General features: G+C 64.7%; 211 protein-coding genes, 3 tRNA genes, 1 other RNA gene and 2 pseudogenes (1 of these 217 running past the window's edge). 130 read left to right on the forward strand and 87 right to left on the reverse strand.

From position 1 onward, the window contains the following. Window positions 1-165 precede the first annotated feature (165 nt). From EPD80_RS00575 to mtnA, 5 genes and pseudogenes are all read right to left on the reverse strand, one after another. Window positions 166-901, reverse strand: a pseudogene (locus tag EPD80_RS00575) (IS5 family transposase). Window positions 902-1,287: 386 nt separating this feature from the next. Continuing rightward, window positions 1,288-1,644, reverse strand: coding sequence for a prepilin-type N-terminal cleavage/methylation domain-containing protein (locus EPD80_RS11540; RefSeq protein ID WP_142808595.1), 357 nt, complete (start codon window positions 1,642-1,644; stop codon window positions 1,288-1,290). Between the two features lie 265 nt (window positions 1,645-1,909). Next, the gene (locus EPD80_RS00585; RefSeq protein WP_142808597.1) at window positions 1,910-2,422 is read right to left on the reverse strand and encodes a response regulator; all 513 of its coding nucleotides are present in this window, start codon (window positions 2,420-2,422) and stop codon (window positions 1,910-1,912) included. Window positions 2,423-2,468: 46 nt separating this feature from the next. Continuing rightward, entirely contained in the window at window positions 2,469-3,098 is a 630-nt protein-coding gene (locus EPD80_RS00590; protein ID WP_142808599.1) for a class II aldolase/adducin family protein, read from the reverse strand. After that, window positions 3,095-4,171, reverse strand: coding sequence for an S-methyl-5-thioribose-1-phosphate isomerase (gene mtnA, locus EPD80_RS00595; protein ID WP_142808601.1), 1,077 nt, complete (start codon window positions 4,169-4,171; stop codon window positions 3,095-3,097). Before mtnA ends, EPD80_RS00590 begins: the two co-directional genes overlap by 4 nt. A 99-nt stretch (window positions 4,172-4,270) precedes the next feature. On the opposite strand from mtnA, the gene EPD80_RS00600 reads away from it, so the two are divergent. The 9 genes from EPD80_RS00600 to EPD80_RS00640 are packed head-to-tail and all read left to right on the forward strand — an operon-like array spanning window position 4,271 to window position 14,734. Next, window positions 4,271-4,534, forward strand: coding sequence for a PP0621 family protein (locus EPD80_RS00600; protein WP_142803563.1), 264 nt, complete (start codon window positions 4,271-4,273; stop codon window positions 4,532-4,534). After that, window positions 4,521-6,038: a two-component system sensor histidine kinase NtrB gene (locus EPD80_RS00605; protein ID WP_142808603.1), complete on the forward strand. Its 1,518-nt coding sequence runs from the start codon at window positions 4,521-4,523 to the stop codon at window positions 6,036-6,038. Before EPD80_RS00600 ends, EPD80_RS00605 begins: the two co-directional genes overlap by 14 nt. Window positions 6,039-6,090: 52 nt before the next feature. Then, entirely contained in the window at window positions 6,091-6,672 is a 582-nt protein-coding gene (locus EPD80_RS00610) for an anthranilate synthase component II (protein ID WP_142808605.1), read from the forward strand. A gap of 27 nt (window positions 6,673-6,699) precedes the next feature. Continuing rightward, on the forward strand, window positions 6,700-7,752 hold the full coding sequence (trpD, locus tag EPD80_RS00615) for an anthranilate phosphoribosyltransferase (protein ID WP_142808607.1): 1,053 nt from the start codon (window positions 6,700-6,702) through the stop codon (window positions 7,750-7,752). Next, window positions 7,749-8,549 (forward strand): indole-3-glycerol phosphate synthase TrpC, encoded by an 801-nt coding sequence (gene trpC, locus EPD80_RS00620; RefSeq protein WP_142808609.1) that lies wholly within the window; start codon window positions 7,749-7,751, stop codon window positions 8,547-8,549. Before trpD ends, trpC begins: the two co-directional genes overlap by 4 nt. Before the next feature lie 36 nt (window positions 8,550-8,585). Next, complete coding sequence (locus tag EPD80_RS00625) at window positions 8,586-9,614, forward strand: efflux RND transporter periplasmic adaptor subunit (RefSeq protein ID WP_185957659.1); 1,029 nt, start codon at window positions 8,586-8,588, stop codon at window positions 9,612-9,614. Beyond that, window positions 9,611-12,667, forward strand: coding sequence for an efflux RND transporter permease subunit (locus EPD80_RS00630; RefSeq protein ID WP_142808613.1), 3,057 nt, complete (start codon window positions 9,611-9,613; stop codon window positions 12,665-12,667). Before EPD80_RS00625 ends, EPD80_RS00630 begins: the two co-directional genes overlap by 4 nt. A 43-nt stretch (window positions 12,668-12,710) precedes the next feature. Continuing rightward, on the forward strand, window positions 12,711-13,370 hold the full coding sequence (locus EPD80_RS00635; RefSeq protein ID WP_142804220.1) for a protein-L-isoaspartate O-methyltransferase family protein: 660 nt from the start codon (window positions 12,711-12,713) through the stop codon (window positions 13,368-13,370). 5 nt (window positions 13,371-13,375) lie between these two features. After that, entirely contained in the window at window positions 13,376-14,734 is a 1,359-nt protein-coding gene (locus tag EPD80_RS00640) for a TolC family outer membrane protein (protein ID WP_142808615.1), read from the forward strand. Here EPD80_RS00640 and EPD80_RS00645 read toward each other — a convergent pair. Then, window positions 14,709-16,067 (reverse strand): 3-deoxy-D-manno-octulosonic acid transferase, encoded by a 1,359-nt coding sequence (locus tag EPD80_RS00645; RefSeq protein WP_142803556.1) that lies wholly within the window; start codon window positions 16,065-16,067, stop codon window positions 14,709-14,711. The two genes, EPD80_RS00640 and EPD80_RS00645, sit on opposite strands and share 26 nt — an antisense overlap. Window positions 16,068-16,163: 96 nt before the next feature. Here EPD80_RS00645 and EPD80_RS00650 point away from each other — a divergent pair, with 96 nt between their 5' ends. Beyond that, window positions 16,164-16,970: a symmetrical bis(5'-nucleosyl)-tetraphosphatase gene (locus EPD80_RS00650; RefSeq protein WP_142803555.1), complete on the forward strand. Its 807-nt coding sequence runs from the start codon at window positions 16,164-16,166 to the stop codon at window positions 16,968-16,970. 3 nt (window positions 16,971-16,973) lie between these two features. Here the strand turns inward: EPD80_RS00650 and EPD80_RS00655 are convergent, their stop codons facing one another. The 3 genes from EPD80_RS00655 to EPD80_RS00665 form a co-directional block, all read right to left on the reverse strand. Beyond that, entirely contained in the window at window positions 16,974-18,626 is a 1,653-nt protein-coding gene (locus EPD80_RS00655; RefSeq protein WP_142808617.1) for a methyl-accepting chemotaxis protein, read from the reverse strand. Window positions 18,627-18,639: 13 nt separating this feature from the next. Next, window positions 18,640-20,637: a PhoX family protein gene (locus EPD80_RS00660; RefSeq protein ID WP_221928753.1), complete on the reverse strand. Its 1,998-nt coding sequence runs from the start codon at window positions 20,635-20,637 to the stop codon at window positions 18,640-18,642. 66 nt (window positions 20,638-20,703) lie between these two features. Continuing rightward, the gene (locus tag EPD80_RS00665) at window positions 20,704-21,459 is read right to left on the reverse strand and encodes a lysophospholipid acyltransferase family protein (protein ID WP_142803552.1); all 756 of its coding nucleotides are present in this window, start codon (window positions 21,457-21,459) and stop codon (window positions 20,704-20,706) included. A gap of 226 nt (window positions 21,460-21,685) precedes the next feature. Between EPD80_RS00665 and EPD80_RS00670 the strand changes: the two genes are divergently transcribed. After that, window positions 21,686-22,630, forward strand: a complete 945-nt coding sequence (locus tag EPD80_RS00670) for a carbohydrate kinase family protein (protein WP_142803551.1) — start codon at window positions 21,686-21,688, stop codon at window positions 22,628-22,630. Next, complete coding sequence (locus EPD80_RS00675; protein ID WP_142803550.1) at window positions 22,621-23,079, forward strand: outer membrane lipoprotein; 459 nt, start codon at window positions 22,621-22,623, stop codon at window positions 23,077-23,079. The genes EPD80_RS00670 and EPD80_RS00675 overlap by 10 nt, the downstream gene beginning before the upstream one ends. A gap of 156 nt (window positions 23,080-23,235) precedes the next feature. Here EPD80_RS00675 and EPD80_RS00680 read toward each other — a convergent pair whose 3' ends face one another. From EPD80_RS00680 to EPD80_RS00715, 8 genes are all read right to left on the reverse strand, one after another. Continuing rightward, window positions 23,236-24,150 carry a zinc-ribbon and DUF3426 domain-containing protein gene (locus tag EPD80_RS00680; protein ID WP_142804218.1) on the reverse strand — a complete coding sequence of 305 codons (915 nt, stop codon included), beginning with the start codon at window positions 24,148-24,150 and terminating at the stop codon, window positions 23,236-23,238. Further along, window positions 24,147-25,064 carry a 50S ribosomal protein L11 methyltransferase gene (gene prmA, locus EPD80_RS00685; protein ID WP_142808621.1) on the reverse strand — a complete coding sequence of 306 codons (918 nt, stop codon included), beginning with the start codon at window positions 25,062-25,064 and terminating at the stop codon, window positions 24,147-24,149. Before prmA ends, EPD80_RS00680 begins: the two co-directional genes overlap by 4 nt. Next, window positions 25,061-26,440 (reverse strand): acetyl-CoA carboxylase biotin carboxylase subunit, encoded by a 1,380-nt coding sequence (accC, locus tag EPD80_RS00690; protein WP_142808623.1) that lies wholly within the window; start codon window positions 26,438-26,440, stop codon window positions 25,061-25,063. Before accC ends, prmA begins: the two co-directional genes overlap by 4 nt. A 14-nt stretch (window positions 26,441-26,454) precedes the next feature. Next, window positions 26,455-26,922, reverse strand: a complete 468-nt coding sequence (gene accB, locus EPD80_RS00695; RefSeq protein WP_142803547.1) for an acetyl-CoA carboxylase biotin carboxyl carrier protein — start codon at window positions 26,920-26,922, stop codon at window positions 26,455-26,457. Window positions 26,923-26,951: 29 nt separating this feature from the next. Further along, complete coding sequence (gene aroQ, locus EPD80_RS00700) at window positions 26,952-27,440, reverse strand: type II 3-dehydroquinate dehydratase (RefSeq protein ID WP_142808625.1); 489 nt, start codon at window positions 27,438-27,440, stop codon at window positions 26,952-26,954. Window positions 27,441-27,525: 85 nt separating this feature from the next. Continuing rightward, complete coding sequence (locus EPD80_RS00705; RefSeq protein ID WP_142803545.1) at window positions 27,526-27,930, reverse strand: outer membrane lipoprotein; 405 nt, start codon at window positions 27,928-27,930, stop codon at window positions 27,526-27,528. An 83-nt stretch (window positions 27,931-28,013) separates the two neighbouring features. Continuing rightward, complete coding sequence (locus tag EPD80_RS00710; RefSeq protein ID WP_185957660.1) at window positions 28,014-28,565, reverse strand: TlpA family protein disulfide reductase; 552 nt, start codon at window positions 28,563-28,565, stop codon at window positions 28,014-28,016. Window positions 28,566-28,567: 2 nt separating this feature from the next. Further along, entirely contained in the window at window positions 28,568-29,179 is a 612-nt protein-coding gene (locus EPD80_RS00715) for a hypothetical protein (RefSeq protein WP_142803543.1), read from the reverse strand. 75 nt (window positions 29,180-29,254) lie between these two features. Here EPD80_RS00715 and mpl point away from each other — a divergent pair, with 75 nt between their 5' ends. The 3 genes from mpl to EPD80_RS00730 all read left to right on the forward strand — a co-directional run bounded on the left by mpl (window position 29,255) and on the right by EPD80_RS00730 (window position 32,370). Further along, window positions 29,255-30,625 carry a UDP-N-acetylmuramate:L-alanyl-gamma-D-glutamyl-meso-diaminopimelate ligase gene (gene mpl / locus EPD80_RS00720; RefSeq protein WP_142808629.1) on the forward strand — a complete coding sequence of 457 codons (1,371 nt, stop codon included), beginning with the start codon at window positions 29,255-29,257 and terminating at the stop codon, window positions 30,623-30,625. Next, a complete protein-coding gene (locus tag EPD80_RS00725) occupies window positions 30,622-31,254 on the forward strand; it encodes a DNA-3-methyladenine glycosylase family protein (protein ID WP_142808631.1) in 633 nt (210 codons plus the stop codon). The genes mpl and EPD80_RS00725 overlap by 4 nt, the downstream gene beginning before the upstream one ends. 102 nt (window positions 31,255-31,356) lie before the next feature. Then, the gene (locus EPD80_RS00730; protein WP_142808633.1) at window positions 31,357-32,370 is read left to right on the forward strand and encodes a hypothetical protein; all 1,014 of its coding nucleotides are present in this window, start codon (window positions 31,357-31,359) and stop codon (window positions 32,368-32,370) included. Between the two features lies 1 nt (window position 32,371). Here EPD80_RS00730 and EPD80_RS00735 read toward each other — a convergent pair whose 3' ends face one another. Genes EPD80_RS00735 through EPD80_RS00745 form a run of 3 tightly spaced genes read right to left on the reverse strand, consistent with a single transcriptional unit; the run spans window position 32,372 to window position 34,022 of the window. Continuing rightward, the gene (locus EPD80_RS00735) at window positions 32,372-33,034 is read right to left on the reverse strand and encodes a BON domain-containing protein (RefSeq protein ID WP_142808635.1); all 663 of its coding nucleotides are present in this window, start codon (window positions 33,032-33,034) and stop codon (window positions 32,372-32,374) included. Next, window positions 33,031-33,582, reverse strand: a complete 552-nt coding sequence (locus tag EPD80_RS00740; protein ID WP_142808637.1) for a hypothetical protein — start codon at window positions 33,580-33,582, stop codon at window positions 33,031-33,033. The genes EPD80_RS00735 and EPD80_RS00740 overlap by 4 nt, the downstream gene beginning before the upstream one ends. Before the next feature lie 26 nt (window positions 33,583-33,608). After that, a complete protein-coding gene (locus tag EPD80_RS00745) occupies window positions 33,609-34,022 on the reverse strand; it encodes a YraN family protein (RefSeq protein WP_142808639.1) in 414 nt (137 codons plus the stop codon). An 11-nt stretch (window positions 34,023-34,033) separates the two neighbouring features. Here EPD80_RS00745 and rsmI point away from each other — a divergent pair, with 11 nt between their 5' ends. The 20 genes from rsmI to lpxC all read left to right on the forward strand — a co-directional run bounded on the left by rsmI (window position 34,034) and on the right by lpxC (window position 54,999). Beyond that, a complete protein-coding gene (gene rsmI / locus EPD80_RS00750) occupies window positions 34,034-34,918 on the forward strand; it encodes a 16S rRNA (cytidine(1402)-2'-O)-methyltransferase (RefSeq protein ID WP_185957661.1) in 885 nt (294 codons plus the stop codon). A gap of 20 nt (window positions 34,919-34,938) precedes the next feature. Beyond that, window positions 34,939-35,985, forward strand: a complete 1,047-nt coding sequence (gene pyrC, locus EPD80_RS00755) for a dihydroorotase (protein WP_142808641.1) — start codon at window positions 34,939-34,941, stop codon at window positions 35,983-35,985. A 10-nt stretch (window positions 35,986-35,995) separates the two neighbouring features. Then, entirely contained in the window at window positions 35,996-36,415 is a 420-nt protein-coding gene (locus EPD80_RS00760) for a hypothetical protein (RefSeq protein ID WP_142808643.1), read from the forward strand. Between the two features lie 183 nt (window positions 36,416-36,598). Beyond that, window positions 36,599-37,001: RNase P RNA component class A (gene rnpB / locus EPD80_RS00770), an RNA gene on the forward strand. Window positions 37,002-37,384: 383 nt separating this feature from the next. Next, the gene (gene mraZ / locus EPD80_RS00775; RefSeq protein WP_142803534.1) at window positions 37,385-37,828 is read left to right on the forward strand and encodes a division/cell wall cluster transcriptional repressor MraZ; all 444 of its coding nucleotides are present in this window, start codon (window positions 37,385-37,387) and stop codon (window positions 37,826-37,828) included. Beyond that, complete coding sequence (rsmH, locus tag EPD80_RS00780; protein WP_142803533.1) at window positions 37,825-38,748, forward strand: 16S rRNA (cytosine(1402)-N(4))-methyltransferase RsmH; 924 nt, start codon at window positions 37,825-37,827, stop codon at window positions 38,746-38,748. The genes mraZ and rsmH overlap by 4 nt, the downstream gene beginning before the upstream one ends. Beyond that, entirely contained in the window at window positions 38,745-39,005 is a 261-nt protein-coding gene (ftsL, locus tag EPD80_RS00785) for a cell division protein FtsL (protein ID WP_142803532.1), read from the forward strand. The genes rsmH and ftsL overlap by 4 nt, the downstream gene beginning before the upstream one ends. Window positions 39,006-39,007: 2 nt before the next feature. Beyond that, window positions 39,008-40,738: a peptidoglycan D,D-transpeptidase FtsI family protein gene (locus tag EPD80_RS00790; RefSeq protein ID WP_221928754.1), complete on the forward strand. Its 1,731-nt coding sequence runs from the start codon at window positions 39,008-39,010 to the stop codon at window positions 40,736-40,738. Window positions 40,739-40,746: 8 nt separating this feature from the next. Then, window positions 40,747-42,261: a UDP-N-acetylmuramoyl-L-alanyl-D-glutamate--2,6-diaminopimelate ligase gene (locus tag EPD80_RS00795; RefSeq protein WP_142809315.1), complete on the forward strand. Its 1,515-nt coding sequence runs from the start codon at window positions 40,747-40,749 to the stop codon at window positions 42,259-42,261. Further along, window positions 42,258-43,649: a UDP-N-acetylmuramoyl-tripeptide--D-alanyl-D-alanine ligase gene (locus EPD80_RS00800; RefSeq protein WP_142808649.1), complete on the forward strand. Its 1,392-nt coding sequence runs from the start codon at window positions 42,258-42,260 to the stop codon at window positions 43,647-43,649. Before EPD80_RS00795 ends, EPD80_RS00800 begins: the two co-directional genes overlap by 4 nt. A 4-nt stretch (window positions 43,650-43,653) precedes the next feature. Further along, the gene (mraY, locus tag EPD80_RS00805) at window positions 43,654-44,742 is read left to right on the forward strand and encodes a phospho-N-acetylmuramoyl-pentapeptide-transferase (protein ID WP_142808650.1); all 1,089 of its coding nucleotides are present in this window, start codon (window positions 43,654-43,656) and stop codon (window positions 44,740-44,742) included. A gap of 6 nt (window positions 44,743-44,748) precedes the next feature. After that, window positions 44,749-46,122 (forward strand): UDP-N-acetylmuramoyl-L-alanine--D-glutamate ligase, encoded by a 1,374-nt coding sequence (gene murD / locus EPD80_RS00810; protein ID WP_142808652.1) that lies wholly within the window; start codon window positions 44,749-44,751, stop codon window positions 46,120-46,122. Beyond that, window positions 46,107-47,330 (forward strand): putative lipid II flippase FtsW, encoded by a 1,224-nt coding sequence (gene ftsW, locus EPD80_RS00815; protein WP_185957662.1) that lies wholly within the window; start codon window positions 46,107-46,109, stop codon window positions 47,328-47,330. The genes murD and ftsW overlap by 16 nt, the downstream gene beginning before the upstream one ends. Further along, complete coding sequence (gene murG, locus EPD80_RS00820; protein ID WP_142808654.1) at window positions 47,327-48,400, forward strand: undecaprenyldiphospho-muramoylpentapeptide beta-N-acetylglucosaminyltransferase; 1,074 nt, start codon at window positions 47,327-47,329, stop codon at window positions 48,398-48,400. Before ftsW ends, murG begins: the two co-directional genes overlap by 4 nt. After that, window positions 48,397-49,851: a UDP-N-acetylmuramate--L-alanine ligase gene (murC, locus tag EPD80_RS00825; protein WP_142808656.1), complete on the forward strand. Its 1,455-nt coding sequence runs from the start codon at window positions 48,397-48,399 to the stop codon at window positions 49,849-49,851. The genes murG and murC overlap by 4 nt, the downstream gene beginning before the upstream one ends. Next, window positions 49,848-50,789 (forward strand): D-alanine--D-alanine ligase, encoded by a 942-nt coding sequence (locus tag EPD80_RS00830; protein WP_142808658.1) that lies wholly within the window; start codon window positions 49,848-49,850, stop codon window positions 50,787-50,789. Before murC ends, EPD80_RS00830 begins: the two co-directional genes overlap by 4 nt. Then, on the forward strand, window positions 50,776-51,612 hold the full coding sequence (locus EPD80_RS00835; RefSeq protein WP_142808660.1) for a cell division protein FtsQ/DivIB: 837 nt from the start codon (window positions 50,776-50,778) through the stop codon (window positions 51,610-51,612). The genes EPD80_RS00830 and EPD80_RS00835 overlap by 14 nt, the downstream gene beginning before the upstream one ends. Continuing rightward, window positions 51,609-52,835 (forward strand): cell division protein FtsA, encoded by a 1,227-nt coding sequence (gene ftsA / locus EPD80_RS00840; RefSeq protein WP_142803522.1) that lies wholly within the window; start codon window positions 51,609-51,611, stop codon window positions 52,833-52,835. The genes EPD80_RS00835 and ftsA overlap by 4 nt, the downstream gene beginning before the upstream one ends. Before the next feature lie 49 nt (window positions 52,836-52,884). Continuing rightward, the gene (gene ftsZ, locus EPD80_RS00845; RefSeq protein WP_221928755.1) at window positions 52,885-54,063 is read left to right on the forward strand and encodes a cell division protein FtsZ; all 1,179 of its coding nucleotides are present in this window, start codon (window positions 52,885-52,887) and stop codon (window positions 54,061-54,063) included. Window positions 54,064-54,081: 18 nt separating this feature from the next. After that, a complete protein-coding gene (lpxC, locus tag EPD80_RS00850) occupies window positions 54,082-54,999 on the forward strand; it encodes a UDP-3-O-acyl-N-acetylglucosamine deacetylase (RefSeq protein WP_142803521.1) in 918 nt (305 codons plus the stop codon). A 121-nt stretch (window positions 55,000-55,120) separates the two neighbouring features. On the opposite strand, the gene EPD80_RS00855 is transcribed toward lpxC, so the two are convergent. Continuing rightward, on the reverse strand, window positions 55,121-55,642 hold the full coding sequence (locus EPD80_RS00855) for a DciA family protein (RefSeq protein WP_142808662.1): 522 nt from the start codon (window positions 55,640-55,642) through the stop codon (window positions 55,121-55,123). A gap of 73 nt (window positions 55,643-55,715) precedes the next feature. On the opposite strand from EPD80_RS00855, the gene secA reads away from it, so the two are divergent. The 4 genes from secA (at window position 55,716) to EPD80_RS00875 (ending at window position 62,119) form a co-directional block, all read left to right on the forward strand. Then, window positions 55,716-58,436, forward strand: a complete 2,721-nt coding sequence (secA, locus tag EPD80_RS00860; protein ID WP_142808664.1) for a preprotein translocase subunit SecA — start codon at window positions 55,716-55,718, stop codon at window positions 58,434-58,436. A 13-nt stretch (window positions 58,437-58,449) separates the two neighbouring features. Continuing rightward, complete coding sequence (argJ, locus tag EPD80_RS00865; protein ID WP_142808666.1) at window positions 58,450-59,694, forward strand: bifunctional glutamate N-acetyltransferase/amino-acid acetyltransferase ArgJ; 1,245 nt, start codon at window positions 58,450-58,452, stop codon at window positions 59,692-59,694. A gap of 13 nt (window positions 59,695-59,707) precedes the next feature. After that, entirely contained in the window at window positions 59,708-61,078 is a 1,371-nt protein-coding gene (gene purB, locus EPD80_RS00870; protein WP_142808668.1) for an adenylosuccinate lyase, read from the forward strand. 213 nt (window positions 61,079-61,291) lie between these two features. Beyond that, the gene (locus tag EPD80_RS00875; protein ID WP_142808670.1) at window positions 61,292-62,119 is read left to right on the forward strand and encodes a ferredoxin--NADP reductase; all 828 of its coding nucleotides are present in this window, start codon (window positions 61,292-61,294) and stop codon (window positions 62,117-62,119) included. 66 nt (window positions 62,120-62,185) lie between these two features. Here EPD80_RS00875 and secF read toward each other — a convergent pair whose 3' ends face one another. Genes secF through yajC form a run of 3 tightly spaced genes read right to left on the reverse strand, consistent with a single transcriptional unit; the run spans window position 62,186 to window position 65,314 of the window. Continuing rightward, window positions 62,186-63,121 carry a protein translocase subunit SecF gene (secF, locus tag EPD80_RS00880; protein WP_142808672.1) on the reverse strand — a complete coding sequence of 312 codons (936 nt, stop codon included), beginning with the start codon at window positions 63,119-63,121 and terminating at the stop codon, window positions 62,186-62,188. A gap of 12 nt (window positions 63,122-63,133) precedes the next feature. Further along, a complete protein-coding gene (secD, locus tag EPD80_RS00885; RefSeq protein ID WP_142808674.1) occupies window positions 63,134-64,972 on the reverse strand; it encodes a protein translocase subunit SecD in 1,839 nt (612 codons plus the stop codon). A 15-nt stretch (window positions 64,973-64,987) separates the two neighbouring features. Next, complete coding sequence (yajC, locus tag EPD80_RS00890; RefSeq protein WP_142803514.1) at window positions 64,988-65,314, reverse strand: preprotein translocase subunit YajC; 327 nt, start codon at window positions 65,312-65,314, stop codon at window positions 64,988-64,990. Window positions 65,315-65,625: 311 nt separating this feature from the next. Here yajC and EPD80_RS00895 point away from each other — a divergent pair, with 311 nt between their 5' ends. The 9 genes from EPD80_RS00895 (at window position 65,626) to EPD80_RS00935 (ending at window position 77,982) form a co-directional block, all read left to right on the forward strand. Further along, window positions 65,626-67,062 carry a beta-barrel assembly-enhancing protease gene (locus tag EPD80_RS00895; RefSeq protein ID WP_185957663.1) on the forward strand — a complete coding sequence of 479 codons (1,437 nt, stop codon included), beginning with the start codon at window positions 65,626-65,628 and terminating at the stop codon, window positions 67,060-67,062. A 100-nt stretch (window positions 67,063-67,162) separates the two neighbouring features. Beyond that, window positions 67,163-67,363 carry a hypothetical protein gene (locus EPD80_RS00900; RefSeq protein WP_142808678.1) on the forward strand — a complete coding sequence of 67 codons (201 nt, stop codon included), beginning with the start codon at window positions 67,163-67,165 and terminating at the stop codon, window positions 67,361-67,363. Continuing rightward, a complete protein-coding gene (locus EPD80_RS00905; RefSeq protein WP_142808680.1) occupies window positions 67,350-70,148 on the forward strand; it encodes an ATP-binding protein in 2,799 nt (932 codons plus the stop codon). Before EPD80_RS00900 ends, EPD80_RS00905 begins: the two co-directional genes overlap by 14 nt. Continuing rightward, the gene (locus tag EPD80_RS00910; RefSeq protein WP_142803510.1) at window positions 70,120-70,497 is read left to right on the forward strand and encodes a response regulator transcription factor; all 378 of its coding nucleotides are present in this window, start codon (window positions 70,120-70,122) and stop codon (window positions 70,495-70,497) included. Before EPD80_RS00905 ends, EPD80_RS00910 begins: the two co-directional genes overlap by 29 nt. Further along, window positions 70,497-72,656 (forward strand): 3'-5' exonuclease, encoded by a 2,160-nt coding sequence (locus EPD80_RS00915; protein WP_142808682.1) that lies wholly within the window; start codon window positions 70,497-70,499, stop codon window positions 72,654-72,656. The genes EPD80_RS00910 and EPD80_RS00915 overlap by 1 nt, the downstream gene beginning before the upstream one ends. A gap of 8 nt (window positions 72,657-72,664) precedes the next feature. Then, window positions 72,665-74,662, forward strand: a complete 1,998-nt coding sequence (locus EPD80_RS00920) for a sodium:solute symporter family protein (protein ID WP_142808684.1) — start codon at window positions 72,665-72,667, stop codon at window positions 74,660-74,662. A 65-nt stretch (window positions 74,663-74,727) separates the two neighbouring features. Then, window positions 74,728-77,355, forward strand: a complete 2,628-nt coding sequence (gene alaS, locus EPD80_RS00925; RefSeq protein WP_142808686.1) for an alanine--tRNA ligase — start codon at window positions 74,728-74,730, stop codon at window positions 77,353-77,355. 58 nt (window positions 77,356-77,413) lie between these two features. Then, window positions 77,414-77,716 carry a BrnT family toxin gene (locus EPD80_RS00930; RefSeq protein ID WP_142808688.1) on the forward strand — a complete coding sequence of 101 codons (303 nt, stop codon included), beginning with the start codon at window positions 77,414-77,416 and terminating at the stop codon, window positions 77,714-77,716. Next, window positions 77,713-77,982 (forward strand): antitoxin, encoded by a 270-nt coding sequence (locus EPD80_RS00935; RefSeq protein ID WP_142808689.1) that lies wholly within the window; start codon window positions 77,713-77,715, stop codon window positions 77,980-77,982. The genes EPD80_RS00930 and EPD80_RS00935 overlap by 4 nt, the downstream gene beginning before the upstream one ends. 36 nt (window positions 77,983-78,018) lie before the next feature. Here EPD80_RS00935 and EPD80_RS00940 read toward each other — a convergent pair whose 3' ends face one another. The 4 genes from EPD80_RS00940 to EPD80_RS00955 form a co-directional block, all read right to left on the reverse strand. Beyond that, the gene (locus EPD80_RS00940; RefSeq protein WP_142808691.1) at window positions 78,019-79,395 is read right to left on the reverse strand and encodes a phosphomannomutase/phosphoglucomutase; all 1,377 of its coding nucleotides are present in this window, start codon (window positions 79,393-79,395) and stop codon (window positions 78,019-78,021) included. A 21-nt stretch (window positions 79,396-79,416) separates the two neighbouring features. Beyond that, a complete protein-coding gene (locus EPD80_RS00945; protein WP_142808693.1) occupies window positions 79,417-79,629 on the reverse strand; it encodes a zinc-finger domain-containing protein in 213 nt (70 codons plus the stop codon). A gap of 11 nt (window positions 79,630-79,640) precedes the next feature. Then, window positions 79,641-80,561, reverse strand: a complete 921-nt coding sequence (locus EPD80_RS00950; RefSeq protein ID WP_142808695.1) for a branched-chain amino acid transaminase — start codon at window positions 80,559-80,561, stop codon at window positions 79,641-79,643. Window positions 80,562-80,791: 230 nt separating this feature from the next. After that, the gene (locus tag EPD80_RS00955; RefSeq protein ID WP_142808697.1) at window positions 80,792-81,595 is read right to left on the reverse strand and encodes an enoyl-CoA hydratase/isomerase family protein; all 804 of its coding nucleotides are present in this window, start codon (window positions 81,593-81,595) and stop codon (window positions 80,792-80,794) included. A gap of 133 nt (window positions 81,596-81,728) precedes the next feature. Between EPD80_RS00955 and EPD80_RS00960 the strand changes: the two genes are divergently transcribed. From EPD80_RS00960 to EPD80_RS00985, 6 genes are read left to right on the forward strand one after another with little or no spacing between them, the layout of a single operon-like run. Then, window positions 81,729-83,336, forward strand: coding sequence for an acyl-CoA carboxylase subunit beta (locus EPD80_RS00960; RefSeq protein ID WP_142808699.1), 1,608 nt, complete (start codon window positions 81,729-81,731; stop codon window positions 83,334-83,336). 3 nt (window positions 83,337-83,339) lie between these two features. After that, complete coding sequence (locus EPD80_RS00965; RefSeq protein WP_142808701.1) at window positions 83,340-85,331, forward strand: ATP-binding protein; 1,992 nt, start codon at window positions 83,340-83,342, stop codon at window positions 85,329-85,331. 36 nt (window positions 85,332-85,367) lie between these two features. After that, complete coding sequence (locus tag EPD80_RS00970; protein WP_221928756.1) at window positions 85,368-87,347, forward strand: AMP-binding protein; 1,980 nt, start codon at window positions 85,368-85,370, stop codon at window positions 87,345-87,347. Continuing rightward, window positions 87,344-88,531, forward strand: a complete 1,188-nt coding sequence (locus EPD80_RS00975; RefSeq protein ID WP_142808703.1) for a thiolase C-terminal domain-containing protein — start codon at window positions 87,344-87,346, stop codon at window positions 88,529-88,531. The genes EPD80_RS00970 and EPD80_RS00975 overlap by 4 nt, the downstream gene beginning before the upstream one ends. Next, window positions 88,528-88,965, forward strand: coding sequence for a Zn-ribbon domain-containing OB-fold protein (locus tag EPD80_RS00980; protein ID WP_142808705.1), 438 nt, complete (start codon window positions 88,528-88,530; stop codon window positions 88,963-88,965). Before EPD80_RS00975 ends, EPD80_RS00980 begins: the two co-directional genes overlap by 4 nt. Beyond that, entirely contained in the window at window positions 88,962-89,726 is a 765-nt protein-coding gene (locus EPD80_RS00985; protein ID WP_142808707.1) for an enoyl-CoA hydratase/isomerase family protein, read from the forward strand. The genes EPD80_RS00980 and EPD80_RS00985 overlap by 4 nt, the downstream gene beginning before the upstream one ends. A gap of 61 nt (window positions 89,727-89,787) precedes the next feature. Here the strand turns inward: EPD80_RS00985 and EPD80_RS00990 are convergent, their stop codons facing one another. Further along, complete coding sequence (locus EPD80_RS00990) at window positions 89,788-90,954, reverse strand: acyl-CoA dehydrogenase family protein (RefSeq protein WP_142808709.1); 1,167 nt, start codon at window positions 90,952-90,954, stop codon at window positions 89,788-89,790. A 128-nt stretch (window positions 90,955-91,082) separates the two neighbouring features. Between EPD80_RS00990 and EPD80_RS00995 the strand changes: the two genes are divergently transcribed. Further along, a complete protein-coding gene (locus EPD80_RS00995; protein WP_142808711.1) occupies window positions 91,083-91,868 on the forward strand; it encodes an enoyl-CoA hydratase/isomerase family protein in 786 nt (261 codons plus the stop codon). Window positions 91,869-91,953: 85 nt separating this feature from the next. Here EPD80_RS00995 and EPD80_RS01000 read toward each other — a convergent pair whose 3' ends face one another. Beyond that, on the reverse strand, window positions 91,954-92,775 hold the full coding sequence (locus EPD80_RS01000; RefSeq protein ID WP_221928757.1) for an outer membrane protein assembly factor BamD: 822 nt from the start codon (window positions 92,773-92,775) through the stop codon (window positions 91,954-91,956). Here EPD80_RS01000 and EPD80_RS01005 point away from each other — a divergent pair. The 8 genes from EPD80_RS01005 to EPD80_RS01040 all read left to right on the forward strand — a co-directional run bounded on the left by EPD80_RS01005 (window position 92,774) and on the right by EPD80_RS01040 (window position 101,147). Further along, window positions 92,774-93,742: an RluA family pseudouridine synthase gene (locus EPD80_RS01005; RefSeq protein WP_142809323.1), complete on the forward strand. Its 969-nt coding sequence runs from the start codon at window positions 92,774-92,776 to the stop codon at window positions 93,740-93,742. The two genes, EPD80_RS01000 and EPD80_RS01005, sit on opposite strands and share 2 nt — an antisense overlap. Then, entirely contained in the window at window positions 93,739-94,473 is a 735-nt protein-coding gene (pgeF, locus tag EPD80_RS01010) for a peptidoglycan editing factor PgeF (protein WP_142808713.1), read from the forward strand. Before EPD80_RS01005 ends, pgeF begins: the two co-directional genes overlap by 4 nt. 73 nt (window positions 94,474-94,546) lie before the next feature. Further along, window positions 94,547-96,250, forward strand: coding sequence for a PHA/PHB synthase family protein (locus EPD80_RS01015; RefSeq protein ID WP_142808715.1), 1,704 nt, complete (start codon window positions 94,547-94,549; stop codon window positions 96,248-96,250). Window positions 96,251-96,294: 44 nt separating this feature from the next. After that, a complete protein-coding gene (gene phbB / locus EPD80_RS01020) occupies window positions 96,295-97,038 on the forward strand; it encodes a beta-ketoacyl-ACP reductase (protein ID WP_142803500.1) in 744 nt (247 codons plus the stop codon). Between the two features lie 169 nt (window positions 97,039-97,207). Continuing rightward, on the forward strand, window positions 97,208-97,807 hold the full coding sequence (gene phaR / locus EPD80_RS01025) for a polyhydroxyalkanoate synthesis repressor PhaR (protein ID WP_142808717.1): 600 nt from the start codon (window positions 97,208-97,210) through the stop codon (window positions 97,805-97,807). Continuing rightward, window positions 97,797-99,125 (forward strand): 30S ribosomal protein S12 methylthiotransferase RimO, encoded by a 1,329-nt coding sequence (rimO, locus tag EPD80_RS01030; protein WP_142808719.1) that lies wholly within the window; start codon window positions 97,797-97,799, stop codon window positions 99,123-99,125. The genes phaR and rimO overlap by 11 nt, the downstream gene beginning before the upstream one ends. Before the next feature lie 10 nt (window positions 99,126-99,135). Further along, window positions 99,136-99,207, forward strand: a tRNA-Arg gene (locus EPD80_RS01035). Window positions 99,208-99,227: 20 nt separating this feature from the next. Further along, entirely contained in the window at window positions 99,228-101,147 is a 1,920-nt protein-coding gene (locus EPD80_RS01040) for an ATP-binding cassette domain-containing protein (protein ID WP_142808721.1), read from the forward strand. Window positions 101,148-101,151: 4 nt separating this feature from the next. Here EPD80_RS01040 and EPD80_RS01045 read toward each other — a convergent pair whose 3' ends face one another. From EPD80_RS01045 to EPD80_RS01055, 3 genes are all read right to left on the reverse strand, one after another. Then, window positions 101,152-102,090: an HDOD domain-containing protein gene (locus EPD80_RS01045; RefSeq protein WP_142808723.1), complete on the reverse strand. Its 939-nt coding sequence runs from the start codon at window positions 102,088-102,090 to the stop codon at window positions 101,152-101,154. A 70-nt stretch (window positions 102,091-102,160) separates the two neighbouring features. Further along, window positions 102,161-102,604 (reverse strand): 6-carboxytetrahydropterin synthase QueD, encoded by a 444-nt coding sequence (gene queD / locus EPD80_RS01050; protein ID WP_142808725.1) that lies wholly within the window; start codon window positions 102,602-102,604, stop codon window positions 102,161-102,163. 231 nt (window positions 102,605-102,835) lie between these two features. After that, window positions 102,836-103,174: a helix-turn-helix domain-containing protein gene (locus tag EPD80_RS01055; protein WP_142808727.1), complete on the reverse strand. Its 339-nt coding sequence runs from the start codon at window positions 103,172-103,174 to the stop codon at window positions 102,836-102,838. Window positions 103,175-103,431: 257 nt separating this feature from the next. Here EPD80_RS01055 and EPD80_RS01060 point away from each other — a divergent pair, with 257 nt between their 5' ends. From EPD80_RS01060 to yaaA, 20 genes are all read left to right on the forward strand, one after another. Then, window positions 103,432-104,667, forward strand: coding sequence for an aspartate kinase (locus EPD80_RS01060; RefSeq protein WP_142808729.1), 1,236 nt, complete (start codon window positions 103,432-103,434; stop codon window positions 104,665-104,667). A gap of 170 nt (window positions 104,668-104,837) precedes the next feature. Next, window positions 104,838-105,620, forward strand: coding sequence for a 30S ribosomal protein S2 (gene rpsB, locus EPD80_RS01065; RefSeq protein WP_142803492.1), 783 nt, complete (start codon window positions 104,838-104,840; stop codon window positions 105,618-105,620). A 71-nt stretch (window positions 105,621-105,691) separates the two neighbouring features. Then, complete coding sequence (gene tsf / locus EPD80_RS01070) at window positions 105,692-106,582, forward strand: translation elongation factor Ts (protein WP_142803491.1); 891 nt, start codon at window positions 105,692-105,694, stop codon at window positions 106,580-106,582. Window positions 106,583-106,597: 15 nt separating this feature from the next. Next, window positions 106,598-107,314, forward strand: a complete 717-nt coding sequence (gene pyrH / locus EPD80_RS01075) for a UMP kinase (protein ID WP_142803490.1) — start codon at window positions 106,598-106,600, stop codon at window positions 107,312-107,314. Between the two features lie 9 nt (window positions 107,315-107,323). Then, window positions 107,324-107,884, forward strand: a complete 561-nt coding sequence (frr, locus tag EPD80_RS01080) for a ribosome recycling factor (RefSeq protein ID WP_142803489.1) — start codon at window positions 107,324-107,326, stop codon at window positions 107,882-107,884. Between the two features lie 44 nt (window positions 107,885-107,928). Continuing rightward, complete coding sequence (uppS, locus tag EPD80_RS01085) at window positions 107,929-108,687, forward strand: polyprenyl diphosphate synthase (RefSeq protein ID WP_221928759.1); 759 nt, start codon at window positions 107,929-107,931, stop codon at window positions 108,685-108,687. Further along, window positions 108,684-109,517, forward strand: coding sequence for a phosphatidate cytidylyltransferase (locus tag EPD80_RS01090; protein WP_142808731.1), 834 nt, complete (start codon window positions 108,684-108,686; stop codon window positions 109,515-109,517). The genes uppS and EPD80_RS01090 overlap by 4 nt, the downstream gene beginning before the upstream one ends. Further along, window positions 109,514-110,704, forward strand: coding sequence for a 1-deoxy-D-xylulose-5-phosphate reductoisomerase (gene ispC / locus EPD80_RS01095; RefSeq protein WP_142803487.1), 1,191 nt, complete (start codon window positions 109,514-109,516; stop codon window positions 110,702-110,704). The genes EPD80_RS01090 and ispC overlap by 4 nt, the downstream gene beginning before the upstream one ends. Next, complete coding sequence (rseP, locus tag EPD80_RS01100; RefSeq protein WP_142808732.1) at window positions 110,701-112,065, forward strand: RIP metalloprotease RseP; 1,365 nt, start codon at window positions 110,701-110,703, stop codon at window positions 112,063-112,065. The genes ispC and rseP overlap by 4 nt, the downstream gene beginning before the upstream one ends. Further along, on the forward strand, window positions 112,062-114,374 hold the full coding sequence (gene bamA / locus EPD80_RS01105; protein ID WP_142808734.1) for an outer membrane protein assembly factor BamA: 2,313 nt from the start codon (window positions 112,062-112,064) through the stop codon (window positions 114,372-114,374). The genes rseP and bamA overlap by 4 nt, the downstream gene beginning before the upstream one ends. Before the next feature lie 101 nt (window positions 114,375-114,475). Beyond that, window positions 114,476-114,967 carry an OmpH family outer membrane protein gene (locus tag EPD80_RS01110; protein WP_194240891.1) on the forward strand — a complete coding sequence of 164 codons (492 nt, stop codon included), beginning with the start codon at window positions 114,476-114,478 and terminating at the stop codon, window positions 114,965-114,967. Then, window positions 114,967-116,007, forward strand: coding sequence for a UDP-3-O-(3-hydroxymyristoyl)glucosamine N-acyltransferase (gene lpxD, locus EPD80_RS01115; protein WP_221928760.1), 1,041 nt, complete (start codon window positions 114,967-114,969; stop codon window positions 116,005-116,007). Before EPD80_RS01110 ends, lpxD begins: the two co-directional genes overlap by 1 nt. Window positions 116,008-116,049: 42 nt before the next feature. Beyond that, window positions 116,050-116,487 carry a 3-hydroxyacyl-ACP dehydratase FabZ gene (gene fabZ / locus EPD80_RS01120; protein ID WP_028874423.1) on the forward strand — a complete coding sequence of 146 codons (438 nt, stop codon included), beginning with the start codon at window positions 116,050-116,052 and terminating at the stop codon, window positions 116,485-116,487. Continuing rightward, complete coding sequence (gene lpxA, locus EPD80_RS01125) at window positions 116,484-117,266, forward strand: acyl-ACP--UDP-N-acetylglucosamine O-acyltransferase (RefSeq protein ID WP_142808736.1); 783 nt, start codon at window positions 116,484-116,486, stop codon at window positions 117,264-117,266. Before fabZ ends, lpxA begins: the two co-directional genes overlap by 4 nt. Continuing rightward, window positions 117,250-118,416, forward strand: a complete 1,167-nt coding sequence (gene lpxB / locus EPD80_RS01130; protein ID WP_142808738.1) for a lipid-A-disaccharide synthase — start codon at window positions 117,250-117,252, stop codon at window positions 118,414-118,416. Before lpxA ends, lpxB begins: the two co-directional genes overlap by 17 nt. Window positions 118,417-118,419: 3 nt before the next feature. Next, window positions 118,420-118,998, forward strand: coding sequence for a ribonuclease HII (gene rnhB, locus EPD80_RS01135; protein ID WP_142808740.1), 579 nt, complete (start codon window positions 118,420-118,422; stop codon window positions 118,996-118,998). Then, on the forward strand, window positions 118,995-119,804 hold the full coding sequence (locus EPD80_RS01140; protein ID WP_142808742.1) for a TrmH family RNA methyltransferase: 810 nt from the start codon (window positions 118,995-118,997) through the stop codon (window positions 119,802-119,804). Before rnhB ends, EPD80_RS01140 begins: the two co-directional genes overlap by 4 nt. A gap of 61 nt (window positions 119,805-119,865) precedes the next feature. Continuing rightward, window positions 119,866-120,114 (forward strand): DUF2281 domain-containing protein, encoded by a 249-nt coding sequence (locus tag EPD80_RS01145; protein WP_142808744.1) that lies wholly within the window; start codon window positions 119,866-119,868, stop codon window positions 120,112-120,114. Further along, entirely contained in the window at window positions 120,111-120,518 is a 408-nt protein-coding gene (locus EPD80_RS01150; protein WP_142808746.1) for a type II toxin-antitoxin system VapC family toxin, read from the forward strand. Before EPD80_RS01145 ends, EPD80_RS01150 begins: the two co-directional genes overlap by 4 nt. Window positions 120,519-120,557: 39 nt before the next feature. Next, a complete protein-coding gene (gene yaaA / locus EPD80_RS01155) occupies window positions 120,558-121,343 on the forward strand; it encodes a peroxide stress protein YaaA (protein ID WP_142808748.1) in 786 nt (261 codons plus the stop codon). 143 nt (window positions 121,344-121,486) lie between these two features. Here the strand turns inward: yaaA and serB are convergent, their stop codons facing one another. Genes serB through amrB form a run of 7 tightly spaced genes read right to left on the reverse strand, consistent with a single transcriptional unit; the run spans window position 121,487 to window position 130,192 of the window. Beyond that, the gene (gene serB / locus EPD80_RS01165) at window positions 121,487-122,308 is read right to left on the reverse strand and encodes a phosphoserine phosphatase SerB (protein ID WP_142808750.1); all 822 of its coding nucleotides are present in this window, start codon (window positions 122,306-122,308) and stop codon (window positions 121,487-121,489) included. Next, the gene (locus EPD80_RS01170) at window positions 122,308-123,381 is read right to left on the reverse strand and encodes a 3-deoxy-7-phosphoheptulonate synthase (protein ID WP_142803476.1); all 1,074 of its coding nucleotides are present in this window, start codon (window positions 123,379-123,381) and stop codon (window positions 122,308-122,310) included. The genes serB and EPD80_RS01170 overlap by 1 nt, the downstream gene beginning before the upstream one ends. 28 nt (window positions 123,382-123,409) lie before the next feature. Continuing rightward, complete coding sequence (gene mfd, locus EPD80_RS01175) at window positions 123,410-126,874, reverse strand: transcription-repair coupling factor (protein WP_142808752.1); 3,465 nt, start codon at window positions 126,872-126,874, stop codon at window positions 123,410-123,412. A gap of 52 nt (window positions 126,875-126,926) precedes the next feature. Next, window positions 126,927-127,715, reverse strand: coding sequence for a hypothetical protein (locus EPD80_RS01180; protein ID WP_142808754.1), 789 nt, complete (start codon window positions 127,713-127,715; stop codon window positions 126,927-126,929). Between the two features lie 11 nt (window positions 127,716-127,726). Continuing rightward, window positions 127,727-128,800 carry an AmmeMemoRadiSam system radical SAM enzyme gene (amrS, locus tag EPD80_RS01185; RefSeq protein ID WP_142803473.1) on the reverse strand — a complete coding sequence of 358 codons (1,074 nt, stop codon included), beginning with the start codon at window positions 128,798-128,800 and terminating at the stop codon, window positions 127,727-127,729. Then, window positions 128,797-129,387 (reverse strand): AmmeMemoRadiSam system protein A, encoded by a 591-nt coding sequence (gene amrA / locus EPD80_RS01190; protein ID WP_142808756.1) that lies wholly within the window; start codon window positions 129,385-129,387, stop codon window positions 128,797-128,799. Before amrA ends, amrS begins: the two co-directional genes overlap by 4 nt. Then, on the reverse strand, window positions 129,365-130,192 hold the full coding sequence (gene amrB / locus EPD80_RS01195; protein WP_142803471.1) for an AmmeMemoRadiSam system protein B: 828 nt from the start codon (window positions 130,190-130,192) through the stop codon (window positions 129,365-129,367). The genes amrA and amrB overlap by 23 nt, the downstream gene beginning before the upstream one ends. A gap of 119 nt (window positions 130,193-130,311) precedes the next feature. Between amrB and ispD the strand changes: the two genes are divergently transcribed. The 3 genes from ispD to thpR are packed head-to-tail and all read left to right on the forward strand — an operon-like array spanning window position 130,312 to window position 132,018. Further along, complete coding sequence (gene ispD / locus EPD80_RS01200) at window positions 130,312-131,004, forward strand: 2-C-methyl-D-erythritol 4-phosphate cytidylyltransferase (protein ID WP_142808758.1); 693 nt, start codon at window positions 130,312-130,314, stop codon at window positions 131,002-131,004. Next, complete coding sequence (gene ispF, locus EPD80_RS01205; protein WP_142803469.1) at window positions 131,001-131,489, forward strand: 2-C-methyl-D-erythritol 2,4-cyclodiphosphate synthase; 489 nt, start codon at window positions 131,001-131,003, stop codon at window positions 131,487-131,489. Before ispD ends, ispF begins: the two co-directional genes overlap by 4 nt. After that, window positions 131,482-132,018: an RNA 2',3'-cyclic phosphodiesterase gene (gene thpR / locus EPD80_RS01210; protein WP_142808760.1), complete on the forward strand. Its 537-nt coding sequence runs from the start codon at window positions 131,482-131,484 to the stop codon at window positions 132,016-132,018. The genes ispF and thpR overlap by 8 nt, the downstream gene beginning before the upstream one ends. Window positions 132,019-132,034: 16 nt before the next feature. Here the strand turns inward: thpR and EPD80_RS01215 are convergent, their stop codons facing one another. The 3 genes from EPD80_RS01215 to EPD80_RS01225 all read right to left on the reverse strand — a co-directional run bounded on the left by EPD80_RS01215 (window position 132,035) and on the right by EPD80_RS01225 (window position 134,481). Next, window positions 132,035-132,484, reverse strand: coding sequence for a host attachment protein (locus EPD80_RS01215; RefSeq protein ID WP_142803467.1), 450 nt, complete (start codon window positions 132,482-132,484; stop codon window positions 132,035-132,037). Between the two features lie 261 nt (window positions 132,485-132,745). Then, the gene (locus EPD80_RS01220; RefSeq protein WP_142808762.1) at window positions 132,746-133,543 is read right to left on the reverse strand and encodes a M90 family metallopeptidase; all 798 of its coding nucleotides are present in this window, start codon (window positions 133,541-133,543) and stop codon (window positions 132,746-132,748) included. A gap of 2 nt (window positions 133,544-133,545) precedes the next feature. After that, a complete protein-coding gene (locus tag EPD80_RS01225; RefSeq protein WP_142803465.1) occupies window positions 133,546-134,481 on the reverse strand; it encodes a DMT family transporter in 936 nt (311 codons plus the stop codon). A 46-nt stretch (window positions 134,482-134,527) separates the two neighbouring features. Between EPD80_RS01225 and EPD80_RS01230 the strand changes: the two genes are divergently transcribed. Continuing rightward, window positions 134,528-136,714 (forward strand): RelA/SpoT family protein, encoded by a 2,187-nt coding sequence (locus EPD80_RS01230; RefSeq protein WP_142808764.1) that lies wholly within the window; start codon window positions 134,528-134,530, stop codon window positions 136,712-136,714. Between the two features lie 11 nt (window positions 136,715-136,725). On the opposite strand, the gene ppk1 is transcribed toward EPD80_RS01230, so the two are convergent. Continuing rightward, on the reverse strand, window positions 136,726-138,813 hold the full coding sequence (gene ppk1 / locus EPD80_RS01235) for a polyphosphate kinase 1 (protein ID WP_142808766.1): 2,088 nt from the start codon (window positions 138,811-138,813) through the stop codon (window positions 136,726-136,728). 119 nt (window positions 138,814-138,932) lie between these two features. Between ppk1 and EPD80_RS01240 the strand changes: the two genes are divergently transcribed. The 7 genes from EPD80_RS01240 (at window position 138,933) to EPD80_RS11310 (ending at window position 146,866) form a co-directional block, all read left to right on the forward strand. Then, window positions 138,933-140,462 carry a Ppx/GppA phosphatase family protein gene (locus tag EPD80_RS01240; protein WP_221928762.1) on the forward strand — a complete coding sequence of 510 codons (1,530 nt, stop codon included), beginning with the start codon at window positions 138,933-138,935 and terminating at the stop codon, window positions 140,460-140,462. After that, on the forward strand, window positions 140,443-142,086 hold the full coding sequence (locus EPD80_RS01245) for an acyl-CoA synthetase (protein WP_142808768.1): 1,644 nt from the start codon (window positions 140,443-140,445) through the stop codon (window positions 142,084-142,086). Before EPD80_RS01240 ends, EPD80_RS01245 begins: the two co-directional genes overlap by 20 nt. Before the next feature lie 123 nt (window positions 142,087-142,209). After that, the gene (locus EPD80_RS01250; protein ID WP_142808770.1) at window positions 142,210-142,554 is read left to right on the forward strand and encodes a flagellar transcriptional regulator FlhD; all 345 of its coding nucleotides are present in this window, start codon (window positions 142,210-142,212) and stop codon (window positions 142,552-142,554) included. Beyond that, window positions 142,541-143,113 (forward strand): flagellar transcriptional regulator FlhC, encoded by a 573-nt coding sequence (gene flhC / locus EPD80_RS01255; RefSeq protein WP_142808772.1) that lies wholly within the window; start codon window positions 142,541-142,543, stop codon window positions 143,111-143,113. The genes EPD80_RS01250 and flhC overlap by 14 nt, the downstream gene beginning before the upstream one ends. Window positions 143,114-143,264: 151 nt before the next feature. Further along, window positions 143,265-144,116, forward strand: coding sequence for a flagellar motor stator protein MotA (gene motA / locus EPD80_RS01260; RefSeq protein WP_142808774.1), 852 nt, complete (start codon window positions 143,265-143,267; stop codon window positions 144,114-144,116). Window positions 144,117-144,128: 12 nt separating this feature from the next. Beyond that, the gene (locus EPD80_RS01265; protein ID WP_142808776.1) at window positions 144,129-145,223 is read left to right on the forward strand and encodes a flagellar motor protein MotB; all 1,095 of its coding nucleotides are present in this window, start codon (window positions 144,129-144,131) and stop codon (window positions 145,221-145,223) included. Next, the gene (locus EPD80_RS11310; protein WP_185957664.1) at window positions 145,220-146,866 is read left to right on the forward strand and encodes a chemotaxis protein CheB; all 1,647 of its coding nucleotides are present in this window, start codon (window positions 145,220-145,222) and stop codon (window positions 146,864-146,866) included. The genes EPD80_RS01265 and EPD80_RS11310 overlap by 4 nt, the downstream gene beginning before the upstream one ends. Here the strand turns inward: EPD80_RS11310 and EPD80_RS11545 are convergent. Continuing rightward, on the reverse strand, window positions 146,799-147,311 hold the full coding sequence (locus EPD80_RS11545) for a CZB domain-containing protein (RefSeq protein ID WP_260677336.1): 513 nt from the start codon (window positions 147,309-147,311) through the stop codon (window positions 146,799-146,801). The two genes, EPD80_RS11310 and EPD80_RS11545, sit on opposite strands and share 68 nt — an antisense overlap. Before the next feature lie 51 nt (window positions 147,312-147,362). Beyond that, window positions 147,363-148,025, reverse strand: a pseudogene (locus tag EPD80_RS11550) (methyl-accepting chemotaxis protein); the annotation flags it as partial. Between the two features lie 152 nt (window positions 148,026-148,177). Between EPD80_RS11550 and EPD80_RS01280 the strand changes: the two are divergent. From EPD80_RS01280 to EPD80_RS01300, 5 genes are read left to right on the forward strand one after another with little or no spacing between them, the layout of a single operon-like run. Further along, window positions 148,178-149,152 (forward strand): chemotaxis protein, encoded by a 975-nt coding sequence (locus EPD80_RS01280; RefSeq protein ID WP_142808780.1) that lies wholly within the window; start codon window positions 148,178-148,180, stop codon window positions 149,150-149,152. Window positions 149,153-149,174: 22 nt separating this feature from the next. Next, window positions 149,175-150,140, forward strand: coding sequence for a chemotaxis protein (locus tag EPD80_RS01285; RefSeq protein WP_142809329.1), 966 nt, complete (start codon window positions 149,175-149,177; stop codon window positions 150,138-150,140). A gap of 22 nt (window positions 150,141-150,162) precedes the next feature. Then, window positions 150,163-150,573 (forward strand): chemotaxis response regulator CheY, encoded by a 411-nt coding sequence (cheY, locus tag EPD80_RS01290; RefSeq protein WP_142808782.1) that lies wholly within the window; start codon window positions 150,163-150,165, stop codon window positions 150,571-150,573. Continuing rightward, the gene (cheZ, locus tag EPD80_RS01295; RefSeq protein WP_142808784.1) at window positions 150,573-151,406 is read left to right on the forward strand and encodes a protein phosphatase CheZ; all 834 of its coding nucleotides are present in this window, start codon (window positions 150,573-150,575) and stop codon (window positions 151,404-151,406) included. Before cheY ends, cheZ begins: the two co-directional genes overlap by 1 nt. Window positions 151,407-151,457: 51 nt before the next feature. Continuing rightward, window positions 151,458-153,326, forward strand: coding sequence for a chemotaxis protein CheA (locus EPD80_RS01300; RefSeq protein ID WP_142809331.1), 1,869 nt, complete (start codon window positions 151,458-151,460; stop codon window positions 153,324-153,326). A gap of 55 nt (window positions 153,327-153,381) precedes the next feature. Here the strand turns inward: EPD80_RS01300 and tal are convergent, their stop codons facing one another. The 4 genes from tal to xseA form a co-directional block, all read right to left on the reverse strand. Beyond that, window positions 153,382-154,467 (reverse strand): transaldolase, encoded by a 1,086-nt coding sequence (gene tal, locus EPD80_RS01305; protein WP_142808786.1) that lies wholly within the window; start codon window positions 154,465-154,467, stop codon window positions 153,382-153,384. Then, a complete protein-coding gene (locus tag EPD80_RS01310) occupies window positions 154,464-155,252 on the reverse strand; it encodes a pseudouridine synthase (RefSeq protein ID WP_221928765.1) in 789 nt (262 codons plus the stop codon). Before EPD80_RS01310 ends, tal begins: the two co-directional genes overlap by 4 nt. Window positions 155,253-155,271: 19 nt before the next feature. Beyond that, window positions 155,272-155,859 (reverse strand): superoxide dismutase, encoded by a 588-nt coding sequence (locus EPD80_RS01315; protein WP_142808790.1) that lies wholly within the window; start codon window positions 155,857-155,859, stop codon window positions 155,272-155,274. A 68-nt stretch (window positions 155,860-155,927) separates the two neighbouring features. Beyond that, entirely contained in the window at window positions 155,928-157,283 is a 1,356-nt protein-coding gene (gene xseA, locus EPD80_RS01320; protein ID WP_142808792.1) for an exodeoxyribonuclease VII large subunit, read from the reverse strand. A gap of 346 nt (window positions 157,284-157,629) precedes the next feature. Here xseA and EPD80_RS01325 point away from each other — a divergent pair, with 346 nt between their 5' ends. The 7 genes from EPD80_RS01325 to EPD80_RS01355 are packed head-to-tail and all read left to right on the forward strand — an operon-like array spanning window position 157,630 to window position 163,040. Further along, window positions 157,630-158,247 carry a MotA/TolQ/ExbB proton channel family protein gene (locus tag EPD80_RS01325; RefSeq protein WP_142809333.1) on the forward strand — a complete coding sequence of 206 codons (618 nt, stop codon included), beginning with the start codon at window positions 157,630-157,632 and terminating at the stop codon, window positions 158,245-158,247. Next, entirely contained in the window at window positions 158,244-158,672 is a 429-nt protein-coding gene (locus EPD80_RS01330) for an ExbD/TolR family protein (RefSeq protein WP_142803452.1), read from the forward strand. The genes EPD80_RS01325 and EPD80_RS01330 overlap by 4 nt, the downstream gene beginning before the upstream one ends. A 35-nt stretch (window positions 158,673-158,707) precedes the next feature. After that, complete coding sequence (lpxK, locus tag EPD80_RS01335; RefSeq protein WP_221928767.1) at window positions 158,708-159,724, forward strand: tetraacyldisaccharide 4'-kinase; 1,017 nt, start codon at window positions 158,708-158,710, stop codon at window positions 159,722-159,724. Beyond that, a complete protein-coding gene (locus EPD80_RS01340; protein ID WP_142803450.1) occupies window positions 159,657-159,845 on the forward strand; it encodes a Trm112 family protein in 189 nt (62 codons plus the stop codon). The genes lpxK and EPD80_RS01340 overlap by 68 nt, the downstream gene beginning before the upstream one ends. Then, window positions 159,842-160,612 (forward strand): 3-deoxy-manno-octulosonate cytidylyltransferase, encoded by a 771-nt coding sequence (gene kdsB, locus EPD80_RS01345; protein ID WP_142808797.1) that lies wholly within the window; start codon window positions 159,842-159,844, stop codon window positions 160,610-160,612. The genes EPD80_RS01340 and kdsB overlap by 4 nt, the downstream gene beginning before the upstream one ends. 48 nt (window positions 160,613-160,660) lie before the next feature. Further along, window positions 160,661-161,317: an adenylate kinase gene (adk, locus tag EPD80_RS01350; RefSeq protein ID WP_142808799.1), complete on the forward strand. Its 657-nt coding sequence runs from the start codon at window positions 160,661-160,663 to the stop codon at window positions 161,315-161,317. Window positions 161,318-161,345: 28 nt separating this feature from the next. Beyond that, on the forward strand, window positions 161,346-163,040 hold the full coding sequence (locus EPD80_RS01355) for a nuclease-related domain-containing DEAD/DEAH box helicase (protein ID WP_142808801.1): 1,695 nt from the start codon (window positions 161,346-161,348) through the stop codon (window positions 163,038-163,040). Between the two features lie 178 nt (window positions 163,041-163,218). Here EPD80_RS01355 and EPD80_RS01360 read toward each other — a convergent pair whose 3' ends face one another. The 9 genes from EPD80_RS01360 to EPD80_RS01400 form a co-directional block, all read right to left on the reverse strand. Next, window positions 163,219-164,985: a hypothetical protein gene (locus EPD80_RS01360; protein WP_142808803.1), complete on the reverse strand. Its 1,767-nt coding sequence runs from the start codon at window positions 164,983-164,985 to the stop codon at window positions 163,219-163,221. Between the two features lie 128 nt (window positions 164,986-165,113). Continuing rightward, a complete protein-coding gene (locus EPD80_RS01365; protein ID WP_221928768.1) occupies window positions 165,114-165,455 on the reverse strand; it encodes a hypothetical protein in 342 nt (113 codons plus the stop codon). A gap of 10 nt (window positions 165,456-165,465) precedes the next feature. Then, window positions 165,466-166,446: a helix-turn-helix transcriptional regulator gene (locus EPD80_RS01370; RefSeq protein ID WP_142808805.1), complete on the reverse strand. Its 981-nt coding sequence runs from the start codon at window positions 166,444-166,446 to the stop codon at window positions 165,466-165,468. A 2-nt stretch (window positions 166,447-166,448) separates the two neighbouring features. Next, entirely contained in the window at window positions 166,449-166,658 is a 210-nt protein-coding gene (locus EPD80_RS01375; RefSeq protein WP_142808807.1) for a hypothetical protein, read from the reverse strand. Window positions 166,659-166,736: 78 nt separating this feature from the next. Beyond that, window positions 166,737-166,970 carry a hypothetical protein gene (locus tag EPD80_RS01380; protein ID WP_142808809.1) on the reverse strand — a complete coding sequence of 78 codons (234 nt, stop codon included), beginning with the start codon at window positions 166,968-166,970 and terminating at the stop codon, window positions 166,737-166,739. 126 nt (window positions 166,971-167,096) lie between these two features. Next, window positions 167,097-167,417, reverse strand: a complete 321-nt coding sequence (locus EPD80_RS01385; RefSeq protein WP_221928769.1) for a helix-turn-helix domain-containing protein — start codon at window positions 167,415-167,417, stop codon at window positions 167,097-167,099. Next, a complete protein-coding gene (locus EPD80_RS01390) occupies window positions 167,407-167,688 on the reverse strand; it encodes a BrnT family toxin (RefSeq protein WP_142808813.1) in 282 nt (93 codons plus the stop codon). The genes EPD80_RS01385 and EPD80_RS01390 overlap by 11 nt, the downstream gene beginning before the upstream one ends. Window positions 167,689-167,868: 180 nt before the next feature. Then, window positions 167,869-170,745, reverse strand: a complete 2,877-nt coding sequence (locus EPD80_RS01395; protein WP_142808815.1) for an adenosylcobalamin-dependent ribonucleoside-diphosphate reductase — start codon at window positions 170,743-170,745, stop codon at window positions 167,869-167,871. A 198-nt stretch (window positions 170,746-170,943) separates the two neighbouring features. Beyond that, on the reverse strand, window positions 170,944-172,380 hold the full coding sequence (locus tag EPD80_RS01400) for a putative nucleotidyltransferase substrate binding domain-containing protein (protein WP_185957665.1): 1,437 nt from the start codon (window positions 172,378-172,380) through the stop codon (window positions 170,944-170,946). 91 nt (window positions 172,381-172,471) lie between these two features. On the opposite strand from EPD80_RS01400, the gene tadA reads away from it, so the two are divergent. The 4 genes from tadA to EPD80_RS01420 all read left to right on the forward strand — a co-directional run bounded on the left by tadA (window position 172,472) and on the right by EPD80_RS01420 (window position 173,738). Next, on the forward strand, window positions 172,472-172,963 hold the full coding sequence (gene tadA / locus EPD80_RS01405) for a tRNA adenosine(34) deaminase TadA (RefSeq protein ID WP_221928770.1): 492 nt from the start codon (window positions 172,472-172,474) through the stop codon (window positions 172,961-172,963). Next, the gene (locus tag EPD80_RS01410) at window positions 172,963-173,487 is read left to right on the forward strand and encodes a L,D-transpeptidase family protein (RefSeq protein WP_390613027.1); all 525 of its coding nucleotides are present in this window, start codon (window positions 172,963-172,965) and stop codon (window positions 173,485-173,487) included. The genes tadA and EPD80_RS01410 overlap by 1 nt, the downstream gene beginning before the upstream one ends. Window positions 173,488-173,555: 68 nt before the next feature. After that, window positions 173,556-173,630, forward strand: a tRNA-Val gene (locus EPD80_RS01415). Between the two features lie 32 nt (window positions 173,631-173,662). Beyond that, window positions 173,663-173,738: transfer RNA gene (locus EPD80_RS01420), tRNA-Ala, on the forward strand. Between the two features lie 440 nt (window positions 173,739-174,178). On the opposite strand, the gene EPD80_RS01425 is transcribed toward EPD80_RS01420, so the two are convergent. The 4 genes from EPD80_RS01425 to EPD80_RS01440 all read right to left on the reverse strand — a co-directional run bounded on the left by EPD80_RS01425 (window position 174,179) and on the right by EPD80_RS01440 (window position 177,163). Then, window positions 174,179-174,457 (reverse strand): type II toxin-antitoxin system RelE/ParE family toxin, encoded by a 279-nt coding sequence (locus EPD80_RS01425; protein ID WP_142808821.1) that lies wholly within the window; start codon window positions 174,455-174,457, stop codon window positions 174,179-174,181. Next, complete coding sequence (locus tag EPD80_RS01430) at window positions 174,457-174,666, reverse strand: TA system antitoxin ParD family protein (RefSeq protein ID WP_142808823.1); 210 nt, start codon at window positions 174,664-174,666, stop codon at window positions 174,457-174,459. Before EPD80_RS01430 ends, EPD80_RS01425 begins: the two co-directional genes overlap by 1 nt. 146 nt (window positions 174,667-174,812) lie before the next feature. Then, complete coding sequence (gene msrA / locus EPD80_RS01435; RefSeq protein WP_142808826.1) at window positions 174,813-175,742, reverse strand: peptide-methionine (S)-S-oxide reductase MsrA; 930 nt, start codon at window positions 175,740-175,742, stop codon at window positions 174,813-174,815. Window positions 175,743-175,762: 20 nt separating this feature from the next. Continuing rightward, window positions 175,763-177,163, reverse strand: coding sequence for an amino acid permease (locus tag EPD80_RS01440; protein WP_142808828.1), 1,401 nt, complete (start codon window positions 177,161-177,163; stop codon window positions 175,763-175,765). A 184-nt stretch (window positions 177,164-177,347) separates the two neighbouring features. Here EPD80_RS01440 and EPD80_RS01445 point away from each other — a divergent pair, with 184 nt between their 5' ends. Then, window positions 177,348-178,379: an XdhC family protein gene (locus EPD80_RS01445; protein ID WP_142808830.1), complete on the forward strand. Its 1,032-nt coding sequence runs from the start codon at window positions 177,348-177,350 to the stop codon at window positions 178,377-178,379. A 43-nt stretch (window positions 178,380-178,422) separates the two neighbouring features. On the opposite strand, the gene EPD80_RS01450 is transcribed toward EPD80_RS01445, so the two are convergent. The 13 genes from EPD80_RS01450 to EPD80_RS01510 form a co-directional block, all read right to left on the reverse strand. Beyond that, entirely contained in the window at window positions 178,423-178,845 is a 423-nt protein-coding gene (locus EPD80_RS01450; RefSeq protein ID WP_142808833.1) for a SufE family protein, read from the reverse strand. After that, entirely contained in the window at window positions 178,842-179,372 is a 531-nt protein-coding gene (gene sufT / locus EPD80_RS01455; protein ID WP_142808835.1) for a putative Fe-S cluster assembly protein SufT, read from the reverse strand. The genes EPD80_RS01450 and sufT overlap by 4 nt, the downstream gene beginning before the upstream one ends. Then, window positions 179,369-180,649: an aminotransferase class V-fold PLP-dependent enzyme gene (locus tag EPD80_RS01460; RefSeq protein WP_142808837.1), complete on the reverse strand. Its 1,281-nt coding sequence runs from the start codon at window positions 180,647-180,649 to the stop codon at window positions 179,369-179,371. The genes sufT and EPD80_RS01460 overlap by 4 nt, the downstream gene beginning before the upstream one ends. After that, a complete protein-coding gene (locus EPD80_RS01465; protein ID WP_142808839.1) occupies window positions 180,606-181,814 on the reverse strand; it encodes a SufD family Fe-S cluster assembly protein in 1,209 nt (402 codons plus the stop codon). The genes EPD80_RS01460 and EPD80_RS01465 overlap by 44 nt, the downstream gene beginning before the upstream one ends. After that, entirely contained in the window at window positions 181,811-182,563 is a 753-nt protein-coding gene (sufC, locus tag EPD80_RS01470) for a Fe-S cluster assembly ATPase SufC (protein ID WP_142804840.1), read from the reverse strand. The genes EPD80_RS01465 and sufC overlap by 4 nt, the downstream gene beginning before the upstream one ends. After that, the gene (gene sufB / locus EPD80_RS01475; protein WP_142808841.1) at window positions 182,563-183,990 is read right to left on the reverse strand and encodes a Fe-S cluster assembly protein SufB; all 1,428 of its coding nucleotides are present in this window, start codon (window positions 183,988-183,990) and stop codon (window positions 182,563-182,565) included. The genes sufC and sufB overlap by 1 nt, the downstream gene beginning before the upstream one ends. An 89-nt stretch (window positions 183,991-184,079) precedes the next feature. Further along, on the reverse strand, window positions 184,080-184,352 hold the full coding sequence (gene minE / locus EPD80_RS01480; protein WP_142808843.1) for a cell division topological specificity factor MinE: 273 nt from the start codon (window positions 184,350-184,352) through the stop codon (window positions 184,080-184,082). After that, window positions 184,352-185,164: a septum site-determining protein MinD gene (gene minD / locus EPD80_RS01485; protein WP_142804823.1), complete on the reverse strand. Its 813-nt coding sequence runs from the start codon at window positions 185,162-185,164 to the stop codon at window positions 184,352-184,354. The genes minE and minD overlap by 1 nt, the downstream gene beginning before the upstream one ends. Window positions 185,165-185,176: 12 nt before the next feature. Beyond that, a complete protein-coding gene (gene minC / locus EPD80_RS01490) occupies window positions 185,177-185,926 on the reverse strand; it encodes a septum site-determining protein MinC (protein WP_142808845.1) in 750 nt (249 codons plus the stop codon). A 17-nt stretch (window positions 185,927-185,943) separates the two neighbouring features. Further along, window positions 185,944-186,819, reverse strand: a complete 876-nt coding sequence (hslO, locus tag EPD80_RS01495; protein ID WP_142808847.1) for an Hsp33 family molecular chaperone HslO — start codon at window positions 186,817-186,819, stop codon at window positions 185,944-185,946. Between the two features lie 8 nt (window positions 186,820-186,827). After that, window positions 186,828-189,146 carry a Tex family protein gene (locus EPD80_RS01500; protein ID WP_142808848.1) on the reverse strand — a complete coding sequence of 773 codons (2,319 nt, stop codon included), beginning with the start codon at window positions 189,144-189,146 and terminating at the stop codon, window positions 186,828-186,830. A gap of 53 nt (window positions 189,147-189,199) precedes the next feature. After that, the gene (locus tag EPD80_RS01505) at window positions 189,200-190,054 is read right to left on the reverse strand and encodes a D-hexose-6-phosphate mutarotase (protein ID WP_142808850.1); all 855 of its coding nucleotides are present in this window, start codon (window positions 190,052-190,054) and stop codon (window positions 189,200-189,202) included. Window positions 190,055-190,056: 2 nt separating this feature from the next. Further along, the gene (locus tag EPD80_RS01510) at window positions 190,057-192,750 is read right to left on the reverse strand and encodes a bifunctional acetate--CoA ligase family protein/GNAT family N-acetyltransferase (protein ID WP_142808852.1); all 2,694 of its coding nucleotides are present in this window, start codon (window positions 192,748-192,750) and stop codon (window positions 190,057-190,059) included. Between the two features lie 127 nt (window positions 192,751-192,877). Here EPD80_RS01510 and EPD80_RS01515 point away from each other — a divergent pair, with 127 nt between their 5' ends. Then, window positions 192,878-194,335 (forward strand): NAD-dependent succinate-semialdehyde dehydrogenase, encoded by a 1,458-nt coding sequence (locus EPD80_RS01515; RefSeq protein WP_142808854.1) that lies wholly within the window; start codon window positions 192,878-192,880, stop codon window positions 194,333-194,335. 6 nt (window positions 194,336-194,341) lie between these two features. Here EPD80_RS01515 and EPD80_RS01520 read toward each other — a convergent pair whose 3' ends face one another. The 8 genes from EPD80_RS01520 to gluQRS all read right to left on the reverse strand — a co-directional run bounded on the left by EPD80_RS01520 (window position 194,342) and on the right by gluQRS (window position 204,783). Then, on the reverse strand, window positions 194,342-195,262 hold the full coding sequence (locus tag EPD80_RS01520; protein WP_142808856.1) for a DMT family transporter: 921 nt from the start codon (window positions 195,260-195,262) through the stop codon (window positions 194,342-194,344). After that, on the reverse strand, window positions 195,259-195,969 hold the full coding sequence (locus tag EPD80_RS01525) for an ABC transporter ATP-binding protein (RefSeq protein ID WP_142804816.1): 711 nt from the start codon (window positions 195,967-195,969) through the stop codon (window positions 195,259-195,261). Before EPD80_RS01525 ends, EPD80_RS01520 begins: the two co-directional genes overlap by 4 nt. Further along, window positions 195,962-196,774 carry an ABC transporter ATP-binding protein gene (locus EPD80_RS01530; protein WP_142808858.1) on the reverse strand — a complete coding sequence of 271 codons (813 nt, stop codon included), beginning with the start codon at window positions 196,772-196,774 and terminating at the stop codon, window positions 195,962-195,964. The genes EPD80_RS01525 and EPD80_RS01530 overlap by 8 nt, the downstream gene beginning before the upstream one ends. Then, complete coding sequence (gene livM, locus EPD80_RS01535; protein ID WP_142808860.1) at window positions 196,771-198,057, reverse strand: high-affinity branched-chain amino acid ABC transporter permease LivM; 1,287 nt, start codon at window positions 198,055-198,057, stop codon at window positions 196,771-196,773. The genes EPD80_RS01530 and livM overlap by 4 nt, the downstream gene beginning before the upstream one ends. Next, window positions 198,057-198,971: an ABC transporter permease subunit gene (locus EPD80_RS01540; protein WP_142808862.1), complete on the reverse strand. Its 915-nt coding sequence runs from the start codon at window positions 198,969-198,971 to the stop codon at window positions 198,057-198,059. Before EPD80_RS01540 ends, livM begins: the two co-directional genes overlap by 1 nt. A gap of 29 nt (window positions 198,972-199,000) precedes the next feature. Beyond that, complete coding sequence (locus EPD80_RS01545; protein WP_142808864.1) at window positions 199,001-200,092, reverse strand: branched-chain amino acid ABC transporter substrate-binding protein; 1,092 nt, start codon at window positions 200,090-200,092, stop codon at window positions 199,001-199,003. A 99-nt stretch (window positions 200,093-200,191) separates the two neighbouring features. After that, window positions 200,192-203,833: a bifunctional proline dehydrogenase/L-glutamate gamma-semialdehyde dehydrogenase PutA gene (gene putA, locus EPD80_RS01550; RefSeq protein WP_142808866.1), complete on the reverse strand. Its 3,642-nt coding sequence runs from the start codon at window positions 203,831-203,833 to the stop codon at window positions 200,192-200,194. Between the two features lie 32 nt (window positions 203,834-203,865). Next, window positions 203,866-204,783 (reverse strand): tRNA glutamyl-Q(34) synthetase GluQRS, encoded by a 918-nt coding sequence (gene gluQRS / locus EPD80_RS01555; protein ID WP_142808868.1) that lies wholly within the window; start codon window positions 204,781-204,783, stop codon window positions 203,866-203,868. A 66-nt stretch (window positions 204,784-204,849) separates the two neighbouring features. Here gluQRS and EPD80_RS01560 point away from each other — a divergent pair, with 66 nt between their 5' ends. Further along, a complete protein-coding gene (locus EPD80_RS01560; protein WP_142808870.1) occupies window positions 204,850-205,761 on the forward strand; it encodes an alpha/beta fold hydrolase in 912 nt (303 codons plus the stop codon). Between the two features lie 13 nt (window positions 205,762-205,774). Here the strand turns inward: EPD80_RS01560 and EPD80_RS01565 are convergent, their stop codons facing one another. Both EPD80_RS01565 and EPD80_RS01570 read right to left on the reverse strand, forming a co-directional pair. Further along, window positions 205,775-206,356 (reverse strand): RT0821/Lpp0805 family surface protein, encoded by a 582-nt coding sequence (locus EPD80_RS01565; protein ID WP_142808872.1) that lies wholly within the window; start codon window positions 206,354-206,356, stop codon window positions 205,775-205,777. Between the two features lie 40 nt (window positions 206,357-206,396). Then, window positions 206,397-208,076: a sigma-54-dependent Fis family transcriptional regulator gene (locus tag EPD80_RS01570; protein WP_142808874.1), complete on the reverse strand. Its 1,680-nt coding sequence runs from the start codon at window positions 208,074-208,076 to the stop codon at window positions 206,397-206,399. A 354-nt stretch (window positions 208,077-208,430) separates the two neighbouring features. Here EPD80_RS01570 and EPD80_RS01575 point away from each other — a divergent pair, with 354 nt between their 5' ends. From EPD80_RS01575 to EPD80_RS01600, 6 genes are all read left to right on the forward strand, one after another. Continuing rightward, window positions 208,431-208,688 carry a phenol hydroxylase subunit gene (locus tag EPD80_RS01575; RefSeq protein ID WP_142808876.1) on the forward strand — a complete coding sequence of 86 codons (258 nt, stop codon included), beginning with the start codon at window positions 208,431-208,433 and terminating at the stop codon, window positions 208,686-208,688. Between the two features lie 29 nt (window positions 208,689-208,717). Next, on the forward strand, window positions 208,718-209,713 hold the full coding sequence (locus EPD80_RS01580) for an aromatic/alkene monooxygenase hydroxylase subunit beta (protein WP_142808878.1): 996 nt from the start codon (window positions 208,718-208,720) through the stop codon (window positions 209,711-209,713). Between the two features lie 11 nt (window positions 209,714-209,724). Continuing rightward, on the forward strand, window positions 209,725-209,994 hold the full coding sequence (locus EPD80_RS01585) for an MmoB/DmpM family protein (protein WP_142808880.1): 270 nt from the start codon (window positions 209,725-209,727) through the stop codon (window positions 209,992-209,994). Between the two features lie 21 nt (window positions 209,995-210,015). Next, window positions 210,016-211,569, forward strand: coding sequence for an aromatic/alkene/methane monooxygenase hydroxylase/oxygenase subunit alpha (locus EPD80_RS01590; protein WP_142808882.1), 1,554 nt, complete (start codon window positions 210,016-210,018; stop codon window positions 211,567-211,569). Window positions 211,570-211,636: 67 nt separating this feature from the next. Further along, complete coding sequence (locus tag EPD80_RS01595) at window positions 211,637-211,996, forward strand: phenol hydroxylase subunit P4 (RefSeq protein WP_142804804.1); 360 nt, start codon at window positions 211,637-211,639, stop codon at window positions 211,994-211,996. A 28-nt stretch (window positions 211,997-212,024) separates the two neighbouring features. Then, window positions 212,025-213,080 (forward strand): NADH:ubiquinone reductase (Na(+)-transporting) subunit F, encoded by a 1,056-nt coding sequence (locus EPD80_RS01600; protein ID WP_142804803.1) that lies wholly within the window; start codon window positions 212,025-212,027, stop codon window positions 213,078-213,080. A gap of 22 nt (window positions 213,081-213,102) precedes the next feature. On the opposite strand, the gene EPD80_RS01605 is transcribed toward EPD80_RS01600, so the two are convergent. Then, window positions 213,103-213,804, reverse strand: coding sequence for a GntR family transcriptional regulator (locus tag EPD80_RS01605; RefSeq protein WP_142804802.1), 702 nt, complete (start codon window positions 213,802-213,804; stop codon window positions 213,103-213,105). Window positions 213,805-213,928: 124 nt separating this feature from the next. Between EPD80_RS01605 and EPD80_RS01610 the strand changes: the two genes are divergently transcribed. The 11 genes from EPD80_RS01610 to EPD80_RS01660 all read left to right on the forward strand — a co-directional run. Continuing rightward, the gene (locus EPD80_RS01610; RefSeq protein WP_142804801.1) at window positions 213,929-214,366 is read left to right on the forward strand and encodes a GlcG/HbpS family heme-binding protein; all 438 of its coding nucleotides are present in this window, start codon (window positions 213,929-213,931) and stop codon (window positions 214,364-214,366) included. 66 nt (window positions 214,367-214,432) lie between these two features. Next, window positions 214,433-214,831, forward strand: a complete 399-nt coding sequence (locus tag EPD80_RS01615; protein ID WP_142809339.1) for a 2Fe-2S iron-sulfur cluster-binding protein — start codon at window positions 214,433-214,435, stop codon at window positions 214,829-214,831. After that, window positions 214,819-215,763: a catechol 2,3-dioxygenase gene (locus EPD80_RS01620; RefSeq protein ID WP_142804800.1), complete on the forward strand. Its 945-nt coding sequence runs from the start codon at window positions 214,819-214,821 to the stop codon at window positions 215,761-215,763. The genes EPD80_RS01615 and EPD80_RS01620 overlap by 13 nt, the downstream gene beginning before the upstream one ends. Window positions 215,764-215,845: 82 nt before the next feature. Beyond that, window positions 215,846-217,300 (forward strand): 2-hydroxymuconic semialdehyde dehydrogenase, encoded by a 1,455-nt coding sequence (locus tag EPD80_RS01625; RefSeq protein WP_142808885.1) that lies wholly within the window; start codon window positions 215,846-215,848, stop codon window positions 217,298-217,300. A 13-nt stretch (window positions 217,301-217,313) separates the two neighbouring features. Then, window positions 217,314-218,177 (forward strand): alpha/beta fold hydrolase, encoded by an 864-nt coding sequence (locus EPD80_RS01630; protein ID WP_142808886.1) that lies wholly within the window; start codon window positions 217,314-217,316, stop codon window positions 218,175-218,177. Continuing rightward, window positions 218,177-218,959, forward strand: a complete 783-nt coding sequence (dmpE, locus tag EPD80_RS01635; RefSeq protein WP_142809341.1) for a 2-oxopent-4-enoate hydratase — start codon at window positions 218,177-218,179, stop codon at window positions 218,957-218,959. Before EPD80_RS01630 ends, dmpE begins: the two co-directional genes overlap by 1 nt. A gap of 21 nt (window positions 218,960-218,980) precedes the next feature. After that, window positions 218,981-219,904: an acetaldehyde dehydrogenase (acetylating) gene (locus EPD80_RS01640; protein ID WP_142808888.1), complete on the forward strand. Its 924-nt coding sequence runs from the start codon at window positions 218,981-218,983 to the stop codon at window positions 219,902-219,904. A 15-nt stretch (window positions 219,905-219,919) separates the two neighbouring features. Further along, window positions 219,920-220,951, forward strand: a complete 1,032-nt coding sequence (dmpG, locus tag EPD80_RS01645) for a 4-hydroxy-2-oxovalerate aldolase (RefSeq protein WP_142808890.1) — start codon at window positions 219,920-219,922, stop codon at window positions 220,949-220,951. Then, on the forward strand, window positions 220,948-221,736 hold the full coding sequence (dmpH, locus tag EPD80_RS01650) for a 2-oxo-3-hexenedioate decarboxylase (protein WP_142808893.1): 789 nt from the start codon (window positions 220,948-220,950) through the stop codon (window positions 221,734-221,736). The genes dmpG and dmpH overlap by 4 nt, the downstream gene beginning before the upstream one ends. A gap of 15 nt (window positions 221,737-221,751) precedes the next feature. Next, entirely contained in the window at window positions 221,752-221,943 is a 192-nt protein-coding gene (locus tag EPD80_RS01655) for a 4-oxalocrotonate tautomerase (protein WP_142808895.1), read from the forward strand. Between the two features lie 30 nt (window positions 221,944-221,973). Further along, on the forward strand, window positions 221,974-222,339 hold the start of the coding sequence (locus tag EPD80_RS01660; protein ID WP_142808896.1) for a SphA family protein. It continues 567 nt past the right edge of the window; the window shows 366 of its 933 coding nt (coding positions 1-366); its start codon is at window positions 221,974-221,976; its stop codon lies off the right edge, out of view.

Raw genomic sequence — 222,339 nt, forward strand, 5'->3', positions numbered from 1 at the left:
CTCATCCTACGACCTAGGGAACCGCTGAACAAGTAAGCCATTGATCTCCTCTCGCCGAGACGTGCCCCGTTTTCGGGACAAAACGGGGCAAAAATGGTCCGATACGAGGGGATACCCTGCCCCCTGGGGCGCCTCGGGGGTCGAATAACCCCCTTGCGCTCAGATTCAGGACGCAATCCGGGTGTCAGGTGTCAACAACCACTGGCGCGCGAGCACCAGATTGGCCAGAACAAAGAGGGTGAAGAGCTGAGCCGTGTTCTTGGCCAAGCCCCGATAGCGGGTCTTGCGATGACCAAAGAGGTTCTCACCACGTGGAAAGGATGCTCCACCTTGGCGCGGATGCGCGCCTCGAGCTGCTCGATGTGCGCCTTCATGCCGAAGTGCCATTGATTGCCCTTCTTCGTCTGGTGCATCTCGGGGTCACGCTTGCCTGAGTCGTTCTTGGTCGAGGACGGCGCGGCGATGATCGTGGCGTCTACGATCGTGCCCTGACGCAGAAACAGCCCTTGCTCGGCCAACTGCGCGTTGAGGGTGCTGAAAATCACCTCGGTGAGCCGATGCACCTCGAGCAGCCAGCAAGCCTTGAGCAGAGTCGTGGCATCCGGCGCCACGTCCCGGCTCAGGTCGATGCCCACGAAACGGCGAATCGCCTGGCTGTCGTAGATCGCATCCTCGGTTCCCTCGTCGGAGAACCCGAAACAATTCTGCACCACCTACATCCGCAGCATCCGCTCCAGGCCAATCGCCGGCCGACCCTTTCCCTGCCCTTGCGGGTAGTACGGGGCAATCACCGCCACCAAAGCGCCCCAAGGGGTCAGCGCCTCGAGTTGCGCCAGAAAACGGTCCCGGCGCGTCTGTTCTTCTTCGCGGCGTATTCGAGTTCGGAAAAGCTCGACTGCATGACAGCCCCCTGCGGGTGGATCGTCTCCGGCATTATCCCGGTTCGGGTCAACGCCGGGAAGAGGGGAATAAATCAGCGTTTCCCTAGAAGTCGAGGGCGAAGGTGAGCATGAGCTGCATAGAGGAGCGATTCAGGATCCAGTGCGGAAAGATGGATCACCTAGTTTTCGAGGATATTGGCCGTTTTATGCAATATGAACTAACAGGAAAGGCCAGGGAGAAACACAAAGGCAGATGCGAAAATTAATTATGAAATTATTATTATAAAGTTTTTATACAATGAAACCATCATTCGTTTTTCATAAAAAGTCCGTATTGTTGGTAAAAAGAACGAGGGTGTATTCATCCCCTCGTTCTTTGAGTATTAGATTCGCTTGATTGGATTATTTAGCCATCTATCCGGCAAGCTCCAGTACCAGCTTCGCATATGATGTTGCTACGCAGATTAGCAGTCCCACGCGCTTGGGGAGTAAAAGTTATCTCGGCATTGGCGTTATAGTTATCTATTGTTGGAGCTTGTCTAGGTTCACATGCGCTTGGGTTATATGGATCGGCATCGCGACCGTCAGCCAGATTGGCGACTGCCCCGCTCATGTACGCCTTGGCTTCCGCCAGGCAGGCAGCGTTTGCCGCACGCTGGGTATAGTCACGGTACTGCGGCAGCGCGATGGCCGCCAGAATCCCGATGATCGCCACGACGATCATCAGCTCGATGAGGGTGAAGCCTTGTTGCATGCGTTTCATGATGGATCTCCTTGTTGCGGTGAGAAGAATGCGCACGACGGCTGCGTCGGCAGGTGGAGCGTAGCGCGGCGGCGATCGCGATGTAAAGGGGTGCGGGGAAAAATTTTTATCCTTTTTCATTCAATGGCTTGTGATGGCGTCTGCGCCGCGTGTCGTGGATGGCGGGCGCATGGGAGGAGGGGGTACATCAAATTTTGATGTGGACCTGGGGATGCAGCGTGGGTGTGCGGGGGCGCGACGCGGGGTTTGCCGCAGCCGCTGGGCGTCATTCGGCCAGGCCGAGGCGCTGCATCCAGTAGCGCAGCTTGGCCAGCGTCCAGCCGAGTTCGCGGGCGGTCTTGCTCTGGTTCCAGCGGTTGCGTTCGAGGGCAGCGACGAGGGCAGCAGCATCCAGCGGAGCGTCGCGATCCGGCGGGCAGTGCTGGAATCCGTCGAGGATCTGGGCGAGCCGCTCGGCGCGCAGGGGCTTGGTGAGGAAGTCGTGCGCGCCGAGTTTGACCGCGTGTACGGCGGTGTCGATGTCGCCGTAGGCGGTGAGGACGACGACGGGGGTGAGGGGGCGGCGTTCGCGGGCGTAGGGCACGAGCTCGAGGCCGTTGCCGTCGGGCAGACGCAGATCGGTGAGGATGAGGTGGTAGGGGGTGGCCGTGTCGGCGAGCACCTTGCGGGCGCCGGCGCAGTCGCCCACGGAGTCGGCCTGCCAGCCGTGGCGGCGCAGGGCGAGCGTGAGGAGGGTGCGCAGGTCGGGCTCGTCGTCGATGATGAGGGCACGTGGCATGCCGGAATGATAACGGCTCGGGCGGGCGATGAGAAGGGGGTGGCGCTCAGCGCCGGCCGTAGCCGGCGATGGCTTCCTGCGCTTCGGCGATCTCCTCGTGCGTGAGATGGACCGGCTCGCCGAGCGTGCGGGCCCTCAGGTAGTGTTCGCACAGGGTTTCCAGCTCCTGCGCCAGGGCGAGCGCCTGGGGAAGGTCGCGGCCGAAGACGAGCATGCCGTGGTTGGCCATGAGGCAGGCGCGGCGGCCTTCGAGGGCTTCGAGCACGGCGTCCGACAGCGCCTGGGTGCCGAAGCGGGCATAGCGGGCACAGCGCACGTCGGGGCCGCCGAAGCGCAGGATCATGTAATGGAAAGGCGGGAGGTCGCGGCGGTGGCAGGCGAGCGCCGTGGCTGCCGGGCTGTGGCAGTGGATGATGGCGCCGGCTTCCGGGCGATGGCGGTAGAGATCGCGGTGGAAACGCCATTCGCTCGAGGGGGGCCAGGGGCCGGCATGGGCGCCCTCGAGCGTCATCGGCACCATCATCTCGGCGGTGAGCTCTTCGGGGGCGATACCGGAGGGGGTGATGAGAAAGCCTTGGGCGGTGCGCACGCTGAGGTTGCCGGCGCTGCCAGGGTTGAGCCCGGTCTCGGCCAGGCGGCGGGCGGCGGCAAGCAGCGCCAGGGCGGCATCGGTCATCGGTCGGGCTCCGGGGCGAGCTTCGTGGCGGCGAGTGGCGCGGGCCAGGCACCGGTCTCGGTGAGTATGGCGGTGATCCAGCGCGCAGGGGTGACGTCGAAGGCCGGGTTGCGCACCTGCGCGGGAAGGGGGGTGAGACGCACGGCAAGGAGTTCGTTCGCCTCGGGCGGGAGCCCGGTCACGGTGAGGAGCTCCTGCGCGTCGCGTTCCTCGATGGGGATGGCGTCGCCGTCGGGGCAGGCGGGATCGAAGGTGGTGACCGGCGCCGCCACGAGGAAGGGCACGCCGTGGGCATGCGCGGCGAGGGCTTTGAGGTAGGTGCCGACTTTGTTGGCGACGTCGCCGTTGCGGGCGATGCGATCGGCGCCGACGAGGACGAGGTCGATTTCGCCCCGGGCGATGAGGATGCCGGCGGCGTTGTCGGCGATGAGGGTGGCGGGCACCCCGGCCTGTGTGAGTTCCCAGTGGGTGATGAGCCCCTGGTTGCGCGGGCGGGTCTCGCTCACGAAGACTTCCATCGGGATGCCGGCGGCGTGGGCGAGGTAGATGGGGGCGAGCGCCGTGCCGGCGCCGCAGGTGGCGACCCAGCCGGCGTTGCAGTGCGTGAGAAGGCGCACGGGGCGATCGAGCCGGTGCGCCGGTTCCTCGATCCAGGCAAGCCCGGCGCGACCGATGGCCTCGCAGCGCCGGGCGTCGTCGGTGCGCTGGCGCTCGGCTTCGGCCCAGGCGGCGGCGGGTCGATCGGCGGGCGGAAGCGGGGTGAGCACGGCGCGCTGCGCTTCGAGCGCGAGGCGCAGGTTCACCGCGGTGGGGCGGGTGGCGAGCAGGCGGGCGATCGCCGCTTCGAGGGCGGCGTCGCTCGCGTCGCGCTCCAGGGCGAGCGCCAGGCCATGGGCGGCAGCGACGCCGATGAGCGGGGCGCCGCGCACGCGCATGGCGACGATGGCTTCCAGCACGTCTTCCAGGGTGGTGAGCCGACGCTCGACGACGCGCCAGGGAAGTCCGGTCTGATCGAGGATGACGATGGCGTTGCCATCGCGGCGCAGGGTGGTGAGCGGGGGAGTAAAGGACATCGTGAGCCGAACGTCGATCCAGGGCGAAGAAAATCATAGCACGGCAGGAACATGGGCACGCGCTACAATCGCTTCTTTGGTCCGATGCGGGATGCGGTGATGCGTTGGTTGTTCTGGTTCCTGTTGCTGCTGGCGGTGGTGTGGTGGGTGCGGCGGCGGTTTTTCGCGCAGGAGGGTGCGTCGCGCCCTGGGGGCGAAGGCGGGCGAGCCCAGCGGCGGCGGGGCGCTGCCGGTGAGGCCGAACCGATGGTGCAATGCGCCCATTGCGGGGTGTTCGTGCCGGCATCGGAAGCGGTGTCTGCCGGGGGGCGGACGTTCTGTTGCGTGGCGCATCGCGAGGAATTCGCGCGTGGAGGAGGGTGAGCGCTCCGCCGATGGCATGGCGGGGGTGGCCGTTCGCCTGGGGGATCTGCTGCGCGTGGCCGTGGCCGGCGTGCTGCTGGTGGGCGGGCGGCAGATGTCGCTGGGGGAGGAGTGGCCGGCGGCGTTTCTGTGGCTGGGCGTAGGCTATTTCGCGGCCGCCGTGGTGCTGGCCGCATTGCGGCCGATGCGCCTGCGCCGGCCGGGCGCATGGGTCACGGCCGCGGCGCTGTTGGACGTGGGGGCGCTCACGGGCTTCATGGCGGTGAGCGGGGGGTTCCGCTCGGGTCTGGTCCCTTTCCTGTATCTGGCGGTGGGTGGGGCCGCTTTGGGGGTGTCGCGCCGGCTCGCGGCCTTCTATGCATCCCTGGCCGCCCTGGCGATGCTGGGGGAGAATCTATGGCGTACCTGGTTGGGGGCGGGGCCGAGCGATGCCTATCTCGTGGGGCTGAGCGGGGCGGGCGCTTTTGCGGTGGCGCTGGCGGCGCAGGCGCTGGGGGAGCGTCTGCGCCGGGCGGAAGAGTCGGTCCGAGCGCAGCAGCAGACGCTCGCCTGGCAAAGGGAGATCAACGACCGCATCCTGCGGGAACTGCGCGACGGGGTGTTGGTGGTCGATGATCGGGACGTGGTGCGCTACGCTTCCCGGCCGGTGCGGCTTTGGCTGGGCCGGGAGCCCGTGGGAGAGCGGGTCGACGCGATTCTTCCCGGTGTCGATCGCGCTTTGGCACGTGCAGGGGGTGAGCGCTGGGTGACGGTGCAGGGGCGCCGGTTGCGTTGTCGGGCGAGCGTGCCCTATCGTGGCGGCGGGTGGCTGGTGTTCGTGAGTGATTTGGAGGAGGTGAGCCGGGAGTTCGAGCGCAACAAGCTGGCCTCGCTCGGCGCTTTGGTCGGCGGGGTGGCGCACGAGGTGCGCAACCCCTTGGCGGCGGTGGTGCAGGCGTTGGAACTGATGCGGGGCGAGGAGGACGCGACGGCGCGCGAGACCTTGCGGGCGATGGCGCTCGACAATGCCGAACGGATCGAACGCCTGGTGGAGGACGTTTTGTCCCTGGGGCGGCGGCAGCGGCCTCGGCCGGAAGTACTCGATCTTTCCGTGTGGCTGAGGCAGTGGCGGCGCGAGGCGCTCGCGCGGCTGGGCCGCGGCGAGGAGGAGGTGGTGCTGGAGGGGGAGGAGGGCTTGCGCATTCGGGCCGATCCCGTGCATCTGCGCCACATCCTCGATAATCTTCTGGACAATGCGGCGCATTTCGCGAGCCGCCGCGCGGGTGCGATCCGCGTGTGTACCCGGGCCGAGGGGGAACGGGTGCGGCTGGAGGTGTGTGACGACGGGCCGGGACCGGCACCGCAGGTGCGCGAACGTTTGTTCGAGCCGTTCGTTTCTTCGCGCGACGGCGGCACGGGCTTGGGGTTGTACGTGGCCCGTACGCTCGCCCGGGCAAACCAAGGGGAAGTGGAGTGGGTCGACGCCGGATGCTTTCGCGTGTGGCTGCCGCGCGAGGGGCCATAGTGGGCGCGCTGCTGTGTACAATGCGATGCTCGATGCCCAGGGAGGAAGGGCGATGTTGCTGTTGATCGACAATTACGACAGTTTCACGTGGAATCTGGCGCAGTACTTCGGCGAGCTCGGGGCTCGGGTGAAGGTGGTGCGCAACGACGAGGTGACGGCGGGGCAGATCGCGGCCTGGCGGCCGCAGTATCTGGTGATCTCGCCCGGGCCGTGTTCTCCGCGCGAGGCGGGAATCTCGGTGGAGGTGATCGAGCGCTTCGCCGGTGAAATTCCCATCTTTGGCGTGTGCCTGGGGCATCAGGCGATCGGGGCGGCGTTCGGTGGCAGGATTGTCCACGCCAAGCGCTTGATGCACGGCAAGACCTCGCCCGTTTTCCATCGCGGCGAGGGGGTGTTCGAGGGGCTGCCCAATCCGGTGGAATGCACGCGCTACCATTCGCTCGCGGTGGAGCGCGAGTCGCTGCCCGAGTGTCTGGAGGTGACGGCCTGGACCGAGGACGGTGAGATCATGGGCTTGCGTCATCGCACGCTGCCGGTGGAAGGGGTGCAGTTTCATCCGGAATCGATCCTGACGCGGCACGGGCACGAGATGCTGGCCAATTTCCTGCGCCAGCATGCACCGCAGCCGGCGTGAAGGGAAATTTTGCGAAAGGAGCCACAGGTGGGAACGAAGATCACGCCGCGTGAAGCGCTGCAGCGCACGATCGAGCTGCGCGAGATTTTCTACGACGAAATGCTCGACCTGATGCGCCAGATCATGGCGGGCGAAGTCTCGCCGGTGATGACGGCGGCGATCCTCACGGGCCTGCGCGTGAAGAAGGAGACCATCGGCGAGATCACTGCCGCGGCGCAGGTGATGCGCGACCTCGCGCTCAAGGTGGAGGTGCCTCCGCCACACGATCACTTGCTGGACGTGGTCGGCACGGGGGGGGATTCCTCGCACACCTTCAACGTATCGACCACGAGCGCGTTCGTGATCGCCGCGGCCGGGGGCAAGGTGGCCAAGCACGGCAACCGCTCGGTGTCGTCCAAATCCGGCAGCGCCGACGTGCTCGAAGCCCTGGGGGCGGAGATCGCCCTGCCGCCCGAGGCCGTGGCGCGTTGCATCGCCGAGGTGGGGGTGGGGTTCATGTTCGCGCCGGCGCACCACAGCGCGATGAAGAACGTGGCGGCAGTGCGCCGGGAGATGGGTGTGCGCACCATTTTCAACATCCTGGGGCCGCTCACCAACCCGGCCGGGGCGCCGAATTCGCTCTTGGGGGTGTTCCACCCCGATCTAGTGGGGATCCTAGTACGCGTGATGCAGCGGCTCGGCGCCAGGCACGTGCTGGTGGTGCATGGGCTCGATGGTCTAGACGAGATCACACTGGGCGCGGATACGCTCGTGGGCGAATTGAAGGATGGCGAGATCACCGAGTACCGCATCCATCCAGAGGATTTCGGCCTGCCGATGGCCTCGAGCCGTAACCTCATGGTGGAGGATGCGCAGGAATCGCGGGCGCGGCTGCTCGCGGTGCTGGAGGGTGAGGCGGGGCCGGCGCGCGACATCGTGCTCCTGAACGCCGGGGCGGCGCTCTATGCGGCCAACGTCGTGCCCTCGATCGCCGAGGGCATCGAGCGTGCCCGCGAGGCGATCGATTCGGGCGCGGCGCGGGCCAAGGTCGACGAGTTCGTTGCCGCCACGCGCCGTTTCGCCTCGGAGTCGGGTCGATGAGCGACGTGCTCGATCGCATCCTCGCGCGCAAGCGGGAAGAAGTGGCTGCGGCGCGCGCGTCCCTGCCCCGGACGGAGCTGGAGGCTGCGGCGCGGGCGCGGCTCGAACGCGATCCGCCGCGCGGTTTCGTCGCCGCCATCGAGCGCAAGCTCGTGGCTGGCGAGCCCGCGGTGATCGCCGAGATCAAGAAAGCGAGCCCTTCGAAAGGGGTGATCCGGCCCGAGTTCGACCCGGCCGCGATCGCGCGCGCCTATGAATCGGCCGGCGCGGCCTGCCTCTCCGTGCTCACCGACCGGGAGTTTTTCCAGGGGGCGCCGGAATATCTCGCGGCGGCGAGAGCGGCCTGCACCTTGCCGGCGTTGCGCAAGGATTTCCTCGTCGACGCTTGGCAGGTGTGGGAAGCCTGTGCGATGGGAGCCGATGCGGTGCTCCTGATCGTGGCCGCGCTCGACGATGCGGCGCTGCGCGAGCTCGCGCTGCTCGCCCACGAGCTGGGGCTGGACGTGCTGGTGGAAGTGCACGACGCGGCCGAGCTCGAGCGCGCGCTCGCGCTACCCGTGCGGCTCGTGGGGATCAACAACCGGGATCTGCGCACCTTCGAGGTGTCGCTGGAGACCACCTGGGCGCTCTTGCCGCGCATTCCGCAAGACCGGATCGTGGTGACGGAATCGGGTATCGGCGCGCCCGCGGACGTGGCGGCCATGCGCACGCGCGGCGTGCAGACCTTTCTCGTGGGCGAGGCCTTCATGCGCGCGCCCGATCCGGGGGCCGCTTTGCGCGCGCTCTTTTTTGCCTGAGCGATGGGGAGAGATCCGGTGCGGCGATGGGGATGGATGGTGGCAGCCTGTGTGCTGCTTGCCGGCTGCGGGCGGCAGGAGACGCCGGCGCCGCAGCAGGAGCGGCCGGTGGTGGTGCGCACGGCGCCGGTGCGTGCGGCGGAGCCCGCCCCGCTGGTACTCTCCGGTACGGTGCGGGCGCGCCACGAAACGCCGCTCGCCTTCCAGGTGGGCGGGCGCATCGTGGCGCGGCTGGTCGATGCGGGGGCGTCGGTCCAGACCGGGCAGGTGCTGGCCCGGCTCGATCCCAAGGACGTGCTCGCCCGGCTCGAGGCAGCCCAGGCCGAGGTGCGCGCGGCCCAGGCGCAGTGGCGCCTGGCGCAGAACGAGCTCGCGCGCACCGAACGGCTGGCGGCGCAGCAGTTCGTGGGCGAGCAGGCGCTCGACCGGGCGCGCACTCAGCTGGAGGCCGCGCGCTCGCAGCTCGAAGCGGCGCAAGCCCAGGAACGGCAGGCACGTAACGCTTTGGGTTATACCGAGCTGCGTGCCCCGACCGACGGGGTGCTGATGGAGTGGAGCGCCGAGCCGGGGCAGGTGGTGGCAGAGGGGCAGCCGGTGGCCACGCTCGCGCAAAAGGGCGCCCATGAGGTGGAGGTGGCCTTGCCGGAGCGTTTCGGGAGCCAGCCGCCGCTGCGGGGCGAGGCCATTTCGTCCGATGGTTCGGTGGTGCCGATCGAACTGCGTGAGGTGAGCGGAGCGGCCGATCCAGTGTCGCGCACTTTCCGCGCACGCTATCGCCTGCTCACCGCCGATCCACCGCCGCTGGGTAGCGTGGTGCAGGTGCGTTTGCCCCAGCCGCCGGTGGAGGGCTGGGAAGTGCCGGTGGGGGCGATCGACGAGCGTGGCGCTGGAGCGCGGGTCTGGCGGGTGCGCGAGGGACGCCTCGAAGCGGTGCCGGTAGAGGTCTTGTCGATGGATCAGCGCACGGCAAGGGTGCGTGGGCCGCTGCAAGCGGGCGAGCGGGTGGTGGCGTTCGGCGTCCACGTGCTGCGCGAGGGGATCCTGGTCGAGGAGCGCTCGCCATGAGTTTCCCCAATCTCTCGGCGCTCGCGGTGCGCGAGCGCGCCGTCACCCTCTTCTTTTTGATCCTGTCGGCCTTGGCTGGCCTGTATGCTTTTCTTGGCCTCGGGCGGGCGGAGGATCCGGCCTTCACCGTGCGTATCCTCATGGTGTCGGCGCTGTGGCCGGGAGCCACGGCGCCGCAGATGGAAGAGCAGGTGGCGCACCGTCTGGAGAAACGGCTGCAGGAGCTGGAATACCTTTACCGGTTGACGACGACGGTGCAGCCGGGGCGGGTGGACATCCAGGTGGAGTTCGAGGAGTACGTGCCCCAGCGCGAGATCGGCCGCCTTTTCTACGAGGTGCGCAAGCGCATGTGGGACGAGGCTTCGACGCTGCCGCAGGGAGTGATCGGCCCCATCGTCAACGACGATTTCTCCGACGTCTATTTCAGCCTGATGGCGCTGACGGCGCCCGGCTTGCCGCCGTGGGATCTGGTGCGCGAAGCCGAGGCGCTGCGCGACCGGCTCGCTCGCGTGCCCGGCGTACAGAAGGCGCTGCTCATCGGCGAGCAGCCCGAACGGATCTTCCTCGAGCTCGACCTCGACCGCCTCATCCAGTTGGGGCTGACGCCGCAGGCGGTGTTCGAGGCGATCGACGCGAACAACGCGCTGGTTCCGGCTGGATTCCTCGATACCGGCGGGCCGAGGGTGTACGTGCGTCTTCCGGGGGCCGACCTCTCGGAGATGGATCGCATTGCCGCGGTTCCGCTGCGCGTGGGGGGGCGCATCCTCACGGTGGGGGAGCTGGGGACAGTCCGCCTGGGCGTGGAGGATCCACCTTCGTTCCTGGTGAGGGCCCACGGTGAGGAGGCGATCCTTCTCGGCGTGGTGATGCAGCGCGGCGAGAATGGGCTCGAGCTGGGCAAGCGGCTCGCACGCTTCGTGGCCGAAGAAGAGGCCAGATTGCCGGCCGGCATGGACTTGTCGGTACTCACCAATCAGGCCGAGGCGATCGCGCAAGCCGTCGATCTCTTCCAGGTGAAGTTCCTCGTGGCCGTGGCGGTGGTGATGGGGGTGACTTTCCTCACGCTCGGTTGGCGCGCCGGGGTGGTCGTGGCCGTGGCCATTCCCGTGACGCTGGGGCTCACGTTTCTCGCGATGCGCTGGAGCGGGATCGACCTGGATCGCGTCTCGCTGGGGGCGCTGATCCTCGCCCTGGGCTTGCTGGTCGATGATGCGATCATCGCCATCGAGATGATGATCGTCAAGCTCGAGGAAGGCTGGGATCGGATCGCGGCGGCCGGCCACGCCTGGAACGTGACGGCCAGGCCCATGCTCTTCGGCACTCTGGTGACGGTGGCCGGTTTTTTGCCCATCGGCTTCGCGCGCTCGGGCGTGGGGGAATACGCCGGGAACATCTTCTGGGTGCTCGGCTACGCCCTGGTGATTTCCTGGGTCGTGGCGGTGATCTTCACGCCTTATCTGGGCGTGAAACTGCTGCCGTCCTACCCCAAGCGCGAGGCCGGGCACGGGGTGTACGATTCCCCGGCCTACCAGCGCTGGCGTGCGGTGATCGTCTGGTGCGTGGCGCGGCGCAAGACCGTGGTGGGCGCGACCCTCGCGGCGCTCGCGCTGGGGGTGGCGGCCATGGTGGGGCCGGTGCAGAAGCAGTTCTTTCCCAGTTCCGACCGTTCGGAGGTGCTGGTTTCGATCTGGCTGCCGGCAGGCTCGGCCATCGGGCGCACCGACGAAGTGGCGCGGCGCATCGAGGCGATCCTCGCGCCCTTGCCGGAGGTGCGTTCGTTGTCGACCTACGTCGGGCGCGGGGCGCCGCGCTTCTTCATCTCGGCCAACCCCGAGGAGCCCGATCCGGCTTTTGCCAAGATCGTGGCCGTGACGCAGGGGGTGGAGGCGCGCGAGAAAGTGATCGCGCTGCTCGAGGCGCACCGGCAGGCAGGGGAATTCGCCGAGGCGCGCATCCGGGTCCATCGTCTGCTCTATGGGCCGCCGGTGCCCTGGCCGGTGGCTTTTCGCGTGGTGGGGCCGGATCTCGAGGAGTTGCGCCGTCTGGGTGAGGAAGTGCGCGCGGTGATGGCATCCCATCCCCACGTGCGCGATGCACACCTCGAATGGAACGAACGCGCGCCCGTGCTGATGCTGGAGGCCCCGGCCGAGCGCCTGCGGGCCATGGGGCTGACGCCGCGGGAGGTGGCGCGGCAGTTGCAGTTCGCACTCGACGGCATTCCCGTGACCGAAGTGCGGCGCGACATCCGTACCGTGACCTTGCTCGCGCGCGGCGAGGCGGCGGTGCGCGACCTGGCGCGGCTCGAGAGCCTCGAGTTGCGCACCCTCGATGGGGCTCGGGTACCGCTGGGGCAGGTGGGTCGCCTCGTGATACGGCACGAGGAGGTGCGCTACAAGCGCCTCGATCGGGAGCGATTCGTTGCGGTGCAGGGCGAGATCGAGGGCGCGCAGGCGGTGGACGTGACCGAGGCGCTGTGGAGCGCGCTCGCTCCCTTGCGGGCGAGCTTGCCGCCGGGCTACCGCATCGAGATCGGCGGCACGGTGGAGCAGTCGCGCAAGGCCGACGCCTCGATCCAGAAATTGCAGCCGGTGATGGTGGCAGTGATGCTGATCCTCATCATGCTGCAGATGCGTGAATTCGCCGGCACCTTCATGACCGTGGCCACGGCGCCCCTGGGGGTGATCGGGGCAGCCGTGGCGCTGCTCGTCTTCGACCAGCCCTTCGGTTTCGTCGCCCTGCTCGGTCTCATCGGCCTGGCGGGGATCCTGATGCGCAACACGCTCATCCTCACCCAGCAGGTGCGCGACAATCTCGAGGCCGGAATGACGGCGCTCGAGGCGGTGGTGGAGGCGGCGGTGCGGCGCACCCGGCCGGTGCTGCTCACGGCCCTTGCAGCGGTGCTCGCCTTCGTGCCGCTGGCGACCGATACTTTCTGGGGGCCGCTCGCCTACGTGCTGATCGGCGGCGTGATGGGGGGGACGCTCATCACCTTGTGTTTCGTGCCGGCGCTCTATGCGCTATGGTACCGTCTGCCGCAGCGCAAAATGGGCTAGAATCAAAAAATCGTTCCATTTTCCGGTCGTAGGGGGCATGAGTATGGATTTCGAGCAGGCACGATTCAACATGGTGGAGCAGCAGGTACGCACCTGGGAGGTGTTCGATCAGCGGGTGCTGGATGCGCTGATGACGGTGCGGCGCGAGCAGTTCGTGCCGGAACCCTACCGGACGTTGGCGTTTGCCGAGGTGGAGATCCCGCTGGGATTCGGCGAGCGCATGCTGCGGCCGGTGATCGAAGGCAAGGTGCTGCAGGCGGTGCAGCTGCAGAAAAGCGAGGTCGCGCTCGAGATCGGTGCGGGTTCGGGCTATTTCGCCGCCTGCCTCGCCCATCTGGGGCAATGGGTGCACAGCGTCGAGATCGTGCCGGAACTCGCCACGCGCGCCCAGGCGAACCTCGAGGCCGAGGGCTTCGACAACGTCGAAGTAATCACCGGTGACGGCCTCGAGGCGCTGGCGGCGCCGGGCCCCTTCGACGTGATCGTGCTCTCGGGCGGAGTGGCGGAGGTGCCGCGTTTCCTGCTCGATGCCCTCAAGGCCGGCGGACGGCTCTTCGCCTTCGTCGGTGACGAGCATCTCATGCACGGCCGGCTCTATACCTGTTCCGAGCCGGGCAAGGTGCGCCACGAGGATTTGTTCGAGACGGTGGTACCCCGGCTGCGCGTGCCGCAGCCGGAGGCTCCTGCCGCCCTATTGGTATGAGTCGGATGAACGGACGGGAACGAACGCGCGGCTGCGGCTGCCTCACTCCGTGGCGTGTGGCCTTGGCCCTCGGTTTGGCGGTGGGACTGAGCGTCGGTGCCGGGGGGGCGCGTGCGGCCGATCTGCTCACGCTCTATCGGCAGGCGTTGCTGCAGGATCCCAGCTACGCGGCCGCGCGGGCGTCGATGATGGCCGGTCAGGAGCAGACGGTTCAGGGTCGGGCGCTGCTTTTGCCGAACGTGGCGCTCGATGCCAACGCTTTGCACAATCGCCTGGACGTCGGTGAGATCGACAAGAACTATGGCTCGCGCCAATGGACGGTGCGGCTCACTCAGCCGCTTTTTCGTCTGCAGAACTGGGCGGCAGCCAAGCAAGGGGAGTTGCGCACCAGCTTGAGCGATCTGCAATGGGCCGAGGCACAGCAGGAGGTGGCGTTGCGCTTGGCTCGAGCCTATTTCGACGTGGTTGCGGCCCAGGAGGCGGTGGATGCGGCAGCCGAGCTGCATCGTGCCTCCAGCGAGCAACTGGCATATGCCAAGAAGAGCTTCGAGGTGGGTACCGTCACCATCGTGGATGTACACGAGGCCCAGTCGCGCTTCGATCTGGCCGACGCGCAGCTGATCGCGGCACAGAACCAGTTCGATGTGGCGCAACAGGCCTTGGCGGCCATCGTGGTGGATCTACCGCAACGGTATGCCCGGCTGAGCCCGGATGCCACATTGTCCGGCCCCGAGCCGGCGCGGATGGAACCGTGGGTGGAGGCGGCGCAGCAGGACAATTTTCTGGTACAGCAGGCGATGGTGAGCCGCGAGATCGCCCAGCGCGAGGTCCAGCGGCGCCGTGCCGGACACCTTCCCAGTGTGGATCTGGTGGCGCAGCACGGCAAGTCGCGTGATCTCTCCCGTTTCCCGCCGTTGCACACCGAGACGGCGGAGTCGTCTCAGATCGGGGTACAGGTTACGGTGCCGCTCTATGCCGGCGGCGCCACCCAATCGCAGGTGCGCGAAGGGGCTGCGTTGCTCACCAGGGCCGATCGGGAGGAGGAGTATGCCAGGCGGCAGGCGGTGTTGAGTGCCCGGGAAGCTTTTCTCGGCCTGACGAGCGGTTTGGCGCGGGTGCGGGCACTGGAAGCTGCGCTGCAATCGTCTTTGTCGAACCTCGCGTCCACGCGCTTGGGCTACGAGGTGGGGGTGCGGATCAACGTCGATGTGTTGAATGCCATGGCGCAAGTGGCCGATGCCCGGACGCAGTTGTCGCGTGCGCGCTACGATACGCTGTTGTGGCAGCTTCGACTGAAGGCGGCGGTAGGCAGGCTCTCGGAGGAGGATCTGGCCGCGGTCAATGCGCTTCTGGTCGAGGAGTGACGGGCCCTCCGGCATCTCGTCGCGTGCGATTCCGTTCGCGCTCGAGCCAGGGGGTGAGCAGCTCGAGCGTGCGTTCGGTGGCGCCGCGATGCGCGGCAAGGAAAATGGCACCGTTGGCGATCACCGCGGCGCGCTCGTCGGGCTGTTCGATCCATCGCTGCGCGAGTTCGATCGCTTCCTGGGGGTTGCGTACCTGGGCGATGGCCTGAGCCGCCACGCCCTGGGCGACCACGTCGGCAAAATTCTCCGTGTGGGGGCCGACGATGGGCGGCGTGCCGGCGGCGAGCGCCTCCAGGGGATTCTGCCCGCCGTAGCGCTCCCAGCTGCCGCCGATGATGGCCACGTCGGCAAGCGCGTAATAGGCATAGAGTTCGCCCATGCTGTCGCCGAGCCAGACGTCGTCTTCGGGATGGGGCAAGGAGACGCTGCGGCGGCGATGGCGCAAACCATGGCGTTCGACGAGACGGGCGACTTCGTCGAACCGCTCGGGGTGCCGTGGCACGATCACCAGGAGCGGTGGCTCGTGGAAAAGGAAATCTTCCCGTTCGGCCCATTCCTGCCGTAACCCTTCCCAGGCGCGCAGGAAACGGGCTTCCTCGCCTTCGCGGCTACTGGCGAGCACGACGACGGGGCGGGGGCCGATGGCCTCGCGCCACGTCTGCGCCAGCGCGATCGCCGCCGGTTCGGGGCTCCAATCGAATTTGAGGTTGCCCGTGACGGCGATGCGGGAGAGGCCGAGCGCGCGCAAACGCTGCGCATCGGCCGCACTCTGCGCCCCGACCTGCACGAAGGCGTCCCACTCGAGCGGTAGTAGCCAGCGGAAACGGCGATAGCGGCGAAAGGAACGCTCCGACAGCCGGGCGTTGGCGAGCACGAGCGGCACGCCCTGTCGCTTGGCCTGCCGCAGCCAATTCGGCCAGATCTCGGTCTCCATCACGATCCCCAGCCGCGGGCGCGCGCCTTCGAGGAAACGGCGTACCCAACGGCTGTGATCATAAGGGGCATAGGCTTGCACGATGGCGGGATCGTGGGCCCAGAGCCGGTGGCCGGTCTCCAGGCCGGTGGGGGTCATGTGCGTGACGAGCAAGCGCAGCCGAGGGTAGCGGCGGCGCAGCGCCCGCACCAGGGGATGAGCCGCGCGCGTTTCGCCCACCGAGACGGCGTGGATCCAGAGGGTGTCGCGGCCGTCGTCGGGTAAGGCGACGTGCCCCAGGCGTTCGCGCCAGCGGCGCGACACGTCTGGTCGGTCGCGATGCCGCAGCCAATGCCGCAGCCGCAGCCACGGCCAGGCGAGCCGCCAGAGGGCATCGTAGATGTGATAACGTAGGGACACGGGCGACGTCGCAAAAAAGTGGGCAACGATGCTAGTTTAGCAAGTCCGGCGGCGATGCGCCCAAGTCGTGGAAAAGAAAGGGGGGAATGGCGCAGGATGGCGACTTATGCGATCGGGGACGTGCAGGGGTGTTACGCAGCACTGCAGCGTCTGCTCGAGGGGATTGGCTTTGCTCCACCGCACGACCGGTTGTGGCTGGTGGGCGATCTGGTCAATCGCGGACCGCAGTCGCTGGAAGTGCTGCGCTTCGTGCGTACGCTGTCGCCGGATTCGGTCGAGGTGGTGCTGGGTAACCACGATCTGTATCTCTTGATGCGGGCGGCGGGTTATCTCAAGCGCGCGCGAGACGACACCCTGGATGCGGTGCTCGCGGCGCCGGATCGCGACGAATTGCTCGAATGGTTGCGGACGCGGCCCTTGCTGGTGGTAGACGAGGATATTGGCTATGCGATGGCGCACGCCGGCGTGAGTCCGGTCTGGTCGCTGGCGCAGGCGGCGGCGTGTGCGCGCGAGGTGGAGAAGGCTTTGCGCGGCGATTCGGCGTGGTTGTTGCGGCTAAAGGGCGATCGGCCCACGCGCTGGCGCGACGATTTGGCCGGCCTCGATCGTCTGCGCTACATCGTGAACGCCTTCACGCGGATGCGCTTCGTGTCGCTGCGCCACGGGGCCCTGGAGCTGGAGGCGAAAGGGCCGCCGGAGCGGGCGCCCAAAGGCACGGTGCCGTGGTTCCGTTGGCCGCAGCGGGTGCCGCTGGGGGTGCAGGTGGTGTTCGGCCATTGGTCGGCACTGGGGTTTTACGCCGGCGATGGCGTGCTCTGCATCGATACGGGTTGCGTCTATGGAGGGTTGCTCACGGCGGTGCGGCTGGAGGATGGGGCGGTTTTCACCGTCTCGGGGAAGTGAGCCTCAGGCGCGAAAACGCTGCAGGAGCGCACCCAGGGTCTGTGTGAGCCGATCGAGCCGCTCGGCGGCTTCGCTGCCTTGACGTGCGAGGTCGGCGAGGGTTTCGGAGGCGCCGGCGACATGGGCGACTTCTTGGGCGATCTGACGATTGACGCTTGCCTGCTCACTCGTGCCTTCACGGATCGCTTGGGCTTGCGCGCCGATTTCGTCCATCGTGTGCTCGATCGCATCGATCGCGGCCAGGGCTTGGCGAGAAGAGGCGAGAGCCGTTTGGATCGATTCCCGTCCTTGGGCCATGTCGGCGACCATCCTGGTGACGTGGGATTCGACGCGTTGGATCGTGGCTCCGATCTCGCCCGTGGCCTGTGCCGTGCGCTCGGAGAGTTTTCGTACTTCGTCGGCGACCACGGCAAAGCCTCGGCCGTAGGCGCCGGCACGAGCCGCTTCGATCGCGGCGTTGAGGGCGAGCAGGTTGGTCTGTTCGGCGATGTCGCGGATGACCTCGACGATGCGCCCTACCGATTCCATTTCACCGTCGATGGTGTCGGCGTCTTCGGCGAGCGCTTCGAGCCGTTGCGCGAGCGTTTGGGTATCCTGGGTGTGGGAGCGCACCCGATGGGCGGCCTCACGGCTGCGGGCGACGCCATCGGCCACTGCCTCGGCTGCGTGCTGGGCATCGGAGGCGGATTGGTCCATGGCGGTGGAGAGCTCTTCGATGCCGGCGGCCATTTCTTGCGCCGATTGCGCTTGTTGTTCTGCGGCGGCGGCAATCCGTTGGGCGCGCTCACGTTCGGCGGCGACCGAGTCGGTCAACTGCCCGCTCGCCTGGGTGAGGGTGTGAACGAAGTCCCGTAGTTGGCTGCGCATGTCCTGCAGGGTCGCGATCAGGGTGCCGATCTCGTCGCGCCCCTCGTCGTCGAGATCCTGGCGCAGGTCGAGGGCGGCGACGGCGCGTGCGAAGTCGAGCGCAGTGCGCATGCCGTGGCGTAGGCGATGGGTGGAGAAGTAGGCGAGGATGAGGAGCAGTAGCGTCACGGCGCCGAACAGCAGCGCGATGACGAGGCGGCTTTGATCGGAGGCTTGGGCGCTGTGGTCGAAGTCGGCGCGGGTGGCGTCGCGTTCGAGATGGATCAATTCGTCGAGGGCGGCGTGGACGTCGTGCAGTTGCGTCTCGATCTGCCCGATGAGTCCGCGCTGGGATCGACCTAGACCAGCGAGGTCGTCGCCATAGAGTTCGATGGTCTGACGCGCCGTGTCTACGGCCTGATGAAAGCGCTGGGCGGCCTCTTCGAGGCGAGCGAACGCGGTGCGTTCGTCTTCGCGCATCGGCCGCTGCCCGAACGCTGCGAGGATGGCTTGGGCTTGATCCGAGGCGCGCTCGAGCTCCTGTGGATCGAAGGAGGAGATTTTCTGGCTCGCGTCGGCAAAGACGCGGTAGAGGAAACTCGCTTGCCGCTCGGCCAGGTGTTTGAGCTGGGCGAGGTCGACGAGGGGGGCGACTTGGCCGCTGTAGGCGCTGCGCATCGTGCCGGTCTGGGTGTCGATGGTCTGGTAGGCGAGCGCGATCACGATCGAAAAGAGTCCGATCGCGATCGCGACCATGATCCAGTAGCGTGCCTGCAGCGAAAGAGTGAGCGAACGGGAACGACGCGCCATCCTCGAGGGTTCCTCAGCGCGCGGCAAATACCGGCGTACCGTCGGCTCGTTCGATCACCAGCGTGGCCGAGCGCGGCCGGCCACCGCCCAGTTCGCGGAACTGCACATGTGGCCATTCGGAGAAGGCGGTGGGATGCGCTGCGAGGTAGGTTGCGAGATCTTGGCCCGCAGGGAGGGCGGGGGCGCGTGGATGGCCTTCGGCTTCGCCGGGATGCTGGACATTGACGAACATCGTGCGCCCGTCGTTGCTCCAGGTGAGCCCGGTAATCTCACAGCCCGAGGGGCCGACGAGGAAGCGGCGAATGAGCCCGGCGTCGGGGTCGGCGACCAGCATCTGGTTGTTGCCCATGCCTTGGTAGGGGCCGGCGTTGCTGTAGCTGCCGTCGGTGAGGATCCACAGGCGGCCGGCGGCGTCGAATCCCAGGCCGTCGGGGGAGTTGAAGAGGTTGTCTTTGGTGATCGCCGCCGAGCCGGCGCGCGCATCGCCTCGAGGATAAACGAGGGGGTTGCCGGCGAGCACGAAGAGATCCCAGGAAAATTCGTCCGCCGTCGGATCGCCGCCGTTTTCTTGCCAGCGCAAGATCTGACCCCAGAGGTTCTCGGCCCGGGGGTTGGCGGCGTCGACTTCGCTCGCCTTGCGCCGGTTGTTGTTGGTGAGCGTGACATAGACTTCCCGGCGATGAGGATGGATGGCGATCCATTCAGGACGATCCATTTTGGTCGCGCCGACGACATCCCCGGCCATTCGCGCATGGATGAGAACGTCGGCTTGCGTGGGCAAGCGCGCTTCGGCGGCGAGCAGCGGATTGCGTTCTTTGTCGAGCAGAATCCATTGGCCACGGAAACGTTGGCCGTCGGGCGTGGGGTCGGCAGTGAATCGGGCGACGTAGAGATCGCCCGAATCGAGCAGGTCGCGGTTGGCGGCAGGGTTGCCGGGGTCGTAGCGGCCATGGCTCACGAAGCGGTAGAGGTATTCGTAGCGTTCGTCGTCGCCCATGTAGACGACGACCCGCCCGTCGGGGGCGATCGTGACCGCGGCATTTTCGTGCTTGAATCGGCCGAGCGCGGTGCGTTTCTTCGGCGTACTTTGGGGGTCGAAGGGGTCGATCTCGACCACCCAGCCGAAGCGGTTGGGTTCGTTGGGTTCGCGCCGCAGGTCGAAGCGCTCGATCACTTCGTACCAGCGATAACCGTTGTCCTTGCCGATGCCGTAGCGTTGGTGCATCGGGTTGGTGCTGCCGCCACCGAAATAGTCGTTGAAGTTTTCTTCGCACGTGAGGTAGGTGCCCCAAGGGGTGAAGCCATTGGCGCAGTTGTTGAGCGTGCCGCGTACTTGGGTTCCCGTGGGGTCGGCCGAGGTGCGCAGGAGCGGATGACCCGCGGCCGGACCGGTGAGCACCATGGGCGTATCCCCAGTGATACGGCGGTTGTATTTCGAGGGAATGACAGGGCGCCAACCGCTTTGACCGTCGCGTTGCAGATGAACAATGGATACGCCATGCGCGTTGATCGCTTTCATCGCCTTTTCGCGCGTCCAAGGCTCGGTGTATTCCTTGCCGAAGAGGTATTCGTAGTTGGTGTATTCGTGGTTGAGTGCAAGAAGACCTTGGTCGTAGACATTGGGACCAAAGGGGAAGAAGTGCATGCCGTCGTGGTTGTCCCCGATCTGCCGGGCCTGCTCTTCGGCCGAGGCCGAGGCATCGGGTCGCCAGTAGGCGGAAAAATCGAGTAGGGGGTCGCCCCAGGGCAGGATGGCGCGCACCACGTAGCCGTCCATCACGGTGACGTAGTCGTGGCTGTGGGTGGGAATCGAGCGGGGGAAAGCAGCCAGTAACGACGAGACCGTGGTACCCGGATCGTCGAGCGAGCGGGCGAGTGCCGCGGCCGGCGAGGCGAAAAAGCTCAGGAGGGTTGCGCCGCCCGCGCCTTGGAGCAGGCGGCGGCGGACCTGATCGACGATCTCGGTAAAGGTGTGGTTTTCGGGGTCACGGGTTACGGAGTTGTCTTTCATCGCTTTCATGGGATCTGTCGGGGGGCGGTTCGATGGTGCAGAGTCTAGAGCGGCTGTGTGACGGTTTTATGGCGAAGGCAGGTCTTCCTCGATACGCTCGCGTACCCAGGCTTCGAGGGCTCGGGTGAGCGCTTTGCGGTCGGCTCCCTGGGTGGGTAGGGGCTCGGAGACATCGAGCCGGGCGCGCAGCCGAGGCTCTCGCACGATACGGACCAGTGATTGCATGAGCGTCATCTGCCCGTAGAAGGCTGCCGCGGTCGTGCGTCGGCCGTCGGCATCGTAGTAGCGAATCGCCACGGCTTGGACCGGGGCGCCGGCGTCGATCGCCGGTTGCAGCAGCGCCGCGTGAAAGGGGTGTAGCGACAGGCCGTCGGTGGTGGTGCCTTCGGGAAAGAGCGCGACGCTCTGCCCTTGCCGCAGATGCGATACGAGCTCACGCGCCAGCACGGCGGCGTGTCCCCGGCTGCCGCGCCGCAAGAAAATGGTTTCGTTGCGTGCCGCGAGCCAACCGATGATGGGCCAGCGGCGGACTTCGGCCTTGGCGATGAAGGCGGCGTCGGTCTGCGAGAGGACGACGAAGACGTCGATCCAGGAGACGTGGTTGAGGGCGAGCAAGGCGCCGCTGGCGAACTCGCCATGCCGCTCCACCTCGATGCCGCACAGGGCGACGAGGCGCCGCGACCAACGCTGCCGCAGACGGGCGCGGGTGGGGGCATCGGCGAAGGGAAAGCACAGGACGATGGTGGCTAGCCCAATGGCGAGATGAAGGGCGAGGCGGGCGAGCCGCAGCGCGCGGATCGGTCGGGGAACGGAGCGGAGCATGGTGGTCGTCGGTTCATGGGGGTGATCGGCGCATGGTAGCGGAAAACGGGCATGGCGAACGGGCCGTGGCGCGGCTGTATGGCGTCATCGTGCAAGGTTTGCGCCGACCTCACCCAGTGAGCGCGCACGACGGCTTTTCACGGTGCTCTGAGGGGAGTTACCGCCTGCATCCATGTCGCTCCCGTATAATCGCCATCTGCTCTGCAAGGCGATGAAGGAATCGGCGATGACGCGTATCGTGGTGTGCGGATCGATGGCTTACGACACGATCATGGTTTTTGAGGATCGATTTCGCGAGCACATCCTGCCCGATAAAATCCATATGATCAATGTGGCTTTTACCGTGCCACGGTTGCGGCGCGAATTCGGGGGCTGTGCCGGCAATATCGCCTATGGTCTGAAACAGTTGGGTTCCGAGCCGGTGATCGTTGCCACGGTGGGCGAGGATGTGCAGCCGTATTTCGCACGGCTGGAATCGCTCGGTATCTCGCGCGAAGGGATCGCCGTGCTGCCCGGGGAATTTACTGCCCAGGCGTTCATCACCACCGACCTCGACGACAACCAGATCACCGCTTTTCACCCGGGCGCGATGGCTTTATCGCATCGCAATCCGGTGGCGGGGCGTTTGGCCGGGCAGTGGGCCATCGTTGCGCCCGATGGCCTGGAGGGGATGCTCGCGCATTGTGCGGCGCTCGCCGAGGCCGGGATTCCTTTCGTCTTCGATCCTGGGCAGGCCTTGCCCCTCTTCTCGGGCAAACAGTTGTTGCAGTGCCTGGAACCAGCGCGGGTTTGTGCCGTCAATGATTACGAGGCGCAGTTGCTGGAAGAGCGTACGGGATTGTCGCTGGTGGCACTGGCTTCGCGGGTCGAGGCGTTCGTCGTGACGCGGGGGGCGCAGGGCGCCTGGGTCTTCGTCGAGGGGGAGCGTTTCGAGGTACCGCCGGTTCGCCCCGAGGCGGTGGTGGATCCCACCGGCTGCGGCGACGCCTTCCGCGCGGGACTGCTCCATGCGATCGCTTCGGGTAGTGATTGGATCCGGGCGGTGCGCCTGGGCGCCGTGCTCGGGGCGATCAAGGTCGCCTCACGCGGGGCGCAGAATTACACCTTGCGCCGTGAGGAGTTGGTGCGGCGCTATGAAGAAACCTACCAGGAGAATTGGCCATGGTCGTGAAGAAAGGGATGGTATTGATGGTGGTGGCGGCTCTGGGCGTGGCGGGATGTGCCTCGGGCCTTGGGGGCGGCACCTATGGTCGGACCGAGGCGCGCCGGGCGATGAGCGTACAGTACGGCGTGGTCGAATCGGTGCGGCCGGTGCAGCTCGAAGGCACGAAGTCGCCGCTGGGCGCAGGGGCCGGGGCGGTGGTCGGCGGGGTGGCCGGAAGTGGCGTCGGCGGCGGCCGTGGTCAGATCGTCGGGGCGACCGTGGGTGCCGTGGCCGGGGGCCTCGCGGGTGCGGCGCTGGAAGAGGTGGCGACGCGCAGGCCGGGCGTGGAAGTGACGGTTCGGCTGGATAACGGCCGCGTGATTGCAGTGGTTCAGGAAGACGAGGGTGAAGGGTTCCGCCTGGGTGAGCGCGTGCGCGTGCTCAGCGATGGAGGAACGATGCGGGTGGCACGCTGAGAAATGCACGGGGCTGCGAATGGCCCTCATGTGCGCGCGTGCGGGGGCGGGGTGTTCGCAGCGCTGGGTGCGAGATCACGCACGCAACCGGCGGGCATCCACGCCGTGAAGCGCGCCGCGATGCAGTCCCGTGGCAGAACTGATTCGCGGCGGCTTTCAACCTTGGATCAGTTTGAGTTCGTAGCCGACGATGCCGGCTTCGAAGGTCTCCAGCGCGAGGGTGCGCTCGATCCGTTCGTTCGGGGGGAAGTAGGGTTTTTCGGCTCCCCATTCCGAGGGGAGGATGTGTCGACGCACGAGTACTCGGCCGGTCGCGTCTTTCAGGGTGAGTTCCAGGGTGGGCCAGGGCGTGGGATGGGACGCCCGGTTTCGCAGCGTGAAGCCGAGGGTCCAGCGGCCCGGGGCTGATTCGCGGATCAGTTCCGAGTGTTCGATGACGAGTGTTCGAGTGTCGAGGGGGGGGGTGACGGTGCACCCCAGTTCTTGGCAGACGCGCTCCCAGTAGGCGAAGGTCAGGGGAAAGCGTTGGATCCATTCTTGGCGCCAGAGGTAGGCAACCTGCCCTAGTGCCAAGAGCAGGAGCAGGAGCGTGGCGAACACGGCAAGGGGGGAGACGTGCCGTGATTCTCGTTCGAAGGGGAAGGTGGTGGGCACGAGTGGCGGTTCGCGCAGGAGGGGCTCGTCCGAAAACGTGTGATCTTCCCGCGTTGCCCTTGCGGCATCGTTGGCCTTGGGGGTGATTTCGTCACGCGACTGTTGGGGCGCCGAAGGCTGCCCGAGCGCCGGCTCCGCCCTCGTGGGGCTGAACACGGTCGGCCGATCGAGTTCGGGCAGAGAGAGGTCGGGTGTGGGGGGCGCCGGGGTATGTAGCAAGCGATCGAAATCGAGCCGCTGAGAGGATCCTTCCGCAGCAGAGGCCGCATCGGGCACGTCGAGCGCGTGCTTCTTGGTGTCGAAGGGTTCGAAACAGTGACCGCAGCGCGCCCAGCCTTGGGCTCGTTCGAGCTTGGCCGGATCGATCCGGAAGACCGTTCGGCAGTGGGGGCAGCGGACACGGAGGAGGGACGTCATACGGGACGGATGCCTTCGAGACGGATCCAGCCTTCGTCTTCGTCGCCCAGACTGAGGGCGATCCAGGGAGCGTAGGCGGACACGACTTCCCGGGCCTGTTCCAGGAGGATGCCAGACAGGGCGAGTTCCCCGCCGGGGCGGACGGCCCGGGCGATGATCGGCGCAAGGACACACAGCGGTTTGGTGAGGATGTTGGCCACGACCCGGTCGAAGGGGCCGGGCGGCAGATCACGCGCGTGGTACAACTCCAGCGCAACGCCGTTGCGTTCGGCATTGTAGCGGGCGGCCTCGAGCGCCTTGTCGTCGATGTCGACGCCGACCACCCGCGCCGCGCCCAGTTTGGCCGCGGCGATGGCGAGGATGCCGGAGCCGCAGCCATAGTCGAGCACCGTGTCGCCCGGGCGCACGTGGTCGAGCAGCCAGCGCAGGCACAGGCGGGTGGTCGGGTGGGAGCCGGTGCCGAAAGCGAGCCCGGGGTCGAGGGTGAGGGTGATGGCCGAGGGATCGGGCGGTTCGTGCCAAGAGGGAACGATCCACAGCCGCCCGTCGATGGAGATGGGATCGAATTGGCTCTGGGTGAGCCGTACCCAGTCGGCGTCGGCGAGCAATTCCACCTGGGGGTCGGGTAGCTCGGAGAGCCCGATGCCGATGCTGCGTGCGGCGGCGGCGAGGCCGGCGCGCCAGTCGGTGTCGATCTCGAAGAGCGCGAGTATCACCGAGCGATCCCACAGCCGTTCGGGGTGGAGCCCCGGTTCGCCGAACTGCGGGCGTTCCTCTGGCGTGCCGGCGTCCGCGTCTTCGATCCCGACCGAGATCGCTCCATGGGTGAGCAAGGCTTCCGAGAGCCGCTCGGCGAGCTCGGCGGGGGCGACGAGCCGGAGGTTACACCAGCGTGGCCGCTCCTGAGGGGTCATCGGCTGCGCTCCAGTGCCGTACGCCGCGCTTCGAGCCATTGCTCGAGGTAGTGGATGGAGAGGCCGCCTTCGTGGAAGGGGCCATCGTTCATCAGTTCGAAGTGCAGCGCGGCGTTGGTGTGGATGCCGTCGATGACCAGCTCCTGCAGGGCGCCGCGCATCTTGGCGATGGCCGCTTCACGGGTGTCGGCGTGCGCAATCAGCTTGCCGATGAGGGAGTCGTAGTGCGACGGGACGCGATAGCCGGTATAGACGTGCGAATCGACCCGCACGCCCGGGCCGCCCGGTGGATGCCAGTGGGTGATGAGCCCGGGGCTGGGGGTGAATCTGTAGGGGTCTTCGGCGTTGATGCGGCATTCGATGGCGTGGCCGTGCAGGGTGATGTCTTTCTGGCGGAACCAGAGTTTTTCGCCGGCGGCCACCCGGATCTGCGCCTGCACCAGGTCGATGCCGGTGATCATCTCGGTGACGGGGTGCTCGACCTGGATGCGGGTGTTCATCTCGATGAAGTAGAACTCGCCGTTCTCGTAAAGGAATTCGAAGGTGCCGGCTCCGCGGTAACCAATGCGTCGACAGGCTTCGACGCAGCGCTCGCCGAGGGTGGCGATCTTCTTGCGCTCGATCCCGGGCGCGGGCGCTTCTTCGAGGATTTTCTGGTGGCGGCGCTGCATGGAGCAGTCGCGCTCGCCCAGCCAAACGGCGTGACCGTATTCGTCGGCGAGTACCTGAATCTCGATGTGGCGCGGGCGTTCGAGGTATTTCTCGAGATAGACGGTGGGATTGCCGAAAGCTGCTTGCGCTTCGGTGCGCGTCATGGCCACGGCGTTGAGGAGCGCCGCTTCGGTGTGTACCACGCGCATGCCGCGTCCGCCGCCGCCGCCGGCCGCTTTGATGATGACGGGGTAACCGACGCGCCGTGCGAGCGCAAGGATGGTATCGGGGTCTTCCGGGAGCGCCCCATCGGAGCCGGGCACACAGGGCACGCCGGCTTCTTTCATCGCCGCCTTGGCGCTCACCTTGTCGCCCATGAGGCGGATGGTCTCGGGCCGGGGGCCGATGAAGACGAATCCGGAGGCTTCGACCCGTTGGGCGAAGTCGGCGTTCTCCGAGAGAAAACCGTAGCCAGGGTGGATCGCTTCGGCGTCGGTGACTTCGGCCGCGGCGATGATGGCCGGAATGTTGAGATAGCTTTGGCTCGAGGAGGCCGGGCCGATGCAGACGGATTCGTCGGCGAGCAGCACGTTCTTGGCTTCGCGGTCGGCCTCGGAGTGCACGGCCACGGTGCGGATCCCTAGCTCGCGGCAGGCGCGCAGGATGCGCAGCGCGATCTCGCCACGGTTGGCGATCAGCACTTTCTTGAAAGGGGGGGCTTGCATCGGGGCGAGCTCCTTCAGGAGATCACGAAGAGCGGCTGACCATATTCGACGGGCTCACCGTTTTCCACCAGGATGGCGGTGACGGTCCCGGCTACGTCGGATTCGATCTCGTTCATGAGTTTCATCGCTTCGATGATGCACAGCCGGTCGCCCGGCTTGACCTTGCTGCCCACCTCGACGAAGGGTGCCGCGGTAGGAGAGGGGGCGCGGTAGAAAGTTCCGACCATGGGGGATTTGACGATGTGCCCCGCGGGGAGTGTCGATTCGGCAGAAGGGGCCGGCTCGGTGGGGGCGGCGACGGCCTGCGGGGCCACTGGTACAGGGGAGGCGACGACCGTAGGGCCGGCAGGCGCGGGCATGGTGAAATTGGTGGGCGGATGCTTGGCGATGCGTACCTTTTCTTCGCCTTCGGTGATTTCGAGTTCGGCAATGCCCGATTCTTGTACGAGGTCGATGAGTTTCTTGATTTTGCGCAGGTCCATGGAGTTTCCGCGTCGAAGAGGTTGAGGGATCAATTGGAGGGGATCAAGGCACGCAGGGCGTATTCGAGCGCCGCTTCGTAACCGTACGCGCCCAGGCCGCAGATGACGCCAACGGCCCGATCGGAAAGGTAGGAGTGGTGTCTGAAGGGTTCCCGTGCGTGGATGTTGGAGAGGTGCACTTCGATGAATGGAATGCTCACGGCGGCGAGCGCATCGCGTAGCGCCACACTGGTGTGGGTGTAGGCGCCGGGGTTGATGAGGATGAAGTCTACGCCTTCTTCCATGGCCGCCTGGATGCGATCGACGAGCTCGCCTTCGTGGTTGCTCTGGAAGGATTCGAGACGGACGCCGGCGGCTTGCGCCCGCGCTTCGAGCCGAGCGTGGATGTCGGAGAGCGTGGTGCGCCCATAGATTTCGGGCTCGCGCACGCCGAGCAGGTTGAGATTGGGGCCGTGAAGCACCAGGATGCGCAAAGCAGCGGGTTCACCGGCGTTGGCGGTGTGAGCGGCGTCGTCCATCGTGCCTGTCCTGGTTTTCGTGGTCGAAACCCGAAGTTTGCCGCAAATCGACGGCAAAATCTACCAGTAGGCACGAATGGGAAGATCAATCGGGGACGAGTGCGCCGTTGATGATGCGTACCCGCTGACCTTTGCTCACGCTGGGCGGCGTCTCGGTGCGCACCGAGCGATATGTCCCGTCGTCCATGCGCACGACGACTTCGTATTCTTCATCGGCACGGAGACGGCGTTCGATCTCGCGACCCGCGAGGGCTCCACCGACCACGCCGACGACGGTGGCGGCGGTCTTGCCGGAACCAGAGCCGATTTGGCTGCCGAGTAGGCCGCCAGCCACTCCGCCACCGATTGCGCCGAGCACTCCGGGGGAGTCCCGTTTGATGATGTGGATGGAGTCGACCACGCCGCACTCGGAGCAGACGGGCTGGGCATGCACCCAAGGGGTGAGCATGAGCAGGACCAGTGTGGTGAGCAGGGTGCGCAAGATTTTCATGATTTTGCTCCGATCAGGGAAAGATCGATTTTCATCTTAGCACCGATCGCGGGCGAATGCGTTGGCAGGAGGCGACTCGTGGACTACTGCGCGGTGCGGCTCCAGCGCTCGAGCGTGGCGTGGGTCACGGGGCCGACATGGGAGGCGATTCTTTCGTTCCGGGGGCCGATCACGAGGGTGAAAGGCAGGGCGCGGTGGGGGTTGCCGAGTTCCGCAGTGAGATCGAGGAGCGTCGGTGGGGCGAGCAGTATGGGGTAGGGCAGCGGGGTGTGGGCGAGAAAGCGTCGGAGGGCGGTTTCTTCGTCGAGGGCGACGCCCAGGAACTGGATTTCAGGCCAGGTGCGGCTGGCAGCGGCGAGCAGCGGCAGCTCGGTACGGCAGGGGGGGCACCAGGTGGCCCAGAAATTGATCACGCGCACGCCTTCTGGCCAGTGTTCGGCGATACGTCGGGGCGGCCCTTCGGGGTCTCGCAATTCGGTCTGAAGCAGGCGCGTGAGCGCGGCGTCTGCCGCCGGGTTGCTCCGGGGTCGAGTGAGCCACCAGAGCGTTCCGCCCAGACCCAGCGCCGCCACCGCGGCGAGCATGCCTCGGCGCCAGCGGGAGGGAGAGGGTTCGTCGTCCCTGGAACAGGGCATGGTCATGAAGCGGCAGGGGTGAGCGAGCCAGGAGGTTCGAGCAGGGCGAGCACGGCGGGTAGCCTCGCCCGGTGTTCGCTGCGCTTGAGGTTACGCTCGCTCGCCAGAGGCCATACGCGCAGGCTCACCGGGACGCCGTGCCAGTCGAACTCGAAGATCGTCTCGGGTTCTTTGGCGCCACCGGCGCGCGGGGTATGGACGTCGAAACGCAGCCAGGGGTGGTTGAGCAGGAAGATCTCGACCTCCTTGGCGCTCTCGGCGTAGAGGTCGATGTCGACGACCGACAACGGCCCGGCGGTGCCCTCGAGGACGTGGCCCACGAGGTAAGTGCTCCAGGGCTCGAGCCAGCGCATCACCTCCACGGCGGTCTGGCGCATGCGCTCGAGCCGCTCGGCGTCGTCCTCGTCCTGGTATTCGGCGGCGCGGCGCGCGAGCGCGGCTTCGATCGCTTCGTTGGTCGGCAGCATGGTGCGCGGCGACAACCCGAGCTGCTTGACGGCCTTGCGCTTGGCGAGCGCATAGTCGCGAATGCCTTCGTCGTAGATGAGCCGCGCGGCGAGCTCGGCGATCTCTTCGCGGGCGTCGAGCGATTCGAAGGTACGATTGGTGGGCATCGGGTGTTCCACGGGTTGTGCGGGATCGTGGGGCATTTTACCATCGACGTTTTTCCGAGCAGGATGAAACGAGCGATGCGTATCCATGTGTTGGGGATCGGAGGCACCTTCATGGGCAGCCTCGCGCTTTTGGCGCGGCAGGCCGGGCACGAGGTCAGTGGCTGTGATGCGAACGTGTATCCGCCCATGTCCGAGCTGCTCGAGGCCGAGGGGATCGATTGGATCGAGGGATACGAGGCGGGGCAGGCGAATCTGCCCGTGGAGGTGTTCGTGGTGGGCAATGCCATCTCGCGGGGCAATCCTCTGCTCGAGGAGATCCTCGACCGGGGTCTGCCCTACGTCTCCGGGCCGCAGTGGCTGGCCGAGCAGATTTTGCCTGGGCGCTGGACGCTGGCGGTGGCAGGAACGCACGGCAAGACGACCACGAGTTCGATGCTCGCTTGGATCCTCGAGGCGAACGGGCTCGCGCCGGGTTTTCTCATCGGGGGAGTGCCGGGAAATTTCGCGCGTTCGTCGCAGCTGGGGGCGGGGCCGTTTTTCGTGATCGAGGCCGACGAGTACGACACGGCCTTCTGCGACAAGCGGGCGAAGTTCGTGCACTATCGGCCGCGCACGGCGATTCTCAACAACCTGGAGTTCGATCACGCGGACATCTACCCCGATCTGGCGGCGATCGAGACGCAATTCCATCATCTGGTCCGCACGATGCCGCGCTCGGGGCGCATCGTGGCGCTCGCCGGCGAACCGGCACTCGAACGGGTGCTCGACCGCGGCTGCTGGTCGCAGGTGGAGCGCTTCGGCCCGACGCCGGGCGCGGAGGCGGAATGGACGGTGGCGGTCGCGGAAGACGGCGCTTCGGCCGAGTTTTTCTGCGAGGGGCGCCCGCTGGGCGGAATCACGCTGCCGGTACCGGGGCGGCACAACGCGCTCGATGCGCTCGCGGCGCTCGCCGCGGCGCGCCACGTCGGGGTGCGCCCGCAGGATGGGCTCGCGGCACTGGCCGAATTCCGCGGCGTGCGTCGGCGGCTGGAGCAGCGCGGGGTCGTGGCAGGCGTGGCGGTCTATGATGATTTCGCCCATCATCCCACGGCGATCCGCGAGACGATCGCCGCGCTGCGTCCGCGCGTGTCGGGGCGTTTGCTCGCGGTGTTCGAGCCGCGCTCGAACACGATGAAACTGGGCGTGATGCGCGCGGCTTTGCCCGAGGCGCTCGCCGGCGCGGATCTCGTGCACTGCTACGCCAAAGGGTTGAGCTGGGACGCCCGCGAGACCCTGGCGCCACTCGGCGAACGGGTGACGGTGGGTGAGGAGATCGAGGCGTTCGTGGCCGGGATCGTGGCGCAGGCGCGCCCGGGCGATGCCATCCTCGTGATGAGCAACGGTGGATTCGAGGGCATCCACGAGCGGCTGCTCACGGCGCTCGCCGCGCGCGAGGGAGCATCATGAGCGAAGAGGCGATGGTCCCTGCATGGTGGGAAGAATCCTGCGCGGCGCTCGTGACCCTTGATGATCGGCTCGAGCCTTTGATCCTGCAGGCGAGGCCGCCGGCCGTGACGCCCTCGGGCGACGCGTTCGCCACGCTCGCCCGGGCGATCGTCGGGCAGCAGCTGTCGGTGAAAGCAGCGCGTCGGGTATGGGAACGATTGGAGGAGGGTTTGGGATCGGTCTCGCCGCAGACCGTGCTCCAGGCGGGGGCGGCGCGCCTGCGTGAAGCGGGTCTATCCGGCGCCAAGGCGTCCTGGCTCGTCGACCTGGCGGAGCATTTTGCCGTCGGGCGGCTCGATCCCCGGTGCTGGCAGGAGATGGACGACGAGGCGATCGTGCGCACACTGATCGCCGTGCGCGGGATAGGGCGGTGGACGGCGGAGATGTTCCTCATTTTCCACTTGTGGCGGCCGGACGTGTGGCCCATCGATGACCTGGGGCTGCGCCGGGCGCTCGTGCGCCATGCGGGTCTGCCGGAGAAATCTCCGCGGCGGGTGTGGCTCGAAGCCGGCGAGCGCTGGCGCCCATGGCGAACGGCGGCGACGTGGATCCTCTGGCGCAGCCTGGAGGCGTCGCCGGTGATCTATTGAACCTTGATCAGCTGTTCGACAGCAATTCTTAACACTTTATTTTCTCAAGTTTTTTCTCCTGCCGCCGTAAACACTCCGGTCCAGATCGACGGTAGGGAATCCATGAAAATCTCGTCCTCTCAGCTGATGCTGCAGGCGCAGTCCTCATCCTTGCAGCGTCAGGAAGTGGCAGTGCGTTTGTCGTGGCGCGACCGTCCTGGGCCGCAAGAAGGGGGGACGAGGACGGCGTCGCCCGCGCCCGCGTCGCCCTCGGCAACGGCGCAGTCGACCCAGCTCGCACCGACGGACGAAGAGGCACGCACGCTCACCCCGGGTTTGCAGCTGTTGAAACGGCTGCTCGAGCGGGTCTTGGGGCGGTCGATCGATCTAGTCGATCTTCGCCAAATCGAGACGCCGGAGGCGACGGCGGTGCCGAAGCAGGCACCTGCGCAGTTGCCGGGGGAATCGAGCGCGGCTGCGGCGGCCGGCGGTTTGGGCGGGACGCTGACGGTGCGTACCCTGGCGGTGGAGCACCTGTCTTTTTCGGCGAGCGGTCGCGTGCAGACGACCGACGGGCGCAGCATCGAGTTTTCGCTGGGTTTTGCACTCACGCGCGCCACCGCATCCGAAGTGCAGGCGGTGTTCGGGTCGGCAGTGCAGGATCCGTTGGTGCTCGATTTTGCCGGCACGGGGGCGGAATTGCGCGACATCGGTTTTCGCTTCGACCTACGCGGTGACGGTTCTGAGACGACGCTGCCGCTACCGACGGTTGGCAAGGGATTCCTCGTGTTCGACCGCAACGGCAATGGCCGCGTCGATGACGGGCGGGAACTCTTCGGTCCGAGCACCGGCGACGGCTTCGGCGAACTCGCGGCGCTCGATGCCGACGGTAACGGCTGGATCGACGAGAACGACCCGGCGTGGTCGCAGCTCTACGTGTGGCATCCGTATCGCCGCGACGTCTTGATCGCGCTGCCGGAGGCCGACGTCGGGGCGATCGGCCTGGCGCGGGCGGCAACGCCCCTGACGGTGACCGACGAGGGCGGGCAGGCCCTGGGAGCGCTGCGCAGCACCGGGATCTATCTGCGCGAGTCGGGCAGCGTCGGCACCATCTCGCACCTCGACGTGAAAGCCTGAATCAGGGGCCGTTCTTGGGTGGCGCCTTGGGCTCGGCGCCTTGCCGATCGAGCCGGCGGGCTTCTTCTTCGGGAATGTACTCGAAGACGCGCACGACCTTGCGCACGCCGCTGGTGGTGCGGGCGATCTGGGCGGCGGCGTCGGCTTCGCGCCGCGTCACCAACCCCATGAGATAGACGACGCCGTTCTCGGTGACCACTTTGACGTGATTGGGGGCAAAGGCGCCTTTGCTCTGGTTGACGAAGCGGGCCTTGACCTGTGCCGTGATGTTGGCGTCGTTCATGCGTGAGCCGAGCGAGCTGGGGCTGGCGATCTGGATTTCGTTGACCACGTCGCGCACGTTCTCTGTTTCACGCGCGAGCCGTTCGGCCAGTGCCCGGTCTTCCTCGCGCGGGGCTTCGCCAGTGAGCAGCACGATGCGGTTATAGGAGGTGACGTCGATGTGGACGCGATCACCCAGCTGCCGGGCGATTTTGTCGCTGACCTTCCATTCGATTCCTTCGTCGTCGACGATCGCGCCGGTGGTGCGGCGGTCGGAGGCCACCGACGCGGTGACGGCGGCGCCGCCCGCCATGAGGGGAAAACAGCCGGAAAGCGGCAGGATCGTCGCGACGGCGAGCACGAGCAAGGCAAGGGTGGAGCGTCGTAGGGACGTGCGGGTCATGCGAAGTCTCCGAGAAGGACGGCGTCGAGGGCTTCGACGAGAAGATCGAGGGTGAAGAGCATGAGTTCCCCGTGGCGCGACGGCGGAAGTTCGGGCAGTTCCACGGGGACGTCGCCGCCGGCGAGCCCGTCGAACCATGTACCGTCGACGTCGGTACCGAGCGCGACCAGCGCGATCCCGTTTTCGTGGGCGGCGCTGCGTAGCGCCGTGGCGGTCGGACTCGGGCGGGCGAAGAGCAGCACGAGCGCATCGCCCGGCTGTGCCAGCGCCGTGAACGGACGCAGCGCCGCTTCTCCTTCGCCTTCGAGGCGCAGCGCCGCCACCGGCGGGCGCTCGCGATCGAGCCCATGCCACAGGCGATGGAGAAACAGCTCGGCGAGCGCCCGTTCCGGACCACCCGCCCAGACGAGAATGCGACCGCTCTGCAGCAGGCTTTGGGCCAAGATCTCGGCGGCCGCCGCGCACGGGGCGGCGAGCGCCGGGGCCGTCTCCTGCAAGAGGGCGGACTGGAAGAGGAAAGGCTCGGTGAGGTGTTCGATGAGATCCATCGATTTAGTCTAACATGAGGCATCGCTCACCAGGTTGCGCCGAGATCGAACGCCCCTTGGATCCATTGGGGAACCTGGGCCTCGCCGTCGAAGGCGAGCACGTCGAAGCGGCAGGGGCAGGCTGCATGGCGCCGCCCCACGGGACCGTTGAGCCAGTAGCGGGCGGCAGCGAGGATGCGCCGCTGCTTGGTGGGGGTGACGCTCTCGGCGGCGCTGCCGAAGTGATTGCGCCGGCGGTGGCGGACTTCGAAGAAAACGAGCGTGCCTTCGTGTAGCCCAATGAGGTCGATCTCGCCGCGGCGGCTAGCGGCGTTGCGTGCGAGCAGACGCACGCCCTGGCGTTCGAGCCAGGCGGCGGCGAGCGCCTCGTACTCGGTGCCGACGATGCGGGCGCTTGTGGCGGCGAGGGAGTTTGGCGCAGAATCGGGTTTTTGCGTCATGGGCGGAGGCGATGGATCCGGAAGGAATGGCGGAAGGCGTATGGCGCCGGGCCGAACCGGCCCTCTATGTGGTGGCCACCCCCTTGGGGAATCTGGCCGACCTGAGCCCGCGCGCCCGCGCGGTGCTCGCCGGGGTCGATTGTATCGCGGCCGAGGACACGCGCCACAGCCAGAGATTGCTCGATGCCTGGGGCATCCGCACGCCGATGATGCCGGCGCACGAGCACAACGAGCAGGCCGCCGCGCAGGCGATCGTGGCGCGACTGGCGCGCGGCGAGCACATGGCGCTGATTTCCGATGCGGGCACGCCCGGCATCTGCGATCCAGGCGCGCGCATCGTCGCCGCCGTTCGCGCGGCCGGATTCCCGGTGGTGCCGGTGCCGGGGCCCAGCGCCGTGACCGCGGCGCTATCGGTGGCGGGATTCGTCGAACCGGGGTTTCGCTTCCTCGGATTTTTGCCACCGAAGCAGGCGGCGCGGCGTAAACTCCTGGCTTCACTCGCGGCCGAGGAAGTGCCGGTGGTGTGCTATGAAGCACCGCACCGCGTGTGCGAGAGCGTGGCCGACATGCTGGAGGTGCTGGGCGGGGCGCGCGAGCTCTTCCTCGCGCGCGAGCTCACCAAGCGCTTCGAGGAGACGGTGCGCTTGCCGCTCGCGCAGATGCTCGCTTGGCTCGAGGAGCGCGCCGAGCGTACGCGCGGTGAGTTCGTCCTTATCCTGGGGCCGGGCGATGCGCATGCCGTGCGCGAGGAAACGGGGCGGCGGGTGCTCGCGCGCCTGACCGGGGTCGGAGTGCCGTTCGGAGAGGCGGTGCGGCTGGCGGCGGAATTGACCGGCGCCTCCAAGAACCGGCTCTACGCCCAGGGGCTCGCCGCAGGGCAGGAAGAAGACGAATGAGGGTCTGTGAAGGAGAAGGAATGGATCGGATCGAATTATTGCGACCCGCCGATTGGCATCTGCACGTGAGGCAGGGCGCGGCGATGCGCGCGGTGGTGCCGGCGAGCGCGGCAGTCTTCGCCCAGGCGCTTATCATGCCCAACCTCAAGCCGCCGGTGACGACGACCGCGGCGGCGCTCGCCTATCGCGAGGACATCCTGGCGGCGGCGCGCGCGGCCGGGGGAAGGGCGGCCGACTTCGTGCCGTGGATGACGCTCTATCTCACCGAGGCGATGCCGCCGCAGGAGATCGACCGCGCCGCCGCGAGCGGTGTCGTGCTCGCGGCCAAGCTCTATCCGGCCGGGGCGACCACGAACTCCGATGCGGGCGTGCGCCACCTCGAACGGATCCATCCCGTGCTCGAGCGGATGCAGGAACGCGGCCTGGTGCTGTGCGTGCATGGCGAAGTGGTCGATCCCGAGGTGGATATCTTCGATCGCGAGGCGGTGTTCGTCGAGCGGGTGCTCGCGCCGCTGGTGGCGCGTTTCCCCGGCTTGAAAATCGTACTGGAGCACGTGACGACCGCCGAAGGCGTGGCCTTCGTGCGCGAGGCGCCGGACACGGTGGCCGCCACCCTCACCGCGCATCATCTGCGCTACGAGCGCAATGCCATGCTCGCCGGCGGCATCCGGCCGCATTTCTACTGCCTGCCGATCCTCAAGCGCGAGCGCCACCGCCGGGCCCTGGTGGAAGCGGCTACGAGCGGTTCGCCGAAATTTTTCCTTGGCACCGACTCGGCGCCGCACCCGCGCGGAGCGAAGGAATCGGCCTGCGGCTGCGCCGGCTGCTACACCGCGCCGCTCGCGCTGCCGCTCTACGCCGAGGTGTTCGAGGCGGCCGGCGCCCTGGATCGACTCGAAGGGTTCGCCTCGCGCTTCGGTGCGCGGTTCTACGGCGTGCCGGAGCCTACCGAGCGCATCGCCTTGGTGCGCCGGCCGTGGGCGGTGCCGGCAGCAGTGCCCTTGGGCGAGGCTGAGGAGGTGGTGCCCCTGCGCGCCGGCGAGACGATGGGCTGGATGGTGGAATGAGGAGAGGGTGATGCGCTGGAGGAGAGGGGCGATCGTGGCGCTATGCGCCTTGGGCTTGGCTGCTTGCGAGGATGCGGCGATCGGCTACCGCATCGCGGGGATGAATCACGCTCTGGTGCTCGAGCGCCAGCAGCCCTTCCCCTGGAGCGAGGTGAAACAGGCGGTGGTCGTCTCGCGTCTGCCACAATGTCAGCGAAAGTATCCGATCGCACCCGATCGCGCCGAGATGACGCCGATGAAGGTCTATGAGGCGGGAGACCTGCTGTGGGCGCTCGAACAAGGGGACCACTGGTACCTCGCGTCGACCGAAGATTGTCGCCTGCAACCGTGGGACAAACCCGATCCGCAGGCGCTGGGGACTCTGGTCGGGACGTTTCGTCACCGCGACGGCGTTCTCGTCTTCGAATCGGCGCTCAACCCTGCCTCATAGGGAGACGCTGAAGAAATGAGCGAGCGGGATGAAGCGCAAGGCGCACGGAGCGCAGCGACCGAGACATATCGAGTGGATAGGCGAGGGAGCGAGCACCGCGCAACGCAGCGATTCGCCCGCGCAGCCAATTATTCAGCGTCTCCATAGGGAACTTCGGCCGCGCCTTGCGGTATCATGCATTGGGAAGTCTGCCCGGCAGTCGCTGCGCGCCTTCGGGCGCGGAGAGGAAAGTCCGGGCTCCACAGAGCAGGATGCCGGCTAACGGCCGGGCGCCGTGAGGCGACGGAAAGTGCCACAGAGAACAGACCGCCGATGGCCCGCAAGGGATCAGGCAAGGGTGAAACGGTGGCCGGGGAGACCCGGCGCGGGGCCTCGGCCTCGCGGGTAAGAGCCCACCGCGTCTCCGGTAACGGAGGCGGCACGGTAAACCCCATCCGGAGCAAGGCCGAATAGGGGAGCGATGGCGTGGCTCGCGCCGCTCCCGGGTTGGCTGCTCGAGCCCGTCGGCAACGGCGGGCCTAGAGGAATGACTGCCCCGCATCACACGATGCGCGACAGAACCCGGCTTAAGCGGCGGACTTCCCTTTTTTACATTTTCTTACCTTTTCCCTCCTGTTGACGCACACGCGGCTCTTCCGTGGCCCGCATCCATGTCCGAATTTACATACAACTTATTGATTATTTGAGTTTTTTCTTCATTTTCCTCATCGCTCGGCCGTTTGCCGCGTTCTGCGACTCATCCTTTCGTGTGCAGTTGCCTGCCTAAAGCTGGGGCGGCTTTCGAGCGGCCGTCTTCGCGTCGTCCGGGGTTTCTCCTTTATCCGTCTGGGTTTTCTCTCGCTTTCGTTTTACTCCCTGTGCAGGCGGCGAGCAGGTTCGACCGATGCGCGAAGGGGTGTTTTTTCGCTGGCGTGGGATTTTGTGGGAAAAAGTGGCAAAATGTGGGTGTGATGATCAGAGGCAGCGGCGATGTTCCAGGGGGCAGTCACGCTCAGTCTCGATGCAAAAGGGCGAATCGTCATTCCGACGCGCTTTCGCGAGGCTTTGGCGCCCGAAGGTCGTCCTTTGGTGCTGACGGCGCACCCGCATAAATGCTTACTGGTCTACCCCGAGCCCGTGTGGACGCCCATCCGCGAACGCATCGTGGCTCTGCCGGGGCTCGATCCGCGCACTGCTGCTCTGAAGCGTCTCCTCGTGGGTTTCGCCCAGGAAGAGGCGCTCGATGCTTCTGGGCGTGTGTCCGTGGCCGCTTCGCTGCGTCAATGGGCCGGTTTGGAAAAAAACGCCTGGCTCGTCGGCCAGGGGACGCATTTCGAACTGTGGTCCGAGGCAGGGTGGCAGGCGCAGCAGGAAGCGATGCAGGCGCTGTCGGCCGAGGACTTGGCCGGAACCTTCGAGGGGTTGGTTCTGTGAGCGAGACACACGTTCCCGTGCTGCTCGAAGAAGCGCTCGAAGCACTCGCACCGCGCCCCAACGGCATCTATGTAGACGGCACTTTCGGGCGAGGGGGGCACGCACGGGCAATTTTGCAGCGTTTGGGCCCTCGAGGGCGGTTGATCGCCTTCGATCGCGACCCCGAAGCGATCGCCTTCGGGCGCAGTTGGAACGAGCCGCGGCTCACTCTGGTGCACGCGCCGTTTTCCCGCCTGGGGGAGGAGCTCGATGCTTTGCAAGTGTCCCGGGTCGACGGGATCTTGCTCGATCTGGGGGTTTCGTCGCCTCAGCTCGACGCGCCCGAGCGCGGCATGAGTTTCCGCTTCGATGCGCCGCTCGACATGCGCATGGATCCGACGAGTGGAGAGCCGGTGTCGAGTTGGCTCGCGCGAGCGAGTCGTGAAGAGATCAGGGAGGTGATACGCGATTATGGAGAAGAACGGTTTGCTGATGCGGTTGCAAAGACGATTGTTGCTGCGCGCGCAAGGGCGCCTATCGAGCGCACGGGACGACTTGCCGAACTCGTGGCGCAGGCGGTGCGCACGCGCGAGCCGGGGCAGCACCCCGCGACACGCACCTTCCAGGCTCTTCGGATTTTCGTCAATCGCGAGCTCGAAGAAATCTCGCTGACCCTGCCGCAGGCGATCGAACGCTTGAGTCCGGGGGGGCGCTTGGTGGTGATCAGTTTCCATTCGCTCGAAGACCGGATCGTGAAGCATTTCATGCGCGAGCATTCTTCCCCGCCGCCGCTGCCGCCTGGGCTGGCGGTGCGCGAGGCCGAGCGCCCGGTGCCGCCACTGCGGTGGGTGGTGCGCAAACTGCGCCCATCGGAAGCGGAATGTGCCCGTAACCGGCGTGCCCGCAGCGCCGTGATGCGGGTGGTGGAGCGGCGCTCATGACGCGCTTCGATGCGGTGCTCCTCGGGTTGGTGGTGGCGAGCAGCGTGATGCTGGTGCAGACCAAACACGAAGCGCGGCTGCTCTACCTGGCGCAGGAAAACCAAAACCGAAGGAGCATGCGCTTGGACGTGGAGTGGCGACAACTACAGATCGAGCGTGCCACTTTGGTGACTCAGGATCGGGTGCAGCGCCTGGCGCAGGAAAAATTGGGTCTGGCGCCGCCACGACCAGAGCAGATCATACCGTGGGAGCGATGAACATGGAGCAAAGATCGATCAATCCCCTGTTGGTCCTGGCGATACCGGTTTGGCGCCAGCGCATGGTCGTGTTCTCCCTCCTCTGTTTGTTCGCGATCTTGGTGCTGCGGGCAGCCTATCTGCAAGGAATACAGGACGAATTCCTGCAACAGCAGGGTGAGGCACGCTATGAGCGCCAGATCGAGGTGCCGGCGATGCGTGGGCGCGTGCTCGATCGCAACGGCCATATCCTCGCGGATTCTTCACCCGTGGCGAGCATCTGGGCCGACCCGGCCAAGGTGCGGCAGTGGTCGCATGAGGATTTGTCTCGTTTGGCTCGAATGCTGGGCATGAGCACCGACGAATTGGGGCGTCGGCTAGAGAAGGGCGGGCGACGATTCACCTATCTGCGGCGTCACTTGCCGCCTGACGAGGCAAGGCCCCTCATGAGTTGGCCGCAGGAGGGCGTGGGCGTCGTCGAAGAATACCTGCGATTCTATCCTCAGGGTGAGGCATTCGCCCAACTCGTCGGGCTCGTCGACGTCGACGGCCAGGGGATCGAGGGACTGGAGGCGAGTCTGAACTCCTCGCTGGCCGGTGAGTCGGGCAAACGCCTCGTCGTCCAGGATCGGCGCGGCCGAGTGGTACAGGACTCGGTCTGGGTGGAGAGGCCGCGCGATGGACGCGACGTGGTGCTTTCACTCGATGCGCGCATCCAGCACATCGCTTTCCGTGCCCTCGAGCAGGCCGTGGCCCGGCATCAGGCACGCGCCGGCGGGGCCGTGGTGATCGACGTGCGCACCGGCGAGATCCTGGCCCTTGCCAACTGGCCCAGTTACAATCCCAATCGTCGCACTGGGCTCGATCTGAGCGAGGTGCGTAATCGCGTCGTGACCGATCTCTATGAGCCGGGGTCGGTGATGAAACCCCTCCTGGTGGCTTTGGCGCTCGAGCGAGGCGTCGTAAAGCCCGAGACACCGATCGATATCCAGGGTGGTATCCTTCGCGTGGGTAACCACAGTATCCGGGACGTGCATGCGACGGAGCGCGCCCTGACCGTATCCCAGGTGATCCAGAAGTCGTCCAACGTCGGGGTGGCCAAGATCGCGCTCGGACTCGATCCGAAAGATCTCTGGCGTCATTACCGTGCTTTCGGCTTTGGTACCCGTCCCGATCTGCCGCTACCCGGTGTGGCTGCGGGTCGAATGCTTCCGCCCGATTCGCTCAAGCCCATCGAGGTGGCGACCATGGCCTATGGGCATGGCATCTCTACGTCACTTCTGCAGCTGGCCCACGCCTACCAGGCGATCGCCAATGATGGGGTGATGTTGCCCCTGACGCTGATGCGACGCGATGCTCCGCCGCCGATCGACGAGATGCGTCGGATCCTCTCGCCCAAGACGGCACGGCAGGTGAAGGCGATGATGGAGCTCGTCACTCAGCCCGGGGGAACGGCGACGCGAGCGGCGGTGAACGGTTATCGGACCGCAGGCAAGACCGGCACGGCCCATAAGTTGGAAAATGGCCGTTATGTGGAAAAATACCTGGCTTCCTTCGTTGGCTATGCCCCGGCTTCCCAGCCGAGGCTGGTGGTGGCGGTGATGATCGACGAGCCGAAAGCGAAATCCTATTATGGTGGCGCCGTGGCGGCGCCGGTGTTTGCCGAGATCGTCGGGCAGGTATTGCCCAGCCTCGGTGTGGCGCCGGACATGCCGGGTCCGACGGTGGCGGCTGCGCAGCGGCCGAGAGGTTGAAGAAGGTGATGCGAGACATCGACGATCTATGGTGGGAATTGCACCGACGCGGCGTTTTTCCGCGGACGGTGACGCACGACTCCCGGCAAGTGCAGCCGGGTACGCTGTTCCTCGCCTGGCCGGGAGGGAAAACCGATGGCAGAAATTATCTGTCCGAGGCGCTTGCCGCCGGCGCAGAGGCGGTGCTCTACGAGGCGGGTGATGGTTGGGTTCCTCCGGCCGATTTGACCCCGGTGCGACCTCTGATCGCCGTGGAGGGGCTGCGTTCGCTCGCCGGACCCCTCGCCGACCGCGTCTATGGGTCGCCATCGCAATCCTTGTGGGTGGCCGGTGTCACCGGTACCAATGGCAAGACGACCACCAGCCAGTGGCTCGCGCAAGCCTTGGATGCGCTCGGCGTTCCCTGCGGCGTGATCGGTACGCTCGGCTGCGGGCGCATTGGTCGCCTGGAGGACCAGGGATTCACCACACCCGAGGCGCCCCAGATCCATGCCTGGTTGCGAGGCTTCCTTGATGCCGGTTGCGTGGCCGCGGTGATGGAGGTCTCGTCCATCGGCTTGGTGCAGGATCGCGTCGCAGGGGTGCGTTTCGACGTGGCGATCTTCACCAACCTGACGCGCGACCATCTCGATTATCACGGAAGCATGGAAGCCTATGCGGCGGCCAAACGGCGGCTCTTCGAGTGTCCCGATCTGCAGGCGGCGGTGCTCGACGTCGACGATCCCGTCGGAGAGACGATCGCGCGCGAGTGTGTCTCCCGCGGCTTGGAAACCTGGGCGGTGAGTCTGAGGGGGCGCCCGATGCTGCCGGGCGTGCGTCCCTTGTGGCTCGCGCAACCCCCGCACGAAGGCACGAGTGGTCAGCGCTTGACCCTCGCCCTCGAGGGGCGTACTTTGTCCTTGCATCTGCCCGCGTTCGGCACTTTCAATGCCAGCAACGCGCTGCTGGTTCTGGGCGCGCTGCTGGCGCGTGGGGTGGAGCTGGACCGAGCGGTGGGGGTCTTGGGCCGCCTGGTGCCGCCTCCTGGGCGGATGCAGTGGATCGGAGGTGTGGCTGAGCCTTTGGTGGTGATCGACTACGCGCATACGCCGGTCGCTCTCGAACAGGTCATCTCGGCTCTCATGCCCACGGCTCGCTCCCGCGGCGGTCGGCTCGTCGTCGTCTTTGGCTGCGGTGGCGATCGGGATCGGGGCAAGCGACCGCTCATGGGCGCGGTGGCCGCGCAAGCCGATGCCGTGATCGTGACTTCCGACAACCCCCGCTCCGAACCGCCGGAGGCGATCCTCGCCGATATCCTCGCCGGCATCGGACGTACCGACATCCTTGTCGAGCCCGACCGGGCCAAGGCCATTGCGCAGGCGATCGAAGCGGCCGACGCCGACGACGTGATTCTCCTGGCCGGAAAAGGGCACGAGCCTTATCAAGAGATCGCCGGCGTGCGTCACCCCTTCAGTGATCAGGCCGAAGCCGAGGCGGCGCTGGCGCGCTGGCGCGAGCGCAATCTCTTCGCGGAGTTGTCGTGAACGTGACGTTGGCCGAGCTCGCCATCCTGCTCGCCGGTCAGGGTGAGGCGGTCGACCTCCTCGGGAAAGGCGAGCAGCAGATCGGAGGCGTCGAGATCGACTCGCGCGCCCCGCTCGCGGGCAAGCTTTTCGTGGCCTTGCGTGGCGCCCGCTTCGACGGGCACGATTTCGTCGCCGCTGCCTTCGCTGCTGGGGCGGCCGCTGCCCTGACCGAACGGCGCGGGACGCCGGCGCAGCGGGCGGGCGGAAATTTTTTGCTGGTCGATGATACCCGCCGCGCGCTCGGTCGGCTCGCGGCCGCCTGGCGGGCGCGTTTCTCCGGGCGCGTGGTCGGCATTACCGGCAGCAACGGCAAGACCACCGTCAAGGAGATGACGGCAGCGATCCTGCGCGAGCACCTCGGTGCCGAGGCAGTACTCGCCACCCGCGGCAACCGCAACAACGACATCGGCCTGCCGCTCACCTTGCTCGAACTCGGGCCGAGCCACCGGGCGGCGGTGTGCGAACTGGGCATCAACCATCCCGGCGAGATGGCGGAGCTCGCCGCCATCGCTCGCCCCGACGTCGCGTTGGTGACCACGGCGCAGCGTGCGCACCTCGAGGGGTTCGGCACGCTGGAAGCCGTGGCGCGCGAGAAGGGGCAAATCTACCGATTTCTCTCGCCCGACGGCACGGCAGTGATCCCCGCCGACGATCCCTATGCCATCCTTTGGCGGGAGACGGCGGCCGGGCGTCGCGTGCTCACCTTCGGCCGTGGGGGGGAGATTTCCGCCGTCGCACAGCCGCTTTCCGAAGGCTGGCGCCTCACCGTGCGGGCACGGGGCGAGGCGGTTGAATTCACGCTGCCGTTGCCGGGGCGGCACAACGTGCACAACGCGCTCGCCGCGATGGCCTGTGCCGTGGCGCTGGACGTTCCGCTCGCAACGGCGGCCGGTGCGCTGGGTGCGTTCGCCCCCGTGCCCGGACGGCTGCAACCGCTGGCTGGGGCGCAGGGGGCGCTGCTCATCGACGATACCTACAACGCCAATCCGGACTCCATGCGCGCGGCGATCGAAGTCCTTGCGGCGTTGCCGCATGCGCGCAAGCTGCTCGTGCTGGGAGACATGGGTGAGGTCGGCCCTGAGGCGCCGCGGTTGCACGCGGAATTGGGCGCACACGCCCGTGCCGCGGGTATCGAGCGGCTCTTTACTTTGGGAGCGCTCGCGCGCGAGGCTGCCATCGCCTTCGGACGACAGGCCGAGTCCTTCGACGATGTGGATGCGCTCGTGCAGCGGCTGCGCCCGGATCTCTCGCCGGAGACGGCCGTTTTGGTCAAAGGGTCCCGTTTCATGCGTATGGAACGGGTGGTTTCCGCGCTCGCGGCGAAGGCCGCGGCGCTGCAAGGATGATTCGATGCTGCTGGAACTGGCGCTTTGGTTGGGGCAGGACATCCGGGCGTTCAACGTCTTCGGCTACATCACGCTGCGCACGGTGCTGGCAACGATGACGGCGCTCCTCGTCTCCTTCGCTTTGGGTCCGAGCGTGATCCGCTGGCTCGCGGCCAAGAAGATCGGGCAGACGGTGCGTACCGACGGGCCGCAGACACACTTGAGCAAATCCGGTACACCCACCATGGGCGGAGCGTTGATCTTGCTCGCGGTGTCGGTGACGGTCTTGCTGTGGGGGGACTTGAGCAACCGATACGTATGGACCGTCTGGCTCGTCACCCTCGGCTTCGGCGCCGTGGGCTGGGTCGACGACTGGCGCAAGGTGGTGCGGCGCGATCCGAAAGGTTTGCCCAGCCGCTGGAAATATTTCTGGACTTCCGCGATCGCGCTCGCGGCGAGCCTCTACCTGGGGCTCACCGCCACCGAGCCGGTGCAGACCCAGTTGATCGTGCCGTTCTTCAAGGAAGTGGCGATTCCCCTGGGCGTGGGTGGGTTCGTGTTGCTTTCCTACTTCGTCATCAACGGTACCAGCCATGCGGTCAATCTCACCGACGGGCTCGATGGTCTGGCAGTGACACCGGCCGTGATGGTGACCGGGGCGCTGGCGATTTTCTCCTATGTGGCAGGACACGCCGTCTTCGCCCGCTACCTGGGGGTGCCCTACATTCCGGGGGCGGGGGAGCTCGCCGTCTTCTGCGGGGCGCTCTGCGGCGCGGGACTGGGTTTCCTGTGGTTCAACGCGCACCCGGCGCAGGTGTTCATGGGGGACGTGGGGGCGCTCGCGCTGGGCGCGGCCATGGGGACCATCGCCGTGATCGTGCGGCAGGAACTGGTGCTCTTCATCATGGGGGGGCTGTTCGTCGCCGAGGCGCTGTCGGTGATGCTGCAGGTGGGCTATTTCAAATGGACCGGAGGAAAGCGCATCCTGCGCATGGCGCCTCTGCACCACCACTTCGAACTGGGGGGCTGGAAAGAGACCCAGGTGGTGATCCGCTTCTGGATCGTCACCTTGATGTTGGTGCTCTTCGGCCTGTCTACCCTGAAACTGCGGTGAGTAGCGATGGATCTGGTCTTGGGACTCGGGTCGAGCGGTGAGGCGATGGTGCGCTGGCTCGCGCATCGCGGCGTCGCCGTGCGCGCGGCCGATACGCGGGGGCAGCCGCCGGCCGCCGCCGGCTTGCGCGCTCTGCTGCCGTCCGGATCCATGGTGTTGGGCCAGCCCTTCGAGGAAGCGCTGCTCGAGGGCGTAGAGCGGGTGTGGCTCTCGCCGGGGTTGTCGCCCGAATTGCCGCTGTGCAGGGAGGCGCGGGCGCGAGGGATTCCCGTGCAGGGAGAACTGGCGCTCTTTCACGAAGCTTGGCAGGCGCGTGGCCGACCGGGGCGGCTGGTGGCGGTGACCGGGACCAACGGCAAGACCACGACCACGGCGCTCACGGCGCACCTGTTGCGGCACGCCGGGCTCGATGCGCTCGCTGCCGGCAATATCGCCCCGGCCATCCTCACCGCCGCGCGCGAGCGCGAGGAGGCAGGGTTGCCCTGGCCTGAGGTATGGGTGCTGGAAGTATCGAGCTTTCAGCTGGAGACGGCTGGGTCGTTCGTGGCGCACGCGGCGGTGGTGTTGAACGTCACCGAGGATCACCTCGATCGGCATGGCTCGCTCGAGACCTACGCCGCCCTCAAGGCGCGCGTCTACCAGGGCGCGGAGACGGCGGTGGTGGTGCGCGACGACGCCCTCGTGCGCGAGATGGCCCGCAGCGCGCCGCGGCGTGTGACGGTGGGCAGCGATGCTCCACCCTCGGAGGCCGATTTCGGTGTGGAATCGGGCTGGTTCGTGCACGGCCGCCGGCGGCTCGCGCCCCGTTCGCTCTTGCCTCTGCCCGGGCGGCACAACGAGCTCGATGCGCTCGCGGCGCTCGCGCTGGCCGAGGCGATGGGCGTGGCGCCCGAGGTGGCGATCGAGGGATTGGTAACTTTCCAGGGATTGCCCCACCGGGTCGAGACGGTGGCGGTGCGCGCCGACGGGGTGCGCTTCATCGACGATTCGAAAGGCACGAACGTGGGAGCGACGATCGCGGCGCTCGCCGGGTTCGATGAGCCCGTGATCCTGATCGCCGGAGGCGATGGCAAAGGGCAGTCGTTCGCACCGCTCGCGCAGGCAGCGCGCGACCGGGTACGTCTGGCGTTCCTGATCGGGCGCGATGCCCCGGCAATGGAGACTGCCTTCATGCAGGCGGGGGTGCCGACGCGACGCTGTGCCACACTACCCGAGGCCGTGGCCATGGCCGATGCGGCGGCCCAACCAGGCGAGGTGGTGCTGCTCTCGCCTGCGTGCGCGAGCCTGGACATGTTTCGCGACTACGCGCATCGTTCTGAAGTCTTTCTCGAGGCGATCCGATCGCTGCTGGAGGAGGGGGGGCGATGGTCGAAACGTTGATGCGCCGCTGGTTCGGACGGCGAGGCGATCGGCTCCCCCCCTCGGCACCCCATCATGTAGAACGGGGACCGGTGGCCCGATTCGGCGAATTCGATTTGCCGCTCTTTTGGGCGGTGACGGCACTCACCCTCATGGGACTGGTGATGGTCTACTCGGCGAGCATCGCGCTCGCCGACGAGTCTCCTGCCACGGGGGGAAGAGCGAACTATTTCCTCATACGCCAGGCGGTGTTTGTGCTGTTGGGTGCCGGTGTGGCCTGGATGACCTTTCAGGTGCCGATGCGGGTGTGGCAGTCGCTGACGCCTTGGCTCTTCTTGCTGGGCGTGGTGCTGCTGATCTTGGTGTTGCTACCAGGGATCGGCAAAGTGGTCAATGGCTCGCGCCGCTGGATCCCGCTGGGGCCGATCAACTTTCAACCGTCCGAATTCATGAAACTCTTCGTGTCGTTCTACGCCGCGGACTACACGGTACGCAAGTTGCGGTTCATGGCCAGTTTCTGGCGTGGTTTCTTGCCGCTCGCCTTCGTCGTGGTGCTCGTGGGGGTACTGTTGCTGCTGCAACCCGATTTCGGGGCGTTTGCCGTGATCAGCGCCATCGCTTTCGGCGTGCTCTTCCTGGGCGGTTTGAAGCTGCGTATCTTTTTTGCTTTGATCCTGCTGGCAGGAGCGGCTTTCGCGGTTTTGATCCTGAGTTCCGAATATCGGAGTCAGCGCCTCTTCGCCTTCCTCGATCCGTGGGCCGATCCCTTGGGCAAGGGCTATCAACTCACACATTCCCTCATCGCCTTCGGCCGTGGCAAGTGGTTTGGTGTTGGGTTGGGCGGCAGCGTGGAAAAACTCCTCTACCTACCCGAGGCGCATACCGATTTCCTGTTCGCGGTCGTCGGTGAGGAGCTGGGGTTGGTGGGGGTTTGTGCGGTGGTGGCGCTCTTTGCGGTGGTCATCTGGCGCACGTTCACCATCGGCCGAGGGCTGGTATGCGTCGAGCAGTACTTCTCGGGGCTGGCGGTGTTCGGCATTGGCCTGTGGATCGGCGTGCAGACGTTCATCAACATGGGGGTGAATGTCGGGCTGTTGCCGACCAAGGGGCTGACGCTGCCTTTCATGAGCTACGGAGGGTCGAGCATCATCGCCAACCTCGCGGCAATGGCCGTGGTGCTGCGGGCCGACTGGGAGCTGCGCTGTTTGCGGCGCGGCATACAAGTATGAGCGGGCACACCGTACTCGTGATGGCCGGAGGGACCGGCGGGCACATCTTCCCGGCGTTGGCCGTGGCCGAATGTCTGCGCGAACGTGCCTGGCGGGTGGTCTGGCTCGGGAACGACGGGGCGATGGAATCCCAGCTCGTGCCGCCTCGCGGATTCGAATTCGTTTCTCTCGGTTTCGGCGCCTTGCGCGGCAAGGGGATGGGGCGCAAACTGAAGCTGCCGTTTTCCTTGACGGTGGCGATAGCGCGCGCTCTGCGTCTGCTGGGAGAAGTGCGCCCGAGCGTGGTGCTCGGCATGGGGGGGTACGTGAGTTTTCCTGGAGCGGCGGCGGCGCGCCTGCGTGGCATCCCGCTCGTGGTGCACGAGCAAAACGCCGTGGCGGGCTTGGCGAATCGGGTGTTGGCGCGCGTGGCTGACACCGTGCTCACGGGGTTCCCCGGTGTGTTGCCGGGGGGGCGCTGGGTGGGCAATCCGGTGCGCCGGGAGCTCACCACGCTACCACCACCCGAGGTGCGTTTTGCCGGGCGGCAAGGACCCCTGCGCGTGCTGGTGGTGGGTGGGAGTCTCGGCGCCAGGGCGCTCAACGAGACGGTGCCGGCGGCGCTCGCGTGCCTCGATCCGATCGAGCGCCCCCTGGTGACACACCAGTCGGGCAGGGTACACTTCCCGGCTTTGCAAGAGGCGTATGCCCGGCATGGCCTGGAGGCTCGGTTGCTTCCCTTCATCGAGGACATGGGCGCTGCGCTCGGGCAGGCCGATCTGGTCGTGTCGCGCGCCGGGGCGATGACGGTGGCGGAGCTCGCCGCCGTCGGTGTGGGGGCGGTGCTGGTGCCCTTTCCTCATGCGGTCGACGATCATCAAACGGCGAATGCGCGTTTTCTCGTCGAGGGCGGCGCGGCGCAGATCCTGCCTCAGTCTGAGCTCTCGCCCCAGCATCTAGCGGATCTGCTGCGGCGGTTCGATCGTGCGCGTTGCCGCAAGATGGCGCTCGCCGCCCGTGCCCTTGCCCGGCCCGAGGCTGCCGAGACGCTCGCCGAAGAACTCGAACGATTGGCAAAGGAAACGAAATGAAACACCGCGTCAAACGCGTGCACTTCGTGGGTATCGGCGGAGTGGGAATGAGCGGCATCGCCGAAGTGCTCTGCCACCTGGGGTTCGAAGTGAGCGGCTCGGACTTGGCCGAGAGCGCCACGCTCGCGCGCTTGCGTGCGCTGGGCGTGCGGGTAATGGTGGGGCATGCGCCCGAGCATGTCGTCGGGGCCGATGCCGTGGTGGTCTCTTCGGCAGTAGCGCCGGACAATCCCGAGGTGCTCGCCGCCCGCGCGGCCGGCATTCCCGTGGTTCCGCGCGCCCAGATGCTCGCCGAGCTGATGCGCTTCAAACAGGGCATCGCCATCGCCGGCACCCACGGCAAAACGACGACGACTTCGCTGGTGGCGAGCATTCTCGCCGAAGGGGGACTCGATCCGACTTTCGTCATCGGCGGGCGCTTGATCGCTGCCGGTAGTAACGCCCGCCTGGGCCAGGGAGAATATCTCGTGGCCGAGGCCGACGAGTCGGACGCCTCCTTTTTGCATCTTTCTCCCGTGATGGCGGTGGTCACCAATATCGATGCCGACCACATGGCCACCTATGGGCATGACTTCGAGCGGCTGAAAGCTTCCTTCGTCGATTTTCTGCATCGCTTGCCCTTCTGGGGAGTGGCGGTGCTGTGTCTGGACGATCCTCAGGTGGCGTCGATCGTGTCCCACGTCGAGCGCCCCGTCGTCGGATACGGATTGACGGCCGAATCCGCCTTGGTTCGCGCCGAGCACGTGCGCGCCGAGGGTGGGCGCATGTTCTTTACCGCCGTACGGCGCAACGGGCGAGAGACCCGTTTGCCGATCGAATTGAATCTGCCTGGATTGCACAATGTGCGCAACGCCCTGGCGGCGATCACCGTGGCGAGCGAATTGCAGGTGCCCGATGAGGCGATCGTGCACGCGCTGGCACGATTCCAGGGGGTAGGCCGGCGTTTCCAGCGCCATGGAGATTTGCCCCTCATCGATGAGGATGGCACCGTGCACGGCACTTACACCTTGATCGACGACTACGGGCACCATCCGGTGGAGATGCAGGCCACGCTGGATGCGGTACGCCTTGCTTTTCCCGGGCGGCGCGTGGTGGTCGTCTTTCAGCCGCACCGTTATAGCCGCACGCGCGACTGCTTCGAGGATTTCGTTCGGGTGCTCTCCGAGGTCGATTCCCTGGTGCTGCTCGAGGTCTATCCGGCTGGCGAGGAGCCGATTCCGGCGGCCGACGGACGCAGCCTCGCACGGGCTTTGCGCTTGCGTGGTCGGGTCGAACCGGTTTTCGTCGAGGGGCTCGATGATGTCCCGGCGGTGCTGCCCCGGGTGGTGCGCGATGGTGACGTGGTCGTGACCATGGGGGCAGGTTCGATCGGGCGCTTGCCGGTGCGTTTGGTGCAAGAAGCCCGGGAACGTACCCGGCTGGAGCCGGCGAACGAGGAGCGGGCGGCGTGAGCAGCGACCTGGGTAAAGTGGCGGTGCTTTTGGGCGGGTGCTCGGCCGAGCGCGAGGTGTCGCTCATGTCGGGTTCGGCCGTCCTCGAGGCGCTGCGTCGCGCCGGGGTGGATGCGCACCCGTTCGACCCGGCAGAGCGGGATCTCTTCGAATTGAAGCGCGAGGGCTTCGATCGTGCCTTCATCGCGCTCCACGGCCGTGGCGGTGAGGACGGCACCCTCCAGGGGGTGCTCGAATGGCTGCGCATTCCTTATACCGGCAGCGGCGTGCTCGCTTCCGCCCTGGCCATGGACAAATGGCGCACCAAGTTGCTGTGGCAGCAGTTGGGTTTGCCCACGCCTGGGGCGCTGCGCCTCACCGAGGAGGAGTTTGCTGCCGGCTCCGAGGAGGCGGCACGGCGCGTGCTCGAGGCGCTCGCATTGCCCGTGTTCGTCAAGCCGGTGCATGAGGGCTCCAGCATGGGGGCGACGCGCGTCGAGCGCGAAGAGGAATTGACGTCGGCGCTGGAGGCGGCGCGGCGTTTCGATGGGGAAGTGCTCGTGGAGCGTTTCGTGGCGGGGCGCGAGATCACGATCGGATTTCTGGGCGAGCAAACCTTGCCGGCCATCGAGATCGTCGCACCCCAAGGGCGCTACGACTATCACAACAAGTACTTCAGCGACGAGACGCGTTATCTGTGCCCGGCTCCTTTGCCGGAGCCGCTCGCCTCTCGGTTGGCCGAACTCACGATGCGGGCGGCGCGCGCGCTGGGTTGTCGTGGCTGGGGGCGGATCGATCTGCTGCTCGAGGATGACATGCCTTATCTGCTGGAGATGAACACTGCGCCCGGCATGACTTCGCATTCACTCGTGCCGCTGGCTGCGCGCGTATCCGGTATCGAATTCGACGCGCTATGCTTGCGCATTTTGGAGGAGGCGCGCTGCGATGGCCCGGCTTGAGCGATTCTCGCGCCAGGCATCGACGCCCGTGCCCCCAGGGGCACGCTGGTGGCGTGATGCTTGGGTGATCGCTCGCTGGACGCGGCGCATCACCCTGTTCGCGATGTTGCTCTTCGTTGCAGCGGCCTGGTCTTACTGGGGGAAGCGATGGGTGCCGCCGATTCGTACCGTCGTCATCGAAGGCGGGCTCGAACACAGCGACACCGACCGCTTGCGCTACGCAGTGCTGCGGGTGGTGGAGGGAAAACATTTTTTCGACGTCGATCTGCAAGCTTTGCGCCGGGCTTTGGAGGAATTGCCGTGGGTACGGCACGCACGAGTGCATCGCGTCTGGCCCGATGCGCTCGTCGTCACCGTGGTCGAACACCGAGCGGCAGCGATTTGGATCGATGTCGCCGACGGGCGTATCGCGCTGCTCGATACGGACGGCCACAGATTCGATGCCGAGCCCCCCAGTGTCGATCTGCCGCGTCTCGTCGGCCCCTCGGGGCTGGAGGAGCGACTTTTCGAGACCCATCAGTCCTTGAGCCGCTTGCTAGACCCTCTGGGGGGCGTCGAAGTCTTGGTGATGAGCCCCAGCCTGTCTCATGTCGTCCGCTTGAGCGGAGGAACCGAGATCATCTTGGGCCGTTTCGAAACGGTACAGCAGGCACGGCAGAAAGTGTCCTGGCTCGTGCAGCATTGGTCGGCGATTCGCGAGCGGCTCGGTCATGAGCCGGTGCGGGTCGATTTTCGCCATCACGGTGCGTTGGCGCTCGCCATCGCCCCGGACGGCGTGGCGGCGTCTGCTCCGCCGGTATCCACAGGGAAGAAAAAACCATGAGGGAAGATCGAGATCTGCTCGTCGGGCTCGACATCGGGACGTCCAAGGTGACGTGCCTGGTCGCTCGTTTGCGCGAGGACGGCGGTGTGGAACCCTTGGGTTTGGGCGTATCACCGATGACCGGCATGAAACGCGGCGTCGTGGTCAATATCGAAGCCAGCGTGGCGTCGATCGATCGGGCCGTCGAGGAGGCAAAGCGCATGGCCGCCTGCGACATCCCTCGGGTACACGCCAGCATCTCCGGGGCGCACATTCAATGCACCAACGCTGAGGGAATGATCGCCGTCAAGGGCAGCGAGATCACGCGCGAGGACGTCGCCAAGGTGATCGAGGTCGCCCGTGCCATGCCCATTCCCTCCGAGCAGCAGGTGCTGCACCTGCTCACCCAGGAATTCATCATCGACGGCCAGGGCGGCATCAAAGACCCCGTCGGCATGAGTGGGGTAAAGCTCATGGCCAAGGTGCACATCATCACGGGGGCGGCGGCCTCCGCCCAGAACATCATCAAATGCGTGCGCCGGGCGGGGCTGGAAATCGACGGGCTCGTGCTGCAACCGCTCGCCGCGGCGCACGCCGTGCTCACCGAGGACGAAAAGGCCCTGGGTGTGTGCGTCATCGACATTGGCGCGGGTACCACGGATCTGGCCGTCTATACGCAGGGCGCGATTCGCTACACGGCCGTGCTGCCGGCGGCCGGCGACATGATCACCAACGACATCGCCATGGCGCTGCGCACGCCCACGGCCGAGGCCGAATCGATCAAACTCGAACATGGGGCGGCGCGACACGACTGGGTCGATCCCGAGGAGATGATCGAAGTCGCGCCGGTAGGCGATCGTCCTCCGCGGCGTCTGTCGCGTCAGCGACTCGCCGACGTGATCCACCCTCGGGCCGAGGAGCTTTTCGAGCTGGTGCAGCAAGAGCTACGCCGTAGCGGTTATGAGGAGATGCTCTCCTCCGGTGTCGTGCTCACGGGAGGGTCGGCCAAGCTCGGCGGCATGGTGGAGCTGGCCGAGGAAGTCTTGGGCATGCCGGCTCGGCTCGGCGCGCCTCTCGTCGGTGGCCGCTTGCGCGAACGGCTCGCCGACCCCGAATACGCCGCCGCCGTCGGTCTCGTACTCGAGGCGGCCAATTCCCAGCGCAGGCTCCCGGGCAGGGGAGGGCGTGCCGCCGGCGGGCAATGGTGGCGACGCACGTGGCAATGGATCCGGGAAAATTTCTGAACAACTCATTCCTTTAGGTTAGAATTCACGGAAAAAGCGGGAGAACGTCATGGCGGTCAAAGGGATTGAAGAACTGGTCGATACCACCCACAAGGGCACGGTCATCAAAGTGCTCGGCATCGGGGGCGCGGGCGGCAACGCCGTCGACCACATGATTCGCGAGAGCATCGGCGGCGTCGAGTTCGTCGCCGTCAATACCGATGCCCAGGCGCTCGCGCGCTGTCTCGCTCCGACCAAGGTGCAGATCGGCTCTTCCGGTCTGGGGGCCGGTTCCAAGCCGGAAGCCGGGCGTGAAGCAGCGATGGAGTCGCGCGAGCGCATCGTCGCCGCGCTCGACGGGGCCCACATGGCCTTCCTCACCGCCGGCATGGGCGGCGGCACGGGTACCGGCGCCGCGCCGGTCATCGCCGAAATCGCCAAGGAGATGGGCATCCTCACCGTGGCGGTGGTCACCAAGCCGTTCGATTTCGAAAACCGCGACCGCGTCGCCGAGAGCGGCATCGAAGAGCTCACGCGCCACGTCGATTCGCTCATCGTCGTGCTCAACGACCGCCTGCTCGAAGTCTTCGGCGACGACGCCGGCTTCGAAGACTGCTTCAAGGCGGCCGACAACGTGCTCAAAAACGCCGTGGCCGGCATCGCCGAGATCATCAACGTGCCCGGTCTGGTCAACGTCGACTTCCAGGACGTGCGTACCGCCATGGGTGAGATGGGCCGTGCCATGATGGGGTCGGCCGAAGCTTCCGGCATCGACCGTGCCCGCATCGCTGCCGAGCAGGCCGCGGTGAGCCCGCTCCTCGAGGGAACGGAACTCTCCGGTGCCCGCTGCGTCCTCATCAATATTACGGCGAGCCGTTCGCTCAAGCTCTCGGAAGTGCGCGACGCCGTGCGCACCGTGCAGGCTTTCGCCGCACCCGAGGCGTTCGTCAAATATGGCGCCGTCTTCGACGACACGATGGAAGATCGCATCCGCATCACGGTCGTCGCCACGGGGCTGGGCGCGGCCCGTAGCAGCCGTGCCCAGCCCCAGATGGAAGTGATCCGCGGTACGGGGACCTACGGCGGTGCCGCCGCCATGGGAGCCACGCCAGGGCGCGCCGAGGCCCCGCAGCGCGGCATGCCCCAGGTCGAGCGTTCCGTACGCGGCCGGCGCAACACGCTCGCCGAGCGCATGCCTGGGCTGGATCGGCTCGACATTCCGGCATTCCTGCGCAAACAAAACGATTGACCGACTGAGGAACGGCCGATGATTCCGCAGCACACACTCAAGTCCATCGCCTACGTCACCGGAGTCGGGTTGCACTCCGGTGAGAAAGTGCAGTTGTGGCTGCGTCCGGCCGCTCCCGATACCGGCATCGTTTTTCATCGGGTCGATCTCGATCCCCCCGTCACCATCCCCGCTTCGCCCGAAGCAGTCCGCGAGACGCGTCTGTGCACGGGGCTCGAGCGCGACGGCGTGAAGATCGCCACCGTCGAGCACCTCATGTCGGCGCTCGCGGGTCTGGGGATCGACAACGTCCACATCGACGTCGACGGGCCCGAGATTCCCATCATGGATGGCAGCGCCGCGCCTTTCGTGATGATGATCCGCGAAGCAGGGATCGAAGCCCAAGCGGCGCCGCGGCGTTTTCTGCGCGTGCTGCGTCCCGTCGAAGTGCGCGAGGACGACAAATGGGTTCGGCTCGAACCCTATGCTGGATTCCGTCTCGAATTCTCCATCGCTTTCGCCCATCCGGCGATCAGCGCTTCGCAAACCCGTGCCGTGGTCGATTTTTCCGAGCACGCTTATCCGCGCTTCGTGGCTCGGGCACGTACCTTCGGTTTTGTGCATGAAGTCGAGCTGTTACGAGGAATGGGTCTGGCGCAAGGCGGAAGCCTCGACAACGCCATCGTGCTCGACGAATATCGGATCCTCAATCCCGAGGGGTTGCGTTTTCCCGACGAATTCGTGCGGCACAAGATTCTGGACGCCATTGGCGATCTCTATCTCGCGGGGCGCCCCTTGCTCGCCCGCTACGTGGCCCACAAATCGGGTCATGCGCTCAACAATCGGCTCTTGCGCGCCCTGATGGCTGATCGCAGCGCCTGGGAGCTCACCGTGTGCGAACGCGACGAGGCGGTCACTTCGATGTCCGCGCTCTCCCTCGGTTCCGTGACGACATAAGCGCGCAACCGTGCTGGGATTTCGCCTGATCCTCGTTTTCGTGCTTCTGGCTGCTGGGGTCTGCATCGCTGCATGGTTGTGGAGCGGCGATCGTCGATGGCTCGCTTACGCGAAGCGCATTCTAAGGCTGGCGCTGGGCGTTGCCCTGATCTATCTGGGCCTCTTCGCATTCGAGCGCATCGTTCTTCTGCCCTTGCCTTGAATCCGTCGGCGCCCGGGCAAGGAGTCGGGTCAAGGCCATGCGCAAGGGGGCATCCGCGGGCAGACGAGCGCATAGCTCGGTGATGGCCGAACGCGCCCGAGGCCCGAGGGTGCGTACCCGTGGAGGGCGCGGCGCCGCCAAACCCGATGTCGGTACGATGGTGGGGCGGACCTTCAGTTTGATCTCCGAGATGCAGACCCCGGTGCGCAGCTCCGCCAAGAGGCTTGGCAGGCGATGCCGCAGTTTCGCTGCCGCGAGCGCCGAGGCCGTGTGCAAATAAAGCGTGCCCTCGCGCAGATTGGCGACGAATACGCGCTCACGGAACTCCTCATCCAACAACTGGTCGATTTGTTTTTGGAGCGTTCTCAACGTCATGACCTGCTGACGCAGCGGATCTAGCTCCTTGCTGAGATGGAAGAGTTCGTCCAGTTTTCGTGTCATGTCCTTTCTCGTGCCTCGTCCGACGGGGCATGATAAACTTCACCATTCGCATTCGACAAGTCGACCGTCCGTAATGATCACCCGCGTCCTCAAAAAACTCTTCGGCAGCCGAAACGACCGCCTGCTGCGGCGCTATCGCGCCATCGTCGCCCGCATCAACGAACTCGAGCCGAGCGTGGCCGCGCTCTCGGACGAGGCTCTGCGCGCGAAGACGGCGGAATTCAGACAGCGCCACGCCAACGGCGAATCGCTCGATGCCCTGCTGCCCGAGGCCTACGCCGTGGTGCGCGAGGCGGGCAAGCGTGTGCATGGCATGCGCCACTTCGACGTCCAGCTCATCGGCGGCATCGTGCTGCACGAAGGCAAGATTGCCGAGATGCGCACCGGCGAGGGCAAGACCCTGGTGGCGACGCTGCCGGCCTATCTCAATGCGATCACGGGCAAAGGGGTGCACGTCGTCACGGTCAACGACTACCTCGCGCGGCGCGACTCCGACTGGATGGGGCGAATCTACCGTTTCCTGGGGCTGACGGTGGGCTGCAACGTTCCCGGCCTGTCGCATGGAGAAAAACACGAGGCTTACGCGGCCGACATCACCTACGGCACGAACAACGAATTCGGCTTCGACTACCTGCGCGACAACATGGTCTATGCCCCGGTCGATCGCGTGCAGCGGGGACTGCATTACGCCATCGTCGACGAGGTCGACTCCATTCTCATCGACGAGGCGCGCACCCCGCTCATCATCTCGGGGCAGGCCGAGGACAACACCGAGCTCTACCTCAAGATGAACGAGGTGGTGCCACTGCTCACCGAGCAGAAGATGCAGGGCGAGGAAGTGCTCGAACCCGGGGATTACACCATCGACCTCAAGGCGCGCCAGGTGCTGCTCACCGAGCAGGGGCACGAAAAGGTCGAGGGTATCCTCATGCGTATGGGGTTACTGCCCGAGGGCGGCAACCTCTACGATCCGCGCCACATCACCTTGCTGCATCACCTCTACGCGGCACTGCGGGCGCACGCGCTCTTCCATCGCGACCAGCACTACGTGGTTCAGGACGACGAAATCATCATCGTCGACGAATTCACCGGCCGGCTCATGCCCGGTCGGCGCTGGTCGGAGGGGCTGCACCAGGCGATCGAGGCCAAGGAAGGCGTGCGCATCCAGGCCGAGAACCAGACACTCGCCTCGATCACCTTCCAGAACTACTTCCGCATGTACGAGAAGCTGGCCGGAATGACCGGGACGGCCGACACGGAGGCGTACGAATTTCAGCAGATCTATGGCCTCGAGACCGTCATCATTCCCACCAACCGGCCGCTCGTGCGCCGTGACGAGAACGACCGTGTCTATCGTACCGCCAAGGAGAAGTGGCAGGCGGTGATCGAGGACATCAAGGAGTGCCGTGAGCGCGGTCAGCCCGTGCTGGTCGGTACCACTTCCATCGAGGTCAACGAGTTCCTCTCCAAGCTTCTCACCAAAGAGAAGATCCCGCACCAGATCCTGAACGCCAAGCAACACGAGCGCGAGGCGCACATCATCGCCCAGGCGGGGCGCCCCGGCATGGTGACGATCGCCACCAACATGGCCGGTCGCGGCACCGACATCGTGCTCGGCGGCAACATCGCGCCGCAGATCGAGGCGATCGAAAACGATCCCTCGCTCTCCGACGAGGAAAAGGAAAAGCGCATCGAGGCGCTGCGTGCCGAATGGCAGAAAGCGCACGACGCGGTGATCGCCGCCGGAGGCTTGCGCATCATCGGCACCGAACGGCACGAATCGCGCCGCATCGACAATCAGCTGCGCGGCCGTGCCGGCCGCCAGGGCGACCCCGGTTCTTCGCGCTTCTATCTTTCACTGGAAGATCCGCTGCTGCGCATCTTCGCCGGTGATCGGCTCAACGCCATCATGGTGCGCCTGAAGATGCCCGAGGGCGAGGCGATCGAGCATCCCATGGTGACGCGCTCGCTCGAATCGGCCCAGCGGCGCGTCGAGCAGCACAACTTCGACATCCGCAAGCAGCTGCTCGAATACGACGACGTCGCCAACGAGCAGCGCAAGGTCATCTATGCCCAGCGAAACGAAGTGGTCGACGCCGAGGACGTGAGCGAACTCGTCGCCGACATGCGCGCCGGCGTGCTCGTCGATACCTTCCGCACCTACGTGCCGGCCGACAGCGTCGAAGAACAATGGGATCTCGCCGGGTTGGAGCAGACGCTCGCCGGCGAATTCAACCTGCAGTTGCCGCTGCGCCAGTGGCTCGAAGCCGAACCGGAGCTCAGCGACGAGCAATTGCTCGAGCGCATCCTCGCCGCGGCCGAGGAGTCTTACCGGGCCAAGGCGATCCTCGTCGATCCGCAAGCCTGGAAACAGTTCGAGCGCAGCATCCTGCTGCAGAGCATCGACACGCACTGGCGCGAACACCTCTCGGCGCTCGATCACCTGCGCCAGGGCATCCATCTGCGGGGGTACGCGCAGAAGAATCCGAAGCAGGAATACAAGCGCGAGGCCTTCGAGCTCTTCGAGGCCATGCTCGACGCCATCCGGCGCGACGTCAGCCGTATCCTCCTGTCGGTGCAGGTGCGTACCGAGGCCGCGGTCGAAGAGGTCGTCGAACGCCCTCCCGAGGTCCAAGACGTGCACTACCTCCACGGCGAATCCGCTGCGGAAGAAGGGGAGACGGCCGTCAAGGCGCGCCCGCAGACCAATGTGCTGCCCAAGGTCGGCCGCAACGATCCCTGCCCCTGCGGTTCCGGCAAGAAATACAAACATTGTCACGGCAAACTGAACTGAACGGAGTCTCGCAATGGCCGTCAATCTCTCTGCTCCCGATCCCAAGGACCTTCGCCCCGTCGCCGGGGTGCGACTCGGCGTGGCCGAGGCAGGCATCCGCAAGACTGGCCGGCGCGACCTCACCGTGATCTCGCTCGCCCCCGGCAGCCGCGTGGCCGGCGTCTTCACGCAGAACCGCTTCTGCGCCGCGCCGGTGCAGGTCTGCCGCGAACACCTGGCGGGCGAGGCCGCGCCCCGCGCGCTCGTCATCAACACGGGCGTGGCCAACGCCGGTACCGGCGCCGAGGGGCTGGAGGCGGCGCGTTGCACCTGCAAGGCGGTCTCCCAGGTGCTGGGGGTGGAGCCGCAGGAAGTGCTGCCGTTTTCCACCGGCGTCATCCTCGAGCCGCTGCCGGTGGAAAAGATCGAGGCCGCGCTGCCGGCGCTCGTCACCAACCTGCGCCCCGACGCCTGGCTGGATGCCGCCTACGCCATCATGACCACCGACACGGTGCCCAAGGCCTGCTCGCGCCAGGTGCGCCTGTCCGACGGCACCGTCGTCACCATCACCGGCATCAGCAAGGGCGCCGGCATGATTCGCCCCAACATGGCTACCATGCTCGGATTCGTCGCCACCGATGCCAAGATCGCCAAACCCTTGCTCGACGCCCTGGTGCGCGAGGCGGCCGACGAATCCTTCAACGCCATCACCGTCGATGGCGACACGTCCACCAACGATTCCTTCGTGCTGATCGCCACGGGTGCGGCGATGTCGCGCGAGCTCGCCGCGAGCGACGATGAAGACTACCGCAAGGTGCGCTCCGCCGTGATCGACGTCTCGCGCAGGCTCGCCCAGGCCATCGTGCGCGACGGCGAAGGGGCCACCAAATTCATCACCGTGCGGGTGGAGGGCGGAACTTCGCGTGAAGAATGCCGTAAAGTGGCTTACGCCATCGCCCATTCGCCCCTGGTAAAGACCGCGTTTTTCGCCTCCGATCCCAATCTGGGTCGCATCCTCGCTGCCATCGGCTACGCCGGCATCGATGATCTCGACCCTGGGGCGATCCGTGTCTGGCTCGAAGGCGGGGACGATTCCATTCTCGTGGCCGAAGGGGGCGGACGGGCGGATTCCTATCGCGAGGACGATGGCGCCCGCGTCATGAAACATGCCGAAATCACCGTGCGCGTCGATCTCGGTCGGGGCGAAGTCGCCGCCACCGTCTGGACCTGTGATCTCTCTTTCGACTACGTCCGCATCAACGCCGAATACCGCAGCTGAGGGAAATACCGAGATGACCGATCCTGCCTCGCTCCTGGCCCTGAGCCCCCTCGATGGGCGCTACGCCGCCAAGCTCGACGCCCTGCGCCCGATTTTCTCCGAATATGGCCTCATGCGCGAGCGTGTACGCGTCGAGATCGAATGGCTCGAGGCGCTCGCCGCCGATCCTCGCATCAGCGAAGTCCCTGAACTTTCCCCCAGCACCCAACGCGAGCTCGAATTGCTCGTCGAGGAGTTCAAACCGTCTGATGCCGCGGCGATCAAGGCGATCGAGGCGCGCACCAACCACGACGTCAAAGCCGTCGAATACTGGATCAAGGAACGGCTCGAGGGGCTGCCCGAGGCCGAGCACGTTCGCGAATTCGTGCATTTCGCCTGTACGTCCGAAGACATCAACAATACCGCCCATGCGCTCATGCTCACCGCTGGGCGGGACCGGGTGCTGTTGCCGGCGCTCGACGCCGTGATCGAGCGATTCCGCGCACTCGCGCATGCCCACGCGGCCCTGCCCATGCTCTCACGCACCCACGGCCAACCGGCGAGCCCCACGACCCTGGGCAAGGAGATGGCCAACATCGCTGCGCGCTTGCAGCGAGCCCGCGCCGCGATTGCCGCCGTGCGCCTCACGGCCAAGTTCAACGGCGCCGTGGGCAACTACAACGCGCACAGTATCGCCTATCCCGAGATCGACTGGGAAGAATTCAATCGCCGCTTCATCGAATCGCTCGGGCTCGAATTCAACCCCTATACCATCCAGATCGAGCCGCACGATGCGATGGCCGAACTCTTCGATGCCATGGCGCGGACGAACACCATCCTCATCGACGCCTGCCGCGATCTGTGGCTCTATATCTCCTACGGTTACTTCCGCCAGAAACTCAAAGAGGGCGAAGTCGGTTCTTCGACCATGCCGCACAAGGTCAACCCCATCGACTTCGAGAACGCGGAGGGGAATCTCGGTATCGCCAACGCCTTGCTGCGCCATTTTTCCGACAAACTTCCGGTATCGCGCATGCAGCGCGACCTCACCGATTCCACGGTGCTGCGCAACATGGGTGTCGCATTTGGCCACACACTGCTCGCGTTGGATTCGCTGCGCCGAGGGTTGGACAAGCTCGAGGCCGATCCGCACGCGCTCGAGCGCGATCTGGCCGAGGCTTGGGAAGTGCTCGCCGAGGCGGTGCAGACCGTGATGCGGCGCCATGGCATTCCCAATCCCTACGAGAAACTCAAGGAAATGACCCGCGGCAAGGCGATCACAGCCGAAACGCTGCGTGGATTCATCGCCGGCTTGCCGCTCCCGCAAGCCGCCAAGGAGCGGCTGCTCGCGCTCGTGCCGCAGCAATACACCGGCAAGGCCGAGGAGCTCGCCCGGCGCATTTGAGGCTGCGTGAACCAACATGGCGCGCGGCCGCCGGGTAGAGCGTTCGACGCGTAGGATGCACATTCTCTCGTAGGCAGTAGGCGAGCATACGAGTATCGGATGAAAACCACCTGCCTTCATGCAGTGGGTCGTTCGAGGCGCCCGGGTCTGGCATCGTGAATAGACCAGTGCTATGATTATATTTTTTGCATCTACCGCGAGGACATGACCGTCATGGCAGAGACTGGTGCCGTTGCCGAGCAGACTTCTTCCCCCGCCTTGCCCAAGAACCTCCGCGTCGAGAAAGTGATCTGGGTGCATCACTGGACCGACACCCTGTTCAGCTTCCGCTGCACCCGCGATCCGGGTTTTCGCTTCATCAATGGCCAGTTCGTGATGATCGGCCTGATGGTCGATGGCAAGCCGCTGCTGCGCGCCTATTCGATCGCCAGCGCCAACTGGGAAGAGCATCTCGAGTTCTATTCGATCAAAGTGCCCAACGGCCCGCTCACTTCCCGCCTGCAGCACCTCGAGGTGGGTGACGAGGTGCTCGTCTCCACCAAACCCACCGGCACGCTCGTGCAGGACAACCTCCTGCCCGGTGCCAAGCGCCTCTTTCTGCTCGCCACCGGCACGGGGCTCGCGCCCTTCATGTCCATCATCAAGGATCCGGACGTCTATGAGCGCTACGAGAAGGTGATCCTCGTGCACTGCACGCGCTGGGTGCGCGAGCTCGGCTACTACGACTACATCACCAAGGAGCTGCCGCAGCACGAGTTTCTGGGCGAGATGGTGCGCGAAAAGCTCATCTACTACCCCACCGTGACGCGCGAGCCCTTCATCCACCAGGGCCGGATCACCGACCTCATCACCAGCGGCAAGCTCGCCGCCGATCTCGGCATGCCCCAGCTCAATCCCGAGACCGACCGGGCGCTCTTGTGCGGCAGCATGCGCATGCTCGCCGACACGAGCAAGATCCTCGACGATCTGGGGTTTCAGGTCTCACCCAGCATGGGCGTGCCGGGGCATTACGCGGTCGAACGGGCGTTCGTCGATCAGTGACCCCTGAACGGCGGCATCGAGCAAGAAAAAGCCCCCGATCGGGGGCTTTTTGCTGACAAAGGCGCGTCAGACCACCGCTTCTTCCTTTTGCTTTGGCGGCTTCACCAAGTCTTCGCGCCTGACGCCGAACCACATCACCAGCGCCGACGAGACGAAAATCGACGAATAGATGCCGAAGACGATGCCGATGGTGAGGGCGAGCGCGAAGTTGCGCAAGGTCTCGCCGCCGAAGAGCAGGATCGTCACCACCATCGCCAGCGTGCTGGCATGGGTGATGATCGTGCGCGACATGGTCGCGGTGATTGCGTGATCGAGCACGGCGGGCGTGTCCATCTTGGCCCGGCGTTTCCTGAAGACTTCACGGACCCGGTCGAAGATGATGACCGTCTCGTTGACCGAGTAGCCAAGCACGGCGAGCACCGCTGCGAGTACGGAAAGCGAGAATTCCAACTGAAAGGCCGCGAAGACGCCGAGGATGATGACCACGTCGTGGAGATTGGCGACGATCGCCGATACTGCGAAACGCCATTCGAAACGCATCGCCAGATAGGCGACGATGCCCAGTATGACGAAAGCGAGCGCCATCAGACCGTTGGTCGCGAGCTCCTTGCCCACCTGTGGCCCGACGAATTCGACGCGGCGCACCTCGAAATCCACTTCCGGCACTTGGGCGAGGAGCGCCTGTACCCGTTCGCTCGCCTGGGCGCTTTCACCGTCTCCCAAATGAGGGAGACGGATGAGAAGATCGCGCGCGGAGCCGAAATTCTGCACCTGAGCCTCGCGCAGTCCTGCTTGGGCGAGGGTGGTTCGTACGACTTCCGGCGAGACGGTCTGGCTTGCGCGAACCTCGACGAGCGTGCCGCCCGTGAATTCGATCGAGAGATTGAGTCCGCGTAGCACGAGGAAGAGCACGGCGGCCATGAAAGTGACGATGGACACGGCGTTGAACCACAGGGCATGCCGCATGAAGGGGATGTCTTGCCGCGGACGGAACCATTCCATTGCGCTCTCCGTTTAGCCGATCGAGAGATGGGCGATGCGTTTCTTGCCGCCGTAGGTGAAGTTGACCAGCATGCGCGACACGAGGATGGCCGAGAACATCGACGAGAGGATGCCGAGACAATGCACCACGGCGAAACCGCGCACGGGACCGGAACCGAAGACCAGGAGGGCCAATCCGGCGATGAGCGTGGTCACGTTCGAGTCGAGGATGGTGGCAAATGCGCGTTCGTAGCCCGTTGCGATGGCCATCTGAGGGGATACGCCGGCGCGCAACTCCTCACGAATGCGCTCGTTGATGAGCACGTTCGCGTCGATCGCCATGCCCAGGGTGAGCGCCATCGCTGCGATGCCGGGCAGAGTGAGGGTGGCCTGCAGCAGCGACAGGAGCGCCACGAGGAGCATCAGGTTGGCCGCCAGTGCCACGACCGAATAAAAACCGATGAGCTGGTAGTAGCTGATGATGAAAACGGCGATGACGACGAACCCCCAGAGCGTGGCCGTGACGCCGCGTTCGATGTTCTCTTTGCCGAGGCTGGGGCCGACGGTACGCTCCTCGACGATGCGCATCGGCGCGGCCAGACTGCCGGCGCGTAGCAGCAGCGCGATGTCACGCGCTTCTTCCACCGTCATCGCTCCCGAGATCTGTACTCTGCCACCGCTGATCTCGGTGCGGATCACCGGGGCGGTGACGACTTCGGCCTGTCCCCGTTCGATGAGCAGGATCGCCATGCGCTTGCCGACGTTCTCGCGCGTGACGTCGCGGAAGATGCGCGATCCAGCCGAATCCAGAGTCAAATGCACGGCCGGCTCGCCCGTCTGTCCGTCGAAGCCAGGCTGGGCGTCGGTGAGCCGCTCGCCCGTGAGGACGACGTCTTTCTTGACCAGGATGGGGCGACCGTTACGTTCGTAGAGGAGCTCGGTGCCTGGGGGGATGCGGCCAGCGAGCGCCTCTTCGAGTGCCCCCGGGGTGTCATCGACCAGCCGCACTTCCAAGGTGGCCGTGCGGCCGAGGATGTCCTTGGCCTTGGCCACGTCCTGCACGCCGGGTAGTTGCACGACGATGCGCTCCGCCCCTTGTTGCTGGATCACCGGCTCGGCGACGCCCAGCTCGTTGATGCGGTTGTGCAGCGTCGTGATGTTTTGCTTGAGCGCGTACTCGCGGATGGTTTGTTCGGCCGCGGGAGTCAGCCGGGCCACCAAGCGTACCGCCTCGCCCTGAGGCAGAATGTCCACGACGAGATCCGGCATGTTCCTGGTGATGATGCGCCGCGCCGCCTCGGCGGAGGGCTCATCGGCGAAACGCGCCTCGATCAGCTTGCCACTGCGGGAGATGCCCTGGTGCCGCACCCGCTCTGAGCGCATGAGCGAGCGCAGATCGGCGGCGATGGCGTCGAGCCGCTTGGTCACGGCGCCTTCCATGTCGACTTCGAGCAGGAAGTGCACGCCCCCTCTCAGGTCGAGGCCGAGATACATCGGCTTGGCGCCCAGGCGTGCAAGCCACTCGGGGGTACCGGGAAGGAGGTTGAGCGCGACGATCACCTCGGGCTTTGCCGGATCGGGGTTGAGCTCGGATTCGATCAGGTCTTTGGCCTGGATCTGGGTCTCGGTGTCGGCGAAACGAATCCGCAGCGCGCCAGGATCGTAGAGGAATCCTTGGTGGGCGAGCCCTGCTTCACTCAGTTTCGGCTCCAACCGGGCGGCGAGCGCGTAGGGGTCGAACGGCGCACCGGCACGTGCCGGGGTGATTTGCACGGCAGGGATCTCGCCGAAGAGGTTGGGTGCGGCGTAGATCGCCCCCAGCAGCAGCACGAAGGCGATCAGCAGGTTCTTCCACAGAGGGTAGCGGTTCATGGGCGGGGGCGCGCTTCAGAAGTTCTTCAGTGTACCCTTGGGTAAAACGGCGGCGATGGTCGGTTTTTGCACCGTCACTTCCACCCCTTTGGCGATCTCGACACGAACGAAGTCGTTGTCTATTTCCGTGATGCGACCGGCAATGCCTCCCTGGGTGACCACCTCGTCGCCCTTCGAGAGGGACTGGATCATGGCTTTGTGCTCCTTGGCGCGCTTCATCTGCGGCCGCACCATCAGGAACCAGAGCACGACGAACATCAGGATGATGGGTAATAGCTGCATCAAGCCACCCGTCGGATCGGAAGCCGGGGCGCCTTGGGCGAAGGCATTGCTGATGAACATGGAAAACTCCTCGGGAGTGAGTAGAAAAGAAAAATTCTACCACTATGGGTGGGATAATCACCCTATATGCCTTTTGAGTGGCATGTGATGGCGTGGTGCTTTGGGCTCCCAGGATGCCCCAGGGCGCTGTTGCATGGCTGCGCCCTCTCGAGGAGGTGGGCACGCTTGCCGACCGGATGGGTCCATTCGTTGCGTTTCGTAGCGCCGTACGCCTTGCCCTGGAATCCTGGGCGCTGGATTCTCGTGACGTCGTTCCCTGTCGTAGCGACGATCGAGCGAAACCCTCTGGTTTTTTGGCTATCATAGGCAGCATGTGGCATCGACTTTTCCTCTTCCTTTCCCTCCTCGCCTTCGTCGGCCAGGGTTGGGCTTATCGGCTGCCCGATCTCGGTGCGGTGGCCACCGATGCATTCAGTACGCAGGAAGAGGAGGCCATCGGCCGGATGGTGATGGTGCAGATACGCGAGCGGGAGCCCAATTATCTCGACGATCCGGAGCTCGAGGATTATCTGGCCGCGATTGGGCGTCGGCTGACCGAGGCTTCCGACCAGCCCTTTCGCCGCTACAGGTTTTTCGTGCTGCGCGACAACACGATCAATGCTTTCGCGATGCCGGGCGGCTATATCGGGGTGCACAGCGGCTTGATTCTCACTGCCGAAAGTGAATCGGAGCTCGCGGCGGTGCTCGCGCACGAGATGGGGCACGTGATCCATCGGCACATCGCGCAGCTCATCGACCAGCAGAAGACGAGCAACATGGTGATGTTGGGGTCGATGTTGGTGGCGATCCTCGCGGCGAGGACCGGTGGCTCGCAAGTGGCCGAAGCCGCCGCGGTCGGCGGTCAGGCATTCGCCGTGCAGCAACAGTTGAGTTTTTCTCGAGCATTCGAACACGATGCCGACCGAACGGGTCTCGACATTCTCGCCAAGGCGGGATTCGACCCGAGCGCTGCGCCGCGCTTCTTTGGGCGGTTGCTGCGCGAAAGCCGCCTCTACGAGAACAACGCGCCGGTATACATGCGCACGCACCCGCTGACGACCGATCGGATCTCGGATTTGGAGAACCGCATCTCCTCGCCGACTTTCAAGTATTCCCTGCGCCCACGGCTCGATTCGCTCGGCTTTTCGGCGGCGCGGGCCAAGCTTATGGCGATGAACGGTACCCCTTCCGAGGCCGTGGCCCGAGCGTTCGATGGCAGCGCGACGGGTATCGACCGGCAGATGGCCAGGGTGCGTGCGGCTTTGCGCGCCAACGACGTCAAACGCGCCCGCGCGGCCTTCGATCAATACGCCAAGGGGTGGCCCGACGAGCATTGGCGTGATCTGCTGGAAGCGGAGGTGCTCACCGCCGAGGGGCGTCTGCCGGATGCCCTGGCGAAGCTCGAGCGGGCGATGCAACGAGCCCCCGAGGCGGCGGCGCCGCGCCTGTATGCGATCGACGTGGCGCTACGCCTGGGGCAGGTGGAGCGGGCCGAGCAGCTCGCGCGCGAAGCCGTCGACCGCGACAAGGGCGAGCGTCGCTATTGGCAGGCGCTGGGCAAGGTGGCTGCGGCCAAGGGGGACGAAGCCTGGGTGCATCGGGCCCAGGGGGAGAGTTTCGTGCTCGATGATCGGCTAGAGGCGGCCATCGATCAGTTCGAGCAGGCGCGTCGCGCCCGGCGAGGCGATTATTTTTGGGAGGCAGAACTGGACGCGAAGATCCGGATGCTCAAGGACGAAGTGCGTCAGCGCAAACGCCTGACACGCTGAGTGTTGGGGGAAACCGCCGCGGGTTTGCCGGCACGCGCGGGCTCGCAGCCGGCGTCCACCCTCGTGGGGGGCGGCCGCAACGTACCAAGAGGGGGTGGGTATGGTTCGCGATCGACGTACCTGGTCCGTCGTGTGGACGGTCATCGTGGCGGTGCTGTGGTGCTATCCGGTGGCGGCGGCGGTGGCCGACGTACTGGGCGGCACGGCTCAGGCGGTCTACGTCTTCCTCGTGTGGACGGGATCGGTGGGACTGGCATTCTTCCTCTATCGTGGCGCGGAGCGCGACGATGCCGAGCGCTGAGGGGGCGTTTTCCTGGCAGCCTTTGCCTGCGTGGCTTGCGGCCATCGTCGCCTTCGGCTATCTCTCCTTGCTCTTCGCGGTCGCCTACCGTGCCGATCGGCAAGCCCGGCTCGGGCGTTCCCTCACCGACGCCGGTTGGGTCTATGCGCTCTCGATAGCGGTCTATTGCACTGCCTGGACGTATTTTGGCAGCGTCGGTCGGGCGGCGAGCGGTGGCTTGTGGTTCTTGCCCATCTATCTGGGGCCGACGCTGGTGATGCTGCTCGCCCCGGTCTTGGTGCGCCGCATGGTGCGCGTGGCCAAGGAGTGGCGCATCACCTCCGTGTCCGATTTCATCGCGACGCGTTACGGCCGGGCGGCAGGGCTGGGGCGTTTCGTCTCGCTGTTCGTCTTCGTGGGCGTGGTGCCGTACGTGGCCTTGCAGCTCAAGGCGATCGCGTTCGCGTTCGACGTGCTCACGGGGGTACCAGAAGCGACGGCGGCCGGATGGTGGAGCGATCGCAGCCTATGGGTTGCGGTGGTGCTCGTGATCTTCGCCGCGCTCTTCGGGACGCGGCATCTCGACGTGACCGAGCGGCACGAAGGTCTGGTGGCCGCGATCGCTTTCGAGTCGGTGGTCAAGTTGGCGGCTTTCCTCTTGCTCGGTGCCTGGGTTACTTTCGTCGTCTTCCCCGGTCCGGGGGCGATCGTGGAAGCGGCGCAGGCGAGATTCGGTACGGCGATTGCGCCGCTCGATGTCGTCGACGGTCTGCATTATGGCGACTGGGCGGTGATGATCCTGCTCTCCGGGCTCGCTTTCCTCTTGCTGCCTCGCCAGTTTCAGGTGATGGTGGTGGAGAACGTGCGGGTGGGGCACGTGGATCGGGCGGCCTGGCAGTTTCCCGCCTACCTCTTGCTGATCAATCTGTTCGTGTTGCCGGTGGCCCTGGCGGGGCGGCTTTTCTTCGTTGACGTTTCGCTCGATCCGGATACCTACGTGCTGGCGCTGCCGCTCGCCCAGGGGCAGTCGCTGCTGGCGTTGCTCGTTTTCCTCGGGGGGATTTCGGCGGCCACCAGTATGGTGATCGTCGAGAGCGTGGCGGTGGCGACCATGGTGTGCAACGATTGGGTGGCGCCGTGGTGGGTACGTCGCCGTCAGGTGGCGGAATTGGGGCATGCGGAAATCGCCGGCACCCTGCTTTGGGTGCGCCGCGTGGTGATCGCCGCAGTGCTTGCTTGCGGCTACGGGTACTACCGGCTCACGGGGGAGTCGTTCGCGCTGGTATCGATCGGCCTCATCAGCTTTGCGGCGGTGGCTCAGCTCGCGCCGGCAGCGCTCGGGGGCTTGTTCTGGTCCGGGGGGTCGCGCACGGGCGCTGCTGCGGGAATCGCAGTCGGTGTGCTGGTATGGAGCTATACCCTGATGCTGCCATCGCTTGCCAAGTCCGGTTGGTTCGAGGCGCATTGGCTCGAAACGGGACCATGGGGGATGGTGTGGCTGCAACCGGAGCGCCTCTTCGGGGTCGAGGGGATGGCGCCGCTCACCGCGAGCGTCGTCTGGAGTCTGGGGCTCAATACCCTGGTCTACGTGCTTTTGTCCCTCGTCTTTCCCCCGCACGGGGCGGAAGCCCAGGGGGCGAGGCGGTTTGTGCGGGTCGAGTCCAGCGCTGGAGCCGGCGGCGTCTGGCGCGGTCGAGTCGGGGTGCCGGCGGTGGCCCAGGTGATGGCGCGCTTTCTGGGCGAGGAGAGAACCCGCGAGCTACTGCTGGGGTATGCCCGTGAGCGTGGTCTCGCCGCGGTCGAGGCGCTGGAGGTCGATGCCGCGTTCGTGCGTTTCGCCGAGACGATGCTGGCAGGGGCGATCGGCGGCGCGGCGGCGCGCCTGGTGCTCGAGACCTTGCTCGAAGAGGCGACCCCCAGCTTCGACGACGTGATGCACGTGCTCGACGAGGCCAACCAGATCCGCACCTATTCTCGCATGTTGGAAGAGAAATCGCGGGCGCTCGAGGAGGCGACGCGTCGGCTCCAGGAGGCCAACGAGAAACTCACCGAGCTCGATCGCCTCAAGGATGAATTCATCTCGGCTGTGACGCACGAATTGCGCACGCCTCTGACGTCGATCCGGGCCCTGGCCGAGATCCTGGCCGACGATCCCGATTTGCCGCGCGAGGATCGTCTGCGTTTCTACCGCATCATCGTGCGCGAATGTGAGCGCCTGACGCGACTGGTCAATCAGGTGCTCGATCTGGCCAAGCTGGAATCCGGTCACGGCGAGTGGCAGCCCGAAGCGCTCGAGATGCGGGACTTGGTCCAGGAGGCGATCGAGGCGATCGTGCCGCTGGCGCAGGAGAAGCAGGTGCGCCTCGAGGTGTCGATCGAGCCGGGATTGCCGGCGGTATGGGCGGATCGCGATCGGGTCGTGCAGGTGATCCTCAATTTGCTCAATAACGCGTTGAAATTCGTACCGTCGGGCGCAGGTATAATCACGATACGGGTAGGGCGACAGGCGGCGGGGGAAGTCGCCGTGCAGGTGGCCGACAATGGCCCGGGAATTCCGCCTGAATTCATTCCCCACGTGTTCGAGCGTTTTCGCCAGGCGACGGGTGGTTTGGCAAAACCGCCAGGTACGGGGTTGGGGTTGGCGATCTGCAAGCGGATCGTCGAACATCTGGGCGGACGGATCTGGGTCGAATCGTTGCCCGGTGAGGGGGCGCGATTCACTTTCACGGTGCCGATCGCCGAACGGCTCGAACCCGGCAACGAAGGTGGGGGACACGATGACGAAGAAAATCCTAGTGGTCGATGACGAGGAGAACATCCTCATCTCGCTCGAATTTCTGCTGCAACGGGCCGGTTATGACGTGGCCGTGGCGCACGATGGCGATGAGGCCTTGGCCCAAGCCGAGCGTTTCGCCCCCGATCTCATCCTGCTCGACGTGATGATGCCGAAGAAGGATGGCTACGAGGTGTGCCGCTTGCTTCGTCAGGATCCGCGCCACGAGGCGTGCAAGATCGTGCTCCTTACGGCCAAGGGCCGGGACATCGATCGCGCCAAGGGGCTCGCCCAGGGCGCGGACGATTATCTCACCAAGCCTTTTTCCACCAAGGAACTGCTCGAGCACGTAGAGCGGTTGCTCGCGCCAGGGACGGTCTGATGGGCGCGCGCTGGCGCTTCGCGCTGGCGGTGGTGGTGCTGGCCGCCTTGATGACGGGACCTTTCCTGCTCACCGGCGCGATGGTGTGGGCCGACGCCTCCGAGGAGGCGCGCGATGCCTTGCGTGCTCTCGCCGAGCGCTGGTTGCCGCTCGGCGGGGTGACCACCGTGGCGGGATTTGCCTTGGGTATCGCCTTACTCTCGCGCCTCTTTCGCCATTACGTCCAGGGGCTGTTGCGCATGGCCGAGGGACTGGACGTGCTGCGCCGGGCCAATCCGGGTTTTCGTGTGCCGGAGGAGGGGCCGCGCGAGGTGGTGACGCTCGCCCAGGCGATCAACCGGCTCGCCGACGAGCGCGATCGCCTGCTCGCCGAGCTCGACACGCGAGTGCGCGAGGCGCGTCATGCCGTCGAAGAAGAGCGCAACCGTTTGGCTGCGTTGATGGCCCAATTGGCCGAGGCGGTGATCGTATGCAACGCCGAAGGGCGGATTTTGCTCTACAACGAGGCGGCGCGCCGGCTGGCGCAGTCCTTCGGCGATTCTGCCACGGTGGCTGCGAGTGGCTGGATCGGCTTGGGGCGCTCGATCCATGCCCTGCTCGATCCCGATCTGGTGGCGCACGTCTTCGAGTCCCTCGAAGTCATGCTCGAGCAAGGAGAAGTTCGTCCGAGTATGCAGGTGGTGACGGCAACGCCAGCCGGCGCGCTCGTCCGGGTGCGTGTCTCACCGATCGCCGGGGAGGCGGCGAAAGAGCAGATCAGCGGCTATGTGCTCATGCTCGAAGACGTCACCGACCAGATCGAGCGCGAGGCTTCACGCAACGAGCTGCTCTTCGAGCTCACCGAGGGCAACCGGGCGGCCATCGCCAACATCCGTCTCGCTGCCGAGATGCTGCACTTGCCCGACGTGGACGAGGCGATGCGCGCACGCTTCCGCGCCGTGATCGCCCGTGAAGTCGAGGCGGTGAGCACGCGCCTCGACGTGGCTTCGCGGGCTTTTGCCGACGCGCTGCGCGCTCGTTGGCCACTCGAACCGATGCGCGGGGCGGATCTCCTGCACGCGGCAGCGGCCTACCTGAAGCGCCGCCTCGACGTCGTCCTCGAGCTCGAGATCCTCGACGAGGAGCTGTGGTTCGAGGCCGATCATTTCTCGTTGCTGCAGGCACTCGCTTTTCTCGCTGGTCGTCTCGTCGAGGACTACGGCGTGCCCATGTTACGACTGCGTCTTTCCGGCGACGATCGGCTCGTCTATCTCGACCTGGTGTGGTCGGGCGGCAGCCTCAGCAACGAGATCGTGACCGGCTGGGAACTGGAACCTCTGGGCTTGGGTGGAACGCGTTCGCCACTCACCTTGCGTGACGTGCTCGATCGTCACGGAGCCGCCATGTGGTTCGACCGGGAGAAAGCGCGCCATCGTGCCTTCGTGCGCCTGGCGCTGCCGCGCAAGCAGTCCGTTCGCCTCCCGCCATCGGCTACGCCCGCCGTGCCGGCGCTGGAGGAGGGACGGCCAGAATTCTATGATTTCGACCTTTTCGCCTGGTCGGACAAGGCGACCGCGCTCGAGGACAGGTCACTGGCCGAGCTGAGTTACACCGTGTTCGACACCGAGACCACCGGGCTCGATCCGAGCGGTGGCGACGAGATCATCCAGATCGGCGCTACCCGCATCGTCAATGGTCGCCTGCTCAAACACGAATCTTTCGAGCAGCTCATCGATCCGCGTCGCCCTCTCGATCCGGCCTCCATCGCCGTGCATCACATCACGCCGGAGATGCTGGAGGGGCAGCCGACGATCGAGGAAGTGTTGCCGGCTTTCCATCGCTTCGCGCAGGATACCGTGCTCGTGGCGCACAACGCCGCCTTCGACATGCGATTCCTTCAGCTCAAGGAGGAAAAACTCGGTGTGCGCTTCGATCAGCCCGTGCTCGACACGCTGCTCTTGGCGGCCTTCCTTTTGCCGAATCAGGAGCATTCGCTGGAAGCGCTGGCGCACTATTTCGGTGTGCGTGTCCTGGGGCGACACACGGCCTTGGGCGATGCGCTGGTGACGGCAGAGATCTTCCTCAAGATGATCCCGCTGCTCGCCGAGAAGGGCGTGGTCACGTTGCGCCAGGCACGTGAGGCGTCGCAGCAGACCTATTATGCCCGGCTGCGTTATTGAGCGGAGCGATGAATCCTTCCGCGGGGCGATTCTATTTCTTCTATTTCATCGGGTTCGCCCTCTTTTGCGTGGTGCTGGCGCTGGGCGAATCCTTCGGCATGTCGGCGCGCGCCATCGGATTCACTTTCCTCTTCGCCACCATCGCCCTTTATGCCGGCGTGGGAATGCTGGCGCGCACTTCCGACCTGCTCGAATTCTACGTCGCCGGGCGAGGAGTGCCGGGCATTGCCAATGGCATGGCAACCGCCGCCGATTGGGTGAGCGCGGCTTCCTTCATCGGCTTGGCGGGAATCATCTATCATCAGGGGTTCGAGGGGCTGGCTTACGTCACCGGTTGGACCGGTGGGTTCGTGCTCGTCGCCCTCTTGCTCGGTCCTTATCTGCGCAAGTTCGGTCGTTTTACCATCCCCGAGTTCCTCGAAGCGCGATACAACGGGCCCGTGGCATTGGCTGGGGTCGTGGCGGTGGTGCTCGCTTCTTTCGTCTATCTGGTGGCGCAGATCTATGGCGTGGGGCTCATCGCCAGCCGCTTCGTCGGGGTGGATTTCGGGCTCGGTGTGCTCATCGGCATGGCCGGCATCCTCGTGTGCTCCTTTCTCGGCGGCATGCGCGCGGTGACCTGGACACAGGTGTCGCAGTATCTGATCCTCATCGTCGCGTATCTCGCGCCGATTGTCGTGCTGTCGATCGAACGCTTCGAAGTACCCTTGCCCCATCTGGTCATGGGTAAAATGGTCCAGACGGTGGCGCACGGCGTGGCCGAGCGGCGCGATGACCCCGATGAACAACTCGCCCGATCGCTCTACCGGGCACGGGCCGAGCAATATCAGCGCAAGATCGACGATTTGCCCGCATCGCTCTGGCACGAGCGCGAGATCCTCGAGCGTGAGCTCGCCCGGCTGCGTCAAGAGGAAGGGGATCCGCGCGCCATCTATCGTCTGGAGCACCAACGCCAGTCCTTGCCGTCGACGCCAGAGGAGGCGCGCGGCCATTGGCGGCGGTTGCGCGATGCGGCGCTCGCTCAGGCCCGATCACCGCGCGACTTCAGCCACGCCTGGTACGGGGATACGCCGCAGGAGCGACAAAACGCCCGGATCAATTTCCTCGCCTTGCTCTTCGTTCTGATGTGTGGGACCGCAGCGCTGCCGCACATCCTGATGCGCTACTACACCACGCCCACCGTATCGGAGGCGCGTAAGTCGACCGCCTGGACGCTCTTCTTCGTGGCGCTCCTCTATTTGGCGGCGCCGATCTATGCCATGTTCGCCAAAATCGAGGTGCTGCAGCACGTGGTCGGCCGCTCTTTCGACGAGCTGCCGGCTTGGCTCGTGTCTTGGTATCGCGTCGGTCTGGTCGCCTTCGAGGACATCAACGGCGATGGGATACTGCAGCTGGCCGAGCTCGTACTCAATCCCGATGGCATCGTTCTGGCATTGCCGGAAATGGGCGGTTTGCCCGCTTTCTTCGTCGGCCTGGTGGCGGCCGGCGGGCTGGCGGCGGCGCTTTCCACCGCCGACGGGCTGCTGTTGACCATCTCCAACGCCCTGGGGCACGACCTCTACTACCGCCGCTTTGCGCCCGAGGCGAGCACGCAGCGCCTCCTCATCGTCAATAAGATGCTGTTGCTGTCCGTGGCCGTGATCGCCGCCTGGGTGGCGATGCTGCGCTTCGATAGCATCCTGCTGCTCGTGGGCCTGGCGTTTTCGCTCGCCGCCTCGCTCCTCTTCCCGACCCTGATCCTGGGCATCTTCTGGCGCCGGGCGGCTCCTGCCGGAGCCCTGGCGGCGATGGTGACGGGGCTGATGGCAAGTCTCGGCTACTACTTCCTGACGCACGAGTCTTTCGGCGGCAGACCCGACCTGCAGCTCTTCGGCATCCAACCGGTGGCCTGCGGTATCTTCGGCGTGCTCACGGGCTTGGCAGCACACGTCGTGGTGAGCCTGCTCGGGCCGGAACCAGAGCAGGGGAAACAGGAGTTGGTCGATTTCCTCAAGCGTCCTTCTTGAGCCGGGATCGCCCTTTTCGGCTAAACTAATCGGTTCGATTTCTCGCTCATTCCGACGCCCATCCCATGAAAACCTCCGACATCCGCAAAGCCTTCCTCGACTTCTTCGCGAGCAAGGGGCACACGATCGTGCCCTCCAGCTCACTCGTGCCGCAGGGTGACCCGACGCTGCTCTTCACCAACGCCGGCATGAACCAGTTCAAGAACGTCTTTCTCGGCCTGGAGGAGCGTCCGTACAAGCGTGCCACCACGGCGCAGAAATGCGTGCGCGCCGGGGGCAAGCACAACGACCTGGAAAACGTCGGCTATACCGCGCGGCACCACACATTCTTCGAGATGCTGGGCAACTTCAGCTTCGGCGACTACTTCAAGCGCGAAGCCATCGCCTACGCCTGGGAGCTGCTCACCGAGGTCTTCGGCCTGCCGCCCGAGCGGCTGTGGGTGACGGTGTATGCCGAAGACGACGAGGCCTATCGCATCTGGGCCGAGGAGATCGGCGTGCCGCGCGAGCGCATCGTGCGCATCGGCGACAACAAGGGCGCACGCTACGCTTCCGATAATTTCTGGATGATGGGCGACACCGGCCCCTGCGGACCGTGCACCGAAATCTTCTACGATCACGGCCCCGAAGTAGCGGGTGGCCCGCCGGGATCGCCCGACGAGGACGGGGATCGCTACATCGAGATCTGGAACCTCGTGTTCATGCAGTACAACCGCGACGACAAGGGCGAGATGCATCCCTTGCCCAAGCCCAGCGTCGACACCGGCATGGGGCTCGAGCGCATCGCCGCGGTGCTGCAGGGCGTGCATTCGAACTACGAGATCGACCTCTTCCAGCGACTCATCGCCGCGGCCATGGAACTCACCGGCTGCACCGACCGCGACCAGCCCAGCCTCAAGGTGCTCGCCGACCACATCCGCGCCGCTTCTTTCCTCATCGCCGACGGGGTCATTCCCGGCAACGAGGGGCGAGGCTACGTGCTGCGCCGCATCATCCGCCGCGCCATCCGCCACGGTTGGAAGCTCGGTGTGCGCGCACCGTTCTTCCACCGGCTGGTGCCGGCCCTGGTGGCCGAGATGGGTGAGGCCTATCCCGAGCTCGTGGCGCGCCAGTCGGTGATCGAGGCCACGCTCAGGCAGGAGGAGGAACGCTTCTTCGGCACCATCGAACATGGCATGTCGCTGCTGGAAACGGTGATCGCGCAGATGCAGGCCAATGGCCAGAGCGAGCTCGACGGCGAGATCGCCTTCAAGCTGCACGACACCTATGGTTTTCCGCTGGATCTGACCGCCGACGTGCTGCGCGAGCGCGGATTCACCGTGGACGTGGCCGGGTTCGACGCGGCCATGGCACGGCAAAAGGCGATGGCGCGCGCCGCGGGCAAGTTCAAGATGCAGGCGGTGCTCGAATACGAGGGGCCGACGACGCGCTTCGAGGGCTACGAGACCTTGGAAGACGACGGGCAGATCGTGGCGCTCTATCGCGACGGCACGCCGGTCAATGAACTCACCGAGGGCGAGGAGGGCGTGGTGGTGCTCGATCGCACGCCGTTCTACGCCGAATCGGGCGGTCAGGCGGGTGATCGCGGCGAGCTGCGCGCTCCGGACGGGATTTTCTCCATCGAGGATACGCAGAAGATCCAGGCCGAGGTGTTCGGCCATTACGGCGTGGTGCGTACGGGGCGGCTCACGCTGGGGCAGCGCGTGCGCGCCCGGGTCGATGCCGAGGCTCGCGCCGCCACGGCACGGCACCACTCCGCCACGCACCTCTTGCACAAGGCTTTGCGCGAAGTGCTGGGGACGCACGTCGAGCAGAAAGGCTCGCTTGTCGATGCCGACCGTCTGCGCTTCGATTTTGCGCACCATCAGCCCCTCACTCAGGAAGAGATCGAGCGCATCGAATGGCTCGTCAATCGCGAGGTGCTCGCCAACGTTCCCACCCGTGCCGAGGTAATGCCCCTCGAAGCGGCCAAGGCGAGCGGCGCGGTGATGCTCTTCGGCGAGAAATACGGCGAGACGGTGCGGGTGCTCACCATCGGCAGCTCCAAGGAGCTGTGCGGCGGCACGCATGTGGCGCGCACCGGCGACATCGGGTTGGTGAAGATCGTGGCCGAGAGCGCGATCGCCGCCGGCGTGCGCCGCATCGAGGCGGTCGCAGGAGAAGTGGCGCTGCGCTGGGTGCAAGGCGTGGATCGTACGCTGGAGCGGCTCGCCCAGACGCTCAAAGTGGCTCGCGAGGAAGTGCCCGCACGTGTGGAGGCGCTGCTCGAGCAGACGCGCGAGGCGGCGCGCGAGCGGGCACGGCTCGTGCAGCGGCTCGCGCAGGCCGAAGCGATGGCGCTTGCCGCCGCGGCCGAGCCCCTGGGTGAAGCCCAATTGCTGGTGCGTCGGGTGGAGGCCGATTCGCTCGAGGCGCTGCGCGAACTGGCCGATGCGCTGCGCGCCCGTCTGCCCAAGGCCGCGGTGCTGCTCGGGAGCATAATCGAGGGCAAGGCCGTGGTGCTCGCTGCCGTGAGCAAGGAGGCGACGTCCCGCCTCAAGGCCGGCGACTGGGTCAAGGTTGCGGCCGAGACGATGGGCGCGCGCGGCGGCGGTCGCCCCGAACTCGCCCAAGCCGGCGGCGGCGATCCGGCCAAGCTCGACGAGGCGCTCGGGCAGGGCAAGGCGTGGGCGCAGGAGCGGTTAGGGTATTGATCACGGCCAGCCCGGGGAAACGCGTGTCGAGGCTTTTCTCGATACGAGGGAGGATGCGATGGGGTCTAGAGCGCTCGCCAAACCCGGGCGCATCTCGTGGAGTGAGGAAAAGAACGAGAAATTAAAGCGAGAGCGGGATATTTCCTTCGAGGATGTCGTCTACGCCATGGCAAGTGGCGCCATCCTCGATACCTTCGATCATCCCAATCAGGATCGCTATCGTGAACAGAAAATTCATGTCGTCGAAATCGATGGATATGCCTATCTCGTTCCTTTCATCGAATCCGCTGAGGGAATTTTTCTCAAAACGATCATCCCCAGCCGTAAGGCGACCAAACTCTATCTGGAGCGTAAGACATGAACGGACTCGATCCAGAAGAACGTGAAATCCTCAAGGCCTTCGAGGAAGGCAAGCTCGAGCGAGCCTCGGAGGCCGATCTTCTCAAGACGCGTCATCAACGTTACGCCCAGGAGATGGTCGGCCAAGAGCGCTTGATCCACTTGCGTCTTTCTGAACGGGATCTGCTGCGACTGCGTCGGAAAGCCCGCGAAGCGGGCATTCCCTACGAAACGCTAGCCGCCCAGATCATCCATCGTTACGTCGAAGAAGTAGGAGAGATCGACTGAGCGAGCCTTGGCAAGGCGCTTGCCCTCCGATGAGGTTCAAAACGGTAGTTCGATCCCCGGCCACACGCTCGTGAGGGCGCGGCGGAAGTCTTCTTGGATGCGCGCGAGCGCTGCGGGCGTGTCGGCCTCGAAGCGTAGCACCACGACCGGCGTGGTGTTGGAGGCGCGCGCGAGCCCGAAGCCGTCGGGGTATTCGACGCGCACGCCGTCGATGGTAATGATCTCACGCGCACCGGTGAAACCGCCGTAGCCTTGCAGCCGTTCGATGAGGGCAAACGGCTCGCCCTCCTTCATCTTGATGTTGAGCTCGGGCGTGGCGATGCTGTCGGGCAGCGCCTCGAGCACGGCGCTCGGATCGTCGTGGCGCGAGAGGATTTCCAGCAGGCGCGCGGCGGCATAGAGCCCGTCGTCGAAGCCGTACCAGCGATCCTTGAAGAAGACGTGCCCGCTCATCTCACCGGCGAGCGGCGCCCCCGTCTCGCGCAGCTTCGCCTTGATGAGGGCGTGTCCGGTCTTCCACATGAGCGGCACGCCACCATGCGCCCGGATGACTTCGGCGAGTTTGCGCGAGCATTTGACGTCGAAGAGAATCTGAGCGCCGGGATGGCGCGAGAGCACGTCGGAGGCAAAGAGCATCATCTGCCGGTCGGGGAAGATGATCTTGCTGTGTTTGGTGACCACGCCCAGCCGGTCCCCGTCGCCGTCGAACGCCAGCCCCAGCTCGGCATCGGTGGCGGCGACGCGCGTGATGAGGTCGTTCAGGTTCTCGGGTTTGGAGGGATCGGGGTGGTGATTGGGAAAAGTGCCGTCGACCTCGCAAAAGAGCGCGTCGACCCGGCAGCCCAGCCGTTCGAGGAGCTCGGGGGCGAAGGCCCCGGCGACGCCGTTGCCGCAGTCGACCGCGACCTTCATGGGGCGGGCGAGTTTGACGTCGGAGGTGATGCGCGTGAAGTAGGCTTCGCGCACGTCCGCCCGGCGCAGCTGCCCCGCACCGCTTTCCAGGTCGCCTTCGGCCAGACGCCGACGCAGGTCCTGGATGAGCGGCCCGTAGAGGGTTTCACCGGCGAGCACCATCTTGAACCCGTTGTACTGGGGCGGATTGTGGCTACCGGTGACCGAGACGCAGGAACGGGTGCCGAGATGCTCGGCGGCGAAGTAGGTGACCGGGGTGGGGACGGCGCCGATGTCGATGACGTCCACGCCTGCGGCGAGGATTCCTTCGGCGAGCGCCGCGGCCAGCCGTGGGCCGGACAAACGCCCGTCGCGCCCGACCACGATCGCCTCCACCCGGCGTCGGCGCGCCTCGCTACCGATGGCGCGGCCGATGGCGCGGGCGACGTCTTCGGTGAGGGTCTCATCGACGATGCCGCGGATGTCATAGGCTTTGAAGATGCTGGCGTCGGGAAGCGTCATCGCAGAGGCTCGCAAAAGGGATCAGTGGTGTTTGGGTAAAGGGCCTTCGAAGTGGAAGCGCCGGCTGCAGTAGGGGCAGACGGCCTCGCCCTCGGCCGTGGGGTCGAGGAAGACGCGCGGGTGCAGCAGATCGACCGGCTCGCCGGGAAGCGGGCAGTGCAGCGGCAGATCCTCGGCGCGCACGGTGAGCTCGCGCTCCGTGCGCACGGTCTCGAGTGGATTGGAGGTACTCATCGGGGCGCTCCTCAGAGATAGGCGAGCCAGTGGTCGTACTCGGGCGCGCGGCCGGCGACGATGTCGAAGAATCGCTGCTGGATGCGGGTGGTGATGGGACCGCGCTTGCCCTCGCCGATGACGCGGTCGTCGAGTTCGCGGATCGGCGTGATCTCGGCGGCGGTGCCGCTGAAGAAGGCTTCGTCGGCGATGTAGATGTCGTCGCGCGTGAGCCTGCGCGACACGAAGGGGATGCCGAGTTCATCGGCGATGCGGATCACCGTGTCGCGGGTGATGCCCGTGAGCGCCGCGGCGATCTCGGGTTCATACAGCACTCCATCCTTGACCACGAAGAGGTTTTCCCCGGCGCCTTCCGCGACGAACCCTTGGGTGTCAAGCAGCAGCGCCTCGTCGTAGCCCTGGCTGGTGACTTCCTGGTTGGCGAGGATGGAGTTGGCGTAGGTGCTGGCGAGCTTGGCGCGCGGCATGGTCACGTTGACGTGCTGGCGCTGGAAGGAGGAGGTCTTGATGCGGATGCCGCGTTCCAGGCCGTCTTCGCCCAGATAGGCGCCCCAAGGCCAGGCGGCGATGGCCACGTGCACCTTGGCGCCTTTAGGCGAGACGCCCATCTTCTCCGAACCGTAGAAGGCGATGGGGCGGATGTAGCAGGATTCGAGGTTGTTTGCGCGCACCACCTCCTTCTGCGCTTCCATGAGCTCCTCGAGCGACCAGGGAATCGGCATCATGTAGATCTTGGCCGAATTGAGCAGGCGCTGGGTGTGCTCGCGCAGGCGGAAAATGGCGGTGCCGCGCTCGGTGGCATAGGCGCGCAAGCCTTCGAACACGGCCAGGCCGTAGTGCAGGGAATGGGTGAGCACGTGGGTGGTGGCTTCACGCCAGGGCACGAGCTTGCCGTCGTACCAGATGAAGCCATCGCGATCGGACATCGACATGGGGTTCTCCTCGGGTGGATGGGCTCGGCGCTTGCGCCGTGTAACGGCAGATTGTAGCGCAAAGCACTGCATCGGGAGGGTTCCCGCACGAAGGATCGCAGGGCTGAGGGGTTTATCCAAAGGAGGAAAGACGAAAAACGATTTTTATGTTTTTCGTATGAAAAACCACCTTCTGGGGAAAATATCCGGCAGGCGACCCTCCGTGAGCACGGGGGTCGCGAGGGGAAAGATCAGCGATTGGTCGAGGGGAAGTTCGGTGCGCGTTTTTCCCGCACGGCAGCCACGCCCTCTGGCGCATCTTCACCGAGGAAGCACATCATCTCCATGGCAAGCGAGCTCTCGAAGACGGGGCGGAACATGTGTAGCCAGCCGTTGAGCGAGCGTTTGGTGAAGCGGATCGCTTGCTGGCTGCCGCGGGCAAGCTTGTCGGCCACTTCCAGCGCTTTCTCCATCAGCTGGGCGCGCGGCACGCTCAGACTCACGAGGCCGATGCGTTCGGCCTCCTTGCCGTCGATGAATTCTGCAGTCATCAGATAGTATTTCGCTTTCGCCATGCCGCACAGCAACGGCCAGATGATCGCGGCGTGGTCGCCCGCGGCGACGCCGAGCTTGACGTGTCCGTCGGTGATTTTTGCTTCTTCGGCCATGATGCTGATGTCGGCGAGCATGGCAACCGCTAGTCCGGCGCCTACCGCCACGCCGTTGATGGCCGAGATGATCGGTTTGTCGCAGGCGAGCATGTTATAGACGATGTCGGAGGCTTCCTTCATCACGTTGCCGATCATCTGCGGGTTGCCGACCATGCTGCTGATCCAACTCAGATCCCCGCCGGCGGAGAAGGCTTTGTCGCCGGCACCGGTGATCACGGCGACGCGGGTTTTGGGATCCTCATTGACGACTTCCCAGATTTTGGTCAATTCCCAATGCAGGCGATCATTGGTGGCATTCATCACTTCGGGACGATTGATGGTGATCACCAGCACGCCATTTGGTTTGTGCTCGAAACGCAGAAACTGAAAATCCTCGTAGTGCATGGTACTTCCTCCTCCTGGGTTGTTTAGGGTGTTCCTTTGAGGCAAAATGTGTCATCATGTTGATACGATTATAACGGTTCGCGCGGTGAGTGCAAGCAGTACGCAGCGGCGAGCGTACATTCAGGGAGGAGCGATGACGATACTGACTTCACATGCCGATGTCGGAGGAGAGGCGTTTGCGCGAAATCGGGAGGCCTATCTCGCGCTCGTCGAGCGACTGCGCACCCGCCGACGACTAGCTTGGGCAGGGGGGCCGCCAAAAGCGCGCGAGCGGCATCTGGCCCGGGGCAAACTCTTACCCCGAGACCGCGTCGAGGCGCTTCTCGACCCGGGTTCCCCTTTTCTCGAGATCGGCATGCTCGCCGGTGAAGGGCTCTATGAAGGCGTGCCGCCGGGCGCTGGGATCATCACCGGCATCGGTTTGGTTTCCGGACGCCCCTGCATGATCATCGCCAACGACGCGACGGTCAAAGGCGGCACGTACTATGGCATGACGTGCAAGAAACACGTGCGTGCCCAGCAGATCGCCTGGCGTCATCGCTTACCCTGCATCACCCTCGTCGATAGCGGCGGGGCGTTTTTACCGGACATGGCCAACATCTTCCCCGACGTGGGGCAGTTCGGCAGTATCTTCAACAACCAGGTGCGTATGTCGGCCGAAGGCATCCCGCAGATCGCCGTGGTGATGGGACCTTGTACCGCCGGTGGGGCCTATATTCCAGCGCTGTGCGACCAGGTCGTCATCGTCAAAGGGCAGGGGTACATGTATTTGGGTGGGCCAGAACTTACTTTTGCGGCCACGGGAGAGCAAGTAGACAACGAAACCTTGGGTGGGGCCTTGATGCACTGCAGCGTGAGCGGTGTGACCGATTACCTCGCCGAGGACGATAAGCACGCGCTGGCGATCACGCGCGAACTCGTGCGCGACCTGGGGGAACCTCCGGCTGCTCGATGGACGAAAGCGCCGGCCAAAGCCCCTCGCTACGATCCGAGCGAAATCTATGGTCTGGTGAGTCACGATCCGAAGATACCGAGCGATACGCGTGAAATCTTGGCGCGACTCGTCGATGATAGCCGTTTCCAAGAATTCAAGCCCCTTTACGGCGACACTCTGCTCACCGGCTTTGCCCATATCCAGGGCCATCGAATCGGCATTTTGGCCAACCAAGGGGTGCTTTTTCCCGAGAGCGCGAACAAAGCGGCGCATTTCATCGATCTGTGCTGTCAGCGCGACATCCCCTTGCTTTTTCTTGCCGATGTCACCGGTTTCATGGTCGGCAAAGCGGCCGAGCAGGCGGGTATCGCCAAGGCGGGGGCGAAGATGATCACCGCCATGGCTTCGGCCAACGTACCCAAATACACCATCCTCATCGGAGCCTCGTACGGCGCGGGGTATCTGGCGATGTGCGGGCGGCCGTTCGAGCCGACCGCCATGTTTGCTTGGCCCAATGCCCGTTCAGCCATCATGGGCCCGGAGCAAGCCGCCACCGTGATGGCGCTCGTACGCCGTCAGAATCTCGAGAAAGAGGGGCGCTCGTGGTCACCGGAAGAAGAGGAGTCATTCAAAGCGCCGGTGCGCAAGATCTATGAAGACTTTCAGCCGGCCGACAATTTCTCGGCCCATTTATGGGTGGACGGCATCATCGATCCGCTCGAGACGCGTGAAGTGATGGGGCTACTGCTCGAACTCGCTTCGCACACGCCTTCCCTTCCCACGCCGTTTGGCGTTTTCAGGTTTTGACGCATGGAACGCATCGACAAGGTTCTCATCGCCAATCGCGGCGAAATCGCTTGCCGCATCGCCCGTACCTGCCGCCGCCTCGGCGTGGAGGTGGCGACGGTCCACTCCTTGCCCGATCAGGGGGCTCGTCACGTCCGTGAAATCGGGGAGTCGGTCGGCCTCGAACGCGGCTATCTCGATGGCGAGGCGGTGATCGCCGCGGCCCGCCGCGTAGGTGCCGATGCGATCCATCCCGGCTACGGTTTCTTGTCGGAGAATCCCGCGTTCGTTCGTGCCGTCGAGGCGGCGGGGCTCGTTTTCGTCGGACCGACGGCCGAGACGATGGAGCAGCTAGGGGGCAAGGCGCAGGCCAAGCATGAAGCGGCGCGCTTGGGCATTCCCGTCGTTCCGGGCAGCGACCGGGGGCTCGACGACGTCGTCGAGGTAGCCAACCTCGTGCGGGGCATGCGGTTGCCGGTGCTCCTGAAAGCCGTCGCTGGCGGCGGCGGGCGCGGCATGGCCCTCATCGAAGGGGTCGAGGGACTGGAAGCGCGCATCGAGAGCGCGATGCGTGAGGCCGAGCAGGCGTTCGGCAGCGGCGAGCTCATCGTCGAGCGCTATTTACCGCGGGTGCGCCACGTCGAGGTGCAGATCGCCGGTGACGGGCAAGGCGAGGCGATCCACCTCTTCGAGCGCGAGTGCACGCTCCAGCGCCGTCACCAGAAGATCGTCGAGGAAGCGCCCAGCGCTGGTTTGCCTGCCGCCTTGCGTGAGCGCTTGTTCGCGGACGCGGTGCGCCTTGCCCGCGCGGTGCGCTACCGCGGTCTGGGGACCGTCGAATTCATCGTCAGCGACGAGGAGTACTTCTTCCTCGAGGTCAATCCGCGACTGCAGGTCGAACATCCCGTGACCGAGGCGATCACCGGGCTTGATCTCGTCGAATGGCAGCTGCGTATCGCCGATGTCGGTTGCTTGCCCCTGGCGCAAGACGACGTGCGCCCTGTGGGGCATGCGCTGGAAGTTCGCCTGTGCGCCGAAGATCCCAGCGCCGGCTTTCTGCCGATGACCGGACGGCTCTCCGTCGTCGATTTTTCCCGTACCGGCGTGCGTGTCGAAACCGGCGTGGAGTCGGGCGACGAGATCAGTCCGCACTATGATTCGATGATCGCCAAACTGATCGTTCAGGCGCCGACGCGCGACGAAGCCGTGCAGCGTATGCAGGTGGCGTTGTCGCAGGTGGTCGTGCTGGGCGTGCCCACCAATCTTGCTTTTTTGCGTGAGCTTTTGCGCTGGCCTGAGACACGCCAGGGGGCGTTCCACACCCGGCTCATCGATGAACGTCTGGAGGAGATTCGCCGCAGAGGTGCGGACGTGCCCTTGCCCCACTTGGCGGGGGCCGCCTTGGAATGGTTGCAGCGCCAGCGCAGCGCCTGTACGGCCTGGGGATGCTGGGGAGGGGATTCCCTCACGGGTTGGCGCCTCGCCCTGGATCGCGAAGCGCCTTCGCCCCAGCCTTCGCTGCGCCTCGGACTGGGTTCGAGTCATTGGGACGTGCGCTTTTCACGGTGGGACGGCCGATCGCCCACCACCCTGGCGATCGGAGAGGAGAGGGTATGCGTCACCTGGAAGCGGCAAGGCGAGGAACGCGCGCTCCTCGAGGCAGAAGGGCTGGCCCTGGCAGCCAGCCTGTCCTCGGATGAGCGTGAGCTATGGCTATCCAGCAAGCAGGGTACCAATGCTTTTCGCACCGAACCCTACCTCGCGGGGGCGCTCACCGCAGCGGCTCAGGATGGGCAGCTGCTTGCGCCGATGCTCGGTAAAGTCGTGGCGGTAAAAGCGGCCGTTGGGGATCGCGTGCAGGCGGGGCAGACCCTCGTGGTTCTGGAATCGATGAAGATGGAACTGCACGTCGATGCGCCCCTCGACGGCGTGCTCACCGAATTGCACTGTCGTCCGGGGGACATGGTCGAGCGTCATCAGCGCCTCGGCGAAGTTCGTCCAGACGCAGAGCGCTAGACCATCAAAAATCATCAAAAGAAAAAGGAGGAGACCGTGTCTACGAAAGCTTTCGATTGGGTGCCAACTCCAGAGTGGATCGAACCCTCCAATTTGATGGCATTCATGCGACGAGTCTCGGCCCCAAGCTTCGATGAGCTCGCCCAGCGGGCCGATGCCGATCCGGCATGGCTGATGGAGGAAGTGTTTCGTTTTTGCGACTTTCGTTTCTATCGCCCTTATGCGCGCCTGCTCGATCTGTCCGAGGGCATCGAATGGGCGAAGTGGTGTGTCGGTGGGACGACCAATATCGTGCTCAACTGTCTCGATCGACACCGCAGCACGCCGACCTGGGAGCGCCCCTTTCTCGTTTGGGAAGGAGAAGCCGGAGAGCCCGTGGTCACGCTCACTTATGGGGCGTTCGATGCCGAGGTCTGCCGCCTCGCCGCCGCGTTGGCCGCGTTGGGCATCGGTCCGGGAGATCGCGTCGCGCTGTATTTGCCCAACATTCCGGAGACTTTCGCTGCGTTTTTTGCCATTCTCAAGCTGGGGGCGATCGTGGTGCCCCTCTTCTCCGGTTTTGGCCCGCAACCCTTGGTGACGCGCTTGAATGACGCCGAAGCCAAGGCAGTGCTCACCGTCGATGGCAGCCGGCGACGGGGTGAGCTGGTGCCGATGAAAACGGTGCTCGACGAGGCGCTCGCTGCGGTGCCCACCGTCAGGCATGTCCTCGTGCTGCGCCGTTTCGGCGGGCAACTTCCCTGCGCCATGCAATCGGGACGCGATCACGATTGGGCGCAGTCACTCGTCGATCGTCCCCGCGAGTATCCCACTGCCGAAATGCCGGCCGAAGCGCCCGCCGTATTGCTCTACACGTCCGGGACCACGGGCAAACCCAAGGGATGCGTGTGGACGCACGTCAGCTTCCTGGGCTCGATGATCACGCGGGACATGCACATTTGCGGCGACTTCAAGGCCGAGGATCGTTATTTCTTTTTGAGTGACATGGGATGGATGGTCGGGGCGATGTGCGCCTGCCTGCCGAGCTACTTCGGTGCGAGCCTGCTGATCGCCGAAGGGGCTCCAGACTATCCCGATCAGGGGCGTTTTTGGCGCCTCGTCCAGAATCATCGCGTCACCTACCTCGGCGTGGCTCCGACGCTGATCCGGGCAATGATGCGCTACGGCGACGAATCAGTCCAATCGTACGACTTCTCTGCCTTGCGCATCTTATCGACGGCCGGGGAACCGTGCACGGAAGCGGCTTGGCGCTGGTTCTTTACTCAGGTCGGTAAAGGTCGCTTACCCATCATCAACATCGTTGGCGGGACGGAAGTGGGTGGTTGTAATTTCATCGGCACGCTCTTGCACCCCTTGCGTCCGGGTTCGTTCGGGGCGCGCGGTCTGGGCGCAGGGGTCGACATCGTCGATGCCCAGGGGCAACCCGTGCCACGAGACCAGGTCGGCGAACTCGTGTTGCGCAATCCCAACATCGGATTCACCAAGGGCTTGTGGCGCGATCCCGAGCGTTATCTCGCCACTTACTGGCGCGTGATCCCTGGGGTGTGGTACCACGGCGACCTCGCCATGCAAGACGAAGCGGGTTTGTACTACATTCTGGGGCGCAGCGACGACACGATCAAGATTGCCGGCAAGCGCACGGGGCCGGCGGAAATCGAAACCTTGCTCACTGCAAGCGGCAAGGTGGCCGAAGCGGCGGTGGTCAGTGTGCCCGACGAGATCAAGGGGGAGGCGCTCGTCTGTCTCTGCGTTCCCATGCCTGGGGTGACGGCCGACGAGGCGCTCGCGGCCGAATTCGAGCAGGCCATCGTCCGGGGCATGGGCGCTTCTTATCGCCCCAAAGCGGTGCTCTTCGTGGAGGACTTGCCCAAGACACGCAACATGAAGATCATCCGGCGCGTCATCAAGGCCTTGCTGCGGGGCGACGATCCAGGGGATCTCTCCTCGCTCGTCAATCCGGAAGCGCTCGATGAAGTGCGGCGCAAGTTGGCGGTGCTCCAAGGAGGAAAAACGTGAGAGAAGATGGGCAGATACTACGCGGCAAGGTGGCGGTGATCGGGGCGGGCATATCCGAGGTGGGCAAGGTACCGGGCAAGAGCCCACTGGCCTTGGCGGCCCAGGCGGCAAGCCGGGCGTTGGACGATGCCGGCATCGCCAAGACGGCGGTCGATGGGGTGCTCGCCAGCACCTCCTTCGCTTCCCCTTTTCATCGTTTCAGCGTCGCGTTCAGCGAATATTTCGGCATCCAGCCGACTTTTTCCAATACCTTGCAGGTTTCCGGCGCCACCGCCGCGACGCTTTTTCACGTCGGGGCGGCGGCCATCCAGGCGGGGCTCGCCCAGACCGTACTGCTCGTGGGGGCCGACAGCCTGCTCACCGGTTTGACGCCCGACCTGGCGCTACGCTCGATGTCCGAGAGCCGAGACCAGCAATACGAAATGCCTTTCGGGATTCCCGTGGCCAACACCTTTGCCATGACTGCGAATCGGCACATGCACGAATACGGCACCACTGCGGAGCAACTCGCGCAGGTGGCCGTGACTTTCCGGGAACATGCGCGACGCACGCCCGGGGCGCAGATGCGCGATCCGATTACGGTCGAGGATGTGCTCGCGTCCCCTTGGGTGACGACGCCTTACCGCAAGCTAGACTGTTCCCTCATCTCCGATGGCGGGGCGGCCTTCGTGCTCACCTCGGCCGAACGGGCCAGGGCGCTCGGAATCGAGCAGCCGATCTATCTGCTCGGCGCGGGCGAGTGCTACACCCACGAGCATATTTTCCTCATGCCTTCGTTGACGACGACCGGAGCGACGCGTTCGAGCGCCCTAGCCTACGCCATGGCCGGCTATGGCCCGCGCGACATGGACGTGGCCGGAATCTACGATTGTTTCACCGGCACCGTGGTGATGATGGTCGAGGATCTCGGTTTTTGTGCCAAAGGGGAAGGGGGGCCGTTCGTCGCCGAGGGCAATCTCACTTACGGGGGAGCGATCCCGAGCAATACCCACGGCGGTTTGCTCTCCTTTGCCCATCCGGGGATGCCAGGGGCTTTGTTCCACTTCCACGAAGTCGTTTCTCAGCTGCGAGGGCGTTGCGGCGAACGTCAGGTGCCGGGAGCCAAGCTCGGGCTCGTGCATACGCTCGGAGCGGGTTTCGCCACCAATGCGACCACGGTGCTGGGGACGGAGGAGACGCTATGAATTCCCTCGAACAGGTGATGCGCAAACCGCTACCGGTTCCCGATGCCGATACGCAGGCTTATTGGGAAGGGCTGAGGCAAGGAAAGCTCCTGCTACAACATTGCCTGGCGTGTGGTCATGTGCAGTTCTATCAACAGGCGATCTGTCGCCATTGCGGCAGCGAACGACTCGAGCACCGGGCGGCGAGCGGTCGTGGTCGAGTCCATTCCTTTAGCGTGGTCCATCGTGCCCCGAGTCCTGCCTTCAAAGGGGATACCCCTTACGCCGTTTTATTGGTCGAGCTCGAGGAAGGGCCAAGAATGATCAGCTCGTTGATCGACGGTGACCCGATGAAGGTTACGTTCGACATGCCAGTCGTCCTCGTGTGCGAACCGGTGAGCGAGGCAATTTCCTTGCCGCGTTTCCGTCCGGCAGAGCGGGAGCAAGTGAAATGAACGAAGAATTGACTTATCACCTCGAAGACGACGCCATCGCGATCATCACGATCAATCGCCCGGAACGGCGTAATGCGCTCAATCAGGCCGTGCGTGAGGGCTTGTTCGCCGCCTTTCGCCGTTTCGAGGCCGATGAACGAGCCAAGGTAGCCATCCTCACCGGTGCCGGTGCGCACTTCTGCGCCGGCATGGACCTCGTCGAGGCGGCGCAGACGCAGTTGCGTATCCCTCCGCCCGATTTCATTCCCATGCTCGGCGACAACATAGAAGTTAGCAAACCGGTCATCGCCGCCGTGCAAGGGTATGCCTACGCGGGCGGATGGCTGCTGGCCCAGATGTGTGACCTTTGCGTGGCCGACGAGACGGCGAAATTTGCCATCACCGAAGCCAAAGTCGGCCGCGGCATGCCTTGGGCCGTGCCCGTGGTGCACATGTTGCCGCAGCGCATCTTCATGGAAGTAGTGCTCACGGGCGAGCCGCTGGATGCTCGGCGTGCCTATGAGTTGGGCTTCGTCAACCGCTTGATGCCGCCCGGTGAGGCGCTTGCCGGGGCCAAGGCGCTCGCGCAGACCATCTTGGCCAACGCGCCGCTGACGCTGCGCGCCGCCAAGGAGATGGTGCGCTTGGCCACGGAGATGGGACGCAGCGCGGCGATGCGCGCGGCGCGCGATCTCTTCGAGCGCGTTTATCTGAGCGAAGATGCCCTCGAGGGGCCGCGCGCTTTTCGCGAGAAGCGCAAACCGCGCTGGCAAGGACGGTGAGTCAAGCCGTCACAGCCTCCTCCAGCGACCGGGGGCCGTGACGAGCGGTGAACGTGCATCGTCAGTAGGAGCGCGGCAGTCCGAGAACGTGCTCGGCGAGGTAATTGAGGATCATCTCGCGGTTGATGGGCGCGGTGCGCAGTAGGCGCACCAGCCCATAGAGATCATAGACGCCATATTCCTTGGTGAAGCCATTGCCGCCGAAACACTGGATGGTGTGATCGACGGCATGGATCGCCGCTTCGGCGGCGGCGTATTTGGCCATGTTCGAGTATTCTCCGGCCGGAAGAACCTCATCGAATACCCAGGCGGCTTTACGCGCCATGAGGGAAGCCAATTCGATCTCGGTGTGGGCGATCGCCAAGGGATGTTGGATCCCTTGGTAGGCCCCGATGGGGGTGTTGTTGAAGACACGCCGTTCGTTGGCGTATTCTACGGCGCGTTTGAGGGCGAAACGTCCGATGCCCGCGCACAAGCCGGCGAGCGTGATGCGTTCTGGATTCAACGTGTCGAAGAGGATGCGAAATCCTGCGTCGACTTCTCCGACGACGTCGTCGCGGCTCAGCGGCACGTCGTCGAAAAAGAGCTGCCATTGGGTCTCCGGCAAGGGGAAAGCGATGGGAATCAAGGTCTTGCTCACCCCTTTTTGTTTCAGGTCGACCATGAAAAGGGTGAAACCGTCGGTTTTCTTCTGAACTTCCTGACGCGGCTTGGTCCGCGTCACCACCAAGGCATAGTCGGCCACGTCGGCGTCCGTGATGAAGACTTTCTGCCCGCTGAGCAGAAAGCCTCCTTTGCCGTCGGGGCGCGCATAAGTGGTGATCTCCATCGTGTTGGAGCCGGCGTTGGGTTCGGTGATGGCAAAGCAATACTTGAGCTCGCCGCGGCAGCCAGGTGGCAGGAAGCGGCGTTTCACTTCTTCGCTGCCATGTTTGGCAAGCAGGCCCATCGTCATTGTCGGGCCGACGACGAGATTGAGCAAGGGAACGCCGTTGTTGGCGAGCCCCTCGATGAGGAGCAACATCTCCATCATTCCTAGGCCGGATCCGCCGTATTCCTCGGGGACCATGAGGCCGAGGAAACCGTCTTCGGCAAGCTGCTGGAACAATTCCTGCGGCAGCTCCGCTTTTTCGGCGTACGTACGCCAGTACGCGTGGTCGAAGCGCTCGGCGATCCGATTACCGTACTCGTAGATCATTCGTTGTTCTTCGGTCAGCGTGAAATCCATCGGGGGTCTCCTCCTCCAGGTGAAAAAGTCGTGCACACATTCTGGTGTTTCTTGTGTGGCGGATGTGTCATCATGTTGATATGATTATAAGACCTTTTCACCTTGCAACCACCTAAGGAGGAGACATCATGAGCGAACGAACGGCAGTCCTCAGCCGCATCGAAGAAAGGGTCGGAATCATCGAACTGGCGCGCCCCGATAAATATAATTGCTTGTCTTCGGCGATGTTCCTGGCGATCGAACAAGCGCTTGAAGCGTTCGAACGATCGGACTCGGGGGTACGTGCGGTCTTGATCCAGGCGCAGGGCAAGCATTTCTGTACCGGAGCCGATCTCGAGGAAGTCGAGCGGGTGCGGGAAGATTCGCTGCAGTTGATGAGTTTCATCCACCGCGGCCACACCGTGCTGCGTCGGCTCGAGGCAAGCCCTTTGCCGGTGGTGGCGGCCTGTCAGGGTTTGGTGCTCGCTGGCGGCAGCGAACTGATGCTCGCCTGTGACGTCGTTTTTGCCTCTCGCGACTGCCGCATCGGCGATCAGCATGCGCAGTTCGGGTTGATTCCCGGCTGGGGAGGTAGCCAGCGCCTGCCGCGACTCATCGGCTTGCGCCGAGCCTTGGATCTCGATTTCAGCGCACGCTGGATCGACGCCGACACGGCCCTAGCGTGGGGTTTGGTCAATTACGTGGTCGACGACGAGCGCTTGCATGAGGAGGCGCGCGCTTACTGCCGCACGCTGACGACGCGCAGCCGCGCGGGGTTGGCGGCCATGAAACAGCTCGCGCGCTCTGGTTTGGAGCGGTCTCTGCGTGAAGGCTTGGCTTTGGAAGAAGAAATGGCAGTGCGGGCGCTCCAAAGTGCCGATGTCGCCGAGGGGCTGGCGGCGTTCAAGGCGCGGCGTCAACCGAAATTTTCCTAGGTGGAAAATGGACGGCCAGGACCTGCAGGCATTGGGTGAGCGGGTGCTGCAGACGATTATGACTTTTGAAAAATCCGCCTGAACCTCACCACAACTGCCACCAAGGCTTGTCCGGGCCTTTCTTGCCGCCCTTGAAGTAGGCCGATTGCGGGAAGTTGTGGCGCATCACCCGTTCGGCGTCGGCGCGCAGATCTTGGAGGCCGAGTTTGTCGTAGGCCTGCATGAGGATCCACAGTGCGTCTTCTTGTGCGGGGGAGTCGGGGAATCGCTCGAGCACCGCCTTGGCCCGGTTGGCGGCGGCGAGATAGGCGCCGCGGCGCAGATAATAGTCGGCCACATGCACTTCGTAGCGCGCCATGGCGTTGGTGAGATAGACCATGCGCTGGCGCGCGTCGTCGGCATACTTGCTGTCGGGGAAGCGCTCGATGAGCTCACGGAACGTCTCGTAGGATTCACGCATCCCTTTGGGGTCGCGCTCCGAGAGATCCTGGTTGGAGATCGTCCCGAGCAAGCCGAGGTCTTCGTTGAAGGTCGCCAACCCCTTGAGGTAATACATATAGTCGACATTGGGATGATTCGGGTGCAGCCGGATGAAACGGTCGGCGGCAGCGATCGCTTCCTCGGGTTCGTTCGCCTTGTAGTGGGCGTAGGCCGTCTCGATCTGCGCCTGCTGGGCGTAGCGCCCGAAGGGATAGCGCGCTTCGAGTTTTTGATAGAGTTCGACGGCCCGTTGATAATTTCCGTCGTTCAGGGCATCCTTGGCTTCGGAATAGAGTTTTTGCGCGTTCCAGCCGCGGGTCTCGTCCGCTTTTTCGGGGATGAGGCTGCAGCCGGTGAGCGTGAGCGAAAGGGCGAGGAAGAGCGCGGTGAGCGAACGCAGGATCATGGCGGATGGCGATCGGGGCATGAGTGACTCGGTGACCGATTATAAGGCGGAATGGGACGACGATGACGTGATCACGGTCGAGGAAACCGTGCGCTTCGTGCCGGCTGCGCTCGCGGGCGAGCGGCTCGATCGTGTCGCCGCGGCGCTGTGGCCGGAGCATTCGCGCTCGCGTCTGCAGGCATGGATCGAGGAAGGTTGGCTGAGTATCGACGGAATCCTCGCCGACTCAGTACGCCGCCGGTTGGCCGGGGGCGAACGTCTGGCGTTGAAGCTGCCGCCGTTCGTGTTCGGGGAGTCGCCGCAGGCGCAAGCGATGCCATTGTCTCTCCTTCATGCCGATGAAGCGATTTTTGTCGTTGACAAGCCCGCGGGCCTGGTGGTTCATCCCGGGGCGGGAAATCTCGAGGGAACCCTGCTCAACGGACTGCTCGCGCTCGATTCCGGCCTGGCGGCGGTGCCGCGCGCCGGCATCGTGCATCGGCTCGACAAGGACACGAGCGGCCTCATGGTGGTGGCGCGTACGCTGGAAGCGCAGACCGCCCTGGTGCGCCAGCTGCAGGCGCGCACCGTACACCGCGAATACTGGGCGGTGGTGGCGGGGCGTCTCGGGCGATCCGGCACGGTGGACGCGCCGATCGGACGGCATCCGCGCGTGCGTACCCGCATGGCGGTCGTGCCGCAGGGAAAGCCCGCGGTGACCCATTATCGCCCGCTGGAAGTTTTCGCCGATGCTACGCTCGTCGAGTGCCGGCTGGAGACCGGGCGCACGCACCAGATCCGCGTGCATCTGGCCCACCTCGGCTTCCCCTTGCTGGGAGACCCCCTCTACGCCCCCCGAGCAGTGGCGGCGCGCTTTTCCCGGCAGGCGCTGCATGCCCGCTGCCTTTCGCTCATGCATCCCACAAGCGGCGAGCCATGCCGTTGGGAATCGCCCCTACCCGAGGACATGACGCGGCTGCTCGCAACCCTGCGGGGAGAAAAGCGATGATTCGCCGGATCCATTGGCCGGAAGCGCCGCGCAACGTGGTGCTGCGGCTCACCGACCGCGAAGGCGGAGTGAGCCGTGAGCCGTATGCAGCGTTCAACCTCGCCACGCACGTGGGCGACGATCCTCTGGCGGTGAGGGAAAACCGCCTGCGCCTCGCCCGCCTCCTGCCTGCCATGCCGCTGTGGCTCGAGCAGGTGCATGGGGCGCGCGTCTTCGATGCCGACTACGAATCATGGGGCGAAACGCCGCCAAGCGCCGATGCGGCAGTCACCACGAAGCCCGGTGTGCCGCTTGCCGTACTGGTGGCCGATTGCCTGCCGGTGGCCTTTGCCGCTTGCGACGGCATGCGGGTGGCGGTGGCGCATGCCGGCTGGCGCGGGCTCGCTGGCGGGGTGCTGGAGGCCGTGGCAAGGTATTTTGCCCGTGGCGGATTCGTGGCCTGGATCGGACCGGGAATCAGCGCGGCGCACTACGAGGTAGGGGAGGAGGTGCGGCGCACTTTTGTCGACCAGACGCCGTCGCTTGCCCGGTTTTTCGTTCCCGGCCGCGACGGGGCGCACTGGCACGCCGATCTGGCCGGTATCGCCCGGGCGAAGCTGCTTGCCGCGGGCGCGGCCGCGGTTCGGCTGAGCGGAAGGTGTACTTTTCGTGACGAGACCCTCTATTCCTACCGTCGCGAACGCGGGCGCACCGGCCGTTTCGCCCTGTGCCTGTGGCGCACCTCTGCATGAATGACGCTTGCTGCGGTGCATTATTGCCGCCTTGCACCTTTCGTGCCACAATGAATTCAAGCGAGGAGAAAATATGACGTCTTCCCCCAATCCCCCTGGTGCCCCGCTTCCTCCGGGCCACCCCCTGCAATGGTGGCAGCAATCTTGGCAGCTCATGGCGCGTGACCCGGACAAGTTGCGGCAGTGGCAGCAGCAGTGGCTCGCCCAGCATGCCCAGCTGTGGGATCGGCTGCTGCACCGCCAGCCGGGCGAAGCCGCCGAGCCGGTGGTGCCCCAGGTGCGCAGCGACAAGCGTTTTTCCTCGCCCGCATGGCAGGAGAGCCCCATTTTCGACTATCTGCGCCAGGCCTACTGGATCAACGCGCAGATGCTCACCCGCTGGGTGGAAGAGAGCGACTTCCCCGACGGCAAGACGAAGGCGCGGGCGCGTTTCCTCGTGCGCCAGATCGTCGATGCGCTGGCACCGTCGAACTTCGCCGCCACCAATCCGGAATTCATCCGCCAGGCACTCGAAACGCAGGGCGAGAGCATTCGCCGCGGCATCGCCAATCTGCTCGAAGACCTGCACAAGGGTCGCATCTCGATGACCGACGATAAGGCCTTCGAAGTCGGGCGCAACCTCGCGGTCACGCCGGGTGTGGTGATCGCCGAAAACCCCCTCATGCAGCTCATCCAATACGCGCCCCTCACGGAGAAAGTGGGCGAGCGCCCGCTCCTCATCGTTCCGCCCAACATCAACAAGTTCTACATCCTCGACCTTCAGCCGGAAAATTCCCTCGTGCGTTTTGCCCTGGAGCAGGGGCACACGGTGTTCATGATTTCGTGGAAGAATCCGGGCATCACCGAGGCGCACTACGGCTGGGACGATTACCTCGAACTGGGGCCGCTGCGGGCGTTACAGATCGTGCGCGAAGTCACCGGCGTGTCCGATCCCAATGCGCTGGGGTTTTGCGTCGGCGGTACGATGCTTTCTTGTGCGCTGGCGGTGGCGCGTGCCCGCGGCGAGACGCCCGTGCGCAGCCTCACGCTCATGACGACCCTGCTCGATTTCGCCGAGAGCGGCGAGCTGGGCTGCCTGGTGGACGAGGCGAGCGTCACTGCGCGCGAAGCGGCGATCGGCAAAGGCGGGTTGATGCTGGGCTCGGAACTGGCCAATACCTTCTCGGCGCTGCGCGCCAACGACCTCGTCTGGAATTACGTGGTCAACAACTATCTCAAGGGTGAGGCGCCCAAACCCTTCGATCTGCTCTACTGGAACAGCGACAGCACCAACCTGCCCGGGCCGTTCGTCACCTACTACCTGCGCAACATGTATCTCGAGAACAATCTGCGCGTGCCCAACAAATTGACGATGCTCGGCCAGCCGGTGAGCCTCACCCGCCTCGACATGCCGGCCTACGTGATGGCGGCGCGCGAGGACCACATCGTGCCCTGGCGCGGCGCCTATCTCTCGCAACACTTGCTTGGCGGTCCGCGCCGATTCGTGCTGGGGGCGAGCGGGCACATCGCCGGTGCCATCAACCCGGCAAGCAAGAATCGCCGCAGCTACTGGATCAACGAAGCCCTGCCCGAGGAGCCCGAAGCGTGGTTGTCCGCGGCGCAGGAACAACCCGGCAGCTGGTGGTGGGACTGGGCGCGCTGGCTGGAGGCCCACAAGGGCAAGCTCGTGCCGGCACGCACCACCTTGGGCAACGATCAGTACCGCCTGATCGAGCCGGCCCCGGGCCGCTACGTGAAAGAGCCCGCGTTGCCGCTCGTGCGCGAACCCGTTGTGTAACTTCGCCGCCTCAGGCGGCGTCATCGAAGAAGAGGAGAAGGGAAATGACGACGAGAATTGCATTGGTCACAGGAGGCATGGGTGGACTCGGCGAGGCGATCTGCATCAAGCTCGCGCAGCTGGGGTATCGCGTCGTCACCACGCATTCGCTCAACAACAAGAACGCGCCGCAGTGGCTCGCCGACATGAAGGCCAAAGGGTTCGACTTCGCCGCCTATCCGGCGGACGTCGCCGACTTCGACTCCTGCAAGGCGTGCGTCGAGAAAATCGTGCAGGAAGTCGGCCCGGTGGACGTGCTCGTCAATAACGCCGGCATCACCCGCGACATGACTTTGCGCAAGATGACCAAGGCCGACTGGGACGCGGTGCTGCGCACCAACCTCGACAGCGTCTTCAACATGACCAAGCAGGTCATCGACGGCATGGTCGAGCGCAAGTGGGGGCGCATCATCAACATCTCTTCGGTCAACGGTCAGAAAGGCGCCTTCGGCCAGACCAACTATGCCGCGGCCAAGGCCGGGATGCATGGTTTCACCAAGTCGCTGGCGCTGGAAGTGGCGCGCTACGGCGTTACCGTCAATACCGTCTCGCCGGGCTACATCGGCACCAGGATGGTGCTCGCCATTCCACAAGAGATCTTGGATTCCAAGATCCTGCCGCAGATCCCCATGGGGCGCCTGGGCAAGCCCGAGGAAATCGCCGGACTGGTCGCCTACATCGCCTCCGACGAGGCCGCCTACATGACAGGAGCAAACATCGCCATCAACGGTGGCCAGCACATGTATTGAACGTTGGCGCCTTGCGCATCGGCGAAAGGGCGCCCTGCCCATCGGGGCTGCCGAAGCGATACCTGGCGGTGTCGGGCGGTAGCCCCGGTCGTTTTGCGGCGGTATGGAACCTTTGCCTGCTGCTGCGGTATAATGCAGCATTACCGCCTCCTTGTGGGACAGATCGGCAATGACCGATGCGCAACAGATTCGCCTGATCAAGAAATATCCCAACCGCCGTCTGTACGATACCGCCAGCAGTACTTACATCACGATCGGTGACGTGAAGAATCTCGTGCTCTCGCACGAGCCTTTTCGTATCGTCGATGCCAAGACGGGGGAAGATCTCACGCGCAGCGTGCTGCTGCAGATCATCCTCGAGGAAGAGGCCTGCGGTCAACCTCTCTTTTCTTCGGAGATGCTCGCGCAGATCATCCGTTTCTACGGACAGGCATCGCAAAACCTGATGGGGCGCTACCTGGAAAACAGCATCGCCGCCTTCGTCGAGATGCAGAACAAGTTCCAGGAGCAGCTGCGCTCGCTCTATGGGGACAACGCCCCGCTCGGTACCGACTGGATGGCCCAGTTCCTTTCGCTGCAGGCGCCGGCGCTACAATCGATGATGAACGCCTATCTCGAGCAATCGCGCCAGCTGCTCACCCAGATGCAGAAGCAGGCGGAGAGCCAGACGCGCGGGCTCTTCGGCGCCATGTTCTCCGGCCTGCGGCCGCAGGCGGACGAATCCGCCCAAGGCGGCACGACCTCACCGACCAAGCCCGATGAAACTTGAGTTTGCTGCGCCCCGCGTGGGCATGGTAAGCCTGGGCTGCCCCAAGGCCACCGTCGACTCCGAACGCATCCTCACGCGCCTGCGGGCCGAGGGCTATGCGCTCAGCCCCGACTACGAAGGGGCGGATCTGGTCATCGTCAATACCTGCGGCTTCATCGACGCAGCCGTCGAAGAATCGCTGCAGGCGATCGGCGAGGCGCTGGCGGAGAATGGCAAGGTCATCGTCACTGGCTGCCTGGGCGCCCGGCCGCAGCGCATCCTCGAAGAATTCCCCCAGGTGCTGGCGATCACCGGTCCGCATGCGGAGGCCGAGGTGCTCGATCTGGTGCACCGCCATCTGCCCAAGCCGCACGACCCCTTCACCGACCTCGTCCCCCCGCAGGGACTGCGGCTCACGCCGCCGCACTACGCCTACCTGAAGATCTCCGAGGGCTGCAACCACCGCTGCACCTTCTGCATCATCCCGTCGTTGCGCGGCGATCTCGTCAGCCGCCCCATCCACGAGATCATGGCCGAGGCCGAGGCGCTGGTCGCATCCGGCGTCAAGGAGATCCTGGTCGTGTCGCAGGACACCGCCGCCTACGGGGTGGACCTCAAGTACCGCACGGGCTTCGTCGACGGTCGGCCGGTACGCCAGCGTCTCACCGAGCTCGCCCGTCTGCTGGGGGAACTCGGCGTATGGATCCGGCTGCACTACGTCTACCCCTATCCGAGCGTGGACGAGCTCATCCCGCTCATGGCCGAGGGCAAGATCCTGCCCTACCTCGACGTCCCGTTCCAGCATGCAAGCCCCCGCATCCTCAAGGCGATGCAGCGGCCGGCGGCCACCGAACAGGTGCTCGAGCGCATCCGGCGCTGGCGCGAGATCTGCCCCGACTTGACGATCCGCTCGACCTTCATCACCGGCTTCCCTGGTGAGACCGAGGAGGATTTCGACTTGCTGTTGCAGTTCCTCGAAGAGGCGCAGCTCGACCGGGTCGGCGCCTTCGCCTATTCCCCCGTCGAGGGCGCGGCGGCCAATGCGCTTCCCGGTGCCGTGCCCGAGGAGGTGCGCGAGGAACGGCGCGTGCGCCTGCTGCAGTGGCAGGAGGACATCTCCACCCAGCGGCTGGAGCGTTGGATCGGGCGCCGGATCACGGTGCTGGTGGAAGAGGTCGACGAAGAGGGGGCGCTTGCGCGCTCCAGCGCCGATGCGCCCGAGATCGATGGCCTCGTCATCATCCCCAACGGCGAGGACTTGCAGCCGGGCGAATTCGCCGAAGTCCTCGTCACCGACTGCGACGTGCACGACCTCTACGCGGAAGTGCCGTCGCGCTGAATCATTCCGTCTCCCCGTAGTTCAATGGATAGAACGAGCGCCTCCTAAGCGCTAGATCCAGGTTCGATTCCTGGCGGGGGGACTCCTTTTCAAGGTCTTGCCATGCCAGTGCTCCGTCTCGACGACGCCCACCTTGCCTTTGGTCACGTTCCTCTGCTCGACGCCGCGTCCTTTCAGCTCGACGAGGGTGAGCGGGTGGTGCTGATCGGGCGCAACGGTGCGGGCAAATCCAGCCTGCTGCGCGTGCTCGCGGGCGAGCAGCCGCTCGACGACGGGCTCGTGTGGCGCCAGCCGGGCCTGCGTCTGGCCTACGTGCCGCAGGAAGCGGACTTCCCGCCGCAGGCCACGGTGGCCGAGGTGCTCACCGAGGGGCTGGGCGAGGCGGCCGGGCTGCTGCGTCGTTTCCAGGAGCTGTCGCGCCTGGTGGCGACTTCGCCCGAGCCGGCGCTCCTTGCCGAGCTCGACGCCGTCCAGCAGGCGCTGGAGCGGGAGGGCGGCTGGCAGTGGCAGCACCGCATCGACGCCGCGCTCGCGGCGCTGGGGCTGGAGGCCGAGGCGCGCATCGCGGCGCTCTCGGGCGGCGGGGTGAAACGCGTGGCGCTCGCCCGCGCCCTGGTGGCCGAGCCGGAAGTGCTGTTGCTCGACGAGCCGACCAACCACCTCGACATCGCCGCGATCGAGCGGCTGGAGCAGATGCTGCTCACCTTTCGCGGCAGTGTCGTGCTGGTGACGCACGACCGGGCTCTGGTCGATCGGGTCGCCACCCGCATCGTCGAACTCGATCGGGGGCGGCTGGCGAGCTTCCCCGGGTCGTTCGCCGAGTACGAACGACGCAAGGCCGAGCAACTCGCGGCCGAGGCTCAGGCACAGGCGCGTTTCGACAAGTTCCACGCCCAGGAAGAGGCCTGGATTCGCAAAGGTGTGGAGGCGCGGCGTACGCGCAACGAGGGTAGGGTGCGGCGGCTGGAGCGCCTGCGCGAAGAACGCGAGGCGCGCCGCGAGCGGCTGGGGCGGGTGCGTCTGCAGCTCGATGCGGGGGAGCAGAGCGGACGCCTGGTGGCCGAACTCGTGGGGGTGACGAAATCCTGGGGCGAGAAGACGGTGGTGCGCGATTTTTCCACCACCATCCTGCGGGGCGATCGCATCGGCCTCATCGGTCCCAACGGCGCGGGCAAGACGACTTTGCTCAAACTCATCTTGGGCGAGATCGAACCCGACGCGGGGCTAGTGCGTCACGGCACACGCCGCAACGTCGCCTATTTCGATCAGATGCGCGCCCAGCTCGACCCCGAGGCGCGGCTGATCGACGTCGTCAGCCCCGGTTCGGATACGGTGGAGATCGCCGGGCAGCGGCGTCACGTCGTCGGTTACCTCGAAGATTTTCTCTTCTCGCCGCAGCGGGCGCGCTCGCCGGTGAAGACGCTCTCGGGCGGGGAGCGCAACCGGCTGTTGCTCGCGCGCCTCTTCGCCCAGCCGGCCAACCTGCTGGTGCTCGACGAACCGACCAACGACCTCGATCTCGACACGCTGGAGCTCTTGGAGGAGCGCCTGCTCGCTTATCCGGGGACCTTGCTGCTGGTGAGCCACGACCGGCGCTTTCTCGACAACGTGGTCACGCAGGTGATCGCCTCGACCGGCGACGGGCGCTGGGAAGAGTGCGTCGGCGGCTACAGCGACTGGCTGCGGCAGCGAGGCGAGACCGCGTTGGCGCCGGCAGACACGGGTCCGACCAAGGCGCCCGTCAAAACCAAGATCGCCGCCGCGGAGGAACCCCGGTCTTCCAGGCCGCGGCGGCTGTCGTATCGCGAACGCCAGGAGCTGGAGGCGCTGCCGCAAAGGATCGAAGCCTTGGAAGCGGAGCAGGCGACGCTCGCCGAGGCGCTTGCCGATCCGAGTCTCTACAGCGAGCGGGCGCAGGAAGTGGCCGGTTTGAAGGCGCGGCTCGAGGCGGTGGAAGCCGAGATCGAAGCACTGCTCGAACGCTGGTCGGAACTGGAGACCCTCGCCGCGGGCGAGGGGTGAGCGTTCATTCGCCGTGTGGCGGAGTAGGGGTGACGTTCGACGGCTCCCCGCCATCGGTACGGGTGGGCGGCGTTTCGGCGTTGGTAGGGCCGAGTAGGCGCGCCATCACCTCTTCCGGCGCGCCGAGCTGTTTGAGCAGGATCTCGCGGCTGACGTGCACCAGCTCCTGAATGGCGTCGAGATCGGCCGGGATGCGTGGATCGTCCCAGCCGTGCGCGAGATGGCGCGCGAGCCGTGTGGCGAGCCAAACGGTGCGCGTGCGGGGATTCTCCAGATGGTGGTCGTCGAGCAGCTTTTTCAGGATCTCGGGCAGTTCCAGCGTATCGATGAGGCCATTGCGGATCTCGACTTCGGTGGCGTTGAAGACCTTGCGCTGCAACTGCTCGAGCGGGATGGCGGGGTAGGTGCGGCGCAAGCGGATGAGCAGCGACATGAGCCGGGGCGCATAGAGCCACATCAGGACTTCGGTGATGTCGTGCAACAGCGCCGCGACCACCACCTCGGAGACTTCGATGTCGCGGCGCAGCAGCGCCCACTCGCGGGCGAAACGCGCCGCCCGCCGTAGCCGCGCGATGAGCCGAAGCAGCATCGCCAGCTCGCGCGGCTGATCGGCCAGTTCCTCTTCCACTAGGGTGATGCGGTCGCATTCGGCATAGAAGGCGCGGATGCCCAGCATGAGGAGGATGCGGTCGATGGTGGTGAGCTCACGCGTGCGCAGATCTGGCGGGCGGCGTTTCTGCAGGGTCACCATCAGGCGCAGCGTGAGCAGCGGATCTTGCAGCACCACCTGAGAGAGGACGTGGGCATTGAGCGTTTCCGCGATCGGGCGAAGTTCTTCGAGGTGACGCTTGGTGTGTCTGAGAATAGGAACTTTGTCGGCGCGCTCGGCGAAGAACCGGATCCAGGCAGCCGCATCCGGCAGCGGGTGCTCGAGTCGTTCCATCGCCGTCTCCGATCGCGTGCGTGTTTTATGGGGTGATTATCGCGAGCGCCAGGGTTTTTGCCAAGAGGATTCAGCCGGCGGGATAATCCGCCCAGCAATTGGGGGTTTCGTAGAGGCGCACCCGTGCCAGACAGAGCCGTTCACCATAGAGGGCGGCGAAGCGCGGCTCCAGTGTTTCGTATGCGATGCGCGCAAGATTCTCGGCGGTGGGGACGGCGTCGAGCAGGACGGTCTTGTGATCGGGAATGCGTTCGAGCGCATCCAGCAGCAACTGGTCGCCGCGATAGGCGAGAAAAGCGTGATCCCATTGCTCGATCAGGGCGCGCTGAACGAGGGCCTTCACGGCGGAGAAGTCGAGCACCATCCCTTCGTCACTGCGGCCCGCTTGCGTGACCGGTTCGCCCCGTAGCGTGACTTCGAGCGCGTAGCGGTGGCCATGCAGGTGGCGGCAATGGCTTTCATGATTGGGGATGCGGTGCCCGGCGTCGAATTCGAATCGTCGGGTGATCAGCATGGTGAGAGGATTCTAACGGAAAAAGCCGCCGCGGCTTGCATGATGCGAAGTCGCGGCGGTCGTCATGGCGTGATGCGGGGCGCAGACCGCGCCTGGATGCCGGTGAGCGGATGTGCGGTGCGCTCCGATCGTGCCGTACTCCAGTGCACTCGTCTCGCTCGTGAGATGCCTCGTCGCGGTGCTGCAGGGATCTCCCGGCGGCCCAGGTCGCTACGTGGGCTGCAGGGCCGTTCAGTCTTCGGTGGATTCCGCTTCGTCTGCCGACGTGCTCGATTTTCCCTGGGTTTTCACCCAGGCGCGGGCTTCTTTTTTCAGTTCCTTGAATTTCTCTGGATCGGTCGCTTTGAGATACTGGGCGACTTCCCAGTCTTCCCGCTTGATTTTGTTGACGTCGATCTGTTCGACATGAACGAGCCGAAGTAGTGCTTGCACAGGCCGGGGGATGTTACGCCCACTTTCGTAGCGCGAGCCCCCGCTCTGGGTGACGCCGAGTTTGGACCAGAACTGGGACTGGTTGAGTCCCAGTTTCTTGCGCAGTTCGCGGATGTCGCTGCCGGTAAAGTTTTTCATCTAAATTCGCTCCAGTACTCGTGGATAGGAGAAAAGTGCCTCGCTCATGTCGTGCTCGAGCGAGCCATGATCTTATAACTTCTGATGTTGTAAGACAACTACTTTTTGATAGTTGATTCGTATTTTTTTGTGTCGCCGATTTTATCACTACGTCGTGAGGTGGGTGAAAAACGGCGGCAGATTTCACTGCAGGTCGATGCTGGGCTTTTGGGTCATCGTGTTTATAATCGTGGGTTTCAGTTTGGCATGAGGGAAAGATGGCGCTCATCGTGCAGAAGTACGGCGGCACTTCCGTGGGTTCGCCGGAGCGGATCCAGAACGTCGCTCGCCGGGTCGCGAAATATCACCAGCAGGGGCATCGGGTGGTCGTGGTGGTCTCGGCCATGAGCGGCGAGACCAACCGGCTCGTGGCACTCACCCAGGCGCTGTCCGAATCGCCCGATCCACGCGAGACGGACGTGGTGCTGGCCACCGGCGAGCAAGTGACGATCGGCTTGTTGTCCATCGCTTTGCAGGAGCTCGGAGTGCCGGCCAGGAGCTACACCGGCTGGCAGGTTCCTATTCGTACCGATAGTGCCTTCACCAAGGCGCGCATCCTGAGCATCGAACCCGAACGGATGCTCGCCGATCTGGCCGAAGGCAAGGTCGTGGTCGTGGCCGGTTTCCAGGGGGTGGACCCCGCGGGGAACATCACCACGCTCGGGCGCGGCGGCTCCGATACCACCGCCGTGGCGCTCGCGGCGGCGCTGCAGGCCGACGAATGCCAGATCTACACCGACGTCGACGGCGTCTATACCACCGACCCGCGCATCGTGCCCGAGGCGCGGCGGCTGGAGCGCATCACCTTCGAAGAAATGCTTGAGATGGCGAGCCTCGGTTCCAAGGTGCTGCAGATCCGTTCGGTGGAATTCGCCGGAAAATACAAAGTCAAGTTGCGCGTACTGTCCAGTTTCGAAGAAGAGGGAGAAGGGACGTTGATCACGGTCGAGGAAGAAACGAACATGGAACAGCCCATCATTTCCGGCATCGCCTTCCAGCGTGACGAGGCCAAGGTAACGTTACTCGGCGTGCCCGACAAGCCCGGCGTCGCCTATCAGATCCTGGGGCCGGTGGCCGACGCCAACATCGACGTGGACATGATCGTGCAAAACGTCGGTCACGACGGGGCAACCGACTTCAGTTTCACCGTGGCAAAAAACGATCTGAAGCGGGTGCTCGAGATTCTCGAACGGGTGAAGAACGACCTGGGGGCGCGTCAGGTGGTCGGTGACAAATCGGTGTGCAAAGTCTCGCTGGTGGGCGTCGGTATGCGCTCTCACCCGGGCGTGGCCGCCAAGATGTTCCGTACGCTCGCCGAAGAAGGGATCAACATCCAGATGATTTCCACCTCGGAGATCAAGATCTCGGTGGTGATCGACGAGAAGTATCTCGAACTTGCCGTGCGTGCCCTGCACAAGGCGTTTGGGCTCGACCGGCCCGAAGCGGACGTCTGAGACGGGGCGTGCCATTTTTCTTTTTTGACGGAAGGTCTTGCCGTCCGTTATAATGCCGGGCCTGCCACCTACGCGGCAGGCCCATTCCACACGCCCGCAAGCGACGAGGGTCCGTGTTCGTGCACGGTGGGTCGCGGGCGGAGGTTCAACCCTTATCCATTGGAGTTTTCATGAACGTCACGATGCGTCAAATGCTCGAGGCCGGTGTGCACTTCGGGCACCAGACCCGTTTCTGGCATCCCAAAATGGCCCCCTACATTTACGGGGAGCGCAACAAGATCCACATCATCAACCTCGAGAAGACGTTGGCGAAGCTGCGTGAATCGGTCGAGTTCGTGCGCCGGCTCTCGGCCAAGGGCGGTACGGTCCTCTTCGTTGCCACCAAACGCCAGGCGCGTGACATCATCGCCGAAGAGGCCCAGCGTTGTGGCATGCCTTTCGTCAATGAACGCTGGCTCGGCGGCATGCTCACCAATTTCAAGACGGTGCGCCAATCCATTGCCCGGCTCAAGGAGCTGGAAGCCGCCTTCGCCGATGGTTCGGTGCAGCAGCTGCCCAAGCGCGAGGCGCTGGGCCTGCAGCGCGAGCTCGACAAGCTCGAGCGTAGCCTGGGCGGCATCAAGGAGATGGAGCGCCTGCCCGATGCGCTTTTCGTCATCGATGTCGGGCATCACAAGATCGCCGTGGCCGAGGCCAACAAGCTGGGTATTCCGGTGGTGGCGGTGGTCGACACCAACCATAGCCCCGAGGGAATCGACTACGTGATCCCGGGCAACGACGATTCGGCCCGAGCCGTGCGCCTGTACGCGCGGGCGATCGCCGACGCCGTGCTCGAAGGAAAGGCCATGGCGCTGCAGGAAGTGGTCGCAGCGGCTTCCGACGAGTTCGTGGAAGTCGAAGGCGCCGAAGGTGAGACGGCCTCCGAGGAAGGCGAAGCGCCGGCGGCCGAGTAAGGCAGAGGCAGTGTGCATGGGGTGGGCGCACGTGCGTGTACCTACCCGACAATCTTTCGTGAGGACGGATGATGGCTGAAATTACCGCAAGTATGGTCAAGGAGCTGCGCGAGCGCACCGATGCGCCGATGATGGAGTGCAAGAAGGCTCTGGCTGAGGCCGGTGGCGACATGGCGCGGGCCGAAGAGATCCTGCGCGTCAAGCTCGGCAACAAGGCGAGCAAGGCCGCTGGTCGTGTGGCCGCCGAAGGCATCGTCGCGACCTGGATTTCGCCCGATGCCAAGCTCGCGGCCATGGTCGAGGTCAATTGCGAGACCGACTTCGTGGCGAAGAACGACGAATTCATTGCCTTTGCCAACCGCTTGGCGCAACTGGTGGCCGAGCGCAACCCGGGCGACGTAGCAGCGCTCTCCCAGCTCGAACTCGACGGCAAGCCGGTCGAGCAGGTGCGCACCGAACTCGTGGGCAAGATCGGCGAGAACATCACCATCCGCCGTTTCGCCCGCATCGAGGCGCAGGGCAAGGTGTACTCCTACGTGCATGGCGGCGCCAAGATCGGCGTGCTCGTCGATCTCGTAGGGGGCGACGAGGCGCTGGGCAAGGACCTGGCCATGCACATCGCCGCCTGCAAGCCGAAGGCCCTTTCGGCCGATCAGGTGCCGGCCGAGCTCATCGAGACCGAGCGGCGCATCGCGCGGCAGAAAGCAGTCGAATCGGGCAAGCCCGAGGCGATTCTCGACAAGATCGCTGAAGGGGCGGTGCAGAAGTACCTCAAGGAAGTCACCTTGCTCGGCCAAGGCTTCGTCAAGGATGACAAAGTCAGCGTCGAGGCGCTCCTGAAGCAGCGCAACGCCAAGGTCGCTTCCTTCGCGCTCTTCGTCGTCGGCGAAGGCATCGAGAAAAAGCAGACCGACTTCGCCGCGGAAGTGGCGGCGCAGGCGGCGGCCGCGGCCAAGTCCTGAAGACGAGGTCATCTCATGTCTACCCCCGCCTATCGCCGCATCCTGCTCAAGCTCTCGGGCGAAGCTCTGATGGGCGACGACCCTTACGGCATCAATGAGAAAGTGGTCGAGCGCATCGTGGGCGAGATCGTCGAAGTCGGCTCGTTGGGCGTACAGATCGGGATCGTGATCGGCGGGGGAAACATCTTCCGTGGCATCCAGGGAGCGGCGAGTGGCATGGACCGGGCGACCGCCGACTACATCGGCATGCTCGCCACGGTGATGAATGCGATGGCCCTGTCGGACGCCTTCCGCCGGCACGAAGTGGAATCGCGCGTACTCTCTGCGCTACGCATCGAGCAGGTGGTCGAGCCCTATATTCGCGCTCGGGCCATTCGCCATCTGGAAGAGGGTCGTATCGTCATTTTCGCTGCCGGCACCGGCAATCCCTTCTTCACCACCGACACGGCGGCGGCGCTGCGCGGTGCCGAGATCGGTGCGCAGATCGTACTGAAGGCGACCAAGGTCGATGGCGTCTATAGCGCCGATCCGCGAAAAGACCCGAGCGCCAAGCGCTATCACCGCATCAGCTTCGACGAGGCGATCGGACGCAATCTCGCGGTGATGGATGCCACCGCTTTTGCTTTGTGTCGCGACATCAAGCTGCCGATCAACGTGTTTTCGATCTTCAAGCCAGGGGCTTTGCGCCGTGTCATCATGGGTGAGGACGAAGGCACGCTGGTCCACTCGTAAGGAGAGGAGATGAACGTCGCTGAACTCAAGAAAGACGCCGAGCAGCGCATGGCCAAGGCGATCGAGGTGCTCAAAGTCGATCTCGCCAAGATTCGCACTGGCCGTGCCCACACGGGCCTGCTCGACCATGTGATGGTCGAATACTACGGTTCGATGGTGCCGGTGCCGCAGGTGGCCAACGTTACCCTGATCGATGCCCGTACCATCGGGGTGCAACCTTGGGAGAAGAACATGCTCTCCAAGATCGAGAAGGCGATCCGCGAGAGCGACCTGGGGCTCAATCCCTCGAACATGGGTGAGATCCTACGCGTTCCCATGCCGCCTCTCACCGAAGAGCGCCGTCGAGAACTGGGTAAGGTCGTGCGTCATGAAGGGGAACAGGCGCGCGTGGCGGTGCGCAACGTGCGCCGTGACGTCAATCAAGCGATCAAAGACGCCTTGAAGAAGAAGGCGGTCAGCGAGGACGAGGCGCGGCGCGCCGAGGATGATATCCAGAAGATCACCGACCGCTACATCGGTGAGATCGACAAGCTCGTCGAGAAGAAAGAGCAGGAACTGCTGCAGATCTGAACCGATCCCCCGTCGCAGCGTCCGGCGGGGCAGTGCGAGGTACCGTGGCCGAACTTCCCCTGACATCGACGACGGGCATCCCCGAGGTGCGCCCGATCCCACGGCACATCGCCATCATCATGGATGGCAATGGTCGCTGGGCCAAGCTGCGCGGCCTGCCACGCGCGGAAGGGCACCGTCAGGGCGTGGAGGCGGTGCGCTGTGTGGTGCGCCATTGCGCCGAACTGGGCGTGGAACACCTCACCCTCTTCGCTTTTAGCTCGGAGAACTGGCGCCGTCCGGCGGAAGAGGTGGGTTTCCTCATGGGGCTCTTTCGCATGATGCTGCAGCGCGAAGTGACGCGCATGCATCGCAACGGTGTACGGCTCACCGTCATCGGCGATCGCGGCCGATTCGACGCCGAATTGCAGTCACTCATCGCCAAGGCCGAGGCACGTACGGCCGGCAACACCAAGATCTGTCTCAACATCGCCGCCAATTATGGCGGCCGTTGGGACATCGTGCAGGCGATGAACCGGCTCACGCGCGCACATCCCGAGCGCGCCGGTTGCTACACCGAGCTCGAGCTGCAGGCCGAGCTCGCCTTGGGCTGGGCGCCGGAGCCCGATCTCTTCATTCGCACGGGAGGTGAGCAGCGATTGAGCAATTTTTTGCTGTGGCAGCTCGCTTACACCGAACTCTATTTCACCGATACGCTCTGGCCGGATTTCCGCGAGGAAGCGCTCGACGAAGCAGTGCGCTCCTACCAATGCCGTGAGCGGCGCTTTGGCCGTACGAGCGAGCAGCTCGCTGTATCTTCATGATCGCCACCCTTGGGAATGCCTCGCGTCGGCTCCTCACCGCGATGGTCTTGATCGCCGGCTTGCTCGTTCTGCTTTTTTGGGCACCGGCACCCTTGTGGGCGGCGTCCGTTGCCGTCGTCGTCTTTCTTGCGGGCAGGGAATGGGTGCGGCTGGGCGGCTGGGGCGAAGTGGCAGCCTGGGGTTGGGCGTTGGGCTATACGGCGGGATATGTCCTCTTGTGGCGATTGAGCGGGGTGAGCCTGGGCGCGCCTCTTCATTCCGTGATCGGTGCGGTGATGATCGCCGGGGCTGCCTTCTGGCTGAGCTTCGTCCCTTGGACTTTGTTCGCAGGTTGGCGCTGGCGCAGCCGTTGTTCGTGGGTTGCCACGGGCGCCTTGGTACTGTGGCCGACGGCGCTGGCGGTCGTTCTCCTGCGTGAATCGTCGGCGCTGCATCTACTGGCGATGATGGCGCTCGTCTGGGTGGCCGATGCCGCCGCCTATTACGTTGGCCGTCGTTGGGGGCAGCGAAAACTCGCGCCAGCGATCAGTCCTGGCAAGACGGTGGAAGGGGCCATTGGGGCTTTTGCCGGCGTGTCGCTCTATGCGGTGATTCTGTACGTCATGGGCCTCGTACCGGAAGGTACGAGCTTTGGAACGTTTCTCGTCATCTTGCTCGCTTTGACGGTGTTAGCGATCGAGGGGGATCTGTTCGAATCGTGGGCGAAACGGATTGCCGGAGTGAAAGATTCCGGCGAGCTGTTGCCGGGGCACGGGGGCGTGCTCGACCGCATCGACAGCCTGACGGCGACGCTGCCTTTCCTTGCCCTGTGGTGGCTGGAGCGGCAATGAAACGCGAGCGGTTGGCGATCCTCGGGGCGAGCGGTTCGATCGGTGCGAGCACCTTGGACGTGGTCTCGCGTCACCCGGAACGGTTCGAGGTCGTGGCGCTCGCGGCGCAGCGTCGCTGGAACGTGTTGCTCGAGGCGTGTCGGAAGTTTCGCCCCCGATGGGCGGTGCTGGGTGAAGCGAGCGCTGCGGCCGCCTTGCGCGAGGCGCTACGCCGAGAGGGGATCGCGACGGAAGTGGAGGAGGGGGAAGCGGCGCTCGCCGAAATCGCCCGCCATCCCGAAGTGGACACGGTGGTCGCTGCCATTGTCGGCGCGGCGGGGTTGCCTCCCACGTGGGCGGCCGTGTGCGCGGGCAAGAAGATCCTTCTCGCCAACAAGGAAGCCCTGGTGCTCGCCGGCGGGCTCTTCATGGAGGCGGTGGATCGTCATGGGGTGCGGTTGCTGCCGCTCGATTCCGAGCACAACGCCATTTTTCAGGCACTGCCGACGGACTACGATCGTAACCGACCGGACGATTTCGGCGTGCGACGGATCATTCTCACTGCATCGGGCGGCCCGTTCCGCGAGCGTTCGTTGGAAACCTTTGCCGCGATCACGCCGCAAGAGGCGTGCGCCCATCCCAATTGGTCGATGGGGCGCAAGATCTCGGTCGATTCGGCCACGATGATGAACAAGGGGCTGGAGGTGATCGAGGCCCATTGGCTCTTCGGCTTGCCGCCCGAGCGTATCGAGGTGGTGATCCACCCGCAGAGCGTGGTGCATTCCTTGGTGGAATATCGCGACGGCTCACTGCTCGCGCAGCTGGGCACGCCCGACATGCGTACGCCGATTGCGCACGCGCTGGGATTCCCCCAGCGGCTCGAGGCGGGGGTGAGGCCGCTCGATCTGGTGCGCGTGGGGCGGCTCGACTTCGCAGCGCCCGATCTGCGCCGTTTTCCCTGCCTGCGTCTGGCTTACGATGCGCTGGAAGCCGGCGGGTCGGTTCCGGCGGTACTCAACGCGGCCAACGAGGTGGCGGTGGCCGCCTTCCTTCAGGGTCGGCTGGGTTTCGATCGCATCCCGGCCGTGATCGAGGCCACGCTCGAGCGCTTACCCCGACAAGAACCCGATTCGCTCGAGGACGTGCTCGCCTATGATCGTCTGGCGAGAGAGCGGGCGCAGGACGTGCTCGCGCAGGAGGTGGCATGACCGTTTTGTCCTATCTCGTGCCTTTCGTGATCGCCTTGGGTGGGCTCATCTTCTTCCATGAGCTGGGGCATTACCTCGTCGCCCGGGCCTGTGGGGTGAAAGTACTGCGCTTTTCCATCGGATTCGGGCCTGCGCTGTGGTCGCGCCGCCTCGGGCGCGACGGCACGGAATGGGTGCTCGCCGCCGTGCCTCTGGGCGGCTACGTGAAGATGCTCGATGAACGAGAAGGCGCGGTGGCACCCGAAGACCTTCCACGTGCTTTCAACCGTCAGCCCGTGAGCAAGCGCATGTCGATCGTGGCGGCAGGCCCTGCGGCCAATCTGTTGTTGGCGATCGCCCTCTACGTCGTCCTCTACACGGTTGGCGTACGCGAACCAGTGGCGCGCATCGACCCGCCCGCCGAAAGCCTCGCGGCCCGGGTGGGGCTGCTGTCGGGAGACCGGGTGCTGGCCGTGGATGGGCGCGCCGTGGCGAGTCTGCCGCAATTGCGCTGGGAAGTGCTCGCCGCGGCCATGCGTCGCAACGAAGTGGCTCTGGAGGTGGAGCGCGCCGGGGAGCGCCTCGTCTTCTCTTTGCCGCTTGCCGGGGTCGTCGTCGATCACGGCAACGATGACGTCATGGTGCAACTCGGGCTCGTGCCCTGGCGTCCCCCGCTGGAGCCGGTGGTGGGCAGCGTCGCCCCGGGCAGCCCGGCCGAACGTGCCGGTATCGTGCCCGGAATGCGGGTGCGTGCCATCGAAGGCAAGGAGATCGCCGATTGGCGCGAGCTCGTCGAGATCGTGCGGGCACATCCCGGCGAGACTTTGCGCTTTACCCTGGAGTACGATGGAGTCGTTGCGGAGCGCGAGGTATTCGCCGAGCCGACCGACGACGGGCAGGGGGGCACGATCGGCCGCATCGGCGTGGCGGTGCGGCCGCCGTCCGATGAAACCTTCCTCGTGTCCGTTCGCTACCCTCCGATTCAAGCGGCAGGCATGGCGTTGCGGCAAACTTGGGAGGTGAGTACGATGACCCTGAGGCTCTTCGGGCGCATGCTCCTTGGCGAGGCATCGCTCAAGAATCTCTCCGGGCCGCTCACCATCGCCGACTACGCCGGCCAGACGGCGAGGATGGGTCTGGAGCATTACCTACGATTCGTCGCCCTCGTGAGCATCAGTCTCGGGGTGTTGAACCTGCTGCCGGTGCCGATTCTGGATGGAGGGCATTTGCTGTATTATTCGCTCGAAGCCGTACGCGGACGGCCCTTGTCCGAACGTGCGATGGAGATCGGGCAACAGATCGGCCTGGCGTTGTTGCTGACGTTGATGGCGATCGCGCTGTTCAACGATGTGTCCCGGATTTGGTCGAGTGTGAGCGGATGAAGAAAAAATTGGCGGCGGTGGTGGCTCTGATCGGAGCACTACTCGCGGGGGCGGTGCATGCGTTCGAGCCGTTCGTGGTCGAAGACATTCGCGTCGAGGGGATCCAGCGCGTCGAGGCCGGGACCATCTTCAGCTATCTGCCGGTGAAGGTGGGTGAGCGCATCACCCAGGAGCAGGCCGACGAGGCGGTGCGCAAGCTCTTCGAGACGGGGTTTTTCAGCGACGTGCGCATCGAGGCCGACGGCAACGTGCTGGTAGTCCTCGTCGACGAGCGGCCCGCCATCGGCGAGCTGCAGTTCGTCGGCATGAAGGAATTCGAGGTCGACGCCATCAAACTGGCGTTGCGTGGGGTCGGCCTGGCCGAATCGCGCATCTTCGACCGTGCCCTGCTGCGCCAGGCGGAGCAGGAACTCAAGCGCCAATACCTCTCTCGCGGCTACTATGCGGTAGATATCCAAACGACCATCACGCCTTTGCCGCGCAACCGGGTGGCCATCCGTTTCGACATCACCGAAGGCCAGCCGGCCAAGATTGCGGAGATCAAGATCGTCGGCAACAAGGCCTTTTCCGAAAAGGAACTCCTCAGGAGGTTCCAATTGACCACTCCGGGGTGGCTGACCTGGTACACCAAGTCCGATCGCTATTCGCGTGAGAAGCTGCAGCAGGATTTGGAGGCGTTGCGCTCCTTCTACATGAACCAGGGATACCTGGACTTCGAGATCGAGTCGGTGTCGGTTTCGATCGGCCCGGACAAGCAGAACATCTACATCTCGGTCTCGGTCAGGGAAGGGGAACGGTATTCCGTGTCGGCGGTGCGCTTCGCCGGCAATCTCATCTTGCCCGAAGAGGAATATCACAAGCTCGCGCAACTCAGGCCCGGCGACGTCTTTTCGCGCGAGAAGCTCAATGCGACCGTGAAAGCGGTCGTCGACCGGCTCGGCAGTGAAGGGTACGCCTTTGCCAACGTCAATGCCGCGCCCGAGATCGATCGCGAGAATCGTCAGGTGGCTTTCACCATCTTCGTCGATCCGGGTCGACGCACTTACGTCAATCGCATCAACATCGGCGGCAACGTACGCACCCGAGACGAAGTAATCCGGCGAGAAATGCGTCAGATGGAAGGCGAGTGGTACGACGCCGATAAAATCAACAAATCCCGCCAGCGCGTCGATCGGCTGGGGTATTTCGACGAGGTGCAGGTGGAGACCCAGCCGGTGCCCGGCACCACCGACCAGGTCGATGTCAATTTTACCGTGAAGGAGAGGCCCACCGGCAACCTGATGCTCGGAGCGGGTTTTTCGAGCTCGGACAGCGTCGTGCTCTCGGGCGCGGTCTCACAGGACAACATCTTCGGTAGCGGCAAGTCGCTGGGCATTCAGCTCGATACGAGCCGCTCGAAGCGAACCGCCTCGCTCTCCTTCACCGATCCGTACTATACGATCGACGGCGTCTCGCTCGGGTACGATCTCTATTACCGTACCTTCGATCCCTCGGAGAGCTACAACATTTCGCGCTACAAAACCCGTTCCATCGGTGCGGGGTTGCGTATGGGTTGGCCCATTGGCGAGGATGACCAGATCCAGTTCGGTTTGGCCTATGATTTGACCAAGATCGACACCTATTGGGATAGTCCTTTGCGTTACATCGAATTCTGTGAATCCGGAGGTGATTACGACTGCGATGGCGTCTCTTCGCTGGCACTGACGGCGGGGTGGTCCCGTGATACCCGTGACTCGCGTATCTATCCGATGAAAGGTCGCTATCAGCGCGCCTTGGCCGAGGTGGACGTTCCACCGGGAGACATCGAGCTCGTCAAACTTTCCTACCAGCACCAGTGGTGGATCCCGGTCACCGAACGTCAGGCGCTCATGTTGAACGGCGAAATCGGCTGGATCGAATCCTTGGGCGGAAAGGATGTCCCCTTCTTCCGCAATTACTATGTTGGTGGAATCGGTTCGGTCCGAGGCTTCGACGCCGGCAGCCTCGGGCGCAAGGACGATTACGGTGATGCCTATGGTGGGACGCGCAAGCTCGTGCTCAACGCGGAATATTATTTCCCCTTGCCGGGTCTGGGAATGGACAAGACCTTCCGGATGTCGGTCTTCGTCGATTCGGGTTATGTCTGGGATCAGGACGATTCGGTCAAGTTCAACGACATGCGCGTGAGTACGGGTATAGGTTTCTCCTGGTCTTCGCCGCTGGGGCCGTTGAAGTTCAGTTTCGCGGTGCCGGTGCGTAAAGACGTCGGTGGTTCCAATTACAAGGACGAAACCCAGAACTTCCAATTCCAGTTCGGAACCATGTTCTAAACCCGATATCATTCCCGGAGAAGGCATCGTAAGCTTGATGTCACGGGGGGTATTTATTGATGCCTGTGAAGACGAGAGAGGTCAGCGTGAAGAGAAAATCCATGGCAGTATTGTTGGCATTGTCGCTCGGGCTGACGAGCGCGATGGCTTGGGCAGAAGCCAAGATCGGTTTCGTCAATTCGGAGCGTCTGATGCGTGAGGCGCCACCGGCCGTGGCGGCGCAGAAGCGGCTGGAAAAGGAATTCGAGCCGCGCGATCGGGAATTGAAACGCATGGCCGATGAGCTGCAGGCGCTGCAGCAGGAACTGGAGCGCAAGGGCGCGTCGATGAACGAGGGCGAGCGCAACCGCAAGGAGCGGGCTTTTGCCGAGTTGAGCCGCGATTTTCAGCGCAAGCAGCGTGAATTTCGTGAGGATCTCAATCAGCGGCGCAACGAGGAGCTCGCCCGCGTGCTCGACCAGGCCAACAAGGCGATCAAGAAAGTCGCGGAAGACGGCAAGTACGATCTCGTGCTGCAGGATGCGGTCTACGCGAGTCCGCGCATCGACATCACCGACCAGGTCATCAAGGTGCTCGAATCGGGTAATCTGTGATGACGATGGTTACGCTGGGGGATCTCGCCACGCGGTTTGGCGTCGAAATTCGGGGGGATCCCTCTATCGAGCTGCGCCGTGTCGCCTCACTCGAATCGGCACGGCCCGGGGACCTCACCTTCGTGGCGCAGCCGAAGTATCTCGCGCGCCTGCCACAGTGCCGCGCGAGTGCCGTGATCGTCTCGCCGAAATTCGCCGATCGCGCACCGTCCCATCTGGCGCTGGTGCTCGCGGCCGATCCTTATCTGCTCTATGCCAAGGCGGCACAGTGGCTGCACCCGGAACCCGAGGTCGTGCCGGGGGTGCATCCCAGCGCGGTGGTGCTGGGCGAGGTCGATCCGAGCTGCGCCATCGGACCGAACGCGGTGGTGGAGGCCGGGGCGAGGGTCGGTGCGCGTACCGTGATCGGCGCGGGCAGCGTGATCGGCGCGGATGCTAGCGTCGGGTCCGATTGCCGCATCGCGGCCAACGTCACGATCTACCCGGGATGCGTGATCGGCGCGCGCGTGCGCATTCATTCGGGAGCGGTGATCGGCGCCGACGGCTTCGGCTTCGCCTGGGACGGCGAGGAAGAGCGCTGGGTGAAGATCCCACAGATCGGCCGAGTGGTGATCGGCGACGACGTGGAGATCGGGGCGAATACCTCGATCGACCGCGGCGCGCTCGAAGACACCGTGATCGAGGATGGGGCCATCCTCGACAACCAGATCCAGATCGGACACAACTGCCACGTCGGCGCGCACACCGCCATGGCCGGTTGCGTCGGCGTGGGCGGCAGCACCCGCATCGGGCGCCGTTGCCGTCTGGGCGGGCAGGTGGGCATCGCCGGGCACGTGGAGATCTGCGACGACGTGACCATCATGGCCGGCTCGGGCGTGATGAAGCCCATCACCAAACCCGGCGTCTACGGCGCTGGCATCCCGCTACAGCCCTACGAGGAGTGGCGGCGCAACTTCGCCCACTTGCGCCATCTCGACGCCATGGCCGATCGCATTCGCCGCCTCGAGAGGCGTCTGGCCGAACTCGCCGAAGAAGACTGATCCCCGCTTTCCCCGATTTTTTGCCGCGAGCCCTGCGACATGATGAACATCGAACAGATCCTGCAGTATCTGCCGCACCGCTATCCTTTCCTCCTGGTCGACCGCGTGCTCGAGATGGAGGTGGGCAAACGCATCCTGGCGTTGAAAAACGTCACCATCAACGAGCCCTTCTTCCCGGGGCATTTCCCGCACGCACCGGTGATGCCGGGTGTGCTGATTCTGGAGGCGCTCGCCCAGGCCGCGGCCGTGCTCTCCTTCGAGACCATGGGCACGCGCCCCAATGCCGATTCCATCGTCTATTTTGCCGGCATCGACGAGGCGCGGTTCCGCCGTCCGGTGGTGCCGGGGGATCAGCTGCTGTTGGAAGTGGAATTGCTGCGCAACGTGCGTGGCATCTCGAAGTATTCGGCCACGGCCCGCGTCGGCGAGGAGATCGCGGCCCAGGCGCAGCTCATGTGCGCCCTGAAAGGCTTGAAATGAGCGCGGTCGAAATCCATCCCAGCGCGATCGTCGCTCCCGGCGCCGAGTTCGCCGAGGGGGTGAAGATCGGCCCCTACTGCGTGATCGGCCCGCACGTGAAGATCGGGGCGCGCACGAGGATCGAGGCGCACTGTGTGCTCGAAGGGCACACCACGCTGGGGGAGGACAACCACGTCTTTCCTTTCTGCTCCCTGGGGCAGGTGCCGCAGGACATGAAGTACGCGGGAGAACCCACGCGGCTGTCGATCGGGCACCGTAACACCATTCGCGAATACTGCTCCTTCAACGTCGGCACGGTGCAGGGCGGGGGTGAGACGCGCGTGGGGGACGACAACTGGATCATGGCCTACGTGCACGTGGCACACGACTGCGTCGTGGGCAATCACACGATTTTCGCCAACAACGCCACGCTCGCGGGCCACGTCGTGGTGGGGGACTGGGCGATCCTCGGCGGCTTTACCGGCGTGCACCAATTCGTTCGCGTGGGGGCGCACAGCTTCTGCGGGGTGGGCACAGTGCTGTTGCAAGACCTTCCGCCCTACGTGACGGTGGCGGGCAATCCGGCCGCGCCGCATGGCATCAATGCCGAGGGCTTGCGTCGGCGGGGGTTTTCGCCCGAGGCGATCGCCGCCATCCGGCGCGCTTACAAACTCCTCTATCGCAGCGGCTTGACGCTCGCCGAGGCGCGCGAGCGCATCGCCGAACTCGCCGCCGAGCAGCCGGAGGTGGAGCCGCTCGTCGATTTTCTCGCGCAACCGGGCCGTGGCATCGTCCGCTGAGAGGACCTCGGTCGCGCTCGTGGCCGGAGAGGCTTCGGGCGACCTCCTGGGAGGGCTGCTCCTCGAGGGACTGCGTCCGGCGCTGCCCGAGACGCGTTTCTGGGGCGTGGGCGGCGAGGCGATGCGTACCCAAGGGTTCGAGGCGCGCTGGTCCTACGAGCCGCTGGCGGTGCATGGCTTCGTCGACGCGCTCAGGCGCTATCCGCAGCTCGTGCGTTTTCGCCGCGAACTGGCGCGCGCGTTCGAGTCGCCGCCGGTGGATCTCTTCATCGGGATCGACGCACCGGATTTCAACCTGGGGCTGGAGGCGCGGCTCAAACGTGCCGGTATCGGCACGGTGCATTTCGTCAGCCCTTCGATCTGGGCCTGGCGCCGTGGGCGATTGAAAACGATCGCCCGCGCGGTCGACCTGATGCTGTGCCTTTTTCCGTTCGAACCGCCGCTCTATGCCGAAACCGGGGTCGAGGCGTGTTTCGTCGGCCATCCGCTCGCCGATCGGCTGCCGCTCGTGCCGGACCAGGCGGGAGTCCGGACCGCGCTGGGAATCGCACCGCAGGCACCGGTGCTGGCGCTCCTGCCGGGTAGCCGCGAGGGGGAGTTGCGGCACCTCTTGCCCGTCTTCCTCGCCGCCGCGGCCCGCCTGCGCCAAGCCCTGCCGGAGCTGGTCTTGCTCTTGCCCACGGCGAACGCCTTGGGTGATGCGCTCGTCGCCGCCGCCCTGGCCGAGGTGCCCGAGCTCGAGGCCCGTGTGCTGCCGCGGCGGGCGCACGAGGCGATGACGGCGGCCGACGTCGTGCTGCTCGCCAGTGGCACGGCCGCGCTGGAGGCGGCGCTCCTCAAGCGTCCGATGGTGATCGCCTATCGCATGAATCCCTGGCAATACCGCCTGCTGCGGCGCATGGCCTATCTGCCGTGGGTGGGTTTGCCCAACATCCTGCTGCGTGAGACGGTGGTACCCGAGTTGCTGCAGGACGAGGCGAATCCCGCCGATCTGGCCGCGGCGGTGTTGCGCTGGTTCGAAGACGCACCGGCGCGCGAGCGGCTCGCCGAGCGTTTCACCGAATTGCACCTCATGCTGCGCCAAGACACCGCCCGTCGCGCACGCGAGGCGATCCTGGCGCGGTTCGGGCAGAGATTCGGGGGAAGATAGACGATGGCGGGTTACCTCTGTGGCGTGGACGAGGCGGGGCGCGGACCGCTCGCCGGGCCGGTGGTGGCCGCGGCGGTGATCCTCCCGCCCGGAGCCTCGCTGTCGGGCTTGAACGATTCGAAGAAACTGAGCCCGAGCCGGCGCGAACGGCTCGCGGCGGAAATTCGCGCCAGCGCACTTGCCTGGGCGGTGGCCGAGGCGTCGGCCTCCGAGATCGATGAATGGAACATCCTGCGGGCGACGCTGCGGGCGATGGCGCGCGCCGTGGCGGCATTGCCCCTGGTGCCGGACGAAGTGCTGGTCGACGGCAACCGGGCGCCGGAGCTGGAGGTGCCGGTACGCACGATCATCGGTGGTGACGCGCTCGAGCCGGCCATCATGGCGGCCTCGATCCTGGCGAAGACGCACCGCGATGCGCGGCTCGTGGCGCTGGATCGCCGTTATCCCGGGTATGGATTCGCCCGGCACAAAGGGTACGGCACCGCCGCGCATCTGGCGGCGCTCGCGCGCCTCGGGCCTTGTCCCGAGCATCGCCGCAGTTTCGCCCCGGTGCGCGCGGCGGCCAACGGAAGCGAACGATGAGCACCTGGCAGGAGATCCGCTCGCGCGACAATCCCCAAGTGCGCGCGATCCGACGCTGGTTGAACGAATCGTCCTTTCGCAAGCGCGAGCCGTGGCTCGTGCTCGAAGGCGATCACCTGCTCACCGCGGCGCTGCAGGCCGGCTGGGTGCCGGAGGCGGTGTTCGTCGAGGAAGGTCGGGAAGGTCGTTTCGCGCCCGTGCTCGAGTCACTGCCGCCCGCGTGCGCTCGCGTTCGCGTTGCTTCCCCGGTTTTTCGCGCGCTGGCCGCCACCGAGACGCCGGCCGGTATCGTGGCGCGGTTCGCGCGCCGTACGCTGGCGCTCGCGCCGCAGGAGCTCGCCGGGCGCGATCTCGTGCTGCTCGACGGGGTGCAGGAGCCGGGCAACGTCGGCGCGATCCTGCGCACCGCCGCCGCCGCGGGCGTGGGCGCGGTGCTGCTCGGGCCGGGTTGCGCCGATCCTTGGGCGCCCAAAGTGCTGCGTGCGGCGATGGGCGCGCACTTCGTGCTGCCGTTCGCGCAGATCGACGATCCCGCTCCCTGGTTCGCCACGCGCCGCGGCCGGGTTTTCGCCACGGCGCTCGCCGAGAAGGCCGTGCCGCTCTACACGCTCGATCTGAGGGCGCCGGCGCTGTGGCTCTTCGGTACGGAGGGCGCTGGCGTGCGCCCCGAGTGGTTGGCCATGGCGGACGCCTGCGTGCGCATCCCCATGCCAGGGGCGATGGAGTCGCTCAACGTCGCCGCGGCAGCGGCGGTGTGTCTGTTCGAGGCGGTGCGGCAACGCAACGGCAGGGGAATTCACGTATGATTCTTTGGTCGGAGTCGAGAAGTTGGCATTCCTGATCCCTGCCGAGTGGGAGGAACGATCCATGAATCTCTCCGAGCTCATTTTCGAGCACGCGAAACGTTTGCCACCCCAATTGCAACAGGAGACGCTTGATTTCATTTCCTGGATCGAACGGCGTCATGGAATATACGTCAGCAACCCAGCTCGAGCTGCAGCGCAGCGAACAGAATCGTTTCTGGCAAAAATAGCGGGTTGCCTGGGAGAGGATTTCCCCGATGACATCGATGATGCCGATCTCGGCGTTGATGTGCCGCGTGAGTCCTTGGAATGACGGGCTATCTTTTGGATACGAACGTCTGGATTGCCTTGTTGAAGAATCATCGCGAGGTGCGGGAAAACGTTCGTCGCATCGGCGTCGACGCACTCTATCTCTGTGCTCCCGTGTGGGCCGAATTATGGTACGGTGCCTGCAAGAGTGGTCGGGTCGCCGAGAATCAGCAACGGTTGCGGGAATTGGCCGCCTATGTTCGAGGTTTGCCATTCGACGACAGGGCTGCCGAACATTGTGGCGAGATTCGGGCTTTTTTGGCTCGCCAAGGAACTCCGATCGGTCCTTATGACTTACAAATCGCTGCCATTGCCCGATCTGCTGGTTTACGGCTGGTCACGCGCAACGTCGGCGAATTTTCCCGCGTGCCTGGTTTGATCGTAGAAAATTGGCAAGATGACATTTGAGAAGGCTTGGTGCCGCTCTGCTACAGTAGGAGACGATGCATGCTGCTCGTGATCTCCCCGGCCAAAGCGATGGACTTCGATACGCCCGCTCCCGTGGCGGAGACGACGCTGCCCGATTTCCTCGATCGGGCGCAGGGGTTGGTCGAGCGGTTGCGGCGGCTGACTCCGGCCGAGTTGCAGTCGCTCATGGACTTGTCGGACAAGCTCGCGGCCCTGAACGTGGGGCGCTACGCAGCCTGGTCGCCCGAGCATGCGCCCGCAGAGGCGAAAGCGGCGCTCTTCGCCTATGCGGGCGACGTCTACGAGGGGTTGGACGCGGCGAGCCTGCCTGCGGTAGCGATCGCCTGGCTGCAGGAGAATCTGCGCATCCTCTCCGGCCTCTACGGCGTGCTGCGGCCGCTCGATCGCATCCTGCCGCACCGCCTGGAGATGGGAACGCGGCTGGAGAATCCGCTCGGGCGCGATCTCTACGCCTACTGGAGGGAGGCGGTGACGGCAAGCCTGCGGCACCTGCTCGAGGCGCAGGCGACGGCCGGACGCGAGCCGGTGTTGGTCAACCTCGCCTCCGAGGAATACTTCAAGGTGGTGGACGTGGCGGCGCTGGACGCACGGGTGGTGAGCCCCGTGTTCGAGGACTGGAAGGGCGGGCGTTTCAAGATCATCAGCTTCTACGCCAAGCGCGCCCGCGGGCTGATGGTGCGCCATGCGGCCCTGAAACGGGCGGAGACGGTGGAAGAACTGCTCGACTTCTCGCTCGAGGGCTATGCCTACGATCCGGCGGTTTCGAATCCGGATCGGCCGGTGTTCCGGCGCAAGGCGGCTTAAGGGAAACGCTGAAGCAATGAGCGAGCGGGATGAAGCGCAAGGCGCACGGAGCGCAGCGACCGAGACATATCAAGTAGATAGGCGAGGGAGCGAGTACCGCGCAACGCAGCGATTCGCCCGCGCAGCCAATGATTCAGCGTTTCCTAGGGCAGGAGTTCGAGCACGGTATCCAGCCCCTGCATCATGCTGATGACGTTGACGTGAGGCAGGATGCGGGGCTTGGGCCGCCAGGCGAGCCGCGTGCCGGCGAGGGCGAGCATGGCGAGGTCGTTGGCCCCATCGCCGGCGGCGAGGATCTCGCGCCGGGTCGCACCCAGCCGTGCGGCGGCGGCGCGCAGGATGCCGGCCTTGGCGGCGGCGTCGATCACGGGGCCGACGAGCCGGCCGGTGAGGAGGCCGTCTTTCGTTTCGAGCACGTTGGCGTGCTGTTCGTCGAAACCGAGCTCGCGCGCGAGGCGCTCGGTGAAGAAGGTGAATCCGCCGGAGACGAGCACGCAGTAACAGTCGTTGGCTTTGAGCGCCGCCACGAGCCGCGCCGCGCCGGGGTTGAGGCGTACCCGTTCGCGGTAGAGTGCTTCCAGCCGCGCCACCGGGATGCCGGCCAGCAGCGCCACGCGGGCGTGCAGTGCTTCGCGAAAATCGAGCTCGCCCTGCATGGCCGCTTCGGTGATGCGGGCGACCTCGGGTTTGAGGCCGGCCAGATCGGCGATCTCGTCGATGCACTCGATGGCGATGAGCGTCGAGTCCATGTCGGTGACGAAGAGCCGAAGTGCCCGCCAGTTCGGGGCGACGTCCTCGTCGATCCAGGCCCAGTCGGCGCCGATCGCGCAGAGTTCGCGGTCGAACTCGGCGCGGCGCTCCGGCAGGGCGAGCGAGAGGTAGGTTCCTTGCGGGTGCGCGGCCAGGGAGTGCCGCGCCAGCCACTGGTGCGCCGCCGGGGCGGCGAGCAGGCGCAATTGCGGCATCAGCGCCCTCGCTGGGGCAGCACGTCGCGCAGCACCGCATTCGCCGAGCGCAGGATGGCGGCGGTGGTGTCCCAGTCGATGCACGGGTCGGTGATCGAGCAGCCGTACTTGAGTTGCGAGGGTGGCGCGGGGAAGGGTTGGTTGCCCGCTTCGAGGAAACTCTCGAGCATCACGCCGACGATGGAGGTGTTGCCCTCGCGGATCTGGTGCACCACGTCTTTCAACACCAGCGGCTGGAATTCGGGTTTCTTCCAGGAATTGGCGTGCGAGCAGTCGACCACGAGGTTCAGCGGTAGCCCCGCCTTGGCGAGCGCCTGCTCGGCGAGCGACACCGAGACCGAGTCGTAGTTGGGGCGTCCGCCGCCGCCGCGCAGCACGAGGTGGCCGTGGCGGTTTCCCCGGGTGCGCACGATGGCGGTGCGGCCCTCTTCGTCGATGCCGAGAAAAGCGTGGGGGCGCGAGGCCGAGACGATGGCATTGACGGCTACGTCCAGGCTGCCGTCGGTGGCGTTCTTGAATCCGACCGGGGTGGAGAGGCCGGAAGCCATCTCGCGGTGCGTTTGCGATTCGACCGTGCGCGCACCGATCGCCGTCCACGAGATGAGGTCGCCGTAGTATTGCGGTGCGATGGGGTCGAGCGCTTCGGTGGCCGCCGGCAGGCCCAGCTCATTGACGGCGAGCAGGAATTCGCGGGCGCGTGCCATGCCCACGTCGATGCGAAAACTGTCGTCGAGGAAAGGATCGTTGATGTAGCCTTTCCAGCCGGTGGCGGTGCGCGGTTTCTCGAAATAGACCCGCATCACCAATACCATGGTCTCGGCCACTTCCCGGGCGAGCGCAGCGAGCCGCTTGGCGTAGTCGAGGCCGGCGACGGGGTCGTGGATGGAGCAGGGGCCGACGACGACGAAGAGCCGCGGATCTCGCCGCTCGAGGATGTCGACGAGGGTCTGGCGGGCCTGCGTCACGGTGGCCGCGGCGCGCTCGCTCAGGGGGTGCTGCGCCTTGATCTCGGCCGGCGAGGGCATGGGATCGAAGCGCTCGATGTTGGTGTTTTCCAGCAGTGGGTTGCTCATGGGTCCGTGCGTCCTGCCAAAAAGGGAATTATACGGTTTCGATCGCCCGTGGAGCGAGCACGCGGGCGACGAGCTCGCGCACCGCGCGCACGCGCGAGTCTACGTCGGCGGTGGGGCGGGTCTGCACCAGCCGGTCGGGTCCGACCATCTTGACACTGCGATCGTATTGGATGAGCGCGACCACCTTGGCCGGATCGACGGGGGCGTCCGGCGAGAATTGCACGCTGAGGCTTTTTTCGCTCGCATCGACCTTGGCCACGCCGCAGGGGGCGAGGGCGATCCGCAGGCGGTGGGTGGCTACCAGCGTGCGCGTCTGCGGCGGCAGCGGCCCGAAACGGTCGACGAGCTCTTCGGTGAGCTCTTGCAGCGCCGCGTCGCTGTCGGCGTCGGCGAGCCGTTTGTAGAGCTCGAGCCGCACGCTCACGTCCGGGCAATAGTCGTCGGGTAGCAGCGCCGGGGCGTGCAGGTTGATCTCGGCCACGGTGCGGAAGGGGCGGGTGAGATCGCCCGGCTCCTGTCCGCTCTTGAGCCGGCGTACGGCTTCTTCCAGCATGCGGCTGTAGAGGGAGAATCCCACGCGCTGGATTTCGCCCGATTGCTCTTCCCCGAGGACTTCGCCCGCGCCGCGGATCTCCAGGTCGTGCATCGCCAGATAGAAGCCCGAGCCGAGATCTTCGAGCTGGGCGACGGCTTCGAGCCGCTTCTGCGCCTGGGCGCTGGGTTTGACGTGTGGGTCGGTGAGAAGGTAGGCGTAGGCTTGATGGTGGCTGCGCCCGACCCGTCCGCGTAATTGGTGCAGCTGCGCAAGCCCAAAGCGGTCGGCGCGGTCGATCAGGATGGTGTTGGCCGTGGGGATGTCGATGCCGGTCTCGATGATGGTGGTGCACAGCAGCAGGTTCGCGCGCTGGTGCGTGAAGTCGCGCATGACGCGCTCGAGTTCGCGCTCGGACATTTGGCCGTGGCCGACGACGATGCGCGCCATCGGCAGCAGGCGCTCGAGTTCTTCGCGCACGTTCTCGATCGTACGCACTTCGTTATGCACGAAATACACCTGCCCGCCGCGCTTGAATTCGCGCAGCACCGCCTCGCGGATCAGACCCTCGGAGCGGGGGGCGACGAAGGTCTTCACCGCCAGACGCTTCTGGGGGGCGGTGGCGATGACGGAGAAGTCGCGCAGCCCCTCGAGCGCCATGCCCAGCGTGCGCGGGATGGGGGTGGCGGTAAGGGTGAGCACATCGACTTCCTGACGCAGTTTCTTGAGCGCCTCTTTCTGCCGCACGCCGAAGCGGTGTTCCTCGTCGATGATCACCAGCCCCAGGCGGGCGAAGCGCACGTCGGGCTGCAGCAAGCGGTGCGTGCCGATGGCGATGTCGATGCGCCCTTCGGCCAATCCCGCCAGGGCCTCTTTCTGCTCCTTGCTCGAGCGCAGGCGCGAGAGTTCGGCGATGCGCACCGGCCAGTCGGCGAAGCGGTCGGAAAAGGTCTGGAAGTGCTGCTCGGCAAGGAGCGTCGTGGGGGTGAGGATCACCACCTGTTTGCCGCTCGCCACGGCGGCGAAGGCGGCACGCAGCGCCACCTCGGTCTTGCCGAAGCCGACGTCGCCGCACACGAGCCGATCCATGGGTTTGCCGGAGCGCATGTCGGCGAGCACGGCGTCGATGGCCGCCTGCTGGTCCGGCGTGGTCTCGAAGGGGAATCCGGCACAGAAAGCCTCGTAGTCGCGTTCGTCGAATCCGAAGGAGATGCCGGGACGTGCGGCGCGCTGGGCGTAGAGCGCGAGCAGCTCGGCGGCGGTGTCTCGCGCCTGTTCGGCGGCCTTGCGTTTGGCCTTTTCCCATTGGCCGGACCCGAGGCGGTGCAGCTCGACGTGCTCGGGGTCGGCGCCGAGATAGCGCGACACGAGGTGCAGTTGGGCCACGGGTACGTAGAGCTTGTCGCCGCCGGCGTATTCTAGCTGGAGGAATTCGCCCTCGTCCGCCCCCAACGGCATGCGCACGAGCCCCAGGTAGCGGCCGATGCCGTGCTCTTCATGCACCACCGGCGCGCCGGGCGTGAGTTCGGAGAGATCCTTGATCCAGCCTTCGGGCGTGGTCGCTTTGCTCGTCTGGCGCCGGCTGCGGGTTTTGGCGCCGCCGGTGAAGAGTTCTCCTTCGGTATAGACGAGGAGCCGCGCGGCAGGGAGTGCAAACCCGCGCTCGAGCGGTCCGACGGTGAGCGCGAGCGGGGCTTCGCCGGCGAGGAATGCTTCCCAGTGTTCGACGAGCGCCGCCTCCAATCCGGCCTCGCGCAGCCGCTCGAGCAGCGTTTCGCGCCGTCCCGGCGTCTGGACGACCAGGAGCACCCGTTCGCCCGCCGCAGCGGCGGCATGCACCGCTTGCTCCAGCGCCGCAAGGGGCTGGGGTGCGCGCGCGTCGATCGCCGCCGGCGGCGGAGTGCGAGATTCTTCGGACTCGGCCCCGTCGCCGCGCAGCTCGAATCGCGGCACCGCTTTCAAGGCGGTGTAGAACCCTTCGGCATCGAGAAAGAGGGAAGACGGCGGCAGGATGGGACGGCTGCGGTCCCCGCCCAGCAGCCGATGGCGCGCTTCCAGTTCCTGCCAGAAAGATTCGATCGCCGCCGGGCAGTCGCCGTGGAGCAGCCAGGTCGCTTCCGCGCCAACGTAGTCGAAGAGCGTGGCCGTCTCGTCGAAAAAGAGGGGTAGGTAGTACTCGATGCCGGCGGGCCATACGCCCTGGCTGACGTCCTTGTAGAGCATGGCGCGGCTCGGGTCGCCTTCGAAGGTCTCGCGGAAACGCCGACGGAAGGTGGTGCGACCCTCTTCATCGGTGGGGAATTCGCGCGCCGGCAGCAGCTCCACTTCGGGCACGGGGTAGAGGGTGCGCTGGGAGTCGGGGTCGAAGGTCTTGATGCGCTCGATTTCTTCGTCGAAGAGCTCGATGCGGTAGGGGAGCGACGCGCCCATGGGGAAGAGATCGACGATGCCACCGCGCACGGCGAATTCGCCCGGACGCAGCACCTGGGCGACCGGCTCGTAGCCCGCCAAGGCCAGCTGCCGGCGCAGCCCCTCGAGCTCGAGGGCCGCGCCCTGCCTGAGTGAGAAAGTGTGTGCGGCGATGAAGGCGGGCGGAGGAAGGCGACCGAGCGCCGTGGCCGCGGCGACGAAGACGAGGTCGAGCGTGCCTTGGGTGAGGGCGTAGAGGGTGGCGATGCGTTCGGAGACGAGATCCTGGTGCGGCGAGAAAGGATCGTAGGGGAGCGTCTCCCAGTCGGGAAAGAGCCGCGCCCGCAGCTGCGGGGCGAAGAAACGCACTTCTTCGGCGAGGCGCTGCGCGTCCAGGGGCGAGGCGGTGACTACCACCAGCGGCCGGCGCCGGCTCGCGAGTTCGGCGACGAGGAGCGCATCGGCACTGCCGGCGAGGCAAGGGATACGGAAGGTTTGGCCGGCTTGCGGCCAACGCAGCCGCTCGAGCACGGGAAGGAGCGTTTGGGTCATGCGGGAATTTTGGGAAGTGGAATCGGGGCAAAAGAAGGTAGAGGGCGGAATTCTAACCCGCCGGCACGGTCTGGGTCGAAGGAGTGTGCGGCAGGTGACGCTCGAACCACTCGCAGGTGAGTGCGATCGCCTCCAGCCACGGCCCTTTGGGCGGTGGGGGAGGCAAGCGTTCCCAGCGTTTGGGTGCTCCGATATGGGGCCATGCGGCAGTGTTCGGTTTGTCGTCGTCGGCAGAGGAGGTCATGAGCAAGATTGGCGTAGTCAAGCTGACGAGGGGCGCTGCGCCCGCCAGATCGATTCTTCCCAGGGGACAAGAGAGGGCGTAAAAAGTTTGGTCTTCACGCGCCGCGAGACGGATCGACACGGCGGCTGCGGTGCGCCAGCCCACCGCAGCCAGAGGCAGGTTGCCACGAAACGGTTGATGGTGCAGCCATTCGAGCACGGTGGCGGCGCGCTCGCCGAGGTCGTTGACGTGCCAGGCGATCTCTTCGGCATCGGCGCATTCGTTGGGGGTGAGCAGGCAAACGGTCAGTGTGCCGAACCCTCGTGCCGTGAGTGCTTGCGCCAATGCCTGGCTTTGGGCAGCATCGTTTCCGGTCTCGAGGATGAGGACGAAGGCACGTGTCGATTCGGGGAGTGCGAACGAGACGTCGATCCACGAGCGCTCGCCGACTTTGAGCCGCAGCGCTTGGACGCAGAATGCCCAGGTGGCGCGATTTTCTCGCTGCCCTGCAGCCGTTCGCGATGGTCGCTCGCGGTACCCGTCGTTCCCTGCGGGGGATGGCGATCCCATGTCAGGGGCATCGGGTGCTTCTGTGCGGGAAGGAGACGGGGAAGTCATGCCAGGCTCCCTCACCCGGCGCCGAGTACGATGGGGATGCGCCGGTTGCCGAAGTGTCCCGGGGCGCGAGCGAAACGCCCCTCGATCTCCCGGCCGCAAGCGGGACAGTGCCCCTCGGGCGTGAGCGCATAGCGGGTGATGACGTAGCCGTCGCGCTCGATCAGCCGGGTACCGCAGTCGGGGCAGTAGGTCGTCGAACCCTCCCGATCGCGGACGTTGCCGGTATAGACGTAGGCGAGCCCTTCTTCGCGGGCGATGGCGCGTGCCCGCACCAGGGTCTGCGGCGGGGTGGGTGGCCGATCGAGCATCTTGAAGGCGGGGAAGAAGGCGGTGAAGTGCAGCGGAACGGTGGTTTTGAGCTCGTCGCGCACCCAGCGCGACAAGGCCCGAATCTCGTTTTCGCTGTCGTTGAGACCGGGGATGAGGAGCGTGGTGATCTCGACCCAGACGTCGGTCTGGTGCACGAGGTAACGCAAGGTATCGAGCACCGGCTGGAGTTTGCCGCCACAGTAGCGGAAATAGAACTCCTCGGTGAATCCTTTGAGGTCGACGTTGGCCGCGTCCATCGCCGCGAAGAATTCCTCGCGGGCGCCGGGCTCGATGTAGCCGTTGGTCACGGCCACCGTATAGAGCTGGTGCTTGCGGGCGAGTTCGGCACAGTCGATCGCGTATTCGGCAAAGATGATCGGATCGTTGTAGGTGAAGGCGAGCCCCTGGGCACCGTAGGCGAGCGCCGCTGCCACGATGGCCTCGGGCGTGCCGGAGTCGTCCAGCGTGGCGTCGAGCTCCTTGGCCGCCGAAATCGACCAGTTCTGGCAGTATTTGCAGGCGAGGTTGCAGCCGGCGGTGCCGAAGGAGAGTACCGCCGTGCCGGGGTAGAAGTGGTTGAGCGGCTTCTTCTCGATGGGGTCGATGCAGAAGCCGCTCGATCGGCCGTAGGTGGTGAGCACCATCTGGCCGCCGAGGTTGGCGCGCACGAGGCAAGCGCCGTGCTGTCCCTCACGCAGTTTGCAGCGGCGCGGGCACAGGATGCATTCGAGGCGCCCGTCGGGCAGCGGACGGTAGAAACGGGCAGGGGCGTTCATTGCACGGCTCCGGCGGGCAAGGGTTCTTTCCATTTGGCTACCGTGTAGCGTGCGGCCATGAGGTTGCGCGCGGGGCGGCGCGGGTCGAGCCCCGCCTTGAGCTTGAGGGCGGCGAGAAAATGGTGCGGATTGGGGATCTCTTCCCACACTTGGGGCAGAAAGGTGGCCGAATTGCACCCCGAGAAGATCATCAGACCATCGATGCCCGGCCGAAGTTGCGCCAACAGATCTTCCTCGTCACGGAATTCGAGGAATTCGAGCGGCGAGAGCAGCGACACCTCGATGCGGATGAGGGGCAGCTCGTCGGCCGTGACGGGTGGAAAGCGAGGATCGCGTGTGGCGGCGGCGATCGCATTCTCGGCGATATCCCGGCGCAGCGGTCGTTGGGCGCGCACCGAGCCGATGCAGCCCCGCAGTTCTCCTTCTTCGGTGAGCGTGACGAAGGTGGCACCGGGTTCGTCGAGCCGCGGATCTTCCGGCCGGGGCAGGCGACGACCGGTGAGATGCTCGGTGATGGCGGCACGGGCATGGGCGAGCAGCACCTGCCCGAGCCGCTCGTCGACCTCAATGGATGGCTTCGGCTCCATGGCGAACCTCCTCGGTGAAGGCGATGCTGGTGTAGCCGACGACCCGGTCCCGGTCGCCAAAAGTGTCGCCGCTGTTGCAATAGGCAATGACGTGGGGTTGGAGCTGGCGACGCCGGGCGGCGAGCAGCAGCCCGTCGATGGCGATCGCCCCACAGGCATCGTCCGGCGTGATCGTCGCGTCGCCCTGTAGGATGCGCTCGATCGTGGCCTGATCGAGGGCGCGGGCTTCGTCGTAGGGGTGGTAGTGCGAGAGGTCGGAGCTCACGAGGATGAGCGTCTCGGGCCCATCCCAGAGCGCCTCCATCACGCGGGCGACATGGGCCGGGTCGGTCCAGCCGACGACGAAGGGAACCAGGGTGAAACTCGGTAAAATGCTCTGCAGGAAGGGGAGCTGCACTTCCAGGCTGTGCTCGAGCTCATGGGCCCGATCCGAGACTTCCACCTGCGGCAATTTCAAGGCTTCGTTCCATGCGTGCATGTCGAGAGGAACGTCGCCGAGCGGTGTGCGAAACGCGCTCGCCTGCGGTAGCGCCAATCCGAGCAGGGGAACGCGATGCGCCGGGCCGAAGAGCACGACGCGCCGGATGCGCGATGCAAAAGGGGTGAGCTGGTTGTAGCCGCTGGCGGCGACGATTCCCGAATAATCGTAGCCGGCGTGCGGCACGATCAGGGCCTTTGGCGCTGCCGGCAGCGAGGCAGGCGTGGCGCGGGCAAAGTGTGCGGCTAGCGTCGCCTGCAGACTGCGCGCCGAAGCGGGGTAGAAGAGCCCGCTCACGGCGGGGGGACGAATGGTTCGTGCAGCCATGATGTTGGTCCTGCGTGGTACGGCAAAGGAACGAAGGTGGTTCGTACTAGCGGATTCGTTACCGGCTCATTATAGTTCGCGCGGCAAGGGGGGGCGGAAAAAGTGCGAAAGGAAGGATCATGCGGGTGACGGCCATCGTGCCGGCGGCCGGAGTGGGGCGGCGCAGCGGTTTGGCCTTGCCCAAACAATACGCCGAACTCGCCGGGCGGCCGCTCTTGTGGTACACGCTCGCACGCTTGGCCGAACCCGAATGGATCGACCGCGTGCTCGTGGCGCTGGCGGTCGACGACGCCCACTGGCGCTGCTACGATTGGTCGGATCTGGGGCCCAAGGTCGAGCCGCTCTTCTGCGGCGGACCCACGCGCAGTGCGACCGTGGGCAATGCCTTGCGTGTGCTCTCCGCCCGCGGGGCGAGGCCCGACGACTGGGTGATGGTGCACGATGCGGCACGCCCCTGCCTGCGCGGGGAATACTTGACGCAGTTGGCCGAGGTGCTGGGGCGCGACGAGGTGGGCGGTCTTCTCGCCGTGCCGGTTGCCGATACCGTCAAGCGCGCCGATACCCGCGGCCGTGTGGCTGCGACCGTGCCGCGCGAGGGGCTGTGGCTCGCCCAGACGCCGCAGATGTTTCGCTTCGCCGTATTGCGCATGGCGCTCGAACGCCATCCCGAAGTGACGGACGAGGCGAGCGCCGTGGAGGCGATGGGTTTGGCGCCGAAACTGGTGGAGGGCGATCCGATGAACCTGAAGGTGACGCGGCCGGGCGATCTGGCGCTCGCCGCGGCGATCCTGAGGCTGCAGGAGGAAGCATGATCCGAGTGGGGTTGGGGTTCGACGTGCACGCCTTGGTGCCGGGCAGGCGCTGCGTGATCGGCGGGGTGGAGATCGCCCACGCCGAGGGCTTGCTCGGGCATTCGGACGCCGACGTGCTGCTGCACGCGGTCACCGATGCGGTGCTGGGCGCGGCGGGCTTGGGCGACATCGGTTCGTGGTTTCCCGACAGCGATGCGCGCCATGCCGGTGCCGACAGCCGGGGGCTGCTCGCGCAGGCCTGGGCGGCGGTGCGGGCGGCGGGATGGCGTCTGGGCAACCTCGACGCCGTGGTGATCTGCCGTCGGCCGCGCATCGCCCCTTGGGTGCCGCAGATGAAGGCGACGATCGCCGGCTTGCTCGACGCCCCGCCGGCCGCGATCCAGGTGAAGGGCAAGACCACCGAGGGGCTCGGTTTCACCGGCCGCGGCGAAGGGGTGGCGGCCCAGGTGGTGGTTTTGCTCGAAGGCGAGGGGGGCCGTGCCTGACGACATACGGCTTTTCTACGCACTGTGGCCTCCGCGAACCTGGGCGCAGGCGTGGTACGAAGCGACGCGCCGTTGGGCGCGAGGGCGAAGGGGCGTGAAGGTCGTGCCGCCCGAACGGCTGCATCTGACGCTCGTTTTTCTCGGGGGGGTGCCGCGTGAGCGCTTGGGTGCCTTTCTCGCACTGGGCGCGGCGATGGGCGCTCCGCCAGACGAACCGCTCGTGCTCGAGCGTTTCGAGTGTTGGGCAAAACCCAGGGTGGCGTGCTTGAGCGGCCCGCCGCCGCAAGGCGCATGGGCGCGTTTCGTCGAGCGTCTGGCCCAGGAATCGCGCGCTTTGGGTGCAAAGGTGGAGCGTCGGCCGTTTCGCCCGCACGTGACGCTCGCGCGAAAAGTAAGCCCCGAAGCATTCGACGCCTCGGGGCTTGGCGTGTGCTTGCCGATCCATTGGCCCGCCGCCGGTTTTCGCCTGATCCGCTCCGAATCGGGGCCAGAGGGACTGCGTTATCTGACGGCGGGCGAATTTTCCTGAACCGGCTCGATGCGGCTCATGCGGGCGGCAGCAGCGCCTCGGCCGCCTTCTCGGCGATGGTCTTGTCGTCGGCCTTGGTGTAGTCCTTCTCCACGTCGCGCACCAGGATCTTGCGCGTGGGCTCGTCGAGGTGCTCCTTGACCATCGCCAGGAAGTTCGCCGGGCCCATCAGGATGATTTGCTCGAGTTGATGCTCGAGGCGAGCCTCCCGCAGCCGGCGTGCGATATCGATTGCAAAGCGGGCTGCTTCCACTTTCTTGGGTGGAAGGGGGGGCTCACCCGTGTGCGGTGGCTTGTCGCTACCCGTTCCGGGAAAAGGAAGGTTGTCGGTGATCAATTCGCGGGTGGGCAGGCGGCTTTCGGGGTGTTCGTGGGTCTCGATGAGCTGCACACCGGACTTGAAGCCGAGGAATTCGTAGAACTTGGCCACGCTCGCATTGGCGACGAGAACCCAGGTTTTTTTCATGTTTCGGCTCCTTTTTATGGTATATGAATCTAACGGTGCGTGTGCGGGACGATGTCCTCCTTGGTTAGGTTAGGCGGTTTCGCGGTAAAAGTCCAGGGTGCCTCGACCAACCTGCTGCGCGGTCCATGACGGCTTTCTCTGATGCCGGATACTCGCTTGGCTTGCCTATCCAGATGGAGCGTCGCATCTTGCGCTTCGAGTGCCTTGCCAGGTAAGCGTGCGCGAGGGGTTTTTCGCACTGCCTTCCACGCCAGAGAGGGGTCAGGGGGATCGCGTCGTGTGCGGGCCATGGGGGGTGGCTCTGTCGGATGGAGAGGGATACATCCCATAGACCTCACACAGGGCGGCGAAAAGGGCCGGATCCCAGGCGGCGAGCGCTTCCGGTTGAGCGAAGAAAGTCTCCGTCGCCACGGGAAAGAATTCTTCCGGCCCTTCTTCGGCATAGGGGTCGAGCGGTGGGGACTTTCCGGCATCGAGCTCGTCTTGCAGCCGCCGCAGCGCGTCTTCCATCACCCGTTCCCAGCGGGCGCGCGGCAGGGAGGGCGGCAGGAGCGGCACGCCGTCGAGCGCCCCGTCGGCGAGGTCCAAACGGTGGGCGAATTCGTGCAGCACCACCTGCATCCCTTCCTCCTCGCCCGTGCCCCAACTCACGATGACCGGACCGCCTTCCCAGGTTTCGCCGTAGAGTTCGTCGTCGAATTCATGCACCAGCCCGATCTCGTCGGCGAGGTGGCGGCGCACGCGAAAGGGTTCGGGATAGACGATGACCCCGACGAAGTCGTCGTAGATGCCCAAGCCCGTGCGGTGGGCCACCAGCGCGGCCTGCCAGGCGATGCTGCCGGCGATCAGGTCGGTGATGGGTAGCCCGTGCGCCCCGTAGAAGGTCTTGGTGGCGAGGAAACGGGCGGCGAGGCGACGTACCCGCTCGTGCGCCGTCGGAGGGATGTTGCGTAAAAAAGGGAGAGTGTTCTCGACTGCGTTCCAGAAAGTCTCGTCCGGTTCGGCATGTTCCCGGCGCGAACGCCAGAGGCGGCGCAAGGCATCGATCCAGGCAGGCATGGTCAAGCCCTTTCGTTCCGGCTCTGCGGTACGCGTACCCGACCCGTGGCGAGCAGGATCCCTGCGAGGATGGCGACGATCCCCACGGCGTGATACCACGCCGGCCGCTCGCCGAGAAAAATGAAAGCAAAGAGCGGCGTGAGTGCGGGCATCAGATGCAGGAAGAGGCTGCCGATACCGGGACCGACCACCGCCACGCCGGCGTTGTAGCACACCATGCCGAGAAAGCCCGGAAAGATGCCGACATAGACGATGGCGAGCAGCGGTTCGAGGTGCCAGCGCAGCGGCGGACCATTGCGCCATTCCCACAGTCCGAAAGGCAACAGCACGAGGATGCCCACGGCGATGAACACCGCCAGCTGTGCCATGGGATCGATCTCCGTCGGCCGACGGTGCAGCGCCACGGTATAGACGCCCCACACCGCCACGGCGCCCAGCATCCACAGGTCGCCGCGGTTGAACGACAGCGAGGCGAGCACGCCCCAGTGCCCTTGGGCGACGATGGTGAGCACACCGGCGAGCGAGACCAGCACGCCCAGCATCTGTCGACGCGTGAGGCGATGCCCGAGCACGGCGGCGGCGAGCAGCATCGTCGCCACCGGCGTGAAGGAATTGAGCATCGCCGCGTTGGTTGCGCTCGTGTGCCGTAGCGCCAGGTAGGCAAATGTGTTATAACATCCTACTCCCAGAATCCCCAGAAGCGCCAGGATCGCCCAATGCCGGCGTACCGCCGCCCATTGTCGCCGCAGCGGCGGCAATGCCCAGGGCAGAGCCAGGAGGAAGGCGACGATCCAGCGGCCCAACGCGAGCGTCACGGGGGGAACCTCGTCGCGGATCGCTCGTCCGACGATCATGTTGCTCGACCAGAAGGCTACGGCGAGGGTAAGCAAGAGGTAGGGATGGGCAACGGCAAAAGAGGGCGCGCGGCGCTCGCGCATCGAAATCTCCCCGCTTACGGTTCCAAGGATAGTTTCGCACGAAATCATGGTCGCCACTCAACTGACGCTCGCCGCCCAGGCGCCCGATCTCGCGCTCGCGGCCCTCACGGAGGGTTTGTCCGTCGAACAGGCCGAGGCGGTGCGCGAGGCCCATGAGTTCGCCCGGGGCGTGTTCGCCGAGCTACGTTTGTCTACCGGTGAACCGGTCTTCGATCATGCGGTGGCGGTGGCGCTCATCGCCGCCGAACTGCGGCTCGACCCGGCCTCGCGCATCGCCGGTTTGCTCTACGCCGTGCCGGTACGGGCGCCGGAGCATTTCGAATGGGTCACCTCGCGCTTCGATGCCGACGTGCCACGGTTGCTGCGCGGCCTGCAGCGCCTCGAAGGCTTGCGCCTGCCGGCGGGGGCGGACGACGCGGCCCAGACCGAGACGCTGCGCAAGATGTTGCTCGCACTGGTCGAGGACATCCGCGTGGTGCTGCTGCGTCTGGCCTCCCGTCTACAGACCCTGCGCTGGTTCACCAGCGCGGGCGAAGAGACGCCGGCGCGGGTAGATTACGCCCGCGAGAGCCTGGCGCTCTATGCGCCGCTGGCGAACCGCCTCGGTGTGGGGCAGATCAAGTGGGAGATCGAGGACCTCTCTTTTCGCTTCCTCGAACCCGAGACCTACAAGCGCATCGCCCGCCTGCTCGACGAGCGCCGGCTCGAGCGCGAGGCATTCGTCGCCCGCGTGGTGCAGCGGCTCTCGGCCGAAGTGGCGGCGCTCGGCATCGCCGGTGCCGAGGTCTATGGTCGCGCCAAGCACATCTACAGCATCTGGAACAAGATGCGCAAGAAAGGGCTCGATTTCTCGCAGGTCTATGACGTGCGCGCGGTTCGGGTGCTGGTACCGGCGGTGGCCGACTGCTATGCGGTCCTGAGTCGCGTGCATGAGCTGTGGCCGCCGATTCCCGGGGAGTTCGACGACTACATCGCCCGACCCAAGCCGAACGGCTATCAATCCTTGCACACCGCCGTGCGCGCCGAAGACGGCCGGCCGCTCGAAGTCCAGGTCCGCACTTTCGAGATGCATCGCCATGCCGAATTCGGCGTGGCGGCGCATTGGCGCTACAAGGAAGGGGCGGCCAAGGTCTCGCCCTACGACCAGAAGATCGCCCTTCTACGCTCGCTGCTTGCCTGGCGCGACGAGGTGGTCGATAGCAGCGAATGGGCCGATCGCGTGCGCCATGCGGTGCACGACGATGCCATTTTCGTGCTCACTCCCACCGGTCGAGTCATCGATCTGCCCCAAGGGGCCACACCGGTCGACTTCGCCTACCGCATCCACACCGACGTCGGCCATCGCTGCCGCGGCGCGCGCGTCGACGGTCAGCTCGTGCCGCTCGACACCCCTTTGCGTTCGGGGCAGACGGTGGAAGTGATCACCGCCAAGGAAGGCGGTCCTTCGCGCGACTGGCTCAATCCGGCGCTGGGTTACGTCAAAACGAAGACGGCGCGCGCCAAGATTCGCGCCTGGTTCGCCCAGCAACAGGAGGCGGAGCTCCTTGCCCGCGGGCGCTCGCTGGTGGAGCGGGAACTGCAGCGCGAGGGGCACAGCCGCACCAATCTCGAGAAACTCGCCGAGCGGCTCGGGTTCAAGTCGCCCGAGGCGCTTTACCGCGCCGCCGCCCGCGGCGAGGTCGGGCCGCGGGCCATCGTGCAGGCGTTGCAGCCGGCCGTGGCCGAATCTCCGGTCGGGCCGGTCACGGTGCCGCTGCACGCGCCGTCGGCCCGCGCTGGCGGGGCGATCCTCGTGGGGGGGCAGAGCGGCCTTCTGACCACGCTCGCGCGCTGCTGCCACCCCATGCCGCCCGACGAGATCGTCGGTTTCGTCACGCGGGGCAGGGGGGTGACGATCCACCGCGCCGACTGTCGGGATCTTCTCGAGCTGAGCCTGCGCCATCCCGAACGGCTCGTGACCGCCCAATGGAACGAGGCCGCCGCCGGCACCGGTCCGCGTCGCGCCTATCCGGTCGAGATCCAGATCGAGGCGCACGACCGCCAGGGGCTGCTGCGCGACGTGAGCGAGGTGTTTACGGTGCAGCGCCTCAACGTCACGGCCGTGCAGACCTTGACCACGCAGCACCGTGCGCGGATGAACTTCACCGTGGAGACGCCGGACGCCGAACGGCTCGCCAGCGCGATCGCGGCGCTGCGCACCGTACCCGACGTGCTGGAAGTACGCCGCCGCTGATCGGCGGGGCGTTATACGGTCTTGGCCAATTCCTGCAGCAGGATCTCCTGCGCCGCCCGACGCTGCCGCCGGGCGTGCTTCAGGCGGTAACGCCCGTCGACGTCCAGTTCCCAAGCTTGGGCGTTGTCGAGGAGATAGATGCGCAATCCCTCCTTGATGACGCGGCGCTTGAGCTTGGGGTCGAGCACGGGAACGGCCACCTCGACGCGGCGGAAGAAATTGCGCTCCATCCAGTCGGCGCTAGAGAGGTACACCTTCTGCTCGCCATCTGCATGGAAATAGAAGATGCGGTGGTGTTCGAGGAAGCGCCCGACGATGGAGCGTACCCGGATCCTTTCGGAGAGCCCGCTCACACCGGGGCGCAGCGCGCATGCGCCGCGCACGATGAGATCGATCTCCACGCCTGCCTGGGAGGCTTCGTAGAGGGCCTCGATCACCTCCGGCTCGAGCAGCGCGTTCATCTTGGCGATGATGCGCCCCTTGCGACCGGCAGCGGCGGCGTCGGCTTCGGCGCGGATGTGCGCGAGCACGTTCTCGTGCAGGGCGAAGGGCGCCTGCCACAGATGATGCAGCTTGCCCGGCTTGCCCAGACCGGTGATCGAATCGAAGATCTCGGAGACGTCCTGCCCGATGACCTCGTCGGCCGTCATCAGACCGAAGTCGGTGTACAGGCGGCTGGTGCGGGGATGATAGTTGCCCGTGCCGAGGTGGCAGTAGCGTCGCAGTTTGCCTTCCTCGCGGCGCACGATCATCAAGAGCTTGGCGTGCGTCTTGAACCCGAAGATGCCATAGACCACGTGTGCCCCGGCGTCGTGCAGGCGGTTCGCCCATTGGATGTTGGCTTCTTCGTCGAATCGCGCCATCAGCTCCAGCACCACCGTCACTTCCTTGCCCCGTTGCGCGGCGCGAATGAGGTGCTCCATCAGCACCGAGTCGGTACCGGTGCGGTACACCGTCATCTTGATGGCCATCACGTTGGGATCGTCGGCCGCCACCTTGAGGAAGTTGATCACCGGCTCGAAGCTCTCGTAGGGATGGTGCAGCAAGACGTCCTGGCGGCGCAAGACGCGGAAGATGTCCAGCGGCCGCGAGAGCTCGCGCGGGATGCGGGGTTGGAACGGGCGATACTTCAGGTCCGGCCGGTCGACCAGGTCGGGAATGGACATGAGGCGCACCAGATTGACGATGCCGGGCACGCGGTAGAGGTCTTTGGGCGTGAGGTGGAAATGCTCCAACAGGAACTGCGCCATCTGCTCGGAACAATTCTCCGCCACCTCCAGCCGTACCGCGTCGCCGAAGTGACGGTGCTGCAGCTCTTCCTTGAGCGTGTCGCGCAGGTCTTTGATTTCTTCTTCGTCGAGGAAGAGGTCGGAGTTGCGGGTGACGCGGAACTGGTAGCAACCCTTGATCTCCATGCCGTGGAAGAGCAGATCGACGTGCTCGTGGATCACCGCCGAGAGGAAGACGAAGGCGTAGGGGTGCTCGCTCACCTCTTTGGGCAGGCGGATGACGCGCGGCAGCGCCCGTGGGGCCTGCACGATGGCGCGCCCCGAGGCGCGTCCGAAAGCGTCGGTTCCTTCGAGCTCGATGGCGAAGTTGAGGCTCTTGTTGAGCACGCGAGGGAAGGGGTGCGCCGGATCGAGCCCGATGGGGGTGAGCAGTGGTTGTACCTGGGTGCGGAAGTATTCCTCGATCCAGCGCCGTTGTGCCTCGTTCCACTCGTTTCGGCGTAGGAAGACGATCCCTTCCTTGGCCAGAGCGGGCAGGATTTCATGGTTGAGCAAGGCGTATTGCCGCGCGACGAGGGAATGGACCTCGGCGCTGATCTGCTCGAGCAGATCTTCGATCGGGATGCCGTCGATGCCGGGGCGAGTCACTCCCTGGCGCCGTTGCTCTTTCAGACCTGCGACGCGGATCTCGAAGAATTCGTCGAGGTTGCTCGAAACGATGCACAGAAAACGCAGACGCTCGAGCAGCGGTATCGAGGTTTCGGCGGCATTGGAGAGCACGCGGCGTTGGAACTGCAATAGCGACAGGTCACGGTTGAAGAAGTGTTCCGAGGGGAAGGTCTTCGGCGGTCGCTGGAGGAATGCGGGCATGCGTCGCTCCGGGGTCGATGCGGGTGGATTACTTTTCACCTGGATCATATCGCGTTCCCGCATCCGCTTCCATCGCATCGGCGTTACAATTCCTTCCTTCATTGCCCGAGGGTCCAGGTTTGTTCTCGCATCTGGCTGCCGTCGATCTCGGCTCGAACAGCTTTCGCCTCGAAATCGCCCGCGTAGACGGGGATCTGCTCTACCCCGTCGATGACCTCAAAGTCTCCGTGCGCCTTGCTGCTGGACTCGGAGCCGACAAGCGGCTGGATGCAGCCTCCTTCGCCCGCGGCTTGGCGGCTTTGGCTGGATTCGCCGAGCGGCTTCGGGGATTTCCTCCCGAGGCGGTGCGCACCGTGGGCACGAATGCCCTGCGGGTGGCACGCAACGCCCCTGAATTCGTCCTTCAGGGAGAAGGGGTGCTTGGCCATGCCATCGAGATCATTTCCGGAAGGGAAGAGGCACGCCTCATCTACTTGGGCGTGGCGCATGCCGTGCCCGATCCCCAGCGTCAAACCTTCGTCATCGACATCGGTGGTGGCTCGACCGAGGTGATCATCGGCCGCGGTTTTCAGCCCATTTTGCTCGAAAGTCTCTACATGGGCTGCGTCTCTCATAGCCTGCGTTTTTTCCCCGATGGCAAAATCACCGAGGGGCGCTTTCGCGCGGCGCGGCTCGCGGCCGCCAAGGAGATCGAGGCGATCGCGCACCCCTTCCGGACCTTGGGGTGGGAGAGGGCCGTGGGTTCTAGCGGATCGGCCAAGGCGATCCGCGATGTGCTCGTCGCCCAGGGGTGGAGTCGAGACGAAATTACGCGCAATGGGCTGAAGCAGCTGGTCAAGGCCCTGGTAGACCTGGGTTCGATCGACGCACTCGCCCGGCTCAAAGGGCTAAAACGCGATCGCCAGCCGGTTTTTCCCGGGGCGGTGGCGATCATGGCCGCGGCTTTCGAGGTGTTGGACCTGGAATCGATGCGATTCTCCGAAGGGGCTTTGCGCCTGGGAGTCCTCTACGATTTGCTCGGTCGCCATCACCACCAGGACATCCGCGAATCCTCGGTCGAGCGATTCATGGAACGCTATGGCGTGGATCGTCTGCACGCCGGCCGTGTAGAGACGACCGCCCTCGGCCTCGCGCTCGATTTGCGGCCCGAGCTCGCCTTCGAGGAGCACCCCGACCGACGAATGCTCTCGTGGGCAGCGCGTCTGCATGAAATCGGGCTATCCATTGCCCACGCCAGTCATCACAAGCACGGCGCCTACATCCTCGCGCACGCCGATATGCCGGGTTTTTCCCGCATGGAGCAGGCACAACTCGCCCGCCTCGTCTTGAGCCATCGCGGCAAGCTCGATCGGCTCGCCGAACTCCCACCCGGTTCTCCGCACTGGGATCTCATTTTCGCGCTGCGCATCGCCGCCGTGCTGCATCGGGCCCGCGACGGCAAGTGCTTCGAGCGCCTGCGCGCGAGGCGCGAAGGCAAGGGCTATGCCTTACAATTGCCGGCTGCTTTCCTGCGACGCCATCCGCTCACCCGCGCCGCCCTCGAAGACGAGACCGTGCAATGGGCGAGCGTCGGCATGCCGCTGCGCCTCGACCCGCTTTCCGAAACACTCAACCACCCAGGAGAACGACATGACGGTCAACCCCTATGAGATGGGGCTGGACAAGACCCCGGCCAACTACGTGCCGCTCACGCCGCTCACCTTCCTGTCCCGCTCGGCCTACATCTACCCCGAGCGCACCGCCGTCATCCATGGCAAGCGCCGCTATACCTGGAAACAGGTCGAGGAGCGCGCCCGGCGGCTCGCCTCCGCCCTGCGCCAGCTCGGGGTGAAGAAGAACGACACGGTGGCGGTGATCCTCAACAATACGCCCGAGATGTACGAATGCCATTTCGGCGTGCCCGGCTGCGGCGCGGTGCTCAACACCATCAACATCCGGCTCGACCCCGAAACCGTGGCTTTCATCCTCAACCACGGCGAGGCCAAGGTGCTCATCACCGATCGCGAGTATTCCAAGATGGTGAAAGAGGCGATCCGCATCGCCCATCGCCCCGATCTCGTCGTCATCGACGTGGACGACTCGGAATACACCGGCCCCGGCGAGCGGCTCGGTCGGATCGAGTACGAGGAATTCATCGCCCAGGGCAATCCCGACTTCGTCCTCGAATACCCCCAGGACGAATGGGACGCGATCTCCCTCAACTACACTTCCGGCACCACCGGCAACCCCAAGGGCGTGGTCTATCACCACCGCGGGGCCTATCTCAACGCCTTCAGCAACATCGTCTCCTGGGGAATGCCGCCGCACTCGGTGTATCTGTGGACCCTGCCGATGTTCCACTGCAACGGCTGGTGCTTCCCCTGGACCATGGCCGCCAACGCCGGCACCAACGTCTGCCTACGCCGCGTCGATCCGCGCCTCATCCTCGAGCTGATCGCCGAGCACAAGGTGACGCACTACTGTGGTGCGCCCATCGTGCACTCCATGATCGCCAATGCTCCCGACACCTGGCGCAAGGGGATCACGCACAAGGTCTCCGGCTTGGTGGCTGCCGCGCCGCCGCCGGCGGCCATGATCGAAGCGATGGCCAAGATCGGCTTCGACATCACCCACGTCTATGGGCTTACCGAAACCTACGGGCCGGCGGCGGTGTGCGCCAAGCACGAGCACTGGGCGAGCCTGCCGCTCGAAGAGCAGGTGCGGCTCAATGGTCGCCAGGGCGTGCGTTACCACGCCCAGGAGGCCATCACGGTCATGGATCCGGACACTATGCAGCCGGTGCCCTGGGATGGCGAGACCATGGGTGAGATCATGTTCCGCGGCAACCTCGTCATGAAGGGTTATCTGAAGAACCCCAAGGCGACGGCAGAGGCTTTCCGCGGCGGTTGGTACCACACCGGCGATCTGGCCGTGATGCAGCCCGACGGTTATGTCAAGATCAAGGATCGGGCCAAGGACATCATCATTTCCGGCGGCGAGAACATCTCCTCGATCGAGGTCGAGGACGCCCTCTATAAACATCCGGCGGTGGTGGCCGCGGCGGTGGTGGCTGCGCCCGATCCGAAGTGGGGCGAGGTGCCCTGCGCCTTCGTCGAGCTGCGCGAAGGCGCGGCGGTGACCGAAGAGGAACTCGTGCAGCACTGCCGAAGGCTGCTGGCCGGTTTCAAGGTGCCCAAGCGCTTCGTCTTTGGGCCCGTGCCCAAGACGTCGACCGGCAAGATCCAGAAGTACCTCCTGCGCGAGCAGGCGAGATCGCACGCAGTGTTCGAGTGAGCTCGATCTCACCCCGCGTTGCACGCATACCACAAGCGCGGAATAAGGGGGCGTTCGGCGCCTTTTTCCGCGCGCCATTTCAGCGACATCGTGTTATTTTGTAAGCGAGCGTGGGGGGAAATCATGGAGCATGAGGATTTCGCCGACGAAATTCGCGACCTGAACCTGAGCTTTCTGGTGCTGGCGCAGCGTATGGTGCAGCGCGATCCGATCGCCGCCGCCGTGAAGCTCGGCCTGGAGGCAGAAACGGTGCGCTGGATCGCCGCCTTGTCCCCGGCCAAGCTCGTGCGCATGGCGAGTCTGCAGATCGGCTTGCCGCAGTTTCGCTTCGATGCCGAAGTGCTTGAACGTATGGCCGGGGAGAAGGCGCGTGACGAGCTCACGGCCAATCTGCACGCCGCGATTCTGGCGCACGGTAACCCACGTAAAAAAACCAAGCAAGCGGGAGGGCATCATGAAGAGAGTTGATTCGATCGAGCGGGAAGCCCACGAGGTTCGCCTCGCGGCGGAGCTTATCCGGCTCGGCGCGCGCATGCAGTTACTCGAGGCGGAAATCTCCCTCAGCCGTGAGCGCCTCCTCAAGCTCTACAAAGAGATCCGCCAGTCCTCTCCGCCCAAGGGAATGCTGCCTTTCTCCACCGATTGGTTCATGACCTGGCAGCCCAACGTGCATGCGTCCCTCTTCATGAATCTCTACCGACGGGTGCGCCACACCGAAGCCGCCGAAGGTGTGCAGGCGCTGATCGCCGCCTATCATCTCTATCTCGACCAGATCGAGGCGATCGGCACCGATCCGGTGCTCAGCGTCACGCGCGCCTGGACGCTACTGCGCTTTTTTGAGGCCGACTTGGTGCAGCTCACGCCCTGCTCTTGCTGTGGCGCAGAATTCCTCACCCACGCCTATGAGCCGGCCAAGACCTTCGTCTGCGGCATCTGCCACATGCCCTCGCGCGCAGGCAGCAGCCACAAGTCGGCCAAGGCGGCCATCTCCCGCGGCCAGAAACGGCTGGCCAAAGCCTCGATCTGAGTACGCGGCCGGTCTCCTGACGGTTCGGATAAATTTTGCCCTCTCGCCCTTCGTCGAGGGAACTCTGCTCATGCTAGCATTACAGCTCGCGTGCAGTGCCGTGCGCTTCTCGCCCGTGCAGCGGAACTAGTCGCATCGAACGGAGGGCTTCGTGTTTCTACTGATCGGGTATGTGATCATACTCGCGTCCGCTTTCGGTACCTACGCCATCCATGGCAGCCTCGTCGCATTGTGGGTCCCGGCGGAATATGTTGCCATCATTGGCTTGATGATCGGTAGTTTCATCGCCAGCAACGACGGCGCAGCCATCAAGCTCGTGCTCGGGCGGCTATCCAGCGCCCTCAAGGGGTCACCCTATACGCGCGGGTTTTACCTCGAGTTACTCTCGCTCCTCTACGAAATTCTTGTCAAGATTCGTAAAGAAGGCTTGATGGCGATCGAGCAGGACGTGGATAACCCCGAGGGTTCCGCCCTGTTCGGCAAATATCCCCTGGTGCTTGAGGATCACCATCTGGTCGAATTCATCACCGATTACCTGCGCATGATGGTGAGCGGCAGCCTCAACCCCGTCGAGATCGAGACTCTGATGGATCAGGAGCTGGAGACGCACCATCAGGAAGCACACCTGCCGCCTCATCTGGTGAGCAAGATCGCCGATGCGCTGCCGGCCTTCGGGATCGTGGTGGCGGTCATGGGGGTGGTGAATGTCCTCGGTTCGGTGGGCGAGCCTCCTGCGGTGCTGGGTAAAAAGCTCGGTGGCGCTCTGGTCGGCACTTTTCTCGGCATCCTGCTCTCCTACGGATTCGTTGCTCCCATCGCCGGTCAGCTCGAACTGAAAGTCGAGGATGGCGCCAAGCCCTTCCAGGTGGCCAAGGTGGTTCTGCTCGCCAGCATGAGCGGCTATCCACCGCAGATCGCCATCGAGTTCGGGCGCAAAGTGCTGTGGACCCGCGACCGCCCCACCTTCTTCCAGCTCGAGGAAGAGCTGAAGAACCGCAAGTGACGGTGGGATGCGATGACCGACGAAAGTCAACAACCCATCGTTATCAAGCGTATCAAAAAGGGCGGCGGGGCCGCCCACGGCGGCGCCTGGAAAGTCGCCTATGCCGACTTCGTCACCGCCATGATGGCTTTCTTCCTGTTGCTGTGGCTGCTCGGCTCGACTGCACAGGGTGATCTCGAAGGCATCGCACAGTACTTTCAGAATCCGCTCAAGGTGGCGCGTGAAGGCGGGTCGGGCGCAGGTGATGCGGAGCGGATCATTCCCGGTGGCGGAGAGGATTTGACTCGGCGGGTGGGACAGGTCAAACGCGGCGAGACGCTCAGCGAGCGCAGCGCCGCACCGCGCGAAGGCGGGGAGGGTGCGTCGCTCACGCGCGGCCGCTCGGACGTGGAAGTGGCCGAAGGTGGACAGGGGCGGGTGGCCGGCAGTCCGCTCAGCGAGGCATCGCCCGTGCCGGGTCGCGGCAGTGGCAGCGGCGGCGTCGGGGTTGGCCTCAGCGGCGACAAACTGCGCGAGCTGCAACAGCTCGAGCGTACCCGGGCGATTCTGGAGGCGATCCTCGAGGCCGACCCGAACCTGCGGGCGATGAAGGATCAGATCCTCATGCGCATCACCGACGACGGTCTGTTGATCGAAATCGTCGATGTCCAGAATCGTCCCATGTTCGCTCTGGGGAGCGCCCAGGTGCAGGAGTCCATGCGGCGCTTGCTGCGCGCCATCGGGAAGACGCTCAACGATCTGCCCAACCGCATCAGCATCGCCGGACATACCGACGCGACTCCCTTCGCGGGCGACGGACGAGGGATGTCCAACTGGGAGCTGTCCGCCGAACGGGCCAATGCCGCCCGGCGTGAGCTCATCGCTGGCGGACTCGATCCAGCCAAGATTTTCCGCGTCGTCGGCATGGCCGACACCTCCCCGCTCATTCCCGACGATCCATACGCGCCACAGAATCGACGTATCAGTATCATCGTGCTCAAACAAGATGTCGAGCGTGAATGGCGAACCCGTGAAACTGCGGTGTCCTGGCCCGTGACGAGCTCCCCTCCTCGTCCTACGATACGTCCTGATCTTCCGGTACCACGACCCGACTTCGTGCAGCCATGAGTGCGCCTTGGGATCGTGAAAAAGGGAGGGGTGAGTCGTCGCCACGTACGGCGCTGGACCGTATCGCCGAAGCGCGGCGCAGCATCGAACGGCTTGCCAGCGTTTCGAGAGCCGACTCCGCGCGCGAGTTCGAATTCACCGAGGAGGATTTTTCCGCCGTTCGGGCCCTGGTGGCCGAACGTGCCGGTATCGCGCTCACGCAGGCCAAGCGCGACATGGTCTATGTGCGTCTGTCGCGCCGTCTGCGCGCCCTGGGGCTCAAGCGCTTCGCCGACTACCTGGCACGGGTGCGCAGCGACGAGCGGGAGCTCGAAGCCTTCATCAATGCACTCACGACCAATCTGACGTATTTTTTTCGCGAACCGCATCATTTCGAACACTTGCGCACCTGGCTCGGGCAGCGTCCCGGGGCTCGCTTGTGGTCGGCCGGCTGTGCGAGCGGCGAGGAAGCCTATTCTATCGCCATGACGGCCTGCGAGCTCTGGGGGCGGCTCGATCCCCCGATCGACATCCTCGCCACCGATCTCGACACTCAGATATTGGAGGAGGCACGCAGCGGTATCTATGCTGCCGAGCGGCTCGAGGCGATCGACCCTAGTTTGCGTTCCCGTTATTTCATTGCCCTCGCGGACGGGCGCTGGCAGATTCGCGCCGAGCTGCGAGCGCTCGTGCGCTTTGCCCGGTGCAATTTCGTCGAAACCCACTGGCCGGTGCAAGGGCCGTTCGATGCCATCTTCTGCCGCAACGTGTTGATCTATTTCGACCGCCACACCCAGCGCAACGTGATCGAGCGCTTCGTGCCTTTGATTCGGCCAGGTGGTTACCTCTACCTCGGACACTCGGAGAATCTGCTCCATGATACGGATGCCTTCGAGCCGCTGGGTCGGACCATCTATCGCCGCCGTGGCGAGGAAAATCCCCCGTCTAGTAGGCGGAGAGAGGAAAGGGCCGATCCGCCTTCCCTCGATCGGTCGCTGTCTTTCGTTCGTGACACGGGCCGAGGCGGATTTGCGGCGGCTTCGTGCGCGCAGGAAGAGGTCGTTCGCGTCGGCGATCCGGTGATCCTCATCGGCGCCTCCACCGGAGGCACCGAGGCGATCAAGGCGGTGCTGCAAGCGCTGCCGGCCGACGCGCCGCCCGTGTTGATCGTGCAGCACATGCCGGAGCATTTCACCGCCTCGTTCGCCAAGCGGCTGGATCAAGTGTGCGCCCTGCGCGTGCGTGAAGCGCGAGACGGAGAAGTCTTGGTGCGCGGCCGGGCTTGGGTGGCGCCGGGGCATTCGCACCTGCGCCTCGAACGTCAGGGGAACGGCTACATGCTGCGGCTGGACCGCGGCGAGCCCGTGAATCGCCATCGCCCGTCGGTGGACGTGCTTTTTTTCAGCGCGGCCGAGACCGTGGGACAGGCGGCGGTGGCGGTGCTGCTCACCGGCATGGGGCGCGACGGCGCCCAGGGCTTGCTCGCTTTGAAAGAGGCTGGCGCCCACACCATCGCTCAGGACGAGGCGAGCGCCGTCATTTGGGGCATGCCCGGCGAGGCGGTGCGCCTGGGCGCCGCCCGCGAGGTGCTGCCGCTCACCGAGATCGCGCCGGCGATTTTGCGGGCGGTGACACAGCGGCGGATGCTTTGGCCGCGGTCGTGAGTTTGGCGCTCTTGGGATCTTTGGCGCTCTCGCCTCCTTTGTTGATGCAGCCAAGCAATTCAGCATTTTGCTCCGCCCCTTGCACGAGGTGATCGAGCCCCTGCATGACTTCGAGGCTCGCCACCTCCATGCGGTGGATGGCCTCGACGATGCGATCGACGTCTTTCTGCGCCAAGGCTGCGAACGCTTCTTGGGACGCTTCGTGCACCGTTCGGTGGGGGCGCTCGAGTTCGCGGTAGCCGGGGAAACCGCTGAAGCACTCCTTGCCCCGCCCTTCGTAATACCAGCGCCCCAGCCGGCAGTTCTGATGGCTGGCGAATTCCGCGGCGGCCTTGTCGCTCACGCCGAGCACCACTTGATAGACGCCGAATTTGTAGAGGATGTGGTCGATCTTGGCGAGTTCGCAGAAGCTGCGCAGCGCCGCCAGACCTGCCGAACGCTCGATGCGTTCGACGAGCTCTTCGAGGGCCTCGACTTCCTGGGCTGCCTGCTCTCCTTCCGTGCTGAGGCGGTTCGATTCGGCGGCGAGTTCGGTCATGGCCTCACGGCTCGAGCCGCTGTCGTTACGGATCTGCTCGACGAGGCGCGAGATGTCGGCGGTCGCCACCGAGGTGCGTTCGGCGAGTTTGCGCACTTCATCGGCCACCACGGCGAAACCGCGCCCTTGCTCGCCCGCGCGCGCTGCCTCGATCGCGGCGTTGAGCGCCAGGAGATTCGTCTGATCGGCGATTTCGCGGATGAGGTTGACGATGCCGGTGATCTCTTGTGCCCGCGCATCGAGCGCCCCTACTTTCTGCGCCGCGTGCTGGGAACGATCGGCGAGCTGACGCAGACTCGTGGCGATCGACTCGACCACTTCGCGGCTGTGCTCGGCGCGCTCGAAGGCCTGTTCGGCCGTCAGCCGGTCTTCCTCGCTGCGTTCCGCCAGGGTGCCGACGCTGCCCTGAACCTGGGTCAAGGATTGTTGGAAGGCCTTGAGCTCCTCGCTCACGCGGCGCATGGCGTTGCTCTCCCAGCGGCAGCGCTCGGCTTCGGCCTGGGCTTCTTCGAGCTGGCGACGCAGGGTCGAGAGCTCGTTTTCCTTTCGGCGAATCTCTTCGTCTAGAGACTGGATGCGGGACTCGAGTTCGCGCACACGATTTTTGTCGCCAAACAACATGGCTTTCTCCTGAGGGTGGCATGGGAGGATATTACGGCAAGCTTCGGTAGAACTTGAGGAAAAATAGGCCGAAAAAAAGGCCGCAATTCTCCTAAAGTTCGTGAAGGCGATGCCGTAATATAAACTATGGAAACCTTCCCGGGAGTGGCGCGATGTCCGACCTACTCAAACGCATCGACGAGCGTACCAAGCTCGCCGGCACCAACAAGCTCGAGATCCTCCTCTTCACTTTGGGGGTGAGCAAGGTCACGAAGCGACGTGAAACCTACGGCATCAACGTCTTCAAGGTGCGCGAGGTGATGAAGACGCCCCCCATCACGGCCGCGCCCGACATGCCGCCCGCCGTCAAGGGGGTGGTGAGCCTGCGGGGGGTGCTCGTGCCGGTGGTCGATCTGGGCGAATACGTCGGGGTAGAGCCCGGCAGCGAGCGCAACATCATGATCGTCACTGAGTACAACGGCAAGGTGCAGGGGTTTCTCGTCGAATCGGTCGATACCATCCTGCGGCTCGATTGGTCTCAGATCCGGGTGCCGCCCGAGATGCTCACCGCCAAGACGGGAGGGTTGGTGACCGCGGTCACGGAGCTGTCCGATGGGCGCCTCGTGATGCTGCTCGACGTGGAGAAAGTGCTCTCCGACATCACCAAGTATGACGAAGAAGAAGATCTCTACGCCGGCATCGAACCGATTCCCCACGGTGACAGATACACCGTCTATTTCGCCGATGATTCGACGGTGGCGCGTGAGCAGATCGAGCGCACCCTGCAGAAGATGGGGGTGCGCTACGTGGGTGCAGTCAATGGTCGCATCGCGTGGGAGAATCTCGAAAAAGCCGCCGAGCGGGCCAAGAACACCGGACGCCCCATCACCGACTTCGTCAGCGCCGTGATCACCGACATCGAGATGCCCGAGATGGACGGATTCATCCTCACGAAAAAGATCAAATCGGACCGGCGCTTTGCCGGCGTGCCGGTGCTGATGCATTCTTCGCTCTCCGGCATGCAGAACCAGTATCTGGGCAAATCGGTAGGGGTCGACGAATACGTCCCCAAATTCCATCCGCGCGAACTCGCCGAGACGCTGCAGCGTCTGTTCGCCAAACGTCAGGAAACCGTCAAGGAGGGCTGAAATGGCCAATCCGTCCGAACCCATGCTGATCGAACCGGAACTGGTCGACCCCGATGCCGAGAAGGCATCCGAGCGTTTCGAAGAGATCGAGGCGCGTGCGGGGCTCGCCGGCTCGAACCGCTTCGAGATCCTGCTCTTTTCCCTCGGGACGTCCGAAACCTTCGGCATCAACGTCTTCAAGGTGCGGGAAGTGATGGCCACCCCCTTCATCACGCGCGCACCCAACGTACCACCCGGTGTGGAAGGGCTGGTGAGTCTGCGCGGCAACGTGATCCCGGTGGTGTCGCTCGCCAAGGTGATGGAGCTCGCACCCATGGACGATCGTATCGCCCCGGCGATGATGGTGGCGGAATATTGCCGCAAGACCTTGGGTTTTCTCGTCGAGGCGGTCGATCGCATCATCCGTGTCGAGTGGTCCAAGGTACGTGAGCCGGAAAACGTCTCCTCTCAAGTGCATGGCATGATCACTTCCATCACCGAGTTGCCCGATGGGCGATTGGTGTCGATCATCGACGTCGAGGCGGTGCTCGCCAAGACCTTCGGCGAGGCGGTGGTCGGCGTGATCTTGCCGATTCCCGACGGTCATCGTCGGCACGTGTTTTTCGTCGACGATTCGAGCGTGGCGCGCAAGAAGATCGCCGAAGTGCTCGACAAGCTCGGCGTGAAGCACACGCATGCCAACAACGGCATGGAAGCCTGGGAGCGCCTGCAGAGCATGGCCAATTTCGCCGAGCAGACGGGAACGCCTTTGCGCGACCAGCTCGACGTGATCCTCACCGACGCCGAGATGCCCGAGATGGACGGCTACGTCCTCACCAAGAACATCAAGGCCGATCCCCGTTTCGATGGCATACCCGTGATCATGTATTCCTCGCTCACTTCTCAGGCCAACCGTACGATGGGTGAGCGGGTCGGGGTCGATGGTTATGTGGAAAAATTCGACGCACAGATGTTGGCCGAGACCTTACGGCCTTTGCTGATACGCTGAACACGATAACGGAGAATATTCGATGGCGGACGACAAGACGCGCTTCCTGGTCGTGGATGATTTCTCGACGATGCGTCGTATCTTGCGCAACCTCTTGAAAGAGCTTGGCTATACCAACGTGGACGAAGCCGAGGACGGGGTGGCGGCGCTGCACAAGCTCGAATCCCAACCTTACGATTTCGTCATCACCGATTGGAACATGCCCAACATGGACGGGCTGACGCTGCTGCGCAAGATCCGCAGCAACGAGAAACTCAAACACTTGCCGGTGCTCATGGTCACCGCCGAGGCGAAGAAAGAGAACATCATCGCTGCGGCACAGGCCGGGGCGTCCGGCTACATCGTCAAGCCTTTCACGGCCGCGGTCTTGGCCGAAAAGATCGACCGCATCTTCGAGAAAATGGGCAAACAACCCGCAGGAGGATCGGCGTAATGAGCAAAAAAACCGACCAGAGCGGCGACAGCGACGAGCTCCAGGCGCTCTTCGACAGTATCGTCGGTTCGGCGGGGAACGTGTCCGAACCCGAGCAGCCGGTGGAGGGAGACAATGAGGAACTGCAGGCGCTTTTCGACGCCGTGGCTCAGCAGTTCAGCGCGACCGAAAAAAGTGGCATGCAGGCCAACGCCTCTGCTGCGGCACCCGAGCCGATGCACGTACCCCATGATGAAATCATCCAGCGCCTCGGTAAAGTGGCGCGCCAGTTACACGAGGCGCTCAAGGAGCTCGGCTGCGAAACGGTCGTGGCCGAGGCGGCCCAAGCCGTGCCCGACGCGAGAGAGCGCTTGCGCTACATCGCGCAGTTGACCGAACAGGCCGCCTCGCGCGTGCTCAACGCCACCGACATCGCCATCCCCCTGCAGAAAACGCTCGCAGAGAAAGCCGAGGGTTTGAAAAAGCGCTGGGACGATCTCTTCGCCAATCGTCTCTCGCCGCAGGAATTCCGCCAGCTCGCGCACGATACGAGGGCTTTCCTCGCCGATGTGGCCGACACCTCGCATGCGACCACGAAGCAACTCATGGAAATCATGATGGCGCAGGATTTCCAGGATCTCACGGGGCAGGTGATCAAGAAAGTGATCGAGATCGTCGGCCGTATCGAGACGGAGCTGCTGCAGATCCTCATCGAGGCGATCCCGGAAGAGTCGCGTCCGAAGAAGGTGGCCGAAGTGTCGCTGATGAACGGGCCGGTGATCGACTCACGCAAGGAAGGGGTGATCACCTCGCAGGAAGAGGTGGACGATTTGTTGAAGAGCCTGGGCTTCTGAAACGGCCTCGGCAACCAGTAAGGGAGAACGGCCGTGAGCGACTTTGCCGGAATGCAGGATCTATTGCAGGATTTTCTCGTCGAGGCCGAGGATTTGCTTTCGGGGGTCGACAACAAGCTGGTCGAACTCGAACGCAACCCCGAAAATCGGGCCCTATTGAACGAGATTTTCCGCGGTTTCCATACCATCAAGGGGGGAGCGGGTTTTTTGGGGGCACAGGAACTCGTCACCTTGTGCCATCTCACCGAAAACCTCTTCGACAAGCTGCGCAACGGCGAGCTGCATTTGAGCCCGGCGCTGATGGACGTCATCCTCGAAGCCACGGCGGCGGTGCGCGAAATGTTCGGTTATCTCGAGCGTAGTGTGCAGCCGCCACCGGCCGATCCGCAATTGCTCGAACGCCTGCGTTTGGCCATTGCCGGTAAGTTGGAACGAAGCGGTGAGCCGCCGGCCGCAGGCACCACCCAAACCAATGCGCAGCAGCCGGGCGCGGCCGAGCCAGATTGGGAGCGTTTGCACGCCGTGGTGACGAATGATGAAAATGAGCCTGTCGAGGCGAAGGGCGACGCCGAGGAGAGCGTGCAAGGCAAGCAGGAAAGCGCCGAGCAGACCAATACCGGGGAGGGGAAACCGGCCGTGCCGGTGCCTACAGGGCGTCGCGCCGCGGTGCCCTTGGGCCGCAAGGACACGATGCAGCGCGAGACGGCGATCCGGGTCGACACCGCCCGGCTCGATCAAGTGCTCAATCTCGCCGGCGAGATCGGCCTCACCAAAAACCGCCTCACGGCGCTCAGAAGCGACATCCTCTCGGGGAAGACCGATCCGGATACGCTGCATGCGCTCGACGTGGCGGTCAATCAGCTCGATTTGCTCGTCTCCGATCTGCAAAACGCCGTCATGAAGACGCGCATGCAGCCGATCGGACGCCTCTTCCAGAAATATCCGCGCATCGCGCGCGACCTGGCGCGGCAGTTGGGCAAGGAGGTGGAACTCGTCATCGAGGGGGAAGAGACCGAGATCGACAAGACGATGATCGAGGATCTCTCCGATCCGCTCATCCACCTCATCCGCAACGCGGTCGATCACGGCATCGAGATGCCCGATGCACGCATTGCCGTGGGCAAGCCGCCACAGGGGACGGTGACGCTGGCCGCCAAGCAGGAGGGGGACCACATCGTCATCATCGTCGCCGACGACGGCCGCGGCATGGATCCCGAGAAAATCCGCGCCAAGGCGGTGGAGAAAGGGCTCATCACGCCGGAAGAGGCCAACGGCCTCGACGAGCGTCAAAGCCTCAATCTCATCTTCCTGCCCGGTTTTTCTCTGGCCGATCGAATTTCCGACGTCTCCGGTCGTGGTGTGGGCACCGACGTGGTGCGCACCAACATCACCAAGCTCAACGGCACCATCGACGTGCGCTCCGAAGTGGGGCGCGGCACCACCTTCATCATCAATCTGCCGCTCACCTTGGCGATCCTACCGGTGTTGCTCGTGCGCCTGGGCGAGCAACCCTTCGCCGTGCCGCTCTCCATGGTGCGCGAAATCCTGCCGATCCATCTCGACGAGGTGCGCGAGGTCGGTGGGCGGGCGACGCTCTTCGTGCGCGGGGAAGTGCTCCCGATCCTGCCCTTGGCGAACCTCCTCAATTGGAGGCTGGAACGTGCCCCGGCCTATGGCGTGCTCATGCAGATGGCCGAATTCTCCTTCATCCTCGGAATCGACACCTTCGCGGGCCGCGAGGACGCGGTGATCAAGTCGCTGGAGGATTTCCGCCCCAAAGGCGTGGCCGGGGTGACCATCCTCTCGAACGGCCAGATCGTTCTGATCCTCGACATGAAAGAGCTCTTCGAGACCGGTACGGGCACCAAGGGAGTGAGCAAGGCTTCGCTCGAAGCGAAGAAAGCCCCCGTTTCTGCTTGAAACGAGAAGGGATCACTGCATGGGAAAGCGGCGGGCGGTGCCCGCCGCTTTCCTTTCAGGCAAGGAGCTCGAGGAGCCGCTGCTGCGCGGCCTCGAATTGGGTCAGACCCTGCTGCTGCAGCGCCTCTCCGATCGCTTCGAGGTCGATGTCGAGCCGGGCGAGCCGTTCCCAGTGCGCTCGAGCGGCTTCGACGTCTTCGAGGATCGTCGCGCCGCGCGCCTTGCCGTGATCGAGGAGCGCCGCGAGCGTCGCTTCGGGCAGGGTATTGACCGTCTCCGGCCCCACCAGCGGTTCCACGTAGAGCAGATCGGGGTAAGCGGGATTCTTGGTGCTGGTGCTCGCCCAGAGCGGGCGTTGCGCCCGGGCTCCGGCGCGGCGCAAGGAGGCGAAGACGTCCTCGGCGAAATGGCCCAGGAAATCCTGGTAGGCGAGCTTGGCGAAAGCCACCGCGGTCTTTCCTTGCCAGTCGGGGTGTTCGGGCGCGCGTTCGGCCAGGAGCGCATCCACGGCCGTGTCGAGCCGGGAGAGAAAGAGGCTCGCCACGCCGAAAATGGGTGCGAGCGCGAGACCGGCTGCCTGGCGCTGCTCGAGACCCCGCCGGTAGGACTCGGCAACGCGGCGGTACTGCGTGCGCGAGAAGAGCAGCGTCACGTTCACGTTGATCCCCTCGGCGACGAGCGCCTCCAGGGCCTGGGCGCCAGCGACGGTGCCGGGAATCTTGACGAGCAGATTGGGGCGTTCGATGGCGGCATGCACCCGCCGGGCGGCAGCGATCGTGCCGTCGGCATCGTGCGCGAGCCCGGGGTCTACTTCCAGGCTCACGTAGCCGCGCTCGCCGCCCGATGCTTGCCACAGGGGGAGGAGCAGGTCGCAGGCGCGGTGCACGTCGGCGAAGGTGAGTTGCTCGAGCCGCTGCAGGGGCGATAAGGGGGCGCGGCGCAAGGCGTCGACGTCTTTCCGATAGAGGGGGCTCTTGGCGATGGCGTTTTCGAAGATGGATGGATTGGTCGTGATGCCGCTCACGCCGATCTCCAGCAGCTGGGCGAGCCGTCCGCCCTCGAGGAGGTCGCGCGAGAGATTGTCGAGCCAGATCTGTTGGCCGAGTTCGAGGATCTGATGCAGCACGGTTCGGGTCGTCATGGGTCGTCTTCCAGGGCGGCAATCTTCGCCCTTAGCATATCATCTTCGTGCGGCGCTTCGACGAAGGAGAGCGCCTCTTCCCAGCCGAGCCGCCGGGCGAGGGTGGCGAAGGTCGCATCGAGCGCGTGCAGCACGAGCGGCGCGCTGCTCCTGGGCGGGCGCACCGTCAGATCGCAGCAGGTGAGCAACAGGCGCGACACGCCCAGCCGTTCGCGCCACAGGCGGTTGTGCAAGCCGTGGCCGTAGGTGGTGTCGCCGATGATGGGATGGCCGGCATGACGCAGATGGCGGCGGATCTGGTGCTGGCGTCCTCCGTCCGGATAACAGGCCACGAGCGCGTAGCGGCTGGTGGGGTGGCGGTCGTTGGGCCAGGGCAGTTCGATCGTGGCCAGGCGCCGTACCTCGGTGCACGCGGTTTTTTCGGCATCGCGCGGCCCGGGGACGGTACGGGCGATGCGCGACAGCGGCCGATCGATCGTCAGGGTTTCGGGCGGATGTCCCCGCACCACGGCGAGGTAACGCTTGGCGACGCGCCGGTTGGCGAAGTCGGCCGCCAAGGCGGCGGCAGTGGCCGCATCGAGGGCGAAGAGCACCGGCCCGGAGGTGGGTTTGTCGAGGCGATGGACGGGAAAGACGTGCCGACCGAGGCGATCACGCAGCCAGCGCAGCAGGACGCGGGATTCGCGCGCGTCGAGCTCGGTGGGATGGACGAGCCAGCCCGAGGGCTTGAAAACGGCGACGAGCCGCTCGTCCTCATGGAGGAACGAGGGCTCGTCGTGCTCCAATAGCGCGGGATTCAGAACGTCAGGCGGCGTAGTTGCGCTCCGCGAAATCCCAGTTGACCAGGTGTTCGAGGAAGGCGGTGACGAAGTCGGCACGGCGGTTGCGATAGTCGATGTAGTAGGCATGCTCCCACACGTCGATGCACAGCAGCGGCGTGTCGCCCGTGGTGAGCGGCGTGCCGGCCGCGCCCATGTTGACCACGTCGACCGAGCCGTCGGCTTTCTTCACCAGCCACGTCCAGCCGGAGCCGAAGTTGCCGACGGCACTCGTATGGAAGACTTTCTTGAATTCATCGAAACTGCCCCATTTGGCCTTGATGGCATCGAGCAGCGCCCCTTTGGGCTGACCACCGCCGTTGGGTTTCATGCAGTGCCAGAAGAAGGTGTGGTTCCAGGTTTGTGCGGCGTTGTTGTACAGGCCGCCGGCCGGGGCTTTCTTGACGATGGACTCGAGGTCCATGTTCTCGTATTCGGTGCCCTTGATGAGGTTGTTGAGGTTGGTGACGTAGGTCTGATGGTGCTTGCCATAGTGGTACTCCATCGTCTCTTCGGAGATGTAGGGGGCAAGCGCGTTCTTCGGGTAGGGCAGTTCAGGCAGTTTGTGTTCCATGTTGCTCTCTCCTTTGCGTGAAGGGCCGGCGTTCGGGCCGGCGAGGGGATGAGGAAACCCTTAGCATTTTAGTCGGACTTTTCCACCCCGACAACCTCGGCCGTGGCACGGCCATCGTGGAATTCGAGGCGGATGGCTTGTCCCGTGGCGAGTTGCGCCGCGCTCGTGAGCACTTGGCCGGAGGCATCGCTCACCAGCGCATAGCCGCGCTCCAGCACCGCCTTGGGGTCGAGCGCGTGGAGGCGGTCTTCGAGCCGCTCCAGACGGTGGTGCGGGGCTTCCAGGGCTTGCCTCGCCGCCCGAGGCAATCTCTGGGCGAATGCGTCGAGCCGGGCGCGATGTCCGGCAAGCGTCGGTCGGGCGGCGGCAAGCCGCCGGTGCAGGGCATCGAGCCTCAGCCGTGACTCGGCGAGCGTGCGCCGCTGCGCCGCCGTGAGTCGAGCATGGAACCCTTCGAGCCGCTGGCGCGCTTGCGCGAGGCGCGCCGCCGGGTGCGTGAGACGCAGCTGCAGGCGGTCGAGCCGCTGGTTTTCGGTGAGCAGGCGCTCGCGCAGCGCCCGCTGCAGGCGCCGCATCAGCAGATCGAGTTCGAGCGGCAGTTCGGTCCAGCCTTGGCTCACCAGCATCGCCGCGCCGGTGGGCGTAGGGGCGCGCACATCGGCCACCAGGTCGGCGATGGTCACGTCGGCTTCGTGCCCGACGCCGCTCACTATCGGCACGGGGCTCGCCGCGATCGCGCGGGCGAGCGCCTCGTCATTGTAGGCCATGAGATCTTCGGGGCTGCCGCCGCCGCGCACGAGCAGCGCCGCTTCGATGCCAAGGCGCGCTGCGTTCTCGCCGAGCAAGGCAAGCGCTGCCGCCATTCGTGCCAGTGCTTCCGCACCCTGCACCAGTGTGGGCAAGAGCACGATCTCGATGAGGGGCGCGCGCTGGCGCAGCGTGCGCAGCACGTCGTGGATGGCGTCTCCCGCCGGTGAGGTGATGAGCGCGAGGCGGCGCGGCCGACGCGGCAGTGGGCGCTTCCTTTCGGTGGCGAAGAGTCCTTCGGCCTCGAGCTTGGCTTTGACGGCCAGGAAACGCTGCCACAGCAGGCCGGCGCCGGCCGGCTTGAGACCGCGCACCACGAGCTGGTAATCGCCTCGGGGGGCATAGACGCTCAACTGACCAGCCGCCTCCACGCTGTGCCCTTCGGCGAGTAGCCGCGCGAAGGCCGTCGCCTGTCGCCGCCACAGGACGCAACGCAGTGCCGCGACTTCGTCCTTGAGCGTGAAGTAGCAGTGTCCGGAAGTGGCGAGGGTGAGGCCGGAGATCTCACCGATGACGTTGACCTCGGCAAAACCCGTTTCCAGGCAGTCTTTGATGCGTTGTGTGAGCTGGCCGACGGTTTCGGTCGGTGGCGGGAAGGGGGTGGAATCGGGGCTCATGCGCGCGATTGTACTGCGTTTCATCCCCAACGAGACGCTTTCTGTCATGCAACGGTAGCATCGGAACAGAAGCGCTTGATTTCTCGGCATGTTTTTGTAAACTATTGATTTTTATGTGTAATTTTTTTGATGAAAAATGTGGCAAAGTGAGGTTCTTCCTACCGCGACAAGGGTTATGCCTGGTTTCGCACTTTCATACACAAAGTTATCCACAGACTTTGTGGAAGAGTGGAACAAGGTGTGCGGCCGGCGCGGCGCCCCATTCGAGGCGGGCTGAGATATAATGCCGGGAGCAAAGGCCGTCGTCTCGGCCTTCGTCGTGCAAATCTCCGAGAGGGCATGGTTCGTGTGGTCGATCATACAGGCATCGGGGTGGCCGATATGGCCGCTGTTGTTGGCTTCCATCCTTGCGGTGGCAATCGTGATCGAACGTGCCTGGACATTGCGACGCACGCGCATCAATCCACCAGGGCTGCTCGCCTCGGTGCTCGAGGAGTTGCGTCGTGGCGCATCGCCGCAAGAGCTTGCGTTGCGGCTGGAGGGGCATTCGCCGCTCGGGCGTGTGTTCGCGGCCGGGCTGCGCAATTACCGCTCTTCTCGTGAGGTGATGAAAGAGGCGATCGAGGACGCCGGTCGGGTGGTGGCGCACGGCTTGGAGCGCTATCTCACGGCTTTGGGGACCATTGCCGCGGTCTCGCCGCTCTTGGGTTTGTTGGGTACCATCATCGGCATGATCGAGATCTTCGCCTCACAGTCGGCCGCTGGTACCAATCCCCAGCAGCTGGCGCATGGCATCTCGGTGGCGCTCAACACCACCGGGCTCGGACTCATCATCGCCATTCCTGCGACCATTTTCTGGCGCCATTTCCGGGCCTACGTCGATTCCCTGGTCTTGGAGATGGAACAGGAAGCCGTGCGTTTGGTGGAAGTGGCCCACGGTGAGCGGGCCGGAGCCGAAGTATGAAGTTTCGCACGGCCGGCGGTTTGCGCGAGGAGCCATTCCTGAATCTGGTGCCGCTCATCGACGTGGTGCTGGTGATCCTCATCTTTCTGAGTGTGACGACCACGTTCTCTCGGACGGCGCAGCTGCAGATCGATCTCCCCGAAGCCGATGAGGCGCTACCGGTCGATAGCATGCCCAAGGAATGGGTGGTGGCCATCACCGCCGACGGGGCCGTGTTCATCGGTGAGCGGGCCGTGGGGCTCGGCAGCGTGGAGGACATCGAAGCGGCACTGCTGGCGATGATCCCGGCCGGCTCGAAGCCTACCATCGTGATCGAAGCGGACGCGAAGACGCCGCATCAGCGCGTGATCGACGTGATGCGCGCGGCCCAGCGCGCCGGCTTCGAAAAGCTCACTTTCTCCGTCGAGCGCGTCGAAGGGCGATGAGGGCGCCGCCGCCATGGTGGTCGCACCGCGGCGCCGTGGCATGCGCACTCCTGCCTTTTTCCCTGATTTTCGGCCTCGTGGTGCGGCTGCGCGCGTCGGCCTATCGTCGCGGCTGGCTGCGGCGCTGCCGTCCCCCCGTGTTCGTGCTGGTGGTGGGGAATCTCAACGTGGGCGGCAGCGGCAAGACGCCGGTGGTGGTGGCGCTCGCGCACGCGCTTTCGGCGCGAGGCATCCCTTGCGGCATCGTCAGCCGCGGCTATGGCGGTAGTGTCGAGGGGGCTGCGCTGGTGCCGGCCACGGGAGACCCGGCCCGCTACGGCGACGAACCGGTGCTGCTTGCGCGCGAAACGGGAGTGCCGGTGGTGGTGGGGCGCGCGCGCTGCGCTGCCGTGACCGAGCTGCTGCGCCGTCATCCCGAGGTACGTCTGGTGCTCGCCGACGACGGTCTCCAGCATCTGCGGCTCGAGCGCGACTTCGAACTCGTGGTGCTCGATCGGAACGCTCTGGGCAATGCTTGGCTGTTGCCGGCCGGCCCCTTGCGCGAGCCGCTCTCGCGCCTGCGTACGGTCGATGCGGTGGTGGCGCACGAACCGCAGCAGGTGCACGCCCTCGTACCGGACGAGGTACCGCTCTATGGGCTGCGGCTCGAACCCGAGGCGCTCGTCTCGCTCGCCGATCCTTCGCGGCGCTTGCCCCTGTCGGCGCTTGCCGGGCAACGGGTCCATGCCGTGGCCGGCATCGGCCGTCCCGAACGCTTCTTCGCCACGCTGCGTGCCCTGGGCGCCGAGGTGGTGCCGCACGCCTTTCCCGATCACCATCCCTATCGACCGGAGGATCTGGACTTCGGCGCGCCGCAGGAGTGGCGGATTTTCACCAGCAAGGATGCGGTAAAATGCCAGGCATACGCGCGGCCGCACGATTGGGTGCTCATGGTGCGTGCCCGGCTCGACGAGGCGCTCGTCGAGCGCATTCTGGAGCGAATGAATGGATACTCGTCTGCTGGACGTGCTGGTGTGCCCGCTGTGCAAGGGGCCGCTCAAATACGACCGTGAACGGCAGGAGCTCGTCTGCCGCGCCGACCGCCTGGCCTATCCGATCCGCGACGGCATTCCCGTGATGCTCGCCGACGAGGCGCGCCCCATCACGGCCGAGGAAGTCGAGGCGCTCAAGTGAGTGGTTTTCGCGTGGTGATCCCGGCGCGGCTCGCGTCCACGCGCCTGCCGAACAAACCGCTCGTCGATCTCGCCGGCAAACCGATGGTGGTGCGGGTGTGGGAACGGGCGGTTGCCTCCGGGGCCGACGAGGTATGGGTGGCAACCGACTCGCCGCAGGTGCTGGCGGCGGTGCAGCAGGCCGGAGGGCAGGCGATCCTCACGCGCGGCGATCACGCCTCCGGCACCGACCGGCTCGCCGAGGTGGTCGAGCGCCTGGGGTGGGAGGACGAGGCCATCGTCGTCAACGTGCAGGGCGACGAGCCACTCATCGATCCCTTGGTCATCGCGCGCACGGCCGAGACGCTCGCACGCACGCCGTCCGCCGCGATCGCCACGCTCGCGCATCCGATCGAATCGGCGGAAGAATTTTTCGATCCGAACTCCGTGAAGGTGGTGTGCGATGCCTCGGGGCGGGCGCTCTATTTTTCCCGCGCGCCCTTGCCGTGGGCGCGGGACGCTTTCGCCACCGGGCGTGCGGCGCGTTTGCCCGAGGGCTTGCCGGCTTTGCGCCACGTCGGGCTCTACGCCTACCGTGCGGCGTTTTTGCGCGCTTTTGCGCGACTCGCGCCTTGCGCCCTGGAGCGGTTCGAGGCGCTGGAGCAGTTGCGCGCCCTGTATCACGGCTATGCCATCCAGGTGGAAGTGATCACCGCGGCTCCGGCGCCCGGCGTCGATACGCCACAGGATCTGGAACGCGTGCGCCGGATGATCGTTGGGGCCGGATGAAGTCTGGCCATTTCCGTTTTCGTCGTCAATCATAAAGGAGAGGGGATCGTGCGCTTGATTCTTTTGGGACCGCCGGGAGCGGGGAAAGGGACGCAGGCTGCCGTCATCAAGGAGAAGTTCGGCATTCCGCAGATCTCGACCGGCGACATGTTGCGCGCCGCGGTGAAGGCGGGAACGCCGCTGGGGCTCGCAGCGAAGAAGGTGATGGACGAAGGAGGTCTGGTTTCCGACGACATCATCATCGGCTTGGTGCGCGAGCGCCTGCAGCAACCCGATTGCCAGGCGGGTTACATGTTCGACGGCTTTCCGCGCACGATCGCCCAGGCCGATGCGCTCAAGGAGGGCGGTATCCCGCTCGATTACGTGCTGGTGATCGAGGTGCCCGACGAGGAGATCATCGATCGCATGAGCGGCCGCCTGGTGCATCCGGCCTCCGGCCGCACCTATCACGTGCGCTACAACCCGCCCAAAGTGCCGGGCAAGGACGACGTCACCGGGGAAGATCTCATCCAGCGCGACGACGACCGCGAAGAGGTGGTGCGCAAGCGTCTGGCGGTCTATCACGAGCAGACGAAGCCGCTCATCGCCTATTACGAAGCCTGGGCGGCAAGCGGCGACCCTGCCGCGCCCAAGGTGCGCAAGGTCTCGGGGCTGGGGCCGGTGGACGAAGTAACGCGGCGCATCCTGGAGGCGCTCTCCGGCTGACGGAGGCGCGGGGGGCGATCGGTCACGCATGGCGCAACGGCATCCTTCCGCGTGGCATCTCGACCAGATGCCTGGCCTGCTGCCCGGACAGCAGCGCGAGCTCGACGTCGTCGAAGCCCTCGTGCACGACTTGCCCGAAGACTGGCACGTCTTCCACGGCATCCCTTGGCAGAACGAGGCCAACGGCTTCTTGCAGCTCGGCGAATGGGATGTCGTGGTCGTCTCTCCGGCAGGTCATCTGGCGATCCTGGAGATCAAGGCGGGAGAGATCGACTGGACCCCCAAAGGCCCGGTGAAACGCTACGCCGGCACCGGGCGCAAAAATATCTCCTCGCAATGCCGCCTGCAGCATCAGGCGATGATCCAGAAGTTGCGCAAGGCGGGAATCGACGCGTACGTGGCGCACGCCTTGGTGCTTCCCGATGCGAGCGTGCCGGCAAACGCCGAGACGGCGCATTACCCGCGCAGCCGCATCGTCGATGCCGCTGCCGTGCCGCATCTGGGAACGCTCCTCGGCGAGTGGTTGCACAGCACGCCGATCGACCCGCAGCGGGTCGCCAAAGTAAGCGCCTTTCTGCGAGACGAATTGCGCCTCGCGATCGACCCCCGCGCGTTCGCCGGTGCGCTGCGCAGCACGACCATCGCCTTGCAGGCAGGGCTGGCGAGCACGCTCACCCGGCTCGAACTCCCGGCGGCGAGCGCCCTGTGCATCCAGGCCGTCGCCGGCTCGGGCAAGACCCTGCTCGCCCGCCAGTGGCTCGAGCAGGCCAGACGCCGCGGCACGCGCTGGGGCTACATGTGCTTCAACCGCATGCTCGCCGATGCGCTGCGCGCCTCGATCCCGGAAGCGGCGGCAGACATCGCCACCTTCCACGAAAGAGCCATCTCCGCCTTGCGTCGCCAGCGCCAAACCACCGAGCATCTCGACTTCACCGATTCCCGTACCTTCGACGCGGCGGTCACGGCGCTCACGCAGGATCGGGATTGGGCGCAGGGACTCGACGGACTCATTCTCGACGAAGCCGCCGATTTGAAACCCGAGTGGTTCGCTGCTTTGCGTCGCAGCGTTTCCCCCGATATCCGCTGGTTGGTACTTCTCGATGCCGATCAACGGGTGCATCCCCACACCCTCGACACGGCCCCGTGGTGGGAGACGGAGCTACCGCAGGCGATCCGCTTCAGCGCCCGCGAGAACTTCCGCTCGCCGCGGGCCCTGGTCGAAACCCTCAATCTGCTCGAACTCACCGGAGAACCCCTCCTCGCGCGCCATCCCTTTGCCGGCGAGCCGCCGGAATTCGAGGTCTATCCCGACGACGACCCGGCCGCGCTGCTGCGAGCCACCGAAACCGTCCTCGAGCGCTGGTTCGCCGACGGGATCGCACCGCAAGACGTTGCCGTATTGAGTTTTCAGGGGCGGGGACACAGCGCGATCCTCGCGCAGAACACGCTCGCGGGTTGCCGTGTGCGCCGTTTCACGGGGCAATTCGACGCCCAAGGCGTCCCCCAATGGAGCCAGGGCGAACTCCTCGTCGATACCGTCCTGCGTTTCAAGGGGCTCTCCGCCCCGGCGGTGCTGCTCACCGAAACCGACTGGGCCCAGTTCGACGAATCCGCAAGCCGGCGGCTCTATGTCGCGCTCACCCGAGCCGAATGGCGCGCTGCCGTGGTACTCAGCGAACGGGCGGCGCGCGATGTGAAAGCGCAGTTGGAAAAGGAGTCCTGAACCCAGCGCTGTCATAATCACGCCTGAGCGCCGAGGCCAACTGCGGGACAGGAAAAGCTGGGGCGCCAAGCCGACAGCAAAACGGGCGAAATCAGGTGGAATCGGTGCTGAGTATCATGGAATGACTGTTTCGCCGCGGTTTATTCCGAGAAAGATGGTTGTTCGATGTCTCTCATGTTTATTTTGAAACCGGGCAGATAGCTACTATTTCCCCCTCTTGGAGTTTTACCAAGATATTCATTGGTTTTGATTGATCATCAACGATAGCTCGTGTCGTTCTCAAGAACCCGATAAGCTCTTCCTTTTCTTGATTGATATCTTCAAGCATTTTATAATTCCATTTCAAAAAATTCAATTTATGCATATTAACCGATTCATCATCTGCAATCAAAACAGACAAAGATCTTATCTTCTCATCCATCAATTTTTTCATCTGTGGTACAAGACTACCATGTTCTCCAAAAAAATCATTAAGATCCTTTTCCAATGACATCATTCTGTCATTCTTTAAAGAATCCTCGTTTGGATAAAACGAAAGAAGTTTCCATCCGTAGAGTCTTGCACGAATGCAAAGAAATAACTGACGGTACAAGTTTGCTAAAATTTTTTGATGGTCATGAATAATTTTAATTATATCGTTTAATCCAAAAATATGTTTTGGTTTTATATTTTCAATCTCCTTAATTTTATTTTCTATATCTAATATAATATGTTTTTGTGCTTGGAGCAAACTCCGCTCGCATGATTCGATTTGCTCTCGAACATGTTCACGTGATTCTCCGTGGATTACTGTCCGGGTTATTTGGTTGAAATAGTCAATAGAACTTTCAATAGAAGAAATGCGTTCATTTACTTGAAATCTAATTATTTCTTCTATGTTTTTTGATATTTCCGAAAGATTTTTGTCGATATCAGCCAAGTGTTTTTGTGCAACTGCCATTGATATAAAAGAAAATATTATATTCGCATTTACTATCCTAGATAGTTTATTAGGCTCTAAAAGTATTCCATGGCTATTGAATAATCCATCTTTTTTGGTCATGAGCCTGTATCCATCAACCCCTTTTGCCTTAAGTAGCGGTCCATCAATCACAACCTCCATGTATTTGGTTGCCGAAATTTCCCCTTTCGTTACAAGGCCGGGTATTTGTTGAATTAACATATTAATGCGACTAATATTTTCTTCCTTGCCTACATTAATCCAATTGGCATTGTTGGGCTCATGAATCAGCCGCATGGATAGTACTGGAGGCGATTCAGTTGAATCTGATAAGATAAATTCTTCATTTGATTGGATTCTATATTGAGGAACAGATAAATATTTATCATCAATCTCCTGATTTTTATTTTTTTCTGCGTAATCCATGTATTTCTTTCTAAGACCGGCAATATGAATAACAGAAGGCACGGTTACAGAAAAAGCAGGATCGGAAAGATTGAATAAAGCAATACTCCATGCCAGTGGTCCAAACTTTTTTATCAAGGCTAGAATTACAAAACTATTTACCAATTCAGTCGACGCTTTTTTCTTTGCCTCATAAATAATTTTTTTTCTTTCAATATCATCTAGTAAATGCCATTGTTTTTCAGCAAATAATGTCAGAATGTTGTTTTCGTTATCAATTGTTTTTCCTTTTTCATACGGAACATCAAGCTTTTTGCAAACGTCAATTACAATTTCATCGTATGATGGCCCTTCTCCTCTAAATAGGTTTTTTACTGTATTTCCCCCAAACAATCTAATTTCATCGCCAATTATTTTGTAGTATTTTGTGTGATCTGGATAATATTTTTTATAATCATCATTTTGTTCTAAAAAATTTGTTAATTTGCCTTTTATTAATTCTACCAACGGATCTAGATCGTCGCGGCTGCATACTGATAAAAGTGCATATAGATCGCCTTTTTTAATGTCTTCTATTTTTTCTTTGATTGCGTCAATCATTTATTTCTCCTTGGAGAATAAATCAATCAGATATAATTGAGCGATTCGATCAACTCACACATCGTCTCACGACCCAGGAATAATGCCCGACGATCGCGGATCGATGAATTTTGTCTGGAACTCGACAGCTATGCGCTAAACGTGTGACCGCAATCCAGGCAGCGGTAGTTGTCGAGGATGTGTTCGTCGATTTCTTCGCCGACTTTTTTGCCAACTTCTGCTCCGATTACCGCTCCTGCGAGGGCGCCGATGAGGGCACCAGCGGCGCCACCCGCCAGTGCGCCGGCTGGCCCGGCGACAAAGCCGAGCCTTGCACCGATTTGAGCGCCGACCGTGGCGCCGGTACCTATCGTCGCGCCGCCGCCCATAGCCCCCGCTGCGAGGCCAATAGCCGTGCCAACTCGCTTGGCGATGTTTCTTTTTTCGATGCGGTCCGATTTGCATTTCGGGCATTGCATGACGATCTCCATCACTGGTTTTTTAGCACGATGAATCTTGATTTGCCACGGGCGTAATCTCGACGTCCTTGACCGCCTCGCCCCAGCCGCGCAGCCAGCGGTGCAGGAGTTCGGTCTCGACCACGGTGGCGGTGATCGCAAGCCCGTTGGCGGTGGGTTCGACGATTTGGTCTTCGGCGAGCGGGCTTTCGACGAGGTGGCGGCCTACTGCCGGGTCGATGACGAAACGCACGCGCACGCGGCGGCCGCGATGGATGCCGAAATGTCCTTGGGCGACGTAGTCGGACAGACGGAAGTCGGAGGGATAGGGAAAACGCTCGCCGGTGCGGCGGGCTTTTTGGATGCGGCTCAGGGCGAGGATGCGCTGGTTGTCGTAGCCCTCGAACCGGGCGACGAGGTAGAGGCGTACGCTTTGCTGCACCAGCGCGAGCGGCCAGACGATCGCCTCGCGCGCTTCGTCGCGGGCGTTGCGGTAGGTGAGCGCGAGGGTTTCTTCGGCGTAGAGGGCTTCACTGACTTCCTCAAGCACGTCGGGGTCGATTTTGGGAGCCAGCAGGGGTTGGTTGTCGGGGATGCGGGTGACTTTGTGCAGCCAGCGGCGCTGCGCTTCGGCTTCGGGGCGGGTGCCGAGCTCGAGGGCGGCACTCGACCACAGCGGTTCGAGTGCGGTCAGGATGCGGGTGGGCAAGAGGGCGGCGAGGTCGGCCCGGGCGAGTTGCAGGAGCAGCGCTTCGCTGGGGGTGAGCAGGGGCAGGTTGAGACCGGCGGCCTGGGCCTGCCAGCGGTAGCCATAGGGACGGGAGCGGGTGTCGACCTCGAGCGGAAAGCTGGCCGAGAGCGTGTCGAGGTGGCGCTGCACGGTGCGCAGGCTCACCTCGCGCCCCTGGGCGACGAGGATCTGGTGGATGCGGGTGCTGCTGATGTAGCGCTTGCGCGGGATGCAGCGCAGGATGTCGAGCAGCAGCAGGGCATTGTCCAGCGCCGGGGCGCGAGGGGCGCTCATCGTCAACCGTCTCCCAGGATGCGCTTGAGGGTTTGCCTGATGCTGTCGACGAGATCGCTTTTGGACTCGCTCTGCAGCTTGGGGCTGCGGCACAAGGGGCAAAGGGTCGGAGGCAGATCCTCGGGACGCAGGACGTCGCTCGTGGGGGCGTAGGTCTTCTTCCAGCCGCACTCCAGGCAGCGGACGGTGTAAGGGCGGGGCGGGACCGGCATGGTCTCCTCCTTTTTTTATGTGGACATGGTATCGGTTCGATATACCGGCGGCAAGGGGCGAAGCGAGCGTTCCGCGTTTCAGTCGCGGCAGGATGCGCGCGGGCCGGTGGTGAGCGTACCCATGGCCGCGATTGCCGCGCCGACGAGGGCCCCTTGCGCGGCGCCTTGCAGGAGGCGGCCCACCAGGCCGCCGCTGCCACAGCCCGCCGCGCCGAGCAATGCGCCGATGCCGGCGCCTGCCAGAGCGGCGCGGGTGAGGGTGTCTGCCGGGAGGGTGGAAGAAAAAGCAGGGAAGATCGGTTCGTGCGTCATGGTCGTGCTCCGTCGTGAGGTGAGCCCATTGTAGGGAATGGAGGCGACGGTATGTGACGCATGGAGTAGTTCCGGATTTTCCGGAAAACGGGGGTGATCGAGAGTTCCTTGTGATGCGCGGCCCGGTCAGTGCAGGGCGGCGAGTGCGGCTTCCGGTGCCTTGTCGAGCACTTTGAGCAATGCCTTGGCCGCGCCTGTTGGGCGGCGCTTTCCTTGTTCCCAGTTGCGGATGGTGTCCAGCGGAACATTGATCCGCTCGGCAAATTCCGCTTGGCTTAGCCCCAAACGCAGGCGGACGCGGCGCACGAAACGGGCGACGTCTTGCATCGCCTCGGCCTCATCGGCAGCGGCCTGTCGGGCAATGTCGGCCTCCGTCGTAGCATCCACCCGTTCGGGATCGATGCGCCCTACATTCAGCGATTCGGGAACTTCGGGGTCAATCCTCATGCGTACGATTTTCATAGTGCTTAATCTCCCGTTGGTTGGCTTTGCGGGCCGAGATGATGCGAATCGCGCCATTCCTTGGTGTATAGACCACGACGAAGAGCCGACCTTCGATCTTGCCCATCAACTGGTAACGTTCCTCGCCGTAGTTGTATCGGGTATCAGCCTGGATCAGGCGGTTCGGATCGAAGAAGGCTCTGGTAGCGTAGGCGAAATCAAACCCGCGCTCTAGGAGGCACGCTTCGCTTTTCGTATCATCCCATTCGAAATCCATGGTTGAATTGTAGTTCAAAGGACTACCCACCACAAGAGAACCCGCTTCGGCCAGCGTCTTTTCGGGATGTGACGTATTGCGTGACGCGGCGCGATGATGGAGGTGGCTTGCAGGGGAAAAACGAAAACGCCCGGCGTCTAACCGGGCGTTTCGTTTTCTTTCCGTGAAGGGGCGGGGAGGTCAGCCGCAGGTGCCGACCGCGCCGCAGGCGGTGCAGAAGTCGCAGCCGTCTTTGCGGATCACGGCGTAGTTGCCGCATTCGTTGCAGCGCGCGCCTTGCATGAGCTTGGGATCGCGCTCGTCGCGCGGCGCTTCCAGCAGGCCCATTTCGCGGATGGGGAATCCTCGTTCATCCAGGATGCCGAGCATGGCGTAGCGGTGGATGATGAGGCGGGCGAGGTAGGCCACGGTGCTGGGGAAGTTTTGCTGGCGCCGATCGCCGGGCACGAAGGCCATGAAGTCGCCTAGGGGCTCGGGGTAGTTGAGGAGTTTGCGCAGCTTCATGCCGATCCAGGCCGGGTCGATGACGCGCATGTCGAGCGACAGGATCCGGGTGAGGCCGTCGAGCGAGCGCGGATAATGGCCGGCGAGCCACATGGCGTAGGGTCGGGTCATGGGGCCGGCGCCGTCGGGCGAGGGCAGGGTGATCTCTTTCAGGCCCAGGATGAAATCGTCGCCCGTGGTCGGGTTCTGGATGTCCACCGTCCAGGAGAGCGTGCCTTCCGTGCCGGTCTTGGGTTCGTGGCGGCTGAAGAGGCTGTCGAGCACGGGGGTGTCGCCGAGGTGTTCGAAGGCGCCGAGCCGTTCGCAGCGGTAGCGTACCACCTGACCGAAGGCGGAGACGACGCTGGGGAAGCGCTTGGGTTCGCCATGCGGCGGGAAGGGCATGTCGAAGGATTTCTCGCCCACGACTTTGGCGAGCTCTTCGAGTTTGAGCTGCAGCCAGCCGCGGTCGTTGGCGCGCATGTCCATGGAGAGCGTCTTGGCGACCGCGCCGAGGCCGCGGGGCTGGTCGGCGCCATTGACCCAGACTTCGAAGGGGAAGGCGCCGTGTCCGTTCTGGTCGATGTGGCCGACGAAGAGGGCGAATTCGCCTTCCGGGGTCTCCAGCATGTAGGTCCAGGCGGGGTTGCCGTCGGGCAGTTTCGGCCGCCCGGGCCAGCGCAGGCTGGAGAGGACCGGTGCGGGTAGTTTCTGGATGGACAGGCGCCGGTTGGCGTCGGTGAATTCGAGTTCGTTCGTCTCGGGCGTCTTTTCCTTGGGGGGTTCGACCGTGAGGATGGCGCCGACGACGTTGTTGGGACGGTAGGTGGCCAGCCCCTTGAGGCCGGATTTCCAGGCGAAGGTGTAGAGGTCCTGGAAGTCGTCGTAGGGGTAGTCTTCGGCGACGTTGACGGTCTTGGAGATGGAGGTGTCGATGTAGGGGGCGACCGCCGCGACCATGGCGGCGTGGGCCTTGGCCGAGATCTCGAGCGCGGTGACGAAGGCGGGCGGCAGGTGCTCCACGTCGCCGCCCAGATGCTTGTAGAGCCGCCAGGCGTGGTCTTCGACGCTGTATTCCTTGAAGGTGCCGTCGGCCATGCGCTTGCGCCGGGTGTAGGTGTAGGAGAAGGGCGGTTCGATGCCGTTGCTCGCGTTGTCGGCAAAGGCGAGCGAGATGGTGCCGGTGGGGGCGATGGACAGCAGGTGCGAGTTGCGGATGCCGTGCTTGCGGATGAGCGCCTTGAGTTCGGCAGGCAGACGCGAGGCGAAGTTGCCGCCGGTGAGGTAGAGGTCGGGATTGAAGAGGGGGAAGGCGCCGCGCTCCTTGGCGAGTTCCACCGAGGCGGTGTAGGCCCGGTCGCGCAGGTAGCGCGAGATCTCGGAGGCGGTGAGGCGCGCTTCTTCGGTGTCGTAGCGCTTGCCGAGCATGATGAGGGCGTCGCCCAGGCCGGTGAAACCGAGCCCGACGCGCCGCTTGCTCATGGCCTCGCGCTGTTGCTCGGGCAGAGGCCAGTGGGTGACGTCGAGGACGTTGTCGAGCATGCGCACGGCCACGTCGACCACCTTGCCGAAGGCTTCGAAGTCGAAGCGTGCGTGGTCGGTGAAGGGGTCACGCACGAAGAGCGTGAGGTTGATCGAGCCGAGGTCACAGCAACCATAAGGAGGAAGTGGTTGTTCCGCACAAGGATTGGTGGCTTCGATCGTTTCGCAGTAATAGAGGTTGTTGTCCTGGTTGATGCGGTCGATGAAGAGCACGCCCGGTTCAGCGTGGTCGTAGGTCGAGCGCATGATCTGGTCCCAGAGCTCGCGCGCGCGTACCTTGCGATAGACCCAGAGTTTGTCTTCGCGCTGGTAGGCGCCGGCGGCCTTGATCTCGGGACCGGGTTCGGCTTTGTGCACGAGTTCGACCATCTCGTCGGCCTCGACCGCGCGCATGAAGGCGTCGGTGACCGCGACGGAGATGTTGAAGTTCGACAGGTCGCCCTGGTCTTTGGCGTGGATGAAGGTTTCGATGTCGGGGTGGTCGCAGCGCAGCACGCCCATCTGGGCGCCGCGCCGTGCGCCGGCCGATTCCACTGTTTCGCAGGAGCGGTCGAAGACGCGCATGTAGGAGACGGGCCCGGAGGCGTTCGATTGGGTGCCGCGCACGAGCGCGCCGTGCGGGCGGATGCGGGAGAAGTCGTAGCCCACGCCACCGCCGCGGCGCATGGTCTCGGCCGATTGGGCGAGCGCCGTGTAGATGCCGGGGTAGCCGTCGACCGATTCGGTGACGGAGTCGCCCACCGGTTGGACGAAGCAGTTGATCAGCGTGGCTTGCAGCTGGGTGCCGGCGGCGCTGTTGATGCGCCCGGCGGGGATGAATCCGTGTTCTTGTGCCCAGAGGAATTTCTTTTCCCAGGCGGCGCGCTCTTCTTCCTTTTCGACCGCGGCGAGCGCTCGGGCGACGCGCCGGCGCACGTCGGAGACGGTGCGTTCATCGCCTTTGGCATATTTTTCCAGGAGGACCTCCGTGGAGATCTCCTGCGGCGGGAGGTTGTCGACGGTGGGTTTGGTCGTGGTTTTTTCTTGGCTCATCGGAAGGCTCCTGGGCGTTTCGTTGAGGCGAACTATAGCCCAGAAATCGCGTAAACGCAAAAAAATAAAATTCAATAAAATCAATTGGTTGTAAAAAATATAGTATCAAAGAGGTTTTACGAACACAACATTTAGTATGATAAATGCATCCGATGCACGGGATATCGCCTTGTGGACAAGCGCTTACGGCGCGTTTTTTCAGTTGCGCAGAAGGTCGAGCCTGTAATGCATTTTGAGTAGTTTCTGGAAGCGTTCGACCGTTTCCAGGGCACTTCGAAGTTCGGCGCGCTCGAGTCGTCCGAGCGCAGAGAGGGGAAGGGTGTTGCGTGGGGGGTGTCCGGCGGCGAGGTGATCGAGTTGGGCGCGCAGTCGTAGTCGGCAGAGGAAGGCGAAAGCGGCGGCGAGTTCGCGCGATTCGGCACTCGGGATTACGTCGAGCGCAGCGAGCCGCTCGAGTCGATTGAACGTGTTGCCCTCGAGCGCTTGGTATTCGATGGCGAGGATTCGCACCCCGTCGGTGATGGCGAAGATGCCGGCTTTTTTCAGGTCGATCGCCCCTTCTTCGGGGGCATTGGCTTTGATCCGGCCAAACCATCCCAACGGTACCCTGAAGCGTATCGAGTTTTGTGCCATACGTGCGAGTGCGATGGGGTCGGTGCGGACGTGTTCATAGTAGGTCTGACGCAGCGGGGTGGCGAGCGCGGCGTTGCCCGCGAGCGGCTTGAGGTCGGCGAGCATGCTGGCGTTCATCAAGTTGGCGGGCGTGGGGACGCTCAGCCAGTTGCGGATGAGCGCGCACCATTCCTGTTGTGTACGCCGCCATTGCGGATTGCGCGTCATGATGCCGCCCGGGCAAGGGGGGATGCCGATGTCGAGGAGGCGTTGAGTGAGCGTTTCGCCGAAAGCGGCAATGGCGGTGAGTTCTTCGGGGCTGCAGTCGTCGGCCTGGACGAAGGCGTTGTCTTGGTCGGTGGCGAGCGTTTGCTCACCGCGTCCCTGGCTGCCCAGGGCGAGGAAGGCGAGCCGATGCTGTAGGGCGGGGTCGGGCAGGGTGAGTTCGAAGACGCGGCGGGCGATCGCGTCTTCGAGATAGGCGATCACTTCAACGAGCTCGCGGATGGGGGTGCCGGCACGGGCGAGGACCTCGACGAGGCGCTGTAGTTCGCGTTGTAAGGTGGCGAGGGAAGCGAAATCTTCCGCGTGTTCGATGTCGAGCGCGAGTTGGTGGGGCGAGTGGCGTTGCAGGCGCAGCAGGTCGGTCTGACTGAGGATGCCGACGAGGTTCCCATCGGCGTCGGTGACGCCGAGCCGGTGGATGCGATGACGCGCCATGAGGTAGAGGGCCCGGTGCAGCGGCTCGGCTTCGCCCACCGTGACCAAGGGGGTGCTCATGATCCGGTCCACGGTGAGCGTGGAAGGTAGGAGGTTTTCCGCGACCACGCGGTTGCGGAGATCTCGGTCGGTGAGGATGCCGAGGGGTCGTTCGGGGGTTTCGGCCACGACCAGGCTGGAGATGCCGAGCGCCTGCATTTTGCGTGCGGCGACGTCGACTGGGGTCTGGGGCGGGCAGGCGTGGACCGTACCCGAGCACCAGCGTCCCACTGGTTGAAACAATGCGCTTTCTTCGCCGACCATGATCGTCTCCTCCCGTGCCGTCATTCTATCCGGGAAGACTCTGCCCTAGGGTAGACTTGCCGCTTCCGGGTGGCACGAGAGGTGGTGTGCGTTGCAAGAAGGTGATACGCTCGACGAGCGCTTCATGGCGCTCGCGCTCGCGGAGGCCGGCAAGGCGTGGGCTGCGGGCGAAGTGCCGGTGGGTGCGGTGGTGGTACGCGAAGGCGAGGTGATCGGGCGCGGCTTCAACCGACCGATTTCGAGCCGGGATCCGACGGCGCACGCCGAGATCGTGGCCTTGCGCGAGGCGGCCCAGCGGCTCGACAACTATCGGCTGCCGGGTTGCGTGCTCTACGTGACGCTGGAGCCTTGCCTGATGTGTGTCGGGGCGATGCTGCACGCGCGGCTGGCTGGCGTGATTTTTGGCGCGCACGACCCGAAGACGGGGGCGGCAGGAAGCGTGGTCGATCCGTTTCGTGAGCGGCGGCTCAATCATCATACGACGGTGCGTGGCGGCGTGGCCGCCGAGGCGTGCGGGGCGCTGCTGCGGGCCTTCTTCGCCGAACGGCGCCTTATACGCAAAAAGGAGCGAGGGTGTTGCTGATCGTGGCGCTCGATGCGCAGCGGCTATGGTGTGTGGATGATGGGGTAGTGCTGGCGAGCTATCCGGTGTCGACGGCGGCGCGCGGCGCGGGCCAGCGTCGGGGCAGCCTGCAGACTCCGCTGGGGTGGCACCGGATTCGCGCGAAAATCGGCGCGGGGGCGCCCTTGGGAGCGGTGTTCGTCGGGCGCCGCCCGACGGGCGAGATCTGGGTGCCGGAACTGGCGGCGGCGCATCCCGACCGGGACTGGATCTTGACCCGCATTTTGTGGCTGTGCGGCGAGGAGCGTGGATTCAACCGTTTGGGTGAAGTCGATACGATGCGCCGCTACATCTACATTCACGGTACTCCGGATCCGGTGCCGCTGGGCGTCCCCGGTTCCCACGGCTGCATCCGCATGCGTAATGCCGACGTGGCCGAGCTCTTCGAACGGGTGACGGCGGGGACGAAAGTGTGGATCGTGGCGCGGGCACAGGAAGCGGAAGGGGTCGTGTCCGCAAGGTCTCTTCTCGAGGAACGAGGGTAGTAGAGGACGACACCGGGGGGTTGACGCCCAATGAACGAGCCCGTATCATAATGAACTCTGCACACGACGGGCGGTTAGCTCAGCGGTAGAGCACTGCCTTCACACGGCAGGGGTCAGTGGTTCGATCCCACTACCGCCCACCACCCAGGTGGGTTGTACCGTCGTGCAAGACCATGGGCCGGTAGCTCAGCTGGGAGAGCGTCGCGTTCGCAATGCGAAGGTCGGGAGTTCGATCCTCCTCCGGTCCACCACGTTTTCGGCCAACTTGTCATCAGGTTGGCTTTTTCATTTCTGGATTCCCCTTTTTGAGTCAAAGGGTTAAATAACTCTTCCAGAGCCTGAGTGTCGGCAGTTCGACCCTGTTTTGGTGCTTTTTGCCGGCCAGTTCGACTCTATTTTGCCTTGACACGCCTCTGTGGCGAACACGCATTTCTGTAAACAGGCTCTCCGCGAGGTAGGAGACCATGAGATGTGCGCCAGTTGAACGCCTTGCCGGGCTGTTCGGCTTCTGCTGCCTCAGTGATGCGGTGTAGGATTGGCATCGTGGCGAGATTGCGAAGCAATGTGGTGCACATCACACTTTGCCGATCGTTCTATGCCAAGCGGAACCCGACTGAACCGACTGGAGGCGCGGTGAAAACGCTTGCCTGGATCTGATCTGCGCAGATAGATGGCGCTAGCCAATTGTCTGTCATCCGTCCATCTGCTTGAGGTCGCGATAGAAGTTTTCGTGCGGCCCCACCATCAGCAGCTTGAGCGTATTTTCGTCGAGAATCCGGTAGGCCAGGAGGCAGAGCAAGCTGCCCATGTGGAACTTGTAGACCCTTACGCCTGCAAGGTCGCCGACTTTGGCTTCACCCGCTTCGGGTTGACGGGCGATGGTACGTACCGCCTCGTCGAGCGCAGCTTTCTGTTGCTGGTGCAGTTTTTTGACGATGCGCGCGAATGTCGGGGTGACAAGGATACGCATCAGCCGAATTGGTACTCACCTACCGGCCCTTCCTGGTCCGCGACCAGGATGTCGCGGATGACGCTGAAGGGCAGATCGGGGTTTTCAGCGGCGATCTTGCCGATCTGTGACCAGTATTCGATTTGTTTGGGGACCGAGCGGTGCTCGATGGCGCCGTAGCGCTTGGCGCTTTCGACCAAGCTTTCGGACAGTTTGACGTTGACAGCCATAGTAGACCTCCGACTAATGCGCCATTCTAGCCCATGATGGACCAAAATGGAACCTGTTTCATGGGATTGATCAGACCACCAGGGATTGATTGTGCAACCTTTTTTGGCCATGGACTTGCTCTGTGCGTTTTGCCGCGAGGCGGCGATCAAGGATGCACGTCGGGAATGAAGCGCAAGACTTCACCGTTGATGCAGTATCGCAGGCCGGTGGGCGGCGGGCCGTCGTCGAAGACGTGCCCCAGGTGAATGCCGGTGCTCGCGCTGCGTACTTCGGTACGGATCATGCCGTGCGAGCGGTCTTCGTGTAGCGTCAACGCGCCGGGAATCGCCTCATAGAAGCTCGGCCAGCCGCAGGGGCTGTCGAACTTCGCTTCCGAACGGAAAAGCGGGGCATTGCTCAGGCGATCGACATAGACGCCGGGGCGCCGCTCATCGAGGTAGGGGCCGGTGAAGGGGCGTTCCGTGCCTTGTTCGCAGGCGATCCAGCGCGCGAGCGGCGGCAAATGGCGCTCGGCGAGCGTGCGCCAAAAGGAATGCGGCATGCGTACGCCCGTGCCTCCCAGACCGCAGTATCCGTTTGGATTCTTCAGCAGGTAGTGCTGATGGTATTCCTCGGCCGGAGTGTAGGAGGCAAGCGGGGCGATTTCGGTGACGATTTCTCCGTAACCAGCGGCCGTGAGCGCTTGTTGATAGGCGTCGCGCGTGGCGAGCGCCGCGTCTCTTTGTTCCGGCGTGGTGGTGTAGATCGCGCTGCGGTAGTTGCTGCCGATGTCGTTTCCTTGCCGATCGCGCTGGGTGGGATCGTGGTTTTCCCAAAACCAGGCGAGCACGGCTTCCGGCAGCACGAGTTCGGGGTCATAGACGACTTTGACGACTTCCGCGTGGTTGCGCCCGTTCGCCAGCCCTTGGCGCAGGCGCTGCTCGAAGTCGAGCACGTCGTCGTAAGTGGGGTCGGGAAAGCTGCCTCCGGCGTAGCCGACTTCGGTGTCGAGCACGCCCGGCAGCGCGGCCATGCGCTGTTGCGCGCCCCAGAAACATCCCATGCCGAGGACGAGGGTTTCTTTTCTATCGTTCATGATGGTTCCATGGTTCGTTCTCAGGCGGGGACGGCGCGCCCTTGCAGCCGAATCTGCAGCCGGTAGCAGAGCCCCATGAGGGCCACCCAGATGGGCAGGGCGATGACGGAAGCGCGCGTGCCGGGGTTGTTGAGCATCAGGAGGAGCAGAAAGGCGACGAAGGCGAGGCAGAGGTAGTTGGCGAGCGGGCTCCAGAAGGCTTTGAAGGCGGGGGTGACGTGGCGCTGGCGCAGTACCCGGCGGAATTTGAGGTGGGTGAGGCTGATCATGGTCCAGTTGATCACCAGAGCGGCTACCACCAGCGACATCAAGAGTTCCAGGGCGCTTTGTGGCAGGAGGTAGTTGACCGCCACGCAGAAGAAGGTGATGAGCGCGGAGACCCCCACGGCCAGGACCGGCACGCCGCGGCGGTTGATCTTCATGAGGGCGCGGGGTGCGTCGCCTTGTTCGGCCAGGCCGTAGAGCATGCGGCTGTTGCAATAGACGCCGCTGTTGTAGACCGACAAGGCCGCCGTGAGGACGACGAGGTTGAGGAGGTGCGCCGCCGTGTCGCTGCCGATGAGCGAGAAGATGCGCACGAAGGGGCTGGCGCTGTAGGGGTCGCCGGCGGCGGTGAGCGAGGCCACCAGCTGGTCCCAAGGATAGAGGGAGAGCAGCACGGCGATCGCGCCGATGTAGAAGATAAGGATGCGGTAGACCACCTGATTGATAGCCTTGGGAATGACGCACCGCGGGTCGGAGGCTTCGGCGGCGGTGATGCCGACGAGTTCGAGCCCGCCGAAGGAGAACATGATGATCGGCAAAGTGACGACCAGGCTGCCAAAGCCGTGGGGGAAGAATCCGCCATGGTGCCAGAGATTGGTGACGCTCGCCTGTTCGCCGCCCCGGCCGCTCGTGAGCAGATAGAGGCCGAGCACGATCATGCCGACGATGGCAACCACCTTGATGAGGGAGAACCAGAACTCGGCCTCGCCGAAAGCGCGCACGTTGGCGAGGTTGATCAGGTTGACGAGAAGGAAGAAAGCCAGAACGGAAACCCAGGTAGGAATTTCGGGCCACCAGAATTGGACGTATTTGCCGATCGCCGTCAGCTCGGCCATCCCCACGAGTACGTAGAGCGCCCAATAGTTCCAGCCGGAGAGGAACCCGGCGAATCGCCCCCAGTAGGTGTGGGCGAAGTGACTGAAGGAGCCGGCCACGGGCTCTTCGACGATCATCTCGCCGAGCTGGCGCATGATGAGGAAGGCGATGAGGCCGCCGATTGCGTAACCGAGCAGCATCGACGGTCCGGCGGTGGCGAGCACACCGGCCGAGCCGAGGAAGAGCCCAGTGCCGATGGCACCGCCCAGGGCGATGAGTTGGATGTGGCGGTTCTTCAGATCACGACGAAGCGGGGCCTCGTGCAGGGTGGAATCGGTCATGCTCGACTTTCAGGAACGTGGCAAAGAAGACAATCTTACACGCGTCTTGGGACGCTGAGCGGGTTGGTCGGGTTCCTGTACCCTCATCGTGAGGTTGTACCCTCGTACGAAGTTTCTGATAGGCTCAGCATTAGGCTCAGCATTACCGTGATTGGCGTTCCAGGAATTTTTTGAGGAAGGCAATATGGACAGCACGGATCTTTCGGTATTGAATGCCGCCATCGAATGGCTTGGTGCTGGCCGGCGGACGGTGTTGGCCACGGTGGTGGAAACGTGGGGATCGTCGCCACGTCCAGTCGGGGCGTGGTTGGCGATCCGCGACGATGGCCAGGTCGTCGGTTCTGTGTCCGGGGGCTGTGTAGAAGACGACCTGATCGCTCGGATTCGTTCGGGGGAATCGTTGGCCGAAGAGCTCCCTGAATTGGTTACGTATGGAGTGACCCGGGAGCAGGCGGCGCGCTTCGGTCTGCCGTGTGGGGGAAGACTGCGGCTCGTGGTCGAACCGGCACCGGATGTCGATATGCTAAAGGAATTGCGGGCGAGGATCCATGCCAAACGTCTGACGGTGCGCGAACTCGATACGTGTTCAGGGCGCTCGGTACTGCGCGATGCAACGCGGGATGAAACGTTTTTCTTCGACGGACGCCTGATGCGCACGCTCTACGGACCGCGCTGGCGTTTGATCGTCATCGGAGCGGGGCAGCTGTCACAATACGTGTGCGAGATGGCGCTCGCCGCCGATTACGAAGTGGTGGTGATCGATCCGCGCGAAGAGTTCGTCGAGGGGCTTGCCAACCCGGCGATCACGTTTCGTCGCGACATGCCGGACGATGCGATCCTGGATCTCACCGTGGATGCACACACGGCGATCGTGGCCCTGACGCACGATCCCAAGCTCGACGACATGGCGTTGCTCGAAGCCTTGAAATCTCCGGCGTTCTACGTCGGGGCGCTCGGCAGCCGTACCAATTCGGCCAAACGCCGGGAGCGGCTCGCGCTGTTCGATCTCACCGCCGAGGAGATCGACCGCTTGCACGGACCCGTGGGTTTGTTCATCGGGGCTCGTTCTCCGGCGGAAATGGCGGTGTCGATCCTGGCCGAGATCACTGCGGCGAAGTATGGCGTGCCCATCGTGCAGAAGCGCGCTCTTGCCGAACGGGAGCGAGCCGAGCGGCATACCCTTCTCGATACGATGTCTTCCGCCTGTCGTACTTGACGCCGGGCGCAAGGCGATGATGGCAAGGAGGTAGCGCTCGCATTCAGGAGCGAGAGGCCGCCTCGATCGCCGCGCGGGCACACTCCCGAATCCGCTCGATCATCGCCCGCAGGCCGTTGCCGCGTGTGGGGGAGAGGTGGGCGAGTAGCCCCAAGCGCTCGAAGAGGGCGAGGGTGTCGAGCGAGAGCGCTTCTTCGGGCGTCTTGCCTTCGTAGGCGGCAAGCACGATGGCGGCGAGCCCGCGCACGATGAGCGCGTCGCTGTCGATCGCGAGGTGCAAGCGGCCGTTTTCGAGGCGGCAGACGAGCCAGACGCGGCTCTGGCAGCCGCGCACGAGGTTGGCGTCGGTGCGTTCGGTTTCCGGGAAGGATGGCAGGGTGCGTCCCAGCTCGATGAGGTAGTCGTAGCGCCCGTCCCAGTCGTCGAAGAGGGCGAAATTCTCTTCGATCTCGGCAAGCGTCGTCATAGCAGCCCCAGTTCGAGCCGTGCGGTTTCGGAGAGCCGGTCGGAAGTCCAGGGAGGGTCGAAGACGACGTTGACCGTCGCTTCTTTTACCTCGGGAATCTGCTCTACGCGTTGCTTGACTTCCTCGCTGAGCACGGGGCCGAGCGAGCAGCCGGGGGCGGTGAGGGTCATGTCGATCTCGACCCGGGCGCCGTCTTCGTTCTCTTCGATGTCGAGGCGGTATATAAGGCCCAGGTCGACGATGTTGACCGGGATTTCAGGATCGTAGATCTGGCGCAGCACCTCGAGGATGCGCTCACGCAGGTCGCCTTCGGTGGGAATCGGCGAAGGGGCGTAAGGATCGAGCCCGAAGGCGTCGGCATCCTCGCCGGCCACGCGCACGAGGCGCCCGTCGTAGAGCACGGTGAGGCTGGTGCCCAGTGTCTGCGTCAGGCGCACTTCGCTGTCTTGGGGGATCGTGACGGGTTCCCCCGAGGGGACGACGATACCGTAGACGTCGCGCCGGGTGATGACCGTTTGGGCGTTCATGGGGCAGGGGCTCCCAGACGTTCGAGGGCGCGGGAGAGCGCCGACAGGGTTTGGTCGATGTCCGCTTCGTTGTTGTAGAAGGCGATCGAGGCGCGCACGGTGCCGGGCAGTCCGTAGCGGGCGATCAGGGGCATGGTGCAATGGTGCCCGACGCGCACCGCGATCCCTTGGGTGTCGAGCAGGGTACCGAGATCGGCTGGGTGGGTGCCGGCGACGTGGAAGGAGGCGATGGGGGCCTTCTCTTCCGGCGGAAGGTCGGCGAGGAGCCGCAGCCCGTCGATCGCCGCCAGGCCGTCCCTCAACCTGCGGTAGAGGTGGGTTTCCCAGGCGGCCAGTTGCGCCCGATCGAATTGGCGCAGGTAGTCGATCGCGGCACCCAAAGCGATGGCTTCGGCGATGGGCGGGGTACCGGCCTCGAACTTGTAGGGAAGTTCGTTGGGTGCGAAACCATGCTCGTCGACCCAGGCGATCATCTCGCCGCCGCCTTGCCATGGGGGCATGGCTTCGAGCACTTCCTGACGCCCCCAGAGCGCCCCGATGCCGGTGGGACCGAGCATTTTGTGGCCGGAGAAGGCGTAGAAATCGCAACCCAGCGCTTGCACGTCCACGGGAAAATGCCCCACCGCCTGGGCGCCGTCGATGAGCGCGGTCGCCCCCACGGCCTTGGCTTCGGCGATGAGCTCGGCCACGGGATTGATGGTGCCCAGGGTATTCGAGACGTGGGCGAGCGCCACGAGCCGGGGTCGCCGCTCGAGCAACTGGCGGTAGCGTTCCCGATCGAGCGTGCCATCGTCCCGAACCGGCACGAGGGCGAGTTCGGCGCCAGTGCGTCGGGCGAGCATCTGCCAGGGGACGAGGTTGGCGTGGTGCTCCATCTGGGTGGCGACGAGGAGATCGCCTTCTTTGACGAAGGCATTGCCCCAGGCTTGGGCCACGAGGTTGATCGCTTCCGTGGTGCCCCGCGTCCACAGGACTTCTTTTTCGCTCGCGGCGTGGATCCAGCGGGCGACGGTAGTGCGGGCGGTTTCGAAACAGTCGGTGGCTTCCGTGCTCAGCGCGTGCGCGCCGCGGTGCACGTTGGCGTTGCGGTTCTCGTAGAACTCGGTGAGCGCCTCGATCACCTGCCGTGGTTTCTGGGTGGTGGCGGCGTTGTCGAGGTAGATGAGCGGCTTGCCATAGACCCGCCGGTGCAGGATGGGAAAGTCTTCGCGCCAGCGCTCGACGGTGGCCGCCTCAGGCAGCGGCGTCGTCGGGGAGGGAGAGACGGGATTGGACATGGCGGAGGACCTCTGCAAGGGTGAAACGCTGCAGGACCGGAGCGAGGAAGGCGTCGATGAGCAGTCGGCGCGCTTCGACTTCGGGAATGCCCCGGCTGCGCAGGTAGAAGAGCGCTTCGTCGTCGAGCCGGCCGAGGGTGGCGCCGTGGCCGCAGGCGACGTCGTCGGCGTAGATCTCGAGCTCGGGTTTGACGTCAGCGGCGGCGCCGTCGGCCAGGAGCAGGTGATCGAGCCGCATGGCGGCGTCGGTGCGCTGGCCGGTGGGCTCGATGAGGATGCGGCCGATCACCGCGGAGTGCGCGGCGGCCGGCACCAGGCCGCGCCAGCGCACGTCGGTGGTGGCGCCGGGCGCGGCATGGCGGATGCGCAGCGCGACGTCGGTGGAACCCTCTGGCTCACCCTGGGTGATGCCGGAGAGGCGCAGCGTGGCGGATTCGCCCATTGCGACGTCCCATTCGAGCCGCTGATAGCCGCGGGCGGCGGCGAAAGCCTGCACGTCGAGGCGGGCACGCGCACCGAGCCGGGCGCGAACGCGGTGCAGCAAGGCTTGCTCTTCGTCGGCCGTGAAGACGCCATGGGTGAGTTCGGCGCCTTCGCCGAGCCAGAGATGCACAGCGCCGTTTTGCGTGGAAGGGCCGAAGGAGGAGAACGTTTCCACGAGAGCGCCGCGTGTGCCCGCGGCGACTTCGACGAGCAGGAGGGGCTGGACCCAGCCGGCGCCGTGGCGGTACTGGATCTGCAGGGGAGCGTCGGTCGTTTGCTCGAGCTCAAGGAGCAGTACTGCGTCGGCTTCGACCAGGTTGCGCACGGCGAAATAATCCTCGCCCGGCTCCAGCCGCTCGCGCCAGCGTGCGCGGGTGGCCTCGTCCAGTTCGGACCAGGAACGCAGGCGCCAGGCGCGGGTGTGCACGGCCACGGGCGGGCCTTGGTCGAGGCGGATCCATTCGCCAGCCAGCGGTTCGACCTCAGGGAAGGAGCAGTCGAGGCCCCGGCCGGCGCGCTCGGGGGCGAAACAGGCGGAGAGCCGCGAGTAGCGCCAGAATTCGTTCTTGCGCGTGGGAGGCGTGAGCGTGGCGAAGCGCTCGGCGAGCCGTTCGTGCCAGGCGCGCGTTGCCGCGTCTTCCGCCCAGCCGCAGGGGTGGCAGACGGCGAGTGCGGTATTCATGCGACCGACCCCTCGAGCACGGCGGCGTAGCCGCCTGCTTCGATCTGATGGGCGAGCTCGGCTTCGCCCGAGCGGGCGATGCGCCCGCCGTGCAGCACGTGCACCCGGTCGGGACGGACGTATTCGAGGATGCGGGGATAGTGGGTGATGATGAGGAAGGCGCGATCGGGGCGGCGCAGGCGATTGACGCCGGCGGCCACGAGCTTGAGCGCATCCACGTCCAGACCCGAATCGGGTTCGTCGAGGATGACGAAGCGCGGCTCGAGCAGCAGCATCTGCAGGATCTCGTTGCGTTTCTTCTCGCCGCCGGAGAAGCCTTCATTGACGCCGCGCTTGAGGAAGTCGGCCGGCAAGCCTAGTACTTGCGCCGCTTCGCGCGCGGCGCGCAGCAAGGCGGCGCTGTCGAGCGGCGCTTCGCCCCGGGCCTTGCGCAGGCAGTCGAGGGCGGTGCGCAGGAATTGCAGGTTGCTCACGCCGGGAATTTCCACCGGATGCTGGAAAGAGAGAAAAAGCCCCGCCTGGGCGCGCGCTTCCGGCTCCATCGTGAGCAGGTCTTGGCCATCGAGGAGCGCTTCGCCTTCCAGGACTTCGTACCCTTCGCGGCCGGCCAGCACGTTGGCGAGCGTGCTCTTGCCCGCGCCGTTGGGGCCCATGAGGGCATGGACTTCGCCGGCGGCGATGTCCAGATCGAGCCCATCGAGGATGCGCCGGCCTTCGACGGCGACGGTGAGGTTGCGTATCGTGAGCATCATCCGACCGATCCTTCTAGACTGACTTCGAGGAGTTTGCCGGCCTCGACGGCGAATTCGAGCGGCAGTTTCTGGAACACGTCCTTGCAGAATCCCCCCACGATGAGGGCGACGGCGCGCTCGGGGTCGATGCCGCGCTGGCGGCAATAGAAAAGCTGCTCTTCGCTCACGCGCGAGGTGCTGGCTTCGTGTTCCACGATGGCGCGCGGATTGCGGCTCTCGATGTAGGGAAAAGTGTGCGCGCCGCAATGGGGGCCGATGAGCAGCGAATCGCACTGGGTATAGTTGCGCGCGCCGCTCGCGCCGGGATTGATGCGCACCAGCCCCCGGTAGGCGTTCTGGCTGTGGCCGGCGGCGATCCCCTTGGAGACGATGGTGCTGCGGGTGTTGCGCCCCAGGTGGATCATCTTGGTGCCGGTGTCGGCCTGCTGTCGGCCGCGGGTGAGCGCCACCGAGTAGAATTCGCCCACGCTGTCGTCGCCCTTGAGGATCACGCTGGGATACTTCCAGGTGATGGCCGAACCGGTCTCGACCTGGGTCCAGGAGATCTTGGCGCCGCGCCCGGCGCATAGTCCGCGTTTGGTGACGAAGTTGTAGACGCCGCCGCGCCCTTCTTCGTCACCCGGGTACCAGTTCTGCACCGTGCTGTAGCGAATCTCGGCCCCTTCGAGGGCGATGAGCTCGACCACCGCAGCGTGCAGCTGGTGCTCGTCGCGCATGGGCGCGGTGCAGCCCTCGAGGTAGGAGACGTAGCTGCCTTCGTCAGCGATGATGAGCGTGCGCTCGAACTGCCCGGTGCGGGCGGTGTTGATGCGAAAGTAGGTGGAGAGCTCGAGCGGACAGCGCACGCCCTTGGGGACATAGACGAAGGAGCCGTCGCTGAAGACGGCGGAATTGAGCGCGGCGAAGAAGTTGTCCCCCGGCGGCACGACGCTGCCGAGGTACTTCTGCACGAGTTCGGGATATTTTTGCACCGCTTCCGAGATGGGGCAGAAAATGACGCCGGCTTCGGCGAGCTTGTCCTTGAAGGTGGTGAGCACCGAGACCGAGTCGAAGACGGCGTCGACCGCCACGCCGGCGAGCGCGGCCCTCTCGTGCACCGGCACGCCGAGTTTTTCATAGGTTTCGAGGAGCTTGGGATCGATCTCGGTTTCGCTGCGGCGCTTGGGCGCGGCGTAGTAGATGAGTCCTTGGTAGTCGATGGGCTCGTAGTGCACGTGTGCCCAGCGCGGTTCGCGCATCGTCTGCCAGCGACGGAAGGCGTCGAGCCGCCATTGGCGCAGAAAATCGGGTTCGTTCTTCTTGGCCGAGATGTATTCAATCACCTTCTCATCGAGGCCGGGCGGTAGCGTCTCGGTCTCGATGTCGGTGACGAAGCCGGCCTCGTAGGCTTGGCTGAGGGCAGCGTCGAGTTCAGCGGTGGACATACGGCTCACTCCCCCGGAAGTCCGTGGATTTGTTGACCATTATACTAGGTTTTTTGCCCGAAGGGGGCTATGCGCGCCCTAGGCTGAACCTATTGGGCGCGGGAAGAGGAGGTTTCGTTGAGGATGATGTTGACTTCGAGGATCTCGAGGTTGTCTTGCCGCTCGAGCTGGACCTTGATGTCTTCGGGGGCGATCTTCACGTATTTGGAAATGACGTCGAGCAGTTCTTTTTGTAATGCAGGGAGGAAGTCGGGCGAGGACTTGCCGTCGACGTGCTCGCGCGCGATGATGAGCTGCAAACGCTCCTTGGCGATTGCCGCGGTTTTTTTCTTTTCCCCGAAGAGGCGCGTGAGCAGCGACATCAGGTACCCCCGAAGATGCGTTTGATGAGGCTGGGTTTTTCGTAGGAGACGAAACGCAGGGGCTTGTCTTCTCCGAGGAAACGGGAGACGACGTCGGCGTAGGCTTCGGCGACGTCGGTGCCCTTGAGGTGGATTGCCGGAACCCCCTGGTTGGAGGCGTGTAGCACGGCATCGGACTCGGGGATGACACCAAGGAGCGGGACGCGCAGCAGCTCTTGGATGTCTTTGTAGGAGAGCATCTCGCCTTCCTCGACGCGCTTGGCGCTGTAGCGCGTTACCAGCAGGTGCTCCTTGACCGGATCGCGCCCTTCGATCGCCCGGCGGGACTTGGATTGCAAGATGCCGAGGATGCGGTCGGAATCGCGCACCGAGGAGACTTCCGGATTGGTGACGACGATGGCCTCGTCGGCGAAGAGCAGCGCCATCAAGGCACCGCGCTCGATCCCGGCGGGCGAGTCGCACACGACGTAGTCGAAGCCCATTGCTTCGAGCTCTTTGATGACCTTTTCCACGCCCTCTTCGGTGAGGGCATCCTTGTCCTTGGTCTGGGAGGCGGGCAAGATGTGGAGGGTATCGACGTGTTTGTCTTTGATGAGAGCTTGGGTGAGCTTGGCTTCTCCCTGGACCACGTTGACGAAATCGTAGACGACGCGGCGCTCGCATCCCATGATGAGATCGAGGTTGCGCAGACCGACGTCGAAGTCGATGACTGCGGTCTTGAAGCCGCGAAGCGCCAGGCCCGAGGCGAAAGCGGCGCTGGTGGTGGTCTTGCCCACCCCACCTTTGCCGGAAGTGACGACGACGATGCGCACGAGTGGAGCCTCTCAGAGGGTGTCGATGGGTTCGATGAGCAGTTGGTTTTGCCCTTGGTTAATTTGCAATTTTACCTGGACAGAACGGTTTGCGATAGAGGCGGGCAGCCCGTTTTCGAAAGTCCGGTAAATGCCGGCGATGGAGACGAGTTCGGGGCCGAAGTGGGTGGCGAGAATGCGGGCTTGCAGATTGCCGCCGGCACCGGCGAGTACCCGCCCACGCAAGGGACCCCAGCAGTGGATGCTGCCGGCGGCGATGATTTCGGCGCCGGGATTGGAGCCGGCTAGGAGGACGACGTCTCCCTCGGGGGCGTAGATCTGCTGTCCGGCGCGTACGGGCCGTTCGATGAACTTGGTGGGCGCAGGGACGAGCGGCTCCGCAGACGAGGGCGATTCCGGCGGCGGGGGTGGGGGTTTGACGGGTTTGGGCGTGGCTGCGGCTTCGAGGCGCATTGCTGCTTCGTCGAGTACCGCCAGGTGCAAGCGTTTCAGGGCAGCGTCGAACGATTCGGGCACGCCGCGCACGCCGATGGGTTGCAGCCCGAGGCGGCGAAAAAAAGCCACGAGGCCGCTCCAGTCGACCTGTTCGGGCCAGTCGCTCACTTCGGAGAAATCGAGCACGGCCGGCTCGCCGCCAAAATAGCTCTCGGTGCCGGCAAAGCGCTTGTGTAGCACGTCGGCAAGCCGCGCTGGGCTCACGAGGGGGGAGCGCACGACGATGCCTTCGAATCGTCCGCTCTCGAATCGTACCTCTTCGCTCATCGGATTGACCCTTTCGATCAGTGGCGGGTGGCGGGCGCGGTGCCGTCGTCCTCGGTGAAGATGCGGGGAAGATCGTCGCGGGTGAAACGGTATTCCAGACCGCCGAGCTCGTCGCGCACGAGGATTTCTCCATCGCGCTCGAGTTGCGCTTCGACTTCCTCCCGGCCGAGTAATCGCAGCATCCGGATCACGGCGGCCTCGTTGGGCTTGACCTCGTGCGTGATGCCGAGCGCCGTGAAGAGACGCACCGTCTCTTCGGGGAAGAGGCGCGAAAGAAGCTCGGGAGCGTCGAGGGAAAGGAGTTCGGCCGCGGTGACGGTGTCGGCGAGCCGGGTGAGGCGGTTCCAGCCGTCGGGGTCTTTTTCGTCGGCAGAGGGGAGTTTTTGCAACAATAGCCCCGCGGCGGCGTGCTCGTCGGCGGCGAGCCACAGGCGCGCCGGCTGCTGCTCGGACTGGGCGAGAAAGGCTTCCAGCGTGTCGCGTAGCGTCTGGCCGCTCCAGGGAACGATGCTCACGTAGGGTTCCTTCGAGACCGGGAGGTCGAGCACCATCTGCAGCTGGGCTTCACCCAGGAGCTCGCGTGCATCGGCATCGGGTCGCGGCGCGCGATCGGGCTCGTAGCGGGCGAAGGCACGCAAATTGCGATCGGGGCCTAGGTCGACCACGAGCAGGCTCACCGGGCCTTCTCCCTGAGCCTGGAAGGTGACGCGGGTGGGATCCTTGAGCCGGGCGGCGATCATGGCGGCGAAGGCGGCGAGTTCGCCGAGCAGGCGCCGCACCGCGGGAGGGTCGTTCCGGCGGGCGAGGATACCTTGCCATGCGTCGACCAGGCGCACGTGGGCGCCGCGGATGTCGGCGTTGTCGATGAGGAAAGGTTGGACGGCGTCGTGCATGGCGAACCTCAGCGTTCCAGGGCGCGGGCGAGCGCCTGGGCGAGGGCGCTCTCGGGGGCAGGGGATTCGCGCCGGCCAGGCTTGGCGGGTTTGGCTGCCTGGGCGGGGCGACGCGCTTCCTTGGCGGCAGGTTCGGCGCGCCGTTGGGCGGCCGGGGCCGCTTCGGTGCCTTCCCTTTTCAGCGACAGGGCGATGCGGCGCCGTTCGAGGTCGACTTCGAGCACGCGCACCCGCACGATCTGCCCGGGCTTGACGACTTCGTGCGGGTCGCGCACGAAGCGCTCGGAGAGTTCGGAGACGTGGGCGAGGCCATCCTGGTGGACGCCGATGTCGATGAAGGCGCCGAAATTGGTGACGTTGGTGACCACGCCTTCGAGCCATTGGCCGGGGCGGAGGTCTTCGAGCGATTCGATCCCTTCGGCGAAGCGTGCGGTGCGAAATTCCGGCCGCGGGTCGCGCCCCGGCTTGACGAGCTCGGCGAGGATGTCGCGCACGGTGGGCAGCCCAAAGCGCTCGTCGGTGAATTCGGCCGGGTCGAGCGTTTCGATGAGGGCGCGCTGGCCGAGGACTTCGCGTACGTCCTTGCCGATGCGCTGGAGGATCCTGCGCACCACGGGGTAGGCTTCCGGGTGTACGGCCGAGGCGTCCAGCGGGTCGTCCCCTTCGGGGATGCGCAGGAACCCGGCGGCCTGCTCGAAGGTGCGCGGGCCGATGCGCGGGACTTCGCGCAGTTGCTCGCGCCGGCGAAAGCCGCCGTGGCGCTGGCGCCAGGCGACGATCTCTTCGGCGATGCTGCGGTTGAGCCCCGAGACGCGGGCGAGCAGCGCGGGGCTGGCGGTGTTGAGGTCGACGCCGACGGCGTTGACGCAATCCTCGACCACGGCGTCCAGCGTGCGCGACAGTTGCGTCGCGTCGAGGTCGTGCTGGTACTGGCCGATGCCGATCGACTTGGGATCGATCTTGACGAGTTCGGCGAGCGGATCCTGCAGGCGGCGGGCGATGGAGACGGCGCCGCGCAGGGAGACGTCGAGCTCGGGGAGTTCCTGCGCGGCGAGCTCGGAGGCGGAGTAGACCGAGGCGCCGGCTTCCGAGACGACCACTTTCTGCGCCCGCAGTTCGGGGTGGCGCGCCAGGCACTCGGCGACGAGGCGCTCGGTCTCGCGGCTGGCGGTGCCGTTGCCGATGGCGATGAGTTCGACGCCGTGCTGGGCGATGAGGGCGGCGAGCGCGGCGATGGTCGGCTCGTAGTGGCGTCGCGGCTCGAAGGGGTAGAGGGTGTCGGTGGCGATCACGCGGCCGGTGGCGTCGACCACGGCGACCTTGATGCCGGTGCGGATGCCCGGGTCGATGCCCATGGTCACGCGGGCGCCGGCCGGTGCGGCGAGCAGCAGCTCCTTGAGGTTGCGCCCGAAGACGCGGATTGCTTCCTCGCCGGCGCGCTCGCGCATGCGGTTGAGGGCATCGAGCTCGAGGTGGACCGAGAGCTTGGTCGCCCAGGCCCAGCGGGCGGTGTCGAGCCGCCAGCGGTCGGCGGGGCGCCCCTGGTCGGCCAGGCCGTAGCGGCGCGCCAGGACGGTGAGCGCCGGGTGGGGGCTGCCTTCTTCGTGCGGAACATCGACGCTGAGCCGCAGCACGCCTTCGTTGCGCCCGCGCAGCAGGGCGAGTGCCCGGTGCGAGGGGATGGCGGCGATCGGTTCGTGGTGGTCGAACCAGTCGCGGAACTTGGCGCCTTCCGATTCCTTGCCTTCGACGACGCGACTATGAACATGGGCCTCACGCTCGAAGAGGGCGCGCAGCTCGGCGAGCAGATCGGCGTCTTCGGCGTAGCGCTCGGCAAGGATCTGGCGCGCGCCTTCGAGCACGGCCTTGACGTCGGCAAAACCCGCCTCCGGGTTGAGGTAGGTGGCGGCGAGCGATTCCGGTTCGGCGAGCGGGTCGTTGGCGAGCGCGTCGGCGAGCGGCTCGAGCCCCGCCTCGCGGGCGATCATGGCTTTGGTGCGCCGCTTGGGGCGATAAGGGAGGTAGAGGTCTTCGAGCGCCTGTTTGGTGTCGGCGGCGCGCAGTTTTTCTTCGAGCTCGGCGCCGAGTTTGCCCTGTTCGGCGATGGAGGAAAGGATCGCTTCGCGGCGCGCTTCGAGCTCGCGCAGGTAGCCCAGGCGCTCTTCGAGCCGGCGCAGCTGCGTATCGTCGAGCCCGCCGGTGAGCTCCTTGCGGTAGCGGGCGATGAAAGGAACGGTGGCACCGGCATCGAGCAGCGCCACGGCGGCCATCACCTGGCGCGGCGCGACGCCCAGTTCCTGGGCGATTCGGGTTTCGATCGTCGACATCGGCTATCGTCTTGGCGGGAAAAGGCGGATTGTGGCTGTCGGCGCGGCGGCGGTCAACGTTCGGGCAGCATGAGCGCCTGGCGTCCGGCCCATTCTTCGTCGGCTCGAAGCGACACGGGAACGCTCGCCTGCGCCGCTTCGATGCACACGAAATGGCGCCAGGCACCGGCAGGGAGGTCGGCTGGGCCGTGTTCGCCCGGGTTCCAGAGCACGGTCTCGCCGAAACCGGCCTGCGCGATCTCGGTGCGCAGGGTGGGCGTGGCAAGCGTGAGCACGCGCTCGCCGCCGCGATAGAGCCGATCGAGCGGCGGTTCCAGCCGTGTGACGTTTTCCGGCTCGGCGTGCCACCGGCTGGGATCGGCCGGATCAGTGTATTCGCTGCCCCCCAGCCCTTGCAGGGCGCTGCGCTCGATCTCGGGCACGGCAAGGTAGGTGTGCAGCGCCGCGGTGAATGCGAAAGGCGCAGTGCCGGTGTTGCGCACGGCGAGTTCCACGTCCAAGCGCCGCTCGGAGAGGAGCACGGTGACTTCGGCGAGGAAGTCGTGGGGGAAGGCGGTGTGCGCACCGGGTTCGAGTAGGGAAGGATCGAGCTGCAGGGTCACGAGCACGTAGTCTTCGCCCTGGCGCGTCTCGTCGATGCGCCAGGTGTGCGTGCGGGCGAAACCGTGGCGCGCTCCGGGGCCGAGGGTACCGAACTGGGGAAAGACGATGGGGATGCCGCCGCGAATGGGCTGTGCGCCGCCGAGGGCGGCGGATTCGCTGAGATAGAGGCGTTCCTGGCCGTCTTCGGGGATCCAGGAAAGCACCTGGGCACCAAACGGGGTGAGGGTGGCGCGGGCTTCGCCCAAATGGAGGGTGAGGGCCGGTAGTTCGCCGAGGCGGTGGGTATCGATGCGGGTGGCGGACATGTTCAGGAACCTTGCAGCGGCAGGATGCCTTTCTTGATGGTACGGTCTTCGGGATCGTCGGTGAGGGTAAAGCCGAGGCTTTGCACGAAGCGCAGCATGCGCTCGTTGTTGGCGAGGAAAATCCCGGTCATGTATTTCAGGCCGCGGGCGCGCGCCGTCTCGATGAGCACCTGCATGAGGCGGCGCGCCAGGCCCCGGCCTTGCCATTCGTCGTCGACGACGATGGCGAACTCGCAGGATTCGCCGTCCGGGTTGACGGCGTAGCGGGCCACGCCCAGTTCGACCTCTTCGCCGTTCTTGTCTTTGGTGACGGCAATGAAGGCCATTTCGCGGTCGTAGTCGATCTGGGTGAGCCGCGCGAGCATGGGCGGAGGCAGCTCGTTGAGGGTGGTCATGAAGCGGAAGTACTTGGTCTCGGGCGAGAGGCGGCGCACGAACTCGGCCTCGAGCTCGGCGTCTTCGGGGCGGATGGGGCGGATGGTGATCTCGGTGCCGTCGCCCAGGGTCCAGGTCTGGATGAGGTGGGAAGGGTAAGGGTGGATCGCCATGTGGTCGTAGCGATCCGCCGACGGGTTGACCGGCTGGATGGTGATCTTGGCATCCAGCGCGATGGCATCCTGGCTATCGACCACCAGCGGATTGATGCTGAGATAGTCGATCCAGGGAAGTTCGCACACCATCTCGGAGACGCGCAGCAGCACCTGTTCGAGCTTGTCGAAGGCGATGGCCGGCATGTTCCGGTATTCTTGCAGCATGGGGTAGACGCGGCTGTTGCGCACGAGATCCTGGGCGAGGAAGCCGTTCAAGGGCGGCAAGGCCACGCTCATGTCCTCTTCCATGCCCACGCGCTTGCCGCCCTCACCGAAGAGAATCACCGGGCCGAAGACGGGGTCGCGGCGCACGCGGATGGCCAGTTCCCGTCCGTGGCGCTTGATGACCATGGGTTCGATGGCCACGCCGTTGATCACTGCATCGGGCACGTTCTTCTTGACTTCGGCGATGATCTCCTGATAGGCGGTGCGTACCGCGGCCAAGGAGCCGAGGTTCAGGCGTACGCCGCCCGAGTCGGCTTTGTCGATCACCGAGGGGGAATCGATCTTCATCGCCACGGGCAAGCCCAGCTCTTCGGCGAGCACCATGGCCTCGGTGACACTGCGCGCGACCACCGTCTGGGCGATGGGAATGTGGAAAGCCGCGAGGATGGCTTTCGATTCCATTTCGTTGAGACGGTTGCGCCGCTCGGAGAGCGCCGTTTCGATGACGAGCTGCGCATTCTCCACGCGCGGCGGCTCGTGGTGCGACAGAGGAGCTGGTGTTTGGGCGAGGAGCTTCTGGTTGCGGTAGTAGGAGGAGACGTGCGAGAAGAGCTCGACCGCAGGCTCGGGCGCTTCGAACGTGGGAATGCCGGCGGCGATGAATTTCTGCCGTGCCTCTTCGACGAGCTCCTGTCCGAGCCAGCAGGTGACGACGGGCTTTTCGGCGTGCTTTTCTTCTTCGATGATCGCTTCGGCCACGGCGGTGGGGTCGGTCATGGCCTGCGGCGTGAGGATGACGAGCACCCCGTCGACTTCGGGCGATTCGAGCACGATCTGGAAGGTCTTGCGGTAGCGCTCGGCGTCGGCATCGCCCAGGATGTCGAGGGGGTTGCCGTGCGACCAGGATTCGGGCAGGAAGGCGCTGAGCCGCCCGAGGGTGTCGTCGCTGAGTTCGGCCAGAGGGATTTTGAGGTCGGCCGCACGGTCGGCCGCCATCGCCCCTAGTCCGCCGCCGTTGGTGATGATGGCCAGCCGATTGCCGCGTGGGCGTAGGCGGGCGAAGAGCGCCGTGGCGGCGGCGTAGAGCTGGCTGATGTTGTAGATGCGGATGACGCCCGAGCGGCGCAGCGCGGCGTCGAACACGGCGTCGTTACCCGGCTGGTTACCGCTGTGCACGAGGATGGCGCGCATCACTTCCGGTCGACGCCCGGCCTTGAGCACCAGGACGGGTTTGACCCGGGCGGCGGCGCGCAGCGCGCTCATGAAGCGGCGCGCGTTGCGGATGCCCTCGATGTAGAGGATGATGGATTCGGTGCGGTGGTCGGTGGCAAGGAAGTCGAGCACGTCGCCGAAGTCGATGTCGGCCGACACGCCCAGCGAGACGACGGCGGAAAAACCCACGCCGTTGGGCTTGGCCCAGTCGAGCACGGCGGCGCACAGCGCGCCCGATTGCGACACGAGCCCGATGGAGCCCTTGATGGCGGAGGCGTGGGCGAAGGTGGCGTTGAGCCCGATGCTGGGGCGCACGAGCCCGAGGCAGTTGGGCCCGAGCACGCGCATCTTGTAGCGCCGGGCGATCTCGATGATCTGACGCTCGAGATAGCTGCCGCGCGGGCCGGATTCGGAGAAACCGGAGCTGAGCACGACGATGGCCTTGACTCCGGCGCGGCCGCAGGCCTCGACGATGCCGGGGGCCCGTTCGGGCCGGGTGCAGATGACCGCCAGGTCGAGCCGGTGCGGCACGTCTTCGACCGACTTGTAGCAGGGCAGGTCGAAGAGCGTTTCGTGGTTGGGGTTGATCAGGAAGAGCCGCCCATGGAAGCCGGCCTCCAGCATGTTGCGGGTGACGGTCTGCCCGAGCGAACCCGGGCGGTCGGAGGCGCCGATGATGCCGACGGAACGCGGTTCGAGCAGCGGCTGGAGATAATGGGTCTCTTTCATGACGTCGGGCCCCGAGCGATGAGGCCATAAGTTTATCGCACCCCAGCGCAGCGCGGGCATGGTGCGCGGCGCTCGGGGGTAGAATCGTCGGGCGGCTGTGCGCGCGATGAGAGGAAAGGAGCGAAGGATGTCGCTGGAGGCGGTGCGGGCAAAGGGTTTGCTGGTCGATCGGGCCTGGATCGGAGGGCAATGGTGCGAGGCCGATTCGGGAAGGCGCTTCCCCGTCTTCGATCCGGCAAGCGGCGATCGCCTGGCCGAAGTGCCGGACATGGGAGAGGCCGAGACCCGGCGGGCGATCGCGGCGGCTGCGGCGGCGTTCGATTCCTGGCGCCGGAGCCTGCCTCAGGAGCGGGCGGTGGTGCTGTCGCGCTGGGCGGCTCTGATGCGCGAGGCGCAAGAGGCGCTGGCCGAGCTGGTGATGCACGAGCAGGGAAAACCGCTCGCGCAGGCGCGGGGCGAAGTGGCGCACGCGGCGGCCTTCGTCGAGTGGTTCGCCGAAGAAGGAAAGCGCATCTACGGCGAGATCGTGCCGACCAATCGGGCCGACCGGCGTTTTCTCGTGCTGCGCCAACCGGTGGGCGTCTGTGCGGCGATCACGCCGTGGAATTTTCCCGCCTCGATGATCACGCGCAAGGTGGCGCCGGCGCTGGCGGTGGGCTGCACGGTGGTGGTGAAACCGGCCGAGCAGACGCCGCTCACGGCCCTGGCGCTCGCGCGGCTCGCCGAGCAGGCGGGCATGCCGGCCGGGGTGCTCAACGTGGTCACCGGCGCCGATCCGGTGCCGATCGGCAGGGCCCTCACGGCCGATGCCCGCGTGCGCAAGATCTCTTTCACCGGCTCGACCGAGGTCGGGCGGCTGCTGATGGCGCAAAGCGCCGCCACGCTCAAGCGCCTGTCGCTGGAGCTCGGGGGCGACGCGCCTTTTCTCGTGTTCGACGACGCGGACGTGGAGGCCGCGGTACAGGGGGCGATCGCCTCGAAATACCGCAATTCGGGGCAGACCTGCGTGTGCGCCAACCGCATCCTGGTGCAAGAGGGGATTTATGATGCGTTCGTGCGCCGCTACGTCGAGGAGGTGAGCAAGCTCGCCGTCGGGCCGGGCTGGCAGCCGGGGGTGACGGTGGGGCCGCTCATCGACGAGGCGGCGCTCGTCAAGGTCGAAACCCTGGTACACGACGCGCTCGAGAAAGGGGCGCGGCTATTGTGTGGGGGGCGGCGCTTGCACGGGCTCTTTTATGCGCCGACGGTGCTGGAGGGAATCACGCCCGAGATGCGCATCGCGCACGAGGAGATCTTCGGGCCGGTGGCCCCTCTCTACCGCTTCGAGACGGAGGAAGAGGGGGTGGCCTTGGCGAACGCCAGCGACTACGGTTTGGCAGGGTATCTGTACGCGCGCGACGTCGGCCGCATCCTGCGCGTGGCCGAGGCGCTCGAAGTCGGCGTGGTCGGCGTCAATACGGGGTCGACTTCGAACGAGGCGGCACCTTTCGGCGGCATCAAGCAGTCCGGTTTCGGGCGCGAGGGCTCGAAGTATGGGGTGGAGGAGTATCTGGAGTTGAAGTCGGTGTGCTTGGCAGGGCTGTAAGCCGTTTCAGCCTTCTTGGGCGGCGAGCGCGCGGGCGGCGGTGCGTTGATTCTCGCCCAGCGCCGCGAGGCCGATGCCCAGGAGCAGCAGCACGAAACCGAGCGCCTGCAGGCCGCCGAGCCGCTCGTCGAACACGAGCCAGGCCAGCAGGCTGCTGCCGACGGGTTCTCCCAAGGTGACGATGGCCACGAAAGCGGCCGAGACGTGGCGCAGCGACCAGTTGTAGGCCGTGTGCCCCACCACCTGCGGCAGCAGCGCAAGGAGCAGGAGCGCCTCCCAGCCCTTGACCGACCAACCCGATAGAGGTGTGCCGGTGAGCAGGCAGGCGAGCATGAGGAGCATCGCGGCGCTCGCATAGACGCTGAAGACGTAGGCCGGTAGCGTGAGCCGCGCCCGCAGCCGGTGGCCCAGGAGTAGGTAGGCCGAGAAACACCAGGCGCCGGCAAGGGCGAGGAAGTTGCCCCATAGGGAATCGGCACCGCCCGTGTGCCGGTCGCTCCAGAAGATGGCCAGACTGCCGGCGAGCGCGAGCGCCATGCCAGCGAGCAGCGTGCGGTTGAACCGCTCGCGCAGGAAGAGGAAGCCCACGAGGGCGATCCAGATGGGGTTGGTGGTGACCAGCACCGTGCTCGAGGCGACCGAAGTCAGGGCGAGCGAGCGGATCCACAGCGCGAAATGCAGCGCGAGGAAAATGCCGGCGAGCAGTGCGAGGCCGATTTGCCGCAGGGTCATGGCACGCAGCGAGGCCCGGTCGAAGAAGAGCGCCACCGGCGCCACGGCGAGCGCGGCGAAGGTGAGGCGCCAGGCGGCCACGGCGAGCGATTCCACGCCCTCGCCCTGGGCGAGGCGCGCGCAGATCGCTCCGGCGGCGATCGACAACATCCCACCCACGGCGACGAGATAGGCGAGCAGCCGGCGTTCGATCATGAGGCAGCGTCGAGGTAGGCGGCGCGCACCTGGGGATCGGCGAGCAGGGCGGCACCGCTGCCTTCGAGCACGATACGTCCGTTTTGCAGCACGTAGCCGCGGTGCGCGATCTTCAATGCCTGCCGGGCATTTTGTTCCACCAGCAGGATGGTGAGACCGTGTTCGCGGTTGAGGGCGACGATGGTGCGAAAGATGGTGCGGATGACGAGCGGCGCGAGCCCCAGCGAGGGTTCGTCGAGCAACAGCAGGCGTGGTTCGCTCATCAGCGCCCGCCCGATGGCCAGCATCTGCTGCTCGCCGCCGGAGAGCGTGCCGGCACGTTGGGCGCGGCGCGTCTCGAGCACGGGAAAGAGCGAGAAGACCCGCCGCAGGTTTTCTTCCACGTGAGCTCCGTCGAGCGGTGTGGCCCCCAGCAGCAGATTTTCGTAGACGCTCATCTTGGCGAAGACGCGCCGCCCCTCCGGAACGAGGGCCATGCCGCGGCGCGCGATGCGGTGCGGCGGCAGCGCCGTGATGTCCTCGCCCTCGAGCAGGATGCGGCCGCTGCTCGCGCGCGGGGTGCCGAAGAGCGTCGTCATCAAGGTGGATTTGCCGGCGCCGTTCGCGCCGATGAGCGTGACGATCTCGCCGGCGCGCACCACCAGGTCGACCTCGGCGAGTGCCTGGATGGGGCCGTAGTGGGCGCTGACGTGCTGCAATTCAAGCATCGGCGGCCTCTTCGTCTTCTTCGCCCAGATAGGCACGGATCACTTCCGGATCGCGGCGCACCGCCTCGGGCGGCCCTTCGGCGATCTTGCGCCCGAAGTTCATCACCACCACGTGATCGGACACGTTCATCACTACGCTCATGTCGTGCTCGATGAAGAGCAGCGTCAGGCCGTGTGCGTCGCGCAGCGCCGTGAGCAGCGCCTTGAGCTCGGCCGATTCGCGCGGATTGAGGCCGGCGGCCGGCTCATCCAGGCACAGCAGGCGCGGTCGCGCGCACAGGGCGCGGGCGATTTCCACGCGGCGTTGGGTGCCGTAGGGCAAGGCACCGGCCGGCGTATCGGCAAAGGCGGTGAGCCCCAGCTCGGCGAGCCAGCGCCGGGCGAGTTCGATCGCCTCGCGTTCGGCACGCCGATAGCCCGGTGTGTGCAGCAAACCGGCAAGGGCGAAACGCGACGCCCGCGTGAGCGCCTGATGCTGGGCCACGAGCAGATTTTCCAGCACCGTCATGCCACCGAAGAGGCGGATGTTCTGGAACGTGCGCACGATGCGCGCCTCGCGGGCGATGCGGTGACCCTTGAGGCGGGTGAGGTCGCGCTCACTGCCATCGTCCTCGTGCAGCAGGATGCGACCGGCACTGGGGCGATAGAAACCGGTGAGGCAGTTGAAGAGCGTCGTCTTGCCCGCTCCGTTGGGGCCGATGATGGCGGTGATCGCTCCGCGCGGCACCTGCAGCGAGAGCCCGTCGATGGCGGTGATGCCGCCAAAGCGCATCACGAGGTGGTCTACCGTGACGAGCGGCGTCATGGCGCGCTGCTCCGCGCCGGGTTCAGGCGCACGGTGGGTTCGCGCCGCGCGAGTAGGCCCATGGGCCTCACCGCCATGATGGTGACCATGGCCGCACCGAAGACGAGCATGCGGTAGTCGGCGAACTGGCGCCCCACTTCCGGCAGTACGACCAGCACCGCCGCGGCCAGCACCACGCCGAGCTGCGACCCCATGCCGCCCAGCACGACGATGGCGAGGATCGTGGCCGATTCGGCGAAAGTGAAACTCTCCGGCGAAATGAATCCCTGCCGGGCGGCGAAGAAGACGCCGGCAAAGCCGGCGAGCATCGCCCCGGTGGCGAACGCCGAGAGCTTGACCGTGGTGGTATTGATCCCCAGGGACTTGCAGGCGATCTCGTCTTCGCGCAGCGCTTCCCAGGCTCGTCCCGTGGGCAGCACGCGCAGGCGGCTGACCAGGGCGTGCGTGAGCAACGCCAAGGTGACGATGAGGTAGTAGAGGAAGATGAGGCGGTGCATGGGCGAAAATTCCAGCCCGAAGAATTCATGGAAGGTTTGCCCCTCGGCGCTGCGTGCGAACGGCAGCCCGAAGAAACTGGGCCGGGGAATGCCGCCGATGCCGTTGGGGCCGCCGGAAAAGGAAGTCCAGTTGAGTAGCACGACGCGGATGATTTCGCCGAAACCCAGGGTGACGATGGCGAGGTAGTCGCCACGCAGCCGCAACACCGGATAGCCGAGCAGAATGCCGAAGAGCGCCGCCAGGGCGCCCGCCGCCGGCAGCGCCTCCCAGAAGCTCCAGCCGAACTGGGTCGATAGCAGCGCATAGGTGTAGGCACCCACGGCGTAGAACGCGACGTAGCCCAGATCCAGCAGCCCGGCGAGCCCCACCACCACGTTGAGCCCCCAACCGAGCATCACGTAGATGCCCAAGGTGGTGGCCGTGTCGATCACATAGCGGTTGTCGCCGAAAAAAACCGGCAGCAGGAGCGCCGCCGCCAGCAGGCTCGTTCCGGCAGCCCGGCGCAGCACGGCGTCCGTGCTCGAGAAGGCGGCGCGCTTGCGGGCCGGCCTGCGGGTGTGCCAGGCATCGAGCGCCGCCCGCAGCGCCAGTCTGCCGAAGAAGATCGCTGCGAGTGTCATGGCCCACGCGCTCCAGCGGGTGCGCACGGCGAGCGCTCCTCCCTCCTCGACGGTGACGAGCCCGATGAAGGGCAGGGCGAGCAAGCCGCCGAGCAGCGTGACGGCGAGCGCGTCGCGCAGGCGCAGGGCAAGCGGCGAAGGCGCAGCAAGGGCGGCAGCGGTCATCACACTTTCTCCACGTCGGGTTTGCCCAGCAGCCCCGTGGGGCGAAAGAGCAGCACCAACACGAGGATGGAGAAGGTGGCCACGTCCTTGTACTCCGGCGAGAGATAGGCCGACCAGAACGCCTCGACGAGGCCGATGAGCAGGCCGCCCAGCATGGCACCGGGAATGGAACCGATGCCGCCGAGTACCGCGGCGGTGAACGCCTTGATGCCGGCGATGAAGCCGATGGTGAAATCGATCACGCCATATTGCAATACCGCCATCATTCCGGCGACGGCCGCCAGTGCTGCTCCGATGATGAACGTGAGCGAGATGGTGCGATCGACGTCGATACCCAGCAAGGCGGCCATTTTGGGATCCTGCTCGCAGGCGCGCTGTTGTCGGCCGAAGGCGGTACGCGTGATCATCCAGGCGAATCCGGTCATGACGATCAGCGTGACGACGACCACGGTGAGCTGCGTCCAGCCGATGGTGACGGGGAAGTCGTCGGCCGACCAGAGGGAGAGGCTGCCTTGCCACAGGGGCGGCACGGACTTGATGCGCGCCCCCTGGGTGAGCTGGACGTAGTTCTGCAGGAAGATGGACATGCCGATGGCGGAGATGAGGGGGGCGAGCCGTGGCGCGCCGCGCAAGGGGCGGTAGGCGATGCGCTCGACCGCCCAGCCATAGAGGGCGGTGAAAGCGATCGACACGAAGAGCATGGCGAGTAACACGAGCGGCGTGGGCCCGAGCCCCAGTGCGGTGCAGAGCACGTAGGTGAGCACCGAGAGAAAGGCGCCGATCATGTAGATCTCGCCGTGGGCGAAGTTGATCATGCCGATGATGCCGTACACCATCGTGTAACCGATGGCGATGAGGCCATAGGTTGCCCCCAAGGTCAGGCCATTGATGAGTTGCTGCAGCGCGTAACCCAAAGGCGTTTCCCCTCCAGCGTCCGTTGAGCTTACTCGGCGTAGTCGTAGCTGCCGCCGGTCCACTTATAGACGGCGAAGGCCGGCTTCTTCAAGTCGCCTTTCTCGTCGAATTCCAGCGTGCCGATGGCCGTGTCGAATTTTCCTCGACGCAGCACCGGCTCGAGCTTGGCGCGCTCGACCCCGCCGGCTTGGGTTACGGCCTGCTCGAAGAGCTGCAGGGCCGCGTAGGCATAGAGCACGTACCCCTCGGGTTCGATCTTGGCGGCGCGGAAACGCTCGACGATGGGCGCGGCTTGCGGATTCTTGCGCGGATCGGGCGTGAAGGTGAAGTAGACGCGATCGGCGAGCTGGCCCGCAGCGGTGACGAGCTCGGAGTTGGTCATGGTGTCGCCTCCCACCACGACCAGCGGCAGCCCCACCTGATCGGCCTGGCGCAGCAGCAGCGCGACCTCGGTGTGATAGCCGCCGTAGGCGAGCACGTCGACGCCGGCGTTCTTCAGCCGGGTGACGATGCCGGAATAATCTTTTTCGCCGGCGGTGATGGATTCACGCAGCACCGGTTCCTTGCCGGCGGCTTTCATCGCCTTGGCGATCTCGTCGGCCAGCCCCTTGCCATAGGCGCTCTTGTCGTCGAGCACGGCGACTTTCTTGTCCTTGAATTTGCTGGCGATCCATTGTCCGATCACCGAACCTTGCTGGTCGTCGCGCCCCATGATGCGGAAGATGTTTTTCAGGCCGCGTTCGGTCACCTGCGGGTTGGTCGACACGGTGGCCATGAGGATGTCGGCATCGTTGTAGATGTCGGAGGCGGGGATGGTGGAGCTGGAGCACCAGTGGCCATGTACGAACTGCACTTTCTTGTTCACGAGGGCGTTGGCCACGGCCACGGCCTGTTTGGGATCGCAGGCGTCGTCGCCGTATTCGAGTTTGATCTTCTGCCCGAGCACGCCGCCCTTGGCGTTGATGTCGGCAGCGGCCGCTTCCGCCCCTTTCTTGATCTGGTCGCCGGCGGAGGCGTATTGGCCGGTGAAGGGACCGGCCACGCCCACCAGCCAGTCGGCATGGGCAAGAAGGGGCACGGTCAGACCGGCGGCGAGGACGAGGGTGCGCAAAGGGGTCATGGAGGTCTCCTTTTTTCTCGGTGTGGCAAAGGACGGGGCGAGGACGCGGCGCACAGCATAGCGCGCGCCGCGGTGCTCGCCTATTGGGGTTTTCCCGCCTCAATCCTCCAGCGTCATGAGGCTCGCGTTCCCGCCCACGGCGGCCGTGTTGATGCTGAGGCTGCGCTCGTGAATCAGCCGCTCGGCGCGGTAGGGTGGGGTGAGCAGGGGCACGATCGGCCCCGGTCGCTCGGCAAGCCGGGTTCGCCACAGGACGGCGAGGGCGGCCTCGCCCGAGAAGAGCAGCAAGTCGATGGGTTCGGCGAGCAGATCTTCGCTCGAGCGGCAGCGTGCCTGCAAGGACTCGGGCAGACTCTGCCGGATGCGCTCGGTCTCCGGCGTTCGGGGGAGCACGAGGGGGGTATCGTTGGCAAACGCCGTCACGATCTGTTCGGCGTAGCCTTCGAGCGTGGTGGCGAAACCGCCGACGAGGCGACGCGGCAGGAATCGCAGGCGATTCTCCTCGCCGGTTGGACCGGGCAAGCGCAATTCCTTGCCGACGAGCGAGCGTTCGCGCCAAGCCTCGAGCGTCGTGAGCAGCCGCTGCTTGGCTTCCGGGCCGAAGAGCGCTTCGCCCTGCCTTTCCAACCAGTCACTCAGGGGGGCCAGATCGGGAGGCTCGTGCAAGAGCCGTGCCTGAGGAAAGCGCGGCTCGGGCGCGTGCGCGAGTAGCCGCAACAGGTAGAGCGGTCCTCCGGCTTTGGGGCCCGTGCCGGAGAGCCCTTCGCCGCCGAAGGGCTGCACGCCCACTGCGGCACCGATGATGGTGCGATTGACGTAGAGGTTGCCGACGTGGGCGCGTTGGGCGATGAATTCCACGGTGCCGTCGATGCGGCTGTGGATGCCCATCGTCAGCCCGTAGCCCGTGGCATCGATCTCCTCGAGCAGAGTGTCGAGCGCCTCGGCACGAAAACGTTTCACGTGCAGGATGGGGCCGAAACGTTCACCTCCGATGGATTCGATGCGGTCGATCTCGATCACGGTGGGGGCGACGAAGGTGCCGGTGGCGCATCCTGCCGGCGGAGGATCCAGCCGATGGACGCGATGACCGGCACGCGCCATGCGTTCGACGTGCGCTTCGAGGGCGGCTTGGGCTTCGGCATCGATCACGGGGCCGACGTCGGTGCGCAGATCTCGCGGATCGCCCAAACGCAGCTCGCGCAGGGCACCGAGCAGCATGGTCAGGGTCTTGTCGGCAATCTCCTCTTGTAGACAGAGGACGCGCAGGGCCGAACAGCGTTGTCCGGCCGAGTCGAAAGCGGAAGTGATCGCGTCGGCCACCACCTGCTCGGTGAGGGCGCTCGAGTCGACGATCATCGCATTGAGCCCGCCGGTCTCGGCGATGAGCGGGACTTCCTCCTCACGTGCGGCCAGCGTGCGCTGGAGCAAACGCGCCACGGCGGTGGAGCCGGTAAACATCACCCCCCGCACGCGGGGATCGGCCACTAGTCGCGCCCCTACCGTCTCGCCGCGACCGGGCAGGAGTTGCAGCGCTTCGCCGGGGATGCCCGCTTCGTGCAGCAGCCGCACGGCCTCGAAGGCGGTGAGCGGCGTTTGTTCGGCCGGTTTGGCGAGCACGGCATTGCCTGCCGCAAGTGCCGCCGCGATCTGGCCGACGAAGATCGACAAAGGGAAATTCCACGGGCTGATGCACACCACGGGCCCCAAGGGTTGGAGCTCGGGCGCGTCGGTGGCGAGGCGACGGATCTCGGCGGCGTAATAGCGGCAGAAATCGACCGCCTCGCGGATCTCACCCACGGCATTGGCCCAAGTCTTGCCGGCCTCGCGCACGATGAGGGCAAGCAGCGCATCGGTATGGGCTTCGAGGGCATCGGCCGCCGCCTCGAGTCGTCGGGCACGCTCCGGCGGGGGAGTCGCACCCCAGCGGGCACGAACGGCGATCTCCAAGGCCGCTTCGATCGTCGAATCGTCAGCCTCGATCGCCTCGCCGAGTACGTCGGCGGCATCGGCCGGATTGCGGCAGGGCAGACGGAAGGTGCCCTCGCCCGCCGCTCCTGCGACGAGCGGGCTCGCGGTACGTCGGATCGTCTTGTCGGCGGCGATGCGCGCCGCGAGCCGGCGCTGGGTGGGGCGATCGGCGAGATCCAGTCCCAGCGAATTGCGTCGCTGCGGCGCGAAGAGCTCGGGCGGCACGGGGATGTTGGGGTGGGGCGCACCGCCCAGCGCCCGGGCGCGCGCCACCGGGTCGGCGATCAGGGTCTCCAGGGGCACGTCGGCGGCGATGCGGTTGACGAAACTGGTGTTGGCGCCGTTTTCCAGCAGGCGGCGCACGAGGTAGGGGAGCAGCGTCTCGTGGCTGCCCACTGGCGCATAGATGCGTACCTGTCGGTGCCGCTCGGGGTGCCCGACGAGCGACTCGTAGAGCGGCTCGCCCATGCCGTGCAGGCATTGGAATTCATAATCGCCCGGCTGCCAGCGCTCGCCGGCCAGGTGAAAGACCGCCGCGAGCGTATGGGCGTTGTGCGTGGCGAATTGGGGATAGATCACGTCGCGCGCGGCGAGCAGCCGTTTGGCGCAGGCGAGATAGGAGACGTCGGTGTAGACCTTGCGCGTATAGACGGGATAGCCCGTGAGTCCGTCGACCTGGGCGCGTTTGATCTCGCTGTCCCAGTAGGCGCCCTTGACGAGACGGATCATCAGCCGGCGCTCGCGCGCCCGCGCCCGGGCCACTACCCAGTCGATGACGAAAGGCGCGCGTTTCTGGTACGCCTGCACGACGAATCCGAGCCCTTGCCAGCCGGCGAGCTCGGGATCGGCGAGCGCCGCATCCAGCAGGTCGAGCGAGAGTTCGAGCCGGTCGGCTTCCTCGGCGTCGATGTTGAGTCCAATGTCGTAGCGCTTGGCGAGGCGGCACAGCTGCAGCAGGCGCGGCAGCAGCTCGGCGAGCACGCGGTCGGGCTGCGACCAGTGATAGCGCGGGTGCAGGGCGCTCAGCTTCACCGAGATGCCGTTGCCGTCGACCACGCCGCGTCCGGCATCGCGCCGGCCGATGGCGTGGATGGCGTGTTCGTAATCGGCCAGATAACGCGCTGCGTCCTGCGCCGTCATCGCCGCCTCGCCCAGCATGTCGAAGGAGTAACGGAATCCTTTCTGTTCGAGCGGTTGCACGCGCTCGAGCGCTTCTTCGATCGTGCGGCCGGTGACGAAGGTTTCACCCAGCAGGCGCATGGCCACGTCCAGCCCCTTGCGCACCAGCGGCTCGCCGCCGCGCGCGAGCAGGCGCGTGAGCGCGGAGGAAAGCGCCTTTTCCTCGGCAAGGGAGACGAGCTTGCCGGTGACGACCAGGCCCCAGGCGGCGGCATTGACGAAGATCGAGCGGCTGCGGCCCAGATGCTCGCGCCACTGGCCGCGCGCGAGCTTGTCGCGGATGAGGGCATCGCGCGTGGCGGCGTCCGGGATGCGCAGCAGCGCCTCGGCAAGGCACATGAGCGCCACGCCTTCGCGGCTGGAGAGGCTGAATTCGGCCATCAGCGCGGCCACGCCGCCCTGCTTGCGCTGGCGCTCGCGCAACGCCCGGGCGAGCGCCGCGGCCAAACCTTCGATGCGCGGCGAGAGTTCGGCAGGCAAGGTGGCCTCGTCGATTCGGGTCGGTACACAGTCCGGCTCGGGTGGCCGGGTGGCAAGCGCGATGATGTCGCGCCGGGGGTCCGCGGGGGCCGCGGACGGGGGAGTGAAGCTCATGGCGTCTCCCGCAGGATCAAGGGGTGCGCCGATTATAAAGTATCTGGATGGTAGTATTGGCGGATCGCGGGCACCTTGCCGATGTCCCAGTGCGCCACCGCCCAGGCGAGGAGTTCGGCAGGCGGGGCGCCGCGCAGTTCCGCCGGCGGCGCATGGCCGAGAAAGTCGAGCGCCTGTGCGATGCGCGCGCTCGCCTCGGCGGCCTCTAACGGGCGGGCGAGCGTCTGCTTCGAGAGTTTGTCGCCGCGCGCGTCGACGGCCACCGGCAGATGCGCGTAGCGCGGCACGGGCAGCCCCAGCGCGCGGTGCAGGGCGATTTGGCGCGCGGTGGAGCCGAGCAGGTCGGCGCCGCGCACCACGTTGGTCACGCCGCCGAGCGCATCGTCGATCACCACCGCGAGCTGGTAGGCGAAAACGCCGTCGGCGCGCTTGACGACGAAGTCGCCCACCTCGCGCGGCAGATCCTCGGCGACGCGCCCCTGGATACGATCGTCGAAGCTCACGCAGCCCTCGGCGCGGAAACGCCATGCTCGCGCCGCTTTGCCCGGCGGCAACCCCTCGCGGCAGGTACCGGGGTAGAGCGTGCTGCCGTCGATCGCCCGCGGCGCCTCGGCGAGGTCCTTGCGGCTGCAGCCGCAGGGATAGATCCACCCCTTGTCGTGCAGCCTCGTGAACGCGGCCTCGTACTGCGCCAGATTTCGGCTCTGGTAGGCGACTTCGCCGTCCCAGGCAAAACCGTAGGCTTCGAGCGTGCGCAGAATATCGGCGTCCATCCCGGGGACGACGCGCGCCGCGTCGAGATCGTCGATGCGCACGAGCCAGCGCCCGCCGAGCGATCTTGCATCACAATGGCTCGCGAGTGCCGCCAGCAGCGAGCCGAAATGCAGCCGCCCGGTGGGGGAAGGGGCGAATCGGCCGACGACGGATGCAGGGGCGACAGGGTTTGCCATGCGGTCTGGCAACGAGAGTGAAAAAATGGCAGGCCCCATCCTACTACGGACCAAAGGAGACGAAACATGGAGAAACCCGTTGCATACCGGTCGCGACACACGCCGCGCATCCGGCAGTTGCCGCTGCGGGGTCTGGAATCGTGCGTGCGCGAATGGGGGCCGGAAGCAGGGCTACCCGTGTTCCTTTTGCACGGCTGGATGGACAGCGGCGCCACCTGGCAGTTCGTGGTCGATGTGCTGCTCGATCAGGCGCTACCCTACCGCCTGGTCGCCCCCGACTGGCGCGGTTTCGGCGATAGCGCCTGGTGTGCCCACGGATACTGGTTTCCGGACTATCTGGCGGATCTGGAGGCGCTGCTCGATGTGCTCGCGCCCGGGAAAGACGTGGTGCTGGTCGGACACAGCATGGGGGGCAATGTCGCCGGGCTCTATGCCGGCATTCGCCCGGAACGCGTGCGCGCGCTCGCCCTGCTGGAAGGCTTTGGTCTGCCGAAACATCGCCCCGAAGAAGCACCGCAGCGTTATTGCAGCTGGCTCGACCAGCTCGCAGCGCCGCCCACCTTGAACGCCCCGGAATCGATCGAGGAATTCGCACAGCGCCTGTGCCGGCGGCACCCTCGTCTGCCGCTCGATCGGGCGCGCTTCGTGGCGGCCTCCTGGCTGCGGCAAACGCCGGAGGGGCGACTTGCTTTTCGCGCCGATCCGCGGCACAAGATCCTCAATCCCATCCCCTATCGTCTGGAGGAAGCCAAGTCCTGCTGGCGCGCCGTCACCGCGCCTTGCCTGTGGCTATGGGGCGAAGAATCGGAATTCCCTCGTCGGCTCGCTGCCGACTGGGAGGAGCGCAAGGCGTGTTTTCGCCACTGGGAGGGACGGTCGATCGCCGAAGCGGGACACATGATGCACCACGAACAGCCGCAGGCCGTGGCGCAGGCGCTGGGGGAGTTCATCGCTCGGACGGTGCGCATTCCGGGCTGACGCCCTCGGCGGTTCAGTCGATCACTTCCCAGCGACCTTCACCCACGGCGCAGGCCTTGCCGCGGACTTTCTCCTTGCGCCCGTCGCGGGTGATCACCGTCTCGTAATGACGGCACTTGCGCCCATCGCGGACGAATTCATCCAGCGGGGTGACGGCATAGGTGACGCCATAAGGAGTACGCCAGCTCACGGTCTGTCCCCGTTTGCCGAGCTCCAGCGTGTGTCCGAAACAGGCCCGATCCTCTTCGTCCATCTGGCGTCCCAGTTCGGCGCCGAGCACGGCCCCGAGTACGCTGCCGAGGATGATCGCCACCACCCGACCGCTACCATCGCCGATTTGGCTACCCACGGCGGCGCCGGCCATTCCGCCAAGCGCGGCACCGAGCGCCTCGCGATTGCAGCGGCCGGCGTAGATGCCGAAATCGTTGCCCCATTTCTTCCCCGAGTACCCCAGATAGAGCGGGTCGTGCTGCTTGCGCCAGCCGTGGGCCGGGGCCCAGGGGGGAGGGTCGGCGAGCACGGGGGCCGGCAGTGCAGAGGAGAGGAAGGTGGCTACGGCGGCAATCAGGATGCCGCGTGAAAGAGGACGTCCCATCGAAATACTCCAGGATGCCGTACCGAACGATGCGGGATTATCACACGTCGTCGGCCGCGGTGCTTTCTTTTTTCAAGCGGTAACTCAGTTGCGGCCGGGTCAGACCGAGCAGGCGCGCTGCCGCCGAGAGATTGCCTTTGGCGCGTTCCACCGCCCGCTGCAATACCAGGCGTTCGAAGGATGCGAGGGGAATCCCCCGTTCGATCAGTGTGTCGGCGAGGGCGGCGTGCGTTTCCCCGGTGTTTTCTTCCAGACCTCCGCTCACGCCAAGCACGTGGGCGGGCGGTCCTTCAGTGCCTTTGCCGACGAAGAGATGCTCTATTTCAATGATGCCATGGTTCGGTGCGAGGATCACGCCGCGTTCGATCATGTTCTCCAGTTCGCGCACGTTGCCCGGCCAGCGGTACGCCTTGAGTGCCAGCATGGCCTTGTCGCTGATGCCGGCAATCTTCTTGCCATGCAAACTCTGGAAACGCTCGATCATCGCTTCCACGAGGAGGGGAATGTCGGAGATGCGCTCGCGCAGCGGCGGGATATGGATCGGATAGACGTTGAGCCGATAGAAGAGATCACGGCGAAAACGCCCTGATTCGACGGCCTGCTGCAAGTCGACGTTGGTGGCGGCCACCAGCCGGACGTTGATCTTGCGTACCTGCTCGCCGCCGAGCCGCTCGATTTCCCCTTCTTGCAGCACCCGTAGGAGCTTCGCCTGGGCCGAGAGCGAGAGCTCCCCAACCTCGTCGAGAAAGAGCGTGCCGCCATCGGCCCGTTCGAATTTGCCGGCACGTGGGGCGTGGGCGCCCGTGAAGGCGCCACGCTCGACGCCAAAGAGCTCGGATTCGAGCAGTTCTTCCGGAATGGCCGCGCAGTTGACGGCAACGAAAGGCCCGTTCTTGCGGGGGCTGAGCTCATGCAGCGTACGCGCGAAGCGTTCTTTGCCCACGCCGGTTTCGCCCAGCAGCAAAACGGTCACCTGCGTGGACGCGGCCCGGGCCACGAGATCGTAGGCACGCAGGAACGCGGCAGAGGTACCGATGAGATCGGGCACGCGGCGCGGTTCGGCCAGGGTATTGCGCATCGCCTCGATCTCTTCACGCAGTTCCAGCAAACGGCCAACGATGGGGTCTTCTTCGAAAAAATGGATCAGCTCCGGAGCGTCTTCCCATTTTTCCGCCGGTTTGCCCACGATGTGGCAGTGTTCGTGCCCCATCGCCGCGCAGGCGGTTTCCCGGAACAGGATGAAGCGGTTCATGAATGCGGAGGTGTAGCCGGAAGCGTAACCGATCATCATCCAGCAGGCCGGCTCCTCGCTCGCGCCGAAGACCTGCAGGTGAGCCTCTGCCTCCCAGGAATGAACCCAGGCGAATTCGCCATGGAACGTATCGGCCTCGAGCTCGATCTTGAGGGGGATGACGCCGGCGCTGCCTTCGAGCATGTGGAGCTGGGGGCCGACGACGAAGGCATCCCTTAGCGTGCTGTGCGGTCGTGTCTTCTTGGCGAGTTCCGCATCGCGCATGCCCGAGACGAACCCCATTCGCGTCAGTAGCCTGCGTGCCTGAAGCTTGCCCACCGAAGTAACCAGCTCCTTGCGCAGGGCGGCGAGCGCCCCGACGTGCAGCAACAGCATGCGGTGCTCGCCGAGCCAAATCAAGCCGTCTTCGGGCAGGAAACGCAGCAGGCTGCGCAGATCGGAGCCTTCCGGGTACTGAATCACTGTCATTTCTCCTCCCCCGTGTGATCGGCGTCTGCGCGCCGTGAATTCCCGGAACGTTCGACGAAGCGACACACCGGATGGTTCTTGCTTGTCCCGTCGCGCCGGTTCTTCGAGCGATCCGTTTATTGATGATACAGGCTCTTCCGGGAGATTTTCGGGGAGGCGGCGGATCGTCCGCCCCGGAGTTCACGCTGCAGTGCAATAAATTCTGTGTATCAAATAATAAAGTCTATTGGTCTTTTTGATCAAATGATCAACTGCATAGTGACAAAAATCTCGAGAACACGTGTTTTTGCAGGAGATTATTTGTTGGCACGAGATTTGCTAATGATTGATGGCCAACATGAGCGGAGTCATGGCATGGAAAATCCAGAACAGGAATTCGACGTCGAGCGTAAGTTCGTTCGGGTGCTGGAACGGCGTGCCGATGGCCTCGTGGTCTTCGAGTTTGCCATCGGTGAGCCGCAGCTGTGCGTCGACATGCTGCTGCCCGCCGATGCGTTCGAGCGTTTTTGCGAAGAACAAGGGGTGATTCGCCTGAGGGAAGGTGAGCGGGAAGAATCCCCTTCTGATTGGGATTGGAACATGCACAAGGCGGCACAGCAGCGGTTTCGCTGAGCCTCGTTCAAACAAGGAGGAGATGTTTCATGCAAATCGATCTGCGAACGGTGACGATCAAGCCATTGCGCCAAACGTTCGATCATATCGCCCGATACCTCGGCACCGACAAGCCGGTGTCGCGCTACCTCGAAGGCAGCCTCGGCATCCAACCGAAGGACGTTTTCCACTACCGCCCGACCTGGGACCCGGAACATGAGATCTTCGACGTGCGACGCACGAAGATCCGCATGAAAGACTGGGATGCGCTCAAGGATCCGCGCCAGTTCTACTACGGTGCCTATACCAGCGCCCGGGCCCGGCAGCAGGATACGGCGGAGGCCAATTTCGATTTCGTCGAATCGCGCGGCCTGGTCGAGACATTGCCGGAGGACGTACGGCAGGCCGCCGTCGCGCTGCTCGTGCCCTTGCGCCACGTGGCCTGGGGGGCGAACATGAACAATGCCGCCGTCTGCGCCTACGCCTATGGCGGCATGACGGCCCAGGCGGCCATCTACCAATCGATGGACCAGCTCGGAATCGCCCAGTATCTCACGCGCATCGGTTTGCTACTGGGTGATGTCGAATCCCTTGCGGCTGGCAAGCAGGCTTGGACGAACGATCCGGTGTGGCAGCCCTTGCGCCGCTATGTCGAGGACAGTTTCGTCGTCAAGGATCCCTTCGAACTGCACACGGTGCAAAACCTCGTGCTCGACGGGCTGCTCTATCCCCTGGTCTACGACACGATCATCGATCAGATCTTCGCTGCCCGCGGTGGAGCGGCGATCGCCATGCTCACCCAGTTCATGACGCAATGGTCGGCGGAGACGCGCAAGTGGGTCGATGCGACGATGAAGGCGATCGTGGCCGAATCGGAGGAAAACCGCACCGTCGTGCAGGACTGGGTCGATGCTTGGCTTCCCCGGGCGAAGGAGGCTCTGTTGCCGGTAGCGGCGATCGCCGTGTCCGAGCAAGCGCCGGCGCTGCTCGATGAGGTAATGGAAGGATTCGCCCAGCGACTGGCCAAGATCGGCCTGTCGGCCTGAAGGAGGAAGAGATGTCGACCGTATTCATCGCCTTGCAGACGAACGAAGAAACCCGCCCCATCATCGAGGCGATCGTCGAGGACAACCCCCATGCGCGCGTCAACGAGGCTCCGGCCATGGTGAAGATCGACGCCGATGGACGGCTCGTCGTCAAACGCAGCTCGATCGAAGAGCGTCTCGGGCGTGATTTCGATCTGCAGGAGTTGCACATCAATCTGATCTCGTTGTCCGGCAACATCGAGGAAGACGAGGATCAGATGATACTTGCCTGGAAAAACTGAATCCCCAAAGGAGGAATCGACATGGACATGCAGGTAGCGAAAAAGAAACTTGGCCTGAAGGAAAAATACCAGGTCATGACGCGGGATCTCGACTGGACCCCGACGTACCAGAAGATGGAGGACATCTATCCCTATGTGCAGTACGAGGGGATCAAGATTCACGATTGGGACCGCTGGGAAGACCCGTTTCGCCTGACGATGGACGCCTACTGGAAGTATCAGGCGGAAAAGGAGAAAAAGCTCTACGCCATCATCGATGCCTATGCGCAGAACAACGGGCATCTCAACGTCACCGACGCGCGCTACATCAACACCGTAAAACTCTTCCTCACCGGCGTCAGCCCCCTCGAATACATGGCACATCGCGGTTTTGCCCATGTGGGCAGAGCGTTTCCCGGTCCGGGGCCGCGCGTCGCCTGCCTGATGCAGTCGCTCGACGAGATGCGGCACTTCCAGACCCAGGTCCACGCCATCTCCAACTACAACAAGTATTACAACGGATTCCACGATTTTCGCAAATGGCATGATCGGGTCTGGTATCTCTCGGTACCCAAGTCTTTCTTCGACGATGCCATCACCGCCGGACCGTTCGAGTTCATCGTCGCCATCGGCTTTTCCTTCGAATACGTGCTCACCAACCTGCTGTTCGTGCCCTTCGTCTCGGGGGCGGCCTACAACGGCGACATGGGAACGATGGCCTATGGTTTTTCGGCCCAATCCGACGAGGCGCGGCACATGACGCTGGGGCTGGAGGTGATCAAGTTCATCCTCGAACAGGATCCGGCCAATCTTCCCATCGTGCAGCGCTGGATCGACAAATGGACTTGGCGCGGCTATCGGGTGCTGACCCTCGTGGCAATGATGATGGACTACATGCTGCCCAAGCGCACCATGAGCTGGAAGGAGGCGTGGGAGATCTACTTTGAGGAAAACGGAGGGGCGCTCTTCCGCGACCTGGCCCGCTACGGCATTCGCATGCCGAAGTGCGCCGAGACGATTGCTTTCGAAAAAGATCATCTCTCGCATCAGGCGTGGTGTACCTTCTACAACTACACCGCCGCCACCGCGTTCCATACTTGGCTGCCGAATGAGGACGAGATGCAGTGGCTCTCGGCCAAGTATCCCGACAGCTTCGACAAATACTACCGGCCACGTTTCGACTTCTGGCGTGAGCAGGCGGCCAAGGGGAACCGTTTTTACAACACCACGTTACCCATGCTGTGCCAGACCTGCCAGGTTCCCTTGTTTTTTACCGAGCCGGGCGACCCGACCAAGATCTGCTACCGCGAAACCGATTACAAAGGCATGAAGTACCACTTCTGCTCGGACCACTGCAAGGAGATCTTCGAGCACGAGCCGGAAAAATACGTCCAGGCATGGCTTCCGGTACACCAGATCTACCAGGGCAATTGTTTTCCCGAAGGAACCGATCCCACGGCCGAAGGATTCGATCCGCTCAAGGCGGTATTGCAGTGGTACAACATCATCCACGGTCGCGATAATCTCGATTTCGAGGGTTCCGAAGACCAGAGGAATTTTGCCGCCTGGCGCGCCCAAGCGACCCGTAACGTTTGAATCCGATCATCCATGAAAAACACGAGACGACGGTGTCAACCGTCGTCCTTTCAGGAAGGAGACCGACATGGCTGTTGCCGCCATTGGTGAATATTCGTTCGAACCGCTCGACCTCGAGGAGAAATTCCACGGGAATCGCCTCCTCTACGTGGGCTGGGAAGACCATCTGCTGTTTTGCGCACCGTTCGCTTTTCCCTTGCCTCCCTCGATGCCTTTCCGCGATCTGGTAGAAAAGGTCTTGCCTCCTGCGTACAGCTACCACCCCGATTTCGCCCGCATCGATTGGGCCGCGGTGCAGTGGTTCAAGTCTGGCCAACCCTGGCAGCCCCAATGGGACGAAAGTCTGGAAGCAAATGGATTGCGCCATAAGGATGTGATCCGTTTTCGTACGCCTGGTTTGACCGGCATCGCCGGATCGTGCAGCTGACCAGGATACGAACCTCGGGGAGGACGGCATGAGCCATCAGCTGACGATAGAACCATTGGGGCAGACGATCGAGGTCGAGGAGGGGCAGACCATCCTCGATGCGGCACTTCGCGCCGGTATCTGGTTGCCACATGCCTGTTGCCATGGTTTATGCGCCACGTGCAAGGTACAGGTGCTGGAAGGGGAAGTCGATCATGGCGAGGCGTCGAACTTCGCGCTGATGGATTTCGAACGGGAAGAAGGAAAAACACTCGCCTGCTGTGCCCGGCTGGAAAGCGACGTGGTGATCGAAGCGGAGATCGACGAGGAGCCCGACGCCGAGATCATCCCGGTGCGCGATTATACCGGTACCGTCAGCCGGCTCGTGGATCTGACGCCGACCATCAAGGGCGTGTTCATCACGCTCGACGAGCCGCTGCGTTTCCAGGCAGGACAGTACATCAACCTCGAGATCGATGGAGGACGCCTCACGCGAGCGTTCTCGCTGGCCAATCCTCCTTCGCAGGCAACAGAGGTGGAACTCAACGTCCGCCTCGTGCCCGGCGGGGAAGGAACGACCTGGATCCACACGCAGCTCGCCGAAGGCGACCGTATCCGCCTCTCCGGCCCTTACGGTCGCTTCTTCGTGCGCAAGTCCGCCCCGGGCGACTTGATCTTCATGGCGGGAGGATCGGGACTATCGAGCCCGCGCTCCATGATCCTCGACCTGCTGGAAGAAGGGGATCGGCGCAACATCACCCTCATCTATGGCCAGCGACGTCGCGACGAACTCTATTACCACGAGGAGTTTCTCGAATTGGCCCGCCGCCACCCCAACTTCCGCTATGTGCCGGCACTCTCCGACGAACCGGCCGAGTCTTCATGGGATGGGTTTCGTGGCTTCGTACATGAGGCAGCCAAAGAGGCTTTCGGCGGCGATTTCCGCGGCCACAAAGCGTATCTGTGTGGTCCGCCCAAAATGATCGAGGCGTGCATCGCCACGCTCATGCAAGGGCGACTCTACGAGCGGGACATCCATACCGAAAAGTTCATCTCGGCGGCCGATGCCCAGCAAGTGCGTAGTCCGCTCTTTCGTAGCCTGTGAACGGAGACGCCGAATGGCCGACTCAAGGGTTCAAGGTGAAGAAATCTCGCGGCATGCGCCGTACGGCTTCCAGCGTGCGCAAGATATGGTCTCGCAACAAGGCCGTGGCTTGCGCCGCGTCGCGCCGCAAGGCTGCCTCGAACAGGGCGTGATGTTCCGCATGGACGTCGCGCGGGATGGGGCGGCGAAACACGCTCAGACGGCGGTAGCGTTCCGACTGACGATAGAGGATGGCTTGGAAATGATGCAACCAGCGGGAGGGGCAAGCCTGGATGAGACTTTCATGGAAGATGCGGTTGCGCGTTTCCCATTCGGCCACGGCTCCATGATCTTGCGCCAGACGCTCCTCGGCGCGACTCAGGAGATGAAAAGCGGAGACGAGATTCGCTTCCCACTCCTCGTCACCGGCTTGGATCGACTGGCGCAGGGCCTCGGTTTCGATCAGGACGCGGGTGCGGGTGATGTCCTCGAAGTCCGTCAAGGAGATAGGAGCGACGCGAAACCCTCGTTGACCTTGTACCAGCACGAGGGCATCGGAGACCAGGCGCAACAACGCTTCCCGCAGTGTGCCCGCGCCGACGTCGTAGCGGTCCTTGAGGTGTTCGACACGCAGTTTCTCACCCGGGGCGAGGATGCCTTCGACGATATCGTCGCGCAGACGCTGATAGGCCGCTTCGACGAGGGTGGTTGGTTCGGGGGCAGAGAAAATGGTTCGATCGTTCATGGAAGAAGTCAAAGGACGTCAGTGCGCATTGTATCGGAATCGGTTGCAAGAGGTACTTGAAAATCTCGAGATTCTATGTTTAAATCGAAAAAAATAATAATCGATACGGAGGAAGGAGATGGAAATGGAGCTAGAAGTTCCGACGACGACGCTCAGTTGCGAAGCCGGGCAAGCAGCCGTCAGTGCCGCCGTGCAACACGCGCGACAGCTGGGCGTGCGGATCAACGTCGCCGTGTGCGACGCTTCTGGCTTGCTCGTCGCCTTTCTGCGCATGCCGCTCTCCTTCCCCCAATCGATCGAACTGGCCATCGACAAGGCGCGCACTGCGGCAGGTTTCGGTTTTCCGACCTCGGCCTGGCTGTCGGTCTGCGGCGAGGACGAGGCGATGAAACTTGGCTTTTCCTCGCGTGCCGGACTCATTTTTTTTGGCGGCGGGGTGCCGATCCGCCTCGGTGATCGGGTCATTGGCGGCATTGGTGTCTCTGGTGCTTCCGCCTCACAGGACGAAGAGTGCGCCCATGCCGCGCTTGAGGCCTTGGGGATCGGGGCGACGGTTCGATGAACCGCGTGGCAGCATGCCGTGAGGAGAAAAAGGATGGAGACGATAGAACTTGCCTTGGGGGACGAGATGACTTCGAACCCTGCGCCGGAGCCTGAAAAAGAATCCCATGAAGTCCTGCTCGTTCAAACCGGTGAGGTGTACGCCTGCAGTGAAAACGAGACGCTGCTTGCCGGCATGTGTCGCCTCGGCCGCAGGGGAATCCCCGTAGGTTGCCTCGGCGGTGGCTGCGGTATTTGCAAAGTCAAAGTAGTTCGCGGTGAAGTGGTCAGTCTCGGGCCAATCAGCAGGGCTCATGTCAGCAAGGAGGAGGAGAGCGAGGGATACACCTTGGCGTGCCGTGCCGCGCCGAAAGGAGCGGTCACGCTGGAGGTGGTCGGAAAGATGCAGAGATCATTTTTTCATGGTTTCACCACACAACAGGACGTTTTACGCACGAAAAAAGGAGGAGCATCATGGGAGTCTTGAGAATGGGCCATGCCAGCCTGCGGGTCATGGATATGGATGCTGCGCTGAGGCATTATGAGGACGTCTTGGGTTTGAAGACCGTCATGAAAGACAAAGACGGAAACGTTTATTTGAAGTGCTGGGACGAATGGGACAAATATTCTTTGATTCTGACCCCTTCTGATCGGGCGGGTTTGAACCATGTCGCCTACAAAGTTGAGAAAGAGGAGGATCTCGATATCCTGCAAAAACGCATCGAGGACTATGGCATCGCCACCGAGATGCTGCCCGAAGGCAGTCTTCCTTCGACCGGGCGCATGCTGAAATTTTCTCTGCCCAGCGGCCATGAAATGCGCCTCTACGCCACGAAAGAGTATGTCGGCACCGATGTGGGTACCGTCAATCCCGATCCGTGGCCAGACGGACTCAAAGGGGCGGGGGCGCACTGGCTCGATCATTGCCTTTTGATGTGTGAGCTCAATCCGGAGAAAGGCATCAACCGGGTGGCCGAAAATACCAAGTTCATGCAGGAAGTGCTCGATTTCTTCCTCGTCGAACAAGTGGTGGTCGGTCCGGGCGGCGCGATGCAGGCGGCCACTTGGCTCGCGCGCACCAGCACGCCGCACGACATCGCCTTCGTCGGCGGGCCGAGAAATGGGCTGCACCATATAGCCTTCTTCCTCGATTCCTGGGACGACATTTTGAAAGCGGCCGACGTGATGGGCAAACATGGCACCAAGATCGATGTGGGGCCCACGCGACACGGCATCACACGGGGGGCGACGATCTATTTCTTCGACCCGAGCGGAAACCGCAACGAGACTTTTGCTGGACTCGGTTATCTCGCCCAGCCAGATCGTCCGGTGACGACCTGGACGGAGGACAAGCTCTGGAATGGCATTTTTTATCATACGGGTGAACCAGTGCCGTCATTTACGGAAGTTTATACTTGAGGATACGGTAATTAACTCGGGCCCCGTCTTGGGGCCTAGCTTGTTGCTCTGCTGCGATCATTTATCCAAATTGAGTATTACTATGAAAGAAATCAGTAACTTTATTAAAGGTGAATTTGTCGCCACCGGCAAGACGTTCGAGAAACGCTCACCCGTCGACGGCCGGGTGATCGCCTTGGTTCATGAGGCGGGACAAGCCGAAGTCGACGCCGCGGTGCAGGCGGCCCGTGCCGCCCTGAAAGGTCCGTGGGGTAAGCTGACGGTGGCCGAGCGCGCCGAGCTGCTCTATGCTGTGGCCGATGGCATCAATCGGCGTTTCGACGAATTCCTTGCGGCCGAATGTGCCGACACCGGCAAACCGATGAGCCTCGCGCGCCATATCGACATTCCTCGCGGCGCGGCCAACTTCAAAATCTTTGCCGACGTCGTCAAGAACGTACCGACGGAATTCTTCGAAACGCCGACGCCCGATGGCCGAGGGGCGCTCAACTATGCGGTGCGGCGTCCCATCGGCGTGGTCGGCGTGATCTGTCCGTGGAATCTGCCGCTGCTGCTCATGACCTGGAAAGTCGGCCCTGCGCTGGCCTGTGGCAACACGGTGGTGGTCAAACCCTCCGAAGAGACGCCGCAGACGGCCACGCTCCTTGGGGAGGTGATGAACGAGGTCGGCATCCCCAAAGGGGTTTACAACGTCGTGCATGGCTTCGGCCCGCAATCGGCCGGTGAGTACGTCACCACCCACCCGGGAGTGAATGCCATCACCTTCACCGGCGAGACGCGCACGGGCGAAGTCATCATGAAGGCGGCTGCCCATGGAGCGCGCCCCGTCTCGCTCGAGATGGGGGGCAAGAATCCCGGCATCATTTTCGCCGACTGCGATTTCGACGCGGCAATCGAAGGGACGATGCGTTCGGTCTTCGCCAACTGTGGTCAAGTGTGTCTGGGTACCGAGCGCCTCTACGTCGAACGTCCCCTCTTCGAGCGCTTCGTCGAGGCGCTCAAGAAAGGTGCTGAGAACCTCAAGCTGGGACGCCCCGAGGATCCGGAGACTAACCTCGGCCCGCTCATTTCCCACGAGCATCGCCGCAAGGTGCTCTCCTACTACGAAAAAGCCAAGGCGTTGGGTGCCACCGTGGTCACCGGCGGCGGTATTCCCGACATGCCGCCGGATCTCGCCGGCGGCTCCTGGATCGAGCCCACCATCTGGACCGGGCTGGGCGACGATTCTCCCATCGCCCGGGAAGAGATCTTCGGCCCTTGCACTCTAATCCAACCGTTCGACGATGAGGACGAAGTGATCGCCCGGGCGAACGACACCGACTATGGACTGGCGTGTTCGATCTGGACCAAGGATCTCAGCCGGGCGCACCGCGTCGCCGGCCAGATCGAGGCCGGCCTCGTGTGGATCAATTCCTGGTTCCTGCGTGATTTGCGCACCCCCTTTGGCGGCATGAAACAATCCGGCATCGGCCGCGAGGGAGGCGTGCATTCGCTCGAGTTCTACACCGAGCTCAAGAATATCTGCGTCAAACTGTGAAGGCGAGGGCACGATGAGCGAAAACAACCCCGAAATCGGCCGCAGTATCGTCGCCGCCGGGATTCGTACCAACTACCATGACATGGGTAGCGGCTTTCCCGTCCTCCTCATCCATGGTTCCGGCCCCGGTGTGTCGGCTTGGGCCAACTGGCGGCTGGTGATGCCCAAGCTGGCGGAAAAGTGCCGGGTGATCGCCCCCGACATGGTGGGTTTTGGCTTCACCGAACGTCCGCAGGGCTACACCTATTCGATGGACAACTGGGTTCAGCACGCCTTGGGCCTGCTCGACGCGCTCGGTCTCGAAAAAGTCGACCTGGTGGGCAATTCCTTTGGCGGGGCGCTGTCGCTCGCGCTCACCATTCGTCATCCCCATCGCGTGCGTAGGCTCGTGCTGATGGGCAGTGCTGGGGTTCACTTCGAGATCACGCCCGGTCTGGATGCCGTGTGGGGCTATACGCCCAGTTTCGAGAACATGCGCAAGATCATGGATCTCTTCGCCTGGAATCGGAATCTGGTCAACGACGAACTGGCCGAACTGCGCTATCGCGCGAGCATTCGTCCCGGGTTTCAGGAGAGTTTCGCCGCCATGTTCCCCGCGCCGCGCCAGCGTTGGGTCGATGCGCTCGCCAGCCCCGAAGCGGCGATCCGCGCCATTCCGCACGAAACCTTGGTCATTCACGGTCGCGAAGATCGCATCATTCCGCTCGAGACTTCGCTCAAACTGTCGCAGTGGATTTCACGAGCGCAGCTGCACGTCTTTGGCCGCTGCGGGCATTGGACGCAGATCGAGCACGCCGACCGCTTCGCCCGCCTGGTGAGCGATTTCTTGGCCGAGGCGAGCATCGACGAACCTCATCCCCTGGAAGGAACGGCATGATGGAAGATTCCCTGTTGCAGCGACTGGGCGCGGAGCTCTACGAGGCGTGGAAAGACGCTCGCATGATCGAGCCGCTCAGTGATCGCCACCCGGAGCTCACGATCGAGGCGGCCTACCGCATCCAGCAGCATTTCATCGGGCAGCGGCTTGCCGCTGGCGAGCGCGTCGTCGGCAAGAAAATCGGCGTCACTTCCAAGGCCGTCATGAACATGTTGGGCGTGTATCAGCCAGATTTCGGCTATCTGCTCGACGGCATGGTCTACAACGAGGGCGAGGCGATTCCCGCCGACACTCTCATCCAGCCCAAGGCCGAGGGCGAGATCGCCTTTCTGCTCAAGCGCGATCTGCGCGGTCCCGGCGTGACTGCTGCCGACGTGCTCGCGGCCACCGAAGCGGTGATGGCCTGTTTCGAGATCGTCGACTCCCGCATCCGCGACTGGAAGATCAAGATTCAAGACACCGTGGCGGACAACGCCTCCTGCGGCGTCTTCGTGCTCGGCGATCGGTTGGTCGATCCCCGCCGCGTCGATTTGGCTACCTGCGGCATGGTGCTCGAGAAGAATGGCGAGATCGTCGCCACGGGGGCCGGAGCGGCTGCGCTCGGCGCGCCAGCCAACGCCGTGGCCTGGCTCGCCAATACGCTCGGCCGGCTGGGCGTGCCGCTCGAGGCTGGCGAGATCATTCTTTCCGGCTCACTCGCTGCCATGGTGCCGGTGCGCGCGGGCGACAGCCTCTGCGTGACGATCGGCGGCATTGGCCGCTGCTCGGTTCGTTTCACCTGACTCACAAAAAAGAGGGAACCCATGAAGAAGATCCGCTGCGCCGTGATCGGCTCCGGCAACATCGGCACCGATCTGCTCTACAAACTCAAACGCAGCAGCGTGCTCGAGCCGGTGTGGATGGTCGGCATCGACCCGGCCTCGGAAGGCCTTGCGCGCGCCCGCGAAATGGGGCTCAAGACCACTGCCGAAGGCGTGGATGGCTTGCTGCCCCATGTGGAAGAAGACGAGATCCGCATCGCGTTCGACGCGACCAGCGCCTACGTGCATCCGGAAAACAGCCGCAAGCTCAACGCGCTCGGCGTGCTGATGATCGACCTCACGCCGGCGGCGATCGGCCCCTACTGTGTTCCCCCGGTCAACCTCAAGGAACACGTCGGCAAGGGCGAGATGAACGTCAACATGGTCACCTGCGGGGGTCAGGCGACCATCCCCATGGTCTATGCCGTCTCCCGCGTGCAGCCGGTCGCCTATGGCGAGATCGTCGCCACCGTGGCGAGCAAATCCGCCGGGCCGGGCACGCGTAAGAACATCGACGAATTCACCCGTACCACCGCCGGGGCGGTGGAAAAAGTGGGCGGCGCCAAGAAAGGCAAGGCCATCATCATCCTCAACCCCGCCGAACCGCCGCTCATCATGCGCGACACGGTGCACTGCCTCACCGAGACCGAACCCGAGCGCGAGCTCATCACCGCCTCGATCCACGAAATGATCAAGGAAGTGCAGAAATACGTTCCCGGCTACCGGCTGGTCAATGGCCCCGTCTTCGACGGCAACCGCGTCTCCGTCTATCTCGAAGTCGAAGGGCTGGGCGATTACCTGCCCAAATACGCCGGCAACCTTGACATCATGACGGCGGCCGCGGCACGAACCGCCGAGATGTTCGCCGAAGAAATCCTGGCCGGCAAGCTGCGGCTCGAACCCAACCGCGCCGTGGCGCTCGCCTGATAGGAGGAGAGAAGAATGGATCTTCGCGGCAAAAAAATCACCGTTCATGACATGACCCTGCGCGACGGGATGCACCCCAAGCGCCATCAGATTACACTCGAGCAGATGGTGGCGATCGCCAAGGGGCTCGATGAGGCCGGCGTGCCCCTCATTGAGATCTCCCACGGCGACGGGCTCGGTGGTGCGTCGGTCAATTACGGTTTCCCGGCACACAGCGACGAAGAATACCTCGCCGCCGTCATCCCTCAGCTCAAACGTGCCAAGGTCTCCGCCCTGCTGCTGCCGGGCATCGGCACCGTCGATCACTTGAAGATGGCCCATGAACTCGGGGTAAATACCATCCGCGTGGCAACGCACTGCACCGAGGCCGACGTCTCTGAGCAGCACATCGGCATGGCACGCAAACTCGGCATGGACACCGTGGGCTTTCTCATGATGGCCCACATGAACACGCCCGAAGGTCTGGTGCAGCAAGCCAAGCTCATGGAGAGCTACGGGGCCAACTGCATCTACGTCACCGACTCGGCCGGGCATCTGCTGCCCGACGGCGTCAAGGCGCGAGTGGGTGCGGTGCGCGAGGCGCTCAAGCCCGAGACCGAAGTGGGGTTCCACGCGCACAATAACCTGGGCATGGCGATAGCCAATTCGCTCGCCGCGATCGAAGTGGGGGCTGTGCGCATCGATGGTTCGGCCGCGGGGCTGGGGGCGGGCGCAGGCAACACGCCCACCGAAGTGCTGGTGGCCGTGTGCGATCTCATGGGCATCGAGACGGGCATCGACGTTTTCAAGATCCAGGACGTGGCCGAAGACCTGGTCGTGCCGATCATGGACTTCCCCATCCGCATCGATCGCGACGCGCTCACCCTGGGCTACGCCGGCGTCTACGGCTCTTTCCTGCTCTTTGCCAAACGTGCCGAGCAGAAATACGGCATCCCGGCGCGCGAGCTCCTGGTCGAACTGGGGCGTCGCGGCATGGTGGGGGGGCAGGAAGACATGATCGAAGATACGGCGCTCAGCATGGCCAAAGCGCGGGAGATGGCGGTATGAAACTCACCCGGGAAGTGATCGAACACTTGGCTGAACACCTCGAGCGCTGCGAGCTCGAGGCGCGCGACACGACCAAGATCACCGACGAGCATCCCGACATGGACTGGGAGGACGCTTATGCCATCCAGGAGGCGATCAAGCAGCGCAAGCTCGCCCGGGGTGCGCGGGTGGTCGGTTTCAAGGCAGGGCTCACCTCCCACGCCAAAATGCGGCAGATGGGCGTCTCCACCCCCTGTTTCGGGTTCCTCGTCGATGACTATGCCGTTCCCGAAGGGGGGGAAATCGACACGAGCGCGCTCATCCACCCCAAGGTGGAACCGGAGATCGCGTTCGTGACCAAGGCGCCGCTCAAGGGACCGGGCTGCCACATCGGCACGGTGCTCACCGCCACCGACTTCGTCATTCCCGCCATCGAGGTGATCGACAGCCGCTACCGTGATTTCAAGTTCGATTTGAAGAGCGTGATCGCCGACAACTGCTCAAGCAGCCGTTTCGTCGTGGGCGGACGCATCGCGCCACCCCAGGAGCTCGATTTGCGCACGATCGGGGTGGTGCTGGAGAAAAACGGCGAACCCGTGGCCTTCGGTGCCGGCGCTGCCGTGCTGGGACATCCGGCGAGCGCCATTGCCATGCTCGCCAACGAACTGGGCCGGCGTGGTGAGGAGATCCCGGCCGGCAGCCTCATCCTCTCGGGCGGAATCACGGAAGCCGTGAGCGTGCAAAAAGGAGACGCGATCACGCTGCGCGTCCAGCACCTGGGATCAGTCGGGGTTCGTTTTCGTTGAAAAGGGAGAAAAATCGTGCCGTTCGTACAGATCTACATCCTTGAAGGTCGTACCGAAGAGCAGAAAAAGGCGGCAATCGCCAAAGTGACCGAGGCGCTAGTCGAATCGCTCGGTTCACCCAAGGAGAACGTCCGCGTGATGATCCAGGAAGTGCCGAAGTCGCAATGGGGTATCGGCGGCATGACGGCCAAAGACCTGGGACGTTGAGTCCGAACAAACGATAAAAAGGAGGAGGTGATGAACAAGAAGAAAATCGTGGCAGCGCTGCTGTGCGCTGGTCTGACGGTCCCAGTCCTTGCCAAGGAAGGAGGAGACCAATACCCCAACGGGGCCGAAAACTGGCTCGCCGGGGCGATCCCCCCGCCGGGTGACTACTTCATCAACTATTTTGGGTATTACAGCGGCGACCTCGTCGATGGTGATGGGCGCAAGGTGAAGGGGGGGAACGACGTCTCTGCGTGGTTTGATGCTTTGCGTTACGTGCACGTGAGTGAGCGGAAATTCCTGGGCGGTAACTGGGGCTGGCACGTCATTATGCCGTTCGTCTACCAGGATCTGTCCTTGGGAGGTCGATCCAGCGATAAATTCGCTTTGGGCGATATG

Source organism: Tepidiphilus olei, from assembly GCF_006980705.1.
GTDB lineage: Bacteria > Pseudomonadota > Gammaproteobacteria > Burkholderiales > Rhodocyclaceae > Tepidiphilus > Tepidiphilus olei.

Excerpts from the sequence above, each read along its gene's own strand:
- EPD80_RS00675 (WP_142803550.1), top strand. The coding sequence starts at position 22,621 with ATGGTCGTGAAGAAAGGGATGGTATTGATGGTGGTGGCGGCTCTGGGC.
- EPD80_RS00705 (WP_142803545.1), bottom strand. The coding sequence starts at position 27,930 with ATGAAAATCTTGCGCACCCTGCTCACCACACTGGTCCTGCTCATGCTC.
- EPD80_RS00950 (WP_142808695.1), bottom strand. The coding sequence starts at position 80,561 with ATGTCGATGTCCGATCGCGATGGCTTCATCTGGTACGACGGCAAGCTC.
- EPD80_RS00655 (WP_142808617.1), bottom strand. The coding sequence starts at position 18,626 with ATGGCGCGTCGTTCCCGTTCGCTCACTCTTTCGCTGCAGGCACGCTAC.
- purB (WP_142808668.1), top strand. The coding sequence starts at position 59,708 with ATGACCGATCCTGCCTCGCTCCTGGCCCTGAGCCCCCTCGATGGGCGC.
- EPD80_RS01250 (WP_142808770.1), top strand. The coding sequence starts at position 142,210 with ATGGAGCATGAGGATTTCGCCGACGAAATTCGCGACCTGAACCTGAGC.
- murC (WP_142808656.1), top strand. The coding sequence starts at position 48,397 with ATGAAACACCGCGTCAAACGCGTGCACTTCGTGGGTATCGGCGGAGTG.
- EPD80_RS00935 (WP_142808689.1), top strand. The coding sequence starts at position 77,713 with ATGAACGGACTCGATCCAGAAGAACGTGAAATCCTCAAGGCCTTCGAG.
- ftsW (WP_185957662.1), top strand. The coding sequence starts at position 46,107 with ATGGTCGAAACGTTGATGCGCCGCTGGTTCGGACGGCGAGGCGATCGG.
- EPD80_RS01465 (WP_142808839.1), bottom strand. The coding sequence starts at position 181,814 with ATGAATACCGCACTCGCCGTCTGCCACCCCTGCGGCTGGGCGGAAGAC.
- EPD80_RS01500 (WP_142808848.1), bottom strand. The coding sequence starts at position 189,146 with ATGTCGACGATCGAAACCCGAATCGCCCAGGAACTGGGCGTCGCGCCG.
- alaS (WP_142808686.1), top strand. The coding sequence starts at position 74,728 with ATGAAAACCTCCGACATCCGCAAAGCCTTCCTCGACTTCTTCGCGAGC.
- pgeF (WP_142808713.1), top strand. The coding sequence starts at position 93,739 with ATGATTCGCCGGATCCATTGGCCGGAAGCGCCGCGCAACGTGGTGCTG.
- bamA (WP_142808734.1), top strand. The coding sequence starts at position 112,062 with ATGAAGAAAAAATTGGCGGCGGTGGTGGCTCTGATCGGAGCACTACTC.
- secD (WP_142808674.1), bottom strand. The coding sequence starts at position 64,972 with ATGAACCGCTACCCTCTGTGGAAGAACCTGCTGATCGCCTTCGTGCTG.
- EPD80_RS01515 (WP_142808854.1), top strand. The coding sequence starts at position 192,878 with ATGTCGCTGGAGGCGGTGCGGGCAAAGGGTTTGCTGGTCGATCGGGCC.
- mpl (WP_142808629.1), top strand. The coding sequence starts at position 29,255 with ATGCGTATCCATGTGTTGGGGATCGGAGGCACCTTCATGGGCAGCCTC.
- EPD80_RS01385 (WP_221928769.1), bottom strand. The coding sequence starts at position 167,417 with ATGAGGATTGACCCCGAAGTTCCCGAATCGCTGAATGTAGGGCGCATC.
- minC (WP_142808845.1), bottom strand. The coding sequence starts at position 185,926 with ATGAGCGAAGAGGTACGATTCGAGAGCGGACGATTCGAAGGCATCGTC.
- EPD80_RS00680 (WP_142804218.1), bottom strand. The coding sequence starts at position 24,150 with ATGACGTCCCTCCTCCGTGTCCGCTGCCCCCACTGCCGAACGGTCTTC.
- EPD80_RS01300 (WP_142809331.1), top strand. The coding sequence starts at position 151,458 with ATGCAGGATCTATTGCAGGATTTTCTCGTCGAGGCCGAGGATTTGCTT.
- EPD80_RS01530 (WP_142808858.1), bottom strand. The coding sequence starts at position 196,774 with ATGACGCCGCTCGTCACGGTAGACCACCTCGTGATGCGCTTTGGCGGC.
- EPD80_RS00625 (WP_185957659.1), top strand. The coding sequence starts at position 8,586 with ATGGTGGCAGCCTGTGTGCTGCTTGCCGGCTGCGGGCGGCAGGAGACG.
- EPD80_RS01055 (WP_142808727.1), bottom strand. The coding sequence starts at position 103,174 with ATGAAAAACTTTACCGGCAGCGACATCCGCGAACTGCGCAAGAAACTG.
- EPD80_RS01580 (WP_142808878.1), top strand. The coding sequence starts at position 208,718 with ATGCAAATCGATCTGCGAACGGTGACGATCAAGCCATTGCGCCAAACG.
- cheY (WP_142808782.1), top strand. The coding sequence starts at position 150,163 with ATGGCGGACGACAAGACGCGCTTCCTGGTCGTGGATGATTTCTCGACG.
- EPD80_RS01430 (WP_142808823.1), bottom strand. The coding sequence starts at position 174,666 with ATGGCTGTCAACGTCAAACTGTCCGAAAGCTTGGTCGAAAGCGCCAAG.
- EPD80_RS00945 (WP_142808693.1), bottom strand. The coding sequence starts at position 79,629 with ATGAGTACCTCCAATCCACTCGAGACCGTGCGCACGGAGCGCGAGCTC.
- EPD80_RS00895 (WP_185957663.1), top strand. The coding sequence starts at position 65,626 with ATGTGGCATCGACTTTTCCTCTTCCTTTCCCTCCTCGCCTTCGTCGGC.
- EPD80_RS01370 (WP_142808805.1), bottom strand. The coding sequence starts at position 166,446 with ATGAGCGCCCCTCGCGCCCCGGCGCTGGACAATGCCCTGCTGCTGCTC.
- secA (WP_142808664.1), top strand. The coding sequence starts at position 55,716 with ATGATCACCCGCGTCCTCAAAAAACTCTTCGGCAGCCGAAACGACCGC.
- EPD80_RS01545 (WP_142808864.1), bottom strand. The coding sequence starts at position 200,092 with ATGACCCCTTTGCGCACCCTCGTCCTCGCCGCCGGTCTGACCGTGCCC.
- EPD80_RS01110 (WP_194240891.1), top strand. The coding sequence starts at position 114,476 with ATGGCAGTATTGTTGGCATTGTCGCTCGGGCTGACGAGCGCGATGGCT.
- EPD80_RS01525 (WP_142804816.1), bottom strand. The coding sequence starts at position 195,969 with ATGCTTGAATTGCAGCACGTCAGCGCCCACTACGGCCCCATCCAGGCA.
- EPD80_RS01590 (WP_142808882.1), top strand. The coding sequence starts at position 210,016 with ATGGACATGCAGGTAGCGAAAAAGAAACTTGGCCTGAAGGAAAAATAC.
- tsf (WP_142803491.1), top strand. The coding sequence starts at position 105,692 with ATGGCTGAAATTACCGCAAGTATGGTCAAGGAGCTGCGCGAGCGCACC.
- rnhB (WP_142808740.1), top strand. The coding sequence starts at position 118,420 with ATGGCGGGTTACCTCTGTGGCGTGGACGAGGCGGGGCGCGGACCGCTC.
- EPD80_RS00835 (WP_142808660.1), top strand. The coding sequence starts at position 50,776 with ATGGCCCGGCTTGAGCGATTCTCGCGCCAGGCATCGACGCCCGTGCCC.
- EPD80_RS00660 (WP_221928753.1), bottom strand. The coding sequence starts at position 20,637 with ATGAAAGACAACTCCGTAACCCGTGACCCCGAAAACCACACCTTTACC.
- EPD80_RS01225 (WP_142803465.1), bottom strand. The coding sequence starts at position 134,481 with ATGCGCGAGCGCCGCGCGCCCTCTTTTGCCGTTGCCCATCCCTACCTC.
- EPD80_RS00650 (WP_142803555.1), top strand. The coding sequence starts at position 16,164 with ATGGCGACTTATGCGATCGGGGACGTGCAGGGGTGTTACGCAGCACTG.
- queD (WP_142808725.1), bottom strand. The coding sequence starts at position 102,604 with ATGCTGATCACCCGACGATTCGAATTCGACGCCGGGCACCGCATCCCC.
- EPD80_RS01640 (WP_142808888.1), top strand. The coding sequence starts at position 218,981 with ATGAAGAAGATCCGCTGCGCCGTGATCGGCTCCGGCAACATCGGCACC.
- accB (WP_142803547.1), bottom strand. The coding sequence starts at position 26,922 with ATGGACCTGCGCAAAATCAAGAAACTCATCGACCTCGTACAAGAATCG.
- EPD80_RS00980 (WP_142808705.1), top strand. The coding sequence starts at position 88,528 with ATGAATTCCCTCGAACAGGTGATGCGCAAACCGCTACCGGTTCCCGAT.
- tal (WP_142808786.1), bottom strand. The coding sequence starts at position 154,467 with ATGACGACCCGAACCGTGCTGCATCAGATCCTCGAACTCGGCCAACAG.
- EPD80_RS01360 (WP_142808803.1), bottom strand. The coding sequence starts at position 164,985 with ATGATTGACGCAATCAAAGAAAAAATAGAAGACATTAAAAAAGGCGAT.
- EPD80_RS01610 (WP_142804801.1), top strand. The coding sequence starts at position 213,929 with ATGGAGCTAGAAGTTCCGACGACGACGCTCAGTTGCGAAGCCGGGCAA.
- EPD80_RS01040 (WP_142808721.1), top strand. The coding sequence starts at position 99,228 with ATGCCAGTGCTCCGTCTCGACGACGCCCACCTTGCCTTTGGTCACGTT.
- msrA (WP_142808826.1), bottom strand. The coding sequence starts at position 175,742 with ATGAACGATAGAAAAGAAACCCTCGTCCTCGGCATGGGATGTTTCTGG.
- EPD80_RS01265 (WP_142808776.1), top strand. The coding sequence starts at position 144,129 with ATGACCGACGAAAGTCAACAACCCATCGTTATCAAGCGTATCAAAAAG.
- EPD80_RS00710 (WP_185957660.1), bottom strand. The coding sequence starts at position 28,565 with ATGCCCTGTTCCAGGGACGACGAACCCTCTCCCTCCCGCTGGCGCCGA.
- mfd (WP_142808752.1), bottom strand. The coding sequence starts at position 126,874 with ATGACCCAAACGCTCCTTCCCGTGCTCGAGCGGCTGCGTTGGCCGCAA.
- rseP (WP_142808732.1), top strand. The coding sequence starts at position 110,701 with ATGACCGTTTTGTCCTATCTCGTGCCTTTCGTGATCGCCTTGGGTGGG.
- EPD80_RS00740 (WP_142808637.1), bottom strand. The coding sequence starts at position 33,582 with ATGGATCTCATCGAACACCTCACCGAGCCTTTCCTCTTCCAGTCCGCC.
- ispF (WP_142803469.1), top strand. The coding sequence starts at position 131,001 with ATGATCCGAGTGGGGTTGGGGTTCGACGTGCACGCCTTGGTGCCGGGC.
- EPD80_RS01245 (WP_142808768.1), top strand. The coding sequence starts at position 140,443 with ATGACGGTCAACCCCTATGAGATGGGGCTGGACAAGACCCCGGCCAAC.
- EPD80_RS01425 (WP_142808821.1), bottom strand. The coding sequence starts at position 174,457 with ATGCGTATCCTTGTCACCCCGACATTCGCGCGCATCGTCAAAAAACTG.
- EPD80_RS01140 (WP_142808742.1), top strand. The coding sequence starts at position 118,995 with ATGAGCACCTGGCAGGAGATCCGCTCGCGCGACAATCCCCAAGTGCGC.
- amrA (WP_142808756.1), bottom strand. The coding sequence starts at position 129,387 with ATGGAGCCGAAGCCATCCATTGAGGTCGACGAGCGGCTCGGGCAGGTG.
- EPD80_RS01395 (WP_142808815.1), bottom strand. The coding sequence starts at position 170,745 with ATGAGCCAAGAAAAAACCACGACCAAACCCACCGTCGACAACCTCCCG.
- EPD80_RS00920 (WP_142808684.1), top strand. The coding sequence starts at position 72,665 with ATGAATCCTTCCGCGGGGCGATTCTATTTCTTCTATTTCATCGGGTTC.
- ispC (WP_142803487.1), top strand. The coding sequence starts at position 109,514 with ATGAAACGCGAGCGGTTGGCGATCCTCGGGGCGAGCGGTTCGATCGGT.
- putA (WP_142808866.1), bottom strand. The coding sequence starts at position 203,833 with ATGAGCTTCACTCCCCCGTCCGCGGCCCCCGCGGACCCCCGGCGCGAC.
- mraY (WP_142808650.1), top strand. The coding sequence starts at position 43,654 with ATGCTGCTGGAACTGGCGCTTTGGTTGGGGCAGGACATCCGGGCGTTC.
- EPD80_RS01090 (WP_142808731.1), top strand. The coding sequence starts at position 108,684 with ATGATCGCCACCCTTGGGAATGCCTCGCGTCGGCTCCTCACCGCGATG.
- EPD80_RS00940 (WP_142808691.1), bottom strand. The coding sequence starts at position 79,395 with ATGACGCTTCCCGACGCCAGCATCTTCAAAGCCTATGACATCCGCGGC.
- EPD80_RS00955 (WP_142808697.1), bottom strand. The coding sequence starts at position 81,595 with ATGCACTACGAGGATTTTCAGTTTCTGCGTTTCGAGCACAAACCAAAT.
- EPD80_RS00855 (WP_142808662.1), bottom strand. The coding sequence starts at position 55,642 with ATGACACGAAAACTGGACGAACTCTTCCATCTCAGCAAGGAGCTAGAT.
- xseA (WP_142808792.1), bottom strand. The coding sequence starts at position 157,283 with ATGAGCCCCGATTCCACCCCCTTCCCGCCACCGACCGAAACCGTCGGC.
- minE (WP_142808843.1), bottom strand. The coding sequence starts at position 184,352 with ATGTCGCTGCTCACGCGCCTCTTCGGGGAAAAGAAAAAAACCGCGGCA.
- EPD80_RS01215 (WP_142803467.1), bottom strand. The coding sequence starts at position 132,484 with ATGAAAAAAACCTGGGTTCTCGTCGCCAATGCGAGCGTGGCCAAGTTC.
- EPD80_RS01600 (WP_142804803.1), top strand. The coding sequence starts at position 212,025 with ATGAGCCATCAGCTGACGATAGAACCATTGGGGCAGACGATCGAGGTC.
- EPD80_RS00745 (WP_142808639.1), bottom strand. The coding sequence starts at position 34,022 with ATGACGCAAAAACCCGATTCTGCGCCAAACTCCCTCGCCGCCACAAGC.
- EPD80_RS01595 (WP_142804804.1), top strand. The coding sequence starts at position 211,637 with ATGGCTGTTGCCGCCATTGGTGAATATTCGTTCGAACCGCTCGACCTC.
- EPD80_RS01340 (WP_142803450.1), top strand. The coding sequence starts at position 159,657 with ATGGATACTCGTCTGCTGGACGTGCTGGTGTGCCCGCTGTGCAAGGGG.
- argJ (WP_142808666.1), top strand. The coding sequence starts at position 58,450 with ATGGCCGTCAATCTCTCTGCTCCCGATCCCAAGGACCTTCGCCCCGTC.
- EPD80_RS00915 (WP_142808682.1), top strand. The coding sequence starts at position 70,497 with ATGGGCGCGCGCTGGCGCTTCGCGCTGGCGGTGGTGGTGCTGGCCGCC.
- EPD80_RS01460 (WP_142808837.1), bottom strand. The coding sequence starts at position 180,649 with ATGTCCAATCCCGTCTCTCCCTCCCCGACGACGCCGCTGCCTGAGGCG.
- pyrH (WP_142803490.1), top strand. The coding sequence starts at position 106,598 with ATGTCTACCCCCGCCTATCGCCGCATCCTGCTCAAGCTCTCGGGCGAA.
- EPD80_RS11540 (WP_142808595.1), bottom strand. The coding sequence starts at position 1,644 with ATGAAACGCATGCAACAAGGCTTCACCCTCATCGAGCTGATGATCGTC.
- rimO (WP_142808719.1), top strand. The coding sequence starts at position 97,797 with ATGAAACTTGAGTTTGCTGCGCCCCGCGTGGGCATGGTAAGCCTGGGC.
- EPD80_RS01445 (WP_142808830.1), top strand. The coding sequence starts at position 177,348 with ATGGACAGCACGGATCTTTCGGTATTGAATGCCGCCATCGAATGGCTT.
- EPD80_RS01390 (WP_142808813.1), bottom strand. The coding sequence starts at position 167,688 with ATGGATTTCGAATGGGATGATACGAAAAGCGAAGCGTGCCTCCTAGAG.
- frr (WP_142803489.1), top strand. The coding sequence starts at position 107,324 with ATGAACGTCGCTGAACTCAAGAAAGACGCCGAGCAGCGCATGGCCAAG.
- EPD80_RS00910 (WP_142803510.1), top strand. The coding sequence starts at position 70,120 with ATGACGAAGAAAATCCTAGTGGTCGATGACGAGGAGAACATCCTCATC.
- EPD80_RS01375 (WP_142808807.1), bottom strand. The coding sequence starts at position 166,658 with ATGCCGGTCCCGCCCCGCCCTTACACCGTCCGCTGCCTGGAGTGCGGC.
- EPD80_RS00735 (WP_142808635.1), bottom strand. The coding sequence starts at position 33,034 with ATGACCCGCACGTCCCTACGACGCTCCACCCTTGCCTTGCTCGTGCTC.
- EPD80_RS01180 (WP_142808754.1), bottom strand. The coding sequence starts at position 127,715 with ATGACTTCCCCGTCTCCTTCCCGCACAGAAGCACCCGATGCCCCTGAC.
- dmpH (WP_142808893.1), top strand. The coding sequence starts at position 220,948 with ATGAAACTCACCCGGGAAGTGATCGAACACTTGGCTGAACACCTCGAG.
- EPD80_RS00985 (WP_142808707.1), top strand. The coding sequence starts at position 88,962 with ATGAACGAAGAATTGACTTATCACCTCGAAGACGACGCCATCGCGATC.
- trpC (WP_142808609.1), top strand. The coding sequence starts at position 7,749 with ATGAGCGACGTGCTCGATCGCATCCTCGCGCGCAAGCGGGAAGAAGTG.
- EPD80_RS01560 (WP_142808870.1), top strand. The coding sequence starts at position 204,850 with ATGGAGAAACCCGTTGCATACCGGTCGCGACACACGCCGCGCATCCGG.
- sufB (WP_142808841.1), bottom strand. The coding sequence starts at position 183,990 with ATGTCCACCGCTGAACTCGACGCTGCCCTCAGCCAAGCCTACGAGGCC.
- EPD80_RS01230 (WP_142808764.1), top strand. The coding sequence starts at position 134,528 with ATGGTCGCCACTCAACTGACGCTCGCCGCCCAGGCGCCCGATCTCGCG.
- flhC (WP_142808772.1), top strand. The coding sequence starts at position 142,541 with ATGAAGAGAGTTGATTCGATCGAGCGGGAAGCCCACGAGGTTCGCCTC.
- murD (WP_142808652.1), top strand. The coding sequence starts at position 44,749 with ATGGATCTGGTCTTGGGACTCGGGTCGAGCGGTGAGGCGATGGTGCGC.
- EPD80_RS00930 (WP_142808688.1), top strand. The coding sequence starts at position 77,414 with ATGGGGTCTAGAGCGCTCGCCAAACCCGGGCGCATCTCGTGGAGTGAG.
- EPD80_RS00670 (WP_142803551.1), top strand. The coding sequence starts at position 21,686 with ATGACGCGTATCGTGGTGTGCGGATCGATGGCTTACGACACGATCATG.
- EPD80_RS00600 (WP_142803563.1), top strand. The coding sequence starts at position 4,271 with ATGCGTTGGTTGTTCTGGTTCCTGTTGCTGCTGGCGGTGGTGTGGTGG.
- amrS (WP_142803473.1), bottom strand. The coding sequence starts at position 128,800 with ATGAACGCCCCTGCCCGTTTCTACCGTCCGCTGCCCGACGGGCGCCTC.
- EPD80_RS01365 (WP_221928768.1), bottom strand. The coding sequence starts at position 165,455 with ATGGAGATCGTCATGCAATGCCCGAAATGCAAATCGGACCGCATCGAA.
- EPD80_RS01565 (WP_142808872.1), bottom strand. The coding sequence starts at position 206,356 with ATGGGACGTCCTCTTTCACGCGGCATCCTGATTGCCGCCGTAGCCACC.
- EPD80_RS01060 (WP_142808729.1), top strand. The coding sequence starts at position 103,432 with ATGGCGCTCATCGTGCAGAAGTACGGCGGCACTTCCGTGGGTTCGCCG.
- dmpG (WP_142808890.1), top strand. The coding sequence starts at position 219,920 with ATGGATCTTCGCGGCAAAAAAATCACCGTTCATGACATGACCCTGCGC.
- EPD80_RS01150 (WP_142808746.1), top strand. The coding sequence starts at position 120,111 with ATGACGGGCTATCTTTTGGATACGAACGTCTGGATTGCCTTGTTGAAG.
- lpxC (WP_142803521.1), top strand. The coding sequence starts at position 54,082 with ATGATTCCGCAGCACACACTCAAGTCCATCGCCTACGTCACCGGAGTC.
- EPD80_RS00995 (WP_142808711.1), top strand. The coding sequence starts at position 91,083 with ATGAGCGAACGAACGGCAGTCCTCAGCCGCATCGAAGAAAGGGTCGGA.
- yajC (WP_142803514.1), bottom strand. The coding sequence starts at position 65,314 with ATGTTCATCAGCAATGCCTTCGCCCAAGGCGCCCCGGCTTCCGATCCG.
- EPD80_RS01615 (WP_142809339.1), top strand. The coding sequence starts at position 214,433 with ATGACTTCGAACCCTGCGCCGGAGCCTGAAAAAGAATCCCATGAAGTC.
- EPD80_RS01280 (WP_142808780.1), top strand. The coding sequence starts at position 148,178 with ATGTCCGACCTACTCAAACGCATCGACGAGCGTACCAAGCTCGCCGGC.
- sufT (WP_142808835.1), bottom strand. The coding sequence starts at position 179,372 with ATGAACGCCCAAACGGTCATCACCCGGCGCGACGTCTACGGTATCGTC.
- EPD80_RS00585 (WP_142808597.1), bottom strand. The coding sequence starts at position 2,422 with ATGCCACGTGCCCTCATCATCGACGACGAGCCCGACCTGCGCACCCTC.
- EPD80_RS01170 (WP_142803476.1), bottom strand. The coding sequence starts at position 123,381 with ATGAGCAACCCACTGCTGGAAAACACCAACATCGAGCGCTTCGATCCC.
- EPD80_RS00610 (WP_142808605.1), top strand. The coding sequence starts at position 6,091 with ATGTTGCTGTTGATCGACAATTACGACAGTTTCACGTGGAATCTGGCG.
- rpsB (WP_142803492.1), top strand. The coding sequence starts at position 104,838 with ATGAACGTCACGATGCGTCAAATGCTCGAGGCCGGTGTGCACTTCGGG.
- EPD80_RS00590 (WP_142808599.1), bottom strand. The coding sequence starts at position 3,098 with ATGACCGATGCCGCCCTGGCGCTGCTTGCCGCCGCCCGCCGCCTGGCC.
- secF (WP_142808672.1), bottom strand. The coding sequence starts at position 63,121 with ATGGAATGGTTCCGTCCGCGGCAAGACATCCCCTTCATGCGGCATGCC.
- EPD80_RS01575 (WP_142808876.1), top strand. The coding sequence starts at position 208,431 with ATGGAAAATCCAGAACAGGAATTCGACGTCGAGCGTAAGTTCGTTCGG.
- EPD80_RS01400 (WP_185957665.1), bottom strand. The coding sequence starts at position 172,380 with ATGGTCGGCGAAGAAAGCGCATTGTTTCAACCAGTGGGACGCTGGTGC.
- EPD80_RS00760 (WP_142808643.1), top strand. The coding sequence starts at position 35,996 with ATGCGCTGGAGGAGAGGGGCGATCGTGGCGCTATGCGCCTTGGGCTTG.
- phaR (WP_142808717.1), top strand. The coding sequence starts at position 97,208 with ATGACCGATGCGCAACAGATTCGCCTGATCAAGAAATATCCCAACCGC.
- EPD80_RS01005 (WP_142809323.1), top strand. The coding sequence starts at position 92,774 with ATGAGTGACTCGGTGACCGATTATAAGGCGGAATGGGACGACGATGAC.
- accC (WP_142808623.1), bottom strand. The coding sequence starts at position 26,440 with ATGCAAGCCCCCCCTTTCAAGAAAGTGCTGATCGCCAACCGTGGCGAG.
- EPD80_RS00640 (WP_142808615.1), top strand. The coding sequence starts at position 13,376 with ATGAACGGACGGGAACGAACGCGCGGCTGCGGCTGCCTCACTCCGTGG.
- murG (WP_142808654.1), top strand. The coding sequence starts at position 47,327 with ATGAGCGGGCACACCGTACTCGTGATGGCCGGAGGGACCGGCGGGCAC.
- EPD80_RS00905 (WP_142808680.1), top strand. The coding sequence starts at position 67,350 with ATGCCGAGCGCTGAGGGGGCGTTTTCCTGGCAGCCTTTGCCTGCGTGG.
- gluQRS (WP_142808868.1), bottom strand. The coding sequence starts at position 204,783 with ATGGCAAACCCTGTCGCCCCTGCATCCGTCGTCGGCCGATTCGCCCCT.
- EPD80_RS01510 (WP_142808852.1), bottom strand. The coding sequence starts at position 192,750 with ATGAAAGAGACCCATTATCTCCAGCCGCTGCTCGAACCGCGTTCCGTC.
- cheZ (WP_142808784.1), top strand. The coding sequence starts at position 150,573 with ATGAGCAAAAAAACCGACCAGAGCGGCGACAGCGACGAGCTCCAGGCG.
- EPD80_RS01520 (WP_142808856.1), bottom strand. The coding sequence starts at position 195,262 with ATGATCGAACGCCGGCTGCTCGCCTATCTCGTCGCCGTGGGTGGGATG.
- EPD80_RS00665 (WP_142803552.1), bottom strand. The coding sequence starts at position 21,459 with ATGCTCCGCTCCGTTCCCCGACCGATCCGCGCGCTGCGGCTCGCCCGC.
- aroQ (WP_142808625.1), bottom strand. The coding sequence starts at position 27,440 with ATGGACGACGCCGCTCACACCGCCAACGCCGGTGAACCCGCTGCTTTG.
- prmA (WP_142808621.1), bottom strand. The coding sequence starts at position 25,064 with ATGACCCCTCAGGAGCGGCCACGCTGGTGTAACCTCCGGCTCGTCGCC.
- sufC (WP_142804840.1), bottom strand. The coding sequence starts at position 182,563 with ATGCTCACGATACGCAACCTCACCGTCGCCGTCGAAGGCCGGCGCATC.
- EPD80_RS00635 (WP_142804220.1), top strand. The coding sequence starts at position 12,711 with ATGGATTTCGAGCAGGCACGATTCAACATGGTGGAGCAGCAGGTACGC.
- dmpE (WP_142809341.1), top strand. The coding sequence starts at position 218,177 with ATGGAAGATTCCCTGTTGCAGCGACTGGGCGCGGAGCTCTACGAGGCG.
- EPD80_RS01355 (WP_142808801.1), top strand. The coding sequence starts at position 161,346 with ATGGCGCAACGGCATCCTTCCGCGTGGCATCTCGACCAGATGCCTGGC.
- EPD80_RS01585 (WP_142808880.1), top strand. The coding sequence starts at position 209,725 with ATGTCGACCGTATTCATCGCCTTGCAGACGAACGAAGAAACCCGCCCC.
- EPD80_RS01330 (WP_142803452.1), top strand. The coding sequence starts at position 158,244 with ATGAAGTTTCGCACGGCCGGCGGTTTGCGCGAGGAGCCATTCCTGAAT.
- ftsL (WP_142803532.1), top strand. The coding sequence starts at position 38,745 with ATGACGCGCTTCGATGCGGTGCTCCTCGGGTTGGTGGTGGCGAGCAGC.
- EPD80_RS01380 (WP_142808809.1), bottom strand. The coding sequence starts at position 166,970 with ATGACGCACGAACCGATCTTCCCTGCTTTTTCTTCCACCCTCCCGGCA.
- EPD80_RS01630 (WP_142808886.1), top strand. The coding sequence starts at position 217,314 with ATGAGCGAAAACAACCCCGAAATCGGCCGCAGTATCGTCGCCGCCGGG.
- EPD80_RS01620 (WP_142804800.1), top strand. The coding sequence starts at position 214,819 with ATGGGAGTCTTGAGAATGGGCCATGCCAGCCTGCGGGTCATGGATATG.
- ppk1 (WP_142808766.1), bottom strand. The coding sequence starts at position 138,813 with ATGCCCGCATTCCTCCAGCGACCGCCGAAGACCTTCCCCTCGGAACAC.
- EPD80_RS01220 (WP_142808762.1), bottom strand. The coding sequence starts at position 133,543 with ATGCCTGCCTGGATCGATGCCTTGCGCCGCCTCTGGCGTTCGCGCCGG.
- EPD80_RS01145 (WP_142808744.1), top strand. The coding sequence starts at position 119,866 with ATGAATCTCTCCGAGCTCATTTTCGAGCACGCGAAACGTTTGCCACCC.
- EPD80_RS00795 (WP_142809315.1), top strand. The coding sequence starts at position 40,747 with ATGCGAGACATCGACGATCTATGGTGGGAATTGCACCGACGCGGCGTT.
- EPD80_RS01440 (WP_142808828.1), bottom strand. The coding sequence starts at position 177,163 with ATGACCGATTCCACCCTGCACGAGGCCCCGCTTCGTCGTGATCTGAAG.
- amrB (WP_142803471.1), bottom strand. The coding sequence starts at position 130,192 with ATGGCTGCACGAACCATTCGTCCCCCCGCCGTGAGCGGGCTCTTCTAC.
- EPD80_RS01000 (WP_221928757.1), bottom strand. The coding sequence starts at position 92,775 with ATGCCCCGATCGCCATCCGCCATGATCCTGCGTTCGCTCACCGCGCTC.
- pyrC (WP_142808641.1), top strand. The coding sequence starts at position 34,939 with ATGGATCGGATCGAATTATTGCGACCCGCCGATTGGCATCTGCACGTG.
- EPD80_RS00790 (WP_221928754.1), top strand. The coding sequence starts at position 39,008 with ATGGAGCAAAGATCGATCAATCCCCTGTTGGTCCTGGCGATACCGGTT.
- EPD80_RS01570 (WP_142808874.1), bottom strand. The coding sequence starts at position 208,076 with ATGACAGTGATTCAGTACCCGGAAGGCTCCGATCTGCGCAGCCTGCTG.
- EPD80_RS00960 (WP_142808699.1), top strand. The coding sequence starts at position 81,729 with ATGACGATACTGACTTCACATGCCGATGTCGGAGGAGAGGCGTTTGCG.
- EPD80_RS01605 (WP_142804802.1), bottom strand. The coding sequence starts at position 213,804 with ATGAACGATCGAACCATTTTCTCTGCCCCCGAACCAACCACCCTCGTC.
- ftsA (WP_142803522.1), top strand. The coding sequence starts at position 51,609 with ATGAGGGAAGATCGAGATCTGCTCGTCGGGCTCGACATCGGGACGTCC.
- EPD80_RS00900 (WP_142808678.1), top strand. The coding sequence starts at position 67,163 with ATGGTTCGCGATCGACGTACCTGGTCCGTCGTGTGGACGGTCATCGTG.
- yaaA (WP_142808748.1), top strand. The coding sequence starts at position 120,558 with ATGCTGCTCGTGATCTCCCCGGCCAAAGCGATGGACTTCGATACGCCC.
- hslO (WP_142808847.1), bottom strand. The coding sequence starts at position 186,819 with ATGCACGACGCCGTCCAACCTTTCCTCATCGACAACGCCGACATCCGC.
- EPD80_RS00730 (WP_142808633.1), top strand. The coding sequence starts at position 31,357 with ATGAAAATCTCGTCCTCTCAGCTGATGCTGCAGGCGCAGTCCTCATCC.
- EPD80_RS01505 (WP_142808850.1), bottom strand. The coding sequence starts at position 190,054 with ATGTCCGCCACCCGCATCGATACCCACCGCCTCGGCGAACTACCGGCC.
- rsmI (WP_185957661.1), top strand. The coding sequence starts at position 34,034 with ATGGATCCGGAAGGAATGGCGGAAGGCGTATGGCGCCGGGCCGAACCG.
- EPD80_RS01625 (WP_142808885.1), top strand. The coding sequence starts at position 215,846 with ATGAAAGAAATCAGTAACTTTATTAAAGGTGAATTTGTCGCCACCGGC.
- fabZ (WP_028874423.1), top strand. The coding sequence starts at position 116,050 with ATGAACATCGAACAGATCCTGCAGTATCTGCCGCACCGCTATCCTTTC.
- EPD80_RS11310 (WP_185957664.1), top strand. The coding sequence starts at position 145,220 with ATGAGTGCGCCTTGGGATCGTGAAAAAGGGAGGGGTGAGTCGTCGCCA.
- mtnA (WP_142808601.1), bottom strand. The coding sequence starts at position 4,171 with ATGTCCTTTACTCCCCCGCTCACCACCCTGCGCCGCGATGGCAACGCC.
- ftsZ (WP_221928755.1), top strand. The coding sequence starts at position 52,885 with ATGGCGGTCAAAGGGATTGAAGAACTGGTCGATACCACCCACAAGGGC.
- EPD80_RS00875 (WP_142808670.1), top strand. The coding sequence starts at position 61,292 with ATGGCAGAGACTGGTGCCGTTGCCGAGCAGACTTCTTCCCCCGCCTTG.
- EPD80_RS00630 (WP_142808613.1), top strand. The coding sequence starts at position 9,611 with ATGAGTTTCCCCAATCTCTCGGCGCTCGCGGTGCGCGAGCGCGCCGTC.
- EPD80_RS01045 (WP_142808723.1), bottom strand. The coding sequence starts at position 102,090 with ATGGAACGACTCGAGCACCCGCTGCCGGATGCGGCTGCCTGGATCCGG.
- serB (WP_142808750.1), bottom strand. The coding sequence starts at position 122,308 with ATGCCGCAATTGCGCCTGCTCGCCGCCCCGGCGGCGCACCAGTGGCTG.
- EPD80_RS01450 (WP_142808833.1), bottom strand. The coding sequence starts at position 178,845 with ATGACGACGCTTGCCGAGATCGAAGAGAATTTCGCCCTCTTCGACGAC.
- EPD80_RS01015 (WP_142808715.1), top strand. The coding sequence starts at position 94,547 with ATGACGTCTTCCCCCAATCCCCCTGGTGCCCCGCTTCCTCCGGGCCAC.
- lpxA (WP_142808736.1), top strand. The coding sequence starts at position 116,484 with ATGAGCGCGGTCGAAATCCATCCCAGCGCGATCGTCGCTCCCGGCGCC.
- mraZ (WP_142803534.1), top strand. The coding sequence starts at position 37,385 with ATGTTCCAGGGGGCAGTCACGCTCAGTCTCGATGCAAAAGGGCGAATC.
- EPD80_RS01285 (WP_142809329.1), top strand. The coding sequence starts at position 149,175 with ATGCTGATCGAACCGGAACTGGTCGACCCCGATGCCGAGAAGGCATCC.
- EPD80_RS01315 (WP_142808790.1), bottom strand. The coding sequence starts at position 155,859 with ATGGAACACAAACTGCCTGAACTGCCCTACCCGAAGAACGCGCTTGCC.
- ispD (WP_142808758.1), top strand. The coding sequence starts at position 130,312 with ATGCGGGTGACGGCCATCGTGCCGGCGGCCGGAGTGGGGCGGCGCAGC.
- EPD80_RS00715 (WP_142803543.1), bottom strand. The coding sequence starts at position 29,179 with ATGCCCACCAATCGTACCTTCGAATCGCTCGACGCCCGCGAAGAGATC.
- livM (WP_142808860.1), bottom strand. The coding sequence starts at position 198,057 with ATGACCGCTGCCGCCCTTGCTGCGCCTTCGCCGCTTGCCCTGCGCCTG.
- phbB (WP_142803500.1), top strand. The coding sequence starts at position 96,295 with ATGACGACGAGAATTGCATTGGTCACAGGAGGCATGGGTGGACTCGGC.
- EPD80_RS00990 (WP_142808709.1), bottom strand. The coding sequence starts at position 90,954 with ATGGATTTCACGCTGACCGAAGAACAACGAATGATCTACGAGTACGGT.
- EPD80_RS00965 (WP_142808701.1), top strand. The coding sequence starts at position 83,340 with ATGGAACGCATCGACAAGGTTCTCATCGCCAATCGCGGCGAAATCGCT.
- lpxD (WP_221928760.1), top strand. The coding sequence starts at position 114,967 with ATGACGATGGTTACGCTGGGGGATCTCGCCACGCGGTTTGGCGTCGAA.
- EPD80_RS00725 (WP_142808631.1), top strand. The coding sequence starts at position 30,622 with ATGAGCGAAGAGGCGATGGTCCCTGCATGGTGGGAAGAATCCTGCGCG.